Here is a 230,686-nt window from a genome sequence, read left to right as displayed (position 1 = left end):
ACTGGGATCCGAGCGTGAAGGCCCTCGTGCAATTCCCGGAAATCCTCAGCATGATGAGCGACCAACTGGACTGGACACAAGATCTGGGGGATGCCTTCCTGGCTCAAGAAGCGGATGTCATGGACACGGTCCAGAAATTGCGGGCCAGGGCGGCCGACCAGGGGAACCTGAAATCGACCGATCAGCAGAAAGTCATTGTGGAAGAAAAGATCATTCGGATCGAACCGGCCAATCCTGAAGTCATCTACGTCCCTACATACGACCCGGCAGTGGTTTACGGATCCTGGTGGTATCCCTCATATCCTCCGGCAGTGGTTTACCCCTATTATCCAGCGGGAGCCATTATAGCCACAGGACTGATTTCGTTCGCCGCCGGTGTTGCCGTGGGAAGCTACTGGGACCACGGATGGGGTTACTGGGGCTGGCGCTCACATGATGTGCATGTCAATATAAACCGCCATATCAATATGCATCGATGGGATTACAGAACCCGAGGCATCAATACCGTCAGATGGCAGCATGATGCGCGGCATCGTAAGGGTGTGGCTTATCGGGACGCATACAACAGGGAGCGCTATGGGCGGAGAGGTGTGAGAAGCTTCGACGGCAGGCGCGACTATCGTGGCTACGACTGGAGAGGAACCGAAAGGCGGTATGGGGATTCAATCCACCAGAGGGATACGATACAACGCAGACCATCCAAAGCTCCGGTACGCCCCGAAGGTGCCCCCCGCATCAACCGGCCTCCCGATTCTACACGAAGGGGTTTCGAGCAACGCAGAGAAACCCGATCCTCACAACAACTGAGACGTACTGGAGATATGAGGCGGACTCAACAATTCCAGGGCCAGAGGTTCGAACAGCGCGGGAGATCGAGCGCTTTTGAAGGAATGGGGCGCGGCAGCGAAATTCGGATGCAGGCCGACCGCGGCAGATCGAGCCGGCAACAAATGTCCACAGGAAGATTTGGCGGTGGTGGAGGCCGTGCAGGAAGAGGACGCCGGTAATGAATCCATTCACTTTGATGCAACGGTCGCCGACGGGCTCCTGTATGGTGGAAAATCTTCGAGATTCTTGTTTTGGAGGTAGAAACGATGTTTTTCTTCGCACAAAATAGAAGAAAGAATTCCAGGAGGCATTTTGCTTCGTTCCTTTTTGTCACGGTGGGAGTGGCTTTTAGCCTGTTGGCAAACAATGCCCTGGCAGCAAAGGCAAAGCCAGCCCAATTTTCATCGCCTGAAGAGGCTGTGGCGGCCATGGTAAGTGCGTTGCAGGAAAATGACGAAAATAAGCTTCTCACAATCTTCGGACCAGAGGGAGAACAAATCATCTCATCGGGTGATGAGGTGGCAGATGAGAGCGGGCGGGAGCATTTCCTGAAAATGTATACGGAAAAAAATCTGCTCTTGCATGAAAGCGACAAAAGGGTGGTCCTTCAGGTGGGTAACGAAGACTGGCCGCTTCCCATCCCCATCGTGAAGGAAGGGAAATCATGGCGTTTTGATATTAAAGAGGGCAAAGAGGAACTGCTCAACCGGAGAATCGGAAAGAATGAATTGAGCGCCATCCAGGTCTGTCTGGCATATGTTGAAGCTCAGCGCGAATATTCGGAAAAGGACGCCAATGGGGACGGAACGATGGACTATGCCATGAAACTCATGAGTGAAGAAGGCAAGAAGGACGGTCTGTACTGGGAAACTCAGGAAGGTGAAGAACCGAGCCCCCTTGGTCCTCTTATGGCAAAGGCCAGGAATGAAGGCTATTCCGATAAGCAATCAAACGAAGATCCCACACCCTATTATGGATATCTTTACAAGATCCTCACGGCTCAGGGCCCCCATGCACCGGACGGTGCATGCGACTATGTGGTCCAAGGGAAGATGATCGGTGGATTTGCACTCGTCGCTTATCCGGCCCAATATGGATCGTCCGGGGTCATGACTTTTATCGTCAACCACGATGGCATTGTGTACCAAAAGGACCTGGGTCCCAAGACAGATTCCCTGGCAGGGGCCATGGAAAAATTCGATCCCGACAAGACATGGAAAAAAGTGGAAATGTAGTTCGGATATTCGGTACATGACACCGCGCAGTTCTTATCGAGAGGGCTGAGGAGAAGAGACGAATGGAAAAAATTCAGACCGTTATTCAAATCATATTCAGGGGATCGAGTTCGGAAGGAGTCTTCATGAGGCTCCTGCTCACTCTCCTCACCCTCATCCTCCTTCTTCTCATCATAAAGTTCATCAACAAGCTTTTTCAAAAGGCTTTGAAAAAACTCGAATCATGTGTCGGCACATGCCTCCCGCCGTTCAAAATCCAAAACCTTGAACTTATCTCCGCAGACCGCCTTTCCAATATATTGAAGCGACTCTTGAATGCGTTACGGCTTTTGATCATTGCTCTGACCGTCTATATTTTTATCCCTCTCGTTTTGAGCTTTTTCCCCCAGACGCGAGGGATCGTGCTCACCTACCTGTATTACATCATCGCCCCCATCTCCAATATTTTTCATGGATTGCTCGCCTTCATTCCCAATCTGATCATCATCGCGTTCATTTCTCTGCTGGCACGCTATCTCATAAAATTTTTCAGAATGGTCTTCACGGAAATTCGAAGAAACAACGTAAGGCTTGCCGGTTTTTACCCGGAATGGGCGGAACCCACCTATAAGCTTTTACGATTCCTGATCATTATCCTCACCATTGTCGTCATTTCGCCTTATCTTCCGGGCTTTGGCAGTCCGGCCTTTCAGGGGATATCGATTTTTTTGGGTGTACTTTTGTCTCTGGGCTCCACGGCTGCTGTCGCCAACATTGTCGCCGGTGCGTCCCTCATCTACATGCGCCCTTTCAAAATAGGAGATCGCGTGAAAATCGCCGACACGGTCGGGGACGTGATCGAAAAGACACTTCTCATCACTCGTCTGCGCACCATCAAGAATGTGGAGGTCACTATTCCCAATTCCATGGTGCTTGGCTGCCATATCATAAACTTCAGCGCCATGGCGGAACAGATGGGCCTGATTCTCTCTACCACCGTCACCATCGGCTACGATGTCCCCTGGAGGACGGTTCATCAACTCCTGACCGACGCGGCCCTATCCACCCAGGATGTCTCTGAAGACCCGCCCCCCTTTGTTCTTCAAACCAGCCTGAACGACTTTTCCGTAACTTACGAATTGAATGCATATACCAAGGTGATCAACAGACTCGCTAAAACACAATCGGAACTACACCAGAACATTCAGGATAAATTCAATGCGGCGGGGGTTGAAATCCTGTCGCCCACCTACTCTGCAATTCGCGATGGAAACCTGGCCGCCCTTCCCGAAGAATACCTGCCAAAGACCACGGCTCCCAGAGGCTTTCGGGTGCTGCAGCCGGAAAACATACTCGGCACAGTCATCAAAACTGGATAGATCAAGGATAATCCTCCATTCGGGTCAAGAAATCGCCCCTGGCTTCGATGAAATATTTCATGACGACACAACCGCCTTTGGTGAAAAGATATATAATACGGCCGTGAGTTTTTACACTTCTCTCGAGATATTGGGAGAAACTCCACCGCCAGGAGCACAAAACATTTGTGCTGACCCGATGAATGGGAGCCCGCTAACGGTTCCCGTTCACAGGTATCAAAAACCATTCACCCTAAGAATGAAATGAGGAATCAAGGAATGCAAGACAAACACCCCCAGTGTGCAGAGTGCCCTTACGATTGGTCCGAAAGATTTTGCCGCAAAGAAAATGGCAAAGCCCCTGAAAATTGCCCTTCACTGCGTCATCGGGATTTGGTGAAAAAAGCTGTGGAAGAAATTCAATCGCCGGAGGTTTTCGAGTTCGCCAGGCAGGCTTCCATTCAGGAGGCTGAAGGGTATGGAAACCGTGAAAAGGGCTACAGTATGGTGCGGCCGATCAAGCCGCGCATCGTAGAAGTTATTGAATTTGCAAATAAAATGAAATACAAGCGGATCGGACTGGTGTTTTGTGTGGGTTTGCGCCGTGAAGCGGCCGTTGTGCATGAAATTTTGAAGAATCAAGGATTTGAGGTGATCTCCGTGGTGTGTAAAGTGGGCAGGGTATCCAAGGAGGTGCTCCAAATCACAAAAGAGCAGCAAATTGTATCGAACAGTTTTGAATCCATGTGTAATCCTGTTCTCCAGGCCCTTGTCGTCAACCACCATCAGTCAGACTTCAACGTTCTGCTCGGATTGTGCGTTGGGCATGATTCATTGTTTTTCAAGTATGCCGAAGCTCCCTGTACCGTACTCGCCGTGAAAGACCGCCTGATGGGCCATAACCCCCTGGCTGCCATTTACCAGTACGAGAGTTATTACCGGTATCTCAAAAACCCTCTTGAACCAAAAGGATGAAACGCACATCGGAGTAGCCCCGCCCCTCCCCAGGCAAAGGTGAACCTAAGAAGATGTCTGAAAATTCCCCCCTCAAGGGGGGAATCGAAGCAGGTTCGGCTCCCAAGCAGAGGAATTTTCAGACAGCCTCTAAGAGCGGGGGCTAAGGTCTGTTTACTTGTTTACTCTTTCTTGCCACTGTCCTCTACTAGAACCAGCAATTGTTGATCGCCCATTGAAAAGGCCTCCTTCACCATGCCGTGGACCGTGATCTCGGTACCTTTTCGCGGCAGAGGTTTATCTGTAACCACAGCAATTTGCCCGGTTTTGTCCTTGATGACGAAATAACGCACCACCATCAGGCTGAAAACTTCCGTAACCTCCCCGGATATCGTGACGGAACGATCCGCATACTTTCTTGGATTTTCAAGGATTTTTCCGATCGGTGTCGATAAGAAAGAGTCACATCCCGCCAAAAACAAAAGCATCGTCACAAGCACAATCAAACACTTCGCCGTCTTTTTCACTGGAAATCCTCCGTTGAGTCGAAGAGAAAATAAATAGAGAATTCATTGGATTTTCAAATCTAGAATACTTGCTTTGATTGTCAATGGCAATCGAGCGAACATGCAGATCGTTAAACATACCGCATTTTCCTTTTCGCGTGAAATATGCGAAATGAAATGTAATCATCATATCTTTGTTCGGAGTGGCGCACCTTCGAAGGAGTTCATAAAATGGTTTCACGACCTTCACAACCCAACCAGTGGGCATGGTTTTCGCCCTGGATGATCATCGGCTCCGTAGGCATTCTTGCGGCCATCCTTTTCTTTTTGGCTGCAAAGAATATAAACCGGGAACGGGAATTCATGCTGAGAGCGCTCCTTTCTGAAGCGAATCTTCTTGCCAATTCCCTGGAGGCGAGCAGCCGAACCGGAATGATGGGGATGGGATGGGGACAGAACCAGCTGCAGCTTCTCCTGGAAGAAACCGCACAGCAGCCTGAAATCCTCTCTGCGGCCATCGTCACTGCAACCGGGCGCATCGTGGCGCACAACGAGGCTTATAAAATCGGCCAAAGAATGCTCGTAAACATTCCTCAAGGCGATCAGATTTCTTACCGCTTCCTGGACACACCGGAGAAATCCTTTGAAGTCGTTCGTTCCTATAAACCCTGGTTCAAGAAGAGAGGCAGAGGTTCGCACGGGATGAACTGTCCCTTTCCGCAGGAAGAGGGAGCTTGCGGCAACGACGACTTTTACGTGGTACTGGGGCTTGATCCTTCTCCTTTTGAAGCAGTTCAGCGCCAGGATCTGCAGCAAACCGTGCTGCTTTTCGGACTCATGTTTCTGGTAGGGGCCGCGGGGATCATCTCTTTGGTCTGGGCTCAGCATTACCGGGATGCCCGCAAGTGCCTTCGGGACGTCGAGGCCTTCACCTCCACCCTGGTCAATCAGATGCCTGTGGGACTGATGGCCACGGACAAAAGAGGGCAAATCCAAAGGACCAATGCAGCGGCTCTCCAGATTTTGAAGTCACCTTTAATCAATGCAAATATCTACGCCTTTCCCTGTTTTCGCTCCATAGCAAAGCAACTCGAAAATGAAGAGAAAGTAGTGGAACAGGATGTTCTGTATTCGACGGACGGAACGAACCGTGTTCCACTCCTCGTGAACGCTGCCGTCATTCGGGACGGCGAAGAAAGAATCTCCGGATACGTCTTTCTTTTTACGGACATGACCAATATCAAGCAACTGGAGGAGCAGCTTCACCGGAGCGAGCGCCTGGCTGCATTGGGGCGTCTGGCTGCTGGAGTCGCCCACGAGATACGAAATCCGTTGAGCTCCATCAAAGGCTTTGCCACCATATTGGGGGGGCGACTGAAGGATGACGACCGGGCTCGAAAAATTGCGGAAGTCATGAGCCAGGAAGTGGAACGACTCAACCGGGTTGTCTCGGAATTGCTGGACTTCGCACGACCGACGGAACTCCAAAAAAGGGTCTGTCTCTGCTCTGAACTGATCCAGCACACTTCTCGTTTGGTGGAAATGGATGCATCGCATCAGGGAGTGGAAGTCCAATCCCTTATCAATCCTGAAGATCTGCAGGTGGAAGTGGATCCGGACCGTTTTTCACAAGTTCTTCTCAATCTTTATCTCAATGCGTTGCAGTCCATGGAAAATGGCGGCACCCTCCAAATACGGGTATACAGGGAGGCGGATCAGGCTGTCTTCAAAATTTCCGACTCCGGAATGGGAATCTCTTCCGAGGACCTCCCTCATATCTTTGACCCATACTATACAACCAAGCCACGTGGTGTGGGATTGGGGCTTGCCAATGTGCATAAACTCATGGAGGCTCACGGAGGTGATATCGAAGTGGAGAGCGTTCCGGGAAAGGGAACGAGCTTCACTCTGCGGCTCCCGGCTATTCGAAAGGAATTTATCCCCAAAGGAAATCAATCTTTCCAGGAAAACAGGCGGAAATGAATGAAGACTATGGAACATCCCTCCAGGATTTTTTTGACTTTTTTCCCTGCTTCGTACACAATTCGCGGGCTTTCGCGCTTTCCGGAAACACAGTGTATGAAATTGCCAAAAGGCCGGGAGAAAATCCGCTTTTCAGTGTTCAGGTTGAATTCGGAGCAACCGTTCATACCCATTTGCATATCCGCAGATTGCGCAGATATCGCAGAGCGGAGAAAACAGCTAGTTTTTGAATTTTCCTTATTCTCTGCATTCTCTTCGCTTTCTGCGGTGAACGGTTGCCATCCGGATACTTCCCGTCGATCGATGACGGGTTTGAAGATGGAGCCCGAAACAGCTATTGAGCATCTCTCCCGAAGAGAAAAGTGATTTTGGAGGTTTATGATGAGTCCTGAAGAAATGAGACAAAAGGCTATGGACCTTTTCAAGAAAAGGTTTCACTGCAGCCAGGCGGTAATAGCCGTCGGCCAGGAAAAAATGAATAGTGTGAATGAGGACCAGATCAAATGTATGGGATCCTTTGGCGGCGGCATCGCCAGTTCCGGCAGGGTCTGCGGCGCCTTGCTAGGAGGAGTGGCTTTGATTTCAAGCCTTTACAGCCGGGGAAACCTGAATGAGAAAGAAGATCCACGCATGTGGTTTCTGAGCCGCAAACTCACCAGGAAATTCGAGGAAATCACCCAGCCCTTCGGAGGTGTCAATTGCAGCGATATTGCAAGGGTGGATTGGCACGATCGCAACGCAGTCAAAGAATTCTACAGCAACTCCGAGAGCCGGAGAAAACACTGCATCCAGCTCGTGGGTGATGTAGCCTATGCCCTGGGAGAAATCCTGGAGGAAGAAAGCTCAAAATAGGATAAAGGTGCGGTACGATTTTGCCCATTTCGTACACTAACCCGCATTCCAGCAGGGAAAAAACTTGCAGCGGGGCCTCATAACGAGTATCATCTCCAGTACTCGCCATGTGGGGCTTGATACACTGCCCCCAAATAGATTTCACAATCTAAGGAGAAAAATGAAGACTTCAGAATCGAATCCCGTCGTGGTAATGGAGACATCAGAAGGTACGATCAAAATAGAGCTCTGGGCTGACAAGGCTCCTGTTACCGTAGAAAACTTCTTGAAGTATGTCGATGAAGGTTTCTATGATGGTACCATCTTTCACCGGGTTATCTCCGAATTCATGATCCAGGGAGGAGGACTCACTCCCGATATGAAGGAAAAGCCAACCCACCCCCCTATCAAGAACGAAGCCAATCCCGAACTCAAGAACAACCGCGGCACCATTGCCATGGCTAGAACAAACCAGGTCCATAGCGCTACCTGCCAATTTTTCATCAATACCGTGAACAACGACTTCCTCAACCACAAGAACGCAACCCCCATGGGTTTTGGCTATGCCGTATTCGGGGAAGTGATTGACGGCATGGATGTCGTGGATAAAATCAGAAAGGTTGCTACCACTTCTTTCGGATATCATCAGGATGTCCCTGCAACACCGGTTGTCATCAATAGTGCCAAGCGCCTCAGTTGAGGCGGGAGTGCCACAATCCGTAAGGCTTCACTTCAATACTAACGAAATAGCCTTGGCAACAAAAGCAATGGCTGACTCAATGCTGAACTCAAGTTCCCGATCAGAGCACAAGATGCGAATCTTTCTTCATTGATGCAACTCCAATTCAAATCCTACACTTTGCGATAAGGCCCTTGTCAAAGCGGCACAGAGCTGAAGTGAAAACCGATTTGTTTTCATCTGAAAGCTGTGAGAGCAAAATCTCTAAGTACATGCCCACATAAACGGGTGCACAAGATCCCATCCGTCATTCCCGCATGCTTTAGGCGGAAATGATGGATGGGAAATTGTTCACTTTCTTTTGTAGGGCCTATACTTAGCACCTATCCGAAAACCCCCTGTGGACTTTGCGACACCCTCCTTGGTCCCCCCTCGAGGGGGGGAATTGAAGGGGGGTGTCCGCTGCCAAGGAATGTTTTCGGATAGGCTCTTAGCACCCACTCGGAACTCTTCCCCCATCGCTTTGCCCAAAGGGGTGAGGGAGGTTTTTCGGAAAGGGGTGTTGTGCTGCAAGCCTTATGGATGGACACAAAACTGGCGGGAAGAGGCTCATAAGAGCAAATTCAAATGTCCACCATTTAGAGGAGCTCAGTGCATGAACGAGGGAGGATCTTACCAGGACTTTTTGAAACAAATGTTCAATGTCGAACACCTTTTCGAAAAACCTGAGCCACTCAAGGGCATACGGGTTCTGGAAGTATGCTATGTGGTTTTGGGACCGGCAGCCTGCGACTATCTGGCTGAATTCGGGGCTGAGGTGATCAAGTTTGAAGGGCAGAGGGGCGACCAGATGCGTTTTGTGACCCCTTATGCATTCTTCTGGAAAAACATGTCTCCCGGGCTGGAAATCGAGAACCACAACAAATACTGGGTGGGCATGCACATGGGAAATCCCAAAGCCAAAGAGATTTTCCTGGATCTTGTCAAAAAGGCGGATGTCGTGGTCGATAACCTCACGCCGGGCAGAATGGCCGAATGGGGAATCGCCTATCAGGACTTAAAAAAAGTCAATCCCAGGATCATTCAGCTTCACGTTTCAGGCTACGGAAGCTGGGGCCCCTGGACCGGACGCGCTTCTTACGACGCGGTGGCCCAGAGCATGGGAGCCCTCTCCCCCATTACGGGTTTTGAAGACCGCGGCCCCATCAAATCCGGTGTCTGGATTGCCGACTGGATTACAGGCCTCATGTGCGCTGCCGCCATCATAGCTGCATTGAATTACAGGGAAAGGACGGGTGAGGGTCAGTTCATCGATTACCTGCAGGTGGAAAATGTCATCCGGTTCCTCGACTGGACCTGGCTTTACACGTCAATGACGGGGGAGAACAGGAAGCGGTCGGGAAATAGAGATCTTGCCATCTGCCCGTCGGATCTCTTTGACTGCAGTGACGGCTGGGTAGCTGTTGCAGCTTTCAGTAAGGATGAATTTCAAGGCCTTTGCCAGGCCATGGGCAATACGGCTCTTTTCGAAAAATACGCTGAACCTCTGGATCGGCTGAGGGATGAAAACGCCAGGGAACTGCTCAGCACCATCGCCGCATGGGTAAAGACCAAAAAGGTCGAAGAAGTGGAAGCCCTCGGCAACCAATATGGTTTTGCCGCCACCAGGGTTTTGGAAGCAAAAGACGCCTATCACAGCGAACACTTCAGGGAACGGGGAACCATACAGCAATACGATGACCCATTATATGGAGATATGGTTCAAGATTGTTATCCTCCCAGGTTGAGTGAAACACCGAGCAAAGTCAAATGGAGTTGCCGTCCGCTGGGCTTCGACAACGACTACGTGTTGAAAACACTTTTGGGATTCACTACGGACAAGATCAAGAGTCTCGAGGAGGAAGGGGTCATTTTCAAGTGGAATCCTAAAATCCGTTCGCACTGTCCTCCACCAGACTGGGATGGTAAAAAGGGCATCAAGCTTGGCTAAAACTCGTTAGGAGAGAAAAAGATATGGATATGGAAGACGAAAAAATCATCGGTATGGCGGCGAGCGAAGAATATGCCAGGTGGGCTCATGATGCAACGAACCCCGAAGATATCTTTCATAAACCGGAAGCCCTGGATGACATGCTTGTTATCGATGCGAGCTACGGCAGCTTTGCCGGACTCTTTGCCTCATCCATGCTTTCAGAGTTGGGAGCAGAAGTCATTCGCATCGAACCCCCCGGCGGTGATATAGCCAGAAAAATGACCCCTTACGGCATGATGATCAAGGATACGGGCCTGGGGTATATGGTGGAAGGAAGAAACAAGTTTCATGTCACCCTTGACCTCAATACGGAAGAGGGAAAGGAAATCTTCCGTAAACTGGCCAATAAAGCCGACGTTCTCATCGAGACATTCAAACCCGGTTACCTGGATGGATTGGGCATCGGGTACCGGCAACTTCGAGAGACAAATCCAGGATTGATCTACTGCCCCATCTACGTTTATGGACAGTTCGGAAAAGACGTTGAAAAGTACGGCAATCAGCCGGACTATGACATCACCAATCAGGCACGCGGTATCATCATGTCCATCACGGGCGAACCGGATCTCGACCCGGAAGTGCCCGATGCGTACAAAAGACCCCTCAAACAGGGCAACTGGATGGGCTGGTATGCCGGTGGAGGCTGGGCTGGCTTCGGTATCCTCTTGGCCATGTTCCACAAGAGACGCACGGGCAAGGGACAAATGGTGGATTGCTCCCCTTCTGAGGGAATGCTTTCCATGTCCAATTATGTCATGCAATATTACCATATGGCGCAAAAGCAGATGCCGAGAGCCGGCAACTACGACTATGCCGTATTTCCCTATACCTACGTCGAATGCAAAGACGGGTATACCTTCATCTCCGGCTTCACCGACCCGAACTGGGCCGCTCTGTGTGAAATCATGGATCGCCCGGGCCTGCAGGAACAGTTTCCCACCATCAAAGACCGGCTGAATCCGGAGAATCAGCCCAAGATTCAGCACGAAATCGAGAAATTCACCAAAAATTACACGACCGATGAGATGATGAGAATCATAACGTCATACATGAAGAGACCGGACAGGAAAGGTACGGTCGCTACAGGCAGGATGGAATCCCCCAAGGAAGTATTGGAAAGGGAACACTGGGAGTGCAGAAAGACTTTTCTGACCACACATGACCCCTACTACGGCGAGGTTCTGGTCCAGAACTCGTCGTTGAAAGCCATGTCCAAGACTCCGGGTCGAATCAAGTGGGTATGCCGGCCCATTGGAGCCGACAATGAATTCATTTATCAGAAATATCTGGGAATAGGTAATACGAAATTGAATGCGTTGAAGGAGAAGGGAGTCGTCTAGGCCCCGGGATAAGGGGTTGGACCGCTCCAAAACAAGATCATGCTTCACCCCCCTTTTTACAAAGGGGGGTGAAGGGACCGCAAACATCACTTTGAACCATCTTCTTCGTATCCGTATGCCTTGAAGATATCGAGGATCGTACTGGTCAGATAGGTTTCTTCCTTATAGCGGAAGGCCTTGTTGAACGCTGTGGTCACTTCCGAGATTTTCTTATAGGCGCCGTCTATACCCTTGCTGTATCGGTGGATATCCTTCATGATCCCCTTCATCAGTCTGACAACCATTTGAGGATTTTCCCCTTCGGCAAGCCTCTCGATGAGCACGTCCAGGGATTCGATCTCTTCACGGAGCGCATCGTTCGAGCCGTACAGCTGCATGAGATGCGTATTGAGGTGATGGCACATGCCTCCCGCAGCGTTGCGGAGCACCCTGTTCCTCTGATCCTCCAACGCTTTCGTCACATTGTGCACGATGCCCTCATGGTAGATATGTCGCCCCGATTCATCGATTTTCGCACGCGCTGTGACCGCCACCTCGATGATATCTCCGGCCTTGTTCTTGAATTTCACCTGATGGCCTTCGACATGGCCTTTCCCGTATATTTCTCTGACGAGTTCCTCTCGCTCGGAGACATCCACATAGAAATTTTTGATGTTGGTTTCATACGCCTCTTCCATGTTTTCAAGACCGAGGAGCTTCAGACCCGCTTCGTTTATCTCAATGAAATCCCCTTCCGGCGTGATGGTAAAGGCCATATCGGTAGTCGATTCAAAAAAATCCCTGTATTTTTCTTCGCTCAGCCTGAGGGCATCAATTGCTTTTTTTTCGTCGGTGATATCCCTGATGACATGGTCGATGCGTCGTATGGTCCCTTTGTCCGAGTAAACGACATGGCCTTCATCGACGACCCATTTGACCTGTCTGTTTCTGCTGATGATCCTGTACTGCAGTTCATCGAACTCGGCTTCAGGCAGATTCCTGAAAAATCGATTTACCCGGTCGACATCACTGGAATGAACGAATTCCAGGATATGGTGCTCCCCACTCACAAAATCCCTGACCGGTATCCCGTAAAGGGCTTCAGCCGCAGGGTTTATGGCAAGAATAGAGAAATCCCTGGGCGAAAGTGAGACCACGACTTCCGTCATAGATTGGATGATGCTTTCGAGACGTTCCTTGATCCGTTGCAGTTCGAGCCGGGTTTTGCGTCTCTCGGTGATATCCGTCAATGCGCCGAGTATTGCGGGGGCCCCTCCACACTCTACAACACTCACCTTCATCTCGATGATCGCTACACCATCCCGTTGTGGCATGCGGAATTCGATGGTATCCGAGAGGTTTTCCGTGAAGAGGCGGTCTCTGCAGTATTTTTTTACTCTATCCCAGTCCGCGGCGAATACATATTCAGAGAAATCCGACCCGATGACCTCTTCCGGCCCTCTTTGCGACATCTCGTAAAAAGCGTTGTTTGCAAATACAATTTTCCCCTCTCTTATGATCAAGACGCCGTCGTTGATGTGCTTGACAATGCCCTGATAATCGATATCTCCCTGGCATATCTTGATTTCTTCAGCATCTTCAAATGTCTTATGTGTCATGTCGCGTGTTTCCTTGACAAGTATGAGATAATGAAAATTTTTACGTAAAATACCCTGACACCTGGGCTACCCCATCTCACCCCATGGAGAGCTCACTTCAAAAAACCGTTCAGGCGGCAACCAAGTATTACACAATGAAATTAACCAGGTTTTCTTTTAGGGCAATATTCCGGCATTTTTCATGGTTTTCGTCTGCGAAACGATACCAGGATCAAGCCTCCATTTGACGTTCGAGTGTGGATAATAAGATGCAAACGGAAACTTGATTTCATAAATTCGAGTGCAGTTGTCTTGAATATCTGACAAAATTAAGAAACAAAAAGGATCGGAAGGCTGTCAGCCACCAGGAAACCCTGCTGGGTGGGTGCCACTCTCCCTTTTTTCAACACGATCAGCCCGGATTTTTCCAGCTCCGCAAGAACACCTTCCGCACCGGGAAACTCCCGGACAATGTCAAAGTCCACCCCTTCCTCTGTCCTGAATCCCAGGTAGAGCGCCTCCAGTCTGAGCTGTTCCCGGGTGAGCACTTCTCGGTCCTCCACAGGCGTTTTTTTCCGTGCAAGCATTTGACAGTAAGCTTGCAAAGATCTCACGTTCCACCATCGGACACCGTTCTGAAAGGAATGGGCCGCGGGCCCCAGGCCGAGATAAGGGGTGTGATTCCAGTATTTTTGGTTGTGGCGGGAGAAGTATTCTGGGCCCCTTGCAAAATTGGAAATTTCGTAGTGAATGTAGCCACGCTCTTTCAGGAAACTGGATGTCAGAGAAAAAAAACGGCCCTCCTCTTCCTCCCCCAGGGAACGGAGTTTCCCTTCCGCTTTCATTTTTCCGAAGGGGGTCCCCTCTTCAATGGTCATCTGGTAGCAGGAAAGGTGTTCCGGCCTGAATCGGAGCGCCCGTTCCAGGGTCTGAATCCACCCGGATTCGGTCTGTCCCTCGAAGCCATAAATGAGGTCGATTCCAATGTTCGTGAAACCCGCCGAACGGATGAATTCCAAGGCGCGTTCGGCCTCCTTCGCCGTATGCCGCCGCTGCATGAAAGCGACTTCATTTTCCTGGAAGGATTGCACTCCGAGGCTGATGCGATTGATCCCTATCCGGCGGTAGAGCGACAGCTTTTCAGGTGTAATGTCATCAGGGTTCGCTTCCAGGGTGACTTCCGTGTCGGAGAAAAAACGGAAACGGCCGGAAAGACAGTCCATCAACCCGGAGATTTCCTCCCGGTTGAGAAGACTGGGAGTACCGCCTCCGATATAGATGCTGTCGAAAGCGGCAAACCGGTTTTGATAGAATTGAACTTCCTGTTCGAGGGCTTTGAGCCAAGCCCCCGTATGATGTTCCCCGGAAGTCACGGAATAGAAATCGCAGTAAGGGCATTTGGTCCGGCAGAAGGGAACATGAATGTAAAGGCCGGGCCGATGGGATTTATTCATCTTTTGTCTTCAGTACCGCCACGAAAGCACTCTGGGGAATCATGACGGATCCGACCATTTTCATGCGTTTCTTACCCGCTTTCTGTTTTTCAAGTAATTTGCGCTTGCGTGAAATATCTCCACCATAACATTTGGCGGTAACGTCCTTCCTGAACGGGGAGATGGTGGAACGGGAGATGATCTTGCCCCCCACGGCCCCCTGGATGGCGATCTTGAACTGGTGCTTGGGAATTTCTTCCTTCAACCGGTCGCAAACCTGTACACCCCATTCTCTCGCCCGTTCTTTGTGAACCAGCATGGAGAGGGCATCCACCTTTTCGCCATTTACCAGGATGTCGAGCTTGACCAGCTCCCCCTCACGATAATCGATCATTTCGTAATCAAAAGACCCGTATCCTTGGGTGATGGTTTTGAGCTTGTCGTAAAAATCGAAAACGACTTCAGACAGGGGCATGTCGAAAAGGATCTCTATGCGCCCCGGCGTGGGATAACTGAACCGGGGATTGGTTCCGCGCTTTTCCATGCAGAGCTTCATGACAGCCCCCATGTAGCGCTCGGGGATCATGATGCTGGCCTTGATGAAGGGTTCTTCCGATTTTTTGATCCTGAGAGGGTCCGGATAGTATTGAGGGTTATCCACCACGACAACGCTGCCATCAGTCAGTGTGAAGCGGTACTGCACACTGGGAACCGTCATGATGATGGACTGATCGAATTCACGTTCCAGACGTTCCTGGACGATTTCCAGGTGAAGCAGCCCCAGAAATCCGCAGCGGAAACCCTGGCCGAGCGCGACGGAGGAATCCTTTTCATAGACTAGGGCGGCGTCGTTCAGTTTATATTTTTCCAGGGCATCCACGAGGGACGGGTAGTCGTCGGAAGAAATGGGATAAATGGAGGAAAAAACAACCGGTTTGACCTCGCGGAACCCGGGCAGAGGCTTGGAGATGGGATTCTTGTCCAGAGTGATCGTATCTCCCACCCGCGTATCGCTCAATGTCTTCACTCCCGAGATGATGTAACCTACCTCGCCCGCCCTCAACTCGCTCCTGGGCTCTCTCGTGAGTCGGAACACACCCACCTCTTCCACCCGGTAGGTCGCTCCGTTGGACATGAAACGTATGACATCTCCCTGTCGCACTCGTCCGTCGAATATACGGCAACTGACGATGATCCCCCTGAAAGAATCGTAATGAGCGTCGAAGATGAGAGCGGAGAGCGGCTTCTCGGGACTCCCGGAAGGGGCAGGAATGCGACTCACGATAGCCTCGAAGACGTCCTCGATGCCCAAACCTTCCTTGGCCGAACAGAGGACGGCATGCTCTGAATCCAGTCCAAGTTCCGTCTCGATCTGCTCCTTGGCCATTTCGATATCGGCGGAAGGAAGATCGATCTTGTTGATCACGGGAATGATGGTCAAATCGTGTTCCATGGCGGCATACAGGTTGGCCAGGGTCTGGGCTTCCACGCCCTGGGAAGCATCCACCAGGAGCAACACCCCTTCGCACGAAGCAAGAGCGCGTGAAACCTCATAGGAAAAATCCACATGCCCCGGAGTGTCGATGAGATTCAACTCAAAGACTTCTCCGCTCTTGCTTTTGTAAGGCAAAGAGATGGTCTGGCTCTTGATCGTGATACCTCTCTCCCTCTCGATATCCATCGTATCGAGGAGCTGATCCCGGAACTGTCTTTCGCTCACCATCCCGGCCTGCTGGATCAGGCGATCCGCTAGTGTGGACTTCCCATGGTCAATGTGGGCAATGATGCTGAAATTCCTTATCTGTTCCATATTATTTTACTTTTTGTCCCGCAAAATGGTTTAATCGTCCAATTGATGTAAATAATTAAAATAGCCGATTCCATTGAGGAGGTAAACTCCCAAGTCGCTGATTCAATCATTTCAGCGACTCTCTTTTTACTCCGCTTTTTTTCAGTAAATCAAACTGAAAGGGCGACCGACAGGCCACCCTGAAAAAAACGGCTCAACATGGTCAGCAGGACAAAACACACATCAACCGGTTTAAAGAGAACACATTGAACGAAGAAGCATGGACAAAGCGACCAGAAATCGAATCCCGCTCATTTGATCCGATTTTTCGTCGCCATGGCATGAGTGATCCGATCGATGATAATGGCAAGAAATACAATGCTGAGCCCAGCCTCAAACCCTCGCCCCACCTGGATACGGTTGATGGAAAGCAACACCTCGAGCCCCAGTCCGCGGGCACCGATCATGGATGCCACAACCACCATGGAAAGTGCCATCATTGTCGTCTGATTGATGCCGACCATGATGGACGGGCGCGCAAGGGGAAGCTGCACATTGAAGAGGATCTGCCTCGGGCTCGAACCAAAAGCCTCTGCCGCTTCGACGACACTTTTGGGAACCTGTCGGATCCCCACGTCGGTAAGCCGAATCACGGGCGGCATGGCGTAAATGATCGTAGCGAAGACGGCTGGAACCTTTCCCAAACCGAAAAACATCAGGGCCGGAATGAGGTAGACAAAACTGGGCATGGTCTGCATGGCATCCAACAATGGCCTCAACAAAGACTCCACCCAATCACTCCAAGCCATGAGAATCCCCATGGGCACACCAATCACCAAAGAAATGACCACGGATGCCGTAACGATGGAAAGTGTCATCATGGCAAGCTGCCAGTAACCAAAGTTTCCTATGACCAACAAAAGACTTGCCAGGATCAAACCGTGCCACCATTTCCCCAGCGCTTTCCAGCCCAGGGCGCCAACGCACAGCACGACCACGGGCCATGGAATCCAGAGGAAAAATCGATCTATGTGGACCAACACAAAAAGCATGACTTTCCCAAAAACGTCGAACACACCACCAAAGTGGGCCAACATCCAATCCATCAATTGATCGACCCATTTTGCCAGCGGGATTTGAAGGTCGGTCGGAAATTCAATCATTGACCACCTCCTCCCTATCCCGGATCATGCTCTCAATGATAGTCCGATTGCGTATCTGCCCAAGAAATTTTCCCTTTTCATCAGTCACAGCGAGGGGATAAGGACTCAAAGGCGCCAGGGGGAACAGATCTTCCAAAAGCGTATTCGGACCACAGGTGGGTAAATCCGTCACCAGTGCTTCTCTTATGGAACCGGAACCCTTTCTGATCAACGCGTTCATCCCGTCAAAGGTGGCAATTCCCAGCAGTTCGTGATGTTTCGTCACAACAAAAGCATAATCATGTTCACTGACATTGATCATGTGGCGGGCAGCCTTGGGACCTTGCCATTCGTAGAGGAGAACGCCGGGCTCTTTCATAATCTTTCCAGCGGTCAACACCTTCGCAGGAGATGCTTCTTGCACGAAATCACGCACATAATCATCTGCTGGCTCCGTGAAGACTTCCTCAGGCGTTCCAATTTGGATCACCTCCCCGTTTCGCATGATGGCAATGTGTGAACCGAGCTTCAAAGCTTCATAGAGATCATGGGTCACGAAGATGATGGTTTTTTTCACCTTTTCCTGAATTTCCACCAGTTCGTCCTGCATCTGGCGCCGAATCAAGGGATCCAGACCACTGAAAGGTTCATCCATGATGAGGATTTCGGGGTCCGTCGCCAGGGACCGGGCAAGCCCCACACGTTGCTGCATTCCGCCACTGAGAGATCCCGGATAGTAGCTCTCCCATCCTTTGAGCCCCACCGTTTCGAGGGCTTGCTCCGCCTTGGCGTAGCGCTCTTCCTTGGACATGCCTCTCACCTTGAGGCCATACGCGGCATTATCCAGGACATTATAATGAGGCAGAAGCCCAAAATGCTGAAAAACCATGCTCGTGGTGTACCGACGCATGTGTGTGAGCTTTTCCTTATCGTATTTGCAGATATCATCCCCATGAATGATGATGCTGCCCGCTGTGGGTTCGATCAGCCTAAGAATGCAGCGGATCAAAGTCGACTTCCCGCTGCCGGAAAGTCCCATAATAACAAAAAATTCACCAGGTTCGATCCTGAAGGAAATGTCTCGAAGGGCCAGAACGCAACCCGTTTTTTCCAGAATTTCTTCTTTAGGCACATTCCGCAAATCCGATTTGAGAAGGTTTTTCGCTTTGGGACCAAATATCTTCCATAAGTTTTTCACCTCCAGACATTCCGGTCCGGAAAGAGTTTGTTCTTTTTGAGTATTCAATATTTTCCCCATATTCATTAAAATAATATATTGATTTTACTTTAATATTTTCACATTAAGCACACAGGCACAGAGAAAGACTTTCAAATGAAATCTCTGTGTTCTCCATGTCTCCGTGGTCCAGATAAGACCCGATAATATCAAGTCAAATTTTTTAAGTTACTTATAATATTGTGATTTTTGCTTCGACGCATCAAAACGCAAAACGAATAGAGCCATATTTAAGTTTTCAACTATTTAGGATGCTATCGGAAGCGAGAAAGGCTCCCGTCACTTGCACATGAGCAACGGGGACCTTTTCATGGAAGAATGACACGTTTCAATGAAATCCGATCCATCACATGGGCCTATTTCAGCGCAGCTTTGACTTTCTTAGTACTGATCTTCGTAATTACGCAGCCGTTTATCCATACGTTTGTTGGAGCGGCATCCTGCCGCGACAAGGTGTGCGGTTGCCGGTTGCTGTCACGGCTGGAAGCTGTTCCTAAAAAGAAATGGCCACGTATTTACAATTTTCAGTACTTAGCTACATCCTCCGGGACCCATGCCGTCCAGACATGTTTTTTTTCCTTGAGGAACCATACGGCCGCATCATCCGTGCTCGCTTTGTGATCTTCCATATATGCCAGGGCTTCGTTGTTCAGGTCGTTGGTGGTTTCATAATTTTTTAAAAAATCCACCACACCAGGTGCGCGGGTCAATAGACTCTTGTTGACGAGGATATTGACGTGAACAGAGGGAAAAGCGCAGGCTTTGGTTTCATCCCAAACCTTCTTGTCGTAAAGAGGCTCCTCCAGAGGGGTCATGTCGTATTTGCCGAGAACCCACGTAGGAGACCAGTAATACCCTACCCATGGCTCGCCTTTCTTGATGGCGCCCACTATGGACCCCACAAGGGCCGCATCGGAACCGGAAACGAAGTTGGTGAAGCATTTTTCGAGTCCATAGGCTGCAAGCTTCTTTTCGTTCAGTTCAGTAACACCCCAACCGGCAATGGCATTATAAAAACGTCCCTTGGTCGGCTCTTCGGGATCCTTGAAAATCTCCCAATATTTGGGAAGATCTTTCACAGATTTCAGGTCGGGAGCCATGGGCTTGATCCCCCGGGCGGGATCGCCTTTGATCACATAGGTAGGCACCAGCCAGCCCTGCCAGTTGTCCGGGAAATTGCTTCCAAGATCCACCAGAGACCCGGACTTGATCCCTTTATCGTATATTTCCTGAATATTTTCAGTCCAGGATTCCATATCCACGTCGACATCCCCACGCGCTAGGCTTGCAACCAGCGGAATGGTTTCACCCGGTATGTATTCCACTGGAAAACCATAACCGTGTTTGACGATAAAACCTGCGATGCGATTGTGGAGTTGAGCACTATCCCAACTGAGATCTGCAAAACGGATGGGCTTCTCGGCAGCCGAGTGGCAAAATCCAGGCCACATCGTGAACAGGAAGAACGTACCCATAAAGATGGCAAAGCAGGTTTTGGTCAGTCCCAGGATTTTTCTCTCGTCCATTCATTCTCCTTTTTGGGTTTGATATATTTAAAAATTAAAACGACCCCTTTTGGGAGCCACTCACACCATTGGTACCGCCGTCATCTCATCACCCTGGCGCAAGCATTCTTCTGAGCCTTCTTAAAAACGATGATGACGGGGAGGCCACAAGTAGCCGAATCAGCTGTGGCAGATGATGGCTTCACAAGAGGGAAAAATAACGGCGTATCGTTGCCTTGAAAGGAAAGCACGCAAAGAAACAAGGAAGGCCCTATGGGGCAATTCGCTTTTCCTTCAGTTCCCTTCGATGGTGTATCGGGGCGAAATACGAGGCAATAAAACAAGAAACAAGCTAATATGAAGATTATCTTATAACATCAAATAACTATTTGATTTTTCTAGCTCATTCATTTCACCTCAGTCAGAGTCCGATAAAAGACTTATCCCTTTGAAGCCAAGTATTTTAAGAATGTACTCTACCATGAGCTTTATGTTCGGGCGGTTCTGAAAGCCTCGGAGAAAAACATCCCCTGCATAATCCCTCTGCGATACAATAGATGCAATCGAAAGATACCGTACCCTCTACAACAAAACCTGGACCGGTTCCCTGTCAATGATACCTCAGCGTATCGAAAATGCCCTTCTTTTGCCACAATATTGTACCGTAAAGCTTTGTAAGGCTAACAGAGCAAACCGTGTCTGTCAACCCGTGCAACCCTGTAGCCAGCAATTCTCATTTTGAAAAAACTACCTCCTGCCTCCCCCTCGAGGGGGGAATTCCTGGGATAAAATCCCCCTTTGAAGGGGGATCAAGGGAGATGTTGAAAGCGACGGCGTCATGAGGACCATAGGACCATCCAAAATGAGAATTACTGGCCCTATGGAGCCTCTTTGCGAGAACGCCTGATGGAACGCACGCAAACTTCAGACCTTCATTTTTAGAGGATGTACAGGATATCGTCAGCTGTTCGAGTCCGTCGCAATAAAACAACAGAACATCGAGGAACTGACGAACAGACTCAACCTCATGAGCCGAGAATGGACAAATCGGCCCATTGACCATTCCTTATTTAAAATTGGCAATGGACAGACCCAATTAAAAATAGTAGAAAAATTGGAATAGTTCTCAATGATTCGCAGCCAGGTTTTGCAGGCAGTTTTGTATTGAGGCAATGTTCCAATCATCAACAGTAAAAATGGAGGAGAATTATGAAGGCATTTCGATTGTGTCTGTTTATGTGTTTCGCACTGTTGCTCGCATCGTGCACGCTGAAGCCTACCTGGGACTTGCTGGGCAAGTGGCAAAAAGTCGATGGAACGGAAGTGATGGAGTTTACGGGTGAGGGGATGATGCAGTTGACAGATGGCCCCATTACCATCAACACAAAATATAAAGTGATCGGCGGAAAAGAATTGCAGCTCGAGATAGGGAGCCTGGGGTCTGTAAGTCTCACGGTTTCTGTCGAGCGGAACAAGATGACTCTGACGAATGCCAAAGGGGAGGTCTTCACCTTTAATAAAATCCGATAGTTGATAGGACTCTGTCCCCCGCTGACCCTCGAGGGCCTCGAGCGCAGTGTTATAGGCTCCAGATCATTTGAGTTCCATCAAAGATCCTAAAAAAACCCGGTTTGTGCTACCTCCAAAGGACGTACACAAGCCGGGTTTGCCTTTTTCCTTCAAGGACCAAGGAACTACCGGTGTGGTGAAAATCAAGCTGAATGGATCCGCAGATGACGCAAATTGGGCGGACAAATCTCACCCGCTCAGAGTGAAATGTTTCTTAATCTGCAAAAATCCGTGCAATCTATGGATAAAAACAGGGGGCTCTTACCCCATCACGAGTAAGAAATGGACGAAAAGACATTAGAACAAAGTCTGGCAGATGAATTTATCAGGGAATGGGATATCACTCCAACGGGAAACGGCTATCTCATTACAACAGACTGGCAGTGGCCCAATCACGAACGCATTGAAATATTTGTAAGAATGGTTGGAGACAGGGAAGACCTCCTGTTGGTCACCGACGGCGGAGAACTCTTCAGTTTCCTCTACTCTCAGGGGATCGATCTTTCCAAAGACGAACACGGCATGAAGGTCATCAACGGCGTTGCGGAACATTACGGCGCAAAAATCGCGGATTTTCAAATGGCCAGGGGAACCAATCCGGGGGATCTTCCACGGTCCATCAGACTCTTGCTGGAAGCCATCAAAGACGCATCCCTTCTTCTCTGGTACAAACTGGACCAGAGGAGTTCTCTGCACTGACCGAAGATGATCGGCTTGCGCCAGTCGTCTATCGGGGCAGCGTTATACTCAAAACGAGTTTATCGGCGCCTTTCCGACGGAGCCGGATAAGCCCTTGATGCTTGTGGATGATCATTTTCGCCAGGGGAAGATCGAGAGTTTTGGATCGTTCCGACTGGCTGGTGAAGGGGTAGAAGAAATGATCGATATCGTCTTCTGAAACCTGAACGTTACCGGCCGTTATTTCCAGAAGAACATTGTTGTCCCCGTAAGAGGTGCGTATATCCAGACGGCTATTGGCTCTGCAAATATTCAAAAGTCCCTTGAGGATGTTTTCCAAAGCGCTCTTAAAGAGCACGGGATCCAGGGAAATGGGCCGAAGGCCCTCGGCCAGAGTCAGCTGAAAGTTTATGGAACGCTCTGCAAAATAGAGCCTTTGATCTTCCAGGAGTTCGGTCAACAAATCATTCAAAGGGTAGCGTTCGGGAACAATTTCGAACGGCTTGAGGTAAGCCAGAGTTTTCTCAAGAATTTTCTCGAGCCGCGCCACTTCCTGCACAATGATTCTGACTTTTTCCCGGTGGGGATCCTCTTCTGGAAGGTTGTGCATCAGACGACGAGCAAATCCCCCTGCTGCGACCAGTGGATTGCGAATCTCATGAGCCAGCCGCGCAGAGACTTCACTGAGGGTCCTCAATTCTTCGGTCTGAATGATCTGCTTCTGGAGGCAGTGCCTGTCGGTGACATTCACCAGGAAGCCGTCCACGGTATCGACTTTCCCTTTCTCGTCAAATACAGGCAAAGCATGGTCCAGCACGTACACAAGCTTTCCGCTGGCATGACTGATGCGATATTCAGCCTTGAATTCTTGACCCTCTTCAAGGCATCGGTCCATGGCCGCCCAAACCCACGGGCGGTCTTCTTCCCAGACTTTTTCTCTCCAGAAGTTTGAATTCTCAAGAGCATCATGGAAAGAGATTCCCATGATCTCCTCAATGAAACGATTGATAAAAATTATCTTTCCATTCCCCAGGAGACGATAGACAACCAGCGGCACGTTCTCCACAAGCGTACGGAATTTCTCTTCGGATTCCCTCAGGGCCCGTGTTCGTAAATGGATCATTTGCTCAAGGTTGTCGGTGTAATCCTGAATTTTGGCCTGCGAGACTTTTAGAGATATGAGCATGTCGTCGAGGGCGTCTGCCAGGGTTCTAAGTTCACCCGATGGGGAAACCTTCAAGGGACGCAGGAATTGCCCCTGAGCGATATCTTTTGCAAAAGCGACCATTTCGCGGATGGGACGAGTAAAATATGCACTGAGAAGATAAATCGCACCAACGGAAAGAATCATCCCCAGAATGCCTACGCCGAGCATCAGGCTCCGATAATGGTCCATCACTCCAAGAGTCCTGGTTCGGTCGGCACAAAACTCCACAAGAGCAATTGTCTTGCCCGAGTAATCCTGAACCGTCCTCAAGAGAACCGCGTAAGGAACGCCGGAAATTGTGCGGCTCATAAATTTCCGGGAACTATCCCGAAAGACTTCGGCGTAGACGGGATCAATACGCTCGAAATTGTCGGGAAACGTTGTTGCAAAAGAGTAAAATTCAGTCCTGTTTTCATGAGGATAGAAAAAAGAGGCTTCAATACCGAACTGATCCTTCAGCTTTTCCAGAAAAAAGGAACCGAAATTGAAACCGATTTCGACGGTCCCCACCATTTTCCCGGCCTCGTAAATGGGGGCCACACCCCGAATACCATACCCCGTCAACCCTGTCTCCAGGCCAAACGTCTCCCCTCCCCGCTGGATAGCATCCAGAATCGTTTTACGGTAGCTCAAACTGTCTCCAAATTCATAAAGCTTCTGGAGGCGCAGGAAGTTTCTGGGGGGAAGGACATGAAAGTTGAACTGGCTGATCCCGTAGCGTTCCTTCATGAACACGTAGGCTGGATAACAGAGGTCGATCAGCCGAAGGCGGTCTCTTTTGGCCATGGCTGCAGCCACTTCGGGATTGCGTGCAAAGCTCGATGCGAGGCTTACAGCCCATTTCCCCTGGGATTCCATGTTGTAATCAAGAGCGCGACTGTAGCCGAAAAGCTTTTCGTGTTCCTCCTGACGGAGGATGTCGTTTCCATTGAAAAGGGCCAGTAAGACCAGAGAAAAAGTACCGAAAAATGCGAGGAAAAAGAAAGGGATGCTCAAGCGGTACCGAAGCGGTATGTCGCGAAGCTTGACGGAAAACCAACTTTTTTGCTTTGTAATCGCCATATCCGCAGTCCTCCCAGTGGTCAGGCGATGGTTCGCCGACCACTGTTCCCTGACCACAGTTTATTGAGCGTTCATATACTCCAGGGCTTTTCTCAAACGCTTCAGAACCGTCTCCTTCCCCAGAATGCCGATGATTTCAAAAAGGCCCGGGCTGACCGTTACACCAGTAAGAGCGACGCGAACCGGTTGCGCCACCTTACCCAGCTTGAGCCCCATTTCCGTCACCACTATCTGGTGAAAGGCTTTTTCAAGGTTTTCCTCGTTGAAAACATCCATCTCTTCGAGAACGGGAATCAACCTGCCGAAAGCTTCACGCATGGTGGGAGTCAAAAACTTCTTGGCTGCGGCGGCATCATATTCCACCTCATCCACCAGATAAAACTTCATGCCTTGCGCCATCTCCTCGAGAGTCCGCGCCCGCGGTTGAAGTGTCTCGACAGCTTTGGCCACATATTCCGCAGGCTTCCGAGGATATCCCAGTTTCTCGAAAAAGGGGTCCAAAAGGGGGACCAAAGCATCCGGTTTCGACTCTTTGATGTAGTGAGCGTTGAGCCAGAGGAGCTTTTCAGGGTTGAAAACACTGGGCGATTTGCCCACATTGTTCAGTCCGAAATATGCAATGAGTTCTTCCCGACTGAAAATTTCCTGATCTCCATGAGCCCATCCCAGGCGGACCAGGTAGTTGATCAGAGCATCGGGGAGGTAGCCCATTTCCTTGTATTCCATTACGGACGTAGCTCCGTGACGTTTGGACAGTCGGGCCTTGTCCTGCCCCAGAATCATGGGAACATGGCCGAAATGAGGGAGCGGAGCGCCAAGGGCCTGGTAAATGAGAATCTGCCTTGGGGTATTGTTCACATGATCATCTCCTCGAATGACGTGCGTTATATTCATGGTCAGGTCATCCACGACCACTGCGAAATTGTACGTCGGCAGACCGTCGCTCCGTTCAAGGATCAGATCGTCCATTTCAGAATTCTCAAAGAAAATAGGTCCTTTAATGAGATCGTTCAAAACGGTGGTCCCAGTAGCCGGGCATCTGAAACGAATCACTCGGTTGGGTCCAGGTCCCAAGCCGCGCTCCCGGCAGCGCCCATCGTATTTGGGTTTTCGGCCGGCCGCCAATGCTTCTTTTCTGCGTGCCTCCAACTCATCGGGCGTACAGTCACAGTAATAAGCATGCCCTGTATCCAACAGCTTCTTCAAATATTCTTTATATACCTCGAGACGCTTCGTCTGGTAGTAGGGCCCTTCATCCCATTCCAAAGAGAGCCACTCCATGGCATCGAGGATGGCCTTGATGGAAGCCTCAGTGGAACGCACCTGATCCGTATCTTCGATACGAAGGATAAACTTTCCACCAAAGTGCCTGGCAAAAAGCCAGTTAAAAAGGCCCGTTCTGGCGCCACCGATATGTAAATAGCCCGTTGGGCTGGGGGCAAATCGTGTGATAACCGGTTCCATGAACCATGTGCTCCTTTTCTTTGTTTTGTCGTTGCCACTCTGTTCCACAGCAAAATTCTTTACACTCAACGCTCAACTGACCACAGCGCAGGTTACCCGGGCAGCGTATCCAACCCTCTAACTGACTACAATCAGGGAATCTTCTCGTGCAAAGAAAGAGCTTCTACGCATAACACACTCGCCTGTCAAACTCAAGGTTGAGAGACCCTGATGCGCCGGTTCTCCGCCTCAGGCTTTGCAGGAACTACAAAAGAATGGTGTACTACTGATCACACCTCAAAATTTTCCATCCGGGCAAAATAGAGATCTTGCCGATTTTTCCCTCATCTGGCAGTATAGCGCAACTGATTCGGCAAGAGGGAAAAACATCTCTTCCCTCGCCATGAAGCCGGTTTGCAAGATTGTAGGAAAAACTGCCCATCAGCCCCGTAGAAAGGGAATCTGCGCATGAAGAAAATGAGTTGTCTGCTTGCAGCTTGTTTGGTTGTTTTTACTCTCTTCGGTTGTGGAACCACACGAGAACAGACATTTGAAGACACGGGGACTCCTGCCGCAAAAAACGTTCAGATCCGCGTGGTGGATGTATCCAACAGAACGGGAGAGATATTTGACGTCGACGTTATCGGAATGCTGTGGACGGCGCTCAACGAATCTCTGAAAAAACAGGGCCTGCTTTGGGTGGGAGATCCGTCGACAACCCCATTGAAGATGGAAGCCGAGATTGTAGAATATCAAAAAGGGAATTTCTTTTTGCGATACACCCTTCTTCCATGGGGAAAGACGGTTCTTTCGGTCAAATGCAGCATCAAGGACGGGGACCGCCTCGTGGCGACGGCGGAGGCCACGCGCACCATCTCCGTTACTCATGACGCCATGACCCTTTCAGCCTACAGGAAAATTTTCTCGGAAGTCGCTGACGACCTTATCCATGACCTGACGCCAAAAATCTGAGATTGCCTTTTGATTCGGTCCGCAGCTGTAGTTAAAATTTCTTGACAGTTTACCGAGGATCTCTATACTCAACGATTTACAAATTTGCACACAAGAAACAAGGGAAAGTTATGCGGATACGGGTCGACGAAATACCGGATTTAGGCCGGTTCCTTCACTTGCATTGGGATCAGAGTCAGCTGAGCCAGTTTATCCCTCCGGATGATCCATTTGAAATCAACCTGCCCCATCCTGTCAACGTGGATCTGGAGCTCAACAGGTTTCCTGACCACATTCGGATTCAGGGAACTCTTCAGGGAGAACTTCAGGTCAACTGCCATCGTTGCCTGACGCCAGTCCGTTTGAGCCTGAACGAACCGATCGATCTCTTTTTGTTCAGCGAAGAAAAGGCACCCCAGGAAGATGAGATCGAGCTTGAAGCGGAAGATCTGGACTATTCTTATTTTGACGGCGAGGTCATCGATATAGACCTTCTGATTGCAGAACAGATATTTCTTGCCCTTCCCTTCAAGGTCCTTTGTTCGGAAAACTGCCGGGGCCTTTGTCCGGGCTGTGGTGTCAACCTCAACGAAGAACCTTGCCGGTGCAAGAAGAGCAAGGAAACTCCCTTTTCCAAGCTGGAGGAAATCAAGGCCCGCTTACCCGGTTGAGCAAACATTTGGGGATGGGGGCAACTTCCACTCATCACGGCACGGATTGTTCAAGGGGAACCATTCAAACAAAGTTTTTATAAAAAATTCGATGAACACAAATTGTTTTTCAGAGCATTTATTCAAATCGCTGAAAGGAGAATGAAAGATGGGGGTACCCAAACGTAAGACATCCAAAGCACGACGCGACAAAAGAAACGCTCATAGAGGATTATCGATACCTTCTCTGTCCCACTGCCCTCAGTGCAATGAGTTGCGGTTGCCTCACCGTGTATGCCCTGGTTGCGGTTACTACCACGACCGTCTTGTGTTGGAGTTCGAAGAAGAATAGAGGGCCTCTTCTGCCAATGGAAACCGGGCGCGGCACGTTTTAAAAATCCAAGGCAAGAATGATGCCGCGCTTCGGGTCAGGAACCAATCTCTACCGGCATCATTCCTCGTGAATGGCTGGATCTTTTGAATGGAAAGTGAGATGAGCCCCGGTCGCCCGCGATTCAAATATGCAGGCAATGAGAGAGCCGGGATTGGAAAACCTCAGGATCTCATTTTCAAGTTACCTACAAGAGGCCGGTTGTGCCGTTTTTTCAGACGCAACACGCCAGGAGGCCTTTCTGATCTGAAAATCTCGCCGGATCGCTGGAGGTGAGATTCAAGCATCCTTGATTAAAATTTAAGGTGCGGACTGAACTCACCAAGCGGGAGGGGTATTTTTGTTTTTTGGAGGGGGAACTGACCGGTCAGTCAGCTCCGTTTCCCCTTATTTGGCGCAACAGAGGCTGCACGCCATTTTCTGTCTCGGAAATGCAGGGAATACAAAAACGGCATCTATCCCTGCCATCGAAAACCGGGGCGGATAAGGAGAACCTAAAAGTGGATTATTTCTTAACTGAAGAACAAAAGATGATCCAGGAGCTGGCTGCTCAGATCACCAAAGAAAAAATCAGACCTGTGCGGGCGGAACTGGATGAAAGCGAAGAATTTCCTTCGGAAATCATGAAAATTCTCGCTCAATCGGACCTTTTCGGGCTTTACATTCCGGAAGCCTATGGGGGAATGGGCGGAGGCATCCTGGAAAACTGTCTGGCCATCGAACAGCTGGCTCAGGGCTGTATCGGCATTGCCACCTCTTTTGCCGCAAGCGGTCTGGGGGCCTACCCCATCCTGCTGCATGCCAATGAAGAACAGAAACAAAAATATCTCACCGATATAGCCAGTGGAAAACGCATCGCTGCGTTCGGCCTTACGGAATCCGGAGCAGGCAGCGATGTTTCGGGCATTCAGACGACGGCAGTACGGGATGGCGACTATTATATCCTGAACGGGACGAAACAGTGGATCACCAATGGCGGTGAAGCGGAAATATATTCCGTTCTGGCAATCACGGACCGGTCTAAGGGGCCCCGTGGTGCAAGCTTTTTCATTGTCGAAAAGGGTGATCCGGGGTTTTCATTCGGCAAGAAGGAAAAGAAACTCGGTATTCGCGCTTCGGCAACCCGCGAACTGGTTTTCCAGGACTGCCGCATCCCCAAGGATCGACTCATTGGCCGCGAAGGCATGGGTTTTATCATCGCCATGAAAACCTTCGATAAATCCCGCCCCGGCATTGGCGCGCTCGGCGTAGGACTAGCCCAGGGGGCTCTGGACATCTCCGTAGAATATGCACGCAAACGCGTTCAGTTCGGCAAGCCCATCATTGCCTATCAGGCTATCCAGCACAAACTGGCGAACATGGCCACCAAAACGGAAGCGGCCAGGGCATTGATCTATTCCGTCGCCAGATACATGGATGCCAATGATGCCCCCGACGCCAGCAAGGTGGCGGCAATGTGCAAAGTCTTCGCAGGCGATGTGGCCATGGAGGTGGCTACAGAGGCTGTTCAGGTCCTTGGAGGGTATGGATACATGCAGGATTACCCCGTTGAGAAAATGATGCGGGATGCCAAAATCCTCCAGATCTACGAAGGCACCAATGAAATCCAGCGCAATATCATTGGGCAGGAGTTAAATAAGGAATACAGCCGGATAAAAGATACCTTCTTTTAGCGGCAATGGGAAAAAAGGAAAGATCCATGCATATTGCTGTATGCATCAAGCAGGTTCCCGACACCAAGAATGTACGGATAGATCCCGACACCCATACCTTGGTCCGCCAGGGTGTGGAAAGCATCATCAACCCCTTTGATCTTTTCGCCGTGGAGGCGGCATTAAAAATCAAAGATGAAACCCAGGCTAGAATCACTGTCTTGACCATGGGACCGCCTCAGGCGGACGAGGCACTTCGGGATGTCCTTTCCCGTGGTGTGGATGATGCTGTCCTGTTGAGTGACCGGGCGTTTGCAGGCGCCGATACATGGGCTACCTCGACCACACTGGCGGCCGCCATTCGAAAACTGGGAGACGTCGACCTCATCCTCTGCGGCAAGCAGGCGGTGGATGGCGATACCGCACAGGTGGGACCCGAAATGGCTACCCTCCTGGATGTTCCCTATGCAACTTTTGTCAAGAAAATTCAAATGCTCGATGGCGGCGATCTAAAGATCTTCCGGCAGACGGATGAAGGCGTGGAAATCTGGAAGATGCCCACCCCTTCCCTTCTCACCGTTATCAAAGAAGTGGGAGAACCGAGGCTGCCCTCCTTACGGCACAAAATGCGCGCCAAGAAGGCCGAAATCCCCGTATGGGGCGCAGCGGACATGGGACTGCCCCCCGAAAGCGTGGGACTTTCAGGCTCCTTCACTCAGGTGGTGAGGGTCTTCAGCCCGCCCCGCCGCACCGATCGCGTTTTGATTCAGGGAACCATCGAGGAACAGGCCGAACAACTCTATCGTCATCTCAAGGAAGCCAAGGTGCCAGGTCTATGAAAGCCATTGTCGATCGTCAAAAATGCACTGTGTGCGGGGTCTGCACGGATGTGTGTCCTTTTGGAGCCATATCGCTCAAAGAAACCTGCATTGAAATTTCCGATGAGTGTACCCTTTGTGGCATGTGCGTAGATACCTGTGAATTCGGGGCGCTCTCCCTCCCGGAGGTGGGAACGGGTCCCGCTGCGGATTTAGCTTCCTATAAGGGGGTCTGGGTATTTGCTGAATGGCGGGAAGGCGTCATCCACAAGGTCGGCCACGAATTGCTGAGCGCCGGGCGCAAGCTGGCGGACAAACGCTCCGTTGAACTCGCCGCGGTCTTGTTGGGCTACCAGCTCGATAAAACCACCATTGAAGAACTCATTTCCTATGGCGCAGACGTCGTCTATGTCGTGGATCATCCGGAGCTCGCCCATTTTCGGGATGAAGCCTATGCCAAGGCCATCGTGGAGCTGATCCGTCAGAAGAAACCTGAAATCCTTCTGGCCGGGGCCACCAGCATGGGTCGTTCCTTCATCCCCCGGGTGGCCGCTTCGGTAAAGACCGGCCTCACGGCGGACTGTACAGAATTGGACATCAGCGACGAAGGACTTCTGCTCCAGACACGCCCAGCCTTTGGAGGCAATGTCATGGCCACCATCGTGTGCCCGAACCGGCGCCCTCAGATGGCGACAGTTCGCCCCAAGGTGATGAAGCCGGAGAAAAAGCCGGGCCATCACGGGCGCGTTGAAAACTTAACCCTGTCTGAAGAATGCTTCAAAAGCCGGGTGGAAGTCCTGGAAGTCATTCCGGAACAGGATCAGACGGCAAAACTCACGGAAGCCGATATCATCGTTTCCGGAGGACGCGGTCTCCGGAAGTCCGAAAATTTCGCGATTGTTGAGGAGCTCGCTCAGCTCATCAAGGGAGCTGTCGGAGCTTCCCGCGGGGCTGTCGAAGAGGGTTGGATCGCTCCATCCCATCAGGTGGGACAGACGGGCCGCACGGTCGCTCCGACTCTCTACATGGCAGTTGGAATCGCCGGAGCCATCCAGCACGTAGTGGGGATGCAGGGTTCAAAAGTGATCGTGGCTGTGAACAAGGATCCACAGGCTCCCATCTTCGATGTGGCCACCTATGGAGTTGTCGCCGATCTTTTCGAATTCGTCCCGGCCTTCGTTCAAAAGATCAAGCAGGAGCGTGGAGAGTAGGCTTGAGGAAGGAGTCCTAGGTACAATGAATGCCAAAGAACACGCATTCCGCTGCCCATGAATTTCATGCAGCCTTTTTTGTTGCATAATAGTGGATTACCATAATTACGCGGTCATTTCTTTGTAGGAACGGCTTCCAGCCGTGACAGGAACCGACAACCGAGCACTTTGTCGCGGCAGGATGCCGCTCCTACGAATATGTATGAAAAAACGGCTGCGTAATTACGAAGACCAGCATTTAGAGCCTATCTGAAAACCTACCTCGGCAGCGAACACCCCCCTTCAATTCTTCCCTCGAGGGGGGACCAAGAGGGGTGTCGCAAAGTCCACAGGTAGTTTCCGAATAGGTTCTTAGTAAGGGTGGAGAGCTCCCTGCGTATCGGTTACTTATATGCAGGGAGCCAATAAAGTGACAGGAGCATCCATGAGTGAACAACGTGTGATTGTGGTAACGGGAGCCAGCCGGGGTATCGGACGGGCCATTGCCGTAGCGCTGGCAGCCCCCGGACACGATATCATCGTGAACTACCACTCCAATCCCAAGGCAGCCGAAGAAACAGCGGCAGCAATAGAAGCCCGGGGGGGAACCCCCCACTTGCGTCCCTTCGATGTCTCAGATCCAGAAGCGGTAAAAGATGCTTTCAAAGAGATCACAAAAGCATGTGGCCGAGTGGATGTACTCGTCAACAATGCCGGAATCACGAAGGACAACCTAGTGGCTCTCATGAAACCGGCCGAATGGGATGAGGTGCTCAACACCAACCTCAAAGGTGCGTTTCTCTGCTCTCAAGCCGTTGTAAAGACCATGATGCGCCAGCGCTACGGCCGGATCATCAATGTCACTTCCGTGGTGGGCGTCATCGGTAACGCAGGGCAGTGCAATTATGCTGCGGCCAAAGCCGGTATTCTGGGCCTCACGAGATCTATGGCCCGGGAACTCATTTCAAGAAACATTACGGTCAATGCGGTAGCCCCCGGCTACATCGAAACGGATATGACGCAAAAACTTCCGGAAAAGGCCCGGGAGGCGCTCCTCCCACAAATACCGGCCGGCCGCGTTGGAGCTCCGGAAGATGTCGCAGCGGCGGTCAACTTTCTTGCCTCAGATGCTGCCGGATACATCACGGGCCAGGTGATTCATGTCAACGGGGGCATGTACATGGGGTGATGCGGTGCTCGTGTTTCATAAATGATTTCCAGAAAATCGCCACGTTCCGGGCAAACACCGTCAGCATCTACACCCATGCATCGTTCAGTCAGTCAGGGAGAATTTTATGGAACCCAATTCACGTCGTCGAGTAGTCATTACGGGAGTCGGCCTGGTTTCACCTTTGGGGATAGGCAACGAGGAAAACTGGTCCAGCCTTATGGCGGGCAAATCCGGAATCGGCCCCATCACGCGCTTTGATACAACCGGTTTCGCTACGCGCATTGCCGCTGAAGTCAAAGACTATCACCCGGAAGAGTTCATTCCCAAGAAGGAACTCCGCAAAATGGACCCGTTTCTGCGCCTGGCCCTTGGAGCTTCCCGCCTGGCCTTCGACGACAGCAAGCTCAAGATCCCCCCCGATAGGGCCCATCGCGCCGGAGTCTTTATGGGCTGCGGCCTTGGCGGTTTGACCACCATCGAAGATTATCACAAAATCCTCATGGAATCTGGCCCCAAGAAAGTGAGTCCCTTTTTTATTCCCATGCTCATCGGCAATATGGCTCCCGGCCTGATTTCCATCTACCACGGAGCCAAGGGCCCCAATCTCGCGGTGCAAACGGCGTGCGCAGCGGGAACGCATGCGGTGGGACAGGCCTTCCACATGGTGCGGGACGGAATGGCGGATATCATGATCACGGGCGGTGTCGAATCCGTTGTCACGCCTCTCTGTGTAGCGGGATTCAATGCCATGCGAGCCCTTTCCACGCGAAATGATGCCCCTGAAAAAGCTTCCCGTCCTTTCGAACGGGACCGGGACGGCTTTGTTCTCGGAGAAGGGGCGGCAGTGGTCATTCTCGAGGAAATGAACATGGCATTGGAGCGTGGCGCCAAAATATACGGCGAAATAATCGGTTTTGGGGCATCGGGGGATGCATACCACATGGCCGCGCCCGCACCCGAGGGTGAAGGTGCCGCACGCTGCATGCAGATGGCCTTGGACGACGCCGGCATCAAAGCCGAAGAGGTACAGTATATCAATGCACACGGGACATCTACGGACCTCAACGATAAGTATGAAACTCAGGCCATCAAAACAGTCTTTGGGGAACACGCGAGAAAATTGGGGGTGAGCTCCACCAAATCCATGACAGGCCATCTGCTGGGAGCGGCCGGAGGGGTTGAAGCCGCCTTCACTGCGCTCACACTGGAGCGGCAGGTGATGCCCCCCACGATCAATTATGAAAATCCCGACCCCGATTGCGACCTGGACTATGTGGCCAATCATCCGAGGGAGGCTCTTATCGACGTGGCTTTGTCCAATTCCTTCGGCTTCGGTGGAACGAACGGAACACTGGTCTTCCGCAGGTGGACCGACAAGTAGCAGTCCGTGCGAAATGGGCTGCAGGTTTTGATCGGACATTCATTGCTTGAGCAAAACGTTTTTGACAAGTGCATACCGCCCCTCTGGGGGCTAAAAAAGCAGGTATTTTTCATGAAAATCATTGTGGGATGTGATCATGGGGGCTACGAGCTGAAAGAAAAAGTGGTTCCCCATTTAAAAAAGCAAAATTATGAAGTAGAAGACATTGGTACTCATAGTATGGAGTCCGTGGACTATCCCGTTTACGCCTTAAGGGTAGCGCAGGCCATCGCCGAAGGGAGAGCGGATCGCGGCATTCTGATCTGTGGAAGCGGCATCGGAATGTGCATGACGGCAAACCGGGTTCCGGGAGTCCGGGCCATCCAGATTTCGGAACCCTATGCCGCAAAAATGAGCCGTCGCCATAATGACAGCAACATTTTGTGCCTGGGGGGGCGTTTCATCGGCCAGGACCTGGCCTTCGAGGTGGTGGACAGCTGGCTCAAAGAGCCGTTCGAGGGCGGACGACACCAAAGGAGAGTGGATTTGATTGATTCCCTGGTTCAAGGGCTCAATTCCAAAGACCGATAGGTACCTGTAAGCTTCTGCTGGGATAATGAAAATCGGAGGATGGCAATCAGATTTTTCCATCCCGCTTTTTACCACACCAGATTTCTACAGAGCGGTTCAATTCATTTTTTTCTGTTTATGAAAGGGAAAGGGGATGTCGCAGCTCATGGTTGTAGACCCTGAAATTGCTCAACTGATTTTCAAAGAGGAAAGTCGTCAGAAAAACAAACTGGAACTCATCGCTTCGGAAAACTTTGTGAGCGATGCCGTTAGAGAAGCTCAAGGCTCTGTCTTAACAAACAAATACGCAGAAGGTTATCCCGGAAAGAGATACTACGGCGGCTGCGAATTCGTCGATCTCATCGAGACTCTGGCACAGGATCGGGCTCGGAAGCTTTTCAATGCCGAATACGTCAACGTACAGCCTCATTCCGGCTCTCAGGCCAACATGGCGGTCTATTTCTCGGTCCTCAAGCCCGGCGACACCATTCTTGGCATGGATCTCAGCCAGGGGGGGCATTTGACTCACGGGAGTCCCGTAAGCTTTTCAGGTAAGCTGTTCAACGTAGTTTCCTACGGCGTCCGCAAGGATACGGAGCAAATCGACTTCGACCAGGTAGCACAACTGGCTGCAAGGCACCGTCCCAAGCTCATCATCGCTGGCGCGAGCGCTTATCCCCGCACGCTCGACTTTGAACGCTTTCACGCGATTGCCAAAAGTGTCGAGGCCTATCTCATGGTAGACATGGCGCATATCGCGGGACTGGTGGCTGCGGGCCAGCACCCGAATCCCGTTCCCCATGCCGATTTTGTCACCACCACAACGCATAAAACCTTGCGGGGACCTCGAGGCGGTATGATTTTGTCTCAACCGGAGTTTGCCAAAAAACTGAACAGCCAGATTTTCCCCGGCATTCAGGGTGGGCCTCTCATGCACGTCATCGCAGCCAAGGCGGTGGCATTCAACGAAGCTTTGCAGCCTCAGTTCATCGAGTATCAAAAGCGGGTGGTAGCCAACGCCAGGCGGCTGGCTGAAAAACTTGCAGGCTACGGTTACAGGCTCGTTTCCGGCGGTACGGACAATCATCTCATGCTGGTAGATCTTTCTGCGACCTCGCTCACGGGCAAAATCGCAGAGGAAACTCTGGATCTCGCGGGAATCACCGTCAACAAGAACGCCATTCCTTTCGATACCCAGAAGCCTCAAGTCACCAGCGGCATCAGAATCGGCACTCCGGCTGCAACCACGCGCGGCATGGATGTGTCGGATATGGATGAGGTTGCATCCTTTATTCATCGGGCGCTCCAGTCGGTAGGAAACGAAGCTCAATTGAAATCGCTTAAAGCTGAGGTGGCGGAATTCTGTTCTTCGTTCCCCATGTTCAAGTAATCAGCCCCTCAGATCTTTCTGCTTCTGAAATTTCCAGCTGGGCCGCGATGGAAAAAGTGTGAATCTATGATTCGACATTCTGATCAAGACCGGGTCTTCATGCGGGAGGCCTTGCGCCTGGCCGCCAAGGGAAGCGGATGGACCAGTCCTAATCCCATGGTGGGCGCCGTTGTGGTTCGCGACGGCTCCATTATAGGAAAGGGCTACCATGAAAAAGTGGGCGGCCCCCACGCAGAAGTGAATGCCCTGCGTGAGGCGGGCAGTGATGCACGGGGAGCAACGCTCTATGTGACTCTCGAACCCTGCAACCACCATGGACGGACGCCTCCGTGCACCGAGGCCGTCCTCAATGCCGGAATTTCGCGTGTGGTCGTGGGAATGGACGACCCCAATCCTCGAGTTGCCGGAGGTGGTACCGGGCGTCTCAGATCCCAGGGCCTGGAAGTTGTTTCGCACGTCCTCGAAAAGGAATGCCGGGCTCTGAATCAGGCGTTCATCAAACATGCAACGACCGGAATGCCTTACATTACTCTGAAAGCCGCCGCCACTTTGGACGGACGCATTGCGACGCATTCCGGAGACTCCAGATGGATCAGTAACGAACGGTCCAGGCGTTTTGTGCACCATCTGCGATGTGTTTTGGATGGGATTCTCGTGGGCATTGAAACCACTCTGAAAGATGACCCTCAGCTGACCGCGCGCCTGTCCGGAAGACCTCCATGCCGACAACCTATCCGCATGATCCTCGACACCCATCTGCGAATTCCCCTGGAAAGCAAACTGGTGCAAACAGCTTGTGAGGTACCCGTCTGGGTGTTTTGCGGGGAAAAGGCCTCCCGGGAAAAGGAAGCCCTCCTGCTGGCTGCGGGCGTAGAAGTGCTCCGTCTTCCCGTGAAGGAAGAACACATCGATCTCGCAGCCATGACCGAGATGATTGGAAAACGGCAGGTATCCAGCCTCCTGGTAGAGGGGGGAGCGAGGGTCCTGGGAGCTTTTCTGGAGGCAGGTCTGGCTGACAATTTTCACTTTTTTTATGCGCCGAAAATTTTGGGAGATCCGGAAGGAGTGCCCATGATTTTGGGCCGGGGCAGGGACAAGATGTCCGAAGCACTGCCGGCATACGATATCCGGACCAGGCGCTTCGGTGAAGATGTGATGCTTTCGGGTAGATTCCACGAACACCTTTATTAGAGCGGGGATTGCATGTTTACAGGACTCATCGAGGGCACGGGCACCTTATTGCGCATCGACCATCAAGGCCCCGATGCTAAAATGGTGATCCAGGCAAATTATGCCATGGAAGGATTGACTCTGGGCGAAAGTATCGCAGTTGACGGCGCGTGCCTCACAGTGGTTTCATTCCAGGGAACGGTATTCACTGCCGATGTTTCGGCGGAAACTCTCAACCGAACGACCCTCGGGCGAAAAATGGCCGGGCAACATTTGAACCTGGAACGGGCTTTGCGCATGGGGGATCGCCTGGGAGGGCACCTGGTGAGCGGCCACGTGGACGGGATAGGCGTTTTGAAAGAGCGCAAGAAGGAAGGGCGCTCCTGGAGGCTCTTTTTCGAAGTACCCCGCGAGCTGTCGCGCTATATCATCGAAAAGGGTTCCGTTGCCGTCAACGGCATCAGCCTCACCGTAAACGGCTGTTCCGAGGGGAGTTTCGATGTCAATATCGTCCCCCACACGGCGAAAGAAACCACCATCAGCGAATTTCAGATCGGCGATGAAGTGAATATCGAAACCGATATCATCGGGAAATACGTTGAAAAGATGCTCCGTAGCTGGACGCCGGCGGAAGAGAAGTCCACAAAATCCAGCCGTATCGATGCCGCGTTTCTCCAACGGCACGGCTTCCTCTGAACCCCCATTTCTTTGGCCCCGCCTGCTTGTTAAAGGCCGGTGTTCATGCTATAGAAAGTAGGTTTTGATACATTCGCGCAGGGCCTTATAGGGGCCCTTATCATTTTTTTCATAAAAGGAGTTTTACAAAATGCCTGTGGCAACCATCCCTGAGGCTTTGGAAGACATTCGCCAGGGCAAGATCGTCATTTTGGTGGACGACGAAGACCGGGAAAACGAAGGTGACCTGTGCATGGCCGCAGAAAAGGTGACCCCCGAGGCCATCAATTTTATGGCCAAATATGGCCGAGGTCTGATCTGTCTCTCCCTGACCCCCGAATACGTTGAACGCCTGAAAATTCCCATGATGGTCTCCGACAACCGCTCTCCATTTCAGACCGCCTTCACGGTTTCCATCGAAGCCCGCCACGGAGTATCGACGGGAATCAGCGCTGCAGATAGATCCCACACCATCCTGACGGCCATTGCAGACAATGCTCGGCCGGAAGATCTCGTCAGTCCCGGCCACATATTCCCACTCCGCGCCAGGAAGGGCGGGGTTCTTTTCAGAACGGGCCAGACGGAAGGGTCCGTGGACCTCGCCAGGCTCGCGGGATTGAAACCGGCGGGAGTCATCTGTGAAATCATGAAGGATGACGGAACGATGGCCAGAATGCCGGACCTCGAGGAATTTGCAAAGGAACACGATCTCAAAATCGTCACCGTAGCGGATGTCATCAACTACCGCATGCAGCATGAAATGTTCGTTCACCGTGCGGCCACGGCCAACCTTCCTTCGGCATTCGGCGGCGAATTCAAATGCATCGTATATAGCAACGACATTGACGAATACAGCCACATCGCCCTCGTCAAGGGAGAGATTCACCCCGAAGATGAAGTCCTCGTAAGAGTCCACTCGGAATGTCTCACGGGAGACGTTTTCGGCTCCCTGAGATGCGACTGCGGGTCCCAACTCCGTGCGGCAATGCTGCAAATCGAAAAAGCTGGACAGGGCATTGTACTCTATATGAGGAATCATGAGGGAAGAGGGATTGGTATTGTCAATAAAATCAAGGCCTACGCTCTTCAGGAGCAAGGTTACGACACGGTGGAAGCAAACAGGGTGCTCGGGTTCAAGGACGATCTGCGGGATTACGGCATTGGAGCCCAAATACTGGTGGATTTGGGCGTCAGGAAAATGCGGCTCATGACGAACAACCCCAAAAAGATTGTCGGCCTCCAGGGGTATGGGATCACCGTTACGGAGAGGGTTCCCCTTGAAATCCCCCCCAACGAATGCAACATTCGATACTTGAGTACGAAGTGTACGAAAATGGGTCATCTGCTGAGCTGCATTGAAGAAAAGGAAGCGCAGAAATGAAAATCTATGAAGGGAAACTTCTCGCTCAGGATCTCCGTTTTGGGATCATTGTAAGTCGCTTCAACGATTTCATTGGAGAGCGACTCGTGGGGGGAGCCATCGATGCTCTCAAGCGGAGCGGTGCCGATGAGAAAGACATTGACCTGTTCAAGGTTCCCGGTGCCTTTGAAATTCCACTCCTGGCCAAAAAGGTCGCCAAAACGGGTCGGTATGACGCCGTCATTTGCCTTGGAGCGGTTATTCGCGGCTCTACGCCTCATTTCGACTACGTGGCCAATGAAGTATCCAAGGGCATCGCTCATGTCAGCCTGGAAACGGATATCCCCGTTGTATTCGGAGTTCTCACCACAGACACCCTGGAACAGGCCATCGAACGTGCAGGTTCCAAAGCGGGCAATAAGGGCTGGGATGCCGCCATGGCAGCCATAGAGATGGCCAACTTGATCAAGACGCTCAACCCTTGAATATATCTCCACGGGACTCCGTGGTTCGTCGAAGCAAGTGGCGAGAAGTTCTCACTCCACTGACCACTGAACGATTTAAAGTGACATTGTCGGATTTCATCTGAACCACGGAGACACAGAGGGCACAGAAAGGACTTTCAAATGAAATCCTTATGCCCTCTGCGTCTCCGTTAATCAATGTGATTTGCCGGGATACAGCGGAAAGCGAATTTTCTGTAAGATAGATTTTGATAAATATGAGTGAAGCCTGAAAAAGGGGTGGGGTTTTTCAACCGCCCCTTGCGCTTCTCCGGAGATACAAAAAGTGAAATTGAAATTGAGTCGAAGAAGGCGATCGAGAGAAATCGCGCTCCAAATCCTTTATGCCATGGAACTGAGCGAGACGCCTCCCGAAGATGCCATTGAGCTTTATTACAAGCTTTTCGATGATGAAGAGGATATGGACTTTGATATTCCGATGGACGTAAGGCCTTTTGCGGAAGATTTGGTCCAGGGGGTCGAATTGCACCAAGCTGAAATCGATGAACTGATCACCTCATCCTCCCAGCACTGGCGCTTGTATAGAATGCCCGTCGTCGACCGGAACATCCTGCGCATCGCACTCTACGAAATGCTTTATCGCCCGGATATCCCGCTCAAGGTTTCCATAAACGAAGCGGTAGAACTGGGAAAAACATTTGGGAGCCAGGACTCCGGTGCCTTCATCAACGGCATATTGGACCACCTTCTGCCGATATTGCAGGAAAAAAACCGGAACCCTGCTCCCAAGGAACAAGAAAGTTCTTGATATTACTCACACCCGTCATACGAGAGTCCACACACCAAACTCCGTATTACACAAGCACATCTGAAGCATCCATGAAGGAAAGCCACTATTTGGGAAATTCTATAGTAACCGATTCTCCTTCTTCATCCTGCTCCATACTCACAACGAGTTCAATGCTACTGTCCCGAATCCCCAAGGCCAGCGGGAGGCTTCCCTCCCCACCCTCGATGTGAGTGATCCCTTTCACGGTTTCAAAGATCTTTTCCCCCACTTCGGCGCCCGGTGAGGGGAGTTCGGACTTACGATACTTGGCTATCACCTTTACCTCGCCAGACGGGGTCTTGGTGATAGATATTTTTTTGGCATTGTTGTTGATCCCATGCAAAGCGGCCAGAGCCAGCCACTTGAAGGCTCCTTCCTCCTTATCGGGTTCCGATTTCACCACCGACATCTCTCTCAGTGGATCCGTCGTTGCATAGCAATCACAAAATTCCTGGACTTTTAGATGCAAACCACCTTTGTCTCTCATGAATGTACCCCTCCTTTCGAATGAGGTTTTCACTACATGGACTTAACTTGAAATATCATCGTTGTAGTAAAAATTAGCCACGGCATCATTCAAGTCAAGCGGAAGAGGCAAAATAATGCCCTTAAAAATCAAGGATTTCCGATTCAAAGGAAGCTGAGGTATAATATAAACGGTGCAAGATAGGTGACTGAACGCTCGAACTCAATTTCTGCAGGGAAGTGCACAAGACCAAACAGAGAGAATCAAAGGGAATCCGCTGAGATCAACTGTTCAAAAGGAGCGGACAACTCGGAGAGCGACTATTTCTCGCCGGATTTGTAGCTTTCCTGGAATACCTGCGGATTGATATTGTGAGATTCCGGACCACCGCATTCGGGAATGTAACAGGTCACATCGACAAATTCACACTTTTCCTTGCAGGAAGGACAAACGTCGGGAGGAACTTCAACTTCAATGGTGTTTCCGCAATTGTTGCATTTAAAAATGGTCATTTTCTTGCTCCTTTTAAAAAGAGGGGTAAAAACCGACTTTGAGCAGATACCAACTCAATCCATCGTATTTATTTGCAAAACAGACAAAAAACCGAATGGATCCACCTGATGATGTTCAACAATGTTCGCTTCATTCAAAACCAAGCATGTTTTGACAATATAACTTTCCAAACCGGAAAAATCAACCAATCACAATGTCCCACACCCGTTCTCGTTCTATATTTTAGATGGCTCTTCTTATCGCCCCATTGTCATATGAATCACGGAAACGCGGAGAGCACAGAGAAAGACCTCCAAATGAAATCTCTATGTTCTCCGTGTCTCTGTAGTCTCTGTAGTCCAAAAGAATGAATCCTCTTGTAATGCCCATGCCCAGCGTTTTCAGGAAGTTTTTTCAAGGATCATTTATTAGTATATATGATATAGTAAGCTTTTTTTAAAGGTATTGAGACTATGACTTATTCTTATCAGTTCGTACTGCAGCAGCAAGTACGCTTGATGAGGGACAACCATGAGGACTCTCAAGAGCAAATTTACTCTGATCACCTGCCTGGTCTTCTTGATCATTGGCTCCCTCACTCTCATTGCCTTTTACATGGGCACCGACAGAATTATCAGGGACTTGGGAACGAAGTTTGCCATAAAACACGCCCTGCTGGAAAAAAACAAGATTCTCTCCGTGATCGATCGTGAAGTGGCGTTAGCCCTGAAAATGGCTGACGACCGGATACTGAAGGATTGGTGCCGGGACGAGGAAGATGAGAACCTGCGAAAGCTCGCTTTCGAGGCATTGGAAAGCTATCGAAACATTTTTCGTGATAAAAGCTATTTCATCGCTGTGAGGAATTCGAAACGATACTATGTGTACGACACCAAAGCGCAAAAAGTCGATATTACCCTCCTTAGCGAAAAGAAGCCGGCAGACAGATGGTTTTTCGATGCTCTGCAGAAAGTGGATACCTTCATCCTGAACGTGGATTACAATGCGATCATTAATGACTCCAAAGTATGGATAAATGCCGTTTTGAAGGATGAGAACGGCTACAAAATCGGTGTGAGCGGAAGCGGGATCGATATCAGTGATTTCATTAATGAAATCACCCTGTCGAAGGATAAAGGGATATCCGCAATATTAGTGGACAGGGCCGGCATCATTCAAGCCCATCCGAACAGAGAATACGTCAAACATAACGCAACCGTGTGGGAGGATGAAAAAAAGCTTATGGTATATCGCCTTATGGGCAATCAGGAGGACAAAGACCGCCTCACTCAAGCCATCGAAGATCTGAGCTTGGAAAAGCGAGAAGTAGAGACCTTTCCGATGACCCTCGAGGGAAAGCGATATCTTGCAGCTGTGACTTATATGAAAGGAATCGGTTGGTATAACGTGGTCTTGATGGATGTATCCCAGATCCTGAAGATCACAAATTTCCTGCCAATCATCGCCGTAGTCCTCCTGTCTCTTTTCCTGATGCCCTTGATCGTTACCGCCATGCTGAACAAAATCGTACTGAGGCCTCTCTCAAACCTTACAGATGCTTCACGACGGGTCTCGCAAGGGGAATACGACTTTTCTCTTCCTGCTGCACGCAATGATGAAATCGGTCAACTGACCGTAGCCTTCAATACGATGACCGCCACCGTTCTCGATTATACTCGGAATCTTGAGAACAAAATTCAGGAGAGAACGACGGAGTTGAGCAATGCCTACCACAAGCTGCAAGAAGCCCAGAAGCAAATCATGGACAGTATCGATTATGCCAGGCTGATACAATCGTCCATACTTCCCCGGACTTCTCTCTTCGATCGATATCTTGAGGAATATTTCATTCTTTACATGCCGCGCGATATCGTGGGAGGCGATTTTTACTACTTCAGGGAGGTCGGGGAGCGTTTCCTGATCGCCGTGATCGACTGTACGGGTCATGGAGTGCCCGGCGCGTTAATAACCATGACAGTAAATGCCCTGCTCAATCACATCCCGGATGCCGTTTGCGTGGAAGACCCAGCTCGAAACCTCGGTGAACTCAACCACCTCATCAGGAATACCCTGTACCATGACACTTCGGACCTTCTCATCGATAAAGGTCTTGACATCGGGTTGTGTCTTTGCATCCCGGAAGAAGCTAAGATTGTTTTTGCAGGTGCAGGCATCTCTCTCTATCATTTCGACGGAAACAGGGTCTCAGAAATCAAGGGGGACAGGAAGCGCATCGGCTATAAAACCTTAGCTGAGGAATTTTCCTATACGAACCACGAACTCAATGTAAGAAAGGGCACGCAACTTTATCTCACCACCGACGGCATCCTGGATCAGGCCGGAGGCGCAAAGGGATTCAGTATGGGAAGGGGGCGTTTCATGGAAATGATCCAATCCTTCGCTTTCCTGCCGATGAAGCAACAGGAAGAGATGTACAGACGTGAACTGGCCGAATATCGCGGAGGAGCTCCGCAGCGCGATGATATCCTTTTCCTGGGTTTTAGTATGATGACTGGAGGAAAAACCAATGGTGATGCATGAGATGATGAGGCTGAAAAACCAATTCACTGAGAAGGGAATTTTGATCTGTTTCAATGGTCCATTTTTACACAGCATCATTGAAGAGCTCGGCCTTGCGATCCGGAGACACCTCGAAAATGAGGAAATTAAAAAAGATGCCATGATGGATGTTTTCGCGGTTTATATTGAGCTGACGCAGAATGTAAAAAATTATCTCACAAAAAAACAATTTCCTCCCAAGGAATTCAATATCGCCACTATAATAATCGCGAAGAAAAATGGTAAATACACCATAAGCTCCGGTAATATAATCAAAAAATACGATGCAACCGAACTGGTTGAAAAAATTGAACGACTCAATGCCCTCGACAAGGATGGACTGAAGAGACTTTACCGGGAACAGATTCGAAGGGAAGTCCCCCCAAACGCCACAGGGGCCGGTGTTGGCCTGATCGATATCGCACGAAGATCTTCCAGAAAGCTGAAATACCTGTTAAACGAGATCAACGACAACTACAATTTCTTTGTTCTCACTGCCGAGGTTTGAGGGTTAGAGTATGGAAGTATTGAATGTTCAGCCGACCACATCAACGCCGGCTATCCGATCCGATTTATCAGCAGGCATTCTCGAATTGTCTGGGGAGTCCTACCCGGAGAATTCTTTCGAATTCTACACTCCTGTACTCTCCTGGTTGCAGGAGTATCTCGAGGAGTCGGAGTCTCTTCAGTTGGATATTAAGGTAATCTATATGAACAGCAGCAGTATTAAGTGCATGTTGGATATGTTGGACATGCTGGGGAATGCGGCAGCGAGAGGCAAGGAGATCGTCATCAACTGGTACTACGACAGGGAAAATTCTCGCGCTTTGGACCTGGCGGAGGACTTTCGTGAAGACGTGAAACTGCCGTTCAATATAATTCCCGTAGAGGGCTGAATTCCAAAGGTTACGGTCGAATTGAGAAAGGTGAAAATGGAAGACAGGATTGTCCAGAGGGCGGAGAAATGTCTATCGCTGCATTCAGGAAGCTCATCTCCCATTTACAACGAGTATAAAATTCTGCTCGATGAATATGAGAAGCTCCTCCATAAATTCAACAAGGTTATCGCGATCAGCGACAAGTATCAAATCCAATTGCAGGAGGTGACCCATGACTTAAAGTCAACTCTCATGCAATTGAATCAGCTCAAGGAAGTCATCTTGCCAATCTGCATTTTCTGCAAAAAGATCCGTACCGATAACAACTATTGGCAACAGATCGAATCCTACTTTGCCCAGCATATTGATCTTGCGTTCAGCCATGGCATCTGTCCCGAATGCATGAAAAAGAAATACGGTGAATTTTTGAAGGATGTTGAGCCTGACCAATAGAAGGTACTATCTCGATTAAGAGCCTATCCGAAAACCTGCCTCGGCAGAGCGGCTCCCCCTTCAATTCCCTCCTCAAAGGGGGACCAACAGGGGTGTCGCAAAGTCCACACGGGGGTCTCCGGATAGGTTCTAAGCCATAGATGCCCCTTGGGCGGACCCCATGAAAAGCGTGGTCAGACCGGATGCCTGATGGAATTTCCAGGGCTTTTATGCCTGCGTAGCGCAATCCGGTCACGACTGCACCTCCTCTGAGGCATGTTATCCTCTCTAAAAAGAGACAGACTCTTTTTTATTTACCAGACCACAAACACCGAGAGTTCCAAATGCTTCAAGTAAATTACATTCTCACAAGCTTCCTGGCGATCTACATCCTCCAGTTCATTTTTTCTTTTTGGCTGGAGCGCATCAACCTCGAATATATGAAACGCTATGGAAGTCGCGTTCCCCTTTTTTTCGAAGGAATCCTCATAGAGGAGAAGCTCTCGCAGATCACAGCCTACACTCGGGCCAAAACCCGGCTCGGTCTCGTCTCGGACCTCACATCCCAGGCGATCCTCCTGGCCCTGATTCTCTCGGGATTCATGCCGGCCCTGGGCAATCGCCTGGAAGACGCACAGTTTCACTTCATACTTTCGGGCTTCCTTTTTTTCATGATCCCTGGATTCATTCTGTACCTCGCGGAGCTCCCCTTCGACTATTACCACTCCTTCGTGGTTGAAGAAAAATTCGGTTTCAACCGCTCCACCCTCGTCCTCTGGATCATGGATCACGTCAAATCGGGAATGATTTCCATTATCTTGTTCGCCCTTCTTTTGAGCGCGGTCCTGTCGGTCATTCGAATCTCACCCACTCTTTGGTGGCTGTGGGCCTTCCTCATTGTTTCTGCCGTGCAGCTCACCCTGGTAGTGCTGTACCCGATCCTCATCGCACCCATTTTCAATAAATTCGAACCGATTCAGGACGAGGAGCTCTCGGAAAAGATAAAAAACCTCATGGAAGAAAACGGGATCAAAGTAAAAAAGATCCTTCAGATGGACGCGGGTCTGCGGAGCCGCCATACCAACGCGTATTTCACAGGAATTGGAAAAACCAAGCAGATCGTGCTATTTGACACTCTCATCGAATCTCACTCGCACGAAGAAATTCTGTCGGTCCTGGCACACGAAGTGGGGCACTTCAAGGCAAAGCACGTCCCCAAGCAGCTTCTGTTTTTTGAACTCTCCATGCTCGTCGGCTTCTATCTGACCTATCGCCTTATGGAGTGGCCCCTCATGTATTCAACTTTCGGCTTCCACGCGTCTCAAGTATACGCCGGGCTCTTCATCATCGGCATCCTCTGGCAGAAAGCGGGCTTCTTCCTTCAACCCTTCTACACGGCCCTCTCACGGCGTTTTGAACGCCAGGCGGACCTTTTCGCCTCCAGCTTCCTCAAGACACCGGATTTCCTCATTGCCGCCCTCAAAAAAATCGCTTTGGACAATCTCTCAAACCTGACACCCCACCCCCTCTACGTGGTGTTTCATTATTCCCATCCGCCATTGGTGGAAAGAATCGGGCTTTTGGAAACAGAGGGACACCATATGGAATCCATGCGGAACAATGCATCCAAATAAGAAGGAGATGATGTAATGGTAGGCACCACCATCAACGTGGGGACCATTCTTGCGGGAAGTATGCTGGGAGTCACCATCGGTTCCAGACTTTCGGAAAAGATGCGTGAAACCGCCCTTCAAGGGTTGGGGCTGGTAACGACTCTGGTAGGGTTGCAGATGGCCCTTGAGACCAAGAACATCCTCATCGTTTTGGGTGCTGTCCTCACGGGGGCCATACTGGGAGAAATGCTCAGGATCGACGAAGGATTGCAGAAACTGGGCACATTCCTGCAATCGAGTCTTTCCAAAGGAACCAAAGGGCAAACCGCCCGCAATTTCAGCGAGGGATTCGTCATGGCAAGCCTTGTCTTCTGCGTGGGCCCCATGGCCATTCTCGGTTCCATCCAGGACGGCCTTTCCGGCGATTACAGGACCCTGGCCGTAAAATCCATGCTGGACTTTTTCGCCGCCATCGCGTTTTCTTCAAGCCTGGGCTGGGGGGTAGGCCTCTCGGCATTTACCATTTTGATATACCAGGGCAGCCTGACTTTTTTTGCAGGCGTTTTCGCCGGAATCCTCACGGACCCCATGATCACGGAAATGACCGCTACGGGAGGACTCATCATTGTGGGTATCGGCCTCAAGCTTTTGGATCTCAAAGCGATTCGCCTGGCAAACTTCCTGCCCGCCCTCGCTATGGCTCCAATTCTGGTGGCCGTCGTTCCAATCATCAAGTCTCTTTTCTGAGCCTCTTCATCACTCTCCTTAAAGCGCTTTTCGCATTGAGCCGCACCGCCTTATGTGAAAGCGTTTCTTTCAGCATCCCCCTGGAAAAGTCCCGGGGCATCGCCCCGGTGATTCCCGTTTTGCAGGATCTGCAGGTGATAATAGAGCCCATTGCGGGACATCAGGTCTTCATGGGTTCCCTGTTCCACGATGCGGCCCTGATCCAAAACGAGGATGCGATCCGCCCGCCTGATGGTGGAAAGCCGGTGCGCTATGACAATGCTCGTCCGATGAGCCATGGCCACCTGGATGGCTTGTTCGATGAGCATTTCCGTTCCCGTATCCACATTGGCCGTAGCTTCATCCAGGACCAGGATTCGCGGATTTCGGGCAAGCACGCGGGCAAAGGCCAGGAGCTGCTTTTGGCCGGCCGAAAAATCCATGGCCCCCTCCCCTATTTTCGTTTCCAGCCCTTCGGGAAGATTTTTCACCAGTTCCGACAACTGCGAGAGATGCACGATCCGGTCCAGTTCTTCATCGGAAATCCGGCGATCCAGAAGGATGTTTTCCCTGACGGTCCCGGGAACGATGAAGACATCCTGCATGACCAGCCCGATCTGGTCCCGGAGCCAGTGAAGGTCCAGCTCTCGGAGATCCTGACCGTCGATGGTGATCCTTCCCCGAAGAGGATCATAGAGCCGTTCCAGCAGATTGATGAGCGTGGTCTTGCCCGAACCCGTCGCTCCCACGACAGCCAGGGTTTCACCGGGCTGCACATGAAAAGAGAGGTCCCTGATCACCGGCTGATCCGGTTCATATTCAAAATCCACGTGCTCGAAGGCAATTTCTCCGTCCACCTTCGGAGGCGAAACCGGCTGCGAAGGCATCGGCAAAATTTCCTTGTTTTCCAGCAGGTGAAAGATTCTTTCCGCCGACGCCATGGCAGACTGCACGATGGAGTATTTTTGAGAGAGCTCGCGCAACGGCTGAAAAAAAAGCCGCATGTAGGAAATGAAGGCTGTCAGAACACCAATGGTCATGTGCTCACGCAGAATCTCCCCGCCTCCATACCAGATGATCAGAGCCATGGATACGGAGCTCACCACTTCGATCAAGGGGATGAAAATCCCGAAAATCCGTATCTGGTAGAAGGTGGAACGGAAATAGCGATCGTTCAACTCGTTGAATTTCCGAAGCGTATCCCTTTCCCTCAAAAAGATCTGGATGACCGAAATCCCCGAAACCGCTTCCTGGATATAGGCGTTGATGGCGGCAAGATGGGTGCGAATCTGTCTGAAAGCATCCCGGCTCAACCGGCCGAAGTAAAGCGTGATCACAAGCATGACGGGGAAGGTCAGGCTCAGGATCAGGGCCAGCCGCCAGTTCATCCAGAAAAGAATCCCCAGAATACCTATCAGTTTGACCCCATCGTTGAAGAGCGTAACGATCACCGAAGTGAACATCTCGTACATGTTTTGAATGTCGTTGGTCAGCCGCGTAACCAGCCTGCCCACAGGGTGCCTGTGGAAAAAGGAGAGGTTCAGCTCCAGAATATGATGGAAAAGGCGCTGCCGCAGAGCGTGCATGACCCTCTGGCCGGTCCACTCCAACACCATGACCTGAAAGAAATTGACGATAAACCCCGCGAGGACGACCAGCAGGAAGATGCTTCCCAATTTTGTCAGGCCGTCGATCCTCTGTCCCATCTCCAGGCTCGCATCCACAATGTAGCGGTCCATTCCCATTTGAACCAGGCGGGGCAGAGCCAGGGTTGCAGCCGTGATTCCAATGGAGAGAAAGACGGCCAGGGCAACCCACCGCCACTGGGGCAGCACAAATGCCAGAAGGTGCCGCCAAAGTCTGATATCGCCGATATGGCCAATGTGATCGTCTTCGAAATAACCGTATTCGTGATTCATATTTTTTTCCCGATTCCTGAAAAATCATGCATTACGGGTTTGCTGCCTGTAAATGGTCGCATAAAAAGCGTTCTGCTTCAGGAGATGCTCATGAGTTCCCCTGTCTATAATCCGTCCGTCCTCCATGACCACAATTTCATGGGCATCAGCCAACGGGGCGACCCGATGGGAAACGACGATGCAGGTACGCCCCTTGAGATAACCGGCGATGGAACCGATGATGGCGTGCTCCGTTTCCATATCCACGGCCGACAGTCCATCGTCGATGATGATGATAGGACGATCCAAAAGCAGCGCCCGCGCTATGGCAAGCCTCTGGCGCTGTCCTCCCGAAAGCTTAACCCCCTTCTCGCCGATCCGCGTCTGATAGCCGTCGGGCATGGCCGCGATTTCGTCATGAATAGCGGCAGCACGGGCTACTGCTTCGATTTCCGCCTCTGAGGCATCCTGTCGTCCCATGGCAATGTTAAAGGCGATGGTATTGGAAAAGAGGATCACTTCCTGGGGTACGTAAGCGATGGCTCCCCTTACCGCTTCGAAAGGAAGCGTATTCACGTCCATGCCGTCGAAGAAAACCGTTCCATCCTCGACGGGATAGAGCCGGGCGAGGAGATGGCACAAGGTGGTCTTGCCGGCGCCGGTTTTTCCCACAATCCCAAGAAAAATGCCGGGCTGGATATTCAAATGAATCCCTTTTAAAACCTGCCCCTGCTGATTGGGATAGGAAAAAGACAATCCCCTGATAGAGATGTCGCCCCGCGTGATGGCGGTTTTAACAGGAACAACGGGCCCCTTGAGCTTCGGTTCCTCACGAAGCAGTTCCTGGATTCTTTGAAGAGAGGTGACGCCTCGCTGAAAGAGGTCCGTCACCCATCCCAGGGCCATCATGGGCCATGTCATGAGAAAAAGGTACGTTATAAAAGCCACGAAATCCCCGACGGTGATGGTTCCACCGATAGTCATGCGCCCTCCAAAGAAAAGCACCAGGAGCATGCTGATGTTTCCAATGAATCCGGATACAGGGAAAAGGGTTCCGTATATGCGTGCCAGACTCAGGTTGTCACGAACATAGGTTTCCCCCATGGCATTGAAACGGGAGGCCTGAAACGCTTCCTGGTTGTAGGCTTTGACCAGGCGGATGGATGAAAAAGTGGAGCGCACGAATTCCGTCATGGAGGAAAATTGTTCCTGAACCTTTCTGAATCGCCGATGGAGGCGGGAAGAGAGAAAGCGGGTGAGCAGGGCCAGGACGGGCATGGGGGCAATGGCGATGGCCGTCAGCACTGGATCGATGTAGGCCATGAAGGCAATGGCGGCAAACCCCATGAACACCGCATCCACAAAAGCCACCAATCCCATTCCGCTCGCGAGCTGGACCGAAGAGAGGTCGTTGGTGGCGAGCGCCATGATATCCCCGGGCGTTTTGCGCTGAAAAAAGGCCCTATCAAGAGATAAGATATGAGAAAACATGCGATTTCTTAGATCCGTTTCCAACAGGCGGGAAAACCCCAGGAGCAGGTTCCGCCAGAAAAATCGCATGACGGCGATCAATAAGGCCAGTAGAACGATATATGCCCCGTACTTCAAAAGCAGATGAGGTGTGGCCGTTCCCTTCTGCAGCGCATCCACGGCAAATTTGATGACCCGGGGAATCACGAGCTGAAAAAAATCCACTGAAACAAGGGTCAGAAAGCCGATAGAGACTCTCAAGGCATATTGCCTGAAATAGGGGGTAATGATGCGGACAGCCCCCCATGGGCCCTTTTTCCAGATGGGACTCTCCCCATTCCTTTTCTTCAAAACAATGAATTTTTTCACGCGCCCAACCTACCTCACCCCTTCTCCCTTGGCTGAAGGTCCTGGAAAAAATCCCTTCCCGCCCGATACGCCTCTTCGATATGTTCCGGGTGCTTGAGGACATCTCCCTCAAAATCCAATCCGCGATAGAGCAGGGATTTCGAAAGCTCCATGTCCAGCACATCAAAGAAATATTTGAGCGTCAACAGGGTTCCGTCAAAGAGTCTCTTCCCCCTCGTGGCTCCAACCGAAATGAAAAGTCCCTTGCGTGTCGGCTTCCGCTGACCGAAAACAGCTTCTTCGATCCAGTATTTCTTTACCCACAAAGACTGGCAACGGTCCATGAGGATCTTGGTATGAGCACTCACCGTATAAAAGAAAATAGGAGAAGCGAGCATCAGTCCGTCACAGGAGATGAGCCGGTCGTAAACTCCCTGAAAATCGTCCTGGATCACGCAGCGCCCGTTCTTCTTGCACCCGTAAATTTCCAGGCACGGGGACATTTTCAAATCCCGCAACACCACCTCTTCCACCTCGGCCCCGGCATCACGCGCGCCCTGCACGGCCTGCTTGAGCAGTATGGATGTATTCCCGTTGCGACGGGGACTTCCATACACTGCGAGAATCTTTCCCATATTTGCTCTCCCTCCTGTGAGCAGTCCATGATGTAAGAGTTCTGCATGACTCCACACTTCTCCATTCTGGTCTTTTTGAATTTTTTTCGTCAAGGGCAATAGAGAAATATTTCCGACTCATTCCGATTATAGTATTTTTAGTAAGTTGTCTTCGGTTTCCTCATTTAATCACTCGATCGTTGCGGTTTTTATATTGATTTTATAACATGCACATGAGAGAAGTTTTGCATCAATGCAAAAAGAAAATTGCGACAACTATGATCGCTTGATCCTGCGTTGATTTTTCTGCCGTGAGTTCTCTTTTTAACTCCCATAACCGGAACGGTCACAACGAAAAATGAAAAAAGGCAGTGAGCTACAAGGCAATAGGGAAAGCGGGAAACGCTCTTGAGAAGCGATGTTATCGTGAGCCATGGCTACGAATCATGAGCCTTTTTCAAATTTTATGGACGATGCCGATTTGATGGATCTTATACCAATGACCCTTCAACCCCAAGTCTTTAAACTCACAGTCAGGAGGTTGGCCGCTTTATGAATCATCGAATTATCCTGCCGGAAAACGAAATGCCCAACAAATGGTACAACGTGCTTCCCGATCTTCCGGAACCCTTGCCGCCCCCATTGCATCCGGAGACCCTCGAACCCATCGAACCGGAGCAGTTGGCGCCGATCTTCCCCATGTCCCTCATCGAACAGGAAGTCTCTTCCATGCCCTGGGTTCCCATCCCCGAGCCCGTCATGGAAGTATACCGCCTTTACCGTCCCACTCCACTCGTTCGCGCACATCGACTGGAGGCAGCCATAGGCACCAGGGCTAAAATTTATTACAAGAACGAATCCGTTTCCCCTGCCGGTTCGCACAAGCCCAATACAGCCATTCCCCAAGCCTACTACAACAAGACGGAAGGGGTCAGGCGCATTTCTACGGAAACAGGTGCGGGACAGTGGGGCACGGCACTCTCCTTTGCCTGCAAGATGTTCGGCCTGCAGTGCACAGTCTACATGGTTCGCTGCAGTTATGAGCAGAAACCCTACCGGGGTATTCTCATCCGGGCCTACGGAGCGGAAGTTTTTCCGTCTCCCTCGGAGCGTACCCGTTTTGGCCGTCACCTCCTCGAGACGGACCCTCATTGCGGTGGAAGCCTCGGAGTCGCCATTTCCGAAGCCATAGAAGATGCGGTGTCGCGCGGCGACACCAAGTATGCGTTGGGGAGCGTTCTCAATCACGTTATCCTGCACCAGACCATCACAGGGCTGGAAACCAAAAAGCAGCTGGAAATGGCTGGAGAAAAACCGGACATTCTCATAGGATGCGTTGGAGGGGGAAGCAATTTTGCAGGCCTGGTTCTGCCCTTCGTTCCCGACAAGCTTTCAGGAAAGCCCATGCGCTTCGTCGCGGTGGAACCCCAGGCATGCCCTACCCTCACGCGAGGCGAATATCGCTATGACTACGGGGATGTTGCCCGTTTGACTCCCCTGCTCAAAATGCATACCCTTGGCCATAACTTCTTTCCACCTCCCATTCACTCCGGCGGCTTGCGCTATCATGGGGAATCCCCCATACTCAGCCATATTGCCAAGCTTGGACTGGTGGAAGCCAGAGCTTATTATCAGACGGAAGTGTTTGAAGCAGCCATGCTCTTCCTGCAAACGGAGGGTTTCCTGCCGGCACCGGAAACCTCCCATGCCATTAAGGCAACCATCGACATAGCACGTGATGCGGCTCCCGGCACCGTGATCACTTTCCTCTATTCAGGACACGGACTCCTGGATCTCGGTGCGTATGACACGTATCTGAGAGGTGATCTTAAAGATGAGGAGTATTCCGCGGAAGACATCCAGGAAGCGTTGAAAGCATGCCCCAACGTGGGTTTCTAGAGCACGGCGGACTTTCATCCTCTCCCGATGGACAAAAGTGCAGTGCTGCTCACCGGGAGGGGATCCGGCGTCGTTGCGATGGGCAAGGAGAAGACTTTACCCACCCTGCGAGGGGATGAATGTAGCTTTTAAACCGCTCGTTGCCTCGTTATGGTAAAATATAGTCAATAAAGGGGGCACAAATGAAAAAAAACTTCATTCTGATCACTCTCTTCGTTGTACTGGCGGGCTGTGCAACCATGAGCGCGTCGAAACCCCATGGGGAACCGACGGTTTTCTGTGACGTGGTAAGCCCGCCGGATCCCCTACTCCTGGGGGGATGGCAGATTGTCTACGTGCGAACCACAGAAACGGGACAGTCAGACTCCAACCCCGTCAAATATTGGCTCACCAAACATGGAGACAAATACGCACTCTACTTCGATCGCATCACTCGAGGTGGAAAGAAACGTTATCTCGGCTGGAAAGCATGGACGATCAATGGAAATGAAATTTCTTCGGATACCGGAGTGAGGATATTCGCAGAAAAAGGAAATGTCTATTACTCCTGGAAGGGACAGGAACCGGGCAAAATGCGTCGCATAAGCGAATAAGTTTTTCCCACTGCGATACGCTGGATGCCGGCACCAACTCACAATTTCGACATTCGTTTGGAACAGGACAAACCATGAAGCAAAAGTGGATGTTCATCCTGGCAGGATTGATTATCGCCATAGGTATGATCGGTTGGACACGGTCCGCCTACTACCTCGTCACCCAACCGTCCGGGGCCGGCCCTCAAACAGCAACCGCTCCCTTAACGGAGACCCAAGCCATGAAAGCAGACTCTCCTTCTGAAGAAATCCGCAACCCCGCATTGGATAGAATGCTGATTCAAGCCAAAGAAGACCTGGCTGCCAGGCTATCCATCCAGATAGATGAGATCGACCTGGTGGAAATGCGCCCTGTCATCTGGCCCGACTCCAGCTTCGGATGCCCAAAACCCGATATGGCTTACACCCAGGTGCAGTGCGACGGGCTGCTCATTCTTTTAAAAGCCAGAGATCAAATATATGAATACCACAGCGGCTCCGGCCAAAAACCCTTCCTTTGCGAGGAACCTTTCAAAGCAAAATAGTCCCTCAGCCATTGTCTTTTTTGCTCACTCCCCAATGGCTGGGACGCCCACAACAAAGCATGAAAAGGTAGGCAGAGATCGAACAGCACTGGCCATGCTGTTTTTGATCAGCAGGAAGTTGCGGGGCAACCGATCCGCCATTTCCACATTCGCATCTTCGAAGCTATCGTTTTGCAGCGTAATAATGTAATGCATCTTTCCACCCTACTCGAAGTTTCCCGGATCACAGAATATACAAGGCGTTTCTCCATCAGGCGGGATGCTTCGTCATCATCTTGCATCAGAAAGGGAATGGACCAGGGATTGGATCTCGGAAGCGTTGTTGGAAAAAATCCAATCTACCCCACGGTTCAACTCTCTAAACAGACAATTTTTTGAACCGACATATCCAGTCCCCACCTGTTGCCCATGCTTCTTGTGCTTCGAGATCATTTCATCTGTCAAAAGCGAGTAATGTCCTGCAATCCCCCCAAAGTTTTCATGAATGGACATTGCACTGAGCTCACGCAAATTGAGCCGGGCAATGGGAAGGAAGGTTGAGGGGGGCAAGAAGTCAACAGCATGGAACATTTCCGGGTGAAGAGCAAGAAAGTGGTAATCCTTCTCAGGTTCCAGCGTGGAGAAAAGATCCCTGAGAATCCGCTTCTGGTAGGCCGGTTCCGGATAAACCTCTTTCTTGATTTCAACCATGAGATGCATCTTTTTGCCAAATTTTTGTATGACTTCCGCAAGCAAAGGAATCACTGGAAACGCTTTCTGAAGTTGAGCAAAAGTAACCTGCTGGATCACAAGCTCTGAGCCAAATAACCTTTGACAGTCCATGTCATGGAAAACTACCGGCTGCAAATCCCGTGTCCAGCGCACATCGAATTCGACTCCCCATATCCCGCAGGAAAGAGCTTTATCGAACGCCGCAATCGTGTTCTCAAGGATTTCGCTGTTATTGTATTCCCCGCGATGGGATATGATTTTGCAATTCTTGAGTCTTTCGGAAGCCGGACAAGGCTGTGGCATGAGAGAGTAAAATCCATCGATGACTCGAAGGAGAATTTTTTTAAATTTCAAAGGCAAATGCATACAAACCTCATAACGATTACGGTTTGGCTTCTTCCTCCTTTACCTGGTCTCATCGAGTGTATAAAATCTATCCACCTCAAAGAGAAACCGTGGTCAATCACTATCGAGGAGAAAACAAAATGACAAAATCCCTGTCAGCATTGGTACTGGTGGTGGATGATGACGCAGCACACCGTCTCATGCTGGCAACTCTTTTGGAAGAATGGGGCTACCGTGTGGTCGAAGCCGCAGAGGGTCAGAAGGCCCTGGAAGTGGTCTATAAAGGCCCGGTGGACCTGGTCCTGATGGACATGCGCATGCCCCGTATGGGCGGAATAGAAGCCACACGGGGGATATCCCAGTACAATCCCTCCATTCCCATCATCATCATGACGGCTTACTCCTCCATTTCTTCCGCTGTAGAAGCCCTCAAGTCGGGAGCTTACGACTATATCACAAAGCCCCTGGACTTCGATGCGCTTAAACTGGTGATGGAACGGGCCCTGGAACATACACACCTGCAACGGGAAAACGAGGGATTGCGCCAACAGTTGGCGCGGTTGCAAGCCCCAGAGATACTGGGCCGCAGCCCCGCCATGGAACAGATGATGGAAACCATCGCCCTGGTCGCTCCTTCCGAGGCGACCGTGCTCATCACCGGGGAGAGCGGCACGGGCAAAGGATTGGTCGCCCGAGCTATTCATACCAACAGTTCCCGCTCCACAAAGCCCTTGATCGAGGTCAACTGCGCAGCCATCCCCGAAACCCTGGTGGAATCCGAACTCTTCGGCCATGAAAAAGGAGCCTTTACGGGGGCCAACCGGCAAAGGCAGGGGCGTTTTGCCCAGGCCCATGGAGGAAGCATCTTCCTGGACGAGATCGGGGAGCTGAGTCTTCCCATGCAGGCCAAATTACTGCGAGTGCTTCAGGAGGGGGAAATCCAGCGCGTGGGAAGTGACGCGTCCATCCCGGTGGACGTCCGCATCCTGGCGGCCACAAACTGCAACGTCGAAGAAATGATTGCAGAGGGTACGTTCAGAGAAGACCTCTACTACCGCCTGAACGTCATGACCCTGGTGGTTCCCCCTCTCAGGGAAAGGATCGAAGACATTCCCATTCTGGCCAGGCATTTCTGGGAGGGGTTCGCGGAAAAAAACCGCAAGACCGTAAAGGGAATGGTCCCACAGGCAATGGACCTGCTGCTGAAGTATTCCTGGCCCGGAAATGTGCGAGAGCTTGAAAACGTGATGGAAAGAGCGGTGATTCTGCTTCGAGGGGAATACATTTCCGAAAAAGAACTGCCTCTGAGCATTCAGAAGTTAAAAGATGAAGAGGAATCGCCCCATGCAGCCGGGAGTATGGGGCAAATGGGGCGATTCCTCACCATGGGTTCTACCCTTGCCGAAATGGAAAAGCGGATGATCCTCCAGGCACTGAAAGAGACAGGGGGCAACAAGAGCGAAACGGCCCGTCGTCTGGGAATCACGCGGCGAACGCTCCAGCTCAAACTCAAAAAGTACCTTGAAGAGGAAGGTGAAGCCTGATGTCCCGGTCCCTGCAGCGCAGAAGGAAAACCCATTCTAAAAACTGAAAAAGACCTTCTGAAGCACCTTGGGCGTAATGCCTTCAAGATCCAGGTACATGGTGAGACCTCCCATGAAAAAAGGCCATCCCGCCCCCAAGATCATGGCAAGATCCACATCCTTCGAACCTCCCACCACTTTTTCATTCAAGATGAGATCCGTCTCCCGGGCCAAGCCGTAGAGAACCCGCTCTCGAATCTCTTCGGGATAAAATTTCTTCTCCCCAGCTTTCACCCACATCTGCTCCACTTCAGGATCCACCCGGCTAGATTTGCCCTCGCGGATATAGATCCCCCCTTTCTTTGCAGCAACCACTCTCTTGAAGTTTTCGTTCACGGGGAAACGTTCCGCGCCGAAGGCACGGCTCAACGTTTCCATCACATGAAGGGCAACGGGAAGCCCTACCAGAGAGAGCAGTTCAAATGGGGCCATGGGAAGCCCAAGTGCAAGCAAAGCATCATCCACATGGCGAAAGCCGGCGCCCTCATCCACCAGCGCGAGACAGTCCACCAGCATTCTCGTGAGGATCCTGTTGACCAGAAAAGCCGGGGAATCCTTCACCAGGATTCCGGTTTTCCTGAGTTTTTTCGCAAGGTCGAATGCCGTTGCCAGGGTCACTTCATCGCTCTTTTGAGTCTTGATGATTTCCACCAGCGGAAGGACCGCCACGGGGTTGAAAAAATGAAAGCCGATCACCCGTTCCGGATGCTTCAGGTCTGAAGCCATCCGAGTCACACTGAGAGAAGAGGTGTTGCTCGCCAGGATCGCGTCCGGCCGGATCGCGGCTTCTGCTTCGGCAAAGACCTGTTTCTTGATCTCCATCTGCTCAAATACGGCTTCTATGACAAAATCGCAGTCGGCAAAATCCGCATAATCCGGAGTGCCTTTGAGCAGACCGGAAAGATAGGAGGCTTTTCCATCGCTCAGACGCCCCTTTTCCACCATTTTCCGGAACTCATTCCGAACATGGGCGCAACCCTTGTCTACAAGCTCCTGCTTCACATCTTTCATCACCACCGGCACACCCAGGCGGTAGATGAAAAGTTGCGCCAGTTGCGACGCCATGAGCCCCGCGCCGATGATTCCCACTTTGTTGACGGGCTTCGGCTCTGCTTCGGGAATTCCCGCGGGTTTTTTCGCATAGCGGTTCACCAGGTCAAAGGAGTAAATGGAGGCCTTGCACTGCTTGGATTTTATGAGGTCCCCAAGGGCCTTGTTTTCTTCCTCGAAACCTCGCTCCACATCCCAACGGCACGCCCCTTCGATGAGTTCCAGAGCCCGGTAAGGGGCGGGGGCGGCTCCGTGCACTTTGCTCTCCACAAATTCCCGGGCTTTGCCTACGAGTTCTTTCACATTCGCCATCTCAACCGCAGGGCGTTCCACTAAAGCATTTCCTGAAACGATACCGAGCAGAAAACGAAGAGACTCGTCCAGGAACTCGGCCCCGTCGAAAATTCTGTCGGCCAGTCCCATTTCATAGGCCTTGGCGCCGCCGATCATGCGGTTTTGATTCAAGGCATTGAAAACAATGAGTTCAAGGGATTTATCGGGGCCCAGCAGTTTCGTGGCCAGAGTGCACCCTCCCCACCCCGGAATGAGACCCAGAAAGCATTCGGGGAAGCCAATGGCCTGAACACTGCGTGCAACCGTCCGATACCGGCAGTAAAGAGTGATTTCCAGGCCGCCTCCCAGCGCCACACCGTTGATGGCGGCCAGTGTCGGGAAGGGAAGATCCCGAATCCTTTTCATCACCGTGTGGCCGAATTTTCCGATCCGGTAGCCCTGCTCAAAGGTAGTGATGAAGGGAACTTCCGTAAGATCCGCTCCGGCAGCGAAGATATAGGGTTTTCCCGTGAGCATCATCCCCTTCACATCCCCCACCGCGAGGATCTGGTCCAGCGCTTCATTCAGGGACTGCAGGGCCACCTCGCTGAAGGTGTTGGGTTTCTTGTAATCGTGACCGTTGTCCATGGTGACGATGGCGATTTTTCCCACGGGTGAATCGTAGAAGCGATTGTAAAAACGGGTTACCGGCTCTGCCATGGTCTTCCCCTCTACTCGTCCTTTGGCGTTTTGTTTCCCTGGGTCTGCAGGTTTTCCCAAATGGCGGATGCGCCCTGCCCCAACCCCACGCACAGAGCCGTGAGGCCGTAGCGCGCGCCGGGCGCCTCAGCGAAATGGTGCATCAGATGCGTCACCAGCCGCGGTCCGGAACCCGCCAGCGGATGGCCGAATGCAATGGCCCCCCCCAGGGGATTGAGCCGCTCGTCGTCGGGAAATTTCAAACCGAACTCCTTCATGAAGACAATGCACTGCACGGCAAAGGCTTCGTTCAATTCGATGAAGCTCATGTCATCCATGGTGAGGCCTGTCTGGGCAAAAACCTTGTGGGTGGCCGGCACGGGACCATACCCCATGATTTCCGGCGGAACTCCGGCGTAAGAGTATCCTACGAGCCGCATCTTGGGCTGCAGCCCAAGCTCTCTGGCCTTATCCCCGCTCATAAGCAGAACACCGCAAGCTCCGTCGTTCAAACCGGAGGCATTTCCCGCCGTAACCCGTCCCTGCATCCGGAAGGGGGTCTTGAGGTCCGCCAGGCCTTCCAGGGTCGTTTCGGGGCGGGGCTGTTGATCCCGGTCCGCCACCATCCACCCTTCCCGGGTGTAAACGGTCATAGGAACGATCATTTTCTGGATTCTGCCGTTCCGGTAGGCTCTCGCGGTTTTCTGCTGGGAATGCACGGCATAGATATCCGCCATTTCTTTGGTGATTTCGGGGAACATGTCATGCAGGTTTTCGGCGGTCTTCCCCATCACCAGGGCATCTTCGGAAACCAGCTTTTCCGCCAGAAATCTGGGATTGGGATCTGCCGTTGCGCCCATGGGATGATGCCCCATGTGTTCGACGCCTCCCGCAATGGCCACCTCGCAGGCGCCCAGGGCAATTTCGGATGCCGCACTCGTGATGGCCGTAAGTCCTCCGGCACACATGCGGTCCACCGAAAAACCGGAACAGGACGGGGGCAGGCCCGCCAGAATGGCCGATGTGCGTCCGAGAGTCAGTCCCTGGTCTCCTTCCTGGGTCGTCGCACCCCAGACATTTTCCTCCACCATTTCGGTCGTCACTCGAGGATTGCGCCGCAGGAGCTCACGAATGACCTTCACCACCATGTCATCAGCCCTCGTGAGCCAGAAAAATCCCTTTTCGCCGGCCCGTCCAAAAGCGGTCCGGATTCCATCCACAACGACCACATCTCTCGACTTCATGAGAAATCCTCTTGTCTGTATGAAAAAAAAAGGCTCATGGCTCATGGCTGATAGCTCATGGCTGATAGCTCATGGCTGATAGCTCATGGCTCATGGTTGATGGCAGTGGAACTCTTTAAGGGCATTGCACGCGAGGCCCTTGGGGATCAGTCCAGTGCAAACCCATATTCCGGTATTTCCAAGGCCGACTTATCGTTGTTCATGATGGCTCGCGCTTTTCCTCCCACCTGAGTCAAAACCTGGTGAATGAAGAATCGAGCCGAAGCCGTTTTTCCATAGTAGAACGCTGCACTGCGGTTTTCATCCAAAAGTTTTCTTTGGGCCGCTTCATTTTCGGCCTTGTGATCCTTATAGATTTCACGCAGTCTCCGGTCGGCCAGGTGAGCCTGCCATAGCAGCAAAAAACCGATGGTGACCTCACCACAAAGATCAAGATAAGGCTTGGCGTAGAGGAGGGGGATATGGAATTCGTCCGTCATTCCCTTGAGGGCAAAGAACTTCGTGACCTGTATCAGGCTTTCCTGGGCCTCTTTATAAATTTGCACCAACTCCCTCAGATGAAAATTTTTCTCTATTTTATTCAAAATTCCGCTCATGGATTGCATGGCGTTCTTGAAGAGCTGCCCGTGCTTTAGGGTGAGTTTTCTCCCCACGAGGTCAAGGGCCTGAATGCCATTGGTGCCCTCATAGATGGATGAGATCTTGCAATCGCGCAGAAATTGTTCCACGGGATATTCGCAACAGTATCCATATCCACCGTAGACCTGCACCGCCGTCTCACAGACGCGGAATCCCAGGTCGCTTCCCATGGATTTGCAGATGGGAATCAGAAGATCCACGTACCCCTGAAAAACGTCTTTCTCGTCCCGGTTTTCCGCAATGCGTACCCTGTCGATGCAATAAGCGGCCAGATAGAGAAGTGCGCGCAATCCCTCGGTGCTGCTCTTCATGAACATCAGCATGCGGCGCACGTCGGGATGCTGGATGATAGGAACCCGTGGGGAATCCGGATCCTTCATGCGCTCGGCGGGAGCCCCCTGCAGCCGTTCCCTGGCGTAGCGAAGGGCATGCAGGTAGGCGGTGCCGGCATGGGAGAGCCCCTGCATCCCCACGAAAAGACGGGCTTCGTTCATCATCTCGAACATGATGCGCATGCCCCCGTTTTCCTGCCCCAGCAGATAGCCCACGCAGTCGCTCCTCTCCCCGAAGTTGAGTGCACAGGTGGCTGACCCGTGAATCCCCATTTTATGTTCGATGCCGGCACAGTTGACATCGTTGTCCACCAGTTTTCCCTTTTCATCGTAGCGCAGGCGCGGCACCAAAAAGATGGAAATGCCCTTCACCCCTTTGGGCGCCCCCTCGATGCGCGCCAGAACCATGTGCACGATGTTTTCCGTGAGATCATGCATTCCCGAGGAAATGAAAATTTTCTGACCGGATATATTGAAGGTGCCGTCAGGATTGCGTGAGGCCTTGCTTCGCAGGTTTCCCACATCGGTTCCCGCACCGGACTCCGTGAGACACATGGTCCCGGCCCATTCCCCCGAAAACATCTTGTGGAGGTAAAGATCCTTCAGCTTCGGACTTCCGTAGTTTTCCAGCAGACGGGCCGCCCCGTGAGTGAGTCCCGGATACATGAAAAGAGCCCAATTGGCCGCCCCGAAGAATTCCATGCACGCATTGGCGATGCTCATGGGAAATCCCTGACCGCCCACTTCCGGGGAATCGCTGATGGCGAGCCAGCCCCCCTCGCAGTAGAGCCGATAGGGTTCATGAAAACACTCCGGCACCATCACCCTCCCCTCCTCGAACCGGCAGCCCTCGAGATCTCCCTTCCTGTTCGTGGGATAGAATTCTCTTTCGGCCAGTTTTTCTGCCTGCTCGATGGCCATGTCGAACATGTCTTCTGAAAAATCCTGGTACCGAGGATGCTTACACAGCTCCTCCACGTGCAGTTGTTCATAGAGAACAAACTTGACATCACGCTCATCCACGAGCAGCTTCATCCTCACTCCCTCCCGATTGTTTGTCGTCGTGTTTCAATTCTTTTCCGGCAGGGAAGCATCCTGCCGGATGCCATTCAGAAAAATATCCGTTACGGAATCGGCAAGGGATTCCAGGTCGTAACGATTTCCCGCAAGGACCCACGTGGACACCAGTTCGTCCAAAGTACCGAAAATGGCCCGTTTCACGAGTCCGACGGGCAGGTTCTGCCGGAAATGGCCGCTGCGCTGCCCCTCTTCAATGATACCGCCGATGAGGTCCAAGTACTGTTTGAGTTCCAGCTTCTTGTACTCGCGCATAAACCGGCTGCTCTGGCGGAGCTCCACCTGAAAAACCGCAGCCAGTTCTGGATAAGCCTGCAATTCTGAGAGATGCATTGCGATGATTTTTCGGAGCTGTGAGGGGGGATCTTTTTCAGCGGCAATGGCGCTTCGAAATTTGGAAACGAGCGCCTGCATCTCCACTTCAAAGACAGAGATCAGAAGATCTTCCTTGTTCTTGAAATAGAGGTAGATGGTGCCGTCAGCGACACCCGCCGCTTTCGCTATTTCCGAGACCTTGGATTGATAGAAACCTTTTCGCGCAAACACTTTGACGGCCGCATCGAGAATGCGTTGATGTTTGTCTTCATTCTTATTGCGCATGGGCACTCCGGGACTTCTTTCCAATGACCCCCCATGACGGGGCGGTCACAACGAAGAATGAAAAAAAGCAATGCAAAGCGACAGGGAAGGCGGGAAGCGCTCTTGAGAAGCGATATTATCATGAGCTATGAGCTATGAACCATGAGCCTTTTTTCATATAAACGAGTGAGCGAGAGATACCATTCCGTCTCTTTTTAAACTTCCGACAGGTTAGAGCATTGAATGATTATTCATTCAATGCTTTTAGGATTTCTTCTATCCCCCTGTCAAGAAGAATATCCCAGGAAATGTGGAACTCGGAAACCGAACGTCCATATAAGAAAGGCTCATGGTTCATAGCTTATGGCTGAGGATAACATCGCTTTTCAAAAGCGCTTCCCGCTTTTCATAAGACATTGTACCTCGTTGACTATTTTTCATTTTTCGCTGTGACCGTTCCGGTCATGGGAGTTCATTGGCATTGACAAAAAAGGCCGTTTGAAATTTAAGGGAAGAAACCCGTTTGAAACTTGCATTCTTTGTGCGTCACCTTCTGATAGAGAAAGGCACCTCATGCAAATCACCTGTTTGGGCGCGGTAGGGTGTGTTACCGGTTCCTGTTTTCTCCTGGATAACGGAAAGAAATACCTGGTCGACTGTGGACTGTTTCAGGGCGGTAAAAAAATGGAGGACATGAACCGGGATCCATGGGGCTTCAATCCGCGTGACATCTCGGCTCTCTTTCTCACACACGCACACATCGATCACAGCGGGCGCATTCCCAAACTCGTACGGGACGGTTTCAGGGGGAAAATCTATACCACCCTGCCCACCGCAGAGCTCGTCAAGATCCTGCTCCTCGATTCCGCTCACATACAGGAAATGGAATCCACCTGGCAAACGCGCAAGAACCGCAGGCGGGGTTTACCCGACCAGGAACCGCTCTATACCGTGGAGGATGCAGAAGCATGCTTTCCCCATCTGGAAGTGATCCCGCGGGATGAAATGCTAAAAATCCACGATGAATTGAAAGTCCGGTTTCGCAATGCAGGCCATATTCTCGGGTCTTCCATACTGGAAATCTGGGCCGGTCCCGGTCCCCTTCCGCACAAAATCGTTTTTTCAGGAGACCTGGGCAAAAAAGACCAGCTCATCGTCCGGGATCCTCACTCCATATTCAATGCAGACACGCTTTTCATTGAATCCACCTACGGGAACCGCAATCACAAATCCTTCGAAGAAAGTAAGAAAGAATTGCTTGAAGCCATCAACTACAGCTACGGATACAAGGAAAAAGTGATCATCCCCGCTTTCGCTGTAGAGAGGACCCAGGAAGTCTTATATGTTTTGGGAGAATTCTTCCGCCAGGGAGTCATTCCGTCAATACCCGTTTATCTCGATAGTCCGCTGGCCATTGCCGCCACCGAAATATTTAGAAAAATGCAATCCTGCTACGATGAAGAAGCGTCAGCCATCGTGGCGAGTGGAAAGGATCCTTTTGACTTTCCCCAATTGATTTTCTGCAGGAGCTCCGAGGAATCCATCGCCATAAATGAAAGTCCAGGGCCGGCCATCGTCATTGCGGGCAACGGCATGTGTACGGCGGGCCGGATCAAGCACCACCTGAAACACAACATCTGGCGCAAGGGTTCATCCCTGGTGATTGTGGGTTTTCAGGCGGAGGGAACGCTGGGAAGGGCCATCGTCGAAGGTGCCAACAGCATCAAGATCTTCGGAGAAAAGCTGCTGGTAAGAGCCAGGATATTCACCATTGGCGGCTTTTCCGCCCATGCCGATCAAAGGGACCTCCTAGGATGGCTGAAACACTTTGAAAATCCCAAAATGCAGGTAAACGTGATCCACGGGGAAAAAAGCGTCAGTGAAGGTTTTGCCGCACTGGTCCAGAAGCGGTTGGGATTTTCCTGCAGCGTCCCCGCCATTGGTTCTGTCATCAAGTTGCCACCCTACCTGTCTGAAGTTGCACCGAAGAAAATGGAAAAAGCGGGATGGCAAGAACGCCTGAACGAAATGACGATAAGGATGGAAGAAATCAAGGCTCTGTGGGAAAGTTTGCCTTCCGCGCAAAAGACTCAATTTGCACAACTGTTGGAAGCACGGTTGGCCGAACCTCAACATCACCTGGACGCCATCTTTGAGGAAGCAAAAAAACTGGCGGACAAGAATGGACAAAAAGCCGGGTGAGGATGAAAGGAGGCCGGAGGGGGATGTTTTTCCGGTTTGCCAAATCTTGACACCCCCCTTGCCCCCCTCAAGGGGGAATTTTCAAAGAACCCCTCAGCCTCGTAAAAAAATATGGATCGGACAAGAACCTTCAGACTTCTTTTTGCAGGTACATCTGCACAGATGTATGGGCACCCTGGGGCGCGGCGATGAGATGATCTTCAATCCTCTGTCCGTTGAGATAATCCGCGAGATGAAATTCCGTTCCGTCCAGCTTGCGAATTTCTCCTCCCGCCGCCTTGAGGATGATCTGAGCCGCCGCCAAATCCTGATAGGAAACATGAGCGAGGAGTGCAGCCTCCGCACGTCCCCTTGCCACATAGCAGATGTGGGCCGCAGTGCATCCCAGATTTCTGATTTTTCCAGGAAAAGTCGATCGGTAATGATTGTGGAAACGGGAATACGTCAAGAGGAGACTTTCATTGCTGATCTCACCCGTTTCAGGAATTTTTATCTCTTCCTGGCCCCAGTAGGCCTTTTGACCGGCATGGGCGTAAAAAAGATCCCCGGTCACCGGCATGTAAAAAACGCCGAAGACCGGCCAGAAATTCTCCAGGAGCGCAAGAGAAATGCCCCATATGGGAATTCCCGCTTGAAAATTGGCTACACCATCCAGCGCATCGTAAATCCAGAGATAACTTTCCTGCCCGTGCACATAGTCCTCCCTGGGCAGGTTATCTCCAAAAATCCCATGCTCCGGATATTGTGCATGAAGCTCGTTTTTGAACAAATCAACCAGATGGAGTTCAGCTTCCGTAACAAGCGCCTCATCGAACTTTACCTCGGGATTGCCTTTGCCGTAATAACGAAGCGCCTCATCTCCTGCACGCCGAACCGTATCGATGGCGAACTGACTCAACTCTTCAATGCTGGGATTGGCCAACTGCGTCATTTCCCCTCCTTAAAAAAGATGTTCGTAAACGAAAACCCTCCTGAAACATCCACCCCGTCACCCGAGCAGCCTCTTTGCTGAAGAATGCAAAACGATGGGGCCTTGAAGCTCTTCTTCGGATTATGTTAGCAGAGCACCGATAGATGGCAATGAGAAAATCGGAAGATGCACCTCCCCTTTCTCATTCAACCCGGCGCTCCCCTTGAATTTCCCCATTTTCAATTCTATACTTTTTCATACGGCTGCAATGCGCTGTTTCAACCGCCGGATTTTCCTTTTTCGAAATGCCTGAAAAAGCAGTTCGTCGGAAGATCCATACAGACAACTTTTTTTAATGCAAGGCTTTGAATTCATGGATCAATCGGCTTCCATTCCCAAGCGGGGTTACCTTTATGTTGCCCTGGGCGCCCTTCTTTGGGCCATTTCCGGATCATCGGCGAAGTTTCTCTTTCAACAGGGAGTGACCCCTTTTGATCTGGCCCAGGCACGGGTCACGCTGGCATCGGTTCTCCTCTTCCTCTGGCTGCTTTTACACCGCCCTTCCCTTCTCCGCATCTCATACAAGGATATCGCCTATTTCGTCGTCCTGGGAGTCGCAGGCATGGCGATGGTGCATTTGACCTATTTTCTCGCCATCAGCAAAATCAAGGTTGCGGCCGCCATATTGCTTCAATATCAGGCGCCGGTGCTCATTGCCCTCTACGGCGTCATCGTGGCAAAGGAAAATCTGACAAGATACACGGTACTGGCCATTCTGGGGGCCATCGCCGGCTGTTACCTCGTCGTAGGCGCCTACAATCTTGACCTACTGACTTTAAACCGCGAGGGAGTCATTTACGGGCTCCTTTCCGCCATGGCCTTTGGAGGGTACTCTGTGTACGGCGAACGGGGGATGCGCCGCTACGATCCCTGGACAGTGCTCTTCTATGCGCTTCTGATAGCCGCCATTTTCTGGAACAGTGTGCATCCTCTATGGAATGCAGCGCCCCCACCTTTCGCTTCCGTCTTGAGAAGCTACTCTCCCGTTCAATGGGCATGGATTCTCTATATCGTCGTTTTGGGAACGATTTTACCCTTCGGCCTCTATTTTCAGGGAATCAACCTCATCCGTTCCACCCGCGCCAGCATCACGGCGACATTGGAACCCATTACAGCAGGCGTGATTTCCTACATATTTTTGAGAGAATCCCTGTCATCCTTGCAAATTCTGGGAGCGATTCTCGTCATTGGAGCCATCGTCCTCCTGCAGCTGAGGCAGGAATACGACGACAAGACGCCGGCTCTCATTCGCGCCCGCAGCAATACTGCGAAAGCAGCATGAAATGAAGTGAACTCATGTCGCAAAAGATCGTCATTACCCTCCTGACCGATTTTGGAATCGAAGACGGCTACGTGGCGAGCCTCAAAGGAGTGATTTTGGGGCTGTGCCCTGAGGCCGCTCTTGTGGATATCTCCCATTCAGTTCCCCCCCAGGATGTTCGAGCGGGAGCATTTCTCCTCTCCACAGTCTACAGGGATTTTCCCAAGGGTACGATTCACCTGGCGGTGGTCGACCCGGGAGTCGGCACGGAACGCAGGGGCCTTGCCCTTCAAACCGGTTCTTATCAATTCGTGGGGCCGGACAATGGACTCTTTTCGTTAGTCATCGAAGGCAAGCAGGACTTGCAGGCGTACAGCCTCGAGAATCCGGTTTACTGGCGCCCCGAGGTCAGCAACACGTTTCATGGAAGAGACATCTTCGCACCGGTTGCGGCACACCTGGCTTGCGGCGTCCCTATTGATCTCCTCGGTCCTTCGTGTACCCCCATAGTGGCCGACTGGGTCTCTCCCAGCAAAAACGAAACGGGACTGCGGGGAGAAGTCATCTACATCGATCATTTCGGAAACTGTATCACCAACGTCACGGCCGAACACATTGAAGGATTTATTGACCGAAAACAGTGCATTGTCAGGGTGGCTCAGAGGATGATACCCGGAATTTCAAAAACTTATGCCGAAGCGGCTGAAGGGGAAGCCGGCGAAGTTCTAGCGCTTGTGGGCAGCTCGGGGCATCTTGAAATTGCGGTGAATCGTGGAAGCGCTGCAAAAAACCTCAAAATTCCCGTGGGAGAACCGATCATCATTTACAAGCAGCAGCTATAGGCAATAACAGGTCGATCTTCATTCATCTCAACGTATTCCCCCCGGCTTTTATCTTTTCACCGTCCCATCCATCCAAAAATTTAAAATAAAGGAGAAGAATCCCGCCTTTACATTGAATTTGAATATGATTAACTTCATGGCAAGCTCGAAAAAAATGGTTCAAAGGAGGACGATATGAACTTGAGACTTTGTAACATCGACAATTCCCAATTCTACAGGGGAAATGAATTGCCTTCGGCAGGAATGGAAGCCCCGCGAAGCAAAGGGGAGGGGGGAATGTCTACGCAATCCTACTCGGCAATAAATTCCAAGCAGCCGCAAGTTGAAGGACTGAGTAAAGAGCGGGAAGAGGAACTGAATGCTTTCATGGACAGTATCATGGCTTTCATCCGCAAAATCGATATCAACAACTTGTAGAACTTGTCGCAATCATTTGACCGCGGCATATTGAATATAAAAAAACCCCTTTCTTTCAAACGTATCAAGAAAGGGGTTTTTTATATGGAGTTTCCTTTATCGTGCGCCACGAACCACGAGAATTGCCCTCTTGTTGATTGTGCCCCAGTATGATAGAAGCATGCACCGTCTTTGTATATCTTGAATTTACAATCCCCATAATATTGAATTGGAGATCCTAATGCTGGAAGCGATACACGAACTGGCCAACTGGGTGGTTGCCTGGGCCTATACCCCTTATGGAGCAATGGCCCTGGGTATCCTGGCATTTGCCGAATCTTCTTTTTTCCCCATCCCCCCCGATGTCCTGCTCATTGCCCTCTGCCTCATCGATCCAGGAAATTCCATCTTCTATGCCATCCTCTGTTCATTGGCTTCCGTCATGGGAGGAATATTCGGTTATGGATTGGGAAAATGGGGTGGACGCCCGCTGCTCCTGCGCATGGTTTCGGAATCAAAGATCCGTTTCGTGGAACACTATTATCAGAAGTACGATGTATGGGCAGTGGCCATAGCGGGTTTCACTCCCATTCCCTACAAGGTATTTACAGTCACGGCCGGGGTTTTTCTGCTGGATCTGAAACGCTTCATACTCGCCTCGGCATTGGGCCGAAGCGGGCGGTTCTTTCTAGTGGGAACTCTCTTCTATTTTTTCGGAAAGCCCATTTCGGAAGTCATCCAGAAATATCTCAACATCATTTCCATTTTGTTTGTTGTAGCGCTCATGGGCGGCTTTTGGTTCATTCACTTCTGGTCAAAAAAAAATATGGCAACCGTCCCTGAGCCCCGGGTCGTTGCAGTGACAGACAGAAGAGACAATTGAAGATGTATCCACTCATAGTTTTCATCTGGCTCTTTTTGCAGATGTTCTGCGTTCCGGGTGCTTCTGTTTTCTGCGCGGAAAATGGGGGGGCACCGGTAGATGGAGATTGGCTCATCAATCACCTCGGTGCCGAACCCGCAACTTTGAATCCCATCACGTCAACAGACGCGTACGCTTCCAACATAAACGATTACATATACGAATCGCTTCTCAAACGGGACGAAAAAAGCCTCGAACTGGTACCCGTGCTGGCCGATTCATGGGACATCGCGGAAGACCACCTGACCTACACCTTTCACCTGAAGAAAAACATCCGCTGGCAGGACGGACAACCCTTCACGGCACGGGACGTTTTATTTTCATTCGAACGCATTCGAGACCCCAAAGTGGATGCCGCTCATCTCAGAAACTATTATCAGGACATCGAAAAACTGGAAGTGCTCGACGACTATACGGTCCGTTACCATTACCGCATTCCTTACTTCAGAGCGCTTGAATTTTGCGGCGGCATTCCCATCGTGCCGGCTCATCTTTTCAAGGATGACGAGGATTTCAACCAGCACCCCATCGGGCGGAACCCTCTGGGCACGGGTCCCTATAAGCTCCTTCGCTGGGATACAGGCAAAGAAATCGTCCTGGTGAGAAATCCAGACTATTGGGGAGAACGACCTCACCTCGACAGGATCGTCTTCAAAATCATTACGGATTCCACTGTGGCTCTGCAGGTTTTGAAGCAGGGAGGCCTCGATGTCCTGGGACTGCGCCCCATTCAATGGGTCAAGCAGACACAGGGAAAACGCTTCGAACAGAACTACCGGAAGATCAAATATTATCTTCCCAGCTACTCCTACATCGGTTGGAATCTGCGCAAACCGCTCTTTGCGGATCGAAAAGTCCGGCAGGCCATGACCCTCCTGGTCAACCGGGAAACAATTCTCAAGAGAATCCTTTTCGGGCTGGGTACCGTCGTGACAGGTACTTTTTATGTCAACAGCCCCGAATACGATCAGAACATCAAACCTTACCCTTACGACCCTGCAGCGGCAGTGGAACTTCTCAAATCCGCCGGATGGCAAGACCATGACGGCGATGGGATCCTGGACAGGGATGGAATTCCCTTTTCTTTTGAGTTTCTGATTTCCGCTGGATCCAAATTCGGTGAACAGCTCGCCACCATACTCCAGGAAAATCTGAAGCAGGTCGGTATCAAGATGGAAATTCGCAAATTGGAATGGGCTGTTTTCATTCAAAAAATTCAACAACACGATTTCGATGCCTGCACCATGGCATGGAGTCTGGGCTGGGTTTCAGATCCCTTTCAGTTGTGGCATTCCTCGCAGGCGGCGCAGGGTTCCAATTTCGTCGGTTTCCAAAACGAAGAGGCCGACCGGATCATAGAAACCGCCCGTATGGAATTTGACGCTCAGAAGCGCTACAAACTTTACCATCGTTTTCATGAAATCCTCCACGAAGAGCAGCCCTATACGTTTCTTTTTACGACGGAAGCCCTGGTGGCTGTGGCGCGCCGCTTCGAAAACGTGAATGTATACCCCATGGGGCTGGCTCCTCGTGAATGGTGGGTCCCGCCAGGCGCTCAAAAATACAGGGAGCAATGAGATGCCGGCGCAGCACTTTCGCCGGGAAATCAGATTCGTTAAAACGCTTCACTCGAAGTATTCGACAACGGAACAGACAAGACATTCATGGACCATTACGAACGTTCCTCTTTAAACGGTTTTTCCATGTATTCCATCGATCGGATTCACCTCAAACGCAAAGACGAAAAGTGGATCAGAGAACAGATGGAGGCTTCCAACTCGCGATTCATTCCCCTCTGGCAGACCAAGAATTTGTTTTCCGAAGAGGGAAATCCCAGACCGGTCCTGCTTTCGCGGGCTCACCTGGGTGATGCGATAGAACTGGCCGAATCCGTCACCCTACTCGGGGAGGATGGTGAAAGGGTTTATTTTGCAGTAGACTTGCCTGATCGGGAGGATTCCCCGCCCTCTCATATTGCGGGGCTGGGGAAATTTCAGGATCTGCGGCGAGTGAGCGCAATGCTCGGACGGCGCGATGGAGCCTTGCTGGCTTACGCCAGGGCCATCGCCCACTGGCATCGCCGCAACCGTTTCTGCGGAGACTGCGGCAGCCCTACGGCTACGGCACTGGGAGGACATGTAAGAGTTTGCACGAACCCGGATTGCGGGCAGCAGCATTTTCCTCGAACGGATCCGGCCATCATCGTGCTTGTGAGTTCCGGGGAATATTGTCTGTTGGGACGGCAGACGGTATGGCCCCAGCACATGTATTCCACTCTTGCAGGTTTCGTGGAACCCGGGGAAACCCTTGAAAGCGCTGTAGTGCGTGAAGTCATGGAAGAAACGGGAATTGAGGTCACCAGGGCCAATTATCATTCCTCTCAGCCATGGCCCTTTCCGAGTTCCATCATGCTGGGTTTTATGGCGGAAGCAGTGAAAGCCCCTGTTCGACTCGATGATAATGAACTGGAAGATGCCGGATGGTTTTCAAGGCGTGACATCGAGAAGGGGCTCAGGGCGGGCACATTCCGCCTTCCAACGCCCTTGTCCATTGCCTACAGACTGATTGAAGACTGGTTCGATGCGGAAGGTACAACTCCCCTCAAGAGCCTTCCGGGCATCAATGAACAGATCGTGAGCCGATAGGTCGAGAGGCGAACAGTCCCTCCCTCACCCCCAAAAAACGGTTTCGCGAGCAAGTCGTAGGGAAGATGAAAAAACGATGTTCATTCGGAAATACGCTTCACTGCCAGGGCTTTCACACAGAAAGGGGCTTCGCACATCATGAGTGCCTACCTGTTCAAGAGGCTTCTTCAGATCATTCCAACGCTTTTGGGGATTACCCTCATCACCTTTTTGATCATCCAACTGGCACCGGGAAATCCGGCTGTTTTGAAACTCCAGATGGCCAGTCAGGGGCAGATAGGCGATTCAGCCCTTTCTCAACAAATCATCGAACAGACCAAGAAACTCTACGGGTTGGATAAGCCCCTTCCCGTCCAATACCTTCTTTGGGTAAAACGCGTTTTCACGCTGGACTTCGGCACATCCTACAAGGATCATCGCAGAGTCTGGGACAAGATTGCTGAAAGGCTTCCCATAACCATTCAGCTCAATGTGATTTCCATTTTTCTCGTCTACCTCATCGCTATCCCCTGCGGCATCTATTCGGCCACCCGCTCGGGATCCTTTTCGGATCGTTTGCTGACGCTCTTTTTCTTTTTTCTGTACTCACTCCCCAGCTTCTGGGTAGCTGTTCTGCTCATCATGCTTTTTGGAGGGGGAGATTTCTGGGATATTTTCCCCGTTTACGGAATTTCTTCCATCGGCGCAGAAACCTTGCCTTTTGCCCAATGGCTGGCAGATCGCCTCTGGCACCTGATCCTGCCGGTCATCTGCCTCACCTACGGAGGGCTCGCGTACCTTTCAAGACTGACGCGTGCGGATATGCTCGAAGTCATTCGTGAGGATTACATCCGCACGGCACGGGCCAAGGGACTGAGTGAACGCGTGGTGATTTTCAAACACGCCTTCCGCAATGCCCTCCTGCCCATCATCACGTTGCTCGCCTTTCTCCTTCCATCCATGTTCGGCGGAAGCGTCATCATCGAAAGCATTTTTTCCATTCCCGGGATGGGGCAATTGGGATTCGAGGCGGTACTGAGCCGCGACTACCCGGTGATCATGGCCATCACAACCCTTTCGGCCTTTCTCACCCTGATTGGGCTGCTCATCTCGGATATCCTCTACGCCACCCTCGATCCCAGGATCAAGCTGGAGTGACACGTAAGAAGCGTGGGAAACCAAACTTCAGCGAGAGGTTCATTACTTGGTCAACCACCGAATCATGAGGATTTCCTTCATCTATCGGAAAACAAAGCGTGAACTATGAACAGCAAAGACATTTCCCAAAAGTCACCTCCAAACTCCTACTGGAAAATGGTCTGGTACCATTTCAAGAAAAAAAGGCTTGCCCTGCTGGGCCTCTGGGTCACTTTGTCGCTCTTTTTCGTCGCCATCTTTGCCCCCCTTTTGGCCAATGACCGCCCCATTTTTTTCCGATACCAGGGTCAATGGCATTGGCCCATCTTTTCCGGTGAGGAACAGGTGGGAACTGCGACCTGGAAGGAAATGAAGAAGGAGGTTCCATTCGTTCTTCAATACAGTGGGGGAGGGGAAGGAAACTTTGCCGTCTGGCCTCCGGTGCCCTACTCCCCCACGGAATATGACCTACTGGAAAGCCTGGCGCCGCCGAGCAAAGCGCACTGGTTCGGTACGGACGACAGCGGACGGGATGTGCTGAGCCGCATGATTCACGGGGCCCGCATCTCTCTTTCCGTTGGATTCGTGGCCGTAGGCATCGCCCTTCTCATTGGCATCCTTCTGGGGGCTCTTGCCGGATATTTCGGCGGCTGGTCGGACCAGGTGATCAGCAGAATCATAGAAATACTGCTCACTATTCCCACCTTCTTTCTCATCATCGCCATCATCGCCTTTCTGCCTCCGAGCATTTACAACATCATGGTGGTGATCGGCCTCACCGGGTGGACGGGAGTGGCGCGTTTCGTACGGGCGGAATTTTTCAAATTGAAGCGGTTGGATTTCATCATGGCTTCCCGAGCCCTGGGGGCATCACATGTGCGGCTCATTTTCCTCCACATGCTTCCCAACGCCATGGCCCCCGTTCTGGTTTCCGCCGTATTCGGCATTGCCGGAGCGATTCTGACCGAGTCGAGCCTCAGTTTTCTTGGGTTCGGCGTACCGCCTCCAACTCCAAGCTGGGGAGACATCCTGTCTCAGAGCCGGGATTACATCGAATTTGCCTGGTGGCTCACATTCTTCCCCGGTCTTGCGATTTTTCTTAGCATTACCGCCTACAATCTGGTAGGAGAAGGGCTGCGCGACGCTATGGATCCAAAGCTTTTTCAATAGGAAAGATTCCCATGAGCTCCACTATGCTCCATCCTGTTTTAGAAGAAAAACCGAGCGTTTTTACCGTCAGTGAACTGAACGCTCAGATCAGGGGGACTCTCGAATCCAATTTCCCTCTGGTATGGGTGAAGGGAGAAATTTCCAACTTTCGAGTTCCCGCTTCGGGTCACTACTATTTCACTCTCAAGGACGATCAGAGCCAGATTAAAGCCGTTTTTTTTCGTCCTCAGCAGCGCCGTCTCCGCTTTGTTCCCGAATCGGGACTCCAGGTGCTCTGCCAGGCACGTCTGAGCGTGTATGAACCCCGCGGGGAATATCAGCTCATCATAGAAGTCATGGAACCCCAGGGATTGGGTGCTCTTCAGCTGGCTTTCGAGCAGCTCAAGAAAAAGCTCGAATCGGAAGGCCTCTTCGATTCCGGGTTGAAACTCCCCCTCCCCCCCTGCCCTCAGAATATCGCCATCATTACCTCCCCAACGGGAGCCGCCATTCAGGATATTCTGAAGGTGCTGCGGCGGAGTCCCTATCCCCTCTCAGTGACCCTGCTTCCGGTGCGCGTACAAGGCCAGGAAGCGGCGGGAGAAATCGCCGCAGCATTGAATGCGGCAAATCTTCTGGCGGAGGAGTTTCAATGGGACGTGATCATCGTGGGGCGGGGAGGAGGAAGCATGGAGGATCTCTGGCCGTTCAACGAGGAGATCGTGGCCCGGGCCATTGCAGCCTCGCACGTTCCAACCATTTCGGCGGTGGGTCACGAAATCGACTTTACCATCTCCGATCTGGCCGCCGACATGCGTGTTCCCACCCCTACCGCCGCAGCCGAATGGGTTGTTTCTCAGCTGGAACGTTTCCATAGGGACCTTTCGAACCTGCATGAACGCATCCTGCAGGCTGCAGCCCAGAAAATCATGAAATATCAGCAGCACCTGGACTTTCTGGAAAAAAGGCTCGTCCACCCTCAGAGACGGCTCGCAGACCTGCGGCTCTTTGTGGATGACCGTCTGGAGCGGCTGCAGCTGGCCTTTGGCAGGCACCTGGAAAGATTACGCACGCTTCATACGCATCTCACGGAGAAGCTTCAAAGGACTCATCCCGCCAGGGATATTCAGGCATATCGAAAGGTGCTGGATCAGCAGTACCGGGAACTCGTCCTGCACCAGCAAAAGATCCTTGACGCGAATCGATTCAAGCTGCAAAGTTCCACCGCCCAACTGGAGAGTCTAAGCCCACTGGGAGTTCTGGCCCGCGGGTACTCCATCACGTACCGCCTTCCGGACAAAAAGGTCCTGCGAAGAGCGGCCGAGGTCTCTCAAGGGCAGGATGTTCTCGTGCAGCTTTCCGAAGGTTATCTGGAATGCAAAGTACTGGAAGTGAAGCCCTAGCACGCGGTGGCCAATGGTTTCACTCCATCGAACGATGCAATTCTCCCCTCGTGGCGGAAAGGGAAAGCAAGCATATATACATCTCTCTGCACCCCCCGAAGAGGAATTTCAAACAAAGGATATGCCGTGGCTAAGAAAAAGGGTGAACCGTTTGAAGAGGCTCTCAAGAAACTACAGATGATCGTTGAAAAGCTGGAGAAGGGGGATCTCCCCCTGGAAGAAGCTATGGAATCTTTCACAGAGGGAATAAAATTGGCGCAGTACTGCCATCAGAAGCTGGAAGAAGCGGAAAACAAAGTTCAGATGCTCCTCAAGGACCCGGAGGGGAGCTGGAGTGTTGTGCCTTTTGAACCCACAACGGCAAAAAATTCCAACGAATGAGACTTTTTAGCGTTGCCGCCGATTCTCGAATGGCGCATTCTCGCATGCATGTTATGTCCAGCAATTTTCATTTTGAAAAACCTACCCCCCCTGCCCCCCTCAAGGGGGGGAATTTTTTAGGATAAAATTCCTCTTTGAAGGGCGATCAATGGGGATGTCGGAAATGCCAATACCATGAGAGACATCTAAAATGAGAATTGCTTTGTTATGTCTCAAAAGAGTGGAAAGCCTCGATCAAGCATGGTATGTTAATATGTTATAAAATCTTCCAATATGAATGGACAAAATTACAATGAACGACTTCAATCTGAAGGGTTATCTGGCGGAACGAAAGCAGATGGTGGATGCCGCCCTGGAAAGGCTGTTTCCGGTGCCGGCGGGTCTCGAAAAGAGTGTCCTCGAAGCATCGCGTTACAGTCTCTTTGCCGGGGGGAAAAGGCTTCGCCCAATTCTCTGCCTTGCTGCAGCCGAAGTGGTCGGTGGCACCCCAGAAAGCATTCTGCCCGCCGCGTGCGCACTGGAGATGATTCATACTTACTCCCTGATTCACGATGATCTTCCCGCTATGGACAACGATGACTTCCGCAGAGGCAAGCCAACCTGCCACAAAGCCTTTGGTGAAGCCATCGCCATTCTGGCGGGGGACGCTTTGCTGACAGAAGCTTTCGGGTTTATCGCGGAAGGTCAGATGCAGAAGGATTTTCCTGCGGACAAGTTGCTCAAGGTGATCGGCATCGTCGTGAAGGCGTCCGGATACCGGGGTATGGTCGGCGGACAGGTCATTGACCTTGAAAGTGAAAACCAGGCCGTGGACGTGGCTACGGTGGAATATATGCACATCCACAAAACGGGCGCTCTCCTTTCCGCTTCCCTGGAAGTGGGGGCCTTGCTGGGAGGAGGAACGGAGGAACAGATTGCTATCCTCACACGATACGGGCAGCATTTCGGACTGGCATTCCAGATCACGGATGATATTCTGGACATAGAGGGAGATGCTGCACTCATGGGAAAAACACCCGGTTCAGATATAGCGAAGAACAAGAAGACTTATCCCGTTCTTCTGGGAATGACGCGCTCAAAAGAGGCGGCTCTGGCCCATGTCAAGGGAGCGATGGAGGCTCTGTCGAATTTCGATGAGAAGGCCGATCCTCTGCGGGCCATCGCTCAGTATCTTTTAGTGCGTAAAGCTTAATAAATCGGGAAAGAATCCCGGCTTGCATTTTCATGTTTCGTTGTGACCGCCGGTCATGGGGTTATAGATAGACGGAGAGGTTGAGCCTTGAAAGATCAAGAAGTCAAAACGCTACTTTCTCAGATTGATTGCCCATCGCAACTGAAAAATTTATCCATTCCACAACTGCAACAACTGGCGGAGGAAATCCGCGAAATGATCATCTGTACGGTTGCTAAAAATGGTGGGCACCTGGCTCCGAATCTCGGAGTGGTCGAACTGACGCTTGCTCTTCATTACGTGTTTGACACCGCCGCCGACCGGATCATCTGGGACGTAGGCCATCAGGCCTACACCCATAAAATTCTGACGGGGCGTCGGTCTCAGTTCCATACGCTGCGGCAATACCAGGGAATCAGCGGTTTTCCCAGAAGATCCGAGAGCAAGTTCGACGCCTTCGGAACGGGACATTCCGGGACTTCCATTTCTGCCGCTCTTGGAATAACGGTCGCAAAGGCCCTCAAGGAGAGCTCGCACCGGGCCATCGCCGTCATCGGTGACGGAAGCATGACGGGCGGCATGGCCTTCGAAGCCCTCAACCACGCAGGAGACCTGAACAAAAACCTCATCGTGGTACTCAACGACAATGAAATGTCCATTTCTCCCAACGTTGGAGCCCTCTCCTCCTTTCTGAGCCGCAAACTCTCCAACAAGACCCTCATGAATCTCAAAAAGGATGTGGAGGATTTCCTCAAGTCGATTCCCGGCCTGGGCCCCAATATTCTCCAGATCCTCAAGCGCAGTGAAGATTCATTGATGACTCTCCTCACTCCGGGCATGCTCTTTCAAGCCCTGGATTTCCATTATATCGGTCCCATCAAGGGCCACCGCCTGGATCGCCTCATTGAAACCTTCGAAACCGCCAGTCACATCGAAGGGCCTGTTCTCATTCATGTCATGACCCAGAAGGGCAAGGGATATAAGCCCGCGGAATGCGATCCTACGAGCTTTCATGGCGTTGGTTCCTTCGACATCGCAACGGGCGAGAGTTGCGGCTCTTCCAACGGTGGAGCGTGTGCTCCGTCCTACACCAAGGTATTCGGAAGTTCCATCACCAGCCTTGCGGAATCCGATCCAAAGATAGTGGCCATCACTGCGGCCATGCCTCAAGGAACAGGGCTTGAAGGCTTCTCTCAGCGCTTTCCCGCCAGGTTTTTCGATGTGGGCATCGCCGAACAGCATGCCGTTACTTTTGCGGCAGGTCTTGCCACTGAAGGCTTCAAGCCGGTGGTGGCCATCTATTCCACGTTTCTGCAGCGCGCCTACGACCAGATCATTCACGATGTCTGCCTGCAGAACCTGCACGTCGTATTTGCCATGGACCGCGCCGGGATAGTGGGTGAAGACGGTCCGACGCACCATGGAGCATTTGACCTCTCTTTTCTGCGCCATATTCCCAACATGGTAGTGATGGCCCCCAAGGACGAAAACGAACTGCGGCACATGCTGAAAACCGCCGTGGAATACAATGGCCCCGTTGCCGTAAGATATCCGCGGGGAAATGGTTTGGGAGTCGCCATGGACGAAGATTTCCACACGCTCCCCATGGGCAAAGGAGAGCTCCTGCGTGAGGGAAATGACCTGCTGCTCATTGCTGCGGGTTCCACGGTGCATCCCGCCATGGAAGCTGCCGAACGATTGGAGCAAAACAATATCCGTGCAGCCGTCATCAACGCCAGGTTCATCAAACCCCTTGATCAGGAGCTGATCTTGTCGTGGACAAGGAAAACCGGCTGCGTCATCACCATTGAAGAGAATGTGATCCAGGGGGGATTCGGAAGTGCGATACTGGAGATGCTGCAGGAGGCCGGCTGCCTGCCGAAGTCCTTCTTGAGACTGGGCCTCCCTGACGCTTTTGTGCCCCACGGCAGCCAGAAGATCATAAGGAATCTCTGTGGCATAGATGCTGAAGGCATAGAAAATGCGGCGTACACTCTGCTGAAGGAGCGTCATGGCCAGATCCTTCGTGCGATTGGATAAACTGCTCGTGGACAGAGGCCTGACACCCAGCCGCGAAAGGGCGCAGGCCCTGATACTGGCAGCAAAAGTGCTCGTAGACGGACAAAAAATCACGAAGGCGGGTCAAAAGGTGCCCACGGACTGCCGGACTCAAATCACCGGTGAAGATATCCCCTACGTCAGCCGGGGCGGCCTCAAACTGGAACACGCCCTCAAGGCTTTTGAGGTGGATGTTCAAGGCCTGGTGGCCATGGACGTGGGGGCATCCACGGGGGGATTTACGGACTGTCTGCTTCAGAACGGTGCCGCACGGGTTTACGCCGTGGATGTGGGGTATGGGCAGCTGGATTGGAAACTGAGGCAGGATTCCAGGGTCGTCGTTCTGGAACGCAAAAACATACGCTATCTCGAAAAGGAATGCATTCCGGAACCCCTTCAACTCGTCACCATAGACGCATCTTTCATCTCACTCAAACTCGTCATTCCCGCAGTGCTGCCCTTTCTTGCCGCCGGTGCGCAACTCATCGCTCTCATCAAGCCACAGTTTGAAGCCGGCCGCGAACACATCGGAAAGGGCGGGGTGGTGCGGGACGAAGCCGTGCGCCGGCAAGTCTGCGAATCCATAGCTCAATTCTGTCAAAACGCAGGGCTTCAGGTGAAAGGGATCACCCCTTCTCCCATTCTTGGTCCCAAGGGAAACCAGGAATTTTTGCTATGGGCTGTTTACGCCGGAGCCCCCTCCTCTACCGAATAGTTCTTTCGATCATGCAACTTCATCTCGTCTTCGTCGGAAAAACAAATTTCCAGGAAATGGACAAGGGTATCCAAAGATATCTGGACCGCCTTCGTCATTATGCGCGGATTGAAATCCATCTCGTCAAGGCGGAAAAAATATCTTCAAAAATCCCGGAAACTCTCGTTTGTGAACGCGAAGGCGAACGGATACTGAATCTGTTGAATGCTCAAGATTATCTAGTGGTATGGGATATAGGGGGAAAGCAGTTGGATTCCAACGGCTTTGCCCGCTTCCTGGAAAAACTGCAGAATGGCGGAGTGGCTTCGGTGTGGATGGTGATTGGCGGTCCAGTGGGGGTCTCGCCCGAGGTTCTCAAACGCGCTGATTGCGTGCTGTCTCTTTCCAGGATGACATTCCCACATGACATGGCCCGCTTGATGATCGCCGAACAGCTCTACAGGGCCTTTACTATCATCAAGGGCGGACCATATCACAAGTGAGGAACGAGCGATTACTTTCCCCATGGACCAATGGGGATGGGATCAAGGGTCCTGCCATTTTTTGCATGAAGCAATGGAAGACAGGACCGGGGTAACGCATGAGTCTTTAGACGGCCACGACTTCTACGACCTCAGGAACTTCTTGCATGATCACCCGCTCGACACCAGCCTTCAACGTCATTTGGCTCATGGGACAACCATGGCAGGCGCCGGTCAGACGTACTTTGACGACTTTTCCCTCTATACCCACCAGTTCAACATTTCCACCGTCACGTTGCAGCATCGGCCTGATTTTATCCAGAGCTTTTTCCACTTTCTCGCGCATCTTGTTTATTCCTCCTATCAAAAAGTTTAGCTTTCTATAACCATTTAGACATTTAAAATCAATGAAAACTCCCCTGCTCCACCCTCCCCGCCTGGATAATTTATCCAGAATTGGAATATGAATGGTTTTAATGAGTTAAGTTGAATCTCCGTTGATTTTTGAAGGATTTCCCGGTACTATTGCACTTTCTATACACGGCTGGGTGCAGCGGGTTAATTCAGGTTGAAGAGAGGGAATATATGGAAGAGTATCAGTTGGTACCGCGTATCAAACCGGAAGAACTACAAAAGCGTTTGGATGATCTGGCCGTTCGAATCAACCGGGATTATGAGGGGACGAGCCTCATCATCATCGGTGTTTTGAAAGGAGCCTTTATCTTCCTGGCAGACATGGTGCGTCGTCTCTCCATACCCGTGGAAGTGGATTTTGTGCGCCTCGCAAGCTACGGTGAAAGTTCCGAGACCAGTGGCAAGGTCAAGATAACGAAGGACATTGAGCTCTCCATCAAGGACAGGAATGTATTGATTGTGGAAGATATCGTCGACACCGGTCTTACCATCGCCTGGTATCTTGACCATCTTCGTCAATATCATCCAGAATCGATCAAAGTGTGCGCCCTCATTGACAAGTTCGAAAGACGTCAGGTAGAAGTACCCATAGATTATGCGGGCATCCGTCTTGAAAAGGGTTTTCTCGTCGGATATGGTCTGGATTTTTCAGAGAAGCACAGAAATCTTCCGGGAATTTATGAGGTTCAATTCCAGAAATAGATCCCGCCCCCTGCCGGGGAAGGGAAGATCTGGTAAAGAATGGTGTAGTGGTTGCTGAACAATCGATGTTCGCGTGGATTCCCGAGCCATAGAGATAAGAGAGGGGATAAAGATCGATGATTGTCACCTGTGAATCTTGTAAAACCAAGTTTCGCCTCGATCCGGCGCGTCTCAAAGGGCCAAAGAGCAAAGTCCGCTGTTCGAAGTGCGGGAATGTTTTTTCGGTGGGGAATCCTCCTGAATTTATAGAGGAAAAACCTAAAGAGGATCTTTTCGTTCAAATGGAACTTCCAAGCGAGGAGATACAAACTGAAGAGGATGACCTGTTGATATCCCGCTCCATGCCGGCACCTTCAGTCCCTCTTCAACCCAGGAAATCCAGTCCATGGAAAACGGTCCTCATCTGGTTGGTTCCACTCATCGTTCTTGGGATTGTAGTTGTTTGGTTTTTCACCATCAAAGGAGGTTCGACAACGTCCGCACCGGATCAAAACGCCGCTTCTTCTCCCGGTGAAATGGAACAACCAACCGTGAGCATTCTCGACTCCACAAAGGCCTATTTCCTTGAAAACGTGCATGCGGGCCAGCTCTTCGTCGTCGAAGGTGAAGCGGTAAATGAATCCAGCAAGCCGGTCAGTTTCATCCTCCTCGAAGGAAAACTCTACACAAGCAACAATCAGGTGGCTCAGAATCAAAAGTCCTTCTGCGGAAATGCCATGACACGCGATGAACTGCGACAAATGCCCATAGCCGAAATTCAAAACCGCATGATGAACCGCGAAGGCAAGAACCTCAGCAACGTCCACGTGGCATCGGGAGTCAAAATTCCCTTCATGCTGGTTTTCCACAATCTGCCCGACTTGAACGTTTTGAACGACTATAGCGTTGAGGTCATCAGCGCAAAAATGGATTGAGATCGATTCTGGCTCACATGGCACCCTGCCGTCGGTCAAAGCGGCAAGAGAGCTGTCAAGCTCTTCCGCACGCTCCAAATAGATGCTAACTTATCGATGTAACAAAAGGAATTGACAAAGACCCTTTTGTAATGTAAGAAACTCAAACTTCAACCAGTTGAAAACTGTAGAGAAAAACTACAAGTATTCCTTTTTGCCAAAACGATGTGGGGGCTTTATGCTGGATCTTAAGTTCGTCCGAGAGAATGTCGACAGAGTGGAACAAATGCTCAAAGATCGACAAATGGATATGGATTTGCAACCTCTCCTGAAGCTGGATGAAGAGAGAAGACGCATCCTGGGTCAGGTGGAAGAACTGAAGCACCGGCGCAATGTGGCCTCCGACGAAATATCCCGCCTCAAGAAGGAAAAGCTGGATGCCTCCGCGCGCATCGAAGAGATGCGAGAGGTTTCTCAGGAGATCAAAACGCTCGATCAGCAACTGGGAGCCATCGAACAACAATTCAAGGATTTTCTTCTTGTCATTCCCAACATGCCGCACCAGTCCGTCCCCGTGGGAAAGGACGAAAAGGACAATCCGGTCGCGAAGCTCTGGGGGAATCCTCCGATTCTGGATTTCCAACCCAAACCTCACTGGGAAATCGGGGAAAACCTGGGCATTCTGGATTTTGAACGTGCGGCAAAGATGACGGGCGCCCGCTTTACGCTTTACTGGGGAATGGGTGCTGCTCTGGAAAGAGCTCTCATCAGTTTCATGATAGACGTGCACACTCAGAGGCATGGTTATACCGAAGTGCTTCCGCCTTTCATGGTGAATGGCGCCAGCCTGATGGGAACCGGGCAACTCCCCAAATTCAAGGAAGATCTCTTCAAACTGGAAGGGCGGGATTACTATCTGGTTCCAACGGCTGAAGTCCCCGTGACCAATATCCACGCCGGTGAAATCCTTGAAGAAGAGGATCTCCCCAAGTTCTACACGGCCTATACCCCCTGCTTCCGTTCAGAGGCCGGTTCGTACGGCAAGGACACTCGCGGGCTCATCCGTCAGCACCAGTTCAACAAGGTGGAACTGGTAAAACTGGTCAAACCGGAAACATCCTACGATGAACTGGAAAGCCTGCTTTTGAACGCCGAGACCATCTTGCAGGAATTGGGCCTTCATTATCGGGTGGTTACCCTCTGCACGGGAGATATGGGCTTTTCTTCGGCCAAGACCTATGACATCGAAGTATGGCTGCCGGGGCAAGATACCTACAGAGAAATCTCTTCCTGCAGTAATTTTGAGGACTTCCAGGCCAGAAGGGCCAATATTCGCTTTCGCCGGAAGGGGCAATCCAAGACAGACCTGGTGCATACACTCAACGGCTCGGGGCTGGCTGTGGGGAGAACCTTACTCGCCATTTTGGAAAACTACCAGCAGGAAGACGGCAGTGTGGTGATACCTCCTGCGTTACGCCCCTATATGCGAAATGCAGAAATAATCCAAAAATAGCCTATATTTTTTCGATTGGATATCGATAAGGAGTTCTAAAATGACAAAAAGTCAACTCATAGAAGCGTTGGCCAAAGCGGAAGGCATCACTCTGAAAGCGGCGGAAACGGCGGTCAACGTCACTTTTCAAAGCATGGAACAAGCGCTCATCCGTTCAGATCGTTTGGAAATTCGAGGATTCGGGAGCTTCAAAGTCAAAAATTACGAAGGGTACAAGGGCAGAAATCCCAAGACGGGGGAGCTCATCGAAGTGGAATCCAAAAAGCTACCCTTCTTCAAGGTGGGAAAGGAATTGAAAGAGCGGGTGAATGGCGGTATTTCAGAAGAATAACGGTCACCCCTTTAGAATATTAACGTTCTCATAAAAGTGCCCGTGGGTATGGTGCTGCTTGAAATATACCCCGGGCGCTTTCAGCTTTCGCGCATGAAGAGAAAGTAAAGGTTCACACCGCCCAATGCGACTGCCCCTCCCATAAATTGCAGAAGCTTGTCGAGGGACATGCTTTCCCCTGCAGGGGGAAGGGTGTGTTGCAGGAGGGCCGTCAAGAGCAGGAGAGAGACTCCGAAAACCATCAACTTGATCTGTTTTTTCCAAATCAGGAAAGACAGAAGCGACACGCCTACCACCCAAGCCCAAGGGTTTCTCACCGCCGCACTCCAGTCGATATCCCGAATGACCCCAGCAATTTTTTGCGAATCGTATTCCTTGAGGAAATGCAGGAAACTTTCCCAGAACTCCTTCACTTTTTCCTAAGCCCCCCCTATCTCCCGTAGTTGATTGCAAACTGATCGAATTCACCATGGTAGGTTTCTTCCCGGACTTCCACATGATCCACCCGGCTATAAGGGCTTCCTTCAAAACACCATTTTACCATTCTGTCAACACGATCGGCATCCCCCTCGAAGACGGCTTCCACCCTTCCATCCGGCATATTTCTCACCCATCCCGTGACACCTTCCGCAATAGCGGTATCTCGAGTGAAGGCCCGAAAGAACACCCCCTGCACCCTACCCTCGATCCAGACATGAACACGTTTCTTACCCATAACTTCCTCCATGCTTCAGGAAAGGGTACATCCTGCCCTGCTGATTTCGGATCAGACAACATCGCCCTCAGTCGCCGGCCTTTCGGAACCGGAACGAATTAAATCGAGCCATTCCTCTTCGGTCAGGATGTTCAACCCCAGTTCTCTCGCCTTTTTCTCTTTGGAACCGGCTCCCGGTCCGACAACCACATAATCGGTTTTCCTGGATATGGATCCCGCCACATTGGCTCCAAGCGCCTCCGCTTGAGCCTTGGCTTCATTCCGGGTCATGGTTTCCAACTTGCCGGTAAAGACAACCGTCTTACCAGCCACTGGAGACGTGGTGGGGGGCAACTCGAAGTCGGTCACCATTACAAGGGGACGGCCATTTTCCCCGGGAAGCGTAAGCCTATCCAATATTTCACGGTTATGGGGTTCGGCGATAAAGCCAAGAAGGTCATCCAGTACGCTCTCACCGATGCCGCTGATGGACAGGAGATCGGCATAATCGTCCGAGCTTCTTTTTTTAGCGGCTTCCAGCGAGCTGCGCCATTTGGCCAGTGTCAAGTAATGACGTGCCAGGAGACGCGCCGTGGCCTGCCCCACCTGGTGAATGCCCAGGGCATAAATGAAGCGGTCCAGTGAAATCGTGCGGGCACGTTGAATCATATCGAAGAGTTTGCGGGCGGAGACTTCTCCCCAGCCTTCCCATTCGCGCAAAGGAGGCAGCCCCTCCCGCCCATCGCGGGCTTCCAGGGTAAAAAGATCGACGGGTGTTTTGATCAGCCCCTTTTCGTAAAACAGCTCAATGTTTTTCTCTCCCATACCCTCTATATTGAATGCGTCTCGAGACACGAAATGCTTCAGACGCTCGACGATCTGGGCGGAACAGATGAGGCCCCCCGTACAATAGGTATCGGCTTGTCCTTCCTCGCGCACGAGAAGACTCCCGCATACGGGACATTCAGTGGGAAACTTGTAGGGACGGCTCCAGGCAGGCCGCTGTTCCGTCACTGCCGCGACGACCTGCGGGATGACATCTCCCGCCCGTTGAATGATGACCGTATCTCCCACCCGTATGTCCTTGCGCGCAATCTCATCCGCATTATGGAGGGTCGCACGCTGAACGAGCACACCTCCGACGTTCACTGGTTTGAGATGCGCTACGGGAGTGATTTTCCCTGTTCTGCCCACCTGGCATTGGATGGATTCCACGACGCTGACGGCCTGTTCCGGCGGAAACTTCCACGCAATTGCCCAGCGCGGAGAACGGCTCACGAAACCAAGCCGGGATTGCCAATCGAGAGGGTTGATTTTGAGCACCGCCCCGTCGATTGAAAAGCCGAGACCGGAACGCTGGATCTGCAGATCTTCGTAATAGGAGGAAAGAGCGCTCAAGTCCGCACCCACGACTTCCACCAGCCGTGACGGCTCGTTGAGATGAAACCCCCAGCTCCTGAGCTTTTCCCGCGCTTCCCATTGCGTTGACGCAAAAGGTTGAGATATTTCCCCCCATGCATAAGCATAAAACCGCAGCGGCCGGGAGGCGGTCACTCTCGCATCGAGCTGCCGCAAACTTCCTGCGGCGGCATTGCGAGGATTGGCAAAGACCTTGCCTCCGGATTGCTCCTGCTGCTCGTTGAGTTTCAGGAAATCCTCGTCATTCATATAGACTTCACCGCGCACTTCCAGAATATCGGGCCACCCCTCTCCTAGCAGATATTGCGGGATCTCTCCGATCGTTTTCACATTGGCGGTTACGTCTTCGCCTTCCAGTCCATTGCCGCGCGTAGCGGCGCACACATATCGGCCGGATTCATAGCGTATTCCAAGCGATACCCCGTCGATTTTCGGCTCGCAATCGATTTCGATGGGAATGGAAAGATCTCGAAGTTCCAGAAGAAAATTACGGATTCCCTCCAGCCAGTCCACAATATCCTGACGGGCAAAGGCGTTGCCGAGAGACAACATGGGAACACTGTGGCGCACCTTCCTGAAGCCAGCCGCCGGCGCTGCTCCTACTCTGCGGGATGGGCTGTCCGAGCGGATGAGTTCTGGAAAGCGCGATTCAATGGCATCATTGCGTCGGCGCAGCACATCGTATTCGGCATCCGTGATTTCCGGCTGATCCTTCCCGTAATACAACCGATCGTGATAAGCGATCAGCTCCGCCAGTTCGGCCAGCTCGGATACGGCCTCCTCCCGGCTCAGGTGTTCCACCGGCTTCTCAAACAAGGAGGTGCGATTTCGCGCCATTGTTCCCTTCCATCGATTCACTCTTTCCTGTTCGCAAAATACTTCCATTCATCCATTCACCGGTTTTTCATATAATCTTCCTCGATGGGCAGCGCTGTTGAAGTGGTGCAGAGGGCATTCAACGTCAGATGAACGAGTTGTTCCCGCGTCTCTCTGAATTTGGCATCCCTGAACCCGTGGACCCATTTCATGGTACAGAGTTCATCCGATACCACCAGCGCCACTGCGAGACGGATACCCCGGTAGCATGCGACAGTGAAAAGGGCTGTGGTCTCCATGTCCACTGCCAGAATCCCCTGCTCCCGATAGGCGATCACCTTTCCTATGGTCTCACGAAATGGGGCATCCGTGCTCCAGACAGGACCGTCATGGACGGTGATGTACCGGGACCGGAGGAGGCCTTTCAGACCATTCAAGAGATCGGGGGATGGACCGGGATGGGACGAATCGATGGGATAATGTGCGGAAGTGCCCTCTTCCGAGATTCCGCCCGACGCCAGGATGACATCGCCGATGCGCACGTGAGGCTGCAGAGAACCGCACCATCCCACAGCCATCACGCTCTTCACCCCCAAGGCAATGAGCTTTTCAAGGACCAGAATGGTTTGAGGGGCTCCAAGCATGGGGCCGACGAGCGACACCGCAGTGGAACCGTAAGTGCCTGTATATACGTCTGTAAGATAAATTCTATGCGTGCGTTGCGGAGGAAGGGGAAAAGAACGGATAAACTGGTCCAGATCCAGAGGAGTAAAAATCAAAACGGCAAGGGGTGGCAAGGGATCTTCGCGCTTCCCTTTTCTGGGTTCGATGACGGCTGCATTTTTATCCATGGCATGATTGTGATAGTAGAGGATTAAGATTCGAGTAAAAATAGTAGACCATATAATGCCAGGATCCCGGTTCACTGTTCATTTCCTGAGAAACCGGAATCCCTTGCCTTTCATTGCACCGCTTCTTTCAGCTTATTTCCCGCCTTGAACCGGACCATCTTCGAAGCTGGAATCGTGATGACATCACCTGTTCTAGGATTGCGTCCTTCCCGCTGCGCCCTCTCGGACACCTCGAAAGTACCGAATCCCACCAGCGTGATCTTATCTCCTGCGGCAAGGGCTTCGGTGACTGCGGCGATAAAGCCGTTCAGAGCCTTCTCCGCCGCTATTTTGGTCACGCCGGCATCGTCAGCCATTCTTCCCACCAAATCAGCCTTCGTCATATCTCGTCCTCCTTCAGCAAAGATTTTTCGAATCCCGCCCCTCATACGCCATAAAAGGGATTACAAAAAAGAATCACAGAACTCATGTCGACTCTCTGCGTACAGGATCGCAATTATACCGACCTCAAGATGCATAGCAATATTTAAATGACTTAAAACGGGCGCTAAATCAATATATTTTATAAATTTTACCTTGAAATGCGAAATGTTTGGGCACAAAATTGTCACTAAAGGAGGCAAAATCCATTTTTTTGATTTTGACCGCCTACATTCTCTATGATACTAATTTTTGGGATGAAGGGTCTAAAAACTTTCAGCACAAAATCCAATTGGTCGATGCGGCCTCCCAAAAGGCGAACATGGGGGATGGGACGACTCCTTTGTGTCGTGTTCCTTGCGAACATCGGCGTCCTTTCCTGGCAAAACATTTTTTCTTTGCCGAACGCACCATCGCCGGTCCCCATACCTGCATCTTTAACGAAACTGGATTATCCGGATCATTTCGCACTGCGTTTGGAATATCTCAAGCAGTATTCCTTCAAACATTACGTTATACGGCCGGGAGATACTCTTCTTCAGGTGATGGAAAAATTCCATCTTCCGCAGGACTGCCTTTACGCCTGGCAGGAATCCTGCGCAGGGATATGCAGGCTCGACCAATTGCAGCCCGACGATGAATTGACCATTCGGGTCGGCCGCGAGGATGGTCAGCCCGTCAAGTTTACTTACGCTTCCGTCGACGGCGCCACCTATGTTTTCCGAAAGGTCGGAGGCAAATGGGAATGCCGCCAGGGCAGCGTTCAGCCTGTCACTATCTTGGAATCGGTGAAGGGCACCATAACGGACACCCTTTACGATTCCTGCCTCAGGGCCGGGCTGCCGGCAAACCTCATCATGGATCTGGCCGATCTCTTTGCTTACGACATCGATTTCAATACGGATTTAAGACCCGGGGATTCCTTTGCCGTACATTTCGAAGATTCGGTCAAGGGAGGAAAAAGAGTGCATTCAGGCCCCATCCTCGCTGCAGAAATGATGGTCGGCGGGGAACGCTATCAGGCCTTTTTGTACACATTTTCCGACGGCTACAAGGACTATTTCGATGCCGAGGGCAATTCCCTGCGGAAACTTTTCCTCAAGGCTCCCTTGAGCTACAGCCGTATCAGTTCGACATTTACGAAAAAGCGTTTACATCCCGTGCTCAAAATCTATCGCCCCCATCTGGGAATCGATTACGCGGCTCCCACGGGCACCCCCATCAGTGCTTTGGGCAACGGCACGATCACTTTTGTGGGCAAAAAAGGCGGCTTCGGTCGCTACATAGAAATTCGCCACAACGGCACCTACAGGACCACCTACGGCCATCTCTCTGCCTTTGCCAAAGGACTGCACAAGGGAATGAAAGTGGCGCAGGGGGACCTCATCGGCTATGTCGGCTCTTCCGGTCTGGCGACGGGTCCCCATCTGGATTTTCGCTTCTACAAGGATGGCAAGCCCATCGACTTTCTGAAAACGGACTTCCCCCATGCCAAGTCCATTCCCAAATCACTTCAGGCTGATTTTACAAAAAAATTGGAAACTTATCTCTCAGCTTTGCACGGAAAAACCTTTGCTCTCAACAAGAGCGCGACTCCGACCATCCATGAGTGACTCACAGTCTGAACGCTTCGCGGAAGTCGCCGTTTTCAGCGCTCTCGATAAAACCCTCCATTATGTGGTGCCTTCCCATCTCTGCGAGCGGCTTCAAATCGGCATCAGGGTCCTGGTCCCTCTCGGACGCCGCGAAGCTACCGGCCTCATCGTCGCCCTGCACGAAAGACGGCCCGATGCTTCTGCAGGCATAGCCTTGAGGCCCATTCGCGCAGTCCTGGACTCCTCTCCCATCGTTCCGGAAGATCTCATTTGCCTGTGCAAGTGGATGGCTTCCTATTACTTCTATCCCCTCGGCGAAGTGCTCCAGACGGCCCTCCCCTCCGGAACCGGAAGCTCTCCGCAAACCCTTTTCGCTCTCACTTCAACAGGAAAAGAAAAGTGCACCGCGGAAAAAGACTCCACACTTCTCGGACTGCTGGCGGAAAGGGACGCTACTTCCCTTGAAGAGATCACCCGGGCCCTTCCCTCCGAGAAAAACATTCGCCATAAACTCAAGGTGTTGGAAGAAAAATCCCTCATCGAACGCATCTTCAGATGGCAGAATCCTCAGCCGGGCCCGAAAAAAATCAAGAGCCTTCAGCTGCTCGCCCCCCCGGAATCTGAACAGATGGAACGCAGCGTCCCTCTGCGACTCCTGGTGCAGCTTCTCGACGATGCGGGAGGAACGCTTCCCCTGCGGGTTCTGCGCCAAACCGTCCCTAACCTGGATTACTGGGTGAGAAAGCTGCAAAAACAAGGCGCCGTTCAAGTCTTGGAAACGGTTGAATTCCGGGAATTCCAATGCGCACAGTCGCTTCCTCCCTCACCCGCCCCCACCCTCACACCACATCAAAAAAAGGTGTTCGAGGCCATCCTGCCTCACATCGAACAGTCAAGCTTTCAGCCGTTCCTGCTTTTCGGGGTCACGGGAAGCGGAAAAACGGAAATCTATCTTCAACTGGTGGAAAAGACCGTAGCGGCGGGCAAAGGAGCTCTCATTCTCGTCCCGGAAATCGCCCTCAGCACACAGATGGAAGCGTTTTTCCGGCAAAGGTTCGGCTCACGCCTGGCCATCTGGCACAGCGGGCTGCCGGCGGGGGCACGCTATGACCAGTGGAGCGAAATCCTGAGCGGCAAAAGAGACGTCGTATTGGGAGTCCGCTCCGCCATTTTCATGCCCATCCCGCGACTCGGCCTCATCATTGTGGATGAAGAACATGACGCATCCTACAAGCAGGACGACCGGCTCCGCTATCACGCCCGGGATGCAGCACTCATGAGGGCGAGCATGCTCGGAATTCCCATTCTGCTGGGTTCTGCAACCCCCTCTCTGCAGTCGATTCATCATAGCCAAAACAACCGATATACAACGCTCACACTTCCCGGACGCATTTTCGACCGTCCCCTTCCCGACCTGCAGGTGGTGGACATGCGCAGGGAAATGAGGGGAAACAGAATTCTTTCAAAACCGCTCCGGGAAGCCCTCGAGGAAACCAAGCAGAACGGCCGCCAGGCTCTTCTCTTTCTCAACAGAAGAGGTTTCGCGACCTTTTATCTATGCAATTCCTGCGGCTACGTGCCCCAGTGCACCGCCTGCAGTGTGAGCCTCACCTATCACCAGAAGGCGGATCGGCTGCGCTGTCATTATTGCGGATGGGAACAGACCGTGCCGGAAGCCTGCCCCCAGTGCGGAAACACTATTTTGACCCCTCATGGATTCGGTACTGAACGTGTGGAAGAAGAGGTCCGGAAACTCCTTCCCTCGGCAAGGATCGTTCGCATCGACCGTGACACGGTGAATCACCCCCTGGACATGGTCAGGTCCCTCGATGCCGTCCGGCAGCGGCAAGCCGATGTGCTCATCGGAACTCAAATGATCGCCAAGGGCCACGATTTCCCCAACATCACCCTCGTTGGAATCATCAATGGGGATACGGCCTTGCAGATTGCGGACTTTCGCGCGGGAGAAACCATGGTGCAGCTTCTCATGCAGGTGGCGGGCAGGGCCGGCAGGGGAGAAGAGCCGGGCCGGGTCATTCTTCAGACCTACAATCCCACCCACTACACCATTGAATCCGTCGTCCGGATGGATTACTCCTCCTTCTGCGCCAGGGAATTGGAATCGCGGGAAAAGCTCCAGTACCCTCCCTTTACCCGTTTTTTGAAGCTTCTGGTCACGGCGTCCGATGAAACGACAACCCGCCTGGCAGCGATGGAATTGGGAGTGCTCTGCAGGGAAGTGGCTTTGGAACTGCGCGACAAGGACTGTCATGTGGCGGTCCTTGGCCCCGCCCCCGCTCCCCTGGCAAAACTGAAGAGCCGCTACCGCTGGCATCTCTTCATCAAGGCGTGGACCAACCGGGAGATGCAGCTTTTCACAGAGACGGTTTTAAACCGCGGCAAGAATCATCCCGCGCTACGTCGTGTCCAGCTGTCCGTAGATCGGGACCCCATGATGAGCGTATGAATCCTCATCCAATTTTTTAGAGTGGAGACCATGGCCGATATCCTTCTCATACAACCTCCCATTCGCGACTTTTATCTCACAGCCAAGCGGACCATTCCCTATGGGTTGGCATGCATCGCGGCATCGCTCATAAAAGAGGGCTTTTCCGTGGAAATCCTCGACGGACTGGCTACTTCAAAATCCAGAATCATCCCCTGGCCCGAAGAGATGTCTTATCTCCGGGAATACTACGGAAAAGCCGACTTCTCACCCTTTGCCCTCTTCCACAGCTTCAAACACTTCGGATACAGTTTCCAGCACCTGGGAGAAGCGGCCAAAAGGTCGGGCGCGTTTCTCGTGGGCATTTCTTCTCTTTTCACCGCCTACAGTACGGAAGCTCTGCAGACGGCGGAAGCCGTCAGGGCCGCTCATCCCCACTGCAGAATTGTCGTGGGAGGCCACCATGCCACGGAAATGCCGGAAAGGGTCCTTCAATGCGGAGCCGTAGATTTCGTCCTTCGTGGAGAAGGCGAGGTCTCCATGCCGAAACTTGCCCGGGCCCTGCGGGAAAAAACCTCCCTGGAATCCGTTCCCGGAATCGTCCATCGGAAAATCGACCGATCTATCAGGCTCAGCCCACCCGCCCTCATGGAAGACCTGGATCTCTATCCTCTGCCCGCCATGTCATTGATTCAGCAAAAGCATTACCAGAGATCCCGAAAGGCCGGCACGGTGGTGATGGCGAGCCGGGGTTGTCCCATGCAGTGCACCTACTGTTCCATGGGAGCATCCTCCTGCATCAGCTACCGCCGCAGAAGCGTCGACCGGGTTCTGCACGAAATCGAAGTAGCCGTGCTTCAGCAAGGTGCAGGCTTCATCGACTTCGAAGATGAAAATATATCCCTGCAAAAGGATTGGTTTCTGGAACTCCTGAAAGGAATAAGAGAACTCTGCCGCCGCGGGGCGGAGCATCACCAGGGCTCTTCCTCAAACCTGCCTCATCGGCTCATACCGCATTTGACCTTTGGGCATGACACTGCGCCCGATCCAAAACCTTCCTCGCCCTGCTGGGGAGAGGGTCTAGGTAAAGACTCTTCACAGAGTTTCATAACACCTGAACTGAGAGCCATGAACGGGCTTTTCCCTCCCACCCTGGATGAAGAGGTGGTTAAGACCATGAAGGAGGCTGGCTTCAAGACATTGAACCTCTCCCTGGGGACGACTTCACAGGAACAGCTTCGAAGCTTTCGAAGACCCGACGTCGTGAGAGCCTTCGATGCGGCCCTCTCCCATGCGGAGAAATACGGCCTCGAGGCTGTGGGATACATCATCGTGGGCGCACCAGGCCAGACAGCCGCGGATTCCATTTCGGACCTTTTGTTTCTCGCCTCGAGGCGGGTCCTGGCGGGAGTTTCCGTCTACTATCCGTCGCCCGGAAGTGTGGATTTCAAAAAGTGCGAGGAAGCAGGAATCCTCCCTTCCAGGCTCTCCCTCATGCGATCCACCGCCATTCCCATCTCGCACACCACAACGCGGGAGGAATCCGTCACCCTGCTGAGGCTCGGAAGGATTCTCAATTTCATCAAGCTGCTTCAGTCTACAGAAAACAGCCCCATCGCACCCTCCCCTTTACAGACTCAAAACCTCAGCGGCATTGTCGACAGAATGGAAAAAGGAAGAATTCTCCTGCAAAGTTTTCTTCATGACGGAATCATCAGAGGAGTCAGCCCGGAGGGTGAAGTTTACACACACAAAACATCCCATTCCCTTTGCAAGATGTTTATCGCAGGGCTGAAAAAGCTTGGAATTTTTTAGAGCCTCCCCCATGCCTCTGCGAGGGATTGAATTTCTTCGATCCAGATATGATTTTGGACAAGCTCTTATCGATCCTCAAATTGGATCGAGGAATTTTTCTAATCAAAGAGCAGCCTCATCGGAATCGCCCCCTTCAAACGCCAGGTCGCAAAAGAAAACAACCTGATTTTTGCTTGCATCAATTCATGAAAAATATTATAAGAAGCAGCTCAAATATCGAAAGGGCTGGCGTAGCTCAACGGCAGAGCAGCTGATTTGTAATCAGCAGGTTGCGGGTTCAAATCCCATCGCCAGCTCCAGGAAATTCAAGGGGTTAGCTAGTTTTCTAGCTAACCCTTTTCGTTTTCTTCTAGCTTATTTCTAGCATACTTCACGCTCACCATCTGATTGAAAACTCGGAGTTATAGTTCTGGCAGATGGTCAGGATAGAAAAGCCGACGCCCCCGAAAAAGCCGAGAAATCTGTTTCGGTTTGGGATGCGATCAATACAAAGAGGAAAATGCGCGCGAATTAGGGAAGCTCCCGCGCCAAGGCCTTCACTCTCTGGTCGGCATGATCCAGGAGTTTCGCCTTGTCATAGCTAATGCAATCGGGGTGGGTGGAAATTCGGTAGCGTTTGGAGCCATCGTTTTGAATGAAGGCGGCAGCATCTTTTTTCAGCAGAGAGCCGGTAAGGGTGTTGCGCAAGTTGCTGTAAGCCTGATAGGAGTCGGGGCTCGAGACCAGTTCCTTTTCCCACAAGGTGATCTTGTCCACCCAACCCCCTTCTCCTTTCTTGAGTTCCACGGCCAGATACAGGAGCAGCACGAAAAGCGCATCCCCCAAACGGAGCGGGTTATCATTGAGATGGATGAGATTGCTACGTTTGGTCGGAAGGGTGCCGGGGACATGCATCCGGTCATGGCAGAGAAATTCGAACCTTTGGTAATCCAACGCCTGGGCTTTGGAGAGAGGGGCAGACCGAAGTATTTCGCTTTGCTCCGGTTGCAGGAATTCCGAGACCATTTCTTCCAAGGAATTTCCAGTGTCTTGGGATCGAGGCACTGGGCCAGGGGCTTTTGGACCATGTGCTCCAGATGCAGGAGGTGGCGGGTAAACAGGTTTTCAATGGTGATGGATGGATTCAGAAGAACGAGGAATTCATCCTCCCGACACAGATGCCGGAGCCCTGCCAGTTTCAACAATTCTCTTTCGTCCACGCGGCGGAGAAATACAAATCCCACTCGGCGGTTTCCGTAAACCCGACGCCCCAGGTAAAATCCGTCTCGGTCCAGGCGGTGCACCCGGCCATGAAGACCGTTGATCCTGTGCAGCGAGGAGAGAAACTGCCGTAGGCACACTACATAACGGCGCATGCCGTTTTCACAAGGCACCGGGGCGTCTTCTTTTTCATGAGCCAAAGGACCGGCTTCGATACAGTCTTCGTGGGGGTAAGAGCACATGGGACAGGCATGGCTGCAACCGGCGGAAAATGTGCATCCATGGGCTTCAGCGCAATCCATGAGAATGCGCTGCTGCATCAGGTTTTCACTCTCTTGAGGAGTCAAAAGGGTGTGGAGTTCGCTTTCGCTGAGAACTGAATGAGGGAACTGTTCCAGGTGTTCCAGAAGCCGATTCATCATGGCAAAAGATACGCATGCTCACGGTGAAGTTCGCGCTAATATAACTTTTCTAGGTTCTGTTGACATTTCACCTCAACCAGATGAGAGCTGCGACAAAGCCAAGAAAGCCCAAGAAGCTTCTGTCGAGCTTGTCGAATCTGGAGAAAATGCGTCTGAAATGTTTGATCTTGCTCATAAAGCACTCGATCAGATGTCGTTCGCGGTAGCGGCATTGGTCGTATTCGCGGGGCTCTTTGCGATTGGACCGGGGTGGAATCACAGCAGTAGCTCCAGATTGGGTGATCGCCTGGACGAAGGCATCCGAATCATAGCCCTTGTCTCCCAGTGCATGAGCGAAGGTGAAGCCCTCGATAAGAGCCGGTCCCTGTTCGATGTCACTCTTCTGACCGGGAGTGAGAATGAACCTCAGGGGATTTCCCAAGCCATCTACCGCTACGTGGATCTTGGTGGAAAAACCTCCTCGGCTGCGCCCGAGAGCCTGTGTCTCTTGTCCACCGGATCTTTTGAGGGCTCCGGCAGCACAGGGATGGGCACGAACAATGGTGCTGTCAAACATGAAGTTCTCCATATCGGGATCATCTATGAAGTGCTCGTGCATTCTGGAGAAGATACCCTTGTTACACCAGCGGGCGAATCGTTTATAGACACTGTTCCAGTTACCGAATTTCTCCGGGAGCAGTCTCCACTGAGCACCACTTCGTGTAATCCAAAGGAGTGCCTCAATGAAAAGACGGCAATCACCTTCTTCTCCTACGTAAACATCCACACAGGAGCGAAGGAATTGGAGGATCTTCAACCATGTTTCATCTTGTAGTAGTGCTGTTGACATCTATTAATTAGAACCCAAATGTCAACAGAACCTAGGGACCACTCACAGATTTCGCATGATCATTCACCGGGACGACCATGCTGAGATCTTCCATTTCCCTGCAAGAGCATATGTTTTCCAGCAATCAAAAGCATGGAGCAGTAATATGCAGATTGTCCTTTAGATCTTGAATGTCAAGCCGTTACATGATAGCATTTTTTGCATAATACAATACAATATATTGATCCAAAGTTCAGAAGTCAAGCTTTTTTTGATTTAAAAATCAAAAAGGGGATACATGTCTCTTGCTGAGAGGCTCACAAGACTGCGAACCCGATTGTCTCTTCATCCCAGAGAAATGGCTGAAAAAATGGGTGTGACCGAGCGGGTTTATCGGAAGTACGAAAAGCAGGAGCAGGTCCCAGGATCCGACAAGATCATCCATCTCCTGGAAGACCTAAAAGACATCGATCCCACCTGGCTCATGCTCGGTGAAGGAGAGATCTTTAGGTCAAATGTGGTGAGTGAATGGAAATATCGTATGGGAGACGAGGAAACAAATGCCCTGGCCGGAGAGATCATCATGATGCTGAACGAGCTGGATCAGGCCGCCATTAGAGATATCCGATCCGTCGTTTCGGAAAAGAAGAAGCTCAAGCAGATGGAAAATATGATCTGTGAACTTCAGATGAAATTCGGGGAAAAGGAACCTTGAAAGTCCACAAACTGTCATGGTAGCAGTTAAACCCGGTCGAGCAGCGAGTTTTCTTTTCCTTCCACTTCTAAGGGACTTGGATAATTACTAAATTAACGTTTATGATATTTTCATGCAAATAAATCACCATCAGGATGTGTTACGCATGAAGACATAGATATTAGCGCAAAACAAGGTTTCTGAACAGGTCGTGGCCTTAATTTCTCGTTTGGTTGGCTTGATTCCCTGGCCCCTGCGACGGCAAGCAATGGCGGATGTGGCCCTATCGCTGCTCAACGGCAAGCAGCGTGTCGCCGAAGACGTGTTTGGCTGGGGACGATCCATGGTCGAATTGGGGATGAATGAACTGCGAACGGGGCTAATGTGCCTGCATGACCTCTTTAAACGGCAAAAGCCCAAGTCCGAGGAGAAAGAACCAAGATTGCTGGCTGATATTCGTGAAATCATGGAGCCTCATTGCCAATCAGGATCCCCATTTGCGAACGACGCTGTTGTATACGAACATGACGGCAAAAGCGGTATATACTGCTTTGTTGGAAAGAGGCTAGTCCGAGGAGGCATTGCCGACCATGTGGACGATTTCCAACATTTTGGAGCGCCACGATTACCGGTTACGCACGATTGAAAAGAGCAAGGTTCAAAAAAACGGCGAACACCGACGCGATCTTCGAAAACGTCAGAGAGGTGAACAGGGACGCCGATGCGGATCCAGCAACCTTGCGAATCAGTATGGATACGATAGTTGTCTGGAAGGTCATCATGCCACGGCGAATCTGATGACCGGCATTTATGAAAAAGGCGTTAAGCCTTGCGAGAAGCAGAAGGCGGCCCTTGAGCAACGTTTGCAACGCTCCCTAAAACTGCCGCTGTATGATATTCTTACCCAGCCAAAAACGGCAATTTAGTATTTTCTGTTTTCCTCAGTTGAGAAGCAGCCGGAATGTTCAAGTTGAGAGCCGTCTCTGCCATTAATGGATAGTGTACATCATCTCATTATTATGAATTCATCGTCATTTCAACTTTGTAGATTTTACACAGGGAACTGCGCAGGCATTCAGATCCGGTTTCAAAATCATATCCGGCTGTATCGCCAAAGAGAAGATTCACATTCGATCTCTTCCACCCGTATTCCGGAGGGCCTTCTTCGGGAAACCACCAGGCATGTTGCGCACTGACCACATCGGGGGCGATGCCGTCGAAAAGCTTGGCGCGCATTTTGATCCGGTTTTCCATCGTTTCAATCCAGACCCAGTCCCCTTCCGCGATCCCCAAGCTTTGCGCAGTCGCCGGATGGACTTCCACGATGGGATCCGGATTTGCCTTGCGAAGAGAGTCTATCTGCCTTCCTTCGCTGACAAAGAAAACCCTGCTTCGAGCTCCCGTGGTCAGTATCAGGGGGTATTGCTCGGCCGCTTGAGGCGAAGATAGGGGCGAAAGGGCCGGTTCACGGTATTGCGGGAGGGGCGATAATCCCAGCGCTTCGGAGATGCTGCTGTAGAATTCGAATTTTCCTGAGGGTGTGTCGAATCCATTTACTTTGTACTTGTAGTAGCGCATTTCTCCTTGAAGTATCCCGCGATCGCTGAATTCATCAAAGGTCATTCCGCTGTCCCTGAGGACCCATTCAAGGTATGCACGGTAATCTTCCCAGGGAAAAGCAGCTTCCAGGCCGAGGCGTTTGGCGAGCGCCAGGATGACTTCCCGATCATCCCGGACTTCACCGATTTGAGCGACCTTCTTGCGTGCAAGCACACACCAAATCTTGTGGAGGTTCACCACATCATCCGTCTCGAGCCACATGGCGGACGGGAGTACAATGTCTGCGAGCGCGGCCGTGGGCGTCATGAAAAATTCGGAGACCACGGTGAATTCAAGGTGGTCCCGCAGCGCTTTTTCGATAACAAGGGGATGCGTTTGGGACAGAAGCGGGTTGCATGCGGCTATCCACATGGCCCGGACTCGATAGGGGTCTCCGGTAACGACGGATTTCCAGAAAGTCGGCGGATGGATGGATCTCTCCAATGGATATTTCCCCAGGGTGACAGCACGGCCTATCTTGTCCGGGGGAAGGAACTGAGCACCATCCTGTTCGTAGCTCATGAAAATGGACTTCTGCTGCACGCCTTTTGGCGGCACCCAGAGGACATCGCCTCCGGGGCAGTCGATGTTGCCGGTAAGGGCGCGCAAGATGAGCAGACTTCGAGCCGTCTGGTAATTGGACGCACTTGCATCCGTCGCGCTGCCCCAGAGCATGCAGGCGGGCGATAAAGCTGCATAAGTCCTTGCGGCTGCACGAATTTCTTCGGGGGGAATGCGGGTAATGGGAGCCGCCCATTCCGGGGTAAAGGGCTTGATGTGCTCTGCGAGCTGCTCGTAGCCGACCGTGTAATGATGAACGAAATCCTGATCTATCAAGCCTTCGGTGATGATTACATGGATCAACGCAAGCGCAAGGGCGCCATCCGTGCCCGGGCGGATTTGCAGCCAGTGCGTCGCGTCTGTTGCCGGCTTGGTCCGTCTCGGGTCAACGACGATCACCTTCCCGGCTCTTTTCAATGCCCTCTCGATCATACCGCCGCACATGCCGTCCGCCGATCCGGAATGGGTGATGTTGCAGCCCCAGATCACCATGCACTCCGGGTCCTTTCCACCAAATCCGTAAACGTCGGTGACCGGAAGCTGTCCCATGGTGATTTTGCTCGCCGCCACCCTGGGCAGATAACATACGTGGCCGACAGACACGAAATTGGGGGTCCCAAAGGCGTTGGCGAACCGAACGGTGAACTCGATCAACGGCCTGCCGGTTCCCTGACAGATGGCCACGTATTCCGACCCGCTTTCGGCCTTTATTGCGGCGAAACGGTGGGCGATTTCATCGAGAGCTTCTTCCCAGGAGATACGCTTCCACTTGTTTTCTCCTCGCTTTCCCGCGCGCCGGAGGGGATAGATCAATCGATCCGGATGGTATAGGAGCTCCGGAGAGGCGGCCCCTTTCGGACATAAGTAACCTCTGCTGATCGGGCTTTCAGGATCTCCAGTAATCCTTACGACACGCTCCCCTTCCATGTGGACCAGCACCTGACACACGCCATGACACATGCGGCATGCAGAACGTACGATTCGTTTGACTTTTCCCATAACCAATCACTCCGGCTATTAAGAACCTATCCAGAAACCACCTGTGGACTTTGCGACACCCCCCTTGGTCCCCCCTTGAGGGGGGAATTAAAGGGGGGTGTCCGCTGCCGAGGTAGGTTTTTGGATAGGCTCTAAGAGGGTCAGTCCTGCACAATTGACAGAACAAAGACCCACCGTTCTCTCAAATGTGTAGTCCGGACCCCGAGTTCTATTTTCGAATTCTATTGAACGAAGATGTTCCCCGGCTGTGTCCTCGAATCCTCGGTAAGCCAGCGTTGTCTTACAGGGAATCCTGATCTCCGTTCACGATTTATGACATTAATTCTTGAAGGCCGTTGTAGAGTTCCAGTGCTTCCGGGTTAGCCAGTGCGAAACGGTTCTTGACTTCCTTGCCATGGATGACATTCCGCACTGCGAGTTCCACCTTCTTGCCACTAAGGGTGTAGGGAATATCGGCAATGGCAATGATTTTTGAAGGAACATGCCTTGGGGTTGTGTTTTCCCGGATTGTGTTCTTGATGCGCTTTAGGAGTTCCTCATCCAGTTCACATCCTTCCCGAAGCTTGACGAAAAGGATGACGCGAACATCGTTTTCCCAGTCCTGTCCAATCACCAGGCTATCAAGAACCTCGGGAACGGTCTCGACCTGGCGGTATATTTCCGCAGTGCCGATTCGCACCCCTCCCGGATTGAGGGTTGCATCCGAGCGGCCATAGACAATCACACCGCCCCGTTCGGTGATCTCGATGTAATCGCCATGACTCCAGGCACCAGGGTAGGATTCGAAATATGCGCTTCGGTATTTCTGCCCTTCTGGATCGTTCCAGAATCGTATCGGCATCGAGGGGGCTGCGGCAGTGCATACCAGTTCGCCTTTCTCTCCAATGATCGGCTTTCCGGCATCGTTATATGCCTCGACTTTCATCCCCAGGCCACGGCATTGCAGCTCCCCCGCATATACCGGCCCCATCGGGTTGCCGAGCGCAAAGCAGGATAGGATGTCCGTTCCTCCCGAGATGGAAGAGAGAACGATGTCATCCTTGATCTCCCGATACACGTACTCGAAACTCTCCACGGAAAGGGGTGACCCCGTAGAGAGCACCGCCTTGAGGGAGGAGAGGTCGAAAGTCTTACCCGGCTTCGACCCTGCCTTTTCAATGGCAGCCAGATACTTGGCACTCGTTCCGAAAATGGAGACTTTCTCGTCCTGTGCAAGCTGCCACAAAACGTCGGGACCCGGATAGAAAGGAGATCCATCGAAAAGGAGGATGCGGGCACCCAGGGCAAGAGAATTCACCAGCCAGTTCCACATCATCCAGCCGCAGGTCGTGTAATAAAAGATGGTGTCTCCCCGCTTCACGTCGGTGTGAAGCTTTAACTCCTTGAGGTGCTGGATAAGGGTCCCGGCCGCACCATGCACAATACACTTGGGAACGCCTGTTGTTCCCGAAGAGTACATGATGTAAACGGGATGATCCGCAGGCAGTTGTTCGAAAACTAGTTCAGGAGCTTCTCCCTGAACGAGAAAATCGTCGAAGAGTTCTCCGCCGGGAAGACAGGAAATATCCGGTTGGGGATCGGTGTAGGGTACAACGATGATGTGTTCGACGGTCGGCAGCTGTTTGGCTATTTCACCAATAGTCGCCAGGGAATCGAACTTCTTGCCACCATAACTGTATCCGTTGGCGGTAAAAAGGATCCGTGGTCCGATTTGCCCAAAGCGGTCAAGCAAACCGCTGGAACCGAAATCCGGAGAACATGAGGACCATATCGCTCCGATGCTGGTTGAGGCCAGCATCGCAATGACTGTTTCAATCATATTCGGCATGAAGCCGGCGATGCGATCGCCAGGTTTGATTCCGACAGTGCGCAAAGAACAGGCAAGGCGAGCGACCTTATCATAGAGCTCCGCATAGGTGATACTCACGATGGCATGGGTTTCACCCTTGAAGCTCAGAGCGAGCCGGTCATCCCGATATCTGAGCAGGTTTTCGGCAAAATTGAGCCGTGCACCCTCAAACCACCTGGCACCGGGCAACTTTTGAGCATCATCGACGACTCGATCAAAGGGACGGCTGTGTATAACACCCGCATAGTTCCAGACTGCTTCCCAAAAATGCGAGATATCGGTTATCGACCACCGGTAGAGGTCATCGTAGCTATGCAAAGGGATTTGATATTGATCCTTAACATAATCCATGAACTGATGCATATTCGTGCTTCTGATACGTTCTTCGGCAGGTTTCCAAAGCAATTTATTCATTTGTACCTCGTTGCTTAGCTTTAGTACTTCCAATCTTTAGTCAGGCAGTCTAATGGAGCTTTTTCCTTGACTACCAGCATGAATCGAGCAGGGGCCGGCAGAAGGATCAGAGTGCCGAGCATATTCCACAGGAACATGAAGGAAAGCAGGATACCCATGTCGGCCTGGAACTTGAGTGGAGCGTAAACTATCAGGAAAGGCCTGCGTTTGGTTGCGCTTCGCTCCACCACCCTACGGCGCTGCATGGTTGTGGATATATCAGGTTATAGCCATGGGCAGGCTGACGAATCTTGCCACTCAGCCCCAATGGGTGTTAAGCACCAGAGCAAAATTTTCTTGCCCTTGCCATGTACCACCCAACCCGTTCACCCTGATCTATAGAAAGGGTGAACGGGAATTGCCGGGGACGAGGTATTGCGGTGATCGGGTGGCACTTCTCCCGTTCGTGCTTCTATGCATCAGCACGAACCATTGGTTCGTGTTCCACATGCCAGAGAACTTCTGCTCAGGAGCTTAAATTTGGGGCAAGCCCTGCGCCTTTTGCTTGAATCTGCCGATCTTCTTTTCTATCTCGGGTGTATCGAGCCAGAGCTCGGGGTAGAGCTTCTCTCTGCCCGCCGTGGGGTTCACTGTGCAATCCATCCACTGGCACGTTATCAGGTTCATGTAACAACGCTGGCATCGTATGCATTTGACAATGTCATCCACGCGGTCTTCCTTTACCTTACTGGGCCAAAAGGGATCGGCAATGGACTGACGCCCCAGGGAGATGAGATCGGTATGTCCCGTTTTGATCGCATTTTCGGCAACTTCGGGATTAATAAAGTTGGGGGTGATCACCGGAAGGCCGCCAGAAGCCTCCTTGAAGCCGGGCGCCCATCGGGTGAAGTCATTCTCACCGTCAGGAGCAAAGGACACTCCGGGATTCTCATAGGAGCCCTGCGAAATATTGAAGAAGTTTGCCCCGGCGTCCCGACACCAGCCGACCACCTGCTTCATCTCTTCATGATCGATTCCTCCCGGCATCAGCTCATCGCCTGAGAGCCTGACCCCAAAAGCCTTGTCGGGTCCAATGAGCTTCCTGGTCTTCTCAATGATGTTCAGAAGAAATCGTGCGCGGTTTTCCAGGCTTCCCCCATACTGGTCGTGGCGCCTGTTCGAGCGTGGTGACAGGAAAGAGTGGATCAGGTATCCGTGTGGAGAGTGAACTTCCACGCCGTCGTAGCCCAGCTTGAAGGCCGCAAGGGCTTGAACGGCGAACCGTTCCTCAAGATCGACTATTTCCGGAATCGTCAGTTCGCGAGGGGTATCCCCATGGATGAGATGGAACAGGTCGGGAGCCGCTTTCATGAGGATCTCCATGCCTGCGGACTTGAAAGCCTCATACTCCTCATCGCTCATGTTTCGGATGACGTCGAAATCAGGCATCAGTTCCTTGAGTTTTGGATAGGCCGATTTGAACTGCTTCTCCCACCCCTTTGTGAAGGTCCTCATGTCCATTTCATAGGGAATGGCCGATGGAGAGCCAGCGGGGCAGTCGGGGGATTGCACGTGCGGGTGACCCTGCCTGCCCCACCCCGGGCTGAGCTGCATGAAGATTTTGCAGCCGTTGTACTGGTGCACCAGTTTGACGGTTTCACTGTGATAGCGGTAGTAGCGGTAATCGGTAAAGAGTGCAGGATTCAATACCTCCGAGCCGTTCCAGCGATAGGGATTCATCACGCAGCACTCGGTGATGATCAACCCGAAGCCTCCTCGGGCCCGCATGGCATACCATGCCAGGTTTGCGTCGCCGTGGTAGCCATTGGGAGCCGACATTCCGGGGTTCATGGGGGCCATGGCAATGCGGTTCTTGATCTTTACATCGCCGATCTCGATTGGTTCAAACAGTCTATCGAAGCTCATTTTTCTCTCCTTTGTTCATCATTCATCATTCCGTATTCATCATTCCCCTGCGGCTCTTCTCCTGGATGTATCGATTCCCAGAAGCCTCCCGAGGTTGCTTCCGAACATTTTGGCCCTGTCCTCATCGGTAATAGCCGGATAGCCGTAATCCCTCTGCATATCCTCGGGAATCTGGAAGGTCTGCAGTCCCATGACGGCACAGCGTATCTGGACACCGAACCCGGCGTAATCGGTGCCCCAGATAATCCTGTCCGGTCCAACCCACCGCAGGGCTTCTCCAATGATTGTGGCAAATTTCCTGGGAGCGCCGAGGGCCCAGGGAACCAGCAGGCTCAGGCACAAGTGTACGTTAGGATGGCCCATGGCCACCATGTTGAGATCGTCGCAATAGGGATAGCCCATATGGAAGGCGTTGATTTTGAGCTCGGGGAAGTCCCTGGCCACATCATCGAGATAGATGGGAAGAGCGTACTTGCTTTTTCCGGGAGGAACCCAGGAGAAACCGGTGTGTATATCGAGCACGATTCCCAGCTCTTCGGCTTTTGCATAAAAAGGCCAAAGCTCTTCATCGTTGATGTAGGTGTCCTCGGGCGGGTAGTATTTGAAGATCCTGGCTCCCTTTTCCTTGACCCAATACTCGAGCTCCCAGATGGTGTTCTTCAAACCTTTGTGCTTTATCGGCGAGAGGTTGGGCTGATACATGAACCGGTCGGGATGGGTCTCGACGATCTTGGCCATCTCTCCATTGGTGCACCACCTGCTTGTGTAGCCCGTGGTGTCCATCATGGACTCCGGCAAAAGACAAGCTACGTCCACTCCGTACTTGTCCATCGCCTCGATCAATTTGGCTGGGTCCGCACTTTTCTCCATCTCCCACGGCTCAATACCCATCAAAGCCTCCTGCGGTATGCCCGAAAGCAGGGGGCGACGGATCCCCTCAATAGCCCTCCACCACATCTGAACGCCAGGGAAATGGATCACATGCTCCATATTGCCGACCAAATGAGGCTCCGGGTCTATTTTGAAGAAAGGGTCCTTTTTGAATTCTGCACTCATGGCTATTTCCCCATTAGTTGATGGTGCGTTCATACCCCTGCCAGAACGTCTTCTTGATGTCCTTGCGGAGGATCTTGCCGACGGCCGTTGTGGGCAGGGAGTCCCGAAAGTCTATGGCTTTTGGGCATTTATACCCTGCCAGCAGGCTCTTGCAGTGGGCGATGAGTTCCTCTTCATTGACCTTCTGGTCCGGTTTGAGCACCACCACCGCCTGAACCCGCTCGCCCCACTTTTCATCCGGTGCCGACACCACGGCGGCCATCGATACTGCGGGGTGCTGATAGAGAACGTCCTCCACCTCCTTGGGGTAGACGTTTTCCCCCCCAGTCACGATCATGTCGGCCTTGCGGTCAACGAGAAACAGGTATCCATCCTTGTCCAGGTAGCCCATATCGCCCGTGTGATACCAACCGCCCCGCAGCGTCTCGGCGGTGAGGTCGGGGTTCTTCCAGTAGCCCTTCATGACGCACTTGCCGCGAAGGATGATTTCACCTATTTCGCCGGGCGGAAGCGGCTTGTCATCGGTTCCGGTTACCGCCACGTCCACTCCGATAATCGGCCTGCCGGCACTGGCCAGAAGCCGAGAACGCTCGCCCTCGAGGCAATGGTCTTCCATGGATAAGCTCGTACCCCCGATGCACTCGGTCATGCCATAGGCCTGCATGAAGATGGGACCAAACCGCTCAATGCACTTCTTGAGCAGTTCGGGGGGAAAGGGGCTTCCGGCATAGGTCATGATCCTGAGGCTGGAAAGATCGTAGGCGCCCTGATGGACCAATTGGAGCATCCAGTTGTAGAGCGTCGGCACGGCGTTGATGTGAGTGCATCTTTGGTCCTGGATCAGCTCGAGAACTCCCGCGACCTCGGGCCTCCGCATGATGACCACCTTGCCCCCGACCAGCAAATGGGCGAAGGCGGGCCAGAAGGAGACATGAAAAAGCGGCAGGACGAAGCAGGTGATGTCCTGCTTCGAGAAAGAGAAGGTCAATGCAGTACTGATAAATCCGGTCACGAGTGCCCGGTGGGTCATCATGACTCCCTTGGGAAGACCGGTAGTGCCGCCGGTATACATCAGGATCGCCATGTCTTCTTCGTTCGTATCGCTCTCTGGCTCATCTACGGATGCACTGGCAAGGAGATCTTCGTAAAAGTCAAAACCCGCGGCCCGGTTATCCATGGCAATCCATTGCCTGATACCGGGAAGGCTGCCGGCCATTTGCATGGCTCGCTCTTCATAACCGTCGCCTGCAAAGAGCACGGTGGACTCAGAATCATTGATGATATGGATGATCTCGGGGTCGGCCAGCCGAAAGTTGAGCGGAGTGACGCTTATGCCGAGCTTTCCGGCCGCAAAGTAGATTTCAAGGTACTTGTAAGTGTTTTCGGAAAGAACTGCCAAGCGGTCCTCTTTGCCGATACCTTGAACTCTCAGTGAGTTACAGAGCCGGTTCACGCGCTGATTCAGCTCGGCGTAGGTCAGGGACGTTCCTTCGAAGGAAATTGCGGTTCGAGTGGGAAAACTCCTGGCCGAACAGCGTGGAATGTCGCCCAGTGTGTACATTTCATGCCTCCTTGTCACCAGCTCTTCGGGTAGCCCATGAACTGCATGATCATGTTCTTTGCCATCTCATCGGAGATGGGCGAGAAGACCATCTGCTTGTAATCTCTAAAATATCGCTGCATGTCGTATTCCATGGTGTAGCCGTACCCGCCCAGGATCTCCATGCCCCAGATCGCAGCCTTCTCGGAGGCCCGTGCGGCGACGATCTTTGCCATGCAGGCCTCGATGTGCATGGGCTTTCCCTGATCGGCGAGCCAGGCGCACTTGTAGACGAGGTTTCGTGCGTTTTCGATTTCGATGGCGATATCGGCCAGATAGTGCTGAAGGCTTTGGAAACGGGCGATGGGGCCCCCGAAGGCGTTGCGCTCCTTGGCGTACTCGAAGGCATCTCTGAAAGCTGCCTTGGCGACTCCAAGGCTCAGGACGGCAGTGCCTATGCGCTCGGGATTGAGGACATTGAGCAGCCCCCGCCAGCCGTCATTGAGCGTGCCGAGCAGGTTTTCCTTGGGGATGCGCACATCGTCGTAGTAGACGAAGTTTGCTCCGCAGGCGTGGCAGCCCAGTTTGGGGATGAGGCGGGTTTCAAGTCCTGCGGTTTCGCGCGGGACGATAAAGACGCTCAATCCGTTGGCTCGCTTCGCTTCGGGATCGGTGATGGCGACGGTCATGATGTAGTCGGCCACGTGAGCGCCGGTAATGAAGATCTTGCGGCCGTTTAGCAGCCAGTGATCTCCCTTGTCCTCGGCCCGGGTGCGCATCGCGCCCAGAATGTCCGTGCCCCCCTCCGGCTCGGTCAAGGCCATGGCCCATTTCTCGCTGCCCTGCGCAATGCGGGGCAGGTGGCGCTCTTTCTGCTCCTCCGTCCCCAAGTGCACGAGGGGAGTGGCCCCAAACGACAGGGTCGCTCCGACGCCGAGCGCGACGGCAGCCGAAGCCGTAGCCAGCTCTTCCATCACAACCATCTGATCGACGTGCCCCTGCCCGAGTCCGCCATACTGCTCGGGAATGCAAAGGCCGTGCACCCCGAGATCCACCAGTCCGTTCCAGATGTCATCCGGGACGAAATTGCAGTTTTCATCCATCCAGCGCACTTTTTCTTTGCTCAACTCATTGCGGCAGAACTTCTGGATGGTTTCGCGCAACATCTCTTGTTCTTCACTGAAATTGAAATCCATTGCCGTCCCCCTCTAGCTCTTCACACTCTTGCGGAATTGATCCATCATGGCCTGGACGTCCGGGGCGTAGGTCAGCCATTGGATGCCGTTTCGCTCGACCGCGAGAGCCGCATCAATGCTGCCTCCATCGGCCGACTTGGCCATGATCTCCTTGCCCATCCGCAGAGCGATCGGCTTCTTGGCAGCGAGCAGGGCGACGGCCTTATCGAATTGCTCCTCGAATTCCTCGTCCTTGAAAACCCGTGTGAGAAGACCCATTTCAAACATCTCGCGAGCCGTATAATCCTTGCGGCCGCTGTAGAGAATTTCCCGAGCGCGAAAGATCGGCATGCTTCGAACGATTCTGGCCGTTCCACCCCATCCGGGGAGAATCCCCATATTGATCTCCGTAAGGCCCATCTTGGCCGATTCCTTGGCGTAGAGCAGGTCGCAGCACAGGGCAAGCTCGAGCCCGCCGGCCAGGCAGTGGCCGTCAATTTTGGCGATGACCACTTTTTCGCAGTCCGTGATGGCCTTCTGCACATCAAGGCCTTCGTGGGCAAGCCAGTTGAGGCACGTTTGATGCTCGGTCAGGGATGGGAAAACATCCAGGTCTCCACCCGAGCAAAAGGCCTGCCCGCCAGCACCAGAAAGAACCACGATGCCGACAGCCCGGTCTTCCCTGACTCTTCGGAAGGCATCTCGCAGCTCCACAGCCATGCGCCTGTTGATGGAATTCCTCTTCTCGGGCCGGTTCAACGTGATGCGGCATACCGCACCATTCGGTCCGCTGACCTCGTAGAGAATCGTCTGGTAATCGTCGGGGCTCATGAAGAGGGTGGGCTCGGAATCCTTGGCGGCCTGCCCGCTATCCTTCGGAGCGATTCTCAGGCTCTCATCCACGGGCCTGAAAAGGGGCAAGGCATGCTGCTCCGTGATGTCCTCGAAAACCACTTCGACTTCCATGCCGATTTTGACCACAGCGGGATCGCACTCGACGATCCGGGTCATCATGCGGATGGATTCATCGAGCTCCACCATGGCCAGTACATAGGGAAGGTCGGGCATGAATTTGGTCTCGACCATGTCTCTGACCACGGTGAAGGTGTACACTTTGCCCCGGCCGGAGGCTTCCTGCCATCCCAGTTCGGACGACCAGCAGTCGGGGCAGCGCTTCCTCGGATAGAAAATCAGGCTTTCGCACGTCTCGCACTTTTGGATCAGAAGAGTGTGCTTTTTGGTCGCCTTCCAGAACGCTTCGCTCCAGGGTTGGACCACAGGAATCGGTTTGGTGTATTGTTCTGTCATATCAGCTCCTTTCCCCATACGGTAGCGATGTTGTTCATGCCGGATCCCCCGGACGTATTCTGAAAGACGAACCGGGCTCCCTGCACTTGGCGGCTTCCGGCTTTGCCCATGAGCTGGCGGGCGGTGTCCACGTAGGTCGCGGTGCTGACACCGGAGCCGGTGTGTCCCCGTCCAATGGCGTCGCCTATGGTGGACCAGGGCATTTTTCCCCCGGGCGACGTGCTGCCTTCCATAAAGGGCTTGCATCCCTGGCCCGGCTCACAGAGCCCGAGGGCTTCCATCATGAGCGGGTGGCCCACCGGATAGGCCAGGTAGATGTTCCAGATATCGATGTCTTCTTTGGTGAGGCCGGCTTCGGAGAGGGCTTTTGCCGCGGAATCCCTGAAGCCGCGAATCATCATGTCGTTATCTCTGAGCACGGGGCATGCTGTGAAAAAGACAGAGCCTTCGCCAAGCTTGTAGACAGGGGTCGCAGTCACTTTCGGTGCAAGCTCGGCCGAGGTCACCACCATAGCGGCGCCGCCGTCGGCCAGCATGTTGCACTCCCTTTTGTGGAGCGGGTCCGCAACCATGGGGGATGCGAGGATTTCTTCTATGGAGGGGACTTTCTTGTTGAAGAACATGGAATTCGGATCGAGGGCGGCCCACTTGCGCATCGACACGACAATCGCGGCCATCTCTTCCGGGGTGGCGCCCGATTCATGCATATAGCGCCGGGTCAGCATGGCGATGATGGCATTGTAGGTCGTTCCGAAAGGATACTCCCACTGGAGGTCCATGCCGGCCTGGGCGAAGAACTCGATCAGCTCGTCCTGCTGGATGCAGGAGTGGACCGTGACGTGAGGGATAAGGACTGTACGTGCAGCCCCGGTATCGATCAAATGCTCGGCGAGGCGAATGCAGTTGGAAGTGGAGGCGCCTCCCGCGTTGCAGATGCAGACGTCTTTGCAGCCTTTGAGTCCCAACTCTTCGGGAATCTTTCCGAAGGAGATTTCAGCGCTCAGCCTGGCCTGCGCCTGCGGCGCGACTGTGACGACCGCTTCAATGTCGTTCTTGTCCAGCCCCGAATCCTGCACCGCTTGCGTGCAGGTCTCGTAAATGATTTCCCATGGTAACCTCTGGGGATAGATTCCCGTGGGAACTTCTCCAATCCCGACGATCGCGATTTTGCTCTTGCTCATCTTTACCCCTTTTTCGCAGCTGAAGCTTTGTTAGTTGCACCATGCCTGTGTTTCGGGAACCCCATTGGCTCAGCTCTGCAGGATGCTGCTACAATCCTCATCCGAAACGATCTACATAGTTAGAACGAACATTCGTGACTAGACATACTCAATAGTTTTATGGCTGTCAACGGATAAACACTCTACAGTGCAAGATCGAATGAACCGACGTAAGTATTCATTATAGTTACTATATTTTTTACAAGAAACAGCGTTCAGCAGGATAAGCCGCTCCAGGCAGGTAACGAGATGTGCTTACTCTATAGATTTATAGTCTATAGAGTCGGCAACAGGGATGATTAGAGAAGGAAGCTGGTCATGCCCCATTTGGGGTGCTTGACATCTCCGGTCACCTCCACTAATCTATACATCTATGAATGAACATTCATTGCTGTGCTTGCTAAACAGTCTGGTGGCTGTCAAAGGATAGTGGCGGAATAGTGCAAATGGAGCGAACAGGAATAAGTCATGAATATTACGAGATACTACTGGGCTGCTGATCCTGGTTCGGTCGGCCGATCCGCGTACGCTGAGTGATCGGCGTTTCCTTACCTATAAAGCTACGGTCTGTTGGATGGAGAACAAGTGATGAACGAAAAAGGATTCATGCGGATTAACGAACTGGAAAAGAGAGCAGACGTTCCAAGGACGACCATACACTTCTACGTGAGACACGGCTTGCTTCATCCGCCTGTAAAGACCGGCCGAACGATGGCCTACTACGACGAGAGTCATCTCAAAAGGCTTAAAAACATTCAAAAAATCAAGATTGAAGGCCGGGTGTCGCTATCGTTCCTCAAAGAGAGTTTAGCAGAACTGGAGGAAAGAGAGGGCGAGCACAGGGATTCACCCGAATCCGCGGCCAGAGAGATTGTCACCACCACCAAAGCAAAAGACAAAAGAAGGCAGGAGATTGTCAATGCGGCCATTAAGGTTTTCTCTGAAAAAGGCTACCATGGTGTCAAAATAAGAGACATAACTGCCACCTTGGGCATCTCGACCGGCACGTTCTACATTTACTTTGAAGATAAGAAGGCGCTCTTCGTCGATGTCGTGGATGCGGTGATACGGGCCATCATTGGTGATGCCAGGGAAGCCCTGAAGGAGGAGGAGAACATCCTCAAAAGGCTGTTGATACGGGGCAGGATCTTCTACCAAAACTACTCGAAGTATAATGAAATCCTGAACCAGTTGCGTGCTGAAATGGTTGGAGAAGACCAGTGGCCCCACGAGAAGATCAAGAAGGCCTATCATGCTCTTACACAGCCCGTCATCCGGGATATAGAAAAAGGAATCGAGACAGGCCTATTCAGAAACGTCGACCCTGATCTCACAGCATATACGCTGACCGGCATCGTCGAAATCATGTGCTTGAGAACAATGATAAACGCAAAATACAACTACGAGCAGATCGAGCCGTTCGTTTTTGACTTCATAACCAACGGAATGAAGCCTGATGATAACCGTTCAGATATAGATACAAGAAATGTATAAGGGCCTAATGCATTCCACTCCGGGCAAAGGGGGTTGCAGTGCTCGGGGCACTGCCTTTTATGGGAAGTCAGGGCCTGGTTCCGCACATGTCCAGGCTGCTGGCCAGTAGAGCCGTCTTCTGATTGGCCGGATTGGTGAACGCAAAGAGGAGACTTTTCTTGATTTCCTGGGCGCCGGCCAAGAAAATCCACGACAAATGAAGCGTGACCAAAAGCAGAAAGACAGCCTTCCCAGTTTGACCGTCGCTTTAAAAGAGCCGCACCCAATGGCGAAAGCTATTGCACTCCGAAATCATGAACAGCCCATCCGTTAGGGTTGCTCCAAATCCTGTCTCGAAAGCGCTTTCACATCGGGCACTTCCTTTAGCTTTCCAATGCGATGTAGGAATTCAGCCGTCATAGTCATGCTCTCGATCGTCTTCTCGTCCAGTCGGACTCGCCATTCCATCTTCCGGAACATGGCGGCTTCCAGAGAGGCAGGGGCGCCGGTGACGGCAGCCGTCTCCATTGCAGCCGCATCCGGATCGGCATTAATCCATTCGACGGCCTTACGTGTGCCGGCGACAACGGCTCGGACGGCTTCGGGATGGGCGGCGGCAAAAGCACTCGATGCAACGATGAGCAGGGGATAGTCATTGCCCAGGCCCGACAGACATGCAAGCTCCCGCGCGCCGGGAACCTTGCTCTGTGCAAGGGTAGGCGTGGGTTCCGATGCGGCAAGCGCATCGATGGATCCGCTGATGAGCGCTTCAATGAGGTCTTTCTGCGGCAGATTGACTAAATGTACAGTCGCCGGATCAACGCCGGAATGTTCCAGATAAAGATATACGGCACCGTGGGTGCTGGATCCGAACTGAACGCCGAGACGTTTTCCCGCCAGATCGGACGGTTTGGTGATGGTCGATTCCCCGGCGACGACGATGGAATGCATCCGCTCTCCGCCGCCGTAAGCCGCAACGAGAACGCAACTGCGAGGGCTTGCAAGGGCAATGAGGGTGGGCACGTCGCCCATGACCGCCACATCGGCGCTGCCGCTCACCAGAGCTTCGGCTGCGGCGATGCCGGCGCTCATCCCCAGTTTGACTTCCTGGATGGTCACACCGTCCACCGCGAACCAGCCCTTTCGGAATGCGAGGAACTGTGGCGCATAATACCCTTTTGGAGTATAGGCGAGTCGACAGACGATGGGACTGTCGCCGGCGCGGCATTCTTCGACAAATCCCTTCGCCATAATAACGGCAAGGGCGAATAGGACGGTGTATACGATACAAGCATGCATCTTTTTGGAATTCACGGCATCACCCCAAATTATCGTGTTGAGCAGAAACACTCTCCTCACTGTCAGCGTTATCAAAGCAGCCGCCCATGAGCACTTTCAGATGTTCGGCGTGTTCTCCCAGCCTTGCATCGCTGCGGCGGCGCGGACGCGGCAGGACTATGGGTTTGATTTTGCGCAATCCCGTCGGCGGCCGGTCGAGCACAACGACACGGTCGGCCAGGTAGATGGCCTCGGCCAGGTTGTGCGTCACGAAGAGCACTGTCCAGCCGCAGTCCTGCCAAAGCATCACCAGCTCATCCTGCAATCGGACGCGGGTGACGGCGTCCAGAGCGGCGAAAGGTTCGTCCAGCAACAAGATATCGGGTTTCAAAACCAAGGCCCGCGCCAGCGCCACCCGCTGCCGCATCCCCCCGGAAAGGGTCCCCGGATAGGCGTGTACGAACTTGCCCAGTCCCATCCGGTTCAGGGCCTCGCGGGCGCATTGCCGGGCCCGGTCTCGTCCCATCCCCTGCCGGCGCAGTCCATAGGCTACATTTTCCAAAGCGGTGTACCAGGGAAATACGGCGTGGTCCTGGAATACTACAACGCGGTCGGGCCCCGGCGAGCGCACCGGCTGTCCGCCGGCTGTTATACTCCCTTCGGTGGGACGGGTGAAACCGGCAATGAGGTCAATGAGCGTCGTCTTGCCGCACCCGCTGGGCCCCACTACGGCCACGAATTCCCCCACGCCTACCACAAGGTCGAGTCGATCTAGGGCCACAACGGCATCCCGGCGTCCCCCCCGGCCGGGGAATACTTTCCGCACCTGTCGCAGTTCGAATGCGATTTCAGTGCTCATCTCTTACCTCCCAGCATCCGACGGTGCGCCGTTCGAGCGGCGTCAGCACCAGGCGCTCCAGCCCCAGCCCCAGAGCGGCGATGATCGCAATGCAGACAAACGCCGACACATAATCCATTGTCCATCGCGATTGAATGACGGCATAGCCGAGCCCGTCACCGGACCCGACAATCATTTCGGCCGCTACCAGAACTCGCCATGCTGCCCCCAGGGCGATGCGCAGACCGCTCAAGATATGCGGCAAGGCGCCGGGAAGAAAGACGGTGGCGAAGAGAGTCACGGGACCGGCTCCACACATGCGGCCGGCTCTCACGTAGCGCATATCGACGCTGCGCACGCCCATTACGCCGGCGATGGCCACGGCGGGGAATGCCGTGAGGGCGATCAACGCCACCGTTGCAGTGTGGTTCAAGCCGAAGAGGAGGATGGCTACAGGAATCCAGGCGAGCCCCGGAATGAGCTGCAGAACCTCAACCGTCGGCATCGTCACATTTCTCAAAGACGGGGCCCACCCGGCGACGAGCGCGTAGACCAGTCCTCCACTCAGCCCTAGGCAGAAACCCTCCATCCAGCGCATGAGGCTGACAGAAACATGATGATAGATGCTATGATCCAGGAACGGCGAACCTCCAAGCAGATTCCATAGTCCCAGGGCGCATTCAAGGGGAGTCGGGAAGGGCACGCCGCGTGCGGCCGTTACCACCCAGGCGACGATCTGCCAGAGACCGATCCCGAACACCCATGCCGCAAGGGAATAAGCTGGGCGGACAAGTCGTCCGCCTCCATTTCTCTTCGTCACATCGGTCCGTCCAGGTGTTAACATTGCGGCAACAATCCCCAAAGTGATCTTCCTCTTTCCATACGGCAGATTCAACACAAACAGCTCCATCAATCCTTGGGATACAGGCGACATGCTTTCCCAAGGCACTCGGCGTTGCGGTTCGCCTGACGGCAGACCAGCTCATGATCAGCCTTCAGGCCGATGGGCAATATCTCTTTGGACAACTCGGCACATTTCGTCAGCGCTATCCACCCGTCCCTCTGGCAGCAGCGCGCGGCCTTCAGTTTTGCAATGTCGTTGAGCACAGATTGAGTGACGCTTTGAACCATCTTGCGTTCTTTTGCCTTGACGGGAGTGGCCTGCAACAGCAAACTGAAAGCGATTCCCACACCCGCCGCTGCTCCGCATACCCCCCAGAAGGCGCACGCTCCCCCGGCGATGTTCATGCCTCGCGAAATGGCGGATAAGAGAGTCTCCGCCCCGACGTCGCCGCCCAAGTTTCTATAGGTGGCCAGAATAACGGCTGCAACCAGGGGATGGTGCTCGGGACCGTGCATGGGAACGGCCGGATGGAGCCGGATTTGCTCGAAGAGCTTGATCATGTCGGTTTCTTCGGTATGGAGGCAAATATGGCGGATGATCTCCACGGCGTCTTCGGCATGGCAGCGGTCGCAGACATAATGTCCGTGCCCGCAGGCGCTGTTGGATGAGAAGACCATCCCGCAGAAGGAGCATCGATGCTCCATTTCCCGTACCGTATAGACCAGAGGCGCTCCGCACACCATGCAGCCGGACGGTTGCTTCGCGGCTGCGGAGGGCGTCAAGAGCCGATTCGGGGTTTGAAGCGCAGCGCTATCCGGGGGAGCGGTATCCTCGGGAGCGGTATAGCAACAGCAACTGTTTTCCGCCGCTATGTTCGTGACGTTGCCTGGCTCATCCAGTTGAAAGACCTGCTCTCCCAGGGAATTCGCCTGATGGCGCTCCATATGCCCGACAATCCCCTTCAAAAGCAGATCGCCGCTCTCAGTCACCAGGTATGGCAACGGCCCCCTGTACATCACCTTGATTCGTTCAGATCTCTGGGGTTTGAATGCCGAATAGGTCAGAGAAAAGAAATGGTGGCCGCGAACCGTTCGATAAGGGAACCTTTTGATCAACAGCACGTTCTCGAAGCCTGTTTCCTCGAGGATTGCCATCAAATGCGATTCGGTCAACGCCCCCGCGATGCATTCCCCCCGCAGGGATTCATCGTTTCGGATAGCGGGGTCGGGCTCGGTTTCGCAAACGACATCGGAAATCACGAGCCTCCCCCCGGAACGAAGAACCCTGTAGATTTCGCCATAAGCGCGGCGCTTGTTGACGGAGAGGTTCATGACGCAGTTTGAAATCACCACATCGGCCGAATCGCTTTCCAGCGGGAGCTGCTCCAGGTACCCTTTCTTGAACTCGAGGTTCTTGTAGCCAAGGGCCTTCTCAACTTTGACCATACCCTTCCGGGACAGATCAAGCATGTCATCGAGCATATCGATTCCGGTCACCATTCCGGCTCTGCCGGTCAAACGCGCGGCAATGAAGCATTCGACCCCACTGCCGCACCCGAGATCCACTATCTTCTCACCTTCATGGATGGCTGCGTCCAGCACCGGGCTGCCACAGCCATAGCCTCGAAACCGATACTGGCGAGGAATATGGTCGATCAAGGAGAGATCGTAGCTCACGGGGTTCAAGATATGCTCTTTCTTATCGCCTCCGGCCCCTGAATAGAATTCCTTGACAATCGTGAGGCTGTCTTTCTGCGCGGTGGCAAGGAGGCAGTTGGAATGGACCAGCGCCACCTTGCCGTGCGCGCCGCAGCTGTGCAGGACTTCGCCCATGCGAAGCAGCAGCCCCGGCTCAGGCCGCTGTTCTTGTCCTGAGGCCTCATTGCTTATGAGCCATAGAGCCATCCTCTCATAAAGGGAGTGGTAGGGATCATCGCCGAGGAAGCTCTTGTTGTGGAGGTAGCTGTGGTCGATGTCTCCGCCCCCCAACAGGAAACGGAAAGGAGAGCCTTGGCTGCCGGCCGAGCTTTGGCGTATAGACATCAAAACGGGGCTGTGGTGCCAGGCGTGCTTGAGACCTCCATCGAGGCTGCTTGCCAGCTCTTGCCGGCCCACCAGAGCGGCCGAAGGATACAGTAGCCCGTCCGGGCCGACCGCCAGCGATTCCCAGCCGGCCGTTCCTCCATCGTGAATGGTCCCCGCGGGAGCGAAAATCTGGGTTTTGAGCGCTTCGAGATTGTCGATGGTAATATTGTATTGCTTCGCACGCTCCGCAGCGCTCCGGAGATTCTCAAAGATGGTCTCGATGGGGGCAAAGAGCTCTTTGGTGCCGCGGCCGCTCACGAAATACCACATGAAATGGACGTTGGCGGCTCCGACGCTCCCTGCAAAGTCGATCAACGGCGCCATTTCATGGACGTTCCGGGCCGTGACGCACATGGAAAGAGTGTACGGCATGCCTTGAGACTTCAGGAGCCTCAAGGTTGTTGAAAGCCTTTCAAAGCTGCCGCGGCCGCGAAGCCGGTCATGGGTCTCCCCCAATCCGTCCAGACTGATTTGACAATGGAAACAGGTGGGGTCCGGTCGCAGGTGATCGAGAAACGGCACCAGCTCCAGGCCGTTGGTGAGAAGTGCAACGTGGCTCCCTTGGAGATCGAGAAGCTGCCTTACGATTTCTCTGATTTGAGGGTGAACGAGAGGCTCGCCGCCCGTCAGCGCAAACAACCTGCAACCCGTCCCGTAAGCCTCGTTTGCGATGGCTTGCAGCCGTTCGGCGGGCAGCTCCGAATGGCCAGCCGGAGAGCACGAGAACAGGCAGTGCGCGCACGACATGTTGCAGCGATTGGTCAGATGAAACCAGAGCTCACCGATTCGTTCAAGATCCAATACCGAGTATCTTCCCGCATAATCTAAAGGCTTGTTCAGGGGTAATCGCGACAGAAACTTAAAGGTGTTGTGATCGCCATCGGGTGTCCCGCCCTGTGCAATCCCCATGAGCACCCGATCGCCGGCAGTGTTCGGCACGAACCAATTCGGCTCGTTCTCACCGAGATAGATCGGGGTCTTATCAAAGAGCAGGCGGCGCCAGGGGAATCGCTCGCGGCGGTTCTGATCCACACCTGCATGTTTCGAGTTTACACTCATAGATCATCCTTATGGGCAATATCAGCTGAACTCGTAAGCGGGAGAAAGGTCCGGTTGGCTTCGTCCAACAATTTGCCGATCAGGGACATCTGAATGCTCAGGGTTTTCATCCATCGAGCAAGACACTCCTTGCCGGCCTCGGTGAGAAAAAAGGTGCGCCTCGCCGGTCCCGTCTCGCCGGTATCCCAGATGGGCTTGACCAACCCGCGCTTTTCAAGCATCTTCAGGTGGCGATAGAGTCCGGCAATATTCGATCCCAGGCCCAGCTCGCAGAGCCTTTGCTGGATCATCTTCTGGATTTCATATCCATGGGTCCCTTCGTGGCGGTAAAGAGTCAGGAGAATCCACGGCGCCAACAGCGTACTCATATTCTTCCCCGAACAGGGGCACTCATCCAGATCGACGGGCATTCTTCGTCCTCCTGATTCCGTTCTTCAAGGCGCGGGAACCTGCCGCGGAAACAGCGGGAGTCAACGACTTTGGAGTCGGAAGCTCAATGGCATCCACAAGGCAAATGTGCACAAGGTCCTTGGCCCGATCGTCGGTTACAGCCGCAATCGGCGGCCATGTTATAAAATCCTTTCGGACAGGCCCTGAGGGGCTGCTGTCTTTGCAGCTCCAAGGAACCAGCCGGTCAAATGGATGGAGCCTGTCTCCTGTCATCCCTCTTTTTCTTCTTCTGAGATTCGTTCCATCGATATGGGTGCCCGGGAAAAACGCACACTACTCATCCTCTTTGACTATTCGACGTTGTATAGCACCAGGCGATAAAATACGGTAGTACTTTAAGGTGCCACTATATAGTGTATATATTTAGCGAGTCATAGCCGCTATGTCAAGTTCTTTTGCTATCGAAACGAGCCGGAGGCAGCCATGGTGGAGGCGAGGCTCGGAGCTCACTCCTCTTGCCATGGCCCTCCTAGAGCGTTTTAGGCATCCGGACAATCTGATCGGGACGACACCTGATTTTGATAGCCTAAAATTCCCCCACCTAAGAGGCAAATGACGGTCGAAAATTCCCCCACCCTCCACAGTCATCTGGTAGCAAGATCTGGTGATAGAAAACTCAGCCAGAGTTATCGGAGGACAGGAGGAATGATCAACATGGATCAGTATGAGTACATTCGGACAGCGCATCGGGTTTATGGCAAAAGCATACGAGAGATTGCACGGGAAACGGGCCATGATAGGAAGACGATCCGTAAGGTTCTAAGAGGTGAGCCGAGCGGTTACGGGCGGAGGCGGTTTCAGCCCTACCCGGTGCTCGGTCCCTGCTTGAGTCTGATCGATTCCTGGTTGGAAGGGGACAAGGATGCTCCACGAAAGTAGCGTCACACCGCGACGAGGATCTATCATCGGCTGGTGAGCGAAGAAGGCTATGAAGGTAGCGCGACAACGGTTCGCCAATATGTGCGGCAAGCCAGGATACGTCTGGGAGTAGGAGGCGGCAAGGCTTTTGTTCCCCCGGAGCCCGATTGTGGCAAGGAAGCGGAAGCAGACTGGGGAGGGGCTGTGGCGATCATCGGGGGAGAGGAGAGACGGCTCAAGTTTTTTTTGCATGCGCTCCAAGTATTCAGGGAAGCATTATGTGCGGTTTTACCCGTGTGAGAGGCAGGCAGCCTTTTTTGATGCGCACATGCGGGCATTTTCGTTCTTTGGTGGTGTTTTCAGGACGGCGGTCTACAACAATCTAACCAGCGCCGTGGAAAAGGTGTTGAAGGGCAAAGATCGCAGGGAACAGGAGGCTTTCAGGAAGTTTCAAAGCTACTACAATTTCACGGCCCGGTTCTGTAACGTGGCGAGCGGCCACGAAAAGGGTGGAGTGGAAGGATTGGTGGGTTTTGCCCGGCGCAACTACATGGTGCCCGTCCTGAGAGCGGAGAGTCTTGAAGAACTTAACGAAAAGATACTGCGAGAGTGTCTCAACTACGGAGCTCATCGGATAGAGGGCCGTGAAAAAAGCGTCGATGAACTGTTTGAAGAGGAGAAGGCTCATTTATTGGCACTCCCGACGCATCCTTTCAGCAACATAGAGACGGTGGAGAGCAAGGTAAATCCTTATGCAACCGTGATCCTGGACAAAAACCGCTATTCGGTGCCCACATGCTATGTGGGGTTTCGGGTAGAGGCGATCCTCGGAGTGGACCGGGTGGAGGTTTTTCAGAGGGGCAAGAAAATAGCGACCCATGAGAGGGTGTTTGGCAACAACAAATGGCGGCTTGAGCCCGACCATTACCTGGATCTGCTTCATCAAAGGCCCGGGGCTTTCGATTCGGCCAGGCCCATAAGAGAGTGGCGCAAGAGTTGGCCGGAGTCCCTGGAGCGGCTCTGGGATAAGTTTGTGGTAAGTCACGGTGAAACCGATGGGACCCGGGAATTTATCCTGGTGCTGATGCTCTACCGGGATCACCGGGCCGAAGATGTGGAGGCGGCGGTGGAACGGGCGGTACAAAATGGCGTGAGCTCCAGCGCCGGCGTAAAACACCTGTTGCTGCCATCCGGTGGCGGCGAAAGCTTTGAGCCTGTGAAGGGCTGGCCTGCGACCGAACCGGCGGACGTTTCCGTGTACGCTGAACTTGGAGGCCTGTCATGAAAGCCTGCACAGAGATACTCTTAAAGGAGAATTTGAAGGCGCTCAACCTATCGCACCTGTCTGTGGACAAGGGACTTTTTTTTAAACCCAGGGCTCCCATCACTATGCCCAACACCCGGCTCACGGCCCGGAACCCGATGCGAGCCACCACAAACAGCTGCAGGGCCAAAAAGACCACATCCACCTTGCTCTGGATGACAAATACCTGCCCCTGGCTCTCCAGTTGGTGTATACGAGCGCGGCTCTCCTTGAGCTCTTTTTTGAACTTATCACGCTCCGTCTTGACCCGGGCCAGCTCTTTACTCTGGTAGCGGTTCTTCTCAGCTCTGCACGCGGCTTTCTGTTTCCAGTTATCCCGGCTCCTTTTGTATCTGGTCTCCGGACTCATAGCGCACCCGCCCACAGAGATGCGCCCCCGCTGCCGCTGAGAATGTGTATTTTCATCATTGTACTTACCTCCCGGATTATGGCTGATAAAATCCAGGTTATCGTACAACTGTGGAGCACAACCTATCCAGTACTTCTGTGGTCCAAATCCCGAGCACTAAAACCGGGCCTCAGAGGCCATTTTTGGACGCCCTACCCTCCCCCTGACAATTTTCCTCATAGCCTGGACAGCATTGATGCACAGATTCATCAACAACTGACGGATCTGGCTCGGATTTGCCAATGCCATGCCCATTCCAACATTGGGAGAAATATGGATGTCTTGGTGAACCTCAATCGCGGAAGGAAGTGATGCCTTGAGCAATCTGACCGTTCCTTGGACCAGAACGCTGATCAGGACTGGTTCATGATGGTGTTCAGCCTGGCGGCAGGAAATGATTCTGCATTTTACGTGTTGCATGGCTCGTCTCTGTCCTTGCCACGAAGTGCCCTACAAAGCGTGTGAATGCAGCGAATTGGAAGATAGTAACGGGTAGGCATCGGTAGCAGGCAGGAGCCATCTCCGGAGATTTCAGGAGACTTTTGCTTCGACCTCCAGCGGGTAGAGCAGAAACCGCCCAGCTGTTGCGAACTGTGCCTGGATGCTGTCAAGCTTCTGTCAACCTTTCCCTGCCGGTATAAACGATGAATCTTCCTCCGCGGGCAAAGCCGATGAGCGTGATGCCGAGGGAGCCTGCCAGTTCGATTGCGAGTGAGGTGCTTATGTTTCGACTGACCAGAACAGGAATCCCCACTTTGGCAGCCTTGATGAGAATCTCCGAAGTGAGGCGTCCGGTGGTGAGAAGAATCTTGTCCTGCAATGGGATATGTCGCAGGAACAAATGGCCGACGATCATATCCACGGCGTTGTGCCGTCCTATGTCATCCCGAAAGAGAATGATCTCATCGGGAGTGGCCAGGGCTGTGTTGTGTACTCCACGGGTGAGCCGATACGTCTCACTCATTCGGTTGAGATCCTCCACTCGATCAAAGATCTGACCGGGAGAGACTTTAAGTTCACTCAGAACGGGCTTGCTCAGGAGGGCGTCAAGGGCGTTGTAAAACAAGGAGCCTTTGCCGCATCCCGAGGTAATGGTTCGCTTGGACCAAATTCGTTCTATAAGGGCCGTATCGGTACGCGTGTGCAATTCCACCTTGCCAGAGGTTTCATGGATCCGTACGCCTATCAGATCGTCGGGTGTATTTATAAAACCTTCAGCATGAAAGAATCCCACCGCCAGTTCTTTTAGATAACGTCCTGCACAGAGTAGCGTGACCACTTCTTTTCCGTTCAAGTACAAGGTGAAAGGCTTTTCGACGATCACCGACTGGAGCCGTGCAGATCCCCGGCCGGACCTGTCGTAAACCCAGGCCATGGCCGGGGTAACCCTTTCCGCTGATATGTTTTCTTCAGCCTCTCTAACGTTCATCTCATTCCAGTATTTTGTAGTAAATTTAGTTTCTTGGGCTGCCCACAGTGAGCCTTAAAATCGAAAGATGATCCCTGTGTCGAAGGTATTGCCGCTCAGGTTGTTTTCCAGGGTGACCGGTTGGCCGGTAAGATCCGTGCCTGTCGCTTTCAAGGTGTTTTCGAAGGAATGCTCATATCCTATATTAACCGCCAAGTGTGGAGAGAATTCATAGCCGACGCCGAATGTCGCTTGGTACTTGGGGATGGCGGCAAATCCTATGGTCCTGTAGGTTTCGTAGTAGTAAGTGGGCAGGCGATGGCCTTGAATATTGGATAGGCCGGTGCCGATGAAACCATTGTGGTCATCCAGGGGGCTGTTGCCGTAATTGTAACCTGCCCTGAGAACCAGTTTGGAGATTGGCTTGTACTGCAGGCCGAGCGCAAACACCCACTGGTTCTCAAAATCAAGGTCCTCATAGCCATTGGCATTTGACCAGTTGAGCCACCTGACATCGCTCTCCACCACCAGATTGTCACCCAGCAGGTGATAGGCCGCACCGAAGCCGACTTGCTGGGGGGGACTCGTTTTCAATGTCGTCCAGCTTTCCGTCTCCGTCAAGGTCCGTGACATTATCGTGTGTCACATTCTGCGGGGAGATGTAGGTCAAGCCGAGAGAGAAATTATCTGTAGGATTGTAGATGCCCCCCTATTTGAGCACCAAATCCGTAATCGTAAGAAGAGCCGTACCTTTGATCGAGGCTCTCATAGTCCAAGTGAAAGGCGAGACCAAATGATAAGCAATCAAAGGGGCGAAAAGCGATGGCCGGAGCAGTTTTGACGGTCTGCAGATTGGTGTACGCACCGGTAATGAGGGGTATCCCGGGGCCGAAAAAATTGGGCTGGTCCAAGTCTGTACCTCGATAATCAGCACCCAGGCCGGATGTGCCGTAGGCCGCCAGACCGAATCGCCATAACGGCATCGTTTTGGTTAGTTGTGTTAGTGGTATGGATAGCCCGATGGCGGGAATCATAAAGACATTGTTATTGGGGTCGGCTTTGATCGTTCCTCCTACACCAGGTCCCGTCACGCTCGCGCTGCTGTTGGGCGCCAAAAATGAGACGGCGAAATCAACCTGAGAATTCGGACAGTAGGGACCGAAACACATGGCGGCAGGATTGCTGAAAACAGCGCTGATTGCATCCATTGGGTAGGCGATGCCAACGCCGCCCATTGATCTGGAAATGGGACGAATCCCTATGAGTTGCGTGCCATTCGTTGCTGCCACGGCAAGATCAGGCAGCATCACAATCATGCATATTGTCATCAAGGTTCTAAACACTCGCTCCATAAGTCCTTCTCCCCTTTCTTTTCGTACGGCCGCTTCACGGATGAGTTTCAGGAATTCGCGGTGCCATTTTCATTCCCTCCGATTGGGAACCGCGACGTTCAATGGCGAATGAAACCCCATTGCTCATGCATCCGGCAGCTGCTCGCTTGTTCACTTCCTCACGCGGCGCTCTTATCCATTACTTGGCCATGCCTGCGGTATCCAGGCCGCCGCCGATAATACGCCCCGGTTTACTTTCTGGATGCATTTCGAGGGTAACGAACCGAGTCTTGGTCTTTTCAAACGTAAACTCTGAAAAATCCAAACCCAGCTCTTCGATCTGCCTGACCGACGAAACAGCTGTTGGATATCAGCTCCAGCGTTTTTGGGTACGCGCAGCAGGCAAGCTCTTTCGATCGAGGGGGTGGGAAAATGTCAGCAAACTCGGATGCCAGCTCGAACCTGAGGCAACAGCTCTCCGGAGGAACTGAGCTTTGGGGTCACCTGATCGCGATCAATGTTTATCTATATCGTGTTACTTTTAAGTGATACCGATAAGTGACATTTATATGCGCTTCGGATTCTCTGTCAAGTCCTTTTTTCCGTTTTTCTGTCCTCAAGCCGTAGCACCCGTTCCGCCTGCTCCGTTTATCAACACCACTCGACAAGGAAATCCGTGGGCCGGAGGAATCTGGGCTACATCGAGCACTCCAATGTAGTCTCCAACGTTAAAAAAGCCCTGATAAAAATTGCTTGACAAACAGCTTGACACGCATTTAGTATTTTCACCATTTAGTGTCACTATTAGGTGTTTTTATCTTTTCCGTATCCACTGTTGCTATTGATGACGCCTGCTGCAGAGCATTCACTGTTGAGACACCAAAGGAAAGTGATTGGAGAAGGTGCTTTGGGTTCGGACGTGCTGTTGCCTTAGCTGGCTGCCCAATGGTCGAGAGCGAGTGGGGGAGAGTGAAGCCTATGATCATCCAATACTGCGGAAAGTATGAGAAGTATGTGAGCGCCTATCACTGCGAATTCTTTAATGGAGGAAAGGGCTGCAGGTATTACAGCAACGCCCGGTGGAACCGCATCAACGACCTGCTGGTGGACAGAAATCGGCCCAAGCAGGATGTCCATGGCGTCATTAAACCTTTCCGGTGTAGTCTGATCGGTTAGGAGGACCGGAGCCCGGCGAACCAAACCGGCTGATTGTTTTGTATTGATGTCCGATTGCCCAATATGGAGCTCACATGATTCGAAGAGAAGATGCCCTACAGTACCATTGCCAGGGGCGTGCGGGAAAGATCGAGGTCCAGCCGACCAAATCCTGTTCCACCCAAAGAGATCTGGCCATGGCCTATACCCCCGGTGTGGCCGAACCATGCCGCGAGATCGAATTGAATCCGGACCGGGTTTTTGAATTCACTGCCAAAGGCAACCTCGTGGCTGTGATCACCAACGGAACGGCCGTGCTAGGACTCGGGCACATCGGACCGCTTGCCGGAAAGCCGGTCATGGAAGGAAAAAGCGTGCTCTTCAAACGCTTTGCAGATATCGACGTCTTCGATATCGAGCTGAATTCGACGGATCCAGACGAGATCATCCGTGTCGTGAAGGTACTCGAGCCGACTTTTGGAGGGATCAATCTTGAGGACATCAAGGCTCCCGAATGTTTCTACATCGAAGAGCGTCTGCAAGGGATCCTGAATATTCCCGTCTTTCATGATGACCAGCACGGGACGGCGATCATCTCCGGGGCGGCTTTGCTCAATGCACTCGAACTGCAGGGAAAGAAGATCAACGAAGTCAAAGTGGTCTTCTCAGGAGCGGGTGCTGCAGGTATCGCTTGTGCGGAGCTCTATATAAAGCTGGGCGTCAGGCGGGAGAACGTCTACCTGGTGGATTCAAAAGGCGTTGTCTACAAGGGCAGAAAAGAGGGCATGAATCCATACAAGGAGCGGCTTGCCAACGGCTCCGAACCGATGAGCCTGGCGGATGCCATGAAAGGCGCGGACGTATTTGCCGGGGTATCCGTTGCGGGCCTGGTTACCAGGGAAATGGTAAAAAGCATGGCAGATAAACCCATTATTTTCGCCATGGCCAATCCTGATCCGGAAATTGGATACAAAGACGCCCTGGAGGTACGCAGTGATTTGATCATGGCTACGGGACGTTCGGATTTCCCGAATCAGGTCAATAACGTGCTCGGCTTTCCCTTCATCTTTCGCGGCGCACTGGACGTCAGCGCAACCGCCATCAACGATGAAATGAAGATCTCTGCGGTGTACGCACTTGCCGCGCTGGCGAAAGAAGATATGCCCGATTCGGTAATCAAGGCCTATGGCGGGCAGTCCCTCCAATTTGGGCCACAATATATTATCCCCAAGCCCTTCGACCCACGCGTCCTCATCTGGGAATCCACAGCGGTGGCCAGGGCGGCGGTTGAAACCGGGGTGGCCAGAAAGCCCATCTACGATTGGGATGCCTACCGGCAAAACCTGGAAGGCCGTCTGGGGCGATCCCACGAGATTATGCATCGAATCATGCAAAAGGCCAAACGGGAGCCCAAGAGGATTGTGTTTCTCGAGGGCGGGAATCATCAAGTTCTGCGCTCTTGTCAGATTATCCTGGACGAAGGCATTGCCAGTCCGATCCTTTTGGGACCCAAACAGGAGATCGAAAGAGAAATCAAAAAGCTTCGCCTGGAGCTGGATGGAGTCCAGATCATCGAGCCGAAGACGTTCGAGCATCTCGATGACTACGCCGAGGAATTCTACAAGCTCCGATGCCGCAAGGGAATCACGCGTCGCGAGGCCCGGCATCTGCTTCAGCATGATCCCAATTACTTTGGTGCCATGATGGTAAAGGTGGGCGACGCCGACGGGCTGGTGGGAGGTGTCAACCAGCATTATCCGGAAACCATTCGGCCTGCCCTGCAGACACTTCCTCTCGACAAGAAGACTTCTGTCATCGCCGGTCTGTACATGATGGTCTTCCAGAACGACGTCATGTTCTTTGCCGATACCACGGTCAACATAGAGCCGACATCCGAGCAGCTTGCGGAAATTGCGATCTGCGCTTCCGATACGGTAAAGCATCTGGACATCGAGCCTCGCATTGCCATGCTTTCGTTCAGCAACTTCGGAAGCACTCGCCATCCTCATACGGAAAAAGTTGCCCGTGCAACCCAGATCGTCAAGGAACGGCGTCCGGACCTGGCCATTGATGGGGAGATGATGGCCGATACGGCCGTGGATCCCGAAATCCTCAACTCTGTGTATGACTTTAATCAGTTGAAAGGAAAGGCGAACGTCCTCGTCTTTCCATCCCTCGAGTCTGGAAACATCGCCTATAAGCTCATGGCCCGTTTAGGGGGGGCCAAAGCGATCGGTCCCATTCTGATGGGAACCAACAAGGCCATTCATGTTCTGCAGCGTGACTGCGAAGTCGAAGATATCGTCAATACAGCTTCTCTTGCGGTTATCGATGCACAAGACCACCAGTGTGTCATGGGAGAGCACTGATCGTGGAGGGGGTCTGTCAATGAGGAGGAGAGACCGCATTGGAAGAAGAAGCTTTTGCGAGGCAGAATGATGATAACGCGAGGGACCGGATTTTTCATGTGGCAGCAGCCCTCTTTGCGCACAAAGGATATGCAGGGACATCGACCGGCGAGATCACAAGGGCAGCGCGTGTCACCAAGCCCACACTCTACTACTACTTCAAAAGCAAGAAGAACTTGTACCTGACCATCCTTGGCGAAGCCATGAGGATCTTTCATGACAGGTTGAATCTTTCGGTGCCTCCATCTGCCGACATGAGAACGGGTCTCCGTTCCCTTTTTTACGGTATCGAAGGCCTTGTTCACGATCATCCTGACGTGGTCCGGCTGGTAAACGGATTCCTGTTCGGCCCGCGATCAGAGACTCCCTGCTGCGAGCTCTACGGATGCAGCTGGTTTGAAGAAGCTATTCTCAGCGACATCTTACGTCGTGGCGTCGGGGACGGAGAAATTTTTGAAAAGGACCTGCAAAGCATACTTCTGCTCATTACGGGAATGCTCCGCTGCATTCAGAGAGCTCCGGTGGATGGCGGTTTATTCCCGAATAGATTGAGTATTCACCACTACGTGAATGCGGTTGATCTCATTATTACCAACGGCAGAAGATCATGTACTTCCAGTGGCGACGAAGTCGATCAGCCTGCTCGGTTCAGAAACCAGCCTTCAGGTTTTGTGCACTCTTTGCAAGAGCTGGACCGACGACCTTTGGATGCGGTCCAAAACGGCCCGACATCTCGCTTTATCCTTCATGCGGAGTCCAAAATGCACAAATGATGTTGACTTACTATGCGGGACTCTACTCTGTGAATCATTCTCTATCCTCCAACAAAACTTTCAGCCATCGCCGCGACGTCTTTAAGACGCGGTAAACAACTCCAATTTTGCTTGTCTCATCAGAATCAGCGCCGTATGAGTTGCCATACACATCATCATTGCCTTCACACCGTTCCTCCCTTTTTGCACACCCTAACGTGTGGATAGCTTTGAGGTATTCCTCAGAAACGCAAACTTGACTCCTATATCCAAAATTTGTTTCCTATGGCTGATCCATGCAAAATATCTTCTTGTCAGGATCGTCGGAATGGCGTTTATAGTCCTCTGTGATAGTAGGAGTAACCGGACGCCGAAATCGCCGTTCTGAAAGCTTGCCACGACAAGACACACGCCCTCAAGATCAGGGAATCAAATGCAGGAATACTGTAGAAATGGGAGGATCACGCTTACATGAGCACTGAAAACAAAGTGTCGTTACCTTCTCATACGCCGCTGGTGGAGGACATTCGGCAATTGATCGACGCTGCCCGTGCACGAGTGGCAACCACGATCAATGCCGAGCTGACTCTTCTCTACTGGCAGATTGGATGGCGGATCAACGCGGAGGTCTTAAGGGGCGAGAGGGCTGAATACGGCAAGCAGATTGTCTCAACATTGGCAAAACAACTGACTCGCGAATATGGAAGGGGCTGGGGCGAAAAGCATTTGTGGCATTGTCTTCGATTTGCGGAGATTTTCTCGGACGAGCAAAATCTCTACACACTGTGTAGAGAATTGACCTGGTCGCATTTGCGAACCGTGATGTTTATCGACGACCCGCTCAAACGGGACTTCTACATACAAATCTGCCGTCTCGAACACTGGAGCGTTCGTCAGTTACAAGAACGCATCAAGTCCATGCTCTTTGAGCGCACTGCCATATCGAGGAAGCCGGAGGAAACCATACGCCAGGACCTGTATCTGCTGCGGGAGGAAGGAAGGCTCTCTTGTGATCTAGCTTTCCGCGATCCGTATGTGCTGGATTTCCTGGGATTGGCGGATTGCTACTCCGAGAGGGATCTGGAGTCGGCCATTGTAGCCGAACTGCAGCGATTCCTTATCGAGTTGGGTAGTGATTTCGCCTTTCTGGCCCGGCAAAAGCGCATCACCATCGACAACCGTGATTATTACATTGATCTCTTATTCTACCACCGTCGGCTGAAGAGCCTCGTGGCCATCGACCTCAAAATCGGCGAATTTGAAGCTGCCTATAAAGGGCAGATGGAGCTTTACCTTCGCTATCTGGAAAAATATGAACAGGTGGAGGGAGAGAACACGCCCATCGGCCTCATCTTGTGTGCCGGCAAAAACGAAGAGCATGTGGAGTTGCTGCAGCTCGACCGAAGCAATATTCGCGTGGCGGATTACCTGACTGTACTGCCTCCCCGTGAGCTTCTGCAAGCCAAACTGCATCAGTCCATAGAGATTGCTCGGCGGCGATTGTTGGTCGGTGAGAGGGAAGAATGAGCTCCATCTGTAAAAATGGAGGATAAGACCCGGCGGGCTGCCAACTTTGAAGTTATGTGTTCGGGGACAGTATTCACCAGACATGATTAAAGTCAAGTTGAAGAGCGGTATTTCCGATGATAGCTCCTGGTTGGGAAATCATGCTCAAGACCGTGAAAATTTGGGATAACAATCGTATAGGAACCATGCAGAGAGTGTCGTAGCAACGATTTGCTGCTTGGGACACAAGGTGATGCAGCCTGACACGGATGGAGTGACGAGACGGTGCAGCCCTTCTCGAAGCTGAAGGCCGCTATGTAAGGTTCAGCGGGGGACATCCAAGAGAAAAGTGGCTCCGGCGGAAGCAAAACAATTGGGGATTAAAGAGATCCTGGATACAATCCAAGAAAAACCATCTGCCTCCGTTTCATTTAGATGAGAATTACGCTAGGTTCTGTTGACATTTGGGTTCTAATTAACAGATGTCAACAGCACTACTAAATGATTTCTCAGGGCAATCGCTGTGGATAGATTCCCGTGGGGACTTCTCCAATGCCGACGATCGCGATTTTGCTCTTACTCATCTTTACCCCTTTTTCGCAGCCGAAGCTTTAGTTGCACCATGCCTGTGTTTCGGGAACCCCATTGGCTCAGCTCTGCGGGATGCTGTTGAGATCTCTTTTCATTAGTCTACATAGTTCGAACGAACATTCGTGACTATAGTTACTAGACAGTGTTGTGGCTGTCAACGGATAAACATTCTGCAACCCAAAATCGGGTGAACAGCTGTAAGAGACTGGATTAGCTACTGTTATTTCTATGAGAAAAGGCGTTCAGCAGACTGATTCGCTTCGGACGCAAAAAGAAACGCCTGGACTCTGTAGAATTCTACTCTATAGAGTCCAGCGTGTGAAGGGGGTGATGAAGGAAGCACGGAGGCACTGGTGGAGAGCTTGACATCCGCGGTTGCCTCCAGTAGTCTATATAGTGATGAATGAACATTCATTACCAAAATGGAGAGCGGATGATGAGCAATAAAGGGTTCATGCGGATCAATGAGCTGGAAAAGAGAGCGGGCGTCCCAAGGACGACCATACACTTCTACATGAGACAAGGCTTGCTCCATCCGCCTGTAAAGAGCGGCCGAACGATGGCCTACTACGACGAGAGTCATCTCAAAAGGCTTCAAAACATTCAAAAAATCAAGGCTGCGGGCCGGATGCCGCTTTCGTTTCTCAAAGAGAGCCTGGCGGAGCTGGAGGAAAGAGACGGCGAGAACAGGGATTCACACGAACCTGCGGCCAGAGAGATTACTAACACCACAAAGGCGAAGGACAAGAAAAGGCAGGAGATTGTCAACGCGGCCATCAAGGTTTTTTCCGAAAAAGGCTACCAAAAGGTCAAAGTCAGAGACATAACCGCCTCCTTGGGTATCTCGACCGGTACGTTCTACATCTACTTTGAAGACAAGAAGGAGCTCTTCGTCGATGTCGTGGATGCGGTGATACGGGCTATCATCGGCGATGCAAGGGAAGCCTTGAAGCAGGAGGAGAACATCGTTAAAAGGTTGTCGATCCGGGGCAGGATCTTTTATGAAAACTACTTGAAATACAATGAGATCTTGAATCAGTTGCGTGCTGAAATGGTCGGCGAAGACCAGTGGCCCCACGAGAAGATCAAGAAGGCCTATCATGCTCTTACCCAACCCGTCATCCGGGACATAGAAAAAGGAATTGAGGAAGGCATATTTCGAAAAATCGATCCAGACCTCACAGCATACACGCTGACCGGAATCATCGAAATCATGTGCTTGAGAACCACGATAAGTGGAAAATACACCTACGAGCAAATCGAACCGTTCATTTTTGACTTCATAACCAATGGCTTCATCCTTGATAAATGAAGAGGTATTACATCGAATCAAAGACGCCAGCTTTTCCTGCCATAGGAAATTCCCAGCTTGTTCATGCGCTTGCGTAGAGTACTTGGATTGATGTTCAGGATCTGCGCTGCCCCACCCGGTCCATAGATCTTGCCGCCTGCTTTCTCCAGGGCTCTCCTGATATGCCGGGCGTTCATCTCATCCAGCGGCACGAGAGGCTCATTTTGACTACTTTGGCTCTGGACGACCTTGTCGGGAGCTGCCAGGGGAAGAAGCGCTTCGAATGAGAGCGGTCCACCGGTACGGTGCTGTATGAGAGCTCGCTCGATCGTGTTTTCGAGCTCTCGTACGTTGCCCGGCCAGTCGTAGGCGGTGAGCGTGTCCATGGCATCGGGGGCGAGCCTGGGCCTTTCTTTGAGCTTAAGCTCCATGGATTTCCGATGGATGAAGTGGTGCACCAGGGATGGGATGTCGCCTCTTCTTTGCCTCAAAGGCGGGATCATGATGGGAAAGACATTGATGCGGAACCACAGATCCTCCCTGAATTGCCCCGAACCCACCATCTCCTGCAAATTCCTGTGGGTGGCCGATATGATACGGATATCCACGGGTATGGAACTGGTTCCACCCACCCGTTCGATCTCTTTTCTCTGCAGGACGTGCAGAAGCCTCACTTGGGCCTGGGCTGGGAGCTCTCCTATTTCGTCAAGAAAGATGGTACCCTTGTCGGCACGTTCGAAGCGCCCTCTCTTCCGGCTGATGGCACCGGTGAAAGCACCCTTCTCATGACCGAATAGCTCGCTATCCAGAAGCGTTTCAGGGATGGCGCCGCAGTTCACCTTTATAAACGGCCCGTCTTTGCGTGGGGAGGAGCTGTGGATCGCGTTGGCGATAAGCTCCTTTCCCGTACCGGTTTCACCGAGCAAGAGCACGGGACTGTCAAGGGGGGCCACCTGTTCTACCATTCTCATGACCATGTTCAGGCCAAAGTCCGCACCGATGATTTCATCTCCCGAAACCGAGCGCAGTTCATCCAGCAGGTATTTATTATCGTCAGCCAGCATCTGCTTGAACCGGATGACCTCCTGGTGCTCCAGCGCATTGGACATGGCAATGGACATCGGCTCCCGGAGCAGCCTGAGCAGCCGGGCATGCTCATCGGTATACTGATTCACACCGTCCGCCATCAATCCAAGGTTCCCGATCCGGCTCCCTTCGAGCTCCAGGACCATGCTCATATATGAAACGTTCTCTCTGAATCCAAGCCTTCGGAGTATCTCCGGGTTCACCTTGATTGGATCCGGCTGGTTCACGATCCGGATGACTTCTCCGGTTTTCCAGAAGGCTGCTCCCTCACGGCGCCCTTTCTCGGGCAAATGCAGGATGTGCTCTTCGCCTTCCGGCAAGACGGCGCCGACCAATGCCACGAGTCGTAGCACATTCTGCTCAAAATCCAGTATGTGCAGGTGAGCCTGCATCACAGGAATGAAAGCCCTGATGTATTCATAACAGCGATTCAGGGCCACTTGGATATCAAGGCTGCTGCAAAGACGCAGCGTTGCCTCGCGAAAAAAAAGGTCCTCGTCCACGTTTGTCATTTTCATTCCCTCCTCTTCTCCGCCATTGGCGGCATAAGTCACCATCTTCCCGGAACATAGCACGCATTCGGACCATAGGGCAATGAATTTCGTCCCATAGGACGAAACGTTCGGGCACGACAAGATCATTCTATTTAATTAATGGATTTTATAGCATAATTTAGATTGGCATGATTACTGCTCTATCGAAATGTCGGGATGCAAGCGCGACCGGGTTGAAGTCGCTGGGTCACAAGCACGATGGAGGACAAGATGGCAAAGAAAACAGTAAATAAAATGAATCTCGGGGAATCCGCGGGGATCGGTTCCATGGCCGCTCGTTCAGACATGAGCATCGAGGGCTTGCGACGCACGTTCCGCGAGCACCTCTTCTACACCCAGGGACGTTTTCTGGAAGGCCTGGAAGGCCCCGGCAAAAACGACCTCTATATGGCTCTCTTCCCCAGGCACATGGAGATCATCAACGAGATCAACCGTCGTTTCCTCGATGAGGTCAGGAACAGGTTCCAGGGAGACGAAGCCCGCGTGGCCAGGATGTCCCTCATCGACGAAAGCGGGGGACGTTATGTGCGCATGGCGCACCTGGCCTGCGTGGGCAGCCATGCCATCAATGGTGTCGCGGAGCTCCACACGCGGCTGCTCGAGCAAGACGTTTTGCGTGACTTCTTCGAGATGATGCCGGAGAAATTCAGCAACAAGACCAACGGGGTCACACCGCGCCGGTTCATGGTTTTGAGCAATCCCGGCTTGAGCCGTCTCATTACGGGAAAGATCGGCGAAACCTGGATCAGCAGGTCGGAAGAGCTTCGGCAGATCGAGAAGTTTGTCAACGACACCGCTTTTCGAGAGGAATGGCGCCGGGTGAAGCACGAGAACAAGAAGACTCTTGCCGGACTCATCCGCGAACGCACCGGGATCGAAGTTGATCCGTCATCGCTTTTCGATATCCAGGTGAAAAGGATCCACGAATACAAGCGCCAGCATCTGAACGTTCTGCACATTGTTGCCCTTTATAACCGCATCAAGGAGAACCCGGCGTACGACATGTGCCCGAGGACCTTTATATTCGGGGGGAAAGCCGCCCCCGGTTATTTCATGGCCAAACGGATCATCAAGCTGATCAACTCCGTGGCCGAGGTGGTCAACCACGACCCTGACGTGGCCGGACGCATCAAGGTCGTCTTCTTCCCCGATCTCAACGTCAAGAACGCGAAATTCATCTACCCCGCCGCCGACTTGTCGGAGCAGATCTCGACGGCCGGCAAGGAGGCCTCGGGAACCGGGAACATGAAGCTCTCCATGAACGGCGCCTTGACCATCGGGACCCTGGATGGGGCCAACGTTGAAATCAGAGAGGAAGTGGGCGCGGAAAACTTCTTCCTGTTTGGGCTCACGGCCGAGCAAGTGTGCTCGCTTCAAAAGGGCGGATACCAGCCCATGGAATACTACTCGAGGAACCCGGAGCTCCAGGGGGTCGTCGAGCGTATCCGTTCGGGCGATTTTTCCAACGGCGATCGGGAGTTGTTCAAACCCCTGGTCGACTCGCTTCTTTTCCATGACACCTTCATGCTTTTTGCCGATTTTGCGTCCTACGTCGATGTGCAGGGACAGGTCGATGCGGCCTACCGCGACCGGGATCGGTGGACACGCATGTCTATCCTGAACACCGCCCGTATGGGCAAGTTCTCCTCGGATCGCGCCATCCGAGAGTATTGCAGGGACATCTGGAACGCCAAACCGGTCCCCGTCGCTTTGGATTGATGCGTGGGAGCGGCTGAAAGCCGAGTTGAAAAACGGAACACTTGTGCCCGGCACGTCTGAAACTGAAGAAGGATCTCAGTATCTATGCAAACACATTCGGGAATGCAGACACATTCGGAGCCTGGGTCTCGAGCCTGCTCGACAGGAATGCCGAATCCCTGGAGACGCGTGCTCGTGAACGTGCTGTTGATCAGTGCGGGCAGCATCGTCTACGCCGTCGGCATTAATGGAGTAATTGTCTCTCAGGGATTCTTGAGCGGAGGGATCATGGGGATCTCCTTAATCGGGCATTATCTCTTCCCCTGGCTCAACATTGGACTCGCCTACCTCGTCTTGAACATCCCTCTCATGTTGCTCGGCTGGTTCGGGGTAAGCCGGAAATTCATGCTCTACACTGTATTGGGCATGGTCATGTTCTCCACTGCGACCGGGCTCATCTTCCCAAAACTCCCGCACATCGAGAACCCCATCCTGGCAGCCATTCTGGGCGGGATAATCTGTGGAGCCGGCGTCGGAATCACGCTGCGCTCTCAGGGCTCGGGCGGCGGGACGGAAATCCTGCTGGTCTACTTGAGAAAGAAGCTCGGACTGCGGATGGGGGCAATGAGCTTTCTCTCTAATGCCCTGGTGCTTGCGGTCGCAGCCCATTTCTTCGGCCTGGAGCGGGCGCTGTACAGCCTGATCTTCATGTTTGTCAGCGGGAAGGTCATGGACTCGATCCTTACCAGCTTCAACCAGCGAAAGGCGATCCTGGTCATAACGGACTGCGCCGATGCCATTACCGCGCAGATCCTGAACCGGCTGCATCGCGGAGCCACTCTTCTCGAAGGCACGGGAGCTTATACCGGGAGCAGCAAGAAAGTCATCTTCAGCATCATCACCCTGACGGAGCTCTCAAAGATGAAGGAGCTGGTGTTTGACATCGACCCCCACGCATTCATGGTCGTGAACGACACCCTGGAGGTCATAGGCAAGCGCCACGGATCGATGCAGGACATTTGATCCTGCTCGACCCGAAGAGGAGAATTACCATGAAATGGATAGAGGTCATCACACTGCGCTCTCTGGTGAAAGCGAACAGGCAAATGGTCGACGAGTTGTTGAGCCAGGTTTTCAAGCAAAAGGAATCCGGGCTTGCTGCCTCGATCAGGGTCTATCATCATCCCACTGTGGAGACCGATTTGAGCATTCACATCCACTGGGAAAATGGGGCGCAACACCCGAGCGAAAGCCCTCTTGGGCAGCAGCTTTCATATGCTCTCAAGGGGCTGGGGTTGCTCTATCATTCCATCTGGGTGGAAGTTGCGGCCATGGAATGACCACCGGGGAACGCAATCATTTACAGGACTCTTGTTCTTGACCAATGCGACAGGTGCGAGAGTGCCATCGCACAAGCCATCGAAGGGCCGGGGGATGAAATCGAAAAGCTGCGGTGCTACATCCGGATCAAAGGCGGAAGGCTGCGTGAAGACCTTCCTCTAACTCGCCTCGTTCGAGGGAGTCAGTTTGGTTAGCAATTACCGTGGGCAATTTGCCTCCATTTTGAACGGCGAGTCCTTCGAGAACCTTTTGAAACGCCTCAGGGAGAAAACGGAATCCACCAGGGAGGTGAAAGGGTGAAATTCAGCAGGCGACGAGGCCTTTGGGTGTGACACTTGGCTGCTCGACCAATAATCTCTCGTTGTAGTACTAGGACACAGAATCCTAAATGCGCGGCCAGTTTTACCCCTGAATGCATGCGTCGCTGCTGAGATCAATCAGCGGCGTAATTACGATCATCAGTACCCCAAAACCCTTCCTGCTGCTCTCCGCTTTTCAAAGAAAAAAGCAACTGATTCATTCGGTCTTCTATTACGAAGGAAATGTCCGCAAGAGCTTTCAGGAAGGTAATTAGCTTCTTAAGCTGAACTTTATATCGAATGTTCATCCCGGGATGATCGAGAAGATGCAAAACATCCTCCAGCAGGGAAAGATTGGTTGCCGAAAACTGGGTGCAGGCAAGCTTCTGCCATTTGATCCGAAGATCTTCGGGAAGGTGTGCCATTTTTTGGGCGAGATCTTCATCCTGCACAATCCGGATAGCATTCTCCAGACGACTCAATAGCTCCCACACCTCCTCTTTGTCTTCCTCCCAGGCTCGGCTTTCAGCCAATAGACGACGCCACTTCGGGCGAATCTTATTATGAAGCCAGCTCTTTTCCTGTTCAGGCAAAAGATAGAGGTTGGCCACTGCCACCTGCTCAGCCATGAGTTCTTCACTCAATTGCCTCAACTCTTTTTGGTCGCCAAGAAGAGCCTGCTTCAAGACGATCAACTCCCCTAGCCGCATGAGAATGGCGCTTTTGTCTTCCAGACCCGGAAAGGCTTTTCGCAGCTCCATTTCCCACTGTTCCCGAAGAAACCCCATAACCGAATTGATGGCCGAAAAGACAAAACCAAGTTTTACTAGGGCATTTCGAAGTTCATGAGCCATAACATTGCAGGTTTGAAGGCGTTGGCGAGAAAGCTGCCGACGCTCTTCTTCGGCCCGCTTGCGCTCGGTGATGTCTATTCCCATTCCTACTACATATGTGGAATTATCAATCTCAGCTCGGACTCCGGTGAAAAAATAAGGGGTCTTCTTCCCGGTTTTTGATGCAATATTTGCCTCTACAAAGCCCTCACCTTTAATCAAGACTTCATTAATCGCCTCTGCGACAACCCTCTTGTCCTCTCCTTCAAAAGTATCAAGAGGACCCATTCGCGATCGTTCTTCGGAAGAATACCCCGTCACCTGTTCAAGATTCTCATTCCATCGAACATTTCTCAATTCTTGATCAAAGACGTAGAAAACACCTGGTAGGCTTTTAATTAGCGCTTCTGAAAAACTCTTCTCTTTCAGCAAATCTTTCTCAGCTCTTTTGCACTTCTCGATCTCTTCTTCTAACTCCTTAACCCTTGATTCCAATTCTTTGCAGGTTAGATTTTTTTCCACTACGAGATTCTCCATTTTCCACAATTAAAAACGGCTCATACCAGCAGCGTCCGGTTAGCCGCTTGCAAGTAAGACGTGAACGGCCCTCCGAGATTCCGGAGCAAGGGGTTTTGGGGTGGCTCTTTCAGATTCCATTTGCACTTGCTCACAATCGTCCACTGAAATTACTCAACGCTGCCTCAATCGGAACCGCGGTACCTCTTACTACAATTCCTCCTGTATCCGGTATTTCGACTGTCAGTCTATCAGTCTACTTGGTCGGTCCAGTGCTTCCACTTGACGAATGAGAATAGTAACAGGCGCTGCAAAGAGTTTTGCTTCTCGAGGATACGCCCCAATATCCGGGTTGCTGCAGATTCTGAGCGTGGCATGCCTGAAAAACTCGTTCTTGTCAAGCTCCATGTTCCTTCCCCTTGGCACCTCATGTGAGGTAAAGAGATAACGTCCTGATCTTGTGCTATTTAACGATAACACGATATTTGGCAGAAGCATGTACCACATTTCGTGGATCTTGGCACAGCTGTTTCCCAGTGCAGGTAGAAGTCAGTTGGAAGGCAACTGGCATGGATATTGTTGTTTGTGCTCGCAGAGGCTGGGGCATCGGTTCTCCCCCTCATTCAGTCCGTGACGTTCAAAGCAGGGCCGATGCGCACAGCCTCACCAGCACAAGGAATCCAGCCACTGCTGGAGGTCTGGAATGAAAAAGGGGAGCGGCATGATATGGCTTGAGATGATAAGTACTCGGGCGGCCGGGATTATCGAGGCCGAAAAGATCTTGGAGATCTGTAGGCAAACGCATCAGTCCATTGCCGGTGAAAAGCTCTTGAAGATGACCGTATTTTGCAACACAAGGTATGCAACCGATATCAGCATTCATCTTCAATGGAAGTCCAATCCCGGCAACGGGAGCGTCTTGGGCAGAGAGTTGAGTTCGGCCTTAGCAGGCCTCGGACTCATAAGCCACACACTATGGATTGAGCAGGAAGAATTCTAACTGCAACAAGTACACAATTCGGAGCAACGGATGTCCCCTATCTCAGGATAGTGGAGGGGAACATTCTGCAGGACTGGAGAATAGCATGACAAAGGAAACCAAGACCCCGTCTTCTGCCTCAGATGCTTCAGCCACAGCATCCAGGAATCTTGCTTGGCAATGGCCGACTCCCGATCTCCCAGGCCAGGCCCTCTCATACCTGGTTGACACCTGGCAGCGGAGTCTACTATTCTGCGATGTGATGCGCCGACGCGGCAATATCTGTATCGAACATGAAAAGGCAGGACAGCCGCCCGTCCTCGTGTTCAAGTATGAAACGGTTGTGGATGGACGCACTCTCGACCGGCCCGCCAACTATGCGCTTGTTCGAATCGTTCCTCCCGCTGAGCATCCCACAGACCCCGTGAAGCGCCCGATTGTGGTGATCGACCCGAGGGCGGGCCATGGACCGGGTGTCGCCGGATCCAAGATAGCGAGCGAAATAGGTATAGCCCTTCGCTCCAGGCACCCCTGTTATTTTGTAATGTTCTTTTCTAAGCCATGCTCGGGACAGACCATAGAATCGGTGACAAGAGCCGAGGCCGTGTTCCTGGAGAAGGTTAACGAGCTGCATCCCCATGCCGAAGGCAAGCCGTTCGTGATCGGCAACTGCCAGGGCGGCTGGGCGCTGATGATTCTCGCGGCCGTGGCGCCGGAACTGTTCGGCCCGATTCTGCTCGCGGGATCTCCAGTCTCATACTGGGCAGGTGTGGAAGGAGAAAATCCCATGCGCTACAGCGGGGGGCTCCTTGGCGGGTCATGGCTTTCTTCTTTTGCGAGCGACCTTGGAAACGGCATCTTTGACGGCAGCTACCTCGTTCGGAATTTTGAAAACCTCAATCCTTCGAATACGCTTTGGGGCAAACAATACAATCTTTACTCGAAAATAGATACCGAGGCCGAGCGCTTTCTCGATTTCGAAAAATGGTGGGGCGGATACTTTTACCTCAACAAGCAGGAAATCGAATGGATCGTCCAGAACCTTTTCGTGGGCAACAAGCTCTCCGCAAACCAGGTTACCTCGGCCGATGGGAAGACCATCGTCAATCTTTACAACATTCGCTCGCCGATTGTCGTATTCGCTTCCTGGGGCGACAATATCACTCCGCCGCAACAGGCTCTGAACTGGATCCCGGACCTCTACAGGAGTGTGGACGAGATCCGCGCACACGAGCAGACAATCATCTACTGCCTCCATGAGAAGGCCGGCCATCTCGGGATCTTCGTTTCGGCCGCAGTGGCCGACCGGGAGTATACGGAGCTGATCACCGCAGTGGATTTGATAGATGCACTGCCGCCGGGGCTCTACGAAGCCATAATAGAAGATACTAAACCCGACATGCCGCATCATGAGCTGATCGACGGGCGATATCTGGTCAGATTCGAGATGCGCACCATCGAGGATATCCTCGCCCTTGGCGATGGGCGCGCTCACGAACGGCCTTTCGAGGTCGTAAAGAGAGTCGCCGAAATAAACCAGGGCCTCTATGATACTTTCCTCTCGCCCTGGGTGCAGGCGATGTCAAATAAGATGACCGCCTACTGGTGGCGCATGCTACAGCCGGATCGCCTGCAACGCTACATGTGTTCCGACATGAATCCTGCGATGTGGCCGTTAAGGGCAGTTGCGGAAATTGTTCGCAAACAGCGCAAACCGGTTTCTTCCGACAACCCCTTCCTCGAGCTCGAAGGGCACGTCTCGGAAAGAATTATGGATTCACTCAACACCTACCGTGATACTAGGGACGCATGGTGCGAACGCATCTTTAAATTGATTTATGAATCACCCTGGATGGCTTCGATGGTTGGACTTAAAGGCGGCAGCGCACAACAGGGAGCACCGCGGTACGAAGACTGGCTCCGCAATGAATTGGAGCGTCTAAAGAAGCTGGAGAACGAGTCCTTTATTGAACAGGGTGATCTGCTCGAGGCGGCTGTTCGGATGCTGCTTTACCAGGACCGCGACATCCAGGTGGTGGACGAGCGTCCCTTCCGCCTGGCCCAGCAGCTCATCCGCGAGGCTCCCGCCGACGAGCGGCCGACCCTCGCACAGTTGAAACAAGCCTTAAAGAGGCAGTGGTTCATTCTGCTTATGGATGAGGAGCGGGCAATAAACGCTTTGCCGAAACTGCTGCCCGATCCCGACCGGCGCGCTCTGGCGCTTGAACTTGTTTACAGGATCGCCACTGCAAGGACCGGCAAGCTGGAGGATTCACAGCAGGTCAGGTTCAGAAAGATCGAAGAGATCCTGGGCGTGAGCATCTCGAGCGATCAAACTCCACCACTGAGAATGATGTAAGTAGGATGCGAAATTTGCCTTAACACAATCAACAGGTTAACTTATGACTGATAGACATGACTGGCATGCATGCGTGATCTGCGGAAAGAGCTTCCCTCGAGTGGATCTTTTTCCATGCGCTGCCGTGAGAGACGGCATTGTGAATCGGATTACCCGCGATCACCGCACCTGGACACAGGACGGCTTCATCTGTAAACAGGACCTCATAAGGTACGGGGTTGATCATGTCCATTCCCTCCTCGAGTCCGAAAAGGGGGAGCTCACAAACATTGAGGAGCAAATCCTGCACAGCATCCGGGAGCATGAACTGGTCGCAAGGAACATCGACACAGAGTTCGAGAGCGGGCGGTCTTTCGGCGAGAGACTGGCGGATGGGTTTGCAAGATTTGGCGGGAGTTGGACCTTTATATTGTCTTTTGGCGCCTTCCTTGCGCTTTGGATCGTGATGAATACCCTGGTGCTCGGTCTGCACCCCCCGGATCCGTATCCATTCATCCTGCTGAACCTTCTTCTTTCGTGTCTCGCTGCAATCCAGGCACCCGTTATCATGATGAGTCAGAATCGCCAGGAGGCAAAAGACCGGCTGCGCTCACAGAACGATTACCTGATCAATCTCAAGGCAGAGCTCGAAATTCGCAATCTCCATGAGAAGCTGGATCACCTCCTTTCGCATCAGTGGGATCGGCTTGCGCAGATACAGGAAATCCAACTCGATCTCTTGTCTGCGATTTTTAAGAGAGAATGAATCACACAACAATGAGAGGACTCCTGCAATGCGATTCTTATCTGCCGTAAGCTTCGTTTCAATCCTATTTGTGTTGACCGCCTGTTCCCAGGACAAAAGTGTGGAGCCGCCCGCGGCCAAACCGACCCCGATCAAAACGGGGAAGGTGCGGCACGTGCAAGAGCGCGAATTCGTGTCGGTGAGCGGTACGGTGACGTCGCCTGACGATCCGGTGCCGGTTTCTTTTCTGGTCTCGGGGAAAGTGATCGAAGTGGGGCCTCGGGAGGGCGATTACGTTAAAAAGGGACAATTCCTCGCAGCTATTGACCCGGTTGACTACAAGCTCTCGCTACAGGCCGCATCCGCGCAGGCCGGACAGGCAAAAGTCGCCCTCGCTCGCAGTAAGGACGAGTACGCCAGGATGAAATTCCTGTATGAGTCCAGGAGCCTCGCGCAAAACGACTTTGAAAAATACAGGGCGGCCTGGTTGAGCGCCAAAGAGCAGGTGGATCAGGCCATCGCCAATCAAAAGCTGGCCCAAAAGCGCCTTACAGATGCATCGCTCTACGCTCCCGCCGACGGTTTCATCTCGAAGCGATCCATCGAGCCGGGCCAGACCGCAAGCTCCGGGAACCCTGTTTTCGAGATCGTGAAGCTCGATCCCGTGGAGATCAACGTCGGTGTACCGGAAACCGACATTCATCTCGTCAGGGTCGGCCAGACGGCGGCGGTCACGATCCCGGCTATGCCTACGGAATCGTTCGAGGGGAAGGTGCGGGTCATTAACGTCTCGGCGGACCCCAATACCCGAACGTACATGACGAGGATCCTGGTTCCCAATCCCGCTCATATCCTCCGGGTCGGGATGGTTGCCGAGGCCAGGATCGAGGGGGACAGGACGATCGAGCTCATGACCCTTCCGGCCGAGACCATCCTGCGGGACCCGCAGGGAGCCACGATTGTTTTTGTTTACTACCCCGAGCAGCAGCGTGTCTATGCCAAGCGGGTCGAAAGGGGAGCCGTTTACGGACGTGAGATTGCGATACAAAGCGGCCTTTCAGGGGACGAGACCATCGTTTTTGCGGGCCAGGAGAAGCTTCGGGACGGAACCATCGTCTCATTGGTGGATGAAACTGCCCCTGGAGGACCACAAAACCCGCTAAGAAAAGAAGAGGTGCGGCAATGAACCCGGCAAAGGCATCTCTGCGCTACCCGATAGTTTTTTTGATCCTTACCGCCATGGCCGTTGCGGTCGGACTTTATGCCTTACGGTACATGCCGCGCACCGAAGACCCCACCATCACCATTCGCACCGGCCTGGTCATCGCACTTTATCCCGGTGCAACTTCCGAGCAAGTCGAAAAGCAGGTCACAAAAACCCTGGAAAAACACATTTTCAAGTTTCCCGAAATCCGCAAGGAGAAAACGTATTCAACCAGCCGCCCCGGTCTGGTCATCATCAACGTGGAACTTGAAAATTACGTGAAAAACTCCGACCTCGTGTGGGCCAAAATCCGTCACGAGATGAATGAGACCCGCGCAACCGAGCTACCGGACGGCGTCCAGGGGCCCATCGTAAACTCGGACTTCGGCGACACCGTGGCGATGCTTCTCGCAATACACGGTGAGCGCTATGGCTACCGTGAGTTGCGTGACTACGTGGACACAATTCAAGATGAGCTTCGCACAATTCGTGAAGTGGGCAAGCTGGCCATGTATGGCCAGCAGCAGGAACAAATCTGGATAACGAGCGACCTGGAGCGGTTGTCGCAGTATTTCCTGGACCCGCTTAACGTGATCCAGGCACTGAAACAGCGCAATACCATAGAGAGCTCCGGCCATTTCGAGGCCGACCGCACGAAGATTCCCCTGCACACCACAGGCCTCTTCAATGAGGAAGAAGATATCAGGAGTGTGCTCGTGGACGTCTCCCGAACAGGGGAGCCCGTCTACATTCGCGATTTTGCCGAGGTGGAGCGGAGATACCAGGACCCGCAGTTCGTTGTGCGCTACGACGGCGAGCCGTGCCTGCTGCTGTCCGTTGAGATGCAGAAGGGGAAGAATATAGTAGAGCTCGGCGTTCGAATCGAGGAGGTTTTTACCCGCCTGAAATCCCTGCTGCCGCCGGATATCCGGATCGATCTCATCGCCAATCAGCCTGAGGTCGTCAAGGAGCGAATAACGCATCTCGGCCATGAATTCATGCTGGCCATAGCATCCGTTGTTCTTGTTACGATCATACTGCTGCCCATTCGGGTGGCGGTGATCGCGGCACTCGCCATTCCCATAACGCTCTGCATAACCCTGGGGGCAATGAATGCAGTGGGAATCGCGCTGCATCAGGTTTCTATCGCTGCGCTCATTGTGGTCCTAGGAATCGTCGTGGACGATGCGATTGTGATTGCCGACAATTACATCGATCTTCTCGACCGCAAGGTCCCGAGGGAGGAGGCCGGTTGGCGCTGCGTTTCCGAAGTCATTGTTCCGGTCCTTGCCGCAACCGCGACGATCATCTTTTCTTTCCTGCCCCTGGTGATCCTCTCGGGATCATCCGGCGAGTTTATCTTTGCACTCCCGGTAACGGTCGCCATAGCCCTGGCCGTGTCTTTCATTGTGGCTATCTTCATCACACCGATTTTCTGCAAATTCTTCATCAGGAAAGGGCTCCATGACACCAGCGGCGGCAAGGAGGGCGGAAGCAAGGAAAAATTCAGCATCCTGAATGTGATCCAGTCCGTCTACAGGGCGATCATTGTCTTTTTCATGCGCTATAAGGTCACGGCCATGGCGCTGGGGGTTGGGGCGTTCGCGGCCGGGCTCCTCCTCTCCACACTCGTGCCCCAGCAGTTCTTCCCATCGGCGGAACGCAACCAGTTCGTGGTCGACGTATGGATGGGCCAGGGAGCTCGCATCGAGGCCACGGACGCGGTGATGCGCCGGATGGAGGCGTACATGAAGGGGAGAAAGGAAATCGAGCATTTTGCAACCTTTGTCGGCCAGAGCGCACCGAGGTTTTACTATAACGTCAATCCCCAGCAGCCGGATGCCGCATATGGGCAGTTCGTCGTCAACACGCACTCCGCAAAGCAAACCCCGGCATTGGTGGAAGATCTCCGGAAATCCTTTGCATCGCTGGTCCCCGAAGCGCTGGTCATCGTGAAGGAACTGCAGCAGGGAAGCTCGTTGGAGGCTCCTGTCGAGGTGCGAATCGTGGGTGAGGAGATCCAGGAATTAAAACGCATTGGCTCCCAGGTAGAGGAACTGCTCGTTGAGGTCCCCTTTTCGGTTTTCGTCCACCGTGATTACTTCAACGAATCCTGCATGGTGGACGTAAACGTCAACGAGGAACTGGCAAACCGACTCGGAATAACCCATTCCTTAATATCGAAGCAAGTGGACGGAGCATTCGACGGGGTCCCTGTGAGCACGTTCTGGGAAGGCGACAGGGCGGTCACCATCCTGCTCCGTCTCGCACAGGCGTCCCGCTCCTCTTTCAGCGACGTGAGTGATGCCTACATCAGCTCTCAGTTGACCAGGGCCAGGGTGCCGCTCCGCGCTATCTCTACTTTGGAGCCCGAATGGCAGACCAGCAGGATCGTGCGCCGCAACGGAGTGAGGACCCTGACGGTTAGAGCCTTCGTGGAGGATGGCCATTATGCATCGCAGCTCCTCAATGCGGTCCAATCACGCATAGAGGCGCTGCCGCTTCCGCCGGGGTACAGGATTGAATACGGTGGGGATAAGTTCAACACCGAGGAGACCATGCCCGAGATGCTGACTGCGCTCGGCATAAGCCTTGTCGCCATTTTCCTCACCCTGCTTATACAGTTTAGGCGAGTTACGGAGGTGTTGATCGTCATGATCTCGATTCCTCTCGCAATGCCAGGTGCTGTCCTGGGACTGATCATTACACGCAACCCGTTCGGGTTCACCGCTTTCATGGGGCTCATCAGCTTGTGCGGGATCGTGGTGCGAAACGCAATCATTCTCGTCGATTACATTAACGAGAGAATCCGCGAGGGGCACTCGCTTGAGCAGGCCGCAACGGAGGCGGGGGAGCGCCGACTTCGGCCGATCTTTCTGACAACCATGGCCGCAGCTGCGGGAGTAACGCCCATGATCCTTTCCGGGTCAAGCCTGTGGAGCCCCCTGGCAAGTGTTCTCGCAGTCGGGCTGATCTGGTCCATGTTCATGACTCTGCTTGTCGTCCCGGTGCTGTTCGTAATAGCCAAGTCGCGAGCCGTAAAGCCTTCTTCCGCTGCCGTGGCGGCCATGTGCATCGCGGGATTGATTCTCGCGGCGAATCCGGCATTTGCGGAAACAAAGCGCCTCACCCTGCCCGAGGCGGTCGAACTGGCGCTGAAAGGGAATTCAGCAGTCAAGATTGCCCGCTTCAAAGTGGACGAGAAAGGGAAGAGGGTGGCTGCCACATCGGCCGACTATTATCCACGCCTGTCCAACTATTCCGCGGTCGTGGGGCTTTCCGAGTCACAACTGGTGACCGTACCTATCCCGAATGTTGGCGCATTTCCAATCAATAATACACCCTCTCCAAATCAGGGTTCTTCATCTTTTTTCGTCAACAGTACGGTTCTCAGTCAACCGTTGACGCAGCTCCTAAAGATTCATGAAGCCACTGGAATTGCGCGATCTGACCAGAGGGTGGCGGAGGCGGACGCAAGAAAGGCGGAAAATGACATCATTCTTGCCGTACACCAACTCTACTACGGCCTTCTTGTGGCCCGGAAACAGAAGGAGGCCGCGGAGGCCGGGCTGGCGGCGGCCCAGGAAAGCCTGCGCGAGGCCGAAAATGCGGTCCTTGCCAGGAACCTGCTTGAGGTGGCGGTAACCGAGAGCCGCACTGCCGTCCTGCAAAACAAGCAATCCCTTCTGGCGGCAAATATCCGGATAGCGGACTTCAATTCCGAACTGAACCATCTGCTTGGGTTGCCTCTCGAGACGGAACTAGAGCTATCCGATCCTGGTCCCGCCAAGGGGCCTGTTCAAAGTCGTGATTACTACCTGCAGGCGGCGCTTTCCGGTAACCCGGAGATTGAATCCGCCAAAGCCACGGTGAGAAAGGCCCAGGGCGGGGTGAGTGCTGCTCGCTACGAGTATATTCCCGATGTAACTCTTTTTGCTGCAAATACATACCAGGATGGTATGTCCTTTGCGAAGGATGATGTCGGCGCATTTGGGCTCATGATGTCCTGGGATATCTGGGACTGGGGCAAACGCGGAGCCGTTGTCTGCGAGCGCAGGGCCCAGCTCTCACAAGCCAGTGAGAACCTGCACAGGTTAAATGAGCAGGTGACGGTCGAACTGGACAAGGCATACAGGAAACTTGATGATGCAAAAAGCATGATGGATGTTGCCCGGGAGGCGCTCGCACTTCAGCAGGAAAGGTTGCGCCTGACGTCTGACCAGCTCAAGGCCTCCACCATCAGCTCTGCAAAATATGCTGAAGTAGCGGCGGCACTGAAAAAGGCGGAATCAGACGAGCTCCAGGCGCGCCTGGCCTACGACTTTGCCCTCGCAGAACTCAATCGCATCGCGGGAACATTTCAGCGCTGAGAAGGGAGAGGAGCACTTCAATGAGACATTTTGCTGAATACGCTTCACAGTCCCTCGGTATCCGGCTTCCCGAAGCTCATACACGCTTCATGGACACCTATGGGAACAGGCTCCCGGAAGATCCTGTCAAAACGAAGAGCTGGATCACCGGACTGGGCTCACAGGAGTTCGTTATCGGCACCACGCTTGCCTTCCGCTCGTCTTTTCCTGATCTTGACCGGGGAAGAGTGGTGATTGGCTACGCGAGTATCAAGACGATCATCGTCAACAGGGCGTATGAGGACATTGACGAATACCTCTAGGTTCTGTTGACATTTCACCTCAACCAGATGAGAGCTGCGACAAAGCCAAGAAAGCCCAAGAAGCTTCTGTCGAGCTTGTCGAATCTGGAGAAAATGCGTCTGAAATGTTTGATCTTGCTCATAAAGCACTCGATCAGATGTCGTTCGCGGTAGCGGCATTGGTCGTATTCGCGGGGCTCTTTGCGATTGGACCGGGGTGGAATCACAGCAGTAGCTCCAGATTGGGTGATCGCCTGGACGAAGGCATCCGAATCATAGCCCTTGTCTCCCAGTGCATGAGCGAAGGTGAAGCCCTCGATAAGAGCCGGTCCCTGTTCGATGTCACTCTTCTGACCGGGAGTGAGAATGAACCTCAGGGGATTTCCCAAGCCATCTACCGCTACGTGGATCTTGGTGGAAAAACCTCCTCGGCTGCGCCCGAGAGCCTGTGTCTCTTGTCCACCGGATCTTTTGAGGGCTCCGGCAGCACAGGGATGGGCACGAACAATGGTGCTGTCAAACATGAAGTTCTCCATATCGGGATCATCTATGAAGTGCTCGTGCATTCTGGAGAAGATACCCTTGTTACACCAGCGGGCGAATCGTTTATAGACACTGTTCCAGTTACCGAATTTCTCCGGGAGCAGTCTCCACTGAGCACCACTTCGTGTAATCCAAAGGAGTGCCTCAATGAAAAGACGGCAATCACCTTCTTCTCCTACGTAAACATCCACACAGGAGCGAAGGAATTGGAGGATCTTCAACCATGTTTCATCTTGTAGTAGTGCTGTTGACATCTATTAATTAGAACCCAAATGTCAACAGAACCTAGGGACTCAAGCTGGACGGAATTGAATAGCTTCGTCCCATGTCAGATGGATTTGAAAGGTAAGCGTCTTGGCAAGTACACCTTCCGAGACGAAAGCCGCCATGGCAAGATGAGTCCGTAGATTTGAAAGGGACCGGCTAGTTTTCCGGGACATCCTTGAGCTCATCTTGCAGCTCATTTCAGAGGCGCAGCTTAGCACGAAATCTTTAGGGAAATACCGAGCTTTCTCATCCGGCTTCTGAGGGTATTGGGATTGATTCCAAGGAGCCGAGCCGCTCCTCCGGGGCCGCTTACCTTTCCGTTGCACCTTTGAAGCGCCTGACGGATTTGCCTGGACATGGCTTCATCCAGGGTGAGAAGGTTATCCTCCCTCTCCGGTTCCAGACTCGAGGCTTTGCTATTCTCCAGCACCTCCAGGGGCTCAAACGTCAGCCGCTCACCCCTTCGTTTGCCTCGCGTATGGATAAGTTCACGCTCGATCAGGTTCTCAAGCTCCCGTATATTTCCCGGCCAGTGGTATGCCTTCAGTCGCTCGACCTCCTCGATGGAAACTGTGGGCGGGGGATAGATTTTGAGGTCTTTTGATTTTTTCTCTAAGAAGTGATGGACCAGGGCCGGGATATCCTCCCTTCGCTGCCTCAGCGGTGGAAGAGTGATTGGGAACACATTGAGCCGGAACCACAGGTCCTCCCGAAACACACCTGTTCGCACCAACTCCGCCATATCCCTGTGGGTTGCGGCAATGACCCGGACGTCCACTGGAATGGGTCTGGTCCCGCCCACCCGTTCGATCTCTTTTTCCTGGAGTACGCGCAGGAGCCTGAGCTGTACCTGGGAGGGCAATTCCCCAACTTCATCGAGAAAGATCGTTCCCGTATCGGCCCGCTCGAAACGCCCTTTCTTCTGAGTGATGGCTCCGGTAAACGCCCCCCTCTCATGCCCGAAGAGCTCGCTGTCAACCAGACTGTCCGGGATGGCGCCGCAATTGATCTTTATGAGCGGACCGGATCTCCTGGAGGAAGTGTAATGGATTGCGTTGGCGATGAGCTCCTTTCCTGTACCCGTCTCCCCAAGGAGAATGACCGGACTGCTGAGAGGGGCCACCTGCCGCACCATCTCCATTACGTCCTTCAGGCCAAAGTCTGCGCCAACAATCTCGGAACTGGAATACCTCCGCAGCTCCCGGCTGAGCTCCCGATTTTCTGCATCCACTATCTCTTTGAGCTTCACGAGCTCCTCATAGCGAAGGGCATTGGACATGGCGATCGAGAAGGGTTCTCTCAAGAGAGAGACCAGTTCCATGTGCTCCTGGGTAAAGCCTGTATTCCCATCTGCATACAGAGCCAAAAACCCCAAACGTTTGCCCTCCAGAGCCAGATCTACAGCGAGAACAGAACGGTTCGAAAGGTCAAAATCGGGGCGAAGGATCTTCACTAATTCGCTTTGTCCATTCCAGTAACTTAGGCTGGCGGCGCCAGCCTTCAGTGCGGATTCCAACTCCTGGATGGCTGACCTCGACAGGGGAAGGGGTGGCAAGGTTTTCTTCTTGCCGGCCTGATCAACGTTTGCGAGGTTGCTGAGAATCCCGGTGCTCGGATCGAACATGCTGAGAGTGACGACGGACACGGGAATGAATAACCGGATGTAGTCCATGAAACTCAGCAGGGCTTTATCGATATCCAGGCTGCCGCAGATTCTGAGCGCAGCCTGCCGGAAAAATGCATTCCTATCAAGCTCCATGGTCATCTCCCCTGGCAACCCATGCCCAAGGCAAAGGGATGCTGTCCTGCTCTTGCGCTATTTGACAATAACACGGTATTTAGTAAGACTTTTATCACATTTCGTGGATCTTTGGCACAGATATTTTCCTATGTGTGAATACATCAGGGGGAAGGCAGCCGGCATGGATATGGCTATCTGTGCTCCCAGAGGCTGCGTGCATCGGTTCTCCCCTCCATTCCTCCTCTGCCTTGACGTTCAGGCAGGGCCGATGCACAAAGCCTCACCGGCATAGAAGAGTCCAGGCACTCCTGGGGGTCTGGAATGAAAACGGAGAGCAACATGATATGGCTTGAGATGATAAGCACCCGTGCGGCTGGGATTGTCGAGGCCGAAAAAATCTTGGAGATCTGCAGGCAGGCGCATCAATCCGTTGCCGGCGAGAAGCTCCTGAAGATGAGCGTATTTTGCAACGCAAGGCATGCAACCGATATCCTCATTCATCTTCAGTGGAAGTCCGATCCTGGGGCCTGGAGCGTCTTGAGCAGGGAGTTAAGATTGGCCTTGGCAGATCTGCCACTCCCTATGGAATGAGCAAGAAGAACTTTAACTGCAACAAGGACACAATTCGTTGCAACAGCACAAAAGATACAGGATGTTATGAGAAATTCCTGGAAGAAGAATGCTGCTAGGCTTTTCTTTGACGTAGACTCCGCAGCTGGCTGTGCGCGCTGTGTTGGTTTGTATCAGGCACGCTATTGATGAAAGGAGAGGCCGGTATGGCTTCTGAATCTCAAGTGAGGGCTTACCCAAGGGATCTTGCCTCTTTCGTTCGAGACCGCCTGCAAACGGGGAGCGCCGTGGAATGTGCATTACTGCCTGGCCTCTCGGTATTGGAAAACATACTTTCCGTCTGTTTCCAAGCCAGTCTACTTCGAGAGGAGGAGCGGCCGGTGAGATTTCGGCTCATCTTTCTGGCCCCTGACCGACTTTCGCCCAATCATGGGCCGCTGGCCGGCCTCCACAGGCTTCTATTCAGAGATAGACTGCCATTTACCGAGCGTGAATTGCGAAAACTCTCGCCATCAGTGGATTTCTACGGCTCCCTGATTGGACTGTGGCACGATGGGAAAAGTGGATTATCCATCTGGGGAATTGTGCATTCCGGACCACGGTGGGCACAAAGCCTTCATGGAGGCGGGAAAGAGTTCCAACCGCTTCCCGACGCTCTAGTGGTAAGTGTTACAAATCCGGGTCGCATAACCGTGAGCAACGGATCGACCGAAATCGCCACGCTCAATTCCGGAAAAATTGTTGGCCCATCCTCGGCGGTTTTTGATTCAATGTGGGTACGTTCAGCATTCGGCGCTATAGAAGATGAGGAACTTGCATTGCACATGGAGGCTCGAAGGCATGCGAAAAAACCTTGGGCGGCAGTTGATCCTGATTTCTTCAGGACAATAAAAAAACAGATCTCAATGAGACTCCTGGGCAGGATTCGCTCCTCGAGGCATGGCGGCGCCCTGATTTGCATCCCCGATGAGCTCAAAGAGGAGTTTTTGTCAGAGAACCTTTACGTAAAATTAAAGTACAGATTCGTTGAGGAAGAACCGTGCAAACGGTTTCGAACCCTTATTGTCAAAATAGCCAATGCGTTGGCGGAATTCTACGGCTCTCTTGAAGCTCCCAAAAGAACGGTAGGCTGGACGGAATACCTGGCCAGTAAAAATCAAACTCTTTCCAAACTGGATGAATCATTATTCGAGTGGGCTCATTTAGTAGCCGGCATGACGCAGGTGGACGGCGCCGTAGTGATAACACAAAGACTGGAACTGGTCGGGTTTGGAGCCCAAATATCCGGCAAACTGGAGCGTGTCGATGCAGTGGCGCACGCTCTGGACCCGGAAGGATGGGAGATTCTGCAGGAACAAACCGACTGCGTCGGCTCCCGCCATCACTCGGCTTACAGTTTGTGCAATGCGTTGCATAACGTTGTGGTGGTGGTAGTCTCTCAGGATGGAACAGCGCAGCTTGTCAGATGGAACGACGGTATGGTGACCGTATGGGAACAGTTGTCTTCCAGCCTCATAGAAGTATAAGCGACAAAAACAACCTACCAACACCTGTACGCTGGGACAACGGCTTTCCTGCCCCTCGAGGAGGCTTGGGTTTGTCCATCATTCCCTTTGGGTCGAATCGGCGGCCCAGGAATGATCACCGGTGCACTGCGCAACTGCGAGGCCATTTCCGTAACCGCGGTTATTCGAGAACAGAAGGTGGAAGCTTATTCCATGGGAAAAGAGACACTCCCAAGGCGAGAAAGAGAGAAGCTGCGGCAGCGAAGGGAGATACTGGCGGCGGCATACGATCTGTTCTCGGAGAAAGGATACCACGGAGTATCCATGCACGAGATTGCAAAGACGGCCGAATTTGCTATCGGAACACTCTACAAGCTCTTCCAGAACAAGGAGGATCTCTATAAGGCCCTTGTTCTGGATCAATGCGACAAGTTCGAGGAAACGATCACGCATGCGATTGAGGAACCGGATGATGAGGTTGAAAAGCTGCGAAATTTCATCCGTACCAAGAGAAAGAGTTTCCACGGAAATCTTCCCTTCATCCGCCTTTTTCTAGCGGAGTGCAAAGGGGCTAGCTTCAATATCAATGCGGGCCTCGACGACGAGTTGCGAAAACGCCATTACACCTTTCTCAAAAAACTAACCGCGATCTTTGAAAGCGGAATCAAAAACAAACGATTCAAGATGATCGCCGATCCGTTCCATTTGGCCGTTGCGCTGGACAGTGTTCTCGATGCGTTTTTCCTTCTCCATCTGGATATGCCCGAGATCCATCCTGACCCGGAAGTCACTGAAACCATTTTGGATATTTTTTTAAATGGACTGGTGTTCCGTCAGTCGTGCCAGAGTCCTATGGCTGAATACGAATGAACGATGCCTTGCGAGAAACCCGGGAGTTGAATGGAGGGTGATAAGGCAGACATTGCCGACAGCGATCTCAAGGCCCCTCGTGACGGCCGCGTGCAGTACCGGGTGGCGCATCCGGGGCGAATTGGTCGGGGCTGGAGGCCGCATGCTCAATCTGGTCGATCTGAGCGATGTCTACATGCATCGGCTAACCCCTTACTCTTGACGACTCCTCCGGGAACGGGCTCAGATCGAGTCTCGTGGAAACCGCCGCAAAATCGCTAGCCAAACATCAGAAAAAGTTTTCTAACAAAACAAACCGTTCGCCCTGAGCCTGTCGAAGGGCACAACCAGACATGCCCTTCGACAGGCTCAGGGCGAACGGACAGCAAGACAAAATGTTAAGAAATATATGCTCAGGTACTTACTTTGTCTCGTAGAAGGTTCTTCCGAAGTGTTGCTTGCTGAGCCCTGTCAGGTCCGCCCACATCAGAGGTCCACCTTTATCGGGAGGGAATCCGGTTCCCCAGATCATCCCCATGTCGATCATATGCGGGTCTTTGACGATTCCCCTGTCGAGAAGGTCTTTGCCCACTGTGGCCATTTCGGTAAGGACGATGGTCTGCATCTCTTTGGCCGTAAGCTTCTTCGGGTTCTTCTTCTGAATGAGTGGCAACGCATCGAGGTCTACGCTTCCATCTTGAGAGAAGAATCCCTTGCCGCATTTTTTCAGTCCCAGGCGCCCCTGATCGGATAGGCTCTTCAGGGTGTTTTGCTCGATCTTCATGCCCTTCATGATTTTATACACCACGTCGATACCGACTTCGTCGGTCAGCCGAATCGGCCCGACCGGCATTCCGAATTGGACGAAGGCCTTATCAACTTCCTCAATGGAATTGCCGGTTTCGATGAAATCGAGTGCGGCCAGAAAGTAGGGAAAGAGCAAGGCATTGACCACAAACCCCGGATTGTCCCTGCACACGACAGGGCGCTTGCGGATTTGTCCTACAAAACCAAGTAGGTTATCCACAGTAGCCTGGCTGGTCTTCTCCCCCTGGATGACTTCTACGAGCTCCATCTTCCAGACCGGAGAGAAAAAGTGAAGACCCGCAAAACGATCCCGGCCTTTGACGAAAGGAGACATGGAATCAAGAGGGATGGATGAGGTGTTGCTCGCCAGGATGCAATCTTCCGCCACCACCTGGCAGATTTCCTGGTAGACCTGCTCTTTTACTTGCATGTCCTCGAAGACTGCTTCGATCACGAGATCCACATCCTTGAAGCTTTCCCCGTACTCGGATACGATCTTGAGTCGCCCCATCAGGTCCTCTACGGGCATTTTGAGCCTCTTCCTTGCCTCCATTTCACCGAGGATTTTCTTAACAAACTCTCTTCCCGGCTCGATCGCCTGGGGGATCTCTTTGGCAACGACTTCCATTCCAGTGTGGCGAAGAATGTCTATGGCAATACCCCGCCCCATCGTACCAAAACCAAGAATGGCGACCTTCTTGATAGGTTTGGGATCAAAGCCTTTGGTAATCATCCCCTTTGGCTTGTCGCTCATGGTCTTGAGGAAGAACGTGTGGATACTCCCCTTGGCCTGATCCGAGAGCACGGCATCGATGAAATAACGTTTTTCGATCTCGAGGCCTTCCTCCAGCGAGACCTTAAGCCCTTCCCGCATGGATTCGATCGCCAGCATCGGTCCGGGTATCTCTCTGCCTCTGGTCGCCTTGAGAACCTCCCCTCGAGCCACTTGCGCGACTTCATCCACATGGGAGAAATCATGCTCGGGCCGCTTCAAGTCGATTTTCCCCTTGAGGATTTCCTGGAGAAATTCCAGCGCCTTTGCTCGAAGATCGGCATCGGCGGGCACGATTCTGTCAATCACGCCCAGCTCCAACGCTTTGGAGGCCGGGTAGACCATCCCTTTGAGAATGAGCTGAAATGCAGGGGCTCCTATCAGGCGCGGAAGCCGTTGGGATCCTCCCGCCCCGGGAAAGATTCCCAAGTTGCATTCCGGCAGCCCCAGTTGGGTGGATTTGGAATCTTTGGCCATACGAGCGGTGCAGGCGAGGGCGAATTCCAGCCCTGCCCCCAGGCAGTAGCCATCTATGGCCGCAAGGGTCGGGAAGGGCAGTCCACTGATGCGGTTGAACACTCCGTGCAAGCGGCCGAGCACAGCCGCCGCATCGGTCCTGCTCTTCATTTTGGTGAGCATGTTGAGGTCCGCACCCGCGTGGAAGTTTCCCGGCTTTCCGGACATGAAAATCAATCCTTTCAGGTCCGCCTGCGTTTCCAACGCGCTCAGCATTTGCCCCAGTTCTTCGATTGCCGCATCCGTCCAGCTGTTCACAGGCTTGTCTGGCAGGTCAATGGTCACGAGGCCGAGGCCTCCCTCTATTTCCAGATTATAGATCCTTTTAGTGCTCATCCCAGGTCTCCCGATATGAAGCCAACCTCTCTAGAAATGATGAGTGATGAATAAATGCTTCATTCAACACTGTTCACTCATCACACACCATTCCTCATTCGTCCTTCCTCAGAACATCTCCAGAGCACAGGCCATGGCCACCCCTCCACCGCCGCAGAGCGTTGCAAGCCCGAGGGTGTTGCCCCGTTTTTTCATGGCATGGATCAAGGTCACCATAATGCGGCAGCCGGTAGATCCTACCGGATGCCCCAGCCCGATGCCCGAGCCGTTTACATTGGTGATTTGCCGATTGAGGCCGAGCTCGCGCTCGCAGGCGATGTACTGAGCGGCGAAGGCTTCGTTCACCTCGATGAGGTCGAAATCTGCAATCTGGAGACCGCTTCTTTTCATCAGATCTTTTACGGCCGGCACCGGGGAAAGACCCATGACGGCTGGATGGCAGGCGCCTCTTCCCATAGCCTTGATTCGTGCAATGGGAGCGATGTTGAGCTCCTTTGCCTTTTCCGCCGACATGATGACCATCCCGGAAGAGCCGTCATTAACGCCACTCGCGTTGCCGGCCGTCACCTTTCCCCCTTTTGGAACGAAGGCGGGCGCGAGCTTTTGCAGCTGTTCCATGGTCAAGCCGGGCCGGAAGTGCTCGTCTTTCTCAAAAATGAGCGGAGATTTCTTGGGCTGAGGGACTTCGATGGCAACGATTTCCTCTTTGAAAGAACCCTCAACGGTGGCCCGCTCCGTGCTGTTATGGCTTCTCAGAGCCACTTCATCCATTTCCTCCCGGCTGATGCCAAGCTTCTGGGCTACAAATTCAGCCGTGTGGCCCATGATATAGGGCTTGCCAATGAAAAGGCTCGCAGGCGCCTGCCCGGTATCGAGAGGGGCATCGGGGGAAAAGGGCAGAAGATGCGATCCGCAATGCAGCCCGTGCATCATGGCATCCACCAGCATCTGGTCCTGCATACGGCACCCCCAGCGGGCTTTAGGTATAGTGTAAGGAGTCCCCGACATGTGCTCGACGCCTCCAGCCAGAATCACATCGGCCACTCCCGCCTGTATCATGGCCGTTCCAGAAAGAACGGCTTCCATTCCCGAGATGCAGACCCGGTTCACCGTTGCAGCGGGAACTGTTTCCGGAATGCCGGCCATAAGTGCCCCTACACGGGCCACGTTCATGCTGTCTTCGGGCTCGAGGCAGCATCCGTAGCGGACATCATCGATCAAGGCAGGATCAATGCCGGCCCTCTTGACCGCCTCTTTCATGGTCACACTCGCAAGCGTGGCTGCATTGAGATCGCGCAGAGTTCCACCGAAACTACCAATGGCCGTGCGGCAGGCTGAAACGATAACAACGTCTTTCATTCTTTTTCCTCCCTTTCCACGTCGATCACTGATCTATTTGGCACATTCAGCGAGGACGCATTTGGCAATGGTGAGCTTCTCCGCTTCCTTGGTTCCCTCGTAGATATCGAGGATCTTGGCATCCCGGTAGAAGCGCTGCACATCGTATTCATCGATATACCCGTAGCCTCCGTGGAGCTGCAGGGCCTTGTCAGCCACCCATACGGCCGTCTCCCCGGCATAGAACTTGGCCATGGCGCTCAGCTTGGGATCGATCTTTCCGTGGTCGAGCTGCCAGGCGGCTTTGTAGGTCAACTGGCGCGCAAGCTCGACTCGGGTTGCCATCTCACCAAGCTGCATCTGCACCCCCTGGAGCTTGGCAAGGGGCTGCCCGAAGGCCATGCGCTCCTGTACGTAGCGAGCAGCCTTATCCAAAGCCCCCTGAGCGAGCCCCACCCCCTGGGCTGCTACCATGGTGCGGGTTGTGTTGAAGAAATCCATCAGGTAGTAAAAACCCTTGCCTTCTTCTCCGATCAGACTTGAGGCGGGAACCCGCACGTCTTCGAAGCTGATCTCGGCCGTGTCGCTTGCACGAATCCCCATTTTCCCATGGATCTTGTTGCGGGTGATGCCCGGAAGAGTGCCATCGACAATGAGGAGGCTCAAGCGGTTGTGGCGGGGAGCATCGGGATTGGTGATGCAAAGAACCACCATGTAATCGCAAATCGTGCCGTTGGTGATGAACATCTTGGAGCCGTTGAGCACGTATTCGTTTCCGTCCCGTACGGCGCGGGTCCTGATCCCTGCCACATCGGTTCCGGCATTGGGCTCGGTGTAGGCCCCGGCAAAGATGATCTCACCTGCTACCAGCCTGGGAAGGTAAGCTTGCTTCTGTTCTTCCGAGCCATGAAGATAGATGTTCTCGGAGCCGAAGACCGCTGCGGCGATCAGACTGATGCCAAGATCCACCCGAGCGAACTGCTCGGTGATGAGCGCATGGGCGAGAAACCCTGCGCCGGTCCCGCCATATTCCTCGGGAATCCAGGCTCCGATGAGCCCGTATTCGCAGGCATTCTTCCATACATCTTTCGGATACTTTTCTTCGCGGTCGCATTCCTGTGCAATGGGACCGAATTCACGTACTGCAAATTTGTAGGCTTCTTGTTTGAGTATCCTTAGTTCCTCGGGGAGTTCGAAATCCATCATTTTCTCCTTTTAAATGTTTTTCAAAGGAATGCACACCGGGTGCAATCCATGAGGCCAAAACACAACTTATCATCACCAACAATCAAACATCTTTATCTTCGAAGGAAAGAGTATGATGGGGATGCATTTTTACTGCATTCCTTAAAGCGATTTCCGTATTATTGTGGTTTTCCAAGGCTGGCTATAAGATTCTATTAGTCCTTGTCCATATCTTTTGCTTATCGGCTTCTTCTATGAGTTTGCTTCTGAAGTCGGGATGAGCGATATTTATTAGCATCTCCGCACGTTTCCATACCGATTTACCCATAATATTTGCCCTTCCGTATTCAGTTACAATATACATGGGGAGTGTTCTAGGGGCTGTGACAATGTTTCCTCTAGTAATAAATGGAGTAATTCTCGATACTACAGTCCCATCTTTCATCCTTTGTGTGGAAGGCATACAGATAAAGGATTTACCACCCTTAGACAGCTGCGCTCCGTAGGTGAAATCAAGTTGCCCCCCCGTCCCGGAAATCTGCCTAAAATCAACGGACTCGGAACACACCTGCCCATAAATGTCGACCATCAGAGCATTATTGATTGCAACCTGCCTGTGATTCAGGCCGATCCTTTCAGGATCGTTTGTGATATCTGCAGGATAAATGGCACAGGCCGGATTTCGATCCAGGAAATCATAAAGACGCTGAGAGCCGAGGGCGAAGGTATAGACCATCTTATATTTGTGTCTGCTTTTTTGGCTCCCGGTAATTTTCCCTTTCTCGAAAAGATCGACAAAGGCATCGCACATCATCTCGCTATGAACACCAAGGTTTTTGAGATCGGAATCCGCTATCATCTTACCAATATAATTGGCCAGACCACCTATTCCCAATTGCAGCGTGCAACCGTCTTCCAGTTTCTCCACAACATACCTTGCGATGTTTTTATGAACGTCCGTTGCGCAGGTATCCTGCTGTAAAACCGGCATCGGATAATCATCCGACTCTACAATGTGAGTGACTTCAGAAATATGAACATTTTCCTGCTCTCCCCCCAGACAAACCGGGACCTTATTGTTGACTTCCACCACGATATGGTCAGCCCTGTCACACAAAGCCCGTTGGTACGAGCAGGAAGTGCCGAAGTTGAAAAAGCCATGATCATCCATGGGAGTGGTCTTCAGAAAGACAGTATTGACGTGAGGCGCATGCTCTTCACGAATGGTAGCAGCAGCCGTTCGATACAATCCTGGTATATGCATGCACCGGTCGCCCAGTTTCCGGTCATAAGGGCCAAGAAATGAGCTGTGATAGATAAAGTGTTCATACTTGGGGTCTATTTGCGCCACTTCCACCATGTGCATTGGGCTAACGCACCTTACCTTCACATCCCTAAGCTCGTCTTTTCTGTGGGCGAGCGCTTGATCCAGGAGTTTCGGCGCCATGGCGAAATGCCCGTACGCCACCCAATCCCCCGAACGAACCACTTTTACCGCTTCCGCTGCAGATACAAGTTTTTGTTTATATTCAATCAGATAATTATTCGCCATTTTCGGTTCCCTTTAATAGATAACGCGGTACAAGAGGCAGCGCTCTCAAGGTTTGGAGGCGGCTGTTGCCATTGGCTTACCCACGAGCACACGCAGGCGGCAGAAGACGTGCAACGAATTCGCTTCATACTGAAGAAACGATCTGGTCTTCTTTTTAGCTGCATCCTTCTGTGTCCTCAACATCCCTGTTTTGAATTGGTAACGATCAAGCTGCAGTGGAAAGGTTTAATGACACCGTAGACTTCCTGCTTTGGTCGTTCACGGTCCTCCATTGGAAAATTCGCAGTGATGGACGCTCAGATACTTCCCGTGCTTGTTGCAGTATTGAATCTTCATAGCCTTCGCTCTCCCCCTCTCGCTCTTGCACACAGGCAACCGGCCAGGGCAAGAGCATGTCAGAACCCAAGCACCTTGACCGATCAGTTTCCTTTGGTGTCTCAACAGTGCCAGCTTTGCAGTAGGCGTCATCAACAACAGTGGGTAACAGGGAAGACAATTATTTCCAAAGAGTGACACCATATGGTGTCAATATTAAAGACACACCAATTTGTTTGTCAAGCCATTTCTTTCAGGGCTTTTGAACGCTGGAGGGTGGATCAGACCGTTCGATTTGGCCTGGATTCGTCTGGTCTGAGGGTTTGTTTGTTGAGTAGCGTTGACCAACAGAGTGGCCAAAACAGGTGCTCCGGCTTGAAGAAAAAAAACTGAAAAAAAGGCTTGACAAAGAATCTGAAGCGCACTTAGCATTGCTCCTAAATGGTGCCACTATATAGTGAAACCAATTGGAAACCATCGGTCGTGATCAGATAACCCCGAAGCTGGGTTCTCCGGGAGAGCTGTTGTCTCATGTTCGAGCTGATAACCGATTTAGCTGACAATTCCCCTAATTCTCCCCAGTGAAAAAGCTTGCCTCGGGTACGGTACCCAAGGACGCTGGATTTCTATGGCTGATATTCAGCAGATGTTTCGTAGGTGAGGCAGATCGAAGAGCTGGGTTTGGGTTTTCAGAGTTTACGTCTGGAAAGACCAAGACCCAGCTCATTTCCCTTGAAATGCCTCCAGAACGAAAACCGTGGCGCACTATGGGCGGCGCGGCCTGGATACCGCGGGCAAGGCCAAAGAACTGATAGGAGCGCTGCGTAAAGAAGCGAACGAACCAACTGCTTCCGGCTGCATGAACAATAGTGTTTCATTCACCATCGAATGTTGCGGTTCCTAATCGGGGTGAGTGAAGATGGAGAGCAAGAATTTCCAAAACCCGCGTGTCTAGCGACAGGCCAAAGAAAGAGAGGAGAGGTACTTATGAAGAGAGTATTCAGAACCCTGGCAACAATATGCCTGATCGTGATGCTGCCTGGCCTTAGCGTGGCAGCGGTGAATGGCAACCAACTCATAGGCATTGGACCCGTTGCCAGATCGATGGGCGGTGTTGGCGTCGCCTACCCAATGGATGCAATCAGCGCTGTTTTCAGCAATCCCGCCGCCATGTGTTTCGGCCTCTACTGCCCGGGTTCGCAGGCTGATTTCGCCGTCTCTTTCCTAGTGCCCGACATCCAATCCAAAGTGACGGGGCCGGGTGTTGGAGGAACGATCGAAGCGAACGCCAATAACAATGTCTTTGAGATTCCCGCCATCGGGGTATCGATACCACTAAACAAAGCGATGCCGTTATGGCGACTCGGCTTGGCAGCCTATGGGGTATCCGGCCTGGGCGCTGATTTTCGAGGTACGGCTTTGGACCAGCCCAATTTTTTCGCCCCCGAAGTACCCCTCATTGCTGGCGAATACACCAACCTGCAGACCGTCAAAACTGCCCCAGCCATCGCTTTTGAACCCTCTGATTGCTTGTCATTTGGTCTCGCCTTTCACCTAGACTATGAAACCCTCGATCTCAGGCACGGATCCTCTTACGATTTCGGATGGGGTGTTCAATTAGGGACCCTCTACAAGCCTACAGACAATATCTCTCTCGGTTTGACCTACATTTCCCCACAGAATGTGACACATGATAATGTCGTGGATATCGACCACGATGGAAATCTGGACTCCCAGAAAGTCCAAGCTCCCCAGCAAATCGGTTTCGGTGCGGCCTATCACGTGCAGGCTGACAAGCTGGTGGTCGAGGGTGATGTCAAGTGGCTAAACTGGGCAAACGCCAACGGCTATGATGACCTTGATTATGACAACCAGTGGGTGTTTGCGCTCGGTCTGCAGTACAAGCCAATCTCCAAAGTGGCTCTCAGAGCAGGTTACAATTACGGCAAGAGCCCCCTGGATGGCCACCACGGTTTCAATGGCACTGGTATATCAAAGCTGGAGGGCCACTCTCTGCCCACTTATTACTACGAAACCTACAGGACTATAGGTTTTGCCACCATCCTGGAGCACCAGCTGACATTCGGCGCCAGCTATGAATTGACTCCAAACCTGGTGGTTAATATTGGATATGAGCATTCCTTCCAAAATACCTTGACGTCAACGGGCACGGATCTTACTGGACAACCAGTCACCCTGCAAACCGAGGTGAGCGGCAATACTTTCGATACAGGGATAATCTTTCGATTTTAGGGGTCACTGTGGCCGGACCAAATGACTAGATCTATCAATCTCTGCCGCTGCAGGTCAAAGCCTCCCCCTGCAGCGGCGGGGATGGCTCCCGCCACCTCCAGTACTCATTCAAAACCGCCGAAGCTTGGGACCTTCCGCCCTGGACAATATGCAAGGCATCCAATGCCGAGCCATGATCCTTGAGCAGATTCGAAAACCATCGATCACTTCACACAAGGGGCAATTCAGGCAAAGAAAGCAGGTTTCGACGGAATCCAATTCCATGTCGCTCACGGCTATTGGCTAAGCCGGCTTCTTTCTCCTTGCTACAACAGGCGAGAAGATGACTACGGGGGAAACATCGCAAACCGGGCAAGGATTGTCATGGAAGTCTTGCGGCGTATCCGGGAAGGTGTAGGAAATCGTTTCCCTGTCCTTATCAAATGATGCTGGGGGGTGGAATTCGATCATGGCAGGTGGCTGAGAAAATCATCAGGGAGGGACTGGCGGATTACGTTTCGCTTTTACGCCCTCTCATTCAAGAGCCTGATTTCATCAATCGCTGAAAATCAGGAGATCTGCGGAAGGCAATGTGCAAGTCGGACAATCGATGTCTGTTATCCGCCTTAAAGCGAGAAGGATTGTTCTGTGCTGCGCATTCAAAATGTGAAAGTGGGTTTGGAGCGTTCCGGGCAAATTGATATCCACATTTGATCGGAGGATGCCTGATTGGTTACGGGAGCGATACTTGCCGGAGGAAGGAGTAGCCGCTTTGGTAGAAACAAGGCGGTCGAGGTCTTTCGTGGAAAACGCTTGATAAATCACTCTCTTGAGGGTATATGTGTTCATTGTGATCCTGTTTTCGTGGTGGCGAATGACCTTGAGCCCTATCTCGATCTGCAAGCCACGTTGATCCGAGATCTGATTCCCCACCAGGGTCCCATCGGCGGCATCCAGACAGCGCTCATTTCAAGCCCCCACGAATGGGTATTCATCAAGGCTGCGGACATGCCCTTCTTTGTTCCAGAGCTTTTCCGAATGATGCTTGATTCGACCAGGGACGCGGATTTGGTGATTCCTGTTCATGGGAAGCTATTCGAACCGCTTTTGGCGTTGTACAATCGGCGATGTATACCAGCAATTGCCAGCGTCTTGAAAAGTGGTGAACGCAGCGTGACGGCCATCTTTGAAAAGCTGAGACTGAAGACTATCGGAGAAGAACAGTGGCGGATCGTTGATGCTGAGGGAAGCAGTTTTCTGAACGTGAATACTCCCGAGGATTGGGCCGAGTTGACTGCCAAGTTTTGTTGATTGACCAGATTATAGCGGAGAATCGATTGTGTCGCTAAAAGATGTGAAAAACAGAAGACAGGAGAAGATGCGCCATATCCTCAAAACAGCTACGGAAGTATTTGCTGAAAAAGGATATGCCGGTGCTAGCACCAACGAGATAGCGGATCTGGCAGGCATCAGCAAACGCAGCATGTACTACTATATGGGTGACAAAGATACACTCTATGCTTCTGTCATTAAAGAAATGTTGAACGGAGCATATAAGCTTATCGATGTCAATATCACAGACAAGATGACACCCGAAGAGAAGCTGCGCCATTTTATCCTTAGCGTCGCCCAAATCGGGAATAATCGAGAACTCCACTCGATCGTTCTGCGGGAGTTGCTCTCAGGGGGTGAGTTCCTGCCGAAAGATGTCGTGGAGGGATTAGACAAGCTGTTTGCCACCTTCAGCAGTATTCTGGAAGAAGGCAAAAAAGAAATCCGTCCTGGGGACATCAACCCGGTCGTTGCGTGCCTGATGCTTTTTTCCTTTTTTGTGCATTGGAACCTTGTCATTCCGTTCATGGCCAAGGCCGACGTGCGGACTGCGGAAATTACGGCGCTTGGCACCGGTGTCAGCGATCCACTTATCGATGAAGTTCACAAGATTTTTGTCAAATTTCTATAAGAGAAGGATGATTTGACTCGCTGGACCCTGGCTTAATGGGAAGTTCCAGCGGGCTCTCTCCTCCCTCAGCAAACCCTACCCATCACGACTTTATTACCTGAAACCACCGGGCCTCCATACAGAGCGGAGGTCGTCTCTCCCTCACTAAAAACACCCTGCTCGCACCACGATTTCCTTTTCAGTGCGAAATTGTCGCCACAGGAAAGGCCCCGAGTCAGGGGCTATCCGCACCAGAAAAAGGCATGGCAAGCCCTCCTTTGGCAAACCCGTTGAGGATTCGTTTTGAATTCGATGTCGCCTGGTATCACAGTGTACTTCATCGACTGAAGAACGATATCCGGTACCATTTCCAATACTTGAATCTACCGCAAAAAAAATCTTGACTTATGTGTAAAATAGGCTATTGATAGACACTATAGAGTGTCACCAATAGGTGAAATTATGTTATCCAAAAGAGAGAGGGAAAACGACATGTGCTTCAGACCGGCTACGGCCATCAAAAAAAGAGAGATCGCATGCCCCAAGTGCGGCAAAATGAATCCACTGCCTCTTTCCATGGACTCGAACCTGTCCGAACTCATGGGGAACGAGCATTCCAAGGCCATTCTCGAAAAGCACTGCCAGGCCATGACCGCCGATCCAAGACTCAAAATGGCCATGGGTATGACCCTCAAACAGATCATGCCTCTGTCCCAGGGGAAGCTCACCCAGGCAATGATTGACCTGGTTGCGGCCGACCTGACCCAACTGACCGACACGAAATCCTGTGCGTCTTGCGGTGAAACGCTTCCTCTGAGCCTGCAGCGCTCCGCGGGTCCGGCAGGCCCGGTGAAGAAATAGATGGTCGATGCGACATCAAGGAGGGCATTCGAATGGAACTGGTTTTCCTGGGCACCGGTGCTGGGAATGGTGTGCCCGAATTCTACTGCAACTGCAGGGTGTGCAAAGAGGCCTGGGAGGATCCTCGATACAGACGAACTCGCTGCGCCGTTGCACTCTGTGGAGAAGGCAATCTGCTGTTCGACGCACCACCTGAGCTCTCCTCGCAACTACTTCGAGAGCAGCTTAGTCGTATCGATTGTTTCTTCCTCACTCACGCTCATCATGATCATTGCGCTGCGCTCGGTGATCTCGAGCTCTACGCCCGCTTCCATCGCAAAGAGAGGCTACCGTCGGTCATGAGCTCTGAAACGCTCGAAGAGCTGCAAAGCCGCCATGGGTCGGTGGAGGAATGGATGGACGTCGTTCCCATCCAGCCAGGGGAAACGGTGCACCGGTTCGGGGTTTCCATTACAGCGGTCGAAGTCGCCCATTCGCGGGGGACGCTGGGCTACCTCATCGACACCAGGGCTGAGCGCACGGCCTATCTGCCTGATACGGGACCCTTGCCCCATCGCATGCGAGACCTTCTGACCGGTATCGAAAACCTCATACTGGATGCGACCTTCTGGGAAGAGAACTGGTATCCGGGCAAACATCTGGCGTTTGAACAGACCATTCAGACAGCGCGGGAGCTCAATGTCGGAGTGCTCTACCTGACGCATCTTTCCATGCACTACGGCAAGCCCGTAACGAGCCAGGAGATCGAGAGCGCCATAGAACCTTATGGGGGCAAGGTCAGGCTCGCCTATGACGGTCTGCGAATTTCGCTCGGATAGAGATGTTCAGACCTGCAGCGATCTGAAGGCGCTGTCTCCGCAACAACAGACAAAACGGACTTACGAACAAGAAAAGAGCAAGAGGAATGAATCCACAAAGCACTCGCCATATCATCAATGAGATTCGGGGAACCAGGGTGGTGCCCGGGGTATGTATCGTGTGTCCCTGGCATTGTCCCACCGAAGTCTTCGTGCGTGACAACAAGGTGGTCTATGTGAGGGGAAATGAGAATGCTCCAAACCGAACGACGCGGTGTGTCAAGGGGATTTCGAGCATTCACCTCGCCAGAGACCCCGACCGGTTGCTCCATCCGATGAAAAAAGGCAAGAACGGCAACTTCAAGGTCATCTCCTGGGATGAGGCCTTCTCCTTCATTGCGGAAAAGCTCCAGAATATTAAAGAAAAATACGGCCCCGAAGCCGTGGCCTACCTGTGGCACCTCGATTCCAACGAGATGTTTTCCCAGCAGCTCTTCGTCCAGCTCTATGGGACGCCCAACTGGTCGGGCCATGGTGCGGCCTGTGACCAGAGTCGACGCCTGGCCGGGTTGGCAACCTACGGTCACCCTCTTCCCACCAAGGACTACGAGAACAGCCGGTTCATCATGTTATGGGGTGAAGATCCGCTGGGCCCGAATCAGAGTCTGCACGAAAACCGCGAGTTGGTGGAGGTCGTCAAACGAAATGCGAAGCTCGTGGTGGTAGACCCCTATCGCAGTAGAACCGCGGAAAAGGCCCACGTCTGGCTCCCCATCAATCCGGGCACCGACGGGGCTCTAGCGCTCGCCATGGCCCACCGCATCATCGAGACGGGCGCCCACGATGCGGAGTTTTGCGAAAACTACGTGTACGGTTTCGATGCTTTCGCCGAGCACGTCAAGGCTAACGGGTACACTCCCCAGTGGGCGGAAGGAATCACCGGCATTCCTGCCGAGACGATCATCGAGCTCGCCGACGAATTCGCCCGGACCAAACCGGCCGTGATGGACGGACTGAAGGGTATCGTCAATTATTCGAATGGCTTCCAGGCGCTGAGAGCCATCTTCTGCCTCAATGCGATCACGGGCAATGTCGATGGCCCTGGTTGCTTGATTTTGAAGGAAGCCGGGCCTCTTCTCCCGCCCCTCGATATTCCCGAGGAAGAAATCGCCGTCCCGATGCGGCCGAATCTCAGTACCGCCATGGGCTATCCCCTTGCCCCCGATATCCCCAGCCAGCTGCTGCCCAAGGCGGTCCTGGAGGGAGATCCGTACCCGGTAAGAACTCTCTTTTTCCACATCGTCAACCCGGCCATGAGTGATCCGAACACCGGGCTCTTTCGAAAAATGATGGCGGGGTTGGACCTCTCCGTCACGATCGATCTCTACATGAGTGAAACCGCTCAGTTATCCGATATTGTCCTGCCAGAAGCCTCCATGTTCGAGCGGGCGGAGGTCAGGGAAAGTCTCTGGTCCGGGCCGCAGGTGATTCTCTCCCAACCCGCCATCCCCTGCATGGGAAGCTCGAAACCCCATTACGAGATCATGAAGGGGCTGGCCCAGAAGATGGGATACGGCCATTACTTCCAGTGGGAAACCTGGGAAGACTGGGCAAGGACCGTCACTTCCTTTCTTCCGGTTTCCTTCGAGGAGCTCAAGGAAAAGGGAGTCTGGCACGGAGAGATGCGCTACCGCAAATACCTCGAAGAAGGCTTTATGACCTCTACAGGCAGAGTCGAGGTCTATTCCGAGCTCCTGGCAGAAAACGGCTACGATCCGATGCCCGTCTACGAGGAAGATCAGCGCGTAAAGCCCGATCCCGAATACCCTTTTCAGCTCATCAACGCCAAGATGCAAAACCACTGCGGGACCCATACGCAAAACAATCCCTACCTGATGGAAATCGAGGGTGAAAACTGGGCGGAACTCAGCGCTCGGGACGCCGGGGAGTTGGGCATTTCCGACGGAGACCGCGTCGAGCTCGCCTCGCCCCTGGGGAGGGTGACCATCGCCGCGCGAGTCAAAGAGGGCCTCAAGCCCGGCATTGTGCGTGTCCTGCATGGCCACGGTTTCGGCCGCACCATGGGATCCATTGCCAGGGGCAAAGGGTCTCATGTGAACCCGATCTTCGATTCCATGGTCAATTCCGTGTCCGGAGGGATCGGATACAACGAATGCAAGGTGAGCGTAAGGAAGGTTTAGGTGCCTCATGAGCCAGTACGGATTTTACTTCGATAAAGAAAAATGTGTCGGCTGCCGCGCCTGTGAGGTTGCCTGCCAGGTGTGGAACGGCTCGAACCAGACGGTGAAATGGAGAAATGTCACGTGCCTGACGAGAGGGCAGTTTCCCGAAATCACCGGTGTGAACGTTTCCCTGGCCTGTATGCATTGCGCAGATGCGCCGTGCAAAAAAGCATGTCCCCGGCAGGCCATCAGCAAGAGCGAAGAAACCGGTGCCGTGACCGTTGACCAGTCAAAGTGCGTGGGGTGCATGCTCTGCCTGTGGGCCTGCCCCTTCGGTGCACCCAAGATGAGCGTGAAAGGCCGAATGGAGAAATGCAACTTCTGCCAGGAACGTCCCAGGGGAATGAAGCGGGCCTGTGAAGAAATCTGCCCGACGCAGGCTATTGTCTCAGGACTCATCGATGAGCTCGCCAAATTCTCCAAGAAGAACACGGCAGACCGCCTTTTTTATGAAGAGGCAGGTGGGGTCCTTCTGGGCCATGAAGGGGCGTAACCATGCTCAAATACACTTTCATATGGGTGCTGGTCCTGGTGTCGATGGCCTTCTTTCTGGTCGGTGTCTACAGGAACATCGTAGCTAACGTTCATGCCGAGATGTTCGCGGCACCCCTGATGATGAAAGGTGGTATAACGTTCATGCCGAGATGTTCGCGGCACCCCTGATGATGAAAGGTGGTATAAAGGGAGCTGGCGAGGGCGAGGTCGCGCAAGTGAATACGTGGCTTGGACCCAGTCAGCTAACGAGACCCATTGTTTCGCATCGCACCCCGGATTGCTTCTATAGAGAGCGCACGGTAATAGGGCCACGGGTGCCGGGCACCCGCAGGTTGATTCGAAACATGTCCTCGCCATCTCAACATACATTTTACAGGAGGAGTCGAGGACATGGAACTGGAACCGATCCACAAGAGCGCTATAGGCCTTGATGTTCATCAAAAGCATGTGACGGCCTGTCTGATTGCGGAACAGGAAGACGGATCGATCCACACGGAAACACTGACTTTCGGTACGTTTAAGCGGGATCGGCGAGCTTTGGCCAGGTGGGCCAGAGACGCCAACCCCGAAATTGTGGTCATGGAGAGCACGGGCATCTACTGGAAGAGCATCTACTCGGCCTTGGAACGCGAGGGAATCGTTGCCGCCGTTGTCAATGCCCGACACGTCAAGCAGGTTCCCGGTCGCAAAACGGATGTGGCCGACAGTCGCTGGCTGGCCATGCTGGCCCGTTGCGGCCTGCTTCGCGGGAGCTTCATTCCTCCAGAAGAACTGGGAAACCTCCGTCTGATTTCCCGTGAGAGACAGAAGCTGGTTGGGATGCTTGCCAGTGAAAAGAACAGGCTTCATAAAGTCCTCACGGATGGCGGAATACGTCTTTCCGTGGTGGTCAGTGATATTCACGGTCAAGCCGCCCGGCATATGATCGAATGTTTGATCGAGGGCGGAACACCCCTGCAGGCGCTGGAGTTTGCCAACTCCAGGCTCAAAGCCACTCCCGAGGAGTTGCTCGACGCACTCGATGGCGATTTGACTCCCGCCCATCGATTCGTCCTGCGCGAAATCCTCCAGCACATCCGTGAGCTCGAGGCCCGTATCGCTCGATTCGACACCCAATTGCTGGCTGAACTGGAGTCTCACCGCTGGGCTCTGGACCTTCTCCAGACCATACCTGGAATCGATGCCGTGGGTGCGGCTATGTTGATCGTCGAGATCGGACTGGACATGGAGGCCTTCGGCTCCCCACAGCGTCTGGCCTCGTGGGCCGGGGTCTGCCCTGGCAATAACGAATCCGCCGGAAAGCGAAAAAGCGGTCGCATTCGCAAGGGCAACCCATATGTACGACGACTGTTGTGCGAAATGGCCAATGCCGCACGTCGTACCAAAAGCATGTTCCAAAGCAAGTATTCGGGGCTTGTCATACGCCGGGGACACAAGCGCGCCATTATTGCTTTGGCTCATAAGATTCTGAAAATCGTTTTCATTCTGCTCAGTCGCAGGGTACCTTATCGAGATTCACAGGTGGATTACAAAGAGCTGATGGTTCAGCGCAATGCTCCTCGATGGATCGCGGCTTTGCGCCAGTACCATATGCTGCCCACTGCGATCTGAACAGACCTTACCACAACTCAGGTTTTTTTCAATCCGCCCAAAAGCGGAGATGGTGGACTGTTCCCGAGAGCTCATAGTACTTTCACGGTAAAATCGCTCATATTCTATGGGTGAACGACCCCGGCGCAACTGGAACGATCGGTCGTGACCCCCGTGTTCGCTTGCCGTTTCCCAGTATTGAGACCATCTTTCGTGAAGCCGTTATCCAGAAGAGGATCGAGAACCGATCTACGTTCCTCTGGCTCAGGCATTTGCTCATTGCCTTCGGATTTGTCTCCCTCTTTGTCGTAGCCCAGCTCTATGCGCTTCTCATAAAAGTCTACCCCATCGAGTACTTTGTCAGCGGGACAGGCAGGGGTTATCTCAAATTCGGCCTCGAGTTGACCGGACTGGTTCTCTTTGTGGGGCTTACTCTGGGGTTGATTCATCGAATCATGCATACCGAGCAGGAAAAGGTACTGGTGGATATGCGGCTCCTGTTGCTTCTATGGTTAATTGTAGCCACCGGATTCATGACGGAAGCCTTTCGATTTGTCACCGAACCCCATGATGTTTTCATCCAATACTCTTTTATGATGGCTCCCCTGGCACGATGGCTGGGGAAATTTCCCTGGCAATGGGACGTTCTGTACCCATCAATGTGGGTCATTCATGTGATTCTGATCGCTTTCTTTTTTGCCGTCATCCCTTTCACCAAGTTCGTACACATATTTATTGCTCCCATCGGGCGAAGCATCACTATGGGTAGGGATACCTCCATGTTGAAAAGGGAAAAGATAGCGGAAGGACTATTGTAGGCCATGATATCTCGAAGAAAGGTTCGAACAGTGTACCTGTTTATTGCAGGAGTGATTGAACTGATGATTGCGTCGGCTTCCTCAGTATATCTGAAGATGGGATCCCCCTCGTTCTTGCTGGTAATGCTGACAGCACTGATTGCAATAGGTTCCATCGTATACTTTGTTGTTAACCATGACACAGATGCAGCGAAATAAAAGGTCCTTCCGAGATGGATGTCCTGCAAGATACCATAGAGAGATGCCTCCACTGCCAGCAGTGCAAGACCGCCTGCAGGCGGCTGCAAGCGTTCGATAAGCGTTCGCCCGGGGATGTCGCCCGGGTGGTCCTGAACGGGCAGGCCGACGAGAAGGTACTCGATTTCGTCATGAAATGCTCGCTTTGCAGCCTGTGCAACGAGCTCTGCTCCTATGGAGTGGATATCCGGGGCATGGTGACCTATGCCAGGAATTCGCTCATGAATGAAGGGTTGATCGACCAGGAATGCTATCGGCACTTGTGGGTCGACCACGACTGGAATCTGTTCACTCTCTTCAGGGCGAGCTACTGGCTCGACATAACCTACCAGGACCTGGTCAAGAACAACTGCGAAGTCCTCTTCTTTCCCGGATGCATGCTCACTCTCGAGGGGCCCGACCTGATCCGGCGTGCGGCCCAATGGCTTAGGAGCGCCTACGGCGACGAGGTCGGGATATCGCTTCAGTGCTGCGGCGAGCCCCTCGATCAGATGGGTCAAAAAGAGCGCGCCAAAGCCTATTCGCAGGGTGTTTGGGAGCAGATCGTGCAGGCGGGGACGCGCACTCTCGTCACCTCATGCCCCACCTGCCATGCGAGGATGATGGAAACCCGGCCGAATTGCGATGTTCAAGTTCATTCGCTCTATCAGCTCATGGCCGAGTCGGGCCTTAGGGCTCCTGCGCCGGGTTCCGGGAAGATCACCGTGCACGACTCGTGCAGCGATCGGGAAGGCCTGATCGGACGTGCTGTCAGGGAACTGCTCCGGGACTGCAACCTGGTGGAAATGGAGCACCACGGCAAAGAAACCATCTGCTGCGGATCGGGAGGCCTGGTTTCGTCCGTCGATCCGGATCTTTGCGCCGAACGGGCTCTGCGGCGCTTGAAAGAAGCCGAAGACGTGGGTGCCGAAACATGTGTGACATATTGCATGAGCTGCAGCCACCGGTTGGCGGCCCGGGGAGTACCGAGCTCCGTTCGCCATATTCTGGAGCTTATCTTTAATAAAACGGTTGAGCACAAGGAATTTGACCAACTGGTCCACGGCCTGTTCCAGGGGGAACGTGGCGAAGAGAACTTTCTTCGCCTCCAAAACTCAAGCCCCTCATCTTTCAGGCCGCATGAATAGGAAAGCTTCCCGGTTATGAAGACGATCCGAACGACCGAAAGCGTATGCCCTCACTGCCTCATCTCAGTACCGGCCACGGTCTATGAGAAATATGGAGAAGTCTGGATGGCAAAGTCCTGCCCCGACCACGGTCGCTTCGACGTCTATCTGTGGCCGGATGTGGAGCACTACGAATGGTTTTGCGGGTTTACATTTCCTGGATTCTCACGTGTACCGCAAACGGAGAAGGTCGAAGGCTGTCCGCACGATTGCGGCCTGTGCCCCGACCATGCAAGGCGAATCACGCTCCCCGAGATCGAGGTCACCTGGCGATGCAATCTTGCCTGCCCAGTTTGTTTCATGTCCGACCGTCATGTGCCGCCGGATCCATCTCTCGATGAAATCCACAGGATGGTGGAGACGATCCGAAGCTTTGACGGCCCCTGCTTTCCTTTACAGATCACAGGCGGTGAGCCGACGATTCGAGCTGACCTGCCCGAGATTGTCGAAATGGCCGGAAGGCAGGGCGCCAGTGCGGTGGAATTGAATACCAACGGACTCATTATAGGTCGTGATATCAAATACCTCAGGGCACTGAAAGATTCGGGATTGACGAATATCTATCTCCAGTTTGACGGACTCGACCCATCGACAACCAGGGTTCTGCGCGGGCGGGACGTGCTTTGCGACAAGCTTCAGGCTATCGAGAATTGCCGCGCGGAAAAGATACCCGTCATCCTGTCCGTAACGATCGTAGAAGGCGTCAATGAAGGGGAGTTGGGGGACATCATTCATTTTGCCATGGACAATCTCGATGTCATTGGCGGCCTGGCCCTGCAGCCGGCGTTTGTTTCCGGGCGGTTCGAACTCGGCAAGCACAAGCATCTTTCCGTCGGCGATGTGGCTCGCCTGATATCCCGTCAGACGGAAGGCATGATCAAAGCTACGGACTTTTGGCCCGTCGGCAGCAGTCATCCGCTGTGCTACGGATCGACGTATCTTCTCCGTGAAAACGGCGGGTACATACCCTTTACAAGGCATCTCAAAGAAGAAGACTATCGGCGATGCTTCAACAGCACAAGCCCTCAAGGGGCGGTATTCATGGATATCGTCGCCGGAGGCTCTCCTTCGAAGACACCTCCACCCGGGCTTCCCATACTCATCATGGAGTACATGGATGCCTGGACCATGGACCTGGCAAGAACCCGGGAATGCAATCTGGCCGTTACCCTCTCCAATGGATCATCGATTCCGTTTTGCGTGTACCATCTGACCAACAGCTTGGGCGAGAGGCTTTATCCACACGGGGGAAGGAGGCGACATGTCGCTTGTGCGTGAGTCGAACTGCCAGCTGTGCGGCTATTTTTGCGGCCTCAGGGTCTCGGTCGATGACAACGAAAGGGTAACCAGGGTCAGGCCCGATTCTGCCCGTTATCCTCACGACCCATCTGTCATTGCCCAGTGCCGCCGGTTTGCGGCGAACAAAGAAATCCTGGACCACCCCGAGCGTTTGAACCACCCCCTCAAACGCAATGGAGAGCGTGGATCCGGAAAATGGCAGCGAGTCACGTGGGAAGAAGCAATGGCCGATATTGCTTCGCGTTTGAAGGATCTGAAATTCCGATACGGCGCCGAAACGCTTGCTAGCTGCATCAGCGCTCCCCACACCATCTACTGGCCGCTGCACCGATTTCTCAACCTGTGGGGAACGCCCAATAACGTGGGCATCGGCACTGTGTGCTGGAATCCGAGGATTTGGGTGAACAGCCTGACCTATGGCTGGCCTCTGGAAGATGAGCTGGATCCCTCCGCCACCCGGTGCGTCATGTTGTGGGGCATCAATCCGGCGGAATCGGACAGGTCCCTGTTCTGGAGGACGGTGAAAGATTATGCCGCATCCGGAGGCACCCTCATCGTGATCGACCCCCGCCGGACCGCGACGGCACGTCTGACCGACCGGTGGCTCGCTGTTAGACCGGGCACCGATGGTGCACTTGCACTGGGCATCCTGAACGTGGTGATTCAGGAAGGGCTTGTGGACCATGGATTTGTGGAACATTGGTGCTCCGGTTATGCAGGGCTGGCCCAGAGAGTCAAAGAATACACTCCGCAAATGGTGGCCGGTATCACGGGAATTTCTGCATCCGATATAGTCGAATCGGCCGTTCTGTATGCATCGAGCAAACCGGCCGCCATTTTCACCGGACTCGGTATCGATATGAGCGGGATTCACTGCACCCAGGCGCTGCGTGCCATTGCAGCGCTTCGGGCCGTCACCGGGAATCTCGATGTGCCGGGAGCGTCCTTCATCAACGACAGGCCGGATTTTGTACCTGAGATCGAATTGGAGCTGAGCGACAGGCTTCCGGACTCTCAGAGAGCGAAGAAGCTCGGAGCTGGGCTCTTCAGGCTCCAGCGATACGAGGGCTACGAAAGGCTGACTCAGTTTACCATGCGCCATGGCAAGCAACTGCCGGCTCGCTACCTGACGTCCGCTCATCCTCACCTGCTCTGGCAAGCCATGATCACCGGCGAGCCCTATCCGATTCGGGCGCTGATCTGCATGGCAAGCAACCCTCTTCTATGCCAGGCCAATACGAAACTGGTTTACCAGGCACTCAAGTCTTTGGATCTGCTCGTGGTGCTCGAACAATTCCTGACGCCCACGGCCATGCTCGCCGACTATGTCCTCCCAGTTACGGGCAGCTTTGAGCAGCCGCTCATGCAGACCAATGGCGGCGTCGCCAACATCGCGTACGGCGGTCCTGCGGCGTTGGCTCCCCGCTTTGAGCGCCGTACGGATTTCGACTTCTGGAACGAGCTCGGTAGACGATGCGGCCAGGAGGAGTATTGGCCCTGGAACACACTGGAAGAGACCCTCACTGATGTTCTGGCTCCCGCCGGCATGTCTTGGAGCGATTTCTGCCGTACAGGATTTTATGCTCCGGAAAAAGAATACCGGAAATGGGAAAAGAACGGGTTTGCAACTCCCAGCGGAAAAGTGGAGCTCAGATCCACCCTCCTTGAAGAATTCGGCCACGACCCTCTCCCCGCCTATCTTCCGACAAACAGGGCCGACCATGAATTCCCGCTGGCTTTGATGACCGGCGCCAGGAAGCATCCCTACTACGCATCGGAATTCAGGCAGGTAAAGCGGATTCGAAGGCTGCACCCACGGCCGGTGGCGGAGATTTCCCTTGCAACGGCGGATCGATTCGCCATCCGGCCCGGAGACATGATCTGGATCGAGACCCGGCAGGGAAGAATCAAACAGGAGGCGACAATTGCCGAAATGCGCGACGACCTTGTCAGCGTCGAGTACGGCTGGTGGTACCCGGAGAAGGGAGCCATGGAGCCTGGCCTTGGAGGGCTTTGGGAGTCTAATGCCAACGTCCTGACAGCGGCTGACACGGCTTTTTGCGATCCGATCCTGGGGCAATGGGATTTCCGTTCCATTCCCTGCAGAATCTACAAGGTGGAAGGAGTCTCCGATGCTTCAGTTGGATAAGGCGAGGGCCGAAGACCGGAGAAAGCTGGAAGCGCTTTTGTGGGAGAACGGAATGGGCTATGCGGACCCCATAGAGGATTTCATGCTGGCAAGGCAGGGCGATGACATTGTCGGATGTGGACGGATCGAAGATTACCCGGATGTGGTGATGGTACGTCCCCTGGTGGTTGCAGAAAGCTTCCGCCGCAGGGGAATCGGACGGCTTCTTCTGGAGCGAATCCTGCCGGCCGGAAAGCCCGCCGTTATTGTGGCACGAGGAGAGTCGGTAAGCTTTTACAGTGCATTTGGGTTCACCTTTGCAGACTGGCAGACCATTCCCATCCATCAAGCCCATGAATGCACAACCTGCCCCGATCGGGCGGAATGTTGTCCTCAGCCCATGGTCTACAGCTTGTAATGAATTAGGAAAAGGACGGCTATGAAGAAGATCAGATCGATGATTCAGCACTGGGGGAATGCTTTGCACCTTTACTGTCGTCTGCGTCCGCTCTTGGGTAAGCGAGTGGCAAGAGCCATCTCCATAGCGTGGGAGCACTGCATTCTCTATCGCGTCATCTATTCCTAAAACGGTTGATCGTTCAATAATCGGAACGGATGACAATCCTTAAACTATTGATTTCACAATGGATAGCATTTCGATGAAAGCAAAGAAACATGCCTTGGTCCTTTTCACGAAGTATCCCGAACCGGGCCTTACCAAGACGCGGCTGATGGAGGAAAACGGAGGAAACCTCACCCCTGCGGAGGCCGCTGCACTGTACAAAGCCATGGTCCTCGATACAGCCTCCGTGGCTCTTCATATCTTGAGCAACGGCCTGTACCAGGACCGTCCGGGGGACGATTTCAGGTTTTGCATCTCCTCTCCCGCCGAACAGTTGCCCAAGGTTCAGGAGATGTTCCGTGCCGAGTTCCCGTTCGACATGATTGAGTATGTCGAGGATAAAGGCAGAAATTTCGATGAACACTTCGACAGCTGCTACCGCCAGCTCTTCGACAGGGGATACCATACGGTCGTATGTATCGGAGGAGACCTGCCTGGAATCACGCCGAACCTGGTCTGCCGCGCCTTTCAGTCGCTCTTTCGCCTCGGAGACTCTTCGGGCCGAGGGGCCATGGTCCTCGCCCCATGCCAGGCCGGCGGCGTCTCTCTGGTTGGAATCACCAGGGAAACTCCCATCACTTTCGGAGGTGTCTTCTACAACACCCGAGGCGTAACCGCACTCGATGCCCTCATCGATCTTGCCTCACAAAAAGACATACCCGTCGCTCTCTTCGAAGCGCTTTTCGATGTGGACTACGGCGAAGACCTCGGCCACATGATTTCGGTCATCAACGCGATGTCCTACGCTTCCCGATTCGACGAAGGGTTCCTGGTTCCTCGAAGAACGTTGGATTTTATTTCCAGCACCGGTCTGGCTGCCATCTCTCAACCCAATGAATCCAGAGATCCCCGGGAGACCATCGATGGTTAGCATACAAATAGATACGAAAAGCTGTACCGGATGCGGGCTTTGCGTGGAACTGTGCCCCCTGTCGGTCTTTGACTTTGCCGCCCCTGGTGGGAATTCCGTACCGGAAGTCAAACGACCCGAGGCCTGCTGCGCCTGCATGACCTGCTCGGGCAAGTGTCCCCAATCGGCAATACGGGTCGCTCAGAGCGATCCACCCAAACGCTGGCTGGACGACGAAAGCGAAAGCCCCGCCGTCCTTCTCGACCAGGAGGAAGAGACCCGGTACAAGGAGTACGCGTCGGTCCTGGATGGAATCTTGAAGCTGAGATGGAAGCCCGTCGCCGTAACGCTCATCCAACAGGGCGAGCCATTCCCGCATGTTCCGGTCCCTCGAGTGAAGCTTCGCTATTGCCAGTCGCTGATCATGGCCCGACGCGGCAAACAGATCTTGATGCCTCCCTCATCCCATGCATGCCCGGATGGAACTTCCATCCTGGGTCTGACGAAGATCCCCCCGAAACTGGCCTCGGGAGACATCTACATTAAACTGGGAAAGCTCGCCAGCAGGGAAGCGGCACAAACACTGGTGAATGGCCGGTCGACCCTGCCCGAGGAATCCATCCGGGCAACCCTCGTGACACCGCTGGATGATCCCGTCCTGAGAGCAGACATCGTCGTGATCATTGCGCCTCCTGAAACCATGATGTGGCTCAGTATGGCTTCAACGTACTTTACGGGCAGAAGGATGAATTTCCAAATGGGCTCCTACAACGCCCAGTGTCTGGAGACGACAGTCTATCCCTATACGACCCGTGAAATCAACCTATCGCTCGGATGCTACGGATGCCGGGCCATCTCCGATCTGAGCGACGATCTCATGTTCATGGGAATTCCGCTCGAAAAAATGGAGCAACTCATAGCGGGCCTCACGCACCTGGGTCGAAAAGCCATACCGGATGCTCGATCCAAAACGTATTTGCCCCCACTCATTTAACAAAGAGCCAAAGTGCCTTTTGATTCAGAGAGAAAAAGCCATGAGACCGTTTGAAGATTTGTTGAAGGAATCGGTAGCCCAGCATGGCCATCTTTGTGCTGGGCAGGTCATCGGCGTCAGAATGTCCATGCTGGGATGCAAACTCATTGGCATAGAAAATCCCAAATCCGACGGCTGGCGAAAGAAGATCATGGTTTTTGTCGAGATCGACCGATGTGCAACGGATGCCATCCAGAGCGTTACGGGTTGCAGCATGGGGAAACGAACCCTCAAGTTTCGCGACTTCGGCATCAATGCAGCCACGTTTTTGAATCTAGAAACCGGGGAAGCCTATCGGATCGTTTCGACCGAGGAATCCCGCAAGCTAGCCGAGCTGTATGCCTCCGAGGAGCCTGACCTGGCACGGCGTCAACTGATCGGCTACCAGCAGATGCCGGATGCAGACCTCTTCCATGTTCAGGAAGTGAATGTGCGGCTGGAGGAATGGGAAATGCCCGGCCCTGCCCGCAGAAAAACGACCTGCGAAAGGTGCGGCCAGATCGTTCGAGATGGCAGGGAGGTGATACAGGATGGCATCGCGCTATGCCGCCCCTGTAGCGGGTTGGGATATTTCGAAGCTAATGCCCCGGATGTGGATTGTCATTTAGCAGGCGGGCTTCATTAGGATCGGAATACCGGCGCATGCAAGGTACCAGAAAGGAGATCGAAAATGGTTCAGATGGTGAGAGTGGAAGAAGCGATAGGGCAGCCCCTAGCACATGATATTACCGAAATTCGCCCGGGAGAATTCAAGGGGCCTGCATTCAGGCGGGGCCATATTGTGGAAAGCCGCGATGTGAATCATCTGCGACGCTTGGGCAAGGACCACCTGTATATCTTGAAGCTCGAACCGGGTCAGATGCACGAGGATGAAGCAGCCGTAGCCATCGCCAATGCCCTTTGCGGAGAAGGCGTCGGCTGGTCGGGTGAGCCGCGTGAGGGAAAGATTTCCCTGAAGGCGACCCGAGACGGCTTGCTCAAAGTAGATGTCGATGCCTTGACCCGCTTCAATGAACTCGGAGAAGTCATGTGCGCAACCCGGCACACCAATTCCACTGTTGCGATGGGAGACCAGGTGGCTGCCACACGGGCGATTCCGCTCTTTATCGACCGGCCCATCGTGGAGGAAGCCGTCAGGATCGCTAAGCAGAATCAACGGGTACTGCGGGTTCTGCCCTTCCGGCAGCCTAAGGTGGGGTTGATGATTACCGGCAATGAAGTTTTCTATGGACGGATCGAAGACAAGTTCGAGCCGATCATCCGAAAGAAAGTCGAAGCGTACAAAGGAACCGTCCTCGACGCCGTCTTCCTGCCGGACGACGATCAACGGATCGCCGAATCGGCCCTCGATCTCATCGCCCGGGGAGCCGACCTGCTCATAACAACCGGCGGCATGTCGGTCGATCCCGATGACCGTACCCGGTTCGGTTTGCTCAAAGCAGGCGCCCAAGACATGATCTACGGCTCCGCCGTGCTGCCGGGAGCAATGTTCATGGCGGCAAACCTGCTGGATATACCGGTGTTAGGAATTCCAGCCTGCGGCCTGTTTGCTCCCGTTACCGTCTTCGACCTCATCTATCCGCGCATATTGGCTGGAGATCGGATCACTCGAAAAGATATAGCGAAAATCGGCCATGGTGGACTCTGTTTGAAATGCGACACCTGTCGCTATCCAAGCTGCCCGTTCGGCAAGGCGTACTGAATCGAGAATGGGGTTGCGGGTTGCGGGTAACGGGTTTGAAAAGCCATGTTGACTCGTATTGTAAACACGCTCCTGCTCAATTTATGCCCAATTTACTCTGAGCCGTAAGCTCATTTGCGAGTTCGCAACTCTCAATCCGCAACTGGAAAAGGGAAAACGGGAAATGACCTCTGACCGCGTTATTCAACAGAGCGATACGGCAAAGAGAGCACCCGGACAGAAGAAGCTCATGGATTCGTTTGGGAGAACGATATCCTATTTGCGCCTCTCCATAACCGATCGATGCAACCTGCGTTGCTGGTACTGCAAACCGGAAGGAAGCCCTGCTTCCCTCGCGCATGCGGACATCCTCACCTATGAAGAGCTCCATAGACTGACAAGGATTGCCGTGAATCTCGGGATCAGGAAAGTTCGGGTCACAGGGGGCGAGCCCCTGGTGCGCAGGGGAGCGGCAGCATTCCTCTCTGAGCTGGCGCAAATACAGGGTCTGGAAGATGTTTCCCTGACAACCAACGGTGTCCTGCTGAAGCAGCATCTCGAGCAAATACAAGAGAGCGGTATCCATAGAATCAACATCAGCCTGGATACTCTCAAACAAGAGAAATACCATCGGATTACGGGAACAGATGCCTTTAATGACGTCCGGGAGGCGATCGAGCTTGCCCGGAGGATGAGATTCCACCCCATAAAGATCAACATGGTCGTCATAAAAGGCTTCAATGACGATGAAGTCGCCGATATGGCTTTACTTGCCCGGTCATACCCCTATTACGTAAGATTCATCGAATACATGCCGGTGGGGCGCAATCAAGCGGATACCATTATCTATACCGTTCCAATAAGCACGATACGAAACAGGATCGAGGCAGGAATCGGCAAATTGATGCCCGTTCCGAGAGGTATTAATGACGGCCCGGCAGAGCGCTATAGATTTGAGGGCGGCGCTGGTGAGATCGGATTTATCGGCAGTATGAGCAATCATTTCTGCGATTCGTGCAACAGGCTTCGGCTTACAGCCAACGGCTATTTGAGACCTTGTTTGCTCTCCAATACTCAGCAGGACATAAAAGGGCCAATGAGAGATGGTGCTACGGATGCCGAATTGGAAGGAATCTTCTTGAAAACTGTTCATCAGAAACCGTCCCAACATGTTTTCAGCTTGGGGACAGAGGCTGTTATTTGGGACCAAATGTCAGCGATTGGTGGATAGGCGTAAGACATAACGGCAGATAAGCATAAGACACAACGATGGAGGAGATCGCGATGAGAATCATGGTCTGCTACGATGGTTCGGATGAATCCAGAGAAGGGCTGATGGAAGCAATAAAGCACGCCAAAGCTTTTGATGCTGAAGTAATGGTGGTTACGTCGGCTCTGAGTGACCACAAAGATTATCCAATAATGATGGAACCGGTTGAACAGAACCTGAACCAAGCTCAAGCTCTTTTAGACGAAAACAATATAATCTGTAAAACGTGCATATCCTACCGGGGAGTTGATATGAGCATAGGGGAAGATCTTGTGGAGTTTGCAAGAAGAGAGCATGCCGATGAGGTGATCGTCGGTATCAGGGCCAGATCCAGGGTTGGTAAATTCCTGCTGGGTTCCGTGGCTCAATGGCTCATGCTCAAGGCTGAATGTCCCGTCATCGGGGTGAAGAAGATGATGACTCGTTAGACTGGAGCCAGGGAGCTCTTCAAGATGCTATACAAGTCGAGAAAGAGGGTATTCCTTCTTACTACCTTTAAACTATGTGACAATAATGGATATACGAGTACACAGATCAACAATTTCTTCTGCCGTAATGACTTCAGGATGGTCGAGACTGCGGAAGAAGCCGATTGTATTGTGATAAGCACCTGTGGGTTCGACCAGGAGCGTGAAAATGCATCCAGGCATATCATCGACCAATATATAGACCGGTTCTCGAAGCACAAGCTTATAATTATATGCGGATGCCTGACCAAGATTCATCCGAACCTATTTGACCAAACCGATGTCATCACCATAGGTCCCAAAAACCTTCATAGATTCAATGAGATTTTTCAGCCGGAAATACGGATCGAAGACGTTTCAGGAGGAAAGCTGAACAATCGATTCATTGACAGCGGCTATGGAATTCTGGATGCCTATTACCTCCAAATCTGTCAGGGATGTGTAAACAATTGTACATACTGTGCCATCAAGAAGGCAAAAGGTTATGTGACGAGTAAACCGCTAAACAAAGTCATTCATGAGCTGGAGCAGGCCATAAAGGATGGCTTCAGCCGTATCATGCTGCTTGGAGATGACTGCGGAAGCTATGGTGTGGATCTGGGTATCGATTTTTCGGATCTTCTAAACGAGCTCGTCCGTTTCGATGCAGGGATAAGTATCAACTATGTAGAGCCGGGCAGGTTTCTGTACTTGTACCCCAAGTTGCGGCGAAGCACGCTTGAACGTATCGAGTTCATCAATATACCGATTCAGTCCACGTCAAACCGCATTATCAAGCTGATGGGGCGTCATTACGATTTCGATGACGTATTGCGGCTCATGCAGGAGATGAGGCGGAGCTACCCAGGAATATACCTCGAAACTCATATAATGTATGGCTTTCCAACGGAGAGCCGGGAAGAATTCGAAAGCTCTTTTAGTGCAGCCGAATACTTCGATAGCGTCATATACTTCTATTACACGGATCGAAAGGATGCCAGATCTTCCTTTCTAAACGGCAAGATCTCAAGATCAGAAATAGACTATAGGACTAAAGCTATCCTAAACCATCCCAGGTTCCATCTCAACAGTGACAGCGCAACTCCTCCCCTCATTATGCTGGGATATGACCTGCAAACTCCACATGACATATTCAAATCTATAGAAGGTAGTATGGGATCTTCTTCTGAAATAGACGTTCCGAAGGAGAGGGTCTGTGGTTGAACCTTTCCTAGCACGACTCTCGTCCTGCCGGGCTTTTCCAGATCCGGATGGCTCGTTCTTGAAAGGAGATAGCAATGCAGGGTTTTTATGGCCGTATTCTGTTTGTCGACCTGAGTAGCAAGACATTTCGCATTGAGCCGATAGCCGACGAGATCCTTTCCGATCACCTCGGAGGGAAGGGGCTGGCGACTAAATTGCTGCTCGATGGAAACCCTCCCGGAGTGGACCCTTTTTCCCCGGAAAATCAGCTGATCTTTGCCACCGGTCCTTTCTGCCAGAGCCGCATCTGGGGTGCGAGCCGCTATGGAGTGTTCACCAAATCACCCTTGACAGGGCTCTATCTTGAATCCTATTCCGGAGGCAAGGTCCCCGAAGCTATCGATGCCGCGGGATTCGATGCCGTTGTCTTTACCGGCAGGGCTGCCCGACCGACGGTAGCCTCGATCCATCCGGACGGCGCGGAGCTCTTCGATGCTGACGACCTGTGGGGAGCGGACACTTTCCGGACCGAAGAAGAAGCCAAGGCCCGCTTTGCCGTCGTCAAAGACGGCTACCGCAAGCCGGGCGCCGTCGTCATAGGTCCTGCAGGCGAAAGGCTGCTTCGATTCGCAGTCATTGAAAACGATAAGTGGCGCTCTGCCGGGCGCGGTGGTGTAGGCGCCGTCATGGGATCAAAGCGGCTCAAGGCCGTTGTATTCCAGGGCGACCGACAGCGCAGCCTCCATGATCCTGAAGGTGTTGCCGAATACTGCAAAGCTTTCGCCAGGGAAAACGTCGAAAAACCTGGAGTCAAAGCGTACAAAGCCTTGGGCACGACCATGATGGTAAAGATCATGAACGATGCCGGAGCGTTTCCGACGCGGTATTGGACTTTGGGGACTTGCGAGTACTGGGAAAAGATCAGCGGCCAGACCTTTCATGCGGATCATGACGTCAAGCCGCATGCCTGCGCCAAATGCTTCATGGCTTGTGGGCGGTTGGCCACGATCACCAAAGGCCGTCATAAGGGGCTCGTCATCGAAGGGCCTGAATATGAAACCATCTACGCCTTTGGCGGCTTGTGCATGATAGAGGAAATGGAGGAGGTCGCCTACCTGAACGACATCTGTGATCGCCTTGGGATGGACACCATCACGGCGGGCAACCTTTGCGCTTTCACAATAGAGGCCTCACGACGGGGAAAAGTGGACTACAAGATCGACTACGGTGATTCCGTTGCGATTGCCATGCTCTTAAACCAGATTGCTTACCGGGCCGGCATAGGCGACATCCTGGCTGAAGGCATTGTCCATGCGGCAAAGACCTGGGGCATGGAGGACGTCGCGGTTCACGTGAAGGGAATGGAGCCAGCGGGCTACGATCCGCGGGTCATGAAGGGGATGGGCCTTGCCTATGGCACTTCGGACCGAGGAGCCTGCCACTTGCGAGCCACCTTCTACAAGCCTGAGCTGGCAGGACTTACTCCCCGCGATTCCATCGAAGGGAAAGCGGAGCTGCTGATCGATTACGAGGACCGGCTGACGATTTTCGACACGTTGATCTTCTGCCGCTTTTACAGGGACCTCTACCCCTGGGAAGAACTTGCCACGTTGGTAGAGCTCGTGACCGGACTACCGTCTTCGAAAGAACAACTTCGCAAGACGGCCTTTCTCATAGCCAATCTGTCCAGAAAGTTCAATCTGCGGGAAGGATTACTGCCTGAACAGGATCGCCTGCCCAAAAGGCTTCATCGGGAAGCATTACCTTCGGGGCACAAACTGACCGAGGAAGAGATGGAACGGATGCTCGCGGACTATTACCGCCTGAGGGGCTGGGACAAAGAAGGGATTCCTGTCGATTTGACGTGAAAAGGGGAAGGCGTGCGTATTCTCTCGATCACCGTTAACAAAACAGGAGGAAGCTCGCAAAATCCCCGTGGATAGAAAGATATAATCGGAGTGCTTGGTATGGAAAAAGACAACCGAATCATACGTTCCGCATGCCGCATGTGTCATGGCGTGTGCCAGGTGATGGTCCACATGCAAGGGGAACGTGTCGTAAAGATTACGGGAGACCCTGAAAGCCCGGTGAGCAGAGGTTACTTATGTCCGAAAGGGACCGCCTCTCCGGAGCTCCTATACCATCCGGATCGATTGATCCATCCCCTCCGGCGCGCGGGAAAGCGGGGAGAAAACAAATGGAAGCGTATCGCGTGGGAGGAAGCTCTTGATGAAATCGCCCACCGTTTCGCCGCAATAAAGGCTGAAAGCGGATCGGAATACGTGGCCATCGGGCAAGGGACGGGCAGGCCGTTGATCGAGTTCACCGTTCGGTTCGCCAACGCCTTTGGGACCCCCAACTTCGTGTCTGTCGGCCATGTATGTTATCTGCCCAGGGTGGCGGCGAGCAAAATCACCATGGGGCAGCTGCCGGTCACCGAAGTTTACGGATTTGGTGGAAAGGACCCGGAGTGCATGGTGGTCTGGGGCTGCAACATCACCCATTCCGGATCGGCGGACGGCATGTGCGGCGGCATGATCGAAAGAGCATTGAAAAGAGCCGGGAAGGTGATCGTCGTAGACCCGAGGCGGATCAAGCCGGCAAGAGATGAATGTTCCGCATGTTAAGAATCTTCTGAGTAGACAATTAGATCACAGCGGTTTGAACTCGATCCTTTTCCAGCTCTGCGAATAAAAAGAAATGTTCTGCCCTATAAGAGCTTCTGACCAACGGTCCGGAAGCCACTCCTTTGAACCCCATTGTCCTGGCTGTACTGCTCCATTCTTCGAATTCCTCCGGGGATACGTACCTCGAGATGGGGACATGGGTTCTGGAAGGAGCGAGATACTGCCCCAGGGTCAGGTACTCACAGCCAGCCTCGCGGAGATCATCGAGAGTTCTCATCACTTCATCGTTGGACTCACCGAGGCCGAGCATCAGTCCGGACTTTACCGGCAGGCCATACCTTGCGGCATATGACAGAACATCGAGGGATCGGTTGTACCTCGCTTGTGGCCGTACAAGTGGATAGAGGCGAGCTATGGTTTCCAAATTGTGGTTGAACATGTCCGGCCCGGCGGAGCACACTCTTTCGATGGCTTCCGGCCTGCCCTGAAAATCCGGCACCAGGATTTCGATCCTCGTATCCGAAGACAATGACCTAATTTCCCTGATCGTTTGAACGAATTGATCCGCACCGCCGTCTTGCAGATCATCTCGGGTGACGGATGTAATCACGGCATAGTGCAGGCCGAGCTCTTGCACCGCTTTGGCCACGCGCCCGGGCTCCTGTGGGTCCGAAGGAAGAGGGGTGCCCTTCTCCACTGCGCAAAACCGACACTTGCGGGTGCAATACCTGCCCAAAATCATAAAAGTAGCCGTGCCTTTGCTGAAACATTCTCCCATATTGGGGCAATGGGCGCTTTGGCAAACCGTGCCCAGATGCATCTTTTGAATAAAGGCTTGCATCTTCTCCATGTGCTCCTGCTTCGGCGGCAGCATTGTCAGCCATTTCGGACGGGTGCGGGCCTGAAACTCCTCATAACCAAAGACTCTTTTGAAATGCTGGATAAATCGATCCTTGACCCTAATGAAATCCTGCGGAGCCCCCAGCTCCTTTTCCATTGAAGTGATCTCTTGTCCGGGCATTCCGCAGGGAACAATGAATTCGAAGCCGTTCAGCTGCGTATTGACGTTCAGGGCAATGCCGTGTGACGTTACCCATTTCTTGATGGAAACTCCTATGCTGGCAATCTTTCTATCTTGGATCCATATGCCCGGAGCCCCATCCTTCAACCCGGGCTGTAAGCCATACTCCTTAAGAAGGCTCGCAACAACTTCCAGGAGCTTCTCAACATACCAATGAGCGTCCTTGTTCTCCAACTTCATGATAGGATAGGCTACCAGCTGGCCGGGACCATGGAACGTTGCCTTGCCTCCCCTGTCACTTGCATGGACCGCAACCCCCCTCTTCACGAGCATTTCTTCCTGTAATTTCAGATCATGCTCGTTGCCGCTTCGGCCTATGGTGATCACCGGAGGATGTTCCAACAGCAACAGGCGGTCCCTTGGGCCGCCATTCATACGTTCCCTGACCAGGTCCTTCTGAAGTGAAAGAGCTTCCGAGTACTCTATCAGCCCTAAATCTATGATATCGAGCTCTGTCAAATCCCTACTCCAGTGAAAAGTGAACAGCCGGAAGAGTGAACAGAGAACACCACGGATAAGGTGTGGTCTCCAACAATGGTTATGACGCGGTCTCCCGACCGCGCCATTGGTCCGACCGAAGGTCTCCTCTGGCATTTGAGACCTGCGGTCGATCCGGTGACAGGGTCGGGAGACCCTGCCACAATGGGGACTTGTCACTCGTCACTTGTCACTGTCCTATAAGTGAATTGCCTCTCCATTCACAGCCTTCGCCATTTCCATCACAACTTCGGATATAGTTGGATGGGCATGGACCATGCCGGCGACATCTTCAGGCAGCAGCTCGGATGATTTTGCCAGCAGAACCTCATGTATCAATTCAGTGGCATCATGACCGATGATGTGGCAGCCCAATATCTCTTGAGTCTCCGGATCATAGAGCAGCTTGGCCATTCCTTCTGCATGGTCGATGGCAACGGCTTTTCCCACAGCTCTGTAGGGGAAGAGAGCCTTCTTGTAAGCTACCCCTTTCTCCTGGAGCTGCGATTCCCGAAGGCCGAAACTTGCTACCTGGGGGGCGCAGTAGATCGCAGAGGGGATCGCATTGACGTCAACTCGCGGTCTTGGCTTTCGTCCGGCAATGTGCTCAACGGCGATCTCCCCTTCTTTGGATGCCACATGGGCGAGCAGCGGCGTAGCCACCACATCGCCAATGGCAAAAACGCCTTTAACGGATGTCTCATAATAATCCCCGACCGGGATGTAGCCTTTCTCGGTTTTCAATCCGATGCTCTCCAGGCCGATATCGTCTGTATTCGGCTTCCTGCCGAAAACACACAAAGCTTTTTCAGCTTCTGCTTTCTGTTGCTTTCCATCATCACCCACCAGGCTGACCACGACCTTTGTATCCGTTTTTTCCAGCGAAACGGCATGCGTGGCGGTCAACACCCGGATTCCGGATTGTTTGAAAGAATTCTCGAGAGCTCCAGCCACTTCGGCGTCTTCGAAGGGGAGTACATGAGGCGCCATCTCCACGAGCGTCACTTTCACGCCGAACGAGCTCATGACATAGGCGAACTCGCAGCCGATGGCCCCGGCTCCGAGGATAATCAGGCTCTGAGGAAGCTTCATCATAGAAAGGATGCCGGTGGATGACAACACCTGTTTTTCATCGAACTCAAAACCGGGGATCTCGGCCGGACGCGATCCGGTGGCAATGATGATGTTGCGGCCTTCTATCGTCCTGTCGCTGCCCTGGATCACAACTTTGTTGCGGCTCGCAATTCTGGCTGTTCCTTGAATCAAATCCACTTTATTCTTTTTGAGCAGATACTCGACCCCCGCATTCAAGTGTTGGGTTGCCTCGCGGGATTTCTTTTGCACCCGGCCATAGTCGAAGCTCCGAGTATCGATGGCGAGCCCCATCCGCTCCAGTTCATGCCTGTCATTATACAGGCGCGCCTGGTGGATCAAGCTCTTCGATGGGATGCATCCCCAATTCAGGCAAATCCCCCCGGGTTTATCCTTTTCGATGATACAGACCTTGAGGCCCAGTTGAGCGGCTCTTATGCCCGCCACGTAGCCCCCGGGCCCGGCACCAATGATGATGACATCATACGAACTGAAATCTGACACCCCTCTCCCCCCTTGTTTCTTGCTCCCCATTGCCATGATCACAAATGTGAAGGGCACCCCCCGAAGGAGGCGCCCCAATGCAAAATGCCGTTCACCTCAGCTAAAGCGCTGCCAGATCTGCCGCGACCGCCTCGATTTTGCTGAGAGTGATCTTTCCTTGGGAAAGAGGCATGATCTGTTTGAGAGTCATTCCCATGGCCATCTTCAGCCTCGGATCGCTGGTCATGCCGGGAAGATGTTTCTCAAGGATCGCCTTGGCTTGCTCATTAGCCAAAAGTACAGCAATCGTCGATTCAGCTGTCAGTGCCATTTTATTCTCCTTTTTTCCTAAGATAGAGTTAATCGATTCAATGGAGTGTTTCGGGCTCCTGCCTTTGTGTAAAGCTCACATGGATATCTTCTTTGCGATCCTCCGCATCTGGATACCATGTACCAGCGAAGCACCGCCGCGTATTGCGGTTGCTACATGGATGGCTTCGGTCATTTCTCCAAGGTTGGATCCTTTCTCCAGACAGCCTTGCGTATACGCGTCGATGCAGTAGGGACATTGGACAGTGTGAGCTACTGCCAGGGCGATGAGGGCCTTTTCCCTCTCACTGAGCAGCCCTTCAGCAAACACTGCTGCATAATATTCGAAGAACTTGCCTGACAACTCGGATGCGTCTTCTCCGATTTCCGGAAACCTCGCCAGGTCGCCAGGATCGTAATAGGACTCCATAGACATAAATTCCTTTCTAGATCCGCTGCATTTGAGATCGAAACCGTTTTCCGTGAGTAATGCTCTCACCCTTCCGTACGTACCAAGCACAATGGAGCCGCAACTGGTGCACGCGTTCGGATCGTCCCCGAGGATATCGTCACAACGGATGCCCCCGAAGAACTGGCCGTATTCCCGTGAAAACCATTCGACTAATTCGCCAACCCCATCAGAAGAAGCATCTGGCTGCAGCAAAGGCCTTTTTCTTGGAGCTGGAACAGGCGATCCGCGTCTTTTGACATCCCATTTCTCCAACGAGTCGTTGCGGATCGAGTTCTGATTCCACAACCAGGTTACCGCGGTCGGGCGAAGCAGTTCCCGGGCAGAATGTGAATGGCTTTCGTGCGGCAAACCCCGACGCACTTGAGACAGCCCGCACAATGCTGCCCGCTCTTGGCTTCCACTTTTCCATCCGCTGTTCGCCTAAGGACTCCGTACTTGCACACGGCCAGACACTCATCGCATCCCACGCAAAGCAGGGACTTCACGCGAGCAGTGAATAAACGACCTACTCCTGCTCGCTGCAGGTTATGGATGCTCCTCCCGTTGGCGTCATCTCCGGTTTGGTCCGGCATTTGCCCCTCGCATCTATGCCTTGAAGGCCTTGGGATATCCGGATTTTTCTTCCAGGAACAATTCATGGGGTACCCGGTCTGACAACCACTCAGGCTCTTCGCAGCGGTAAACCTTGCACAGCAGCCCGCGATTGGACCAGTTGCCACAGATGGGATCGAGAATGTCGGGGTTGTCATCCGTGAGCACGTTGGCGTTGGAAATGAACGCCCCGCACAGCCATGGCTCCTCCGCGGGAAGCTCCGGATACCACCAGCTCGGCTGGGCAATGATGACTCCGGCCTTGAGGGCGAACCCGAGTCGCGCAACCTGGCGAATACGTCCTCGCGGCGTCTCTATCCAACACCAGTCGCCATCGCGGATTCCCAGCTCTCTTGCGGTTTCCATGTGGATCTCGAAAATGGGCCAGGGATGCATCTCCCGTGTGCCGGTCCCCGGTACCCTGTGCTCCGAGTGGAACATCGGCACGAATCTACCGCCCGTGGTGAGGATGATGGGATACTCCTTGGCCACCTCGGGGGTGCTGATGGGAGATTCGGCAGGTTCCCGGAAGAGCGGCAGGGGATCGTAATCCAAGTCCTCGATGATGCTCGAATAAATCTCACAGCGCCGGGAAGGTGTCGCAAAGCCGCGAACCTGGCCGTCCTGGCGGATAGACTTGTGCTTCTCGAACTGGTCCGCGGAGGACATATCGGGGAAGAGCATGCCGGTTTCACAGAATTCCTTGTAGGTTACGCCGATCCGCTCGAGCCGGTGGGCGATTACTTCCTCATAGGTTTCCCACGGCCAGTGCTCTTTCTGCCCCATTCTCAGTCCAAGGCCCCGGAAGAAGTCGTAGTCCATGCGTCGATCCGCGACTGGCTCGGAAGCACGGGGCCCGCCCAGGAACATATCGAGGGAATCCTCGATATTGGTGAACATGGGGCGCTCCATCCAGTCAGCAGCGGGAAGGACGTAGTCGGCCAGCGCAGCGGTTGGGGTCATCCAGTACTCGAGAGAAACAAACAGATCCAGCGATTTCAAAGCCTTGTAAACCATCTTGGTATTCGGCGCCCAAACCATGGGATTGGACGACCAGGAGATGACGGCACGAACCGGATAGGGATCGTCGTTCAGGATGGCCCGCCACAACAGCGGTGTGGCGCTCAGCATCTGATGGAGCTGCGGGCGTGCGACTCCCCACATCTCCCGGAAGGGTCCATCGGAGAGTTCGAAACCTTTCCAGCCCATCATGCGGAACCGGTCGTTGCCGAGCAGTTTGGCGCGCGCCTCCGGCGACACCATTTCCGACAGCTCCAGTTCGCCGTCGCGGACCGGGAACTGCCCGTTGATGACCGGGCCGGGCTCGGGGAGGTAATCACCGCCGGGAACGTCCAGGTTGCCGGTGATCGAGCGCAGAATGACTTTGCAGACCGCCCCGCTGGTCGCGTTCCATCCGGCCTGGTCGATGCAGCCGACCCCCCAGCCCATGCAGCTCGGCTTCTCCGTGGCGTAGGTTCTCGCAGCATGCTCAATCTTATGGGCCGGCACCCCGGTGATCTGGGCGACTTTCTCCGGCGGGTATTCGTCGCAGCGCTCCTTGAGCAGGGAAAAGGCCGTCCGGCAGGCGACTTTTTTGCCATCCTCGAGGGTTACTCCGAATTCTCCCTCGATCGCATTTTCCACGCCCTCTTCCTCGTAGCGGTTCTGGCTGGACACCCACACGGCCGGCTTCTCCGTCTCGGTGTTCCAGGCCACAAAATTTTCCCTTTTGCCGCCTTTGCGCAGATCGCTTTCCCGCAGCAATTTCTTGGTATCCTGGCGCACGAGAAAGGGGCCGTTGGACCAGTTCTTCACGAAATCCACGTCATAGAGCTTCTCGTTGAAGATGACGTTCAGCCAGGCCAGCATCATCGCCGTATCGGTGCCGGGGCGAATGGGCAGGTAGGTCTCGGCATCCCGAACCGCATCGATCATGTAGGGATCGATGACGATGACGTTTGGCTTCTGGTCTTCGTTTGAGCAGGCGGCCCTGAGCTGCTTCACGGTCCAGGCCTGGGGACTGTGGCGCTCATTGATGCGGGCGCCCCAGATGACAATGGTCTTGGACAGGCCGATGGTGGCGTTGAGGGCAGTTTCCGAGAGGAACCCGACCATCGCCAGGTTGATGGTATACAGCCAGCACCAGCAAATGCTGCCCGGATCGGCCAGGTTGCCGGGATTGCCCCAGAGATTGGTGAAGCGGCTGCGGGCCCAGAGATGGTCGGAACGGTAGGTCCCCTCGGTGACGGCGAGCGTCTCGGGACCGTATTTCTCTTTCAATTCGTTGAGCTTGGCCGCAATTTCATCCAGCGCCTGCTCGTAGGGGATCTTCTCCCACTTGTTCTCACCGCGCTCGCCCACACGCTTGAGAGCATGATTGATGCGCTTGGGATGGTAGTGGTTCTTAATGGCTCGCTCACCATTTGGCCCGATCCGCTCGCACATTCCCGTCAACGGATCCAATTCATCGGGCTTCATTCTGACGATCTTGCCATCTTTGGTTCCAACCAGCATGCCGCAGTGCACGTGGCAAAAGAAGCACCGCGATTTCATCCATTTTATACCGTCCTCATCCACGTAGCCCTCTATCGTCAAATCATCTGACATGGCTGTTTCTCCCTGTTGTTTTCGATTCTTCGTATGCTTTGCTCCGGCACCCTCCGGCTACATCAGGATCATCCATGGATCCTCGATCATTTGCTGCAACAGTCCCATGAACTGAGCGGGGGGCGCGCCATCCATGACGCGATGGTCAAAGGCAAAGGACATGGGCATAATCGGCCTGATGGCGATCTCACCGTTTATGACGACGGGCCGTTCGACAATGGAGGACGTACCGAGGATTGCAGCTTCCGGTAGATTGATGATGGGAGTCTGAATGTGCCAGAGAGAAGTGAACGTGCCAGTATTGGTGATCGTAAACGTGCCTCCCGTCAATTCGTCCAGGGATATCGTTCCTGCCCTGGCTTTGTCCATCAGGTCCTTTCTGGCCCTGCTGATCTGCCCGAGAGTCATCCGATCGGCATTGCGGATGACCGGTACCAGAAGGCCGCTTTCATCTGCACCCTTCATCACCGATACGGCAAAGCCGATATTGATGTCTTCCCACAATTTGATCTCATCACCGACGAGGCTCGAGTTGATGATCGGAACAGCTTTGAGTGCCTTTGCAGCCATATAGATGAACAAATCCGTGTAGGTAATCTTGAAGCCCAGGATCGGGGCTTTGCTGACATAATGGCTCCGGAGATTCACAAGCTCCGTCATGTCGAATTCCACCATTGCCGAAACGCGAGAGGTCGTCGAGGTGCTTTTATGGAGGTTATCCGCGATCCTCTTTCGCATGCCGGTGAGCGGAATAACGGCCCTGACCCGCTTGCCGGCGCAAACCTCCGCCGATACGGGCGCGGAGACCGCTCTGGAAACGGGAGCAGGCTCACTGGTCGCCTTTTTCTGTTCTCGAGCTTCCACGGCCTGCTCGATATCCCGCTTGACAATCCTGCCTTCGGGCCCTGAGCCGGTCAGAACGGAAATGTCGAGCTCTTGCATCTGGGCAAGCTTTCTGGCCAGAGGAGAGATTCGGATCCTTTCCCGTGCGCCGATCTCTACCTGGATCGGGATCTCGACAGGAAGATCTCTGTGCTCCAGAGCCTCTGCTTCATCGGATGACGCACCGGCTTCGGTTGAAGCAGCATACGCGGCTGGGTTCTTCTTCACGGCTTCATATTCTTGTGCGGTTTCAGCGACCACACCGACAACCGTCCCACAGGGATACTCATCACCGGCCTTCCCCAGAATGGCCAGGATTCCGGAAATGGGAGCCGCGATTTCATGGGCGACCTTCTCCGTTTCAAGGATCAGGACAACCTGCTCCGCCTGCACCTGATCACCATCGTTGGCCGTCCACTGGGCGATTCTTCCTTTCTCCATAGTCATACCCAGCTTCGGTATGAATAAATTTTTGATCAAGGCTCCCTCCTTACTGATATAATTAAAATATATGGATTTTACTCGACCATTGACCGGATGGCGGAAATGACCTGGTCGGCGTTGGGAATGGTGTATTTTTCCATGGCCGCTCCGGCAACCGGCATATTCCTGGAGCACACCCGCCGTACGGGAGCATCGAGATAGTCGAAGGCCTGCTCCATGATCTGCTGGCCCAACTCCGCGGCCACCCCGCATCGTTCCGTGTCTTCATCCACGATGACGACGCGGTTCGTCTTCTTCACCGACTCGAGGATCGTATCCATGTCGAGGGGCTCCAAAGACCGCGGGTCGATGACTTCAACGCTGATTTCGTCTTTCAGTTTCTCCGCGGCGGTGAGGGCATGATGGACCATGTACAAGGTGGCAACGACGGTGACATCGGAGCCCTTGCGCTTGATGTCGGCCTGCCCCAGGGGAATGACGTACTCTTCTTCGGGAATTTCCCCGGTCAGGCCCATTAACTTCTTGTGGAAGAAATAGCATACCGGATTGTTGTCGCGTATGGCCGCCTTCATCAGCCCCTTGGCGTCATAGGGCGTGCTGGGCAGAACAAGCTTGAGGCCCGGATTATTCAGGATCATGGCGGAAGGAACGTGGGAGTGCTCGGGGCCCGTACCGAACCCGCCCCCGGCGACGCCAACGAAGACACAGGGGGCATTGACCTGGCCGTTGTGGGCGAAGTACTGCTGAGCGGCCTTCAGCAATACTTCATCGGCCGCGCAATATATGAAATCGGCAAAGGTCAGGTCACATATGGGACGATACCCCGCACAGGCGGCCCCGACCGTTGCACCGGCGTTGGCCAGTTCGCTGAGCGGTGCGTCCATGACGCGCTCCGGTCCGAACCGCTCCACAAGGCCCTTGGTGATCATGAAAGGGCTTTCTTGAACGTTTTCGCCGATGATGAAAACGGTCTCATCCCTTTCCATTTCCTCGGCAAAAGCCTCAGAGATCGCCTGCCAATAGTTCAGTGTTTTCATAACGGAGTCCCTCCAGCTTAAGGTGCATAGACGATTTCAGGCAGTCTGGAAGGATCGGGATAGGGGCTCTCCAGGGCGAATTTCTCCGCCTCTTCCATTTCCACCGCATATTCCCGCTCAATCCCGTCCATGAGCTCAACCGTCAGAACTCCTTCTTCCAGCAGTCTTTCCCTACACAATTTGACAGGATCCCTCTCCTTCCACTTCTCGATCTCTTCTTGGGGCCTCAGCTTGTTATGGCAAGCATCCGGTCTGCCCTCTGAATGGCTTCTGAACCGGTATGTCTTGCATTCAATCAGGGAAGGGCCCTCTCCTTTTCTAGCTCGCTTGACGGCTTTCTCAACGGCTTCACGCACCGCAAAGACATCCATACCGTCTACGATGACTCCCGGCATGTCGTAGGCTTTGGCCACCTGGGCGATATCTTTGACGGCGCTGGTATCGCAAAACGGCGTGAACCAGGCCATGAGGTTGTTTTCGACGACCCAGACAACCGGAAGCTTCCAGCTGGCCGCCATGTTCATGGCTTCGTGAGCCTGGCCCCTCTGCATTCCGCCGTCACCGGTAAAGCAGACACAAACCTGTCCTTTTCCTCGTTTTTTGGCCGCCAGGGCATATCCCGCCGATAAGACAAAGCACGAGCCGATGGTTCCGCCCACGCCGAGGACACCATTTTCCTTGTCCACCATGTGGACGCCCGTGATTCCGCCCCCCCAGCCGGTAGCCTTGCCGAGGTGCTCGGCGACGCAGTTCTTGGGATCGATCCCTTTGCCGATGGCGTAAGGCACGCCATGACCGCGGATGTGCATGTACACGTAGTCGTCTTTTCTCAGAACCGAGCAGGCGCCGACACCGATGGCTTCATGGCCCTGTGCGCTGTGATAGAAAGTGAGGAGCTTTCCTTCCGAAGCCATGCGGACATTGAGCTCATCATATTTTCGAGCACGAACGAGCCCCCGGTATAGCGCCAGTTTCTGATCTTTCGTGAGTTCAGGCATAATTCCCGCCTCCTTTGAAGCAGACAGCATTCAGGAGTCAAAATTCTGAAGAGGAGCAGTGCTGTGATTCTGTCCTCTGACTCCTATCTTCCGCCGTTGATCTATCGGGCCGAGCAGACCATCAATTCATCACATGGCCACTGGGTAATGACCTTGTGACCCGTTTCCGTGACGATGATTTGCTGCTCGATCCTGGCGCCGTCCACGCCTTCGCCGCAGAAGGTTTCCAGGGCAAAGTGCATCCCGGCTTCGATCGGCATCGGTTCCGCGCTGAAGAGCCGGGTGATGAAGGGTTTTTCGTGTATGCTGACCCCAATCCCGTGCCCGACGCACAAGCCCGCTGCCGCGAGCTCGTCCGGGTATCCCAGTTCCTGGGCTGTGGGCCATTGGTTGGCAATATCGGCCGTGGTGATTCCGGGGCGTACGACTTCAATGGAAGCCTGCAGCCATTCATGGGCCTTCTTGTAGAGATCCTTTTGCTTCTGAGTGGTCCGGGTGGCTGCAAACGTGCGGTAGTAGCAGGTGCCGTAGCCGAGGTAATGAGCCATGATATCGATAAAGACCAGTTCGCCCGGACGGATCATTCGGTCGGAGAAGTCATGCGGATGGGGGTTGCTCCGGGGACCGGAAACGCAGTTGACACCCGTCACACGATCGCACCCCTGTTTGAGGAGCCATCCATAGATCTCTGCGACAATCTCCGATTCTCTTACACCCGGCCGGATTTTGTCCGCAATGTATTCGAAGCATCCATCCGCCAGTGAGGCTGCGGTTTCGATGATGGTGAGTTCCTGGGGGCACTTGATGAGACGCGCGTCCCACATGACGTCCCAACCGTTCACGATCTTCAGGCCGGCGCTCTTCAAGGCATCCAACATATAGAGATCCACCGTATCGATCCCGATGGCCATCTCGGCAACCTTGCTGGCTTCGAGAACCGCCTTGATGCGAGCGACGGTTCCCATAAGCGCCATGCTTGTCGCGCCCTTCGTATTGGCCCCGCGAAGCCATCCGCCGCCTGGAAAGATGCGCTCGGAGGGAATCCACGGGCAGATCTCCTTCTTGACCTCCTGAGCGGATCCCAGCTCAAAGAGGTACGGTTCGCCTTCGCGTGGGACAACGCACCAGCGGACATATTTATCCCTGCTCCATTCGCCGATGGCGGTGGAGGTGGCGTATCTCACGTTATCCGGATCGAAGCACAGCATGGCTCCAAGGTCTTTTTCGGCCAACTGGGCTTGAATCCTCTTGAGCTTGTAGCTTCGCATCGCTTCGAAATCGATTCTTTGCTCGGCATCTGTGGCCATCATGCCTAATGTCATTTCCTTACCTCCTGCTATCCAGCTTTGTTAGCGGAACGAACAGCCACGGACGCTATTAGATTCCCACATCCATTTCTTTAATGTTGTCGCTGCCGTAGGCCTGCTTGTCGTAGGTGCTGACACCGGGCTTCATCGCCTGGAGGACCGGAAGCACATTTCTCCTGGGTATGGCGCTCGATCTTCCGCCGTCGACGACGATCTCCTGGGCGGTGATATTACAGGCGTCATCGGAAGCCAGGAACAACGCGGCATTGGCGATATCGAGCGGCGTGCACATACGGTTCATGGGAACCATCGATCCCAGGACGTCCCACATCTGCGGCGGATGATGGCGGAACATGTCCGTCTTGACAAAACCGGGAACCACGCAATTCACGCGGATTTCAGGAGCAAGCCATCCGCCCAGGATCCGGTAAAGCGCGTTTACGGCGTTCTTTGCGGTCATGTAGTGCGGATCGGCCGGCGTGGCGGTCCCTGCGGAGCTGGTCGAAGTGAAAATGATGCAGCCGTTTCCGCTCTTCTTCAGGTGTGGTATGGCCAGTTTGGTTAGAAAGAACGGTCCCTTGATGATGCTGTTGTAGGTCATGTCCCAGACTCCTTCCGTCACATCTTCCAGGTCCGGGCACACATAGTGGATGGCAGCATTGTGGTAGAGAATATCGAGCTTGCCAAATTTCTCAATGCATCCATCCACGAGCCTGGGCAGATCGGCGATCTTTCCGATATCAGCCTGAATGGCGATGGCGCTGCCCCCCGTTTCTTCGATTTTCTTCACAACCTGGTCAGCGGCCTCTTTATTGCCATGATAGTTCACAACGACTTTGGCGCCGTGTTGAGCGAACAGGATAGCTGCCGCTCTTCCCATTCCGCGGGACGAGCCCGTTATGATCGCGACCTTATCCTTCAATTTCTGATTGGAAACGCTTGAGCTTGTCATAGCCATGTACTCCCTTTTCGTTGAAGAAAAGCCCCGGACAACGCGTAGTCGGCGCTATCCGTCCTTTACCAGTTACTCTTAACGCGATCTGTCGCCTTCCAGATTGGTGCCGTCCACAACCTTGTAGACCTTGCAGGGAATGGCCGTGTGCGGCCAAGACCCGAAAACGGGATCGCACAGTTCCGGATCGTCTTCCGTCAGCACGTTGGTGTTCGATACCCATACCCCATGCAGATATGGCTCCTCTCCCGGCATTTCCGGATACCAGAAGTGATGCGTCGTCTTGACACAGTTCTCGTCGATTCCGAACGTCAGGCGGGCCCGCTGCTTGATCCGGCCTTTCCGGGTTTCGATCCACACCCAATCCCCGTTGTTGATGGGCGGACTCGCCAGCCGTGCCGTGTCGAAATGGATATCCACGAGCGGCTCCGGCATCATCCTTCTGAGGGAGGGGACTTCGTAGAATTGGGAATGGTAGTTCGGCAGATGACGGTCGATACCAATCAGAGTCAACGGGTATTCTTCGTAAAGCTCGGGAACATTTCTGGGACTCATCGCCGGCTCGACGAAGTAGGGAATCGGATCGTATCCCAGTTCCTCAAGCATCACCGACCAGATTTCGGCTTTGCCCGTGGGCGTGGCGAAGCCGTTCCTGAGCTTGTATTGCTCGGGAATAGGTGACGGGTAGTCGAAGCCGACTTTCTCGGCGAATTCGGCGATATCCTTGCACCCGTGCTCATCGAGCAATCCTTTGGCGCGCCAGTTGTAGCATTCCGTGAGGTCTTTCCATTGCCAATCCTTCCCAAAGCCAAGCCTGTCGGCCAGTCCCTTGAAGACATCGTAGTCGGAGCGCCGCTCGAATTCCGGCGGCATCACCGCATCGGAGACGTGAATGAAATTGAAAATGTCGCAAGGCGTCGATGGACCGATTTCCGGCCGCTCGAACCAGTCGGACATGGGCAGCACGTAGTCGCTCATCGCTGCGCTGGGAGTCATGGTAAATTCGAGCGCGACGATGAGATCCAGCTTTTTCATCGCCTCGTAAACTCGCTTGGAATTGCCGTATTTGATCATCGGGTTGCTTCCGTTGATGATCATGGCGCGCGTGCGGCCAGGCTTCTCTTCGATAATGTCTTGCCACATCACATGATGATGGCCCTGGTTGGAGTACATGGCATTGGACGCGAGACCCCAGTGCTTCTTCTCGTATTTGGCTTTCAGGTCATAACCCACCCAAGACAGGGCGCGGAAACGGTCCCAGCCTGGCTGATGCTTCTTCTCCTCTTCGGTGAAAGCCTCATCGGGTTTGAGCTCCATCTCGTAGATGCTGACTAGTTTCGTGTTGTCATAGCACCCGGTCAGCAGCTCGGTTCGATCCATATTGCCCATGATCGATTTGATGATGTTCTGCAGGCGAAAAACACTTGAGGAACCGGGGGCGAAGGCGTCGTAGCAGTGTCCCGGCACCAGGAAGAGACTGGGCTGGTTTTGCGCATAGGTTTCACAGGCGTTGGCTATCTTGCTTGTCGGTATGCCCGTGACCTCGGAGGCTTTCTCCGGAGTCCACTCTTCGACGCGTTCCGTAAGGAGGGTCCACGCAGTCTTGCATTCTACGGTCTCACCGTTTTTGAGCTTGATGGAGTAGCTCCCCGTCAAAGCTTTTTCGACGCCTTCTTCGAGGTATTTGCGTTCTTCGGCATCCCAGATAGTCGGGGCTTGCGTTTTCGTGTTCCACACCACGAAGGCATCCCTTGGGACATTGTCGACCAGCTCTTCGGCCCGGAGTATTTTCCGGATGTCGGTGCGCACCAGAAAAGGAGCGTTCGTCCAGTCGTAGACGAATTCCTTGTCGAACCACTCATTCTGAATGATGAGCCGCAACCAGGACATCCACAGGGCGATGTCGGTTCCGGGCCTGATCTGGAGCCAGTGGGTGGCCAGGTTCGTCATTGCGGTCGCCCGCGGATCGACCGAGATGATCTTGACCCCGAGTTGTGAGGCGAACTTGAATGAATTGAAGATATTCGGAACGGTTTCGTGGGTGTTACCCACCACAATCATGGACCTGGGGGGCGCCTCAGGAGAAGGGAACGGGCTGTTGGGCCAGCCGAAGGTTTGCTCCGACGTGATGAACTGCACCCCGTAGCAGATCTGCTCATTGCCGATTTTGTTCATGGTCCTGAAGCCGACCATCCATCGCCAGGGCACCCAGTTGTTGTCGGAATGGTGAGCCGTCCCTGTGGCAAGACAAACCGTATGAGGGCCATATTCCTCTTTCAGATCCCGGAGCTTGGCTGCGATTTCATCCAACGCCTGGTTCCAGGAGATGCGCTCCCATTTGTTCTCCCCGCGTTTTCCGGCGCGTTTGAGCGGGTAGTTGATACGCTTCTCCCCATAATGGTATTCGATACTTGCCTTGCCGTCATCAGCAAGAAAACCTCTGGTACAGACGTCCACGCAGATTTTTTCCCGGTCCGGCGTGACCTTCACTAGCTTCCCATCTTCGAGATGCGCTTTTACAAAGCAGGCTGTGTGGGCACATCCGTAACATGTAGTTGTCTTGATCTCTGTTTCGCCCATTCTTTCTTCCTCCAGTTAACGTTGCATGGAAAAGGTCTTTTTTTGCCAGGCGGGATACATCATTAGAATCTGAGGTATCAGCGTCTAATGTGAAAGCCAGTTTCCGCATCTTTAGGAGGCAATATTTTAATCTACATGGTATCACCTTTATGTATCACCACTTGGTGCACTATTATTTTCACTTTGACTGCTTTGTCAAGAGATTTTTCGCGAGAAGATCACAAAAAAGGTGGGCTGGTTTCTCATGCGCAGGCAGCCAAGGAAACACGAAGCAGCAAAGTTCAAGGTGCGTTTTGGAAATGAAAAGGTCCGGAATTGCATCGGGAAACGCGACACAGAGGAGAGCTATGTTGCTCGAAGGAAATGATCATGCTAATTTTAAACTGCTAATTCCAAGCAGGAGGCCGAGATGACCATGTCGGCACAACAAATCAACCACTCCTTCGATCATCTGCCGGAGCCGGAAAAGCAGAATCTAAACTGGCTTTTGAATATTGACCGATTTTTGGACCTCAAAATTTACGGCTTAGTAGCCCGAAACATCTTGGCTCAGAAGCATTTCTCGAAGGCCAAAAACCGGGTAATAGATCTGGGCGATTTTGGCCCTTTTGGGCGCCCTACAATAGCTGTGTGTGAGCACGCACGGTAAAATTCTCACACAGAGTCTCACATAAACGAAAAGAGGGTTACAGCCCACACACTGCAACCCTCTCTCAACTAAGCGTTATACTTAGGTATTTCCTGGAGCCGGCGATGGGATTCGAACCTACGACCTGCTGATTACGAATCAGCTGCTCTACCACTGAGCTACGCCGGCAAACATTTTGGAAGGGTAATATCACGGAGCTTACAGAGTGTCAAGATCGGTGTCATCTTTTGTTATTTAAGATGTTTATTTATATTTTTCAATTAGTTAGTTTGTTTTTTTATTTACTTTAAAGCTCCTCCTTGCATTGCCATTTCCAAAACTTGACATCCGAAAATTTTTTCAAGATAATCACTCGCCTTCTCGAATGGAATGAAAAAAATCTTTAGGGATTTCTATGGAGGGTTTTTCCTTATATCCGGCTATCTTGATATCTAGCGAGATTAAAGAGATTATCAGGCGGAAACAGCGTGCCATATTGATGGAATGGAATATTTTAAATTCGTCAGGAGCCTTATGATGTCAAAAGCAAAATGGTTTTGTGTGGGGTTGGTACTTTGTAGCCTTGTTTCTTGGAGCCCAACGCAAGCACAAGTTCCACAGATTGTACCTATCCCTTCGCCCATTCAAAGCCAGATGGGAAATTCCCAGGTTCCGGCATATACCGCTCCTCAGACTGTGCCTCAAACGACGGGATCTTCGGTGATGCCGGGCGCGACCCAAGCACAGACTTATCCAGCTCAGCCACCTGGCTACATACCCGGCACCGCTCCTACGGGGGGCCCCGCTCAAGTCTCTGCCGGCTATCCCTCTGCCGGTGTCCCCGCTTATCCTACATACCCCGGTTATGGCATGCAACCGTCTCAGCCTCGCATACCTCCCGCGATCTCTGCTTTACGCCCTTATGTCCCCACTGAAGGGGGTGGTGTGGAGGAGGAACCTTTATCTCCTTTCGAACAATATGTTTCCGGCGTCGTCCCGTCTACTATTTCTTTTGATATCAAACAGTTTGGATATGATTTGTTCGTCAGATACCCCATTGTACCGACCCAGCCCCGAACAGTGACAACTCCGGAAACGTCTGCTCAGGTTGTCACAAATCAGGGTGGGGTTTCCCAGGGGATTACGCCGCAAAGCACGTACTACCAGGGAATGCCGACGCAGGGTTTGCCTCCCGGTCAGGGAATCCCTGCTCAGGGGACAATGCCGCAAAGCATGTACTACCAGGGAATACAAAGCCAGGGAATCCCTTCACCGGAGGGGGTGACTCAGGGAATGTATCCCCAGGGAATTTACCCTCAGGGAATGCAAAGCCAGCAGGGAGCAGCTTACCCTCCAGGGGCAGTGCCTCAAGGAATGCCTCTGCCGGGTCTGCCCTCCGATGTTCTGCAGACCCAGGGAATAATCAATCAAATGCTCAACCAAGGGAACCAAGTTCAAGGGAAACCGGCTCCTACAACTTCCCAGCAGCCTGCAGCCTTTCAAGTTCCCCTCTATCCAGGCATGCCCAGCCCGGACGTTCCTGTGAGTCCCGATTATGTTATAGGCCCTGGTGACGAAATTCGTGTCGCGGTTTGGGGGGGAGTTGAAGGAACTTGGAGCACCCTGGTAGACCGAGACGGAAATATCAACCTTCCGAAGCTTGGCCTCCTTGGCGTGACCAATCTCACTTTCCAACAGCTGAAGGATATGCTGCGAAAGGAATTTTCAAAGTATTATACCGATTTTGATATGAACATCAGCATGGGATCACTCAAGACCTACAAAGTCTATGTGGTCGGAAACGCCAGGATGCCCGGAGCTTATAACATTTCGTCTCTTTCTACCATTATCAATGCATTGCTTGTATCTGGAGGACCGAGCAAAGCGGGAAGCATGAGAGATATTCAGGTAAAACGTAATGGAAAACTTGTAGCCAATTTGGACCTTTATGATTTTCTCATCCGGGGGGATCGTGCCAAGGATGAAAGGCTTATGCCTGAGGATGTCGTCTTTGTCCCTCCCATTGGCCCCATGGTAGGGGTGGCTGGGAACGTTGCAAGACCGGCTATTTATGAATTGAAAGGAAGGACAAGGCTCTCCGAGGCCATTAAAATGGCGGGGGGCGTAACCGCATCGGCTTATCTCCAAAGAGTCCAGGTGGAAAGAGTTTTTCAACAAAAATCCAAGGTCTTTTTGGATCTCGATCTGCAAAACATCAAAGGAAAAGATGATATTTTGCTTCAAAACGGGGATATTGTAAAGATTTTCCCTATTACTTCTCTGGTTTCCAATAAGGTGACTTTACAGGGAAACGTTCGAAGGCCTGGTGAGTATGAGTGGAAACAGGGAATGCGAGTGAGCGATATCCTCACTTCCTCGGAAGTGCTTCTGCCGGGCACATTTATGGATTATGCCATTGTTGAAAGGCTAGTTCCACCGGACCTGCATCAAGAGTACAGAACATTCAGTCTTGACAAATTGTTTTCCGGGAGCGACCTCGAAGCCGATATTGCCCTTGAACCTTTTGATGTCGTCACAGTCTTCAACACAAAGGAAATGGTGCAATTTCGCAAGGTCAAAGTTACGGGAGCCGTTAACAAACCTGGTGAATTCGAATACAAAGAAAACATGAAGGTGTCGGATCTGGTCAAACTGGCCGGTGGACTCACCGCCTTTGCATTCACCCCTTCCGCGGAACTTACGCGCATTGTTCCCACAGATTCGGGACCCAAGACGGAACAGCTCTATGTGAACCTCACAGATGCTCTCAATGGGGATGAGTCGCAGGACTTCACACTCCGGGAGAATGATTACCTGTTGGTCCGAGCCGTTCCGGAATGGCAGCTTTACAGTAAGGTATTTATCTATGGAGAGGTTAAATTTCCCGGTGAATACGCATTCAAGAAAGGCGAAAAACTTTCTTCTCTTATTGAGCGTGCTGGAGGCTATACGACCAATGCCTACTTGAGGGGGGCGATGTTCAATCGAGTGAGCGCTAAGTACATGCAGCAGAATCAGATCAATGAGATGATCAATCGGCTCGAAAGAGAGCTTTTTGCCATGGGGAATACGGATGTTGCAAGCACACTCTCTTCAACCGAAGCCAAGGCAATCGGGTATCAAACGGATCAGAAGCGGCAGTTGATAGAGGGGTTGCGGCGAATAGAGGCGAAGGGTCGAATGGTCGTGATTCTGGATGAGGTGAATAAAATGAAAGGCACTCCCTACGACATCACACTCGAGGAAAACGATACGCTCTTCATTCCAGTCAATCCTCTAGCTGTTCAGGTTGTTGGAGCAGTATACAGCCAGTCCAACTTTGTTTATGAACCCAAAAAAGACTACTCCTTTTACATAAAAAGGGCCGGCGGATTTAGCAAAACAGCAGACAAGGGAGGAGTCTACATATTGAAAGTGGACGGCTCCGCCATCAGGCCTAGTAAGGGAGGGTTGGCCTGGGATGCTGATTCGCACAAATGGGTTTCAGGCTATTCGGATGCTGTAGAGTCGGGAGATACCATTGTTGTACCGGATAAGATTGTCAATCTGCCGTGGCTGCCTGTTGTAAAAGACTTCACACAGATTCTCTATCAGATTGCTGTAGGGGCTCGCGTTTTCTTTCAATAAAGTATGATGAACTCAGCCCCGTAGATTTTGCAACGCTGGATGCCAAAAAATCTTTAGGCGGAAGGCAAGCGGGATGGGGCGGGAGGCTATCTTTTGCGATGATATCCCGGTATGCCTCCGGCCTCGTCCCTTTGCTTTTCGCCTGTTTGTTTTTGGGTGAGATGATCTTTCGACGGAAAGCATCTTTGAATATTGAAAAAACAAGGTCCAAAGATTTGCCTTCTCGTTGCTTGTCATTTTTCTTCAAGTATCCGGAAGGAGGGGGCAGGACAAACGAAGACGGCGCACGGCGTTTTCAAACAGTTCAGATGCAGGGATATTTTGCATGCGAGCGATGATACTTGCAGCGGGGCTTGGCACTCGGTTGCGTCCTCTAACGCTGGTACGTCCAAAAGCATTGGTTCCGGTGATGGGGACCCCTGTTCTCGATTACTGGGTGACACAGTTGTATGAAGCAGGTTTTGAAGCTGTAGTCGTGAATGCCTTTCATTTGCAGGATGAACTTCTGGCCGCGGTAAAGGAGAGAACTTGGCCCATTCCGGTGTGGGTGGAAGCCGAGCCGGTCCTTCTGGGGACGGGGGGAGGAGTTCGCAATGTTCTAGATTTTTTTGAAAATAAACCTTTTGCGGTAATCAATGGGGATACGATCTGCAAAATTCCCCTCAAAGAGCTCTATGAGCGGCATCTGGACTCCGGCGCCGGCGCAAGCCTACTGATGCATGATTTCCCTGCCTTCAATAATGTGGCGGTGAAAGGGAAAAAGAACATTCTGGGGTTCGGCAAAGAAGCCATCGAGATGGATAGCAGGGGGGCGGATGTGGAGTTGAAGGCCTTTACGGGAATCCACTTCATAGACCCCGAAATCCTGAAGGGTTTGTCACTCGGTGTTCCAGAGGACATTCTTACGGTCTACCGAAAGCTCATTGCCGATGGAAATCCCCCTCTTGCCCTCTTTCATCCTGGCATTTTCTGGAGAGAAATGGGTTCTCTCGAGGCTTACCGTAGTTTGAACGAGGAACTCTCCAGGCTTTCCGAGAATTTCCTCCCTCCGCTGGTGACCGGCAGGGGAGTGTGCTTGCATCCAAGGGCGAGCATTTCTTCTTCGGCTTCTCTCAAGGGATTCGTTGTCGCGGGAGAGGGTTGCCGGGTGCACGCAAACGTCGTACTGGAAAACGTCATTCTTTGGGATCATGTTGAAATCGAAACCGGCAGTGTTTTGCGCAATTGCATCGTTACGGATGGAATGAGGGTGAACGGAGTGCATGACAACGAAACACTTTTCCAAGTGAAAAAATGAAAGAAATATCCTTTAACGATCCCTGCCTCACTCCATTCCTGCAAAGGGCCGCTTCGGAAACCGGACTGTTCGATGGTCGAGCTACTGTCGTTGCTCTTCAGGGCGATGGGTCCGACCGGCGTTTTTTTCGCATCCGTCAGGGGACTTCTCATTTTATCGGCCTCTTTTCACCCCGCAGGAAAAGCGACGGTACGGATGAAAACGATTCCTATTTCAATATTGGAAGGCACCTCCTGAACCTCGATATCCCTGTTCCGCGCATCTTCTGGGCTGATGTGCGGGAGGGTTTTTTCCTTTTGGAAGACTTGGGAGATCTCCATTTGCAGAGGCATGCCCGTCGGGGTGGAATGAATGTGGAGAAACTCTATCGCCTCGTACTGCGCTTTCTGCTTAAATTTCATGAACGGGCTCCGCATGGTTTTCGAGAGGAATTTTGCTTCGATGGCAGTCTTTTTACCCCTTCTTTCGTCTACGAACGGGAACTGGAATACTTTCGCAAGGCATTCCTGGGGACCTACCTCGGGCTGGAGATCGATGCAGAGGAAATGCGCCATGATTTTGAAAATCTGGCGGAAGGAGCCGGGGTGCATAGGTCCGATAATGTCATGCATCGGGATTTTCAGAGCCGAAATATCATGATCTGCCGGGGCCAACTGGGGCTGCTGGATTTTCAAGGGGTTCGGTTCGGTCCTCCAGCCTATGACCTGGCTTCTTTGCTGATAGACCCATACGTTGTGTTGCCTTGTAGAATGCAGGAAAGCATGGTAGAAACCTACTGGTCGGTTGCCAGAAAATTTCTTGGATATTCGTCCAGGCAATTCAGGGATTCATATAGAGCTGTCCGCGTTTCCAGAAATTTGCAGGCTCTGGGAGCCTATGGGTATCTGGGATGCGTGAAAGGTAAGACATCTTTTTTTCAATATATTCCGAGAGCATGGCAGCAATTGCATTATTGGTTGAATGATGCAGCGAAAGGAAAATATCCGAAGCTTGAAAAGTGGGTGAACCATATCCACCGGAGTGCGAAAGCCCGGTTGAGTAGTCCCCTGCATTACAAAAATTTTGCGTGACATCGATCATTTAAATTGGTATAGGCGGTTTGCCTGGAACGAAATAGAGACTGCAGCAAAAGAAGGAGAAAAATCACATGGCTTCAAAAACTCAGAAAACTGAAAGCATTCGTGCCAAGAAACACCGTTCCAACAAGGTTAATTTGAAGACTCTTCAAAAGCTTATTCAGAAAAACATTGAAGTGCTCCAGAAAACTGCGGAAGCGAAATAATTCATTTCTTCGGCTTTCTCGAAAGAGATGGGAAGGCGGGCTTGAGGAGATTCGATTCCCAAGCCCGCTGAATCTCTCTCGCAAAATGGATTTACCCTTCCCTATTTTAGCTCCATCACCTTCAATAGATTCGTTGTTCCCGATACGCCCACCGGCACCCCCGCAGTGATAATGAGACGATCCCCTTCCTTGGCGACGCCTTTTTCCAGCGCCCAAGTTCGTGCAGAATTGAACATTTGGTCCGTATCGCCGAAAGAACCTACCAGGTGCGGAATTACCCCCCAGGAGAGAGAGAGCTGCCTCTGGGTTTCGATGCGATCGGTCAGGGCCATGATGGGGCAGGGAGGCCGATAACGGGCCACGAGCCGGGCAGTGCTCCCCGAAGAAGAAGAGGCTACGACCGCCGCCGCTTTCAGGTCGAGGACCAGCCAACAGGCGGCACGGCTTATGGCTGCGGCGGTTGAGGGAAGAAACTCGGAGATGCTTTCATTCAGGAGGGGACGTTCATCGAGATAAGGTTCCGTGGTTCTGGCAATGCGGTCCAGAGTGGATACCGCTTCCATGGGAAAGGCTCCCACTGCTGTTTCATCGGAGAGCATGAGAGCATCCGTTCCGTCCAGTATGGCATTGGCCACATCCGTTGCTTCCGCTCGAGTGGGACGAGGGTTGCTCATCATGGAAGTGAGCATTTGAGTGGCCGTAATCACAGGTTTTCCCGCCTGGCGTGTGGTTCGAATGATATGCTTTTGAATAATGGGTACATCTTCGAGAGGCATTTCCACTCCCAAATCGCCCCGGGCGACCATTATGCCGTCGACTCTCTCCAGAATATTTACAAGGCCTTGAACAGCTTGGGGTTTTTCAATCTTGGCAATGAGCATGGGACGGTTTTTGAGAGAGCTCAAAATTGCGAGTACTTCATCCAGGTCCCTTTCGCTACGCACGAAGGAGAGCGCAACGAAGTCCACACCCTCCTCCAGACCTACCAAGAGATCTTTTCTATCCTTTTCCGTAAAAGCACTGATTCTGAGGTTGCTCGACGGCAGATTGATACCCTTGTGGGATCGAATAGCACCCCCCACAAGCACCTCGCAGACGGCCTGGTTTGTGCGTTTCTCTCGCACCAGGAGTTGGACCGTTCCATCCGCCAGCAGGATACTGTCTCCCACGTTGATGTCTTCCAGCAAATAGGGATAACCCACTGGAATACTCTCTGAATCGGATGACTCTTCCGGCGAGAGCATGACTCGCTCTCCGGCTTCCAGGATCCTTTCTTCCTGCCGGATAACCCCAAGGCGGATCTTGGGTCCACCGAGATCTTGCAAGATCCCGATCTCTTTACCCAATTCAGCGGATACCCTGCGAAGCAAGCGAATCGTTTTACGATGACTTTCCCTCTCTCCGTGGGAGAAATTCAGTCGAGCCACGTCCATGCCACTTTCAATGAGTCGCTTAATACTTTCGGGTGACTGCGTATTCGGGCCAATGGTACAGACAATCTTGGTCCTTCTGAATTTAGACTGAGGTTTCATGGCTCTCCTTTGTTAGATGAAAAAATTTCTTCATGGCCGCGGGTTCCTCAAAGGAAACAGATCGGACTGCTTCCGGAAATGAAAATGCAAAGGGCTTTCAGCTTTGAAAGAAGCTGCGATTGGGAACAAACATTTTTCCCGGATTCATAATGTTGAGAGGATCGAGTGCTTGTTTGATCTTCCACATGGCCTGAAACCCTTCAGCACCCACTTCCCACTGAAAAAAGGGAGACTTGGTAATCCCTATGCCGTGCTCGCCGGAAAGGGTGCCCCCGAGTTGCAATACGATGCGAAAGAGCTCTTCAACGGCCTTTTCTGCTCTGGCGAGTTCATCCTTGTCTTTGCGGTTCAGCATGATGTTTGTGTGAATGTTCCCATCGCCTGCATGGCCGAAGCACACGATGATGAGCTTATACTTTTCCGCGAGGGTTCGGATCGAACGAATCAGGGTGGGGATCAAGGTGCGCGGGACCGTTACGTCTTCGTTGATTTTTCCAGGTCTTATTTGTCCCAGTGCGGGAGAGATGGCCCTGCGCGCACGCCACAAACGTTCACGGTCGGTTGGATCACGAGCGACTTCCGTTTGTGAAGCTCCGTTTTGTCGGCAAATTCTTTCAATTCGCAGGGCGTCCTCGTCGAGAAGGCAGCTTCTCCCATCCACCTCTATAAGCAACAGCGCCTCACAATTCAAGGGCAACCCCATGTGCAGGTAGTTCTCCACGGCCTGAATGGTGGCTTGATCGAGAAGTTCAAGTGTAGAAGGGATGATGCGATTCTTGATGATCTCACAGACCGTCCTTGCTGCATCGTCAATCCTTGGAAAGACGGCCATGAGGGTCCGGACATCCTCCGGCGCGGGAATCAGCCGTAAGGTTAATTTTGTAAATATACCCAGGGTGCCTTCCGATCCGACGAGAAGGCGGGTAAGGTCATACCCCACTACGCCCTTCATGGTTCGCGTTCCTGTGCGTATAATGCTCCCGGTGGGCAGTACGGCTTCGAGTCCCATGACATAATCTCTGGTGACACCATACTTGACGGCCCTTGGTCCCCCCGCGCACATGGCGACGTTTCCTCCCAGGGTGGAAAATTGAAGGCTAGCGGGATCCGGTGGATAGAAGAGACCATACTGCAGGACTTTCCTTTGAAACTCCCCAGTGACAACGCCCGGCTCGACAATGGCAAACATGTTTTCGGGATCGATCTCGAGAATACGGTTCAAGCGGCGCAGGGAAATGACCAGCCCTCCACCTGCCGGGATGGATGCTCCAACCATCCCGGTGCCTGCACCACGGGGAAAAATCGGAAACCGATCCCGGTTGGCCAGTTTGACGAGTTCGGCGATTTCTTCCGCGCTGCCGGGCAACACGACACATTCCGGCAAGGCGTTGAGCTTGCTCGCATCGTAACTATAACAGAACCGTTCTTCTAGTGTTGTGAGAACATTTTCTTTTCCCACAGTGCGAATAAATTCTAAAATTGGGAGTGACCTGCAGTTCATTTTTGCCTTATAGTATAAATACGGATAGAGGAGTATCCTTGAATTCAGTCTTTCAATCCTGATACATTAAAAAATTATAGTGTAATCTTTGAGATTTCGCAAGAAACGGCGCATACATTTAAATTTGGCGGGTTGTCTCGGCTGTGCTGTTTGACCTGTAGTTCATTCAACATTGGACAGGATAAAAAAGCACATCGTGCGATCTTCAAGGTTGGAATGAAGACTTTTGCCGCCCGTGCAGCTGAGAGTTTTTTTCCTATCGATCGAACCAAAGTTTTTTGTGAAGAGGGGAGGGATAAGTTGGAAAGAGGATCTGAAAGCGTGACACGGATCTTGGTCGTGGATGATGAACAAGGGGCAAGGGATTCTCTTGAAGTCCTTTTGGAAGATCACTATGAGATCGAGTGCGCCGAGGATGGATTGTGCGCTTTATCCAAGCTTCGTCAAAAGAACTTTGATTTGGTGCTTTTGGATATCACCCTGCCCAAATTGAACGGTATTGAAATACTTAAAAAAATCAAAGAACTTAATGAGGGAATCGATGTCATAATGGTTTCCGGGCTGGATTGTGCTCATGAAGCAACATTGTCCATGAAGAGTGGAGCCTTTGATTATATTACCAAACCATACGAACCCGAACGGATCCTCAAGAGCATAGAACGCGTCGTGAAAAAGCGGTTTGACGAACAACCCATCTCTTATTCTTCTGGTGAGACGATCTTCAATTTTGGAAGCGTGGCGATCATCAGCCAGTCCCCGCGGATGTATGAGGTTTTCCAAGCCATAAATAAGGTAGCGTGTGCATCCAGCAATGTTTTGATTACGGGGGAGAGTGGAACAGGTAAGGAGCTGATCGCTCGCGCGATTCACGCCAAAAGTGCCCGCGCAGGAAAGCCATTTGTCGCCATCAATTGTGCAGCCATACCTCCAGAACTGATGGAAAGCGAACTTTTCGGCCATGAAAAAGGCGCCTTTACCGGAGCACATATCAGAAACATAGGTAAATTTGAATATGCGCATGGAAGCAGTATATTTTTGGATGAAATTTCGAGCTTACGGCTTGAACTCCAGGCAAAATTGCTGAGGGTTTTACAGGAGCGCGAGTTTTGCCGGGTGGGTAGCCATAAAACGATAAATGCTGACGTCAGAGTGATCGCCGCAACCAATACTCGCCTCGAAGATATGGTCAAGGAGGGAAAGTTTCGCGGCGACCTCTATTTTCGCCTCAATGTGATTCCAATCAACCTTCCCCCATTGCGTGACCGAAAAGGGGATGTTTCTCTTTTAGCAAGGCATTTTCTAAAAAAATTCAGCCAACTATCGAACAAAAAAATAAAAGGTATAACCCGTGGCGTCCTGAATGTTCTGGAATCCTACCCCTTCCCCGGAAATGTTCGCGAGCTGGAGAATATTATAGAAAGGATGGTTGTTATGGGGACCGAGGGAGAGTGGATAGATGAGAAAGATTTATCTTTCGACCTCTTGGGGGGAGAGGATCATATTCTCGTGGGGGATGAGACAAGTATTTCCAGCGATAAAAGTGGTCTCATTCAGGCCCGGCAGGCATTCGAACGTCAATATATTTTGAATGCCCTGGAGAAATGCCGATGGAATCAAACAGATACTGCTCGTCTTCTAAAAATCCACCGGAATACTCTGATGCAGAAGATGAAGGTTATGAATTTGCGCTCTCAGGGTGAAATACAACAATAAGCCCGCTTCTTCTTTAGAAGCTGTAGGGTCAAAGTTTTTTCTTATATGTTACCGTGAGAGACATCTGATCGAGTGCTTTATGGGCAAAATCAAACACTTCAGACGCATCTTCTCCAGATTCGACAAGCTCGACAGAAGCTTCTTGGGCTTTCTTGGCTTTGTCGCAGCTCTCATCTGGTTGAGGTGAAATGTCAACAGAACCTAAAATTCTTTGGAAGCACAAGCGAATTTTCTGCCTGGTGTTGTGTGGGCTAACTATAATTTTTTTGTAGCCGATGAGGTCAAGCCTGAATCGACACTCTTCAAAAGCCTTTTGGCACGTTCGACCACATTTTCCACCGTGAAACCATAGCGCTTGAAGTTTTCCTTTCCGGGAGCGCTCGCTCCAAAACGAGTGATTCCCACAACGTCTCCCGCATCGCCGACCCATTGGCGCCATCCGAGAGGAGAACCGGCTTCAACCGCCAACCGCACCTTGACATGGGGCGGGAATACCAGATCACGGTAGCTCTGTGGTTGTTCAATAAAAAGTTCCCAGCTGGGCATGCTCACCACTCGCGCGTCGACACCATCTTCTGCAAGTTTTTCCTGGACCTGAAGCAGAAGGTGCACTTCAGATCCCGAACCCATGAGAATCATATGAGGACTGCCGGATTTTTCGCTGGAGAGAACATAAGCTCCCTTTGAGACTCCTTCAGCGATGCTGAACTTGGAAGGATCCAGAACGGGCAAACCTTGCCGGGAGAGAACGAGTATGCTGGGACCGGTTTTTCGCCTCATGACAACGCGCCAGGCATGTGCGGTTTCATTGGCATCCGCAGGACGAAGAACACATAGATTCGGCATAGCGCGCAGAGATGCAAGCTGTTCAACGGGCTGGTGCGTAGGGCCGTCCTCCCCCAGCCCGATGGAATCATGAGTCATTATATAAATAACGGGCAATGCCATCATGGCAGCGAGCCGAATCGCCGGGCGCGCATAATCCGTAAATACGAAAAAGGTCGCCGCATATGGCCGAATGCCCCCGTGAAGGGCCATACCCGAAGAGCAGGCACACATGGCGTGTTCGCGAACCCCCCAGGGAACATTGCGATGAGCGTAACGCTCTTTTCCAAAATAATGGGACCCGCTGATGAGCGTTTTGGTCGAAGGAGAGAGATCCGCGCTGCCCCCCATAAGGCAGGGAACTTTCGAAGCAAAACTATTGAGCACCCTGCCTGAAGCAGAACGAGTGGCAATGGCCCCTTCGGACGGTAGAAAAACGGGAATATCCGCATCCCAGCCCTCAGGAAGATCACATTCCAACGCAGCCTCAAATTGCGCCGCTTCTGCAGGATAAACCTTCCTGTAAGCGGCGAATTTTTCCTTCCATTCTCCCTCAAGCCGCCTGCCTCGACTTACCGCCTTGTGCATATGCGCAAGCACTTCTTCGGGAACGAAAAATTTTTTGTCTTCCGGCCACCCATAGAACCTCTTGGTGAGCTTCACTTCTTCCTCGCCCAGTGGTTCACCGTGGGCTTCCCTGGTGTCCTGTCGATTCGGCGATCCGTAGCCGATGTGAGAACGAAGAATGATAAGAGAAGGACGGTCTTTCGCCTCCTTAGCCCTATGAAAAGCTTCAAAAAGAGCCACAAGGTCGTTCGCACGATCCCCCAAGTCCTGCACATGCCAGTGATATGACTCGAAGCGGCCGGCCACATCGTCGGAATAAGTAAGATCCGTCGGCCCTTCAATGCTGATATGATTGTCATCATAGACACAAATCAGTTTACCCAGTCCAAAATGCCCCGCTAGTGATGCAGCCTCGTGGGACGCGCCTTCCATCAAGTCTCCATCCCCGCAGAAAACGTAGGTATGATGATCCACAATGGAATGTCCTTCATGATTGAAAACCGCTGCGAGATGCGCTTCGGCCATCGCCATTCCAACCGCGTTCATTATACCCTGTCCAAGAGGCCCAGTGGTTGTTTCCAGCCCCGGCGTGATACCGTATTCGGGGTGCCCAGGCGTTTTGCTTCCCCATTGACGGAAGTTTTCTATGTCATCCAGGGAGAGATCATAGCCGGTAAGATAAAGCATGGCGTACTGAAGCATGGAGGCATGCCCATTGGAGAGAACGAAGCGATCCCGATCGAACCATTTGGGATTTTCCGGATTGAAACGCAGAAATTGAGTCCACAAAACATAAGCCAGGGGTGCCAGGGCCATGGGTGTACCCGGATGACCCGAATTCGCCTTTTGCACTGCATCCATGCAGAGCGTGCGTATGGTATTGATGCAAAGTTCATCCAAAAGATTCGTTTTCTCCAGCATGTTTTTTTCCTTGAAGATGTCTTTTTAAGAGAATGACCATGTTCTCTCAGAATCTCAAAGTCGCAGTCAACCTGAGTGGATGTAGAAGAAGATCCAGCGCATCGACAATCCGACAGGTCGCCACATCTGCGGCAAGCAGAGCATCGACAGCAACCCCCTCTGCTTGCACAACGGCAATTCCCAGGGCAGCGTTCTTGAGCATCGATCGATCGTTCCGACCGTTTCCAATACATACACAATTCATAGATCCCAGGGATTCAACAAAATCCGCTTTGGCTTTGTCCTGTTCTCCTTCTGGAATCACAAAAAGTTTACAGGGAAGATCAGCCAATTGATCCCGAACGCTTCCAAAAGTATCTGCAGTCAGGACGTGGATGCTAAGCTGCTCTGAAAGGATTCTGATTCTCTCGTCAACTCCTTCGATGAGCCGCCCATCGCAAGCCAGGGTTCCGTTATAGTCGAGGACCAACGAAGAGAGATTCAGAATTCCATAACCCGGTATTTTGATTTTCAGCATAACGTCCTTCCTTCATGAAAAGCTCTTATCTTTTGGATACAGGTCATGACAAAGCCGGCCACACTTCGATAAGACAAGACAATCAAACACTTTTTTGCCAATACATGCCCAGTCGAACGACAAAAGCACTTAACTATTTGATTTATAATATATTATCAATCTCTAACCGGTTTACCCATTGAATGCGGCGAATTAAAGCGCTTATACTGTGAACAGTTGAAACTCCGACTTCTGCAGGGTCATCAAGAAGTCAGGATCTTGTCCGTACTGAGTATAGCAAACAATGACATAAATTTAGAAATACTTCATTCTGCTTATTTGCAATAGAAGGTTTAAGATGACCGCACTGGTGACTGTTTATCTCAAAAGAGCGATCCTGATGTCCGCAGACAGTCTTGAAATCGAAATAGACAGTTATGAAACCCAAAACATCATTGGTATGGGGATAACTCAAAAACTTTTTCTCATCGAATCTTCCGGCACAGGCATTTCAGTAGGAGGTTTTTCCGGGTGGGACGATAAGTCGGTAGCAGACATACTCCGCGAGTTTGTAAATTCGGCCAGCCTCACTCAAAAGTCCCAAACGGATATCGCAACGGATCTGAGTCACTTTCTCAGCAAAAACTATCCCAGGCTTCAGAGCAGATTTCACCTGAGCGGTTTTGATGGAGGAGAACCCGTTGTCATGGAATTGGTATACATCAGTGAAGGGAACTGGAAATTGACGAGAAAAAATGCACGCTCCGATGGAACCCTCGATAATCATTTCCTTGCAATGTGTGAGAAGGAAACAGCCCGTCATTTTCGCCTCCATCCGCCCGACTTCGATGCTTTCGCGATAGACGATGCCGTTGCCTTCATTCGCAAACTCTACGAAAGAGAAATCGATCTGGTGACGCGAATCAAGAATCCACCGGATGTCGCCGAACCCATAGACATTCTCGTAATCTTTCCCGGCGGACATTGGTTCGAATCCATAAAGAACAGGGAGGAAGCCATTCTCGACAGGGCTTCACCCATGAAAGGCGAGTAATCGGCCACTACACGGTGGCTTATGATTTCATTTCCTGTTCGAAGCTCTGACCTGAATGAGTTCCGCCACGATACTCACCGCGATCTCTTCCGGAGTTTCGGCCCCGATATCCAGGCCTATAGGGGAATGGACGCGTTCCAAATCCCGTGAAGTGAAGCCTTCCTTCATGAGCGCTTCGTAAATGGCCTTCCGCTTTTTCTGGCTGCCGATCATGCCGATGTAGACAGCTTTCGTCTTTAGAACCCGGCCCAGCACGGTTTTGTCGAAGGCGTGTCCTCGCGTCACGATCACGAGATAACTGGCGCCGTCTATTTCCAGGCCTTCCAGAGCATTCTCGAAAGAATCCAGGACAATGATGTTATCTGCGGAGCCAAATCTTTGCCTGTTGGCAAACTCTTCCCGGTCATCCAGAACGACCGTCCGAAAACCCACCCTGCCCGTGAGTGCCGCCAGCGCCTGTCCCACATGACCCGCTCCGAAAATGTACACGGTATCCGGACTTCTGATGGGTTCCAACAGGAAGCGTTCCGCTCCTTTGCTCAAGGGAACCGGGCCTGCAGCATCCGCTTCACCAATCATTTCACGAAGCCATGTCGGCTTCTCTTCCGATGACTCCGGGAACATATCGCCGTTTTCTTTCAAGAGATATTGGGCCGGCTTTGGGGAATCGTTATCGCCAGTCGGGATCCGTGTGATGAGCCTCACTTTTTCTTGCGTTTCCAGAGATTTCAAAAGTCCCTCATAAAAATTCAAGAGATCCCGATTCGAAGCATCCATAAAAGTCATCAGAATTTCCAAACCTCCGCCGCAAGCCATCCCCAACCGCCCGGCATCTTCGGAAGTGAGTACAAATTCCTTCACCATGGAGCCTCGTTGTTTGAAAATATCTGCAGACAATTCTTGAACCTTGGCTTCAACGATCCCTCCACCTACCGACCCGATGATGGCTCCATTGGAACGCACAATCATCCTTGCACCGGCCGAGCGGGGCGCTGAACCTGTTCGGGTGAGAACAGTCGCCAGCACAAAGTGTTCTCCTCGGCCCAATAGCTCCACCATGTTCTGAAATATATTCATCATCCCTCCCGGGCAAATTTTCTGCGCAGGGTACCTCAACCTTCTGCGCAATCCGAGACTCACAAGCTGTAAAGAATTCCCGTCACCATTGCGAAGCAAAGTATCGCCAATGTCGATACGGCGCACACCCCAGCCATCATTTTGTGGAACAGATTCTCACGCACCCTGTCTTTGTATCCCATCAGCAGGCCCAGAAGTGCTCCGGCAACAAGCCCTCCCCCATGCCCCCAATTGTTGATGCCGGGCACCAGAAGACCAAAAGCGAAGAGTCCGATCACCCAGCCTCCTACCTGCTTATAAACGGTATCCCCATAGACGCCTCCCCGGCTTTTTCCATAATAGAGGCCGGCGCCGATCAATCCGCATACCGCTGCCGAAGCCCCCAGGGTGAAGGCAACGCCGGCAAGGTAGGAGACAAAAAATCCCACTACGCCGGCCACTGTGTAGATGATGAACATACGGTAGGGACCATATTCTTCGATAATGAGCGGACCGATTTGCTTGAGAGCGATCATATTGAAGGCGATGTGCAGAATGCCCGCATGGAGGTAACTGGCCGAGAGCAGTGTCCACCATCTGTGAAAACGAGCAATTGGAAAGGTGCCCGTCGCACCCAGCAGCAGAAGGCTCTCGTTATTGGGAGACAGAAAGGAAAAAGGGTTCAAGGAAAAATTCATGGCGCGGGGATTCAGGAGAAGAGCAAGAATGAACATCCCCACATTCAAATAGATGAGCGCCCTCAAAAGTTGGTCCGGATTCTGAAATCCTCTTGTCCACACATTGTTTTTCCAGCGCGATCCCGGATTGGCGATGCCACAGTAGGGACAATGAGGTTCATCTGCACTGATGAGCTTGCGGCAATTGGGACAGAGAATCGAATGTCTCTCTTGATCTTGCATGATTTCAACCCATTTAGCAGGAAGTAAAGTTGCGATTGATTGACATGGACCGCAGGCAGCGGCCCCCATGAGAGCGAACCCTGACGTGCTCAGTAGATAACATTGGCTTTCCATGTTGTAAAGCTATGGCTTTTAAACTCTCGTCACATGTGTCATGTTATAAGGCCTTGAAGGGTGCGCTCAGAAAGAGCCTGCCAAGGAAGGGATACATCTGTAAAACAGGCATTCAGCTCAAGGACATCGGATAACCAGACTATGAATGATAAATATATTGGTAAAATCAGCGAACCCCTTCTGCCAATTTACTCTCGATTCGGTGAAAAAGGCCTGCGCCTTCAAAAACTGAAACAACTGGGGTTTGTCGTTCCCGACGGATTGCTCCTTTCTGTGGAATTTATGCAATACCTCATACGCTCCATGGGATTGCAGGGAGAAATAGATAAAATACTGGAGCGGGAAGCGAAACGGGATGCAAATCTTGAAGCTTGCGTGAGGGAGATCCTTAAAGGGAAGGTACCGGAGGATGCCATCAGAATCCCCGTCGAAGAGGCCATCCGTTCCATCTCCCGCTCATACTCCGGCCCCGACCGGGATTCCGCAGATGTCCTTTTCGCCGTTCGCTCTGCCGCACTGGGAGAAGATGATGAGACAACCTCTTTTGCAGGGCAATATTCGACCGTCCTGAATGTCAATCTGGAGCACATCTGGTCCGCCATCTTCGAGTGTTATGCTTCCTGGTGGACGGAGAGAGCGGTAAGTTATCGCGCGACCCACAAGATGCTCAATACCGAACCACGGATCTCCATAATCGTTCAACTGCAGCTGAACCCGGAATATTCAGGGGTGCTCTTTACCCGGCATCCTTTCAACCCCTCGGAAAATATGGTCATTGAAGCCGTGGCTGGCTTCGGAGAAAAACTGGTTTCAGGCAAAGCGACTCCAGCTCGATGGGAAATAGATCCCCGTACCAAGAAAATCGTGGATTTTCAAGCCGATCCGGCTGGACAAGCAGCATCCTTGAGCAAAAGTCACCTGGATGCACTGATCGACATCGGCCAAAAAGCGGAAACCGCGTTTGGCAAAGGCCTCGACCTGGAATGGGCAATCGAAGGGGACACTCTTTACATTTTGCAGCTCAGGCCGGTCAGCACCCTCGATAGAAAACCCTCTTGCGATTCCATGGCCGAAAATTTCTATTCGAGATCCATCGTGGAAGATCTATGGTCCGACCGCATGACCGATATGACCGCATCCATTGTCTTCGATGAACTCTCCGACCTTTACACGTTCAAGGCCCCTCTCCGGAAGCTGAAGCTCCATGAACTTTCCTCCATTCAAGCCATTCGAGTGATCAACGGCTACGGCTATCTCAACAACTTATCCATTGCCAAGCTCCTGGAATTCCTGCCGGGCTTTCTTCGGTTTCGTGAAATTCAAAACGTCTTTCCTCCTTCCATCCGGGAAAAAGTTTTGCAGACCCCTTTTCAGCCACTAAAAGTTCTCAGACTCCTTCCCCGCCTTCCCCTGCTTTTTTCGGACCCGGCCATCCTGCCGTTCCTGACCGTACCTCTTTTGAAACGCCATATCCGCAAAATCGAAGACGAGTTGAACAGGGTGGACGTCGATTCATACGCAGAGATGACATGTACCTCCCTCAGGAACGAATTGGAAAGACTCCTGAATCTGCTTGCCGGCCTTCAGGTACGAAACCAGTGGGGTTACGGCAACGCCAGTATATTCACCTGGATTCTCAATCACTTCGCTACCCGTTATGCCGGCAGGAGCGATGCGTGGGTGTTGAAACGGATGAGCCACATCCCATCCAATATCACCCTCACGATTCAAGAAGATCTCATGAAAATCAGCAGATGCTTCGATGAGGAACTCAGAAAAGTTTTTTTGGACACAAGTGAAAAAGAAAATCTCTGGGAAATTCTTCAGACAAGATATGGAGATCACCCCGCCACCAGACGCATCGAAAAGTTCATCGCTGCATACAGGTACAGGTCGGCCAACAGGGACTTCATTCATCCCCGCTGGGACGAAAAGCCCGGCCTTGTCCTGGACTTGCTGACGATTCTTTTGAAGACCGGCTCCCATGCAGCGGAAATCGAGGGAAAAACCGCAGCGGAGCCAAACCGCAGCGCTCTTCCGGCTTTTATAACGGCCCCCATCCTGTACGTGCTGCTTCGATCCGCCAGGTCCTTCCTTGCCCTGCGTGAAGACCTCCGGTTTGCCCTGGACAAGGTCTTTTACCGTATTCGCAAATTGCTCTTGGCCATGAGCAAAAACGAAGCCTTCAGGGGACTCGAGGCTGTCCGGGATGGGATTTTTTTCCTGAGGCTCGACGAACTGAGAGACATACTGGACAGGAAAAAAAGCATCCGGGAAATGCTTCAGGTCATTCAATCCAGAAAGGAGATGTATACAGAGGACAGGGAAAAGTCTCCTCCCTTTTATGTCTTCCATGACGGAGAGCACACGGTAGATCTATGCCCGGTCAGCGCTTCAGGCAAGGTTTTTGCCGGAACGGCGGCATCCCCGGGCATGGCGGAAGGAAAAGCTCGAGTCATCCGCAGTGAGTCGGACTTCGACAAGCTCCAAAAGGGCGAGATTCTGATCGCCTACAACACGGACCCCGGGTGGACGCCACTTTTTGTAACCACGGCGGGAGTAGCGGTCGAAATGGGGGGAATTCTCAACCACTGCGCCATCGTCGCCCGTGAATACGGGGTTCCGGCCGTCGTCGGACTCCAGGGCATCACCGGGAAGATCGAAGACGGTCAGCTTGTCCGTATAGACGGGAACTCGGGAACCCTGGAGATTTTAGACCGAGGCAACGTTTCATCCTTGGACGGATAGAACATGATACAGAACATCAGGTGAGATTTCGCTGCGTATGCAGGCCACTGAACCTTCATTTCCCGAGACGGCAATGACTATCTCACCTCGACATTGTCAGATTTCATCTGCACCACGGAGACACGGAGATTTCATTTGAAGGTCTTTCTTCGTGCCCTCCGTGTCTCCGTGGTTTATACGACAATATTGCACTAAATCATCGACTTACAGCTTCAACATTGTATTTGGATGGGCATGAAGCCAAACATTTATTTCATTTCGCTATACGCTGTAAAAAAAATGATGGGGTAAAATTTCATATCATGCCAATCCGCAATGACTCAACTCTACGAGCTCAACCGTATCTATTCCACGGTTACAGATTTTGCCAGGTTCCTGGGTTTATCCACGTCCAGCCCCTTCATGACGGAGACATGGTAGGCCAGCAATTGCAGATAAACCACTCCCACCAGTCCGGCAAACATGTCATCCACTTTGGGAATGTACAAGACATCATCGGCCACTTCTTCGATCAGTTCATTCCCTTCGAGGGTAACCCCGATGACGTAAGCTCCTCTCGCCTTGACTTCCTTCATGTTGGAAATGGATTTTTCAAAGAGGCTCTGCTGAGTCGCAAGAGCGATCACAGGGGTTCCGTCTTCGATCAAAGCGATGGTTCCATGCTTCAGTTCTCCCGACGGAAAAGCCTCGGTATGGACGTAGGAAATTTCTTTCATCTTCAGGGAACCCTCTACGGCGATGCTGTAATCCATTCCCCTTCCAATATAGAAACCGTGGGCGGCATCTTTTATTTTCCCAGCGATTTTTTGAACCTGGAGATCATTTTTCAGGACCGCTTTGATTTTTTCGGGGATGCCTTTTAATTTTTCCAGGATCTCCCGATATGCGGCCAGATCAAGAACCCCTCTCTTGTAGCCCATGTCCAGAGCGAGCATAAAAAGACAGGCGATTTGTGTCGTATAGGCTTTGGTTGAAGCCACAGCGATTTCAGGACCCGCCCAGGTATAAATGACATGCTCGGCTTCCCGCGCAATGGAAGAACCCATGACATTGGTAATGGCCAACGTCCTTGCACCTTTTCTCTTTGCTTCACGCAAAGCCGCGAGGGTATCCAGCGTCTCGCCGGACTGACTGACTATTATGACCAGGGTTTTGGAATCGATGAAAGGGTTGTCGTACCTGAATTCGGAAGCGATCTCGACATCCACCTTGATTCGGGCCATTTTTTCTATGGCTTTCTTGCCCACAAGGCCGGCATGATAAGCGGTTCCGCACGCCACGATGTAGATCTTGTCAATCTCGGCCAGGTCTTCCTTGCTAAGCCTTATATCATCAAATCTGACCAGACCGTCTGCATCCAATCTTCGAAGGATGGTCTCCTGAATGCCCTTGGGTTGTTCGTGTATTTCCTTGAGCATAAAGTGAGGGTAACCGCCCTTGGTGGCAGACTCCAGATCCCAGGTGATTTCCGTCAGATTCTTGCTGATTTTGTTTTTCTTTAAATCGAATATCTCGACGGAGTTCTTCGTCAGAACGGCAACGTCCCCATCCTCTAGTAAATAGACATTTTTGGTGTACTTGAGCAGTGCAGGAATGTCTGAAGCGATAAAATTCTCACCCTCTCCTACCCCTATCACAAGGGGGCTGTCCTTGCGGGCGGCAATCAATACATCAGGCTGGTTTTTATGGATCACCCCCAGGGCATACGCTCCTCTGATTCTCTTCAGGGTTTTATAGAGTGCATCGAGAAGATCGCCGTCATAGTAGGAATCGATCAAATGGGAGATCACTTCCGTATCGGTTTCCGATTTGAAAACGACACCTTTCTCCTGAAGTTCCCTCTTGATTTCCAGGTAGTTTTCTATGATGCCGTTATGAACGACGGCAATGGAACAACTCTCATTGCTGTGGGGATGGGAATTCTCGTCGGAGGGTTCACCATGGGTCGCCCAGCGGGTATGGCCGATTCCCATGTTTCCTTTTATGGGGTTTTCTTTCAGGTTCTCTTCAAGGAGGAGCAATCTCCCTTTTTTCTTTTGGATGATGATCTCTCCACCAGTGTTCACTGCAACGCCGGCGGAATCATAACCACGATATTCCAAACGTGTCAAACCATCCACAATGACTTCAACCGCCTGCCTTGCCCCAATATAACCCACAATTCCGCACATATGCGATGCTCCTCTAAAACAGATAGAACAGAGATCCATTTTAGAAGAAAGCCAGTCACTGAAATGCTTTTGTTCCAGCAATCACTTGCGGGGTTTGTACATTTCTCGGGCTGTGACATCCCTCAGGGCATCCGCCGAAAATTTCGATCACCCTGAATCCTCGTCAACTTATACGATAGAATCCCGGTATAAGCTCTGGCGCTCTCGACACTTTTTTGACTCTCTTCCACATATCGACTTGCCGCATTCTTCGCATCCCATCGGCTCAGGTAATCCCTTTCATATGTTCCTCCTTTCCGTTTGCTCTCCGTCCTGAAGTCTCCCCCAGCATGTTATGAAAATCCGGCAATGTTCACCCCCCGACCATGAAAATCGTAGGCCGGGTTTCCAAACCCGACATCCAGTGTCGGGAAAGGAATATAGGCAAAGAACCGGCCTCCCCCTTTCGTGGGAATGACCCAAAACGTACACAACGACAATTTTTGCACACCTGGTCTGCCCAAAAACTCACCGGGAAAATGCGCTCATTTAACCTTTTTCAATTTCTCTGCCAACTGTTTTCCTGCTTCCTCATAACCAGGCTTTCCCAGCAGGGCGAACATGTTCTTCTTGTAATCTTCCACTCCAGGCTGATCGAAGGGGTTCACCCCCAATAAATAGCCGCTCACGGCGCAAGCCTTTTCAAAAAAATAAAAAAGATATCCCAAGTGATACGGGGTCGCCTCAGGCAAATGAACGACCAGATTGGGCACTCCTCCATCAACATGAGCAATTACCGTGCCTTCAGACGCTTTTTTGTTCACTTCATCGATTGTTTTTCCCGCCAGGAAGTTCAAACCATCCAGGTTCGATTCGTCCGCTTCTATTTCGATGTCTGCTTCAGGAGTCCGAATGCTGATCTGAGTTTCAAAAAGATGTCTTCGACCATCCTGAATATACTGCCCGAGGGAATGAAGGTCAGTAGTGAAGTCGGCCGATGCAGGATAGAGCGCTTTTCCATCCTTGCCTTCGGATTCCCCGAACAACTGTTTCCACCATTCGGCAACATAGTGGAGCCGAGGTTCATAATTGATCATCAGTTCGATGGCTTTGCCCTTCCGGTAGAGGATATTTCTGACAGCCACGTATTTATAACAGTCGTTCTTACCATAGGGAGCCGTATAATCCGCCGATGCATCCGCGGCCCCCTTCATCAACGCATCGATGTCGATTCCTGCGGCGGCTATGGGCAGCAATCCAACGGCCGTGAGCACAGAATATCTTCCCCCCACATCATCAGGAACAACGAACGTCTCATAACCCTCCTCTGCGGCAAGCTGTTTCAACGCGCCTCTGGATTTATCCGTCGTGGCAAAAATCCGATCCCTCGCCCCCTTTTTCCCGTACTTTTCTTCCAGTTTTTTCTTGAGAATCCTGAAAGCTATGGCAGGTTCCGTCGTTGTTCCGGACTTGGAAATGACATTGACTGAAAAATCCTTCTCTCCTATCATTTCCAGTACATGCGTATAATAGGTGGAGGAGAGATTGATCCCTAGAAAATATATTTCCGGAGCCCCCCGCCTGGACTTGGGCAGATGGTTGAAAAAGGAATGGCACAAAAATTCGATGGCGGCTTTGGCACCCAGATAAGAGCCGCCTATCCCAACGACTACCAGTACGTCTGATTGAGATCTTATTTTTTCAGCCGCCGCTTTGATCCGCTCGAATTCCTCCCTGTCATAGACGGTCGGCAAGTCCAGCCATCCTAAAAAATCGTTGCCCTGCCCCGATTTTTGCTCTAGAACCTGTGCCGCGTTCATGACCTGACCTTCCATGAATTCAATTTCATGTTCATGGATAAACGAAAGGGCATTGTGATAATCAAAAGATAATTTTTGCATGAGTGACCCCGGCTTATCTTGTCAATGGTTGGACGATCAGTGTTGCGTCCTCAAAACTTGATCCTGCCCGCACCGGAAGGAATGGAATCATAGTTTCAGACCAACCGCTATTCAGAGAAGATGCATATCAAAAAATATTGAAACGATTCTTGCCTGATCGCTACCGGATGTCAAGCGACGTTAAATCAGAAAAGCTGTTTTCAGCATTTGGCTTTGACATCGTCATGCATGAGTATTATCCAAAGTGCAGTACCTCAACCCCGCCGGAACTTACCCCAAAGAGCAGAAAGGGAAAACCATGCAAGAAGCCAGGTTCTATGAAAAGCTTGATAACGAGAAGGTTCGGTGCCATCTGTGTGCCCATGAATGCGTGATTGGACCCGGAAAACGCGGCATCTGTATGGTCCGGGAAAACCAGCAGGGAATACTCTATTCGCTGGTCTACGGAAAGCTCATCTCTCATCAGATAGATCCTATTGAGAAAAAGCCGCTCTTTCACTTCCTGCCCGGAAGCCGGGCCTATTCCATTGCAACCGTCGGCTGTAATTTTCAGTGTCTTCACTGCCAGAATTACGAAATTTCTCAGTATCCGCGCCTATACGATAAGAAGATTATCGGGGAAGACACAACGCCTGAAGAGCTCGTCGCCAAAGTTCGTGTCAGCCGCTCTGCCAGTATCGCCTACACCTACACGGAACCGACTATTTTTTCCGAGTTCGCCTACGATACGGCGGTTCTCGCCCGGCAGGAGGGCATTCGCAATGTTTTTGTGTCCAACGGATTCATGACCGAAGCATCCGCAAAAGCCATGGCCAAAGTCCTGGACGCCGACAACATCGATCTCAAAGGCTTTTCCGATGATTTTTACCGAAACATCTGTAAGGCAAAGCTGCAGCCCGTGTTGGATACCATCGTTCGGATGAAGGAGCTGGGAGTATGGATAGAAATAACGACCCTGGTCATTCCAGGCTTGAACGACTCTGAAAATGAATTGAAGGCCATTGCCAAGTTCATCAAGAGCATCGGACCGGATATTCCCTGGCACGTTTCAGCGTTTTACCCTACCTACAAGTTGCTGGATCGCCCACGCACCCCGGCATCCACGCTGCAGCATGCCCGGGAGATCGGCCTGGAAGTGGGGCTCCGCTATGTCTACACGGGCAATATCCCTGGCGATGAAGGAGAAAACACATATTGCTACGCATGTGGAGAACTCCTCATTGAACGTGCGGGATTCACTGTACGCGCCAATCATCTCAGGGAGGGAACCTGCCCCAAATGCGCCGCCAGGATCGATGGAATCTGGAAATGAGGTGGCTCTTAGATTTCACGGCTGACGACTTGACCGAATGCTCTTCACTCATACTTTGCATTCTTCGGGGTCACAACGGGAGGCATGGTCGTAGTGAAGGGCTTCTTCACCTACGCCCAGTTCAAGCACCTGGGTCTGTTTGCTCCCATACCTGTAAATCGTAATCCCTTTCAGCCCCATCTCCCATGCTTGGCGATAAGCTTCGGCCACAAGGGAGGGGGCAGTGTCATGAGGCAGATTGATGGTCTTGGAGACGGAATTGTCCACATGGCGCTGAAAAGCCGCCTGTATGCGAAGATGTTGCTCGAAGGGGATTTCAAGGCTCGTCACAAAAAGTCGCTTGATTTCCCCGGGTATTCCATCAACATCTTTCAGGCCGCCCCGCTCCAGGATTTCTGGTATGATTTTATTTGTATCCAAGCCGTAGCGAGCCAGATATTCAAGCAAAAGAGGATTGAGTTCGTAGAGGGTCTGACCGTCGAGCACATGGGATCGTTTGTAGGCCAGAGCAAACAAGGGCTCGATGCCAGCGCTTGTCCCGGCGATGATGCTGATCGTACCCGTGGGAGCAATGGCCGTGCGCGTGGCATTTCGCAGCTGGATTCCACGATCCTCGTAAACACTGCCTTTCCAGTTGGGAAAGACGCCGCGCTCTGCCGCAAGCTCTTGAGAAATGGCCAAAGACTCTTCATCGATGAAACGCATGATGTTTTCGGCCACGGTAACGGCTTCGGGAGAAGCGTAGGAAACACCGAGGCGGATGAGCAATTCGGCAAAACCCATCAGCCCCAGGCCGACCTTCCGGTTACTTTTCGTCATCCGTTCAATTTCAGGGATGGGATAGCGGCCGGCTTCAATGACATCGTCCAGGAAACGTATCGCCTTGCGGACAGTAGCCCTGAGTTTTTGCCAGTCCACAGAGGGATGTCCCTGGCGTTCATGAATCATTCTTGAAAGATTGATGGATCCGAGGTTACACGATTCGTAAGGGAGCAGCGGAATTTCCCCGCAGGGATTGGTTGCTTCGATCTCACCCACTCGAGGCGTAGGGTTGGATCGGTTGATCGTATCGAGAAAAAGTAGACCGGGGTCACCGGTTCGCCAGGCTGCGTGCACGATGGTATCGAAAACCGCATTGGCTCGAAGCCTGCCCACGCATTTTCCCGTCCGGGGATGGATCAGTTCATAATCTGAATCCTGCTCCAAAGCCTTCATGAAGGTGTCCGTCGCTCCGACGGATATGTTGAAGTTTTGCAGTGTGACCCCATCGAGTTTTGCCGTGATGAACTCCATGATGTCCGGGTGATCCACCCGCAGGACACCCATGTTGGCACCGCGCCGCTTCCCTCCCTGCTTGATGTTTTCCGTGGCGCAGTCGAAGATTTTCATGAATGAGACGGGGCCGGAAGCTTCGCCGGAAGTGGAAGCCACGAGGTCACCTTTGGGCCTCAGTCGGGAAAAAGAAAAGCCGGTTCCTCCGCCGGTCCGCTGGACTAGGGCCATTTGCTTGACAGCTTCGAAAATGCCTTCCATCGAATCTTCCACGGGCAGGACAAAACAGGCACTCAGTTGGCCGAGCGGTTTGCCGGCATTCATGAGGGTGGGGCTGTTGGGAAGGAAGTCGAGAGACGTCATGAGTTCCAGATACTCGCGCCTCCAATGATCGATTTGTTGGGGGGATACCCACATCGCTTCCCCTTGAGCGATACAACCGGCAACCAGATGAAAAAGTTCCTCCGGAGTCTCGATGATGCGCCGCTCCGCGTCGCGTTTCAAATAACGCGCTTCCAGTACTTTGAGAGCATTCTTTGAAAGTTTGATTTCCAACATGGTCTGCAAGCTCACCTCATTTCAATTGTCAGGGTGAAGTGTACAGTATTCATTTCGAATTGCGGCAATTTTCTTCAAAACGTTGAAAAAGATCTGCGGGTATGGCATAGGTAAATTTCTACCCCCTGAATTCATTTGCCCATTTTTCCCACAATGGTGAGAACACGGTGTCAGACGAACAAGTGAAGCATAAAAAACTCTTTTGGCCCCGGTTTCTTCCTTGCGGAGAAACCGCCGTCAGCGTGGAACTTGGGGATACGATCGATCTCGAAACCAATCGGAAGGTCCACGCATTGTTTCACAAACTGTCAGAAGCCGCTCTTCCAGGCGTTATTTCATTCAATCCGACCTATCGATCCCTCTTCATTCAGTACGATCC

At 52.6% G+C, this 230,686-nt stretch carries 192 protein-coding genes, 2 tRNA genes and 3 pseudogenes (2 of these 197 running past the window's edge); 120 read left to right on the top strand and 77 right to left on the bottom strand.

The window, feature by feature from the left end; translation table 11 throughout:
* The 4 genes from QMG16_RS03035 to QMG16_RS03020 all read left to right on the top strand — a co-directional run.
* Positions 1-1,007, top strand: partial view of a DUF3300 domain-containing protein gene (locus QMG16_RS03035; protein ID WP_281792193.1) — the 3' portion only. It extends 283 nt beyond the left edge of the window; 1,007 of the gene's 1,290 nt are visible here — the last part of the coding sequence; the start codon falls outside the window, past its left edge; its stop codon occupies positions 1,005-1,007.
* 87 nt (positions 1,008-1,094) lie between these two features.
* Positions 1,095-2,063, top strand: coding sequence for a DUF2950 domain-containing protein (locus QMG16_RS03030; protein ID WP_281792192.1), 969 nt, complete (start codon positions 1,095-1,097; stop codon positions 2,061-2,063).
* Positions 2,064-2,125: 62 nt separating this feature from the next.
* A complete protein-coding gene (locus tag QMG16_RS03025) occupies positions 2,126-3,421 on the top strand; it encodes a mechanosensitive ion channel family protein (RefSeq protein ID WP_281792191.1) in 1,296 nt (431 codons plus the stop codon).
* 258 nt (positions 3,422-3,679) lie between these two features.
* The gene (locus QMG16_RS03020) at positions 3,680-4,375 is read left to right on the top strand and encodes a DUF1847 domain-containing protein (protein ID WP_281792190.1); all 696 of its coding nucleotides are present in this window, start codon (positions 3,680-3,682) and stop codon (positions 4,373-4,375) included.
* A gap of 161 nt (positions 4,376-4,536) precedes the next feature.
* On the opposite strand, the gene QMG16_RS03015 is transcribed toward QMG16_RS03020, so the two are convergent.
* Positions 4,537-4,881 carry an OB-fold nucleic acid binding domain-containing protein gene (locus QMG16_RS03015; protein ID WP_281792189.1) on the bottom strand — a complete coding sequence of 115 codons (345 nt, stop codon included), beginning with the start codon at positions 4,879-4,881 and terminating at the stop codon, positions 4,537-4,539.
* 210 nt (positions 4,882-5,091) lie between these two features.
* Between QMG16_RS03015 and QMG16_RS03010 the strand changes: the two genes are divergently transcribed.
* The 5 genes from QMG16_RS03010 to QMG16_RS02990 all read left to right on the top strand — a co-directional run bounded on the left by QMG16_RS03010 (position 5,092) and on the right by QMG16_RS02990 (position 11,725).
* The gene (locus tag QMG16_RS03010) at positions 5,092-6,843 is read left to right on the top strand and encodes an ATP-binding protein (protein WP_281792188.1); all 1,752 of its coding nucleotides are present in this window, start codon (positions 5,092-5,094) and stop codon (positions 6,841-6,843) included.
* Between the two features lie 396 nt (positions 6,844-7,239).
* Positions 7,240-7,695: a C-GCAxxG-C-C family protein gene (locus tag QMG16_RS03005; RefSeq protein ID WP_281792187.1), complete on the top strand. Its 456-nt coding sequence runs from the start codon at positions 7,240-7,242 to the stop codon at positions 7,693-7,695.
* Positions 7,696-7,855: 160 nt separating this feature from the next.
* Positions 7,856-8,374: a peptidylprolyl isomerase gene (locus QMG16_RS03000; protein WP_281792186.1), complete on the top strand. Its 519-nt coding sequence runs from the start codon at positions 7,856-7,858 to the stop codon at positions 8,372-8,374.
* A 634-nt stretch (positions 8,375-9,008) separates the two neighbouring features.
* Positions 9,009-10,343: a CoA transferase gene (locus QMG16_RS02995; protein WP_281792185.1), complete on the top strand. Its 1,335-nt coding sequence runs from the start codon at positions 9,009-9,011 to the stop codon at positions 10,341-10,343.
* Positions 10,344-10,372: 29 nt separating this feature from the next.
* The gene (locus QMG16_RS02990) at positions 10,373-11,725 is read left to right on the top strand and encodes a CoA transferase (RefSeq protein WP_281792184.1); all 1,353 of its coding nucleotides are present in this window, start codon (positions 10,373-10,375) and stop codon (positions 11,723-11,725) included.
* An 86-nt stretch (positions 11,726-11,811) separates the two neighbouring features.
* Here the strand turns inward: QMG16_RS02990 and QMG16_RS02985 are convergent, their stop codons facing one another.
* The 6 genes from QMG16_RS02985 to QMG16_RS02960 all read right to left on the bottom strand — a co-directional run bounded on the left by QMG16_RS02985 (position 11,812) and on the right by QMG16_RS02960 (position 20,429).
* The gene (locus QMG16_RS02985) at positions 11,812-13,323 is read right to left on the bottom strand and encodes a PAS domain-containing protein (RefSeq protein WP_281792183.1); all 1,512 of its coding nucleotides are present in this window, start codon (positions 13,321-13,323) and stop codon (positions 11,812-11,814) included.
* A 308-nt stretch (positions 13,324-13,631) separates the two neighbouring features.
* Positions 13,632-14,756: a radical SAM family heme chaperone HemW gene (gene hemW, locus QMG16_RS02980; protein WP_281792182.1), complete on the bottom strand. Its 1,125-nt coding sequence runs from the start codon at positions 14,754-14,756 to the stop codon at positions 13,632-13,634.
* Entirely contained in the window at positions 14,749-16,545 is a 1,797-nt protein-coding gene (gene lepA / locus QMG16_RS02975) for a translation elongation factor 4 (RefSeq protein ID WP_281792181.1), read from the bottom strand. The genes hemW and lepA overlap by 8 nt, the downstream gene beginning before the upstream one ends.
* A 290-nt stretch (positions 16,546-16,835) precedes the next feature.
* Positions 16,836-17,687, bottom strand: coding sequence for an ABC transporter permease (locus QMG16_RS02970; RefSeq protein WP_281792180.1), 852 nt, complete (start codon positions 17,685-17,687; stop codon positions 16,836-16,838).
* Entirely contained in the window at positions 17,680-18,864 is a 1,185-nt protein-coding gene (locus tag QMG16_RS02965) for a quaternary amine ABC transporter ATP-binding protein (protein ID WP_281792179.1), read from the bottom strand. Before QMG16_RS02965 ends, QMG16_RS02970 begins: the two co-directional genes overlap by 8 nt.
* A 563-nt stretch (positions 18,865-19,427) precedes the next feature.
* Entirely contained in the window at positions 19,428-20,429 is a 1,002-nt protein-coding gene (locus tag QMG16_RS02960) for an ABC transporter substrate-binding protein (RefSeq protein ID WP_281792178.1), read from the bottom strand.
* Positions 20,430-21,617: 1,188 nt separating this feature from the next.
* On the opposite strand from QMG16_RS02960, the gene QMG16_RS02955 reads away from it, so the two are divergent.
* Positions 21,618-21,938: a hypothetical protein gene (locus QMG16_RS02955; protein ID WP_281792177.1), complete on the top strand. Its 321-nt coding sequence runs from the start codon at positions 21,618-21,620 to the stop codon at positions 21,936-21,938.
* A 321-nt stretch (positions 21,939-22,259) separates the two neighbouring features.
* On the top strand, positions 22,260-22,676 hold the full coding sequence (locus QMG16_RS02950; protein WP_281792176.1) for a hypothetical protein: 417 nt from the start codon (positions 22,260-22,262) through the stop codon (positions 22,674-22,676).
* Between the two features lie 28 nt (positions 22,677-22,704).
* Here the strand turns inward: QMG16_RS02950 and QMG16_RS02945 are convergent, their stop codons facing one another.
* Entirely contained in the window at positions 22,705-24,924 is a 2,220-nt protein-coding gene (locus QMG16_RS02945) for a cache domain-containing protein (RefSeq protein ID WP_281792175.1), read from the bottom strand.
* A 60-nt stretch (positions 24,925-24,984) separates the two neighbouring features.
* Positions 24,985-26,388, bottom strand: coding sequence for a glutamate--tRNA ligase (gene gltX / locus QMG16_RS02940; protein ID WP_281792174.1), 1,404 nt, complete (start codon positions 26,386-26,388; stop codon positions 24,985-24,987).
* Positions 26,389-26,835: 447 nt separating this feature from the next.
* On the opposite strand from gltX, the gene QMG16_RS02935 reads away from it, so the two are divergent.
* From QMG16_RS02935 to nusB, 15 genes are all read left to right on the top strand, one after another.
* Positions 26,836-27,339: a hypothetical protein gene (locus QMG16_RS02935; protein WP_281792173.1), complete on the top strand. Its 504-nt coding sequence runs from the start codon at positions 26,836-26,838 to the stop codon at positions 27,337-27,339.
* 110 nt (positions 27,340-27,449) lie between these two features.
* Positions 27,450-27,989, top strand: a complete 540-nt coding sequence (locus tag QMG16_RS02930) for a YceD family protein (RefSeq protein WP_281792172.1) — start codon at positions 27,450-27,452, stop codon at positions 27,987-27,989.
* 148 nt (positions 27,990-28,137) lie between these two features.
* Positions 28,138-28,320: a 50S ribosomal protein L32 gene (rpmF, locus tag QMG16_RS02925; protein WP_281792171.1), complete on the top strand. Its 183-nt coding sequence runs from the start codon at positions 28,138-28,140 to the stop codon at positions 28,318-28,320.
* A 539-nt stretch (positions 28,321-28,859) separates the two neighbouring features.
* Complete coding sequence (locus QMG16_RS02920) at positions 28,860-30,032, top strand: acyl-CoA dehydrogenase family protein (RefSeq protein ID WP_281792170.1); 1,173 nt, start codon at positions 28,860-28,862, stop codon at positions 30,030-30,032.
* Positions 30,033-30,058: 26 nt separating this feature from the next.
* On the top strand, positions 30,059-30,850 hold the full coding sequence (locus tag QMG16_RS02915) for an electron transfer flavoprotein subunit beta/FixA family protein (protein WP_281792169.1): 792 nt from the start codon (positions 30,059-30,061) through the stop codon (positions 30,848-30,850).
* Complete coding sequence (locus QMG16_RS02910) at positions 30,847-32,040, top strand: electron transfer flavoprotein subunit alpha (protein WP_281792168.1); 1,194 nt, start codon at positions 30,847-30,849, stop codon at positions 32,038-32,040. Before QMG16_RS02915 ends, QMG16_RS02910 begins: the two co-directional genes overlap by 4 nt.
* Positions 32,041-32,464: 424 nt before the next feature.
* Entirely contained in the window at positions 32,465-33,208 is a 744-nt protein-coding gene (fabG, locus tag QMG16_RS02905) for a 3-oxoacyl-[acyl-carrier-protein] reductase (protein WP_281792167.1), read from the top strand.
* A gap of 106 nt (positions 33,209-33,314) precedes the next feature.
* The gene (gene fabF / locus QMG16_RS02900) at positions 33,315-34,571 is read left to right on the top strand and encodes a beta-ketoacyl-ACP synthase II (RefSeq protein WP_281792166.1); all 1,257 of its coding nucleotides are present in this window, start codon (positions 33,315-33,317) and stop codon (positions 34,569-34,571) included.
* 111 nt (positions 34,572-34,682) lie between these two features.
* A complete protein-coding gene (gene rpiB / locus QMG16_RS02895) occupies positions 34,683-35,141 on the top strand; it encodes a ribose 5-phosphate isomerase B (RefSeq protein WP_281792165.1) in 459 nt (152 codons plus the stop codon).
* Positions 35,142-35,274: 133 nt separating this feature from the next.
* Positions 35,275-36,510 carry a serine hydroxymethyltransferase gene (gene glyA / locus QMG16_RS02890; RefSeq protein ID WP_281792164.1) on the top strand — a complete coding sequence of 412 codons (1,236 nt, stop codon included), beginning with the start codon at positions 35,275-35,277 and terminating at the stop codon, positions 36,508-36,510.
* A 66-nt stretch (positions 36,511-36,576) separates the two neighbouring features.
* Positions 36,577-37,701 carry a bifunctional diaminohydroxyphosphoribosylaminopyrimidine deaminase/5-amino-6-(5-phosphoribosylamino)uracil reductase RibD gene (gene ribD / locus QMG16_RS02885; protein ID WP_281792163.1) on the top strand — a complete coding sequence of 375 codons (1,125 nt, stop codon included), beginning with the start codon at positions 36,577-36,579 and terminating at the stop codon, positions 37,699-37,701.
* A gap of 12 nt (positions 37,702-37,713) precedes the next feature.
* Entirely contained in the window at positions 37,714-38,376 is a 663-nt protein-coding gene (locus QMG16_RS02880; RefSeq protein WP_281792162.1) for a riboflavin synthase, read from the top strand.
* 130 nt (positions 38,377-38,506) lie between these two features.
* Positions 38,507-39,736, top strand: coding sequence for a bifunctional 3,4-dihydroxy-2-butanone-4-phosphate synthase/GTP cyclohydrolase II (locus tag QMG16_RS02875; protein ID WP_281792161.1), 1,230 nt, complete (start codon positions 38,507-38,509; stop codon positions 39,734-39,736).
* Complete coding sequence (ribH, locus tag QMG16_RS02870; RefSeq protein ID WP_281792160.1) at positions 39,733-40,200, top strand: 6,7-dimethyl-8-ribityllumazine synthase; 468 nt, start codon at positions 39,733-39,735, stop codon at positions 40,198-40,200. The genes QMG16_RS02875 and ribH overlap by 4 nt, the downstream gene beginning before the upstream one ends.
* Before the next feature lie 304 nt (positions 40,201-40,504).
* Complete coding sequence (gene nusB / locus QMG16_RS02865) at positions 40,505-40,987, top strand: transcription antitermination factor NusB (protein WP_281792159.1); 483 nt, start codon at positions 40,505-40,507, stop codon at positions 40,985-40,987.
* 85 nt (positions 40,988-41,072) lie between these two features.
* Here the strand turns inward: nusB and QMG16_RS02860 are convergent, their stop codons facing one another.
* Both QMG16_RS02860 and QMG16_RS02855 read right to left on the bottom strand, forming a co-directional pair.
* Complete coding sequence (locus QMG16_RS02860; RefSeq protein WP_281792158.1) at positions 41,073-41,495, bottom strand: hypothetical protein; 423 nt, start codon at positions 41,493-41,495, stop codon at positions 41,073-41,075.
* A 299-nt stretch (positions 41,496-41,794) separates the two neighbouring features.
* Positions 41,795-41,986 carry a rubredoxin-like domain-containing protein gene (locus tag QMG16_RS02855; RefSeq protein ID WP_281792157.1) on the bottom strand — a complete coding sequence of 64 codons (192 nt, stop codon included), beginning with the start codon at positions 41,984-41,986 and terminating at the stop codon, positions 41,795-41,797.
* A 511-nt stretch (positions 41,987-42,497) separates the two neighbouring features.
* Between QMG16_RS02855 and QMG16_RS02850 the strand changes: the two genes are divergently transcribed.
* The 6 genes from QMG16_RS02850 (at position 42,498) to QMG16_RS02825 (ending at position 48,195) form a co-directional block, all read left to right on the top strand.
* Complete coding sequence (locus QMG16_RS02850; protein WP_281792156.1) at positions 42,498-44,507, top strand: SpoIIE family protein phosphatase; 2,010 nt, start codon at positions 42,498-42,500, stop codon at positions 44,505-44,507.
* Positions 44,494-45,033 (top strand): SiaB family protein kinase, encoded by a 540-nt coding sequence (locus QMG16_RS02845; protein WP_281792155.1) that lies wholly within the window; start codon positions 44,494-44,496, stop codon positions 45,031-45,033. Before QMG16_RS02850 ends, QMG16_RS02845 begins: the two co-directional genes overlap by 14 nt.
* Before the next feature lie 10 nt (positions 45,034-45,043).
* Entirely contained in the window at positions 45,044-45,421 is a 378-nt protein-coding gene (gene siaC / locus QMG16_RS02840; protein WP_281792154.1) for a biofilm regulation phosphoprotein SiaC, read from the top strand.
* Between the two features lie 36 nt (positions 45,422-45,457).
* Positions 45,458-45,856: a hypothetical protein gene (locus tag QMG16_RS02835; protein ID WP_281792153.1), complete on the top strand. Its 399-nt coding sequence runs from the start codon at positions 45,458-45,460 to the stop codon at positions 45,854-45,856.
* A gap of 323 nt (positions 45,857-46,179) precedes the next feature.
* Positions 46,180-47,469: a M48 family metallopeptidase gene (locus QMG16_RS02830; protein WP_281792152.1), complete on the top strand. Its 1,290-nt coding sequence runs from the start codon at positions 46,180-46,182 to the stop codon at positions 47,467-47,469.
* 15 nt (positions 47,470-47,484) lie between these two features.
* Positions 47,485-48,195, top strand: coding sequence for a DUF554 domain-containing protein (locus QMG16_RS02825; RefSeq protein ID WP_281792151.1), 711 nt, complete (start codon positions 47,485-47,487; stop codon positions 48,193-48,195).
* A gap of 50 nt (positions 48,196-48,245) precedes the next feature.
* Here the strand turns inward: QMG16_RS02825 and QMG16_RS02820 are convergent, their stop codons facing one another.
* The 3 genes from QMG16_RS02820 to QMG16_RS02810 are packed head-to-tail and all read right to left on the bottom strand — an operon-like array spanning position 48,246 to position 52,525.
* Positions 48,246-50,093 carry an ABC transporter ATP-binding protein gene (locus QMG16_RS02820; RefSeq protein WP_281792150.1) on the bottom strand — a complete coding sequence of 616 codons (1,848 nt, stop codon included), beginning with the start codon at positions 50,091-50,093 and terminating at the stop codon, positions 48,246-48,248.
* A gap of 24 nt (positions 50,094-50,117) precedes the next feature.
* Positions 50,118-51,911, bottom strand: coding sequence for an ABC transporter ATP-binding protein (locus QMG16_RS02815; protein ID WP_281792149.1), 1,794 nt, complete (start codon positions 51,909-51,911; stop codon positions 50,118-50,120).
* Positions 51,912-51,925: 14 nt separating this feature from the next.
* Positions 51,926-52,525 (bottom strand): flavodoxin family protein, encoded by a 600-nt coding sequence (locus tag QMG16_RS02810; RefSeq protein WP_281792148.1) that lies wholly within the window; start codon positions 52,523-52,525, stop codon positions 51,926-51,928.
* Between the two features lie 531 nt (positions 52,526-53,056).
* Between QMG16_RS02810 and QMG16_RS02805 the strand changes: the two genes are divergently transcribed.
* The 3 genes from QMG16_RS02805 (at position 53,057) to QMG16_RS02795 (ending at position 55,520) form a co-directional block, all read left to right on the top strand.
* Positions 53,057-54,403, top strand: a complete 1,347-nt coding sequence (locus tag QMG16_RS02805) for a TrpB-like pyridoxal phosphate-dependent enzyme (protein ID WP_281792147.1) — start codon at positions 53,057-53,059, stop codon at positions 54,401-54,403.
* Between the two features lie 182 nt (positions 54,404-54,585).
* The gene (locus QMG16_RS02800; RefSeq protein WP_281792146.1) at positions 54,586-54,996 is read left to right on the top strand and encodes a hypothetical protein; all 411 of its coding nucleotides are present in this window, start codon (positions 54,586-54,588) and stop codon (positions 54,994-54,996) included.
* A gap of 74 nt (positions 54,997-55,070) precedes the next feature.
* Entirely contained in the window at positions 55,071-55,520 is a 450-nt protein-coding gene (locus tag QMG16_RS02795) for a DUF8738 domain-containing protein (protein ID WP_281792145.1), read from the top strand.
* Positions 55,521-55,544: 24 nt separating this feature from the next.
* Here QMG16_RS02795 and QMG16_RS02790 read toward each other — a convergent pair whose 3' ends face one another.
* Both QMG16_RS02790 and QMG16_RS02785 read right to left on the bottom strand, forming a co-directional pair.
* Positions 55,545-55,715 carry a hypothetical protein gene (locus tag QMG16_RS02790; RefSeq protein ID WP_281792144.1) on the bottom strand — a complete coding sequence of 57 codons (171 nt, stop codon included), beginning with the start codon at positions 55,713-55,715 and terminating at the stop codon, positions 55,545-55,547.
* A 75-nt stretch (positions 55,716-55,790) separates the two neighbouring features.
* Positions 55,791-56,534 carry a glycerophosphodiester phosphodiesterase gene (locus QMG16_RS02785; protein ID WP_281792143.1) on the bottom strand — a complete coding sequence of 248 codons (744 nt, stop codon included), beginning with the start codon at positions 56,532-56,534 and terminating at the stop codon, positions 55,791-55,793.
* Between the two features lie 182 nt (positions 56,535-56,716).
* On the opposite strand from QMG16_RS02785, the gene QMG16_RS02780 reads away from it, so the two are divergent.
* Positions 56,717-58,120: a sigma-54-dependent transcriptional regulator gene (locus QMG16_RS02780; RefSeq protein ID WP_281792142.1), complete on the top strand. Its 1,404-nt coding sequence runs from the start codon at positions 56,717-56,719 to the stop codon at positions 58,118-58,120.
* 36 nt (positions 58,121-58,156) lie between these two features.
* On the opposite strand, the gene QMG16_RS02775 is transcribed toward QMG16_RS02780, so the two are convergent.
* The 4 genes from QMG16_RS02775 to fadR all read right to left on the bottom strand — a co-directional run bounded on the left by QMG16_RS02775 (position 58,157) and on the right by fadR (position 64,073).
* Positions 58,157-60,202: a 3-hydroxyacyl-CoA dehydrogenase NAD-binding domain-containing protein gene (locus QMG16_RS02775; protein WP_281792141.1), complete on the bottom strand. Its 2,046-nt coding sequence runs from the start codon at positions 60,200-60,202 to the stop codon at positions 58,157-58,159.
* A gap of 11 nt (positions 60,203-60,213) precedes the next feature.
* A complete protein-coding gene (locus QMG16_RS02770) occupies positions 60,214-61,425 on the bottom strand; it encodes a thiolase family protein (protein ID WP_281792140.1) in 1,212 nt (403 codons plus the stop codon).
* A gap of 146 nt (positions 61,426-61,571) precedes the next feature.
* Entirely contained in the window at positions 61,572-63,431 is a 1,860-nt protein-coding gene (locus QMG16_RS02765; protein WP_281792139.1) for an acyl-CoA dehydrogenase, read from the bottom strand.
* A 33-nt stretch (positions 63,432-63,464) separates the two neighbouring features.
* Positions 63,465-64,073: a fatty acid metabolism transcriptional regulator FadR gene (gene fadR / locus QMG16_RS02760; RefSeq protein WP_281792138.1), complete on the bottom strand. Its 609-nt coding sequence runs from the start codon at positions 64,071-64,073 to the stop codon at positions 63,465-63,467.
* A gap of 552 nt (positions 64,074-64,625) precedes the next feature.
* Here fadR and QMG16_RS02755 point away from each other — a divergent pair.
* Complete coding sequence (locus QMG16_RS02755; RefSeq protein ID WP_281792137.1) at positions 64,626-66,254, top strand: MBL fold metallo-hydrolase RNA specificity domain-containing protein; 1,629 nt, start codon at positions 64,626-64,628, stop codon at positions 66,252-66,254.
* A 130-nt stretch (positions 66,255-66,384) separates the two neighbouring features.
* On the opposite strand, the gene QMG16_RS02750 is transcribed toward QMG16_RS02755, so the two are convergent.
* Positions 66,385-67,185, bottom strand: coding sequence for an inositol monophosphatase family protein (locus QMG16_RS02750; RefSeq protein WP_281792136.1), 801 nt, complete (start codon positions 67,183-67,185; stop codon positions 66,385-66,387).
* Positions 67,186-67,537: 352 nt separating this feature from the next.
* Here QMG16_RS02750 and QMG16_RS02745 point away from each other — a divergent pair, with 352 nt between their 5' ends.
* The 14 genes from QMG16_RS02745 (at position 67,538) to QMG16_RS02680 (ending at position 81,765) form a co-directional block, all read left to right on the top strand.
* The gene (locus QMG16_RS02745; RefSeq protein ID WP_281792135.1) at positions 67,538-68,506 is read left to right on the top strand and encodes a DMT family transporter; all 969 of its coding nucleotides are present in this window, start codon (positions 67,538-67,540) and stop codon (positions 68,504-68,506) included.
* A 14-nt stretch (positions 68,507-68,520) separates the two neighbouring features.
* Complete coding sequence (locus QMG16_RS02740) at positions 68,521-69,327, top strand: SAM hydrolase/SAM-dependent halogenase family protein (RefSeq protein ID WP_281792134.1); 807 nt, start codon at positions 68,521-68,523, stop codon at positions 69,325-69,327.
* A 174-nt stretch (positions 69,328-69,501) separates the two neighbouring features.
* Positions 69,502-69,744 (top strand): hypothetical protein, encoded by a 243-nt coding sequence (locus QMG16_RS02735; protein ID WP_281792133.1) that lies wholly within the window; start codon positions 69,502-69,504, stop codon positions 69,742-69,744.
* A 220-nt stretch (positions 69,745-69,964) separates the two neighbouring features.
* Positions 69,965-70,606 (top strand): YqaA family protein, encoded by a 642-nt coding sequence (locus tag QMG16_RS02730; RefSeq protein WP_281792132.1) that lies wholly within the window; start codon positions 69,965-69,967, stop codon positions 70,604-70,606.
* A 2-nt stretch (positions 70,607-70,608) separates the two neighbouring features.
* Complete coding sequence (locus QMG16_RS02725; RefSeq protein ID WP_281792131.1) at positions 70,609-72,222, top strand: peptide-binding protein; 1,614 nt, start codon at positions 70,609-70,611, stop codon at positions 72,220-72,222.
* An 87-nt stretch (positions 72,223-72,309) separates the two neighbouring features.
* The gene (gene nudC / locus QMG16_RS02720) at positions 72,310-73,290 is read left to right on the top strand and encodes an NAD(+) diphosphatase (protein WP_281792130.1); all 981 of its coding nucleotides are present in this window, start codon (positions 72,310-72,312) and stop codon (positions 73,288-73,290) included.
* Positions 73,291-73,428: 138 nt separating this feature from the next.
* Positions 73,429-74,427, top strand: a complete 999-nt coding sequence (locus QMG16_RS02715) for an ABC transporter permease (RefSeq protein ID WP_281792129.1) — start codon at positions 73,429-73,431, stop codon at positions 74,425-74,427.
* Between the two features lie 105 nt (positions 74,428-74,532).
* Positions 74,533-75,576, top strand: coding sequence for an ABC transporter permease (locus tag QMG16_RS02710; protein ID WP_281792128.1), 1,044 nt, complete (start codon positions 74,533-74,535; stop codon positions 75,574-75,576).
* 11 nt (positions 75,577-75,587) lie between these two features.
* A complete protein-coding gene (gene xseA, locus QMG16_RS02705) occupies positions 75,588-76,958 on the top strand; it encodes an exodeoxyribonuclease VII large subunit (protein ID WP_281792127.1) in 1,371 nt (456 codons plus the stop codon).
* A gap of 126 nt (positions 76,959-77,084) precedes the next feature.
* Positions 77,085-77,339 (top strand): exodeoxyribonuclease VII small subunit, encoded by a 255-nt coding sequence (gene xseB, locus QMG16_RS02700; protein WP_281792126.1) that lies wholly within the window; start codon positions 77,085-77,087, stop codon positions 77,337-77,339.
* A 292-nt stretch (positions 77,340-77,631) separates the two neighbouring features.
* A complete protein-coding gene (locus QMG16_RS02695; RefSeq protein WP_281792125.1) occupies positions 77,632-78,531 on the top strand; it encodes a polyprenyl synthetase family protein in 900 nt (299 codons plus the stop codon).
* A gap of 87 nt (positions 78,532-78,618) precedes the next feature.
* A complete protein-coding gene (dxs, locus tag QMG16_RS02690) occupies positions 78,619-80,550 on the top strand; it encodes a 1-deoxy-D-xylulose-5-phosphate synthase (protein ID WP_281792124.1) in 1,932 nt (643 codons plus the stop codon).
* Complete coding sequence (locus QMG16_RS02685; RefSeq protein ID WP_281792123.1) at positions 80,522-81,283, top strand: TlyA family RNA methyltransferase; 762 nt, start codon at positions 80,522-80,524, stop codon at positions 81,281-81,283. Before dxs ends, QMG16_RS02685 begins: the two co-directional genes overlap by 29 nt.
* Positions 81,244-81,765, top strand: coding sequence for a 23S rRNA (pseudouridine(1915)-N(3))-methyltransferase RlmH (locus tag QMG16_RS02680; protein WP_309298871.1), 522 nt, complete (start codon positions 81,244-81,246; stop codon positions 81,763-81,765). The genes QMG16_RS02685 and QMG16_RS02680 overlap by 40 nt, the downstream gene beginning before the upstream one ends.
* A gap of 106 nt (positions 81,766-81,871) precedes the next feature.
* Here QMG16_RS02680 and QMG16_RS02675 read toward each other — a convergent pair whose 3' ends face one another.
* Positions 81,872-82,090: a NifU family protein gene (locus QMG16_RS02675; RefSeq protein WP_281792121.1), complete on the bottom strand. Its 219-nt coding sequence runs from the start codon at positions 82,088-82,090 to the stop codon at positions 81,872-81,874.
* A gap of 239 nt (positions 82,091-82,329) precedes the next feature.
* On the opposite strand from QMG16_RS02675, the gene hpt reads away from it, so the two are divergent.
* The 4 genes from hpt (at position 82,330) to QMG16_RS02655 (ending at position 85,597) form a co-directional block, all read left to right on the top strand.
* A complete protein-coding gene (gene hpt / locus QMG16_RS02670; protein WP_281792120.1) occupies positions 82,330-82,860 on the top strand; it encodes a hypoxanthine phosphoribosyltransferase in 531 nt (176 codons plus the stop codon).
* A 116-nt stretch (positions 82,861-82,976) separates the two neighbouring features.
* The gene (locus tag QMG16_RS02665; RefSeq protein WP_281792119.1) at positions 82,977-83,774 is read left to right on the top strand and encodes a zinc-ribbon domain-containing protein; all 798 of its coding nucleotides are present in this window, start codon (positions 82,977-82,979) and stop codon (positions 83,772-83,774) included.
* Positions 83,775-83,991: 217 nt separating this feature from the next.
* Complete coding sequence (serS, locus tag QMG16_RS02660) at positions 83,992-85,266, top strand: serine--tRNA ligase (RefSeq protein WP_281792118.1); 1,275 nt, start codon at positions 83,992-83,994, stop codon at positions 85,264-85,266.
* Between the two features lie 40 nt (positions 85,267-85,306).
* Positions 85,307-85,597, top strand: coding sequence for an HU family DNA-binding protein (locus tag QMG16_RS02655; RefSeq protein WP_281792117.1), 291 nt, complete (start codon positions 85,307-85,309; stop codon positions 85,595-85,597).
* A gap of 80 nt (positions 85,598-85,677) precedes the next feature.
* Here the strand turns inward: QMG16_RS02655 and QMG16_RS02650 are convergent, their stop codons facing one another.
* Genes QMG16_RS02650 through QMG16_RS02630 form a run of 5 tightly spaced genes read right to left on the bottom strand, consistent with a single transcriptional unit; the run spans position 85,678 to position 89,760 of the window.
* Complete coding sequence (locus tag QMG16_RS02650; protein WP_281792116.1) at positions 85,678-86,010, bottom strand: hypothetical protein; 333 nt, start codon at positions 86,008-86,010, stop codon at positions 85,678-85,680.
* A gap of 17 nt (positions 86,011-86,027) precedes the next feature.
* Entirely contained in the window at positions 86,028-86,312 is a 285-nt protein-coding gene (locus tag QMG16_RS02645; protein ID WP_281792115.1) for an acylphosphatase, read from the bottom strand.
* 51 nt (positions 86,313-86,363) lie between these two features.
* On the bottom strand, positions 86,364-88,547 hold the full coding sequence (gene ligA / locus QMG16_RS02640; protein ID WP_281792114.1) for an NAD-dependent DNA ligase LigA: 2,184 nt from the start codon (positions 88,545-88,547) through the stop codon (positions 86,364-86,366).
* A gap of 56 nt (positions 88,548-88,603) precedes the next feature.
* Positions 88,604-89,452 carry a nucleoside phosphorylase gene (locus tag QMG16_RS02635; RefSeq protein WP_281792113.1) on the bottom strand — a complete coding sequence of 283 codons (849 nt, stop codon included), beginning with the start codon at positions 89,450-89,452 and terminating at the stop codon, positions 88,604-88,606.
* A 35-nt stretch (positions 89,453-89,487) separates the two neighbouring features.
* Positions 89,488-89,760, bottom strand: coding sequence for an HU family DNA-binding protein (locus QMG16_RS02630; RefSeq protein ID WP_281792112.1), 273 nt, complete (start codon positions 89,758-89,760; stop codon positions 89,488-89,490).
* 366 nt (positions 89,761-90,126) lie between these two features.
* Here QMG16_RS02630 and QMG16_RS02625 point away from each other — a divergent pair, with 366 nt between their 5' ends.
* The 4 genes from QMG16_RS02625 (at position 90,127) to QMG16_RS02610 (ending at position 95,952) form a co-directional block, all read left to right on the top strand.
* A complete protein-coding gene (locus QMG16_RS02625; protein ID WP_281792111.1) occupies positions 90,127-91,410 on the top strand; it encodes a M23 family metallopeptidase in 1,284 nt (427 codons plus the stop codon).
* On the top strand, positions 91,403-93,859 hold the full coding sequence (priA, locus tag QMG16_RS02620; RefSeq protein ID WP_281792110.1) for a replication restart helicase PriA: 2,457 nt from the start codon (positions 91,403-91,405) through the stop codon (positions 93,857-93,859). Before QMG16_RS02625 ends, priA begins: the two co-directional genes overlap by 8 nt.
* A 30-nt stretch (positions 93,860-93,889) precedes the next feature.
* Positions 93,890-95,653: a B12-binding domain-containing radical SAM protein gene (locus QMG16_RS02615; protein ID WP_281792109.1), complete on the top strand. Its 1,764-nt coding sequence runs from the start codon at positions 93,890-93,892 to the stop codon at positions 95,651-95,653.
* Between the two features lie 224 nt (positions 95,654-95,877).
* Positions 95,878-95,952: transfer RNA gene (locus tag QMG16_RS02610), tRNA-Thr, on the top strand.
* Between the two features lie 211 nt (positions 95,953-96,163).
* Here QMG16_RS02610 and QMG16_RS02605 read toward each other — a convergent pair.
* The gene (locus tag QMG16_RS02605; RefSeq protein WP_281792108.1) at positions 96,164-96,667 is read right to left on the bottom strand and encodes a hypothetical protein; all 504 of its coding nucleotides are present in this window, start codon (positions 96,665-96,667) and stop codon (positions 96,164-96,166) included.
* 44 nt (positions 96,668-96,711) lie between these two features.
* On the opposite strand from QMG16_RS02605, the gene QMG16_RS02600 reads away from it, so the two are divergent.
* Together QMG16_RS02600 and QMG16_RS02595 are read left to right on the top strand one after the other, a co-directional pair.
* Positions 96,712-96,987 (top strand): hypothetical protein, encoded by a 276-nt coding sequence (locus QMG16_RS02600; protein ID WP_281792107.1) that lies wholly within the window; start codon positions 96,712-96,714, stop codon positions 96,985-96,987.
* 57 nt (positions 96,988-97,044) lie between these two features.
* Positions 97,045-97,233, top strand: coding sequence for a hypothetical protein (locus QMG16_RS02595; RefSeq protein ID WP_281792106.1), 189 nt, complete (start codon positions 97,045-97,047; stop codon positions 97,231-97,233).
* 109 nt (positions 97,234-97,342) lie between these two features.
* Here the strand turns inward: QMG16_RS02595 and QMG16_RS02590 are convergent, their stop codons facing one another.
* Positions 97,343-98,104, bottom strand: a complete 762-nt coding sequence (locus tag QMG16_RS02590; RefSeq protein WP_281792066.1) for an IS5 family transposase — start codon at positions 98,102-98,104, stop codon at positions 97,343-97,345.
* A gap of 277 nt (positions 98,105-98,381) precedes the next feature.
* Between QMG16_RS02590 and QMG16_RS02585 the strand changes: the two genes are divergently transcribed.
* Positions 98,382-98,798 carry a helix-turn-helix domain-containing protein gene (locus tag QMG16_RS02585; RefSeq protein ID WP_281792105.1) on the top strand — a complete coding sequence of 139 codons (417 nt, stop codon included), beginning with the start codon at positions 98,382-98,384 and terminating at the stop codon, positions 98,796-98,798.
* A gap of 569 nt (positions 98,799-99,367) precedes the next feature.
* On the top strand, positions 99,368-99,703 hold the full coding sequence (locus tag QMG16_RS02580) for a hypothetical protein (RefSeq protein WP_281792104.1): 336 nt from the start codon (positions 99,368-99,370) through the stop codon (positions 99,701-99,703).
* Positions 99,704-99,794: 91 nt separating this feature from the next.
* On the opposite strand, the gene QMG16_RS02575 is transcribed toward QMG16_RS02580, so the two are convergent.
* The 9 genes from QMG16_RS02575 to QMG16_RS02535 all read right to left on the bottom strand — a co-directional run bounded on the left by QMG16_RS02575 (position 99,795) and on the right by QMG16_RS02535 (position 112,364).
* Positions 99,795-101,936 carry a molybdopterin-containing oxidoreductase family protein gene (locus QMG16_RS02575; RefSeq protein WP_281792103.1) on the bottom strand — a complete coding sequence of 714 codons (2,142 nt, stop codon included), beginning with the start codon at positions 101,934-101,936 and terminating at the stop codon, positions 99,795-99,797.
* Positions 101,937-102,246: 310 nt separating this feature from the next.
* Entirely contained in the window at positions 102,247-104,199 is a 1,953-nt protein-coding gene (locus tag QMG16_RS02570; protein ID WP_281792102.1) for an acetoacetate--CoA ligase, read from the bottom strand.
* A gap of 20 nt (positions 104,200-104,219) precedes the next feature.
* A complete protein-coding gene (locus tag QMG16_RS02565; RefSeq protein WP_281792101.1) occupies positions 104,220-104,444 on the bottom strand; it encodes a hypothetical protein in 225 nt (74 codons plus the stop codon).
* Between the two features lie 268 nt (positions 104,445-104,712).
* Positions 104,713-106,104 carry an oxidoreductase gene (locus QMG16_RS02560; RefSeq protein WP_281792100.1) on the bottom strand — a complete coding sequence of 464 codons (1,392 nt, stop codon included), beginning with the start codon at positions 106,102-106,104 and terminating at the stop codon, positions 104,713-104,715.
* A gap of 39 nt (positions 106,105-106,143) precedes the next feature.
* Positions 106,144-107,160, bottom strand: a complete 1,017-nt coding sequence (locus tag QMG16_RS02555) for an amidohydrolase family protein (RefSeq protein WP_281792099.1) — start codon at positions 107,158-107,160, stop codon at positions 106,144-106,146.
* Between the two features lie 13 nt (positions 107,161-107,173).
* Entirely contained in the window at positions 107,174-108,721 is a 1,548-nt protein-coding gene (locus QMG16_RS02550) for a long-chain-fatty-acid--CoA ligase (protein WP_281792098.1), read from the bottom strand.
* 14 nt (positions 108,722-108,735) lie between these two features.
* Positions 108,736-109,896 (bottom strand): acyl-CoA dehydrogenase family protein, encoded by a 1,161-nt coding sequence (locus tag QMG16_RS02545; protein WP_281792097.1) that lies wholly within the window; start codon positions 109,894-109,896, stop codon positions 108,736-108,738.
* A 12-nt stretch (positions 109,897-109,908) separates the two neighbouring features.
* A complete protein-coding gene (locus QMG16_RS02540) occupies positions 109,909-111,183 on the bottom strand; it encodes an enoyl-CoA hydratase-related protein (RefSeq protein ID WP_281792096.1) in 1,275 nt (424 codons plus the stop codon).
* Positions 111,180-112,364: a thiolase family protein gene (locus QMG16_RS02535; RefSeq protein ID WP_281792095.1), complete on the bottom strand. Its 1,185-nt coding sequence runs from the start codon at positions 112,362-112,364 to the stop codon at positions 111,180-111,182. Before QMG16_RS02535 ends, QMG16_RS02540 begins: the two co-directional genes overlap by 4 nt.
* A 627-nt stretch (positions 112,365-112,991) precedes the next feature.
* On the opposite strand from QMG16_RS02535, the gene QMG16_RS02530 reads away from it, so the two are divergent.
* The gene (locus tag QMG16_RS02530; RefSeq protein ID WP_281792094.1) at positions 112,992-113,897 is read left to right on the top strand and encodes a TetR family transcriptional regulator; all 906 of its coding nucleotides are present in this window, start codon (positions 112,992-112,994) and stop codon (positions 113,895-113,897) included.
* A 309-nt stretch (positions 113,898-114,206) separates the two neighbouring features.
* On the opposite strand, the gene QMG16_RS02525 is transcribed toward QMG16_RS02530, so the two are convergent.
* Genes QMG16_RS02525 through QMG16_RS02505 form a run of 5 tightly spaced genes read right to left on the bottom strand, consistent with a single transcriptional unit; the run spans position 114,207 to position 120,389 of the window.
* The gene (locus tag QMG16_RS02525; protein WP_281792093.1) at positions 114,207-115,190 is read right to left on the bottom strand and encodes an ABC transporter substrate-binding protein; all 984 of its coding nucleotides are present in this window, start codon (positions 115,188-115,190) and stop codon (positions 114,207-114,209) included.
* Between the two features lie 4 nt (positions 115,191-115,194).
* Entirely contained in the window at positions 115,195-116,013 is an 819-nt protein-coding gene (locus QMG16_RS02520) for an ABC transporter ATP-binding protein (RefSeq protein ID WP_281792092.1), read from the bottom strand.
* Complete coding sequence (locus QMG16_RS02515) at positions 116,003-116,890, bottom strand: ABC transporter permease (RefSeq protein ID WP_281792091.1); 888 nt, start codon at positions 116,888-116,890, stop codon at positions 116,003-116,005. The genes QMG16_RS02520 and QMG16_RS02515 overlap by 11 nt, the downstream gene beginning before the upstream one ends.
* Before the next feature lie 11 nt (positions 116,891-116,901).
* A complete protein-coding gene (locus QMG16_RS02510) occupies positions 116,902-119,979 on the bottom strand; it encodes a DUF5714 domain-containing protein (RefSeq protein WP_281792090.1) in 3,078 nt (1,025 codons plus the stop codon).
* Positions 119,976-120,389: a helix-turn-helix transcriptional regulator gene (locus tag QMG16_RS02505; protein ID WP_281792089.1), complete on the bottom strand. Its 414-nt coding sequence runs from the start codon at positions 120,387-120,389 to the stop codon at positions 119,976-119,978. Before QMG16_RS02505 ends, QMG16_RS02510 begins: the two co-directional genes overlap by 4 nt.
* Before the next feature lie 694 nt (positions 120,390-121,083).
* Between QMG16_RS02505 and QMG16_RS02500 the strand changes: the two genes are divergently transcribed.
* Genes QMG16_RS02500 through QMG16_RS02490 form a run of 3 tightly spaced genes read left to right on the top strand, consistent with a single transcriptional unit; the run spans position 121,084 to position 122,572 of the window.
* Complete coding sequence (locus QMG16_RS02500; protein ID WP_281792088.1) at positions 121,084-121,308, top strand: hypothetical protein; 225 nt, start codon at positions 121,084-121,086, stop codon at positions 121,306-121,308.
* 33 nt (positions 121,309-121,341) lie between these two features.
* Entirely contained in the window at positions 121,342-121,587 is a 246-nt protein-coding gene (locus QMG16_RS02495) for a hypothetical protein (RefSeq protein WP_281792087.1), read from the top strand.
* Complete coding sequence (locus QMG16_RS02490; RefSeq protein WP_281792086.1) at positions 121,568-122,572, top strand: Mu transposase domain-containing protein; 1,005 nt, start codon at positions 121,568-121,570, stop codon at positions 122,570-122,572. The genes QMG16_RS02495 and QMG16_RS02490 overlap by 20 nt, the downstream gene beginning before the upstream one ends.
* Before the next feature lie 1,034 nt (positions 122,573-123,606).
* On the opposite strand, the gene fdhD is transcribed toward QMG16_RS02490, so the two are convergent.
* Genes fdhD through QMG16_RS02475 form a run of 3 tightly spaced genes read right to left on the bottom strand, consistent with a single transcriptional unit; the run spans position 123,607 to position 125,759 of the window.
* Positions 123,607-124,428 carry a formate dehydrogenase accessory sulfurtransferase FdhD gene (gene fdhD / locus QMG16_RS02485; protein WP_281792085.1) on the bottom strand — a complete coding sequence of 274 codons (822 nt, stop codon included), beginning with the start codon at positions 124,426-124,428 and terminating at the stop codon, positions 123,607-123,609.
* Positions 124,429-124,482: 54 nt separating this feature from the next.
* Complete coding sequence (locus QMG16_RS02480; protein ID WP_281792084.1) at positions 124,483-125,040, bottom strand: OmpP1/FadL family transporter; 558 nt, start codon at positions 125,038-125,040, stop codon at positions 124,483-124,485.
* A 50-nt stretch (positions 125,041-125,090) separates the two neighbouring features.
* On the bottom strand, positions 125,091-125,759 hold the full coding sequence (locus tag QMG16_RS02475) for an OmpP1/FadL family transporter (protein ID WP_281792083.1): 669 nt from the start codon (positions 125,757-125,759) through the stop codon (positions 125,091-125,093).
* 957 nt (positions 125,760-126,716) lie between these two features.
* Between QMG16_RS02475 and QMG16_RS02470 the strand changes: the two genes are divergently transcribed.
* The 5 genes from QMG16_RS02470 (at position 126,717) to QMG16_RS02450 (ending at position 133,462) form a co-directional block, all read left to right on the top strand.
* On the top strand, positions 126,717-126,914 hold the full coding sequence (locus QMG16_RS02470) for a hypothetical protein (RefSeq protein ID WP_281792082.1): 198 nt from the start codon (positions 126,717-126,719) through the stop codon (positions 126,912-126,914).
* Positions 126,915-126,988: 74 nt separating this feature from the next.
* On the top strand, positions 126,989-129,262 hold the full coding sequence (locus QMG16_RS02465; protein WP_281792081.1) for an NADP-dependent malic enzyme: 2,274 nt from the start codon (positions 126,989-126,991) through the stop codon (positions 129,260-129,262).
* Between the two features lie 38 nt (positions 129,263-129,300).
* The gene (locus QMG16_RS02460; protein WP_281792080.1) at positions 129,301-130,074 is read left to right on the top strand and encodes a TetR/AcrR family transcriptional regulator; all 774 of its coding nucleotides are present in this window, start codon (positions 129,301-129,303) and stop codon (positions 130,072-130,074) included.
* A 450-nt stretch (positions 130,075-130,524) separates the two neighbouring features.
* Positions 130,525-131,580, top strand: coding sequence for a PDDEXK nuclease domain-containing protein (locus QMG16_RS02455; protein ID WP_281792079.1), 1,056 nt, complete (start codon positions 130,525-130,527; stop codon positions 131,578-131,580).
* 1,003 nt (positions 131,581-132,583) lie between these two features.
* Complete coding sequence (locus QMG16_RS02450; protein ID WP_281792078.1) at positions 132,584-133,462, top strand: MerR family transcriptional regulator; 879 nt, start codon at positions 132,584-132,586, stop codon at positions 133,460-133,462.
* Positions 133,463-133,479: 17 nt separating this feature from the next.
* Here the strand turns inward: QMG16_RS02450 and QMG16_RS02445 are convergent, their stop codons facing one another.
* Positions 133,480-135,045 carry a sigma-54-dependent Fis family transcriptional regulator gene (locus QMG16_RS02445; protein ID WP_281792077.1) on the bottom strand — a complete coding sequence of 522 codons (1,566 nt, stop codon included), beginning with the start codon at positions 135,043-135,045 and terminating at the stop codon, positions 133,480-133,482.
* A 414-nt stretch (positions 135,046-135,459) separates the two neighbouring features.
* Between QMG16_RS02445 and glgP the strand changes: the two are divergent.
* The 4 genes and pseudogenes from glgP to QMG16_RS19500 all read left to right on the top strand — a co-directional run.
* Positions 135,460-136,800: pseudogene (glgP, locus tag QMG16_RS02440) on the top strand (glycogen/starch/alpha-glucan family phosphorylase); the annotation flags it as partial.
* A 174-nt stretch (positions 136,801-136,974) separates the two neighbouring features.
* Positions 136,975-137,802, top strand: a complete 828-nt coding sequence (locus tag QMG16_RS02435; RefSeq protein WP_281792075.1) for a YitT family protein — start codon at positions 136,975-136,977, stop codon at positions 137,800-137,802.
* A 29-nt stretch (positions 137,803-137,831) separates the two neighbouring features.
* Positions 137,832-138,119, top strand: coding sequence for a hypothetical protein (locus QMG16_RS02430; protein WP_281792074.1), 288 nt, complete (start codon positions 137,832-137,834; stop codon positions 138,117-138,119).
* Between the two features lie 184 nt (positions 138,120-138,303).
* Positions 138,304-138,420 (top strand): annotated as a pseudogene (locus tag QMG16_RS19500) (ABC transporter substrate-binding protein); the annotation flags it as partial.
* 133 nt (positions 138,421-138,553) lie between these two features.
* On the opposite strand, the gene QMG16_RS02425 reads toward QMG16_RS19500, so the two are convergent.
* Positions 138,554-139,774 carry a PAS domain S-box protein gene (locus tag QMG16_RS02425; protein WP_281792073.1) on the bottom strand — a complete coding sequence of 407 codons (1,221 nt, stop codon included), beginning with the start codon at positions 139,772-139,774 and terminating at the stop codon, positions 138,554-138,556.
* A gap of 715 nt (positions 139,775-140,489) precedes the next feature.
* On the opposite strand from QMG16_RS02425, the gene QMG16_RS02420 reads away from it, so the two are divergent.
* The 6 genes from QMG16_RS02420 (at position 140,490) to QMG16_RS02395 (ending at position 149,706) form a co-directional block, all read left to right on the top strand.
* Positions 140,490-140,768, top strand: a complete 279-nt coding sequence (locus QMG16_RS02420; protein WP_281792072.1) for a hypothetical protein — start codon at positions 140,490-140,492, stop codon at positions 140,766-140,768.
* Between the two features lie 85 nt (positions 140,769-140,853).
* A complete protein-coding gene (locus QMG16_RS02415) occupies positions 140,854-143,106 on the top strand; it encodes a DUF3141 domain-containing protein (protein ID WP_281792071.1) in 2,253 nt (750 codons plus the stop codon).
* A gap of 43 nt (positions 143,107-143,149) precedes the next feature.
* Positions 143,150-143,851, top strand: a complete 702-nt coding sequence (locus tag QMG16_RS02410) for a DUF1003 domain-containing protein (protein WP_281792070.1) — start codon at positions 143,150-143,152, stop codon at positions 143,849-143,851.
* Positions 143,852-143,879: 28 nt separating this feature from the next.
* Positions 143,880-145,016, top strand: coding sequence for an efflux RND transporter periplasmic adaptor subunit (locus QMG16_RS02405; RefSeq protein WP_281792069.1), 1,137 nt, complete (start codon positions 143,880-143,882; stop codon positions 145,014-145,016).
* Positions 145,013-149,404, top strand: coding sequence for an efflux RND transporter permease subunit (locus tag QMG16_RS02400; protein ID WP_281792068.1), 4,392 nt, complete (start codon positions 145,013-145,015; stop codon positions 149,402-149,404). The genes QMG16_RS02405 and QMG16_RS02400 overlap by 4 nt, the downstream gene beginning before the upstream one ends.
* Before the next feature lie 20 nt (positions 149,405-149,424).
* The gene (locus QMG16_RS02395) at positions 149,425-149,706 is read left to right on the top strand and encodes a hypothetical protein (RefSeq protein ID WP_281792067.1); all 282 of its coding nucleotides are present in this window, start codon (positions 149,425-149,427) and stop codon (positions 149,704-149,706) included.
* Positions 149,707-149,720: 14 nt separating this feature from the next.
* Here QMG16_RS02395 and QMG16_RS02390 read toward each other — a convergent pair whose 3' ends face one another.
* The 3 genes from QMG16_RS02390 to QMG16_RS02380 form a co-directional block, all read right to left on the bottom strand.
* Positions 149,721-150,482, bottom strand: coding sequence for an IS5 family transposase (locus QMG16_RS02390; protein WP_281792066.1), 762 nt, complete (start codon positions 150,480-150,482; stop codon positions 149,721-149,723).
* A gap of 224 nt (positions 150,483-150,706) precedes the next feature.
* On the bottom strand, positions 150,707-152,254 hold the full coding sequence (locus QMG16_RS02385; RefSeq protein ID WP_281792065.1) for a sigma-54-dependent Fis family transcriptional regulator: 1,548 nt from the start codon (positions 152,252-152,254) through the stop codon (positions 150,707-150,709).
* A 237-nt stretch (positions 152,255-152,491) separates the two neighbouring features.
* Entirely contained in the window at positions 152,492-152,716 is a 225-nt protein-coding gene (locus QMG16_RS02380) for a hypothetical protein (protein WP_281792064.1), read from the bottom strand.
* A 296-nt stretch (positions 152,717-153,012) separates the two neighbouring features.
* Here QMG16_RS02380 and QMG16_RS02375 point away from each other — a divergent pair, with 296 nt between their 5' ends.
* From QMG16_RS02375 to QMG16_RS02365, 3 genes and pseudogenes are all read left to right on the top strand, one after another.
* Positions 153,013-154,332 (top strand): putative sensor domain DACNV-containing protein, encoded by a 1,320-nt coding sequence (locus QMG16_RS02375; RefSeq protein WP_281792063.1) that lies wholly within the window; start codon positions 153,013-153,015, stop codon positions 154,330-154,332.
* Between the two features lie 111 nt (positions 154,333-154,443).
* Positions 154,444-155,181 (top strand): TetR/AcrR family transcriptional regulator, encoded by a 738-nt coding sequence (locus QMG16_RS02370; RefSeq protein WP_281792062.1) that lies wholly within the window; start codon positions 154,444-154,446, stop codon positions 155,179-155,181.
* 45 nt (positions 155,182-155,226) lie between these two features.
* Positions 155,227-155,374 (top strand): annotated as a pseudogene (locus QMG16_RS02365) (hemolysin D); the annotation flags it as partial.
* Positions 155,375-155,581: 207 nt separating this feature from the next.
* Here the strand turns inward: QMG16_RS02365 and QMG16_RS02360 are convergent.
* The 4 genes from QMG16_RS02360 to QMG16_RS02345 all read right to left on the bottom strand — a co-directional run bounded on the left by QMG16_RS02360 (position 155,582) and on the right by QMG16_RS02345 (position 161,666).
* On the bottom strand, positions 155,582-157,591 hold the full coding sequence (locus tag QMG16_RS02360) for a 3-hydroxyacyl-CoA dehydrogenase NAD-binding domain-containing protein (RefSeq protein ID WP_281792060.1): 2,010 nt from the start codon (positions 157,589-157,591) through the stop codon (positions 155,582-155,584).
* A gap of 108 nt (positions 157,592-157,699) precedes the next feature.
* Positions 157,700-158,950 carry a thiolase family protein gene (locus QMG16_RS02355; RefSeq protein ID WP_281792059.1) on the bottom strand — a complete coding sequence of 417 codons (1,251 nt, stop codon included), beginning with the start codon at positions 158,948-158,950 and terminating at the stop codon, positions 157,700-157,702.
* A gap of 33 nt (positions 158,951-158,983) precedes the next feature.
* The gene (locus QMG16_RS02350) at positions 158,984-160,132 is read right to left on the bottom strand and encodes an acyl-CoA dehydrogenase family protein (RefSeq protein ID WP_373878706.1); all 1,149 of its coding nucleotides are present in this window, start codon (positions 160,130-160,132) and stop codon (positions 158,984-158,986) included.
* A gap of 184 nt (positions 160,133-160,316) precedes the next feature.
* Positions 160,317-161,666: an acetyl-CoA hydrolase/transferase family protein gene (locus tag QMG16_RS02345; protein ID WP_281792057.1), complete on the bottom strand. Its 1,350-nt coding sequence runs from the start codon at positions 161,664-161,666 to the stop codon at positions 160,317-160,319.
* Positions 161,667-162,968: 1,302 nt separating this feature from the next.
* Here QMG16_RS02345 and QMG16_RS02340 point away from each other — a divergent pair.
* The 25 genes from QMG16_RS02340 to QMG16_RS02225 all read left to right on the top strand — a co-directional run bounded on the left by QMG16_RS02340 (position 162,969) and on the right by QMG16_RS02225 (position 187,521).
* Positions 162,969-164,234: an OmpP1/FadL family transporter gene (locus QMG16_RS02340; RefSeq protein ID WP_281792056.1), complete on the top strand. Its 1,266-nt coding sequence runs from the start codon at positions 162,969-162,971 to the stop codon at positions 164,232-164,234.
* Between the two features lie 198 nt (positions 164,235-164,432).
* A complete protein-coding gene (locus QMG16_RS19495; protein ID WP_373878705.1) occupies positions 164,433-164,660 on the top strand; it encodes an oxidoreductase in 228 nt (75 codons plus the stop codon).
* Positions 164,661-164,942: 282 nt separating this feature from the next.
* Positions 164,943-165,524 (top strand): molybdenum cofactor guanylyltransferase, encoded by a 582-nt coding sequence (gene mobA / locus QMG16_RS02335; RefSeq protein WP_281792055.1) that lies wholly within the window; start codon positions 164,943-164,945, stop codon positions 165,522-165,524.
* Positions 165,525-165,552: 28 nt separating this feature from the next.
* On the top strand, positions 165,553-166,176 hold the full coding sequence (locus QMG16_RS02330) for a TetR/AcrR family transcriptional regulator (RefSeq protein WP_281792054.1): 624 nt from the start codon (positions 165,553-165,555) through the stop codon (positions 166,174-166,176).
* 471 nt (positions 166,177-166,647) lie between these two features.
* Positions 166,648-167,016: a hypothetical protein gene (locus QMG16_RS02325; RefSeq protein WP_281792053.1), complete on the top strand. Its 369-nt coding sequence runs from the start codon at positions 166,648-166,650 to the stop codon at positions 167,014-167,016.
* 32 nt (positions 167,017-167,048) lie between these two features.
* Positions 167,049-167,834: an MBL fold metallo-hydrolase gene (locus QMG16_RS02320; protein ID WP_281792052.1), complete on the top strand. Its 786-nt coding sequence runs from the start codon at positions 167,049-167,051 to the stop codon at positions 167,832-167,834.
* Between the two features lie 86 nt (positions 167,835-167,920).
* Positions 167,921-170,014, top strand: a complete 2,094-nt coding sequence (locus tag QMG16_RS02315; RefSeq protein ID WP_281792051.1) for a molybdopterin-containing oxidoreductase family protein — start codon at positions 167,921-167,923, stop codon at positions 170,012-170,014.
* 7 nt (positions 170,015-170,021) lie between these two features.
* Positions 170,022-170,549 carry a 4Fe-4S dicluster domain-containing protein gene (locus QMG16_RS02310; RefSeq protein ID WP_281792050.1) on the top strand — a complete coding sequence of 176 codons (528 nt, stop codon included), beginning with the start codon at positions 170,022-170,024 and terminating at the stop codon, positions 170,547-170,549.
* Between the two features lie 2 nt (positions 170,550-170,551).
* Complete coding sequence (locus tag QMG16_RS02305; RefSeq protein ID WP_281792049.1) at positions 170,552-170,719, top strand: hypothetical protein; 168 nt, start codon at positions 170,552-170,554, stop codon at positions 170,717-170,719.
* 222 nt (positions 170,720-170,941) lie between these two features.
* Positions 170,942-172,162, top strand: coding sequence for an IS110 family RNA-guided transposase (locus QMG16_RS02300; RefSeq protein WP_281792048.1), 1,221 nt, complete (start codon positions 170,942-170,944; stop codon positions 172,160-172,162).
* A gap of 161 nt (positions 172,163-172,323) precedes the next feature.
* Positions 172,324-172,959 carry a respiratory nitrate reductase subunit gamma gene (locus QMG16_RS02295; protein WP_281792047.1) on the top strand — a complete coding sequence of 212 codons (636 nt, stop codon included), beginning with the start codon at positions 172,324-172,326 and terminating at the stop codon, positions 172,957-172,959.
* A gap of 212 nt (positions 172,960-173,171) precedes the next feature.
* A complete protein-coding gene (locus tag QMG16_RS02290) occupies positions 173,172-174,323 on the top strand; it encodes a (Fe-S)-binding protein (protein ID WP_281792046.1) in 1,152 nt (383 codons plus the stop codon).
* 15 nt (positions 174,324-174,338) lie between these two features.
* Positions 174,339-175,640: a radical SAM protein gene (locus QMG16_RS02285; RefSeq protein WP_444979685.1), complete on the top strand. Its 1,302-nt coding sequence runs from the start codon at positions 174,339-174,341 to the stop codon at positions 175,638-175,640.
* A complete protein-coding gene (locus QMG16_RS02280) occupies positions 175,624-177,810 on the top strand; it encodes a molybdopterin-containing oxidoreductase family protein (RefSeq protein ID WP_281792044.1) in 2,187 nt (728 codons plus the stop codon). Before QMG16_RS02285 ends, QMG16_RS02280 begins: the two co-directional genes overlap by 17 nt.
* The gene (locus tag QMG16_RS02275; protein ID WP_281792043.1) at positions 177,794-178,207 is read left to right on the top strand and encodes a GNAT family N-acetyltransferase; all 414 of its coding nucleotides are present in this window, start codon (positions 177,794-177,796) and stop codon (positions 178,205-178,207) included. Before QMG16_RS02280 ends, QMG16_RS02275 begins: the two co-directional genes overlap by 17 nt.
* A gap of 21 nt (positions 178,208-178,228) precedes the next feature.
* Positions 178,229-178,375 (top strand): hypothetical protein, encoded by a 147-nt coding sequence (locus QMG16_RS02270; RefSeq protein WP_281792042.1) that lies wholly within the window; start codon positions 178,229-178,231, stop codon positions 178,373-178,375.
* Positions 178,376-178,448: 73 nt separating this feature from the next.
* On the top strand, positions 178,449-179,282 hold the full coding sequence (locus tag QMG16_RS02265; protein WP_281792041.1) for a TIGR04282 family arsenosugar biosynthesis glycosyltransferase: 834 nt from the start codon (positions 178,449-178,451) through the stop codon (positions 179,280-179,282).
* A complete protein-coding gene (locus QMG16_RS02260) occupies positions 179,275-180,255 on the top strand; it encodes a DUF169 domain-containing protein (RefSeq protein WP_281792040.1) in 981 nt (326 codons plus the stop codon). The genes QMG16_RS02265 and QMG16_RS02260 overlap by 8 nt, the downstream gene beginning before the upstream one ends.
* Before the next feature lie 40 nt (positions 180,256-180,295).
* The gene (locus tag QMG16_RS02255; RefSeq protein WP_281792039.1) at positions 180,296-180,919 is read left to right on the top strand and encodes an FmdE family protein; all 624 of its coding nucleotides are present in this window, start codon (positions 180,296-180,298) and stop codon (positions 180,917-180,919) included.
* A gap of 45 nt (positions 180,920-180,964) precedes the next feature.
* A complete protein-coding gene (locus tag QMG16_RS02250; protein WP_281792038.1) occupies positions 180,965-181,996 on the top strand; it encodes a molybdopterin-binding protein in 1,032 nt (343 codons plus the stop codon).
* A gap of 163 nt (positions 181,997-182,159) precedes the next feature.
* Positions 182,160-183,206 carry a GTP 3',8-cyclase MoaA gene (gene moaA, locus QMG16_RS02245; RefSeq protein WP_281792037.1) on the top strand — a complete coding sequence of 349 codons (1,047 nt, stop codon included), beginning with the start codon at positions 182,160-182,162 and terminating at the stop codon, positions 183,204-183,206.
* Positions 183,207-183,259: 53 nt separating this feature from the next.
* Entirely contained in the window at positions 183,260-183,673 is a 414-nt protein-coding gene (locus QMG16_RS02240) for a universal stress protein (RefSeq protein ID WP_281792036.1), read from the top strand.
* 24 nt (positions 183,674-183,697) lie between these two features.
* On the top strand, positions 183,698-184,915 hold the full coding sequence (locus QMG16_RS02235; RefSeq protein ID WP_281792035.1) for a radical SAM protein: 1,218 nt from the start codon (positions 183,698-183,700) through the stop codon (positions 184,913-184,915).
* 74 nt (positions 184,916-184,989) lie between these two features.
* Positions 184,990-186,762, top strand: a complete 1,773-nt coding sequence (locus QMG16_RS02230; RefSeq protein ID WP_281792034.1) for an aldehyde ferredoxin oxidoreductase family protein — start codon at positions 184,990-184,992, stop codon at positions 186,760-186,762.
* A 99-nt stretch (positions 186,763-186,861) separates the two neighbouring features.
* Positions 186,862-187,521, top strand: a complete 660-nt coding sequence (locus QMG16_RS02225) for a molybdopterin-dependent oxidoreductase (protein WP_281792033.1) — start codon at positions 186,862-186,864, stop codon at positions 187,519-187,521.
* A 19-nt stretch (positions 187,522-187,540) separates the two neighbouring features.
* Here the strand turns inward: QMG16_RS02225 and lipA are convergent, their stop codons facing one another.
* From lipA to QMG16_RS02165, 12 genes are all read right to left on the bottom strand, one after another.
* Entirely contained in the window at positions 187,541-189,061 is a 1,521-nt protein-coding gene (gene lipA / locus QMG16_RS02220; RefSeq protein WP_281792032.1) for a lipoyl synthase, read from the bottom strand.
* 216 nt (positions 189,062-189,277) lie between these two features.
* Positions 189,278-190,675, bottom strand: coding sequence for a dihydrolipoyl dehydrogenase (gene lpdA / locus QMG16_RS02215; protein WP_281792031.1), 1,398 nt, complete (start codon positions 190,673-190,675; stop codon positions 189,278-189,280).
* A gap of 100 nt (positions 190,676-190,775) precedes the next feature.
* Positions 190,776-190,985, bottom strand: coding sequence for a hypothetical protein (locus tag QMG16_RS02210; protein WP_281792030.1), 210 nt, complete (start codon positions 190,983-190,985; stop codon positions 190,776-190,778).
* A 75-nt stretch (positions 190,986-191,060) separates the two neighbouring features.
* Positions 191,061-191,393, bottom strand: a complete 333-nt coding sequence (locus QMG16_RS02205; protein ID WP_281792029.1) for an arsenosugar biosynthesis-associated peroxidase-like protein — start codon at positions 191,391-191,393, stop codon at positions 191,061-191,063.
* Between the two features lie 332 nt (positions 191,394-191,725).
* On the bottom strand, positions 191,726-192,007 hold the full coding sequence (locus QMG16_RS02200) for a 4Fe-4S dicluster domain-containing protein (RefSeq protein ID WP_281792028.1): 282 nt from the start codon (positions 192,005-192,007) through the stop codon (positions 191,726-191,728).
* Positions 192,008-192,020: 13 nt separating this feature from the next.
* On the bottom strand, positions 192,021-194,633 hold the full coding sequence (locus QMG16_RS02195) for a molybdopterin-containing oxidoreductase family protein (protein ID WP_281792027.1): 2,613 nt from the start codon (positions 194,631-194,633) through the stop codon (positions 192,021-192,023).
* A 57-nt stretch (positions 194,634-194,690) separates the two neighbouring features.
* On the bottom strand, positions 194,691-195,995 hold the full coding sequence (locus tag QMG16_RS02190) for a dihydrolipoamide acetyltransferase family protein (RefSeq protein ID WP_281792026.1): 1,305 nt from the start codon (positions 195,993-195,995) through the stop codon (positions 194,691-194,693).
* Between the two features lie 38 nt (positions 195,996-196,033).
* A complete protein-coding gene (locus QMG16_RS02185; RefSeq protein ID WP_281792025.1) occupies positions 196,034-196,996 on the bottom strand; it encodes an alpha-ketoacid dehydrogenase subunit beta in 963 nt (320 codons plus the stop codon).
* Positions 196,997-197,013: 17 nt separating this feature from the next.
* The gene (locus tag QMG16_RS02180) at positions 197,014-197,994 is read right to left on the bottom strand and encodes a thiamine pyrophosphate-dependent dehydrogenase E1 component subunit alpha (protein WP_281792024.1); all 981 of its coding nucleotides are present in this window, start codon (positions 197,992-197,994) and stop codon (positions 197,014-197,016) included.
* A 101-nt stretch (positions 197,995-198,095) separates the two neighbouring features.
* Entirely contained in the window at positions 198,096-199,316 is a 1,221-nt protein-coding gene (locus QMG16_RS02175; RefSeq protein ID WP_281792023.1) for a M24 family metallopeptidase, read from the bottom strand.
* Positions 199,317-199,371: 55 nt separating this feature from the next.
* Positions 199,372-200,253 carry an SDR family NAD(P)-dependent oxidoreductase gene (locus QMG16_RS02170; RefSeq protein ID WP_281792022.1) on the bottom strand — a complete coding sequence of 294 codons (882 nt, stop codon included), beginning with the start codon at positions 200,251-200,253 and terminating at the stop codon, positions 199,372-199,374.
* A gap of 78 nt (positions 200,254-200,331) precedes the next feature.
* The gene (locus QMG16_RS02165) at positions 200,332-202,833 is read right to left on the bottom strand and encodes a molybdopterin-containing oxidoreductase family protein (protein WP_281792021.1); all 2,502 of its coding nucleotides are present in this window, start codon (positions 202,831-202,833) and stop codon (positions 200,332-200,334) included.
* A 415-nt stretch (positions 202,834-203,248) separates the two neighbouring features.
* Here QMG16_RS02165 and QMG16_RS02160 point away from each other — a divergent pair, with 415 nt between their 5' ends.
* Entirely contained in the window at positions 203,249-203,482 is a 234-nt protein-coding gene (locus tag QMG16_RS02160; protein ID WP_281792020.1) for a hypothetical protein, read from the top strand.
* Positions 203,483-203,575: 93 nt separating this feature from the next.
* Here the strand turns inward: QMG16_RS02160 and QMG16_RS02155 are convergent.
* Positions 203,576-203,650: transfer RNA gene (locus QMG16_RS02155), tRNA-Thr, on the bottom strand.
* A 1,032-nt stretch (positions 203,651-204,682) separates the two neighbouring features.
* Between QMG16_RS02155 and QMG16_RS02150 the strand changes: the two genes are divergently transcribed.
* From QMG16_RS02150 to QMG16_RS02135, 4 genes are all read left to right on the top strand, one after another.
* A complete protein-coding gene (locus QMG16_RS02150) occupies positions 204,683-207,088 on the top strand; it encodes an SLBB domain-containing protein (RefSeq protein ID WP_281792019.1) in 2,406 nt (801 codons plus the stop codon).
* A 325-nt stretch (positions 207,089-207,413) separates the two neighbouring features.
* On the top strand, positions 207,414-208,385 hold the full coding sequence (locus QMG16_RS02145) for a nucleotidyltransferase family protein (protein ID WP_281792018.1): 972 nt from the start codon (positions 207,414-207,416) through the stop codon (positions 208,383-208,385).
* On the top strand, positions 208,382-209,455 hold the full coding sequence (locus QMG16_RS02140; RefSeq protein WP_281792017.1) for an aminoglycoside phosphotransferase family protein: 1,074 nt from the start codon (positions 208,382-208,384) through the stop codon (positions 209,453-209,455). Before QMG16_RS02145 ends, QMG16_RS02140 begins: the two co-directional genes overlap by 4 nt.
* A 77-nt stretch (positions 209,456-209,532) precedes the next feature.
* Positions 209,533-209,667 (top strand): hypothetical protein, encoded by a 135-nt coding sequence (locus tag QMG16_RS02135; RefSeq protein ID WP_281792016.1) that lies wholly within the window; start codon positions 209,533-209,535, stop codon positions 209,665-209,667.
* Positions 209,668-209,768: 101 nt separating this feature from the next.
* On the opposite strand, the gene pyk is transcribed toward QMG16_RS02135, so the two are convergent.
* Positions 209,769-211,199, bottom strand: a complete 1,431-nt coding sequence (gene pyk, locus QMG16_RS02130; protein WP_281792015.1) for a pyruvate kinase — start codon at positions 211,197-211,199, stop codon at positions 209,769-209,771.
* Positions 211,200-211,296: 97 nt separating this feature from the next.
* Positions 211,297-212,658: an FAD-binding oxidoreductase gene (locus QMG16_RS02125; protein WP_281792014.1), complete on the bottom strand. Its 1,362-nt coding sequence runs from the start codon at positions 212,656-212,658 to the stop codon at positions 211,297-211,299.
* 363 nt (positions 212,659-213,021) lie between these two features.
* On the opposite strand from QMG16_RS02125, the gene QMG16_RS02120 reads away from it, so the two are divergent.
* A complete protein-coding gene (locus QMG16_RS02120; RefSeq protein WP_281792013.1) occupies positions 213,022-214,413 on the top strand; it encodes a sigma-54-dependent transcriptional regulator in 1,392 nt (463 codons plus the stop codon).
* 255 nt (positions 214,414-214,668) lie between these two features.
* On the opposite strand, the gene tkt is transcribed toward QMG16_RS02120, so the two are convergent.
* Together tkt and QMG16_RS02105 are read right to left on the bottom strand one after the other, a co-directional pair.
* Complete coding sequence (tkt, locus tag QMG16_RS02110) at positions 214,669-216,726, bottom strand: transketolase (RefSeq protein WP_281792012.1); 2,058 nt, start codon at positions 216,724-216,726, stop codon at positions 214,669-214,671.
* Positions 216,727-216,772: 46 nt separating this feature from the next.
* Positions 216,773-217,243 (bottom strand): HAD family hydrolase, encoded by a 471-nt coding sequence (locus QMG16_RS02105; RefSeq protein ID WP_281792011.1) that lies wholly within the window; start codon positions 217,241-217,243, stop codon positions 216,773-216,775.
* Positions 217,244-217,580: 337 nt separating this feature from the next.
* Between QMG16_RS02105 and QMG16_RS02100 the strand changes: the two genes are divergently transcribed.
* Positions 217,581-218,276 carry a hypothetical protein gene (locus tag QMG16_RS02100; RefSeq protein ID WP_281792010.1) on the top strand — a complete coding sequence of 232 codons (696 nt, stop codon included), beginning with the start codon at positions 217,581-217,583 and terminating at the stop codon, positions 218,274-218,276.
* 27 nt (positions 218,277-218,303) lie between these two features.
* Here QMG16_RS02100 and QMG16_RS02095 read toward each other — a convergent pair whose 3' ends face one another.
* Both QMG16_RS02095 and QMG16_RS02090 read right to left on the bottom strand, forming a co-directional pair.
* Complete coding sequence (locus QMG16_RS02095; RefSeq protein ID WP_281792009.1) at positions 218,304-219,356, bottom strand: XdhC family aldehyde oxidoreductase maturation factor; 1,053 nt, start codon at positions 219,354-219,356, stop codon at positions 218,304-218,306.
* Between the two features lie 56 nt (positions 219,357-219,412).
* Complete coding sequence (locus QMG16_RS02090) at positions 219,413-220,252, bottom strand: rhomboid family intramembrane serine protease (RefSeq protein WP_281792008.1); 840 nt, start codon at positions 220,250-220,252, stop codon at positions 219,413-219,415.
* A gap of 255 nt (positions 220,253-220,507) precedes the next feature.
* Here QMG16_RS02090 and QMG16_RS02085 point away from each other — a divergent pair, with 255 nt between their 5' ends.
* Positions 220,508-223,114: a PEP/pyruvate-binding domain-containing protein gene (locus QMG16_RS02085; RefSeq protein WP_281792007.1), complete on the top strand. Its 2,607-nt coding sequence runs from the start codon at positions 220,508-220,510 to the stop codon at positions 223,112-223,114.
* Positions 223,115-223,458: 344 nt separating this feature from the next.
* On the opposite strand, the gene glmS is transcribed toward QMG16_RS02085, so the two are convergent.
* Positions 223,459-225,285: a glutamine--fructose-6-phosphate transaminase (isomerizing) gene (glmS, locus tag QMG16_RS02080; protein ID WP_281792006.1), complete on the bottom strand. Its 1,827-nt coding sequence runs from the start codon at positions 225,283-225,285 to the stop codon at positions 223,459-223,461.
* Positions 225,286-225,809: 524 nt separating this feature from the next.
* Positions 225,810-227,165 carry a glucose-6-phosphate isomerase gene (locus tag QMG16_RS02075; RefSeq protein ID WP_281792005.1) on the bottom strand — a complete coding sequence of 452 codons (1,356 nt, stop codon included), beginning with the start codon at positions 227,163-227,165 and terminating at the stop codon, positions 225,810-225,812.
* A gap of 298 nt (positions 227,166-227,463) precedes the next feature.
* Between QMG16_RS02075 and amrS the strand changes: the two genes are divergently transcribed.
* Positions 227,464-228,477, top strand: a complete 1,014-nt coding sequence (gene amrS, locus QMG16_RS02070) for an AmmeMemoRadiSam system radical SAM enzyme (RefSeq protein WP_281792004.1) — start codon at positions 227,464-227,466, stop codon at positions 228,475-228,477.
* A 48-nt stretch (positions 228,478-228,525) separates the two neighbouring features.
* Here amrS and QMG16_RS02065 read toward each other — a convergent pair whose 3' ends face one another.
* Positions 228,526-230,307: an adenosylcobalamin-dependent ribonucleoside-diphosphate reductase gene (locus QMG16_RS02065; protein WP_281792003.1), complete on the bottom strand. Its 1,782-nt coding sequence runs from the start codon at positions 230,305-230,307 to the stop codon at positions 228,526-228,528.
* A gap of 167 nt (positions 230,308-230,474) precedes the next feature.
* Between QMG16_RS02065 and pxpB the strand changes: the two genes are divergently transcribed.
* Positions 230,475-230,686, top strand: the 5' end (the start) of a protein-coding gene (gene pxpB, locus QMG16_RS02060) for a 5-oxoprolinase subunit PxpB (RefSeq protein WP_281792002.1). 490 nt of this gene lie beyond the right edge of the window; the window shows 212 of its 702 coding nt (coding positions 1-212); the start codon lies at positions 230,475-230,477; its stop codon lies beyond the right edge, outside the window.

The sequence above is a fragment of the Desulforhabdus amnigena genome (genome assembly GCF_027925305.1).
GTDB classification, from domain to species: domain Bacteria; phylum Desulfobacterota; class Syntrophobacteria; order Syntrophobacterales; family Syntrophobacteraceae; genus Desulforhabdus; species Desulforhabdus amnigena.
Note: the sequence above shows the minus strand (reverse complement) of the source record. Positions and strands in the feature narration are given on the sequence as shown.

Excerpts from the sequence above, each read along its gene's own strand:
- QMG16_RS03030 (WP_281792192.1), top strand. The coding sequence starts at position 1,095 with ATGTTTTTCTTCGCACAAAATAGAAGAAAGAATTCCAGGAGGCATTTT.
- QMG16_RS03025 (WP_281792191.1), top strand. The coding sequence starts at position 2,126 with ATGGAAAAAATTCAGACCGTTATTCAAATCATATTCAGGGGATCGAGT.
- QMG16_RS03020 (WP_281792190.1), top strand. The coding sequence starts at position 3,680 with ATGCAAGACAAACACCCCCAGTGTGCAGAGTGCCCTTACGATTGGTCC.
- QMG16_RS03010 (WP_281792188.1), top strand. The coding sequence starts at position 5,092 with ATGGTTTCACGACCTTCACAACCCAACCAGTGGGCATGGTTTTCGCCC.
- QMG16_RS03005 (WP_281792187.1), top strand. The coding sequence starts at position 7,240 with ATGAGACAAAAGGCTATGGACCTTTTCAAGAAAAGGTTTCACTGCAGC.
- QMG16_RS03000 (WP_281792186.1), top strand. The coding sequence starts at position 7,856 with ATGAAGACTTCAGAATCGAATCCCGTCGTGGTAATGGAGACATCAGAA.
- QMG16_RS02995 (WP_281792185.1), top strand. The coding sequence starts at position 9,009 with ATGAACGAGGGAGGATCTTACCAGGACTTTTTGAAACAAATGTTCAAT.
- QMG16_RS02990 (WP_281792184.1), top strand. The coding sequence starts at position 10,373 with ATGGAAGACGAAAAAATCATCGGTATGGCGGCGAGCGAAGAATATGCC.
- QMG16_RS02985 (WP_281792183.1), bottom strand. The coding sequence starts at position 13,323 with ATGACACATAAGACATTTGAAGATGCTGAAGAAATCAAGATATGCCAG.
- hemW (WP_281792182.1), bottom strand. The coding sequence starts at position 14,756 with ATGAATAAATCCCATCGGCCCGGCCTTTACATTCATGTTCCCTTCTGC.
- lepA (WP_281792181.1), bottom strand. The coding sequence starts at position 16,545 with ATGGAACAGATAAGGAATTTCAGCATCATTGCCCACATTGACCATGGG.
- QMG16_RS02970 (WP_281792180.1), bottom strand. The coding sequence starts at position 17,687 with ATGATTGAATTTCCGACCGACCTTCAAATCCCGCTGGCAAAATGGGTC.
- QMG16_RS02960 (WP_281792178.1), bottom strand. The coding sequence starts at position 20,429 with ATGGACGAGAGAAAAATCCTGGGACTGACCAAAACCTGCTTTGCCATC.
- QMG16_RS02955 (WP_281792177.1), top strand. The coding sequence starts at position 21,618 with ATGAAGGCATTTCGATTGTGTCTGTTTATGTGTTTCGCACTGTTGCTC.
- QMG16_RS02950 (WP_281792176.1), top strand. The coding sequence starts at position 22,260 with ATGGACGAAAAGACATTAGAACAAAGTCTGGCAGATGAATTTATCAGG.
- QMG16_RS02945 (WP_281792175.1), bottom strand. The coding sequence starts at position 24,924 with ATGGCGATTACAAAGCAAAAAAGTTGGTTTTCCGTCAAGCTTCGCGAC.
- gltX (WP_281792174.1), bottom strand. The coding sequence starts at position 26,388 with ATGGAACCGGTTATCACACGATTTGCCCCCAGCCCAACGGGCTATTTA.
- QMG16_RS02935 (WP_281792173.1), top strand. The coding sequence starts at position 26,836 with ATGAAGAAAATGAGTTGTCTGCTTGCAGCTTGTTTGGTTGTTTTTACT.
- QMG16_RS02930 (WP_281792172.1), top strand. The coding sequence starts at position 27,450 with ATGCGGATACGGGTCGACGAAATACCGGATTTAGGCCGGTTCCTTCAC.
- rpmF (WP_281792171.1), top strand. The coding sequence starts at position 28,138 with ATGGGGGTACCCAAACGTAAGACATCCAAAGCACGACGCGACAAAAGA.
- QMG16_RS02915 (WP_281792169.1), top strand. The coding sequence starts at position 30,059 with ATGCATATTGCTGTATGCATCAAGCAGGTTCCCGACACCAAGAATGTA.
- QMG16_RS02910 (WP_281792168.1), top strand. The coding sequence starts at position 30,847 with ATGAAAGCCATTGTCGATCGTCAAAAATGCACTGTGTGCGGGGTCTGC.
- fabG (WP_281792167.1), top strand. The coding sequence starts at position 32,465 with ATGAGTGAACAACGTGTGATTGTGGTAACGGGAGCCAGCCGGGGTATC.
- fabF (WP_281792166.1), top strand. The coding sequence starts at position 33,315 with ATGGAACCCAATTCACGTCGTCGAGTAGTCATTACGGGAGTCGGCCTG.
- rpiB (WP_281792165.1), top strand. The coding sequence starts at position 34,683 with ATGAAAATCATTGTGGGATGTGATCATGGGGGCTACGAGCTGAAAGAA.
- glyA (WP_281792164.1), top strand. The coding sequence starts at position 35,275 with ATGTCGCAGCTCATGGTTGTAGACCCTGAAATTGCTCAACTGATTTTC.
- ribD (WP_281792163.1), top strand. The coding sequence starts at position 36,577 with ATGATTCGACATTCTGATCAAGACCGGGTCTTCATGCGGGAGGCCTTG.
- QMG16_RS02880 (WP_281792162.1), top strand. The coding sequence starts at position 37,714 with ATGTTTACAGGACTCATCGAGGGCACGGGCACCTTATTGCGCATCGAC.
- QMG16_RS02875 (WP_281792161.1), top strand. The coding sequence starts at position 38,507 with ATGCCTGTGGCAACCATCCCTGAGGCTTTGGAAGACATTCGCCAGGGC.
- ribH (WP_281792160.1), top strand. The coding sequence starts at position 39,733 with ATGAAAATCTATGAAGGGAAACTTCTCGCTCAGGATCTCCGTTTTGGG.
- QMG16_RS02860 (WP_281792158.1), bottom strand. The coding sequence starts at position 41,495 with ATGAGAGACAAAGGTGGTTTGCATCTAAAAGTCCAGGAATTTTGTGAT.
- QMG16_RS02855 (WP_281792157.1), bottom strand. The coding sequence starts at position 41,986 with ATGACCATTTTTAAATGCAACAATTGCGGAAACACCATTGAAGTTGAA.
- QMG16_RS02850 (WP_281792156.1), top strand. The coding sequence starts at position 42,498 with ATGAGGACTCTCAAGAGCAAATTTACTCTGATCACCTGCCTGGTCTTC.
- QMG16_RS02845 (WP_281792155.1), top strand. The coding sequence starts at position 44,494 with ATGGTGATGCATGAGATGATGAGGCTGAAAAACCAATTCACTGAGAAG.
- siaC (WP_281792154.1), top strand. The coding sequence starts at position 45,044 with ATGGAAGTATTGAATGTTCAGCCGACCACATCAACGCCGGCTATCCGA.
- QMG16_RS02835 (WP_281792153.1), top strand. The coding sequence starts at position 45,458 with ATGGAAGACAGGATTGTCCAGAGGGCGGAGAAATGTCTATCGCTGCAT.
- QMG16_RS02830 (WP_281792152.1), top strand. The coding sequence starts at position 46,180 with ATGCTTCAAGTAAATTACATTCTCACAAGCTTCCTGGCGATCTACATC.
- QMG16_RS02825 (WP_281792151.1), top strand. The coding sequence starts at position 47,485 with ATGGTAGGCACCACCATCAACGTGGGGACCATTCTTGCGGGAAGTATG.
- QMG16_RS02820 (WP_281792150.1), bottom strand. The coding sequence starts at position 50,093 with ATGAATCACGAATACGGTTATTTCGAAGACGATCACATTGGCCATATC.
- QMG16_RS02810 (WP_281792148.1), bottom strand. The coding sequence starts at position 52,525 with ATGGGAAAGATTCTCGCAGTGTATGGAAGTCCCCGTCGCAACGGGAAT.
- QMG16_RS02805 (WP_281792147.1), top strand. The coding sequence starts at position 53,057 with ATGAATCATCGAATTATCCTGCCGGAAAACGAAATGCCCAACAAATGG.
- QMG16_RS02800 (WP_281792146.1), top strand. The coding sequence starts at position 54,586 with ATGAAAAAAAACTTCATTCTGATCACTCTCTTCGTTGTACTGGCGGGC.
- QMG16_RS02795 (WP_281792145.1), top strand. The coding sequence starts at position 55,071 with ATGAAGCAAAAGTGGATGTTCATCCTGGCAGGATTGATTATCGCCATA.
- QMG16_RS02790 (WP_281792144.1), bottom strand. The coding sequence starts at position 55,715 with ATGCATTACATTATTACGCTGCAAAACGATAGCTTCGAAGATGCGAAT.
- QMG16_RS02785 (WP_281792143.1), bottom strand. The coding sequence starts at position 56,534 with ATGCCACAGCCTTGTCCGGCTTCCGAAAGACTCAAGAATTGCAAAATC.
- QMG16_RS02780 (WP_281792142.1), top strand. The coding sequence starts at position 56,717 with ATGACAAAATCCCTGTCAGCATTGGTACTGGTGGTGGATGATGACGCA.
- QMG16_RS02775 (WP_281792141.1), bottom strand. The coding sequence starts at position 60,202 with ATGGCAGAGCCGGTAACCCGTTTTTACAATCGCTTCTACGATTCACCC.
- QMG16_RS02770 (WP_281792140.1), bottom strand. The coding sequence starts at position 61,425 with ATGAAGTCGAGAGATGTGGTCGTTGTGGATGGAATCCGGACCGCTTTT.
- QMG16_RS02765 (WP_281792139.1), bottom strand. The coding sequence starts at position 63,431 with ATGAAGCTGCTCGTGGATGAGCGTGATGTCAAGTTTGTTCTCTATGAA.
- fadR (WP_281792138.1), bottom strand. The coding sequence starts at position 64,073 with ATGCGCAATAAGAATGAAGACAAACATCAACGCATTCTCGATGCGGCC.
- QMG16_RS02755 (WP_281792137.1), top strand. The coding sequence starts at position 64,626 with ATGCAAATCACCTGTTTGGGCGCGGTAGGGTGTGTTACCGGTTCCTGT.
- QMG16_RS02750 (WP_281792136.1), bottom strand. The coding sequence starts at position 67,185 with ATGACGCAGTTGGCCAATCCCAGCATTGAAGAGTTGAGTCAGTTCGCC.
- QMG16_RS02745 (WP_281792135.1), top strand. The coding sequence starts at position 67,538 with ATGGATCAATCGGCTTCCATTCCCAAGCGGGGTTACCTTTATGTTGCC.
- QMG16_RS02740 (WP_281792134.1), top strand. The coding sequence starts at position 68,521 with ATGTCGCAAAAGATCGTCATTACCCTCCTGACCGATTTTGGAATCGAA.
- QMG16_RS02735 (WP_281792133.1), top strand. The coding sequence starts at position 69,502 with ATGAACTTGAGACTTTGTAACATCGACAATTCCCAATTCTACAGGGGA.
- QMG16_RS02730 (WP_281792132.1), top strand. The coding sequence starts at position 69,965 with ATGCTGGAAGCGATACACGAACTGGCCAACTGGGTGGTTGCCTGGGCC.
- QMG16_RS02725 (WP_281792131.1), top strand. The coding sequence starts at position 70,609 with ATGTATCCACTCATAGTTTTCATCTGGCTCTTTTTGCAGATGTTCTGC.
- nudC (WP_281792130.1), top strand. The coding sequence starts at position 72,310 with ATGGACCATTACGAACGTTCCTCTTTAAACGGTTTTTCCATGTATTCC.
- QMG16_RS02715 (WP_281792129.1), top strand. The coding sequence starts at position 73,429 with ATGAGTGCCTACCTGTTCAAGAGGCTTCTTCAGATCATTCCAACGCTT.
- QMG16_RS02710 (WP_281792128.1), top strand. The coding sequence starts at position 74,533 with ATGAACAGCAAAGACATTTCCCAAAAGTCACCTCCAAACTCCTACTGG.
- xseA (WP_281792127.1), top strand. The coding sequence starts at position 75,588 with ATGAGCTCCACTATGCTCCATCCTGTTTTAGAAGAAAAACCGAGCGTT.
- QMG16_RS02695 (WP_281792125.1), top strand. The coding sequence starts at position 77,632 with ATGAACGACTTCAATCTGAAGGGTTATCTGGCGGAACGAAAGCAGATG.
- QMG16_RS02685 (WP_281792123.1), top strand. The coding sequence starts at position 80,522 with ATGGCCAGATCCTTCGTGCGATTGGATAAACTGCTCGTGGACAGAGGC.
- QMG16_RS02680 (WP_309298871.1), top strand. The coding sequence starts at position 81,244 with ATGGGCTGTTTACGCCGGAGCCCCCTCCTCTACCGAATAGTTCTTTCG.
- QMG16_RS02675 (WP_281792121.1), bottom strand. The coding sequence starts at position 82,090 with ATGCGCGAGAAAGTGGAAAAAGCTCTGGATAAAATCAGGCCGATGCTG.
- hpt (WP_281792120.1), top strand. The coding sequence starts at position 82,330 with ATGGAAGAGTATCAGTTGGTACCGCGTATCAAACCGGAAGAACTACAA.
- QMG16_RS02665 (WP_281792119.1), top strand. The coding sequence starts at position 82,977 with ATGATTGTCACCTGTGAATCTTGTAAAACCAAGTTTCGCCTCGATCCG.
- serS (WP_281792118.1), top strand. The coding sequence starts at position 83,992 with ATGCTGGATCTTAAGTTCGTCCGAGAGAATGTCGACAGAGTGGAACAA.
- QMG16_RS02655 (WP_281792117.1), top strand. The coding sequence starts at position 85,307 with ATGACAAAAAGTCAACTCATAGAAGCGTTGGCCAAAGCGGAAGGCATC.
- QMG16_RS02645 (WP_281792115.1), bottom strand. The coding sequence starts at position 86,312 with ATGGGTAAGAAACGTGTTCATGTCTGGATCGAGGGTAGGGTGCAGGGG.
- ligA (WP_281792114.1), bottom strand. The coding sequence starts at position 88,547 with ATGGCGCGAAATCGCACCTCCTTGTTTGAGAAGCCGGTGGAACACCTG.
- QMG16_RS02630 (WP_281792112.1), bottom strand. The coding sequence starts at position 89,760 with ATGACGAAGGCTGATTTGGTGGGAAGAATGGCTGACGATGCCGGCGTG.
- QMG16_RS02625 (WP_281792111.1), top strand. The coding sequence starts at position 90,127 with ATGGGACGACTCCTTTGTGTCGTGTTCCTTGCGAACATCGGCGTCCTT.
- priA (WP_281792110.1), top strand. The coding sequence starts at position 91,403 with ATGAGTGACTCACAGTCTGAACGCTTCGCGGAAGTCGCCGTTTTCAGC.
- QMG16_RS02615 (WP_281792109.1), top strand. The coding sequence starts at position 93,890 with ATGGCCGATATCCTTCTCATACAACCTCCCATTCGCGACTTTTATCTC.
- QMG16_RS02595 (WP_281792106.1), top strand. The coding sequence starts at position 97,045 with ATGAGCCAAAGGACCGGCTTCGATACAGTCTTCGTGGGGGTAAGAGCA.
- QMG16_RS02590 (WP_281792066.1), bottom strand. The coding sequence starts at position 98,104 with ATGTCAACAGCACTACTACAAGATGAAACATGGTTGAAGATCCTCCAA.
- QMG16_RS02585 (WP_281792105.1), top strand. The coding sequence starts at position 98,382 with ATGTCTCTTGCTGAGAGGCTCACAAGACTGCGAACCCGATTGTCTCTT.
- QMG16_RS02580 (WP_281792104.1), top strand. The coding sequence starts at position 99,368 with ATGTGGACGATTTCCAACATTTTGGAGCGCCACGATTACCGGTTACGC.
- QMG16_RS02575 (WP_281792103.1), bottom strand. The coding sequence starts at position 101,936 with ATGGGAAAAGTCAAACGAATCGTACGTTCTGCATGCCGCATGTGTCAT.
- QMG16_RS02570 (WP_281792102.1), bottom strand. The coding sequence starts at position 104,199 with ATGAATAAATTGCTTTGGAAACCTGCCGAAGAACGTATCAGAAGCACG.
- QMG16_RS02565 (WP_281792101.1), bottom strand. The coding sequence starts at position 104,444 with ATGCAGCGCCGTAGGGTGGTGGAGCGAAGCGCAACCAAACGCAGGCCT.
- QMG16_RS02560 (WP_281792100.1), bottom strand. The coding sequence starts at position 106,104 with ATGAGCTTCGATAGACTGTTTGAACCAATCGAGATCGGCGATGTAAAG.
- QMG16_RS02555 (WP_281792099.1), bottom strand. The coding sequence starts at position 107,160 with ATGAGTGCAGAATTCAAAAAGGACCCTTTCTTCAAAATAGACCCGGAG.
- QMG16_RS02550 (WP_281792098.1), bottom strand. The coding sequence starts at position 108,721 with ATGTACACACTGGGCGACATTCCACGCTGTTCGGCCAGGAGTTTTCCC.
- QMG16_RS02545 (WP_281792097.1), bottom strand. The coding sequence starts at position 109,896 with ATGGATTTCAATTTCAGTGAAGAACAAGAGATGTTGCGCGAAACCATC.
- QMG16_RS02540 (WP_281792096.1), bottom strand. The coding sequence starts at position 111,183 with ATGACAGAACAATACACCAAACCGATTCCTGTGGTCCAACCCTGGAGC.
- QMG16_RS02535 (WP_281792095.1), bottom strand. The coding sequence starts at position 112,364 with ATGAGCAAGAGCAAAATCGCGATCGTCGGGATTGGAGAAGTTCCCACG.
- QMG16_RS02530 (WP_281792094.1), top strand. The coding sequence starts at position 112,992 with ATGAACGAAAAAGGATTCATGCGGATTAACGAACTGGAAAAGAGAGCA.
- QMG16_RS02520 (WP_281792092.1), bottom strand. The coding sequence starts at position 116,013 with ATGAGCACTGAAATCGCATTCGAACTGCGACAGGTGCGGAAAGTATTC.
- QMG16_RS02510 (WP_281792090.1), bottom strand. The coding sequence starts at position 119,979 with ATGAGTGTAAACTCGAAACATGCAGGTGTGGATCAGAACCGCCGCGAG.
- QMG16_RS02505 (WP_281792089.1), bottom strand. The coding sequence starts at position 120,389 with ATGCCCGTCGATCTGGATGAGTGCCCCTGTTCGGGGAAGAATATGAGT.
- QMG16_RS02500 (WP_281792088.1), top strand. The coding sequence starts at position 121,084 with ATGGATCAGTATGAGTACATTCGGACAGCGCATCGGGTTTATGGCAAA.
- fdhD (WP_281792085.1), bottom strand. The coding sequence starts at position 124,428 with ATGAACGTTAGAGAGGCTGAAGAAAACATATCAGCGGAAAGGGTTACC.
- QMG16_RS02480 (WP_281792084.1), bottom strand. The coding sequence starts at position 125,040 with ATGTCACGGACCTTGACGGAGACGGAAAGCTGGACGACATTGAAAACG.
- QMG16_RS02475 (WP_281792083.1), bottom strand. The coding sequence starts at position 125,759 with ATGGAGCGAGTGTTTAGAACCTTGATGACAATATGCATGATTGTGATG.
- QMG16_RS02470 (WP_281792082.1), top strand. The coding sequence starts at position 126,717 with ATGATCATCCAATACTGCGGAAAGTATGAGAAGTATGTGAGCGCCTAT.
- QMG16_RS02465 (WP_281792081.1), top strand. The coding sequence starts at position 126,989 with ATGATTCGAAGAGAAGATGCCCTACAGTACCATTGCCAGGGGCGTGCG.
- QMG16_RS02455 (WP_281792079.1), top strand. The coding sequence starts at position 130,525 with ATGAGCACTGAAAACAAAGTGTCGTTACCTTCTCATACGCCGCTGGTG.
- QMG16_RS02450 (WP_281792078.1), top strand. The coding sequence starts at position 132,584 with ATGATGAGCAATAAAGGGTTCATGCGGATCAATGAGCTGGAAAAGAGA.
- QMG16_RS02445 (WP_281792077.1), bottom strand. The coding sequence starts at position 135,045 with ATGAAAATGACAAACGTGGACGAGGACCTTTTTTTTCGCGAGGCAACG.
- QMG16_RS02430 (WP_281792074.1), top strand. The coding sequence starts at position 137,832 with ATGAAATGGATAGAGGTCATCACACTGCGCTCTCTGGTGAAAGCGAAC.
- QMG16_RS02420 (WP_281792072.1), top strand. The coding sequence starts at position 140,490 with ATGATATGGCTTGAGATGATAAGTACTCGGGCGGCCGGGATTATCGAG.
- QMG16_RS02415 (WP_281792071.1), top strand. The coding sequence starts at position 140,854 with ATGACAAAGGAAACCAAGACCCCGTCTTCTGCCTCAGATGCTTCAGCC.
- QMG16_RS02410 (WP_281792070.1), top strand. The coding sequence starts at position 143,150 with ATGACTGATAGACATGACTGGCATGCATGCGTGATCTGCGGAAAGAGC.
- QMG16_RS02405 (WP_281792069.1), top strand. The coding sequence starts at position 143,880 with ATGCGATTCTTATCTGCCGTAAGCTTCGTTTCAATCCTATTTGTGTTG.
- QMG16_RS02400 (WP_281792068.1), top strand. The coding sequence starts at position 145,013 with ATGAACCCGGCAAAGGCATCTCTGCGCTACCCGATAGTTTTTTTGATC.
- QMG16_RS02395 (WP_281792067.1), top strand. The coding sequence starts at position 149,425 with ATGAGACATTTTGCTGAATACGCTTCACAGTCCCTCGGTATCCGGCTT.
- QMG16_RS02390 (WP_281792066.1), bottom strand. The coding sequence starts at position 150,482 with ATGTCAACAGCACTACTACAAGATGAAACATGGTTGAAGATCCTCCAA.
- QMG16_RS02385 (WP_281792065.1), bottom strand. The coding sequence starts at position 152,254 with ATGGAGCTTGATAGGAATGCATTTTTCCGGCAGGCTGCGCTCAGAATC.
- QMG16_RS02380 (WP_281792064.1), bottom strand. The coding sequence starts at position 152,716 with ATGCCTTGCGTTGCAAAATACGCTCATCTTCAGGAGCTTCTCGCCGGC.
- QMG16_RS02375 (WP_281792063.1), top strand. The coding sequence starts at position 153,013 with ATGGCTTCTGAATCTCAAGTGAGGGCTTACCCAAGGGATCTTGCCTCT.
- QMG16_RS02370 (WP_281792062.1), top strand. The coding sequence starts at position 154,444 with ATGATCACCGGTGCACTGCGCAACTGCGAGGCCATTTCCGTAACCGCG.
- QMG16_RS02360 (WP_281792060.1), bottom strand. The coding sequence starts at position 157,591 with ATGAGCACTAAAAGGATCTATAATCTGGAAATAGAGGGAGGCCTCGGC.
- QMG16_RS02355 (WP_281792059.1), bottom strand. The coding sequence starts at position 158,950 with ATGAAAGACGTTGTTATCGTTTCAGCCTGCCGCACGGCCATTGGTAGT.
- QMG16_RS02350 (WP_373878706.1), bottom strand. The coding sequence starts at position 160,132 with ATGGATTTCGAACTCCCCGAGGAACTAAGGATACTCAAACAAGAAGCC.
- QMG16_RS02345 (WP_281792057.1), bottom strand. The coding sequence starts at position 161,666 with ATGGCGAATAATTATCTGATTGAATATAAACAAAAACTTGTATCTGCA.
- QMG16_RS02340 (WP_281792056.1), top strand. The coding sequence starts at position 162,969 with ATGAAGAGAGTATTCAGAACCCTGGCAACAATATGCCTGATCGTGATG.
- QMG16_RS02325 (WP_281792053.1), top strand. The coding sequence starts at position 166,648 with ATGTGCTTCAGACCGGCTACGGCCATCAAAAAAAGAGAGATCGCATGC.
- QMG16_RS02320 (WP_281792052.1), top strand. The coding sequence starts at position 167,049 with ATGGAACTGGTTTTCCTGGGCACCGGTGCTGGGAATGGTGTGCCCGAA.
- QMG16_RS02315 (WP_281792051.1), top strand. The coding sequence starts at position 167,921 with ATGAATCCACAAAGCACTCGCCATATCATCAATGAGATTCGGGGAACC.
- QMG16_RS02310 (WP_281792050.1), top strand. The coding sequence starts at position 170,022 with ATGAGCCAGTACGGATTTTACTTCGATAAAGAAAAATGTGTCGGCTGC.
- QMG16_RS02305 (WP_281792049.1), top strand. The coding sequence starts at position 170,552 with ATGCTCAAATACACTTTCATATGGGTGCTGGTCCTGGTGTCGATGGCC.
- QMG16_RS02300 (WP_281792048.1), top strand. The coding sequence starts at position 170,942 with ATGGAACTGGAACCGATCCACAAGAGCGCTATAGGCCTTGATGTTCAT.
- QMG16_RS02290 (WP_281792046.1), top strand. The coding sequence starts at position 173,172 with ATGGATGTCCTGCAAGATACCATAGAGAGATGCCTCCACTGCCAGCAG.
- QMG16_RS02285 (WP_444979685.1), top strand. The coding sequence starts at position 174,339 with ATGAAGACGATCCGAACGACCGAAAGCGTATGCCCTCACTGCCTCATC.
- QMG16_RS02280 (WP_281792044.1), top strand. The coding sequence starts at position 175,624 with ATGTCGCTTGTGCGTGAGTCGAACTGCCAGCTGTGCGGCTATTTTTGC.
- QMG16_RS02275 (WP_281792043.1), top strand. The coding sequence starts at position 177,794 with ATGCTTCAGTTGGATAAGGCGAGGGCCGAAGACCGGAGAAAGCTGGAA.
- QMG16_RS02270 (WP_281792042.1), top strand. The coding sequence starts at position 178,229 with ATGAAGAAGATCAGATCGATGATTCAGCACTGGGGGAATGCTTTGCAC.
- QMG16_RS02265 (WP_281792041.1), top strand. The coding sequence starts at position 178,449 with ATGAAAGCAAAGAAACATGCCTTGGTCCTTTTCACGAAGTATCCCGAA.
- QMG16_RS02260 (WP_281792040.1), top strand. The coding sequence starts at position 179,275 with ATGGTTAGCATACAAATAGATACGAAAAGCTGTACCGGATGCGGGCTT.
- QMG16_RS02255 (WP_281792039.1), top strand. The coding sequence starts at position 180,296 with ATGAGACCGTTTGAAGATTTGTTGAAGGAATCGGTAGCCCAGCATGGC.
- QMG16_RS02250 (WP_281792038.1), top strand. The coding sequence starts at position 180,965 with ATGGTTCAGATGGTGAGAGTGGAAGAAGCGATAGGGCAGCCCCTAGCA.
- moaA (WP_281792037.1), top strand. The coding sequence starts at position 182,160 with ATGACCTCTGACCGCGTTATTCAACAGAGCGATACGGCAAAGAGAGCA.
- QMG16_RS02240 (WP_281792036.1), top strand. The coding sequence starts at position 183,260 with ATGAGAATCATGGTCTGCTACGATGGTTCGGATGAATCCAGAGAAGGG.
- QMG16_RS02235 (WP_281792035.1), top strand. The coding sequence starts at position 183,698 with ATGCTATACAAGTCGAGAAAGAGGGTATTCCTTCTTACTACCTTTAAA.
- QMG16_RS02230 (WP_281792034.1), top strand. The coding sequence starts at position 184,990 with ATGCAGGGTTTTTATGGCCGTATTCTGTTTGTCGACCTGAGTAGCAAG.
- QMG16_RS02225 (WP_281792033.1), top strand. The coding sequence starts at position 186,862 with ATGGAAAAAGACAACCGAATCATACGTTCCGCATGCCGCATGTGTCAT.
- QMG16_RS02210 (WP_281792030.1), bottom strand. The coding sequence starts at position 190,985 with ATGGCACTGACAGCTGAATCGACGATTGCTGTACTTTTGGCTAATGAG.
- QMG16_RS02205 (WP_281792029.1), bottom strand. The coding sequence starts at position 191,393 with ATGGAGTCCTATTACGATCCTGGCGACCTGGCGAGGTTTCCGGAAATC.
- QMG16_RS02200 (WP_281792028.1), bottom strand. The coding sequence starts at position 192,007 with ATGCCGGACCAAACCGGAGATGACGCCAACGGGAGGAGCATCCATAAC.
- QMG16_RS02195 (WP_281792027.1), bottom strand. The coding sequence starts at position 194,633 with ATGTCAGATGATTTGACGATAGAGGGCTACGTGGATGAGGACGGTATA.
- QMG16_RS02185 (WP_281792025.1), bottom strand. The coding sequence starts at position 196,996 with ATGAAAACACTGAACTATTGGCAGGCGATCTCTGAGGCTTTTGCCGAG.
- QMG16_RS02180 (WP_281792024.1), bottom strand. The coding sequence starts at position 197,994 with ATGCCTGAACTCACGAAAGATCAGAAACTGGCGCTATACCGGGGGCTC.
- QMG16_RS02175 (WP_281792023.1), bottom strand. The coding sequence starts at position 199,316 with ATGACATTAGGCATGATGGCCACAGATGCCGAGCAAAGAATCGATTTC.
- QMG16_RS02170 (WP_281792022.1), bottom strand. The coding sequence starts at position 200,253 with ATGACAAGCTCAAGCGTTTCCAATCAGAAATTGAAGGATAAGGTCGCG.
- QMG16_RS02165 (WP_281792021.1), bottom strand. The coding sequence starts at position 202,833 with ATGGGCGAAACAGAGATCAAGACAACTACATGTTACGGATGTGCCCAC.
- QMG16_RS02160 (WP_281792020.1), top strand. The coding sequence starts at position 203,249 with ATGTCGGCACAACAAATCAACCACTCCTTCGATCATCTGCCGGAGCCG.
- QMG16_RS02150 (WP_281792019.1), top strand. The coding sequence starts at position 204,683 with ATGCCGCAAAGCATGTACTACCAGGGAATACAAAGCCAGGGAATCCCT.
- QMG16_RS02145 (WP_281792018.1), top strand. The coding sequence starts at position 207,414 with ATGCGAGCGATGATACTTGCAGCGGGGCTTGGCACTCGGTTGCGTCCT.
- QMG16_RS02140 (WP_281792017.1), top strand. The coding sequence starts at position 208,382 with ATGAAAGAAATATCCTTTAACGATCCCTGCCTCACTCCATTCCTGCAA.
- QMG16_RS02135 (WP_281792016.1), top strand. The coding sequence starts at position 209,533 with ATGGCTTCAAAAACTCAGAAAACTGAAAGCATTCGTGCCAAGAAACAC.
- pyk (WP_281792015.1), bottom strand. The coding sequence starts at position 211,199 with ATGAAACCTCAGTCTAAATTCAGAAGGACCAAGATTGTCTGTACCATT.
- tkt (WP_281792012.1), bottom strand. The coding sequence starts at position 216,726 with ATGCTGGAGAAAACGAATCTTTTGGATGAACTTTGCATCAATACCATA.
- QMG16_RS02105 (WP_281792011.1), bottom strand. The coding sequence starts at position 217,243 with ATGCTGAAAATCAAAATACCGGGTTATGGAATTCTGAATCTCTCTTCG.
- QMG16_RS02100 (WP_281792010.1), top strand. The coding sequence starts at position 217,581 with ATGACCGCACTGGTGACTGTTTATCTCAAAAGAGCGATCCTGATGTCC.
- QMG16_RS02095 (WP_281792009.1), bottom strand. The coding sequence starts at position 219,356 with ATGATGAATATATTTCAGAACATGGTGGAGCTATTGGGCCGAGGAGAA.
- QMG16_RS02090 (WP_281792008.1), bottom strand. The coding sequence starts at position 220,252 with ATGCAAGATCAAGAGAGACATTCGATTCTCTGTCCCAATTGCCGCAAG.
- QMG16_RS02085 (WP_281792007.1), top strand. The coding sequence starts at position 220,508 with ATGAATGATAAATATATTGGTAAAATCAGCGAACCCCTTCTGCCAATT.
- glmS (WP_281792006.1), bottom strand. The coding sequence starts at position 225,285 with ATGTGCGGAATTGTGGGTTATATTGGGGCAAGGCAGGCGGTTGAAGTC.
- QMG16_RS02075 (WP_281792005.1), bottom strand. The coding sequence starts at position 227,165 with ATGCAAAAATTATCTTTTGATTATCACAATGCCCTTTCGTTTATCCAT.
- amrS (WP_281792004.1), top strand. The coding sequence starts at position 227,464 with ATGCAAGAAGCCAGGTTCTATGAAAAGCTTGATAACGAGAAGGTTCGG.
- QMG16_RS02065 (WP_281792003.1), bottom strand. The coding sequence starts at position 230,307 with ATGTTGGAAATCAAACTTTCAAAGAATGCTCTCAAAGTACTGGAAGCG.